The organism is Trinickia fusca (assembly GCF_003628145.1).
Taxonomy (GTDB): domain Bacteria; phylum Pseudomonadota; class Gammaproteobacteria; order Burkholderiales; family Burkholderiaceae; genus Trinickia; species Trinickia fusca.
This window is the reverse complement of record NZ_RBZV01000003.1, coordinates 338,202-566,959: the sequence shown is the minus strand read 5'-3', so window position 1 is coordinate 566,959 and position 228,758 is coordinate 338,202. Positions and strand designations below refer to the sequence as shown.

Sequence of the window (228,758 nt, the reverse complement as noted above, 5' to 3'; positions counted from 1 at the left end):
GCGGGCACGCCGCTGCTCGAGATCGTCACCGAGCCCGAGATGCGCAGCGCGGCCGAGGCCGTTGCCTATGCGAAGGCGCTGCATGCGCTCGTCGTGTGGCTCGGCATTTGCGACGGCAACATGCAGGAAGGCTCGTTCCGCTGCGACGCGAACGTGTCGGTGCGGCCGGTCGGGCAGAAGGAATTCGGCACGCGCGCCGAAATCAAGAACCTGAACTCGTTCCGTTTCCTCGAGGAAGCGATCCAGTACGAAGTGCGCCGCCAGATCGAACTGATCGAAGACGGTGGCACCGTCGTGCAGGAAACGCGCCTCTACGATCCCGACAAGCGTGAGACGCGCTCGATGCGCAGCAAGGAAGACGCGCACGACTACCGCTATTTCCCCGATCCCGACCTGATGCCGCTCGTGATCGATGCGGCGTGGGTCGAGCGCGTCCAGGGCGAGATGCCCGAGCTGCCGGCCGCGATGCAGCGGCGCTTCGCCGAGCAATACGGCGTGACGCCGTACGATGCGACGGTGCTGACCTCGAGCAAGGCGATGGCCGCGTACTTCGAGGCGGTGGTCGCCAAGGCCGGCGCGGCACAAGCCAAGGCTGCCGCGAACTGGCTGATGGGCGAGGTGTCGTCGCAGCTCAATCGCGACGCGCTCGAGATCGACGCCTGTCCGGTGTCGGCGGCGCAGCTGGCGCTCGTTTTGCAGCGCATCGCCGACGGCACGATTTCGAACAAGATCGCCAAGGAGATCTTCCTGGCGATCTGGGAAGAAAAGGCCACCGACGAAGGCGCCGCAGACCGCATCATCGAAGCGAAGGGCTTGAAGCAGATCTCCGATACGGGCGCGCTCGAGGCGATCATCGACGAGGTGCTCGCCGCGAACCAGAAATCGGTCGAAGAGTTCCGCGCCGGCAAGGAGAAGGCGTTCAACGCACTGATCGGCCAGGCGATGAAGGCGACCAAGGGCAAGGCCAATCCGCAGCAGGTCAACGAGCTGCTGAAGAAGAAGCTGTCGTGAACGAGCGGGCGCCGGCCTCGAACCGGCGCCCGGCCGCTTCCATCCGGTAGCCGGCCCGGCAAGCTGGCAGGTGGCCCGCGTGGTCTGCTGCTGCGTCCGGGCCTCCCGCGAACGAGCGTAGGACACCTGGGAATAGGGCATGGCGAAACAACCGCATCTGGACGATTTCCTGGTCCCGTTTTACGGCAACGGCAAAAAGTCGGAGACGTTCGCACTCACCGACTACGACACCGCGGCCAAGCCGTTTTCGACCGGGACGAAGCAGGCCGATCGCGAGCGGCTGGCCGAGTTTGCCGTGCGCCTCGACGAGATGCAGGAGCGCCTGCACGCGCAGCGGTGCGAGCGTGTGCTGCTCGTGCTGCAAGGCATGGATACGAGCGGCAAGGACGGCACGATCCGCGCCGTGTTTCACGAGGTCGATCCGCTGGGCCTGCGCATCGCCCCGTTCAAGGCGCCGACGCCTGATGAGGCCGCGCACGATTTCCTGTGGCGCGTGCACGCCCATGCGCCGGCTGCCGGCGAGCTGACGGTCTTCAACCGCAGCCACTACGAGGACGTGCTCGTGCCGCGCGTGCTCGGGCAGCTCAGCCACGGCGACCTCGTGCGCCGCTACCACCACATACGCCAATTCGAAGAACTGCTCGCCGATTCGGGAACGGCGATCCTCAAGTGTTTCCTGCACATCTCGAAGGACGAGCAGCGGCGCCGTCTGCAATCGCGCATCGACGATCCGACCAAGCACTGGAAGTTCGATGTCTCCGATCTCGAGGCCCGCAAACAGTGGGACGAGTACCAGGCCGCCTACCGTGACGCGCTGACGGCCACCTCGACCGAGCGGGCGCCGTGGTACGTCGTGCCGGCCGATTCGAAAACGCACCGTAACCTGATGGTCGCCGCGCTGCTGCTACGTGTGTTCGAGGGCTTGAACCTCGCGTACCCGCCAGCGAAGGAATCGCTGAAAGGCATTACCATCGCGTGACGGCGGGTAGGGGCGTCGTGTCGGCGAGCGGGCCGAAGAACGGCTGAAGAAGCGGCCGCGCACTCCACTCTATCGCTATCCCATTCATTGATTGCTAAAACGAAGGAACACCATGCTGCGTGTGATCACCGCGAACCTGAACGGCATTCGCTCGGCTGCCAAAAAAGGCTTCTTCGAGTGGTTCGGGCAACAGGAATCCGACATCGTCTGCGTGCAGGAAGTGAAGTGCTCGCAAGAGGACATGACGCCCGAATTCCTCGCGCCGCACGGCTTTACCGGCTACTTCCAGCACGCCGTCAAGAAGGGCTACAGCGGCGCCGGCCTCTATACGCGCCATGAACCCGACGACGTCATCATCGGCTTTGGCAGCGAAGAGTTCGACCCGGAAGGGCGTTATGTCGAAGCGCGCTTCGGCAAGCTGTCGGTGGTGTCGGTGTACGTGCCGTCGGGCTCGAGCGGCGAGGATCGCCAGCAGGCCAAATACCGCTTCATGGACGAGTTCATGCCGCATCTGACGGCGCTGCGCGCCGAACGCGAAGTGATCGTGTGCGGCGACGTCAACATCGTCCACAAGGAAATCGACATCAAGAACTGGAAGAGCAATCAGAAGAATTCCGGTTGCCTGCCCGAAGAGCGCGCCTGGCTGACCACGCTGTTCGACGAAGTCGGTTATGTCGACGTGTTCCGCACGCTCGATCAGCGGCCCGAGCAGTACACGTGGTGGAGCAATCGTGGCCAAGCTTACGCGAAGAACGTCGGGTGGCGTATCGATTATCAGATCGCCACGCCGGGCATTGCGGAGACGGCCAAATCTACGTCCGTCTTCCGCGACATCAAGTTCAGCGACCACGCGCCGCTCACCGTCGACTACGAGTACAGCGTTGCTTGACGGCTGCGCCGTGTGGCCCGCTTGCGGCTAAGACGCCGTGTCGCCTTTGCGCACGGGGGAATGCACTCTGAAAAACGACTCGAGGAACGCTTGGCGGGCAGCCGAGCGATCGACGGTCGTTTGGGTGCGTGTATCGATGACTTGACGCAGTAACCCGCCTTGGTCTTCGCGCACAGCCGGCCAGTTCGGCAGCGTGGGGCCGTTCGGGTTGCCGTGCTTGACGAATTGCAAGAAGTAACCCGAGAACAGGCGTGATACTTGGCGATCGTCGGCCGTCCAGGCATAGGAAGGCTCCCGGTCGAGATTGGCGAACACGTATTCGATCTCGCTGCTCTGCATGGCGCCGGCCGCCGGGTGCGTATCTGGCGACGTGTCTTGCCTGGGTGGTCGCGTGTGCGTGTATGAATAGAAGTACACGGGCGCGTGGCCGGTTTCGCGGTGAACGTTCATCCAGCGCCAGACGCCGTTATCGATCAATAGGTCGCCGGCGAGCGCACTGGACGCGTTCGCGATTTCGGTGGCGTTGTGGCCGGGGTAGTGGGTCAGTGCCTCGTCGGCGCGGTCGTCGAAGATGCTCGTCAACAAATCGCGCCACTTGGCGGGTGCCAAGTCGCGATTGTCTCGCAACCAGCTGACATCGGCTTCGTGCGAGTTGGTTCCCACGAGCAGTGGCACCTGTGCCTGCGCGCCTTTGCGAAACGTCGCTTCAGGAGGCTCGGTAAGAAAATAGCCGTCGACGTGCGGCCAGAAGAGCGCTGCCTCTGGGCTGCTGCTTTCGTGGTCGCGGCTGGCTGTCTGGACAGTGTCGGCGGGCAGGTTGCGCAGCGCGTCGAGCGACGGGGCGCTTAGCTGCCGCAAGAACGCTTGCCCCTTTTTTTCGGCGTCGCGGCGCTGTAACGGCACCCCCGAAGCAAACGCCGCGCCGCTTTCGCCGATCGCGTGCGCGAAGAGCCCGCTCGAGAGCGGCGAGGCCATATGGGCGCTGACCGAAGCCGAACCCGCTGATTCGCCGCCGATCGTGACGCGCTGCGGATCGCCGCCGAACCGCGCGATGTTATCTCGCACCCAACGCAGCGCCGCGACCTGGTCGAGCAAACCGTAATTGCCCGACGCGCCGTGCGGCGACCCCTGAGCGAGCTCTGGCAGCGCCAGAAAGCCGAAAACGCCGAGCCGGTAATTGACGGTGACGCTGACGATGCCGCGCGCGGCGAGGTTCGCGCCGTCGTAGCGCGGCTCGGAGCCATCGCCGGCCTGGAAGCCGCCGCCGTGGAAATAAACGAGGACGGGCAGTTTTTCATCGGTGCTGCGTGCGGGCGTCCAGACGTTGAGGTAAAGACAGTCTTCGCTCATCGAGGCCGAGCGAAATCGCATGTCGCCGAACGACTGAGGCTGCATGCAGCGCGGCGCGAACTGCTTGGCGTCGCGTATGCCGGCCCAGCGCTCGACCGGTTGCGGCTCGCGCCAGCGCGATGCGCCGACCGGGGCGGCCGCATAAGGCACGCCCTTGAAGATATGCAGCCGCGTGCCGTTGACCTGTGCGCGTGAGCCCTCGATCCTGCCGGCAGGTAGTTCGATTCGCGGTGCGGGGGCCGCTATCGAGATGGGCTCGCCGTGCGCGGTGCGCGGCAAGGCGGACGTGAGCGACGCGGCGGCGAGTGCGGGCAGGACGACCGCGGTGAGGCGAGCAAGCGGCGGCGGTTCGGCGTGTTCAAAGGCGGGCTGCCGACGCAAGAGGCGTCGATCGACGAGAGCCTTCAAGACAGATGGCGGATGGCGATTCGAAGCGATAGGCGAAACCGATGACGAAGCGGGTGATCGCATGAGAAACCTCTCATAGATGATGCGCTGCACGAAAAGGGTGACCTCACGTGTTGGACGTGTCGCGCGTGCGGCACCTCGGCTACGGTGCGGGGGGCTATGTAGCCGAGGCGCGTGTGGCCGGCCGTGGTTATTGCGCCGGATTGTTACCGCGCGAGGAAGGGCGCGAGTTGAAGTGCGACGTCAGGAAGGCATGGCGCGCGGCCGAGCGATCGATCTGCGTCTCGGTGCGCGTATCGATGATCTGCCGCAGCAAGCCGCCCTCGCTTTCACGTGTGGCTGGCCAGTTCGGCAGCGAGGGGCCGTTCGGGTTGCCGTGCTTGACGAACTGTGTGACGTAGCTCGAGAACAGACGCGACACCTCACGGTCGTCAGCGGTCCATGCATACGACGGCTCACGGTCGAGATTGGCGAACACGTATTCGATTTCACTCGCGTGCACGGCGCCGCGTTCAGCGAGCGCACCCGGCGACGCATCGCGTTTGAGCGGGCGTGCGTGCGTATACGAATAGAAGTACACGGGCGCATGACCTGTCGCGCGCTGCGCGTCCATCCAGCGCCACACGCCATGGCTCAGGACCATGTCGCCGGCAAGCGCCACGGACGAGCGCTCGATCTCCCGAGCATCGGCGCCGGGGTAGAGCGCCAGCGCCTCGTTGGCGCGTCGGTCGAACAACACCGTCAGCACGGTGCGCCAATTGGCCGGGGTCATTTCGCCGTCTTGTTGCATCCACATTCGATCGGCTTCGTGCGAGTTGGTCCCGATCAGCAGCGGCACCTGCGCTTGCGCGCCGTTGCGAAACGTCGTCGCCGGGGGTTCGGACAGGAAGTGGCCGTCGACGATGGGCCAGAAATCGAAGTCCCGATTCGTGTCGAGGCCGGCGTTCACCACTCTGTCTGCCGGCATGCTGCGCAGCGCGGCGAGTGTCGTGACACCCAGTTCGCGCATCAGCGTTCGCCCGGTCTTCTCCGCCTCCTTGCGCCGCCACGGTGCTGCCGATGAAAACGCGGAGCCGCTTTCGCCGATCGCGCGCGCGAAGAGCCCGCGCGAGAGCGGCGAGGCCATATGCGCATTGACCGCCGCCGCCCCAACCGATTCGCCACCGATCGTTACCTTCTGCGGATCGCCGCCGAAACGCGCGATGTTCTCGCGCACCCACCGCAGCGCCGCCACCTGATCGAGCAAGCCGTAATTGCCCGACGCACCGTGCGGCGACTCCTTCGCGAGCTGAGGCAGCGCCAGGAAGCCGAATGCGCCGAGCCGGTAATTGACGGTGACGGTGATGATGCCGCGTGCGGCGAGATTGGCGCCGTCGTAGCGTGGCTCGGAACCGTCGCCGGCCGCATACCTGCCGCCGTGGAAGTACACGAGCACGGGCAGTTTTTCGTCGGTGCTGCGCGCCGGTGTCCAAACGTTCAGGTAGAGGCAATCTTCGCTCATCGAATCGGAGCGAAACCGCATATCGTCAAACAGTTGCGGTTGGATGCAGCGCGCCCCGAAACGCGTGGCGTTACGCACGCCAGCCCAGCGCTCGGCCGGTTGCGGCTCGCGCCAGCGCAGCGCGCCGACGGGAGCCGCCGCATACGGCACCCCCTTGAACACTTGAAGCTGCGTGCCGCTGGCTTGTTCGCTCGAGCCTTCGATCGTGCCGGCCGGCAGTTCGACGCGCGGTGCCGATGGCGTCGGTGTCGGCGAAGCGTCCTGTGGCGAGGGCGCGCCATGCGCCATGCTCGGCCAGGCCGATGCAAGCGATACCGCCGCCAGTGCCGGCATGACGAACGTGGCGAGTCGCGCAAGCGGCCGCAAGGTGGGGGGGGAAGCGCTCTGCCGACGCAAGCGGCGTCGATGGACGAGCGCTGGGTCGACAGACAACGGACGGCGATTCGAAGCAACAAGCGAAACCGATGACGAAGCGGGTGATCGCATGAGAAACCCCTCGTGAAGGATCAGTTGCGTGGGAAGAACGACATCGCGGATCGGGCGTGCCCGCACACGCTGGCCTGGCGGTGCGGGAAGGCCCATGTGACCGGGGCGCCCGGGCAATCGAAGCTCAGGGACGCGACGAGCACGACGCCATCGTTTCGCCAATGGATTTTTTGATGGCGTCGCAAATTTCAAATAAGACCGCGTGAATCCAATCGATTCGATCGCGAGTGGGGCATGAGACTAACGCGCCGCTCCGGGCGTGAAGCGGCCTTTGGCAAACTCCGATTCGAGGAATGCATGGCGCGCGGCCGAGCGATCGATTTGGGTCTCGGTACGCGTATCGATGACCTGGCGCAGCAGGCCGCCTTGATCTTCACGCACGGCCGGCCAGTCCGGCAGCGTGGCGCCGTTCGGGTTGCCGTGCTTGACGAACTGTACGGCGTAGCCCGAGAACAGACGCGATACTTCGCGGTCATCGGCTGTCCACGCGTATGACGGTTCACGATCGAGATTGCCGAGCATGTATTCGATCTCGCTGGCATGCATGGCACCGGGCTCCGCAGGCGCCCCAGGTGGAGCGTTGCGCTTAGCCGGGCGCGCATGCGTGTACAGGTAGAAGTACACGGGAGCGTGGCTTGCCGTGCGGTGCGTGTCCATCCAGCGCCAGACGCCGTGGCTCAAGGCCATGTCGCCGGCGAGCGTCGTGGACGCGTGCGCGATTTCATTGGCATCGACGCCGGGATACAGGGCCAGCGCTTCGTCGGCGCGTTCGCGGAACAGGGCCGTCAGCGAGGCACGCCAGAGGGCGGGCGTCAGTTCGCGGTTTTGTTCGAGCCAAGCTTGATCGGCTTCGTGCGAGTTCGTCCCGACGAGCAGCGGCACCTGGGCCTGCGCGCCGTTGCGAAATGTGGTCGCGGGCTGCTCGGTGAGGAAGTAGCCGTCGACGACGGGCCAGAAGAACATCGGGAGCTTGTAGCCGCCTCTGCTGGCCCTCAGCAGGTCGAGGGCCGTTACGTTGCGAAGTGCCACGAGCGACGTGGCGCCTAGCCGCCGGACGAACGCTTGCCCGTTCTTCTCGGCTTTCTGCCGTGACCACAGCGTGCCGGACGCGAACGTGGAGCCACTTTCGCCGATGGCGCGCGCGAAGAGTCCGCGTGAGAGCGGTGAGGCCATATGCGTGTTGACCGACATTGCGCCGGACGATTCGCCGCCGATCGTGACCTTCTGCGGATCGCCGCCGAAACGCGCGATGTTCTCTCGAACCCATTGCAGCGCGGCGACCTGATCGAGCATGCCGTAATTGCCCGATGCACCGTGCGGCGATTCCTGCGCGAGCTGCGGCAGCGTTAAAAAGCCGAACACGCCGAGCCGATAGTTGACCGTGACGCTGACGATGCCGCGAGCGGCAAGGCTCGCGCCGTCGTAGCGCGGCTCGGAGCTGTCGCCGGCCGAGAAGCTGCCGCCGTGGAAGTACACGAGCACGGGCAGTTTCTCGTCCGGGCTGCGTGCCGGGGTCCAGACGTTGAGGTAGAGGCAGTCTTCGCTCATCGTGTCGGAGCGAAATTTCATGTCTCGGAACAGGGCAACCTGCATGCAGCGCGGTGCAAACCGTTTGGCGTCGCGTACGCCGGCCCAGCGCTCGACCGGTTGCGGCTCTCGCCAACGCAGCGCGCCGACCGGGGCCGCAGCATAAGGAATCCCCCTGAAAACGTCCAGTTGCGTGCTGTCGGCCTGCTCGCGCGAGCCTTCGATCCTGCCGGCAGGCAGTTCGACGCGCGGCTGCGGTCGCGCGATCGAAACAGTCTTGCTATGTGCGTCACGCGGAAAGACGGAGACCAGCGATGCGATTGCGACCGCAAGCGCGGGGATGGCGAACGTGACAAGGGGAGGGATCGATGTACGCCACGCGCGGATCGCCGCCGATCGGCTTTCCGAGGGAGTCATTGCCGCGCGCGCTCGCGCTGGACGGGCTCGCTCTGGCAACGGTGGCGTGGCGTTTTGAAGATCCGGCTGTCTACGCAAAGCGCGCCGATTGACGAGCGTCCGGATGATAGTGCGTGGAGGTCGATTCGGTGTGGCAGGCGAAACTGATGACGGAGCGGGTGATCGCATAAGAAACCCCTCGTAAAAGGATCAGTTGTTTGGGAAGCACGACACCGCGCGTCGGACTTCTTCTGCGCGCAGCGTCGTAGCAGGGCAGGAAGGCGCATGTGGCCGAGGAGTCCGGGCCCGGAGAGAGCCGGACGCGACGAGCACGATGCGATCGTTTCGCCGATCGATTTTTTGATGGCGTCGCAAATTTCAAATAAGACCGCGCGAATCCGATCGATGCGATTGCGAATGGTGGATGTGCTGCGCACCGCCCATGGGGTTGGCGGCTATCGCACGGGTGAGACGGGCGGGAGGCAGTGGGAGCGCGCGGCGCTCGCCGTCAGTTGTGATTGGTGCGGCGCGTAGGCACTTTGATGCCTGCGTAGGACGGCAGCTGTTCGACGGCCACGCCCTTGGCTTTCGCGAACAACGCCAGCATGTCGGGCAGGCGCTTGACGAGGTCGCGCCGTCGGGCGGCACTGTACGGATGCAGCGCGACGAACGATCCGGCCTTCTCGCCACGGGAGGCCGCGGCAAGCTTGTCCCACAGCGTCACGGCCGCACGCGGATCGAAACCGGCGCGCGCCGCGATGTCGCTGCCGATCACGTCGGCCTCGGTCTCGTCAGTCGCGTCGTATTGCACGTGCACGCCGAAAACGGACGTGTCGCCGCCGGCCGTTGCGGCTGTGCCGAGCTCACCCACGCCGAACAGTTGCGACATCGCCTGCCCGCCGAGCGGTGCGGACTGCTGCGCAACGAGCCGCTCGCGCGCTTGCTCGCGCAGCGCGTGGGCGATCTCATGGCCGAACAGCATGCCGAGCTCGTCGGGCTTGAGCCGCGCGCGATCGAGGAGCCCGCCGTAGACGACGACCTTGCCGCCCGGTAGAACGTACAGGCGAGTGTCGCGCGAGCGCACGACGTTGACTTCCCACTTCCACGTCTTGACGCGGTCGTTCCACTTGTCGGCGAACGGCGCGATGCGCGTGACGAGTTCGCGAATGCGCTGCACGCGCGGATCCGAGGGCGGCAGCAGCTGGCCGCTTTGCTGGGCATGCTCGAGCAGCTGGCCGTAATCGGCCAGCGAGCGCGCCTCGACGAGCGGCGAGGGCATGGAGTTGCGAAACCGGGTGCCGTTGCCGAAGCGAATCTGCTCGCTCGCCTCATACGGGGGCGCCGAGGCGGCAGCACCAGCGGCAACCGCCGATGCAGGCATTTCGCCCGCGCCGGCACGAGGTGGCGCGAGCGACACGGCGGATGCCGCGGCCAGCATGAAGGCAATCGCCCAATGCGAAGACCGGCGGTTCAAGGCGCAGGCTATTGCGCTCAAACCCGAGCCTTCCATGGGGCGATCTTCGGCAGCAGCAGCATGCCTGGCACCGCGAGCACGGCGCAGACGAGGAAGTAGTCGAACCAGCCGATGCGGGCGACGACGAAGCCGCTCGCGGCCGAGGCCAGCGTACGCGGCACCGATGCCAGACTCGTGAACAGCGCGAATTGCGTGGCCGTGTAGCGCGGATCGGTCGTGCTCGCGATATAGGCCGTGAACGCGGAGAGCGTGAGGCCCGTGGCGAACGTCTCGAAGCCGTAGATCAATGCGAGCGCGGCCGGCGACGGGCCGATCTTCGCGAGCCAGGCGAAGCCGAGCGTCGAGACGATCTGCAAGACGCCGAAGATCCACAGGCCACGCGCGATGCCGATTTTCACGAGCCAGGCACCGCCGACGATGCCGCCCGCGAGGCTCGCCCAGAACGCCGTCGTCTTCGCGATCACGCCGATGGTCGTCTTGTTGAAGCCGAGGTCGAGAAAGAACGACGTCGACAGCGTCGTCGCCATGACGTCGCCGAGCTTGTAGAGGAAGATGAACCCGAGCACCAACAGCGCGGCTTTGAGCCCGTCGCGCGCGACGAACTCCTTGAATGGCAGCACGATCGCCTCGCGCAGGTTCTTCGGCGGCGCGCCGTGCACTTGCGGTTCGCGCACCACGAGCGTGAGGATCATGCCCGGCAGCATGAAGGCAGCCGTTGCGACGAATACGGCGTGCCACGGCAGGTGATCGGACAGAATCAGCGACAGCGAGCCCGGTATCAGCGCCGCGATCTTGTACGCATTGACGTGCACGGCATTGCCGAGCCCCTGCTCGGTGTCGGCGAGCAACTCGCGCCGGTACGCATCGATGACGATGTCCTGGCTCGCGCCGAACAGCGCGACGAGCGCGGTCAGCGCGGCCACCGTCCAGATGGCGTCGCGCGGCGACACGAAGCCGAGCGACGCGATCGCCCCGGCCACGAGCAACTGTGTCGCGAGCATCCAGCCGCGCCGACGTCCGGGGCGCCAGAGCGGCAGGCGCGGCACGTAACGGTCCATCAGCGGCGCCCAGACGAACTTCCACGTATAGGGAAACTGGATCAGCGCAAACAGGCCGATCTCCTTGAGGTTGACCCCTTCGGAGCGCAACCAGGCCTGCACGAGGTAGACGAGCGTGAAGAGCGGCAATCCCGACGTGAAGCCGAGAAAGACGCAAATGAGCATGTGCCGGTTCAGGAACGCCCGCCAGCCAGGATGCTCTTCGTGCGCGCTCAATGCGGCAGGCTCGTGCGGCGGGGGGGACATGTCTCGTTTGATGATCGGCCTCTTTGAAACGACGGGACGGCGAACGGCTGGCGAGAAGCGCCTTAGCCGTTGCGCTTGGCGCCTTCAACCGCTGCGCTTGACCCGGTAGACCGCAAGACTACCACGCCAGTTCGCGCCCCAGCGCACCGCGCGCCCGCCATGCAGCACGACGCGGTCGAGGATTTCGATGCCGACCTCGGGCGCGAGCGCCTCGAAATCCCTGATCGTCAGCACACGCACGTTCGGCGTGTTGTGCCACTGGTACGGCAGCGATCGAGACACCGGCATGCGTCCGCGCAGTACCGCGAAGCGATGCGGCCAGTAGCCGAAGTTCGGGAACGACACGATGCACTCCTTGCCCACGCGCACCGTCTCTCGCAGGATCGCGGCCGTCTGATGGATCGTCTGCAGCGTTTGCGACAGGATCGCGAAATCGAAGCTGTCGTCCTCGAAGAGCCGCAGGCCGTCTTCGAGATTCTGCTGCATCACGTTCACGCCATGCTTGACGCATGCGAGCACGCCCGCGTCGTTGATCTCGATGCCGTAGCCCTTCACGTCCAGCTCTTTGGCGAGCAGCGCGAGCAGCACGCCATCGCCGCAGCCGAGGTCGAGCACGGTCGCGCGCGGTTCGACCCAGCGCGCGATCGCGCGAAAGTCGGGGCGGGTGTGGAGCGAGTCGATGACCACCGGGTTCATGCGCCAACCTCCTCGGCAATGCGTTCGTAATAGGCACGCACGACGTTGTGATAGCGCGCGTCGTCGAGCAGGAAGGCGTCGTGGCCGTGCGGCGCGTCGATTTCGGCGTAGGTCACGTCGCGCTTGTGTTCGAGCAGCGCCCTGACGAGTTCGCGCGAACGCGCCGGGGCGAAGCGCCAGTCGGTCGTGAAGCTCGCGATCAGGTACTTAGCGCGCGTATGCGCGAGCGCGGCCGTGAGGTCGCCGTCGAACGCCTTGGCGGGGTCAAAATAGTCGAGCGCGCGCGTGATCAACAGATAGGTGTTCGCATCGAAGTAATCGGCGAATTTGTCGCCTTGGTAGCGCAGATACGACTCGACTTCGAACTCGACGTCGAAGCTGAAGTTGTAGGCGTCGGCCGAACTGTTCGCCGAGCCGTTCTCGCGGCGCAGCGCGCGGCCGAACTTCGTGGCCATGTCGTCGTCGGACAGATACGTGATGTGGCCGATCATCCGCGCGACGCGCAGCCCGCGCTTGGGCTTGACGCCGTGTGCGTAGTAATCGCCGCCGTGAAAATCGGGATCGGACAGGATCGCCGAGCGCGCGACTTCGTTGAACGCGATGTTCTGCGCCGACAGCTTCGGCGTGGAGGCGACGACGATGCAGTGGCCGACGCGCTCGGGGTACATCAGGCTCCACGCGAGGGCCTGCATGCCGCCGAGGCTGCCGCCCATCACGGCCGCGAAACGCTCGATGCCGAACGCGTCGGCCACGCGTGCCTGCGCGTTGACCCAGTCCTCGACCGTGACGACCGGAAAGCTCGCGCCATACGGTTTGCCGGTGGCGGGGTCGGCGCTCATGGGCCCCGTCGAGCCGAAGCACGAGCCCAGGTTGTTCACGCCGATCACGAAGAAGCGGTTCGTGTCGAGCGGCTTGCCGGGCCCGACCATGTTGTCCCACCAGCCGACGTTCCTGGGCTCGTCGGCATAGACGCCGGCGACATGATGCGAAGCATTGAGCGCGTGGCATACGAGCACCGCATTCGAGCGTGCAGCGTTGAGCGTGCCGTACGTCTCGACCATGAGGTCGTAGCCGGCCAGCGAGCTGCCGTTTTGCATGGCAAGCGGCTCGCTGAAATGCATGCGTTGTGGAGCGACGATACCGATCGATTCCATTCATTCCGCCTTCTGACAGGGGCGGCTAAACGGTGTCGGCGGTGCGCGGAGGAAAGACTGGGCGCGGCTGACGACCTCTTTAGCCGCATTTATAGTGAACCGCGAAGGTTCGCGCGCCCGCAATCGAGTCGACAAATCGGCGCGCCGCTCAAGCGTCGTCAAAACGGACGCTTCAAGAGCTATAGCCGGCAAAGAATAGCGGAAAACCTGCGGACGCGCTATTGGAGAATCAGCCGCAATTGGGCGTCGGCGTCGTCGGCAGGGGCCCGCGCGAAGCCGCTTTTCGCGTAGCGGTGCCAGCGCCCCAGCACATAGCTCACGAGCAGGCTTGCGCGCACGGCCGGGTCGTAATCGCCGGGCAGCGGCGCAGGCGCGGAGCCGGCTTCGACGTCGGTTTTGGCTTCGGCTTCGCGCGCATGGGACAGCGCGAGCCGCAGGCACTGCTTGACCGAGATTTCGACGCGCTCGAGCATCTGCGCGACGCGCTCGGCCAGCCGCTCGTGTTCGCCGACGAGCGCCTCGCCCGTCAGCACGCGCGTCATGCCGGGGTTCCTGGCCGCGAAATTGAGCAGCATGAGGCCGATGGCGCGCGCCTGCAGCACGCCGTTCGGCTCTTTGGCCGTGATCTGGTTGATGAGGCCGAAAAACGTCTCTTCGATAAAGCTGATCAGCGCCTCGTACATCTGCGCCTTGCTCGCGAATTGGCGATACAGCGCGGCTTCGGAGACGCCCAGGCGCGCCGCGAGCGCCGCCGTCGTGATTTTTTCGCCTTTGGGCGCCTCGAGCATCGCGGCGAGCGTCTGCAGGATGTGCACGCGCCGCTCGCCGGGCTTCATGCGTGGAGGGCGCGCGCTGCGCGCCGACTGCTGCGTCTGCGTGTCGCGATCTACCGCTGCGTCCTGCTGTTCGATCCGCTGCATGTGCGCCCCGTCTGATGGTGACCCGGTCGGAGGGATTTTAGCGAACGAATGCGACGATCGACATAGTGTGGCCGCCCGGTGCCGGGCATGCGCGCGGGAGCGCCGCCCGCGCGCGGCGGCACGCTCAGGTGGCCCACGATCCACACGGTGCCGATGCCGAGGCGCTTGTAGCGTTTCAGGTGCGAGCGCGTGTCTTCGACGAGCACCGCATCGGCGAGCCGCACGTGCGCCCCGCGCAGCACGTGGCGCAGCATCGCCAGATCGGGTTTCGCGTGCCACTGGTGGCGCCGGCGCATGTGTTCGATCGCGATCACGCGCTCGAACAGGCGCTCGATGCCGAGTTCGGCCAGCACCGCGCGCGCATAGGCTTCGGGCGCGTTCGTGAGGATGATCTTGCGACCGGGCAGGGCGGCCACGAGCCGCGCGATGCCGCGTTCGGCCCGCACCATCGCGCGCAGATCGGCGAAGGTATGGACCGCCTCGAGGAAATCGTGCGGATCGATGGGATGGTGGCGCGTGAGGCCCAGCAGCGTCGCGCCGTAGCGCCGCAGGTAGCGCGTGCGCAGGCGGTTGGCCTCGGCACGCTCGACCTGGAGGGCGTCGACGATGTAGCGCGTCATCGCCTCGTTGATCGCAGGAAAGATCGCGTGCGACGCGTGGTGCAGCGTGTTGTCGAGGTCGAACAGCCAGACGGGGCCCGCTTTGGAGGGGCGCGGCCGGCGCCGGACGGGCGGCGAAGTACGCATGACGGCGGTTACGCTGCGTGGCGCGCGGGAAAGCGCGCCACATGTGGTGCTCAGTGCGAGCGGATCATCGTGCCGAACGGCTGCTCGGTCAGGATCTCGAGCAGCACCGAATGCTCGATGCGGCCGTCGATGATGTGAACCGAGCGCACGCCGCTCTTGGCCGCGTCGAGCGCCGAGGCGATCTTCGGCAGCATGCCGCCCGAGATCGTGCCGTCTTCGAACAGCGCGTCGATCTCGCGCGCCGAGAGGTCGGTCAGCAGGTTGCCCGATTTGTCCATCACGCCCGGGATGTTCGTCATCATGACGAGCTTTTCGGCGTTGAGCACGACGGCCAGCTTGCCGGCCACCAGATCAGCGTTGATGTTGTACGACAGGCCGTCTTCGCCGAAGCCGATCGGCGAGATGACCGGGATGAACGCGTCGTCCTGCAGGGCGCGCACGACGGCCGGGTTGATTGCCTCGACTTCGCCGACCTGGCCGATGTCGATGTACTGGCCCGGGTTGTCGCGGTCCGGCATCATCAGCTTGCGCGCGTGGATGAGGCCGCCGTCCTTGCCGGTGAGCCCGACCGCATGGCCGCCGAAGTGATTGATCAGCGTGACGATGTCCTGCTGCACCTCGCCGCCGAGCACCCACTCGACGACTTCCATTGTTTCCTCGTCGGTCACGCGCATGCCCTGGATGAAGGTGCCCTGCTTACCGATCTTCTTGAGTGCCTGATCGATTTGCGGGCCGCCGCCGTGCACGATGACCGGATTGATGCCCACGAGCTTGAGCAGAATCACGTCGCGCGCGAAGCCCTGCTTCAGGCGCTCTTCGGTCATCGCATTGCCGCCGTATTTGATGACGACGGTCTTGCCGTGATATTGGCGGATATAAGGCAATGCCTCGGCCAGAATTTCGGCTTTCAGGGTCGGTGCAATCTGGGAGAGGTCGATGGGCTCGGACATGGCGGCAAGCTCTGACAGGCAACGGTTCAACGGGCGAAAACAGGGCGAATTGTACAGGACTGGTACGCTCGGCCGTGGTTTTTGGTCGCACGCGACAGTGTGCCGCGGACCTTTGGCCCAAACGCGCATGCGGCGTGCCTCGATCGCTGGCATGATGCGCTCATCGTCTTATTTTTGGATGTTCCGATCACCGTCGTCGTCGCCATGATTGCTCCCACCAACCCGTCCGCGGCTGCCTGCACGCGCGCACGCTGTCCGCGTTGCTCGGTCGCGTTCGACTGCGAGTGCGGAGCCGCCCCGGGTCAGTGCTGGTGCGCATCGATGCCCGCGCTGCCAGCCGGGCGGCTCGCTCCCGGCATGCCCTGCCTGTGTCCAGGGTGCCTGGCGGCCGAGCTCGCGGCGGCCGACGTGAACCAGAGCGCGCTGTCAAACCACTCCGATGCACCGTAACAACAGTACCGGCCGCGTGAATCTCGGCCATCTCTTCTGGCTGCGCTGCCTTGCCATCATCGGCCAGCTCGTCACGATCGCGGTCGTGCAGCAGTTCATCGGCGTGCATCTGCCGCTGCCGGCGATGCTGCTCGTGATCGCGCTCGAGGTGATTTTCAACGCGCTCACATGGGTGCGTGTCGCCAGCGCGCAACCGGAGACCAATCTCGAACTGCTCGGCCAGCTGTGGGTCGATCTCGGTGCGTTGTCGGCGCTGCTGTTCCTGTCGGGGGGCACGACCAATCCGTTCGTCTCGCTCTATCTGCCTTCGCTCGCGATCGCGGCGGCCGTGCTGCCGTGGCGGCACATGATCTGGCTCGCGATTTTCGCGATGTGCTGCTACATCGCGCTCGGTTTCGATTCCGTGCCGCTGAACCTGGACAACCCCGCGAACCTGTTCGATTACTACCGCACGGGCATGTGGGTCAACTTCATGGTGAGCGTCGGACTCATCGCGTGGTTCGTCGCGCGCATGTCGAATGCCCTGCGCCAGCGCGATGCGGCGCTCGGGGAAGCGCAGCAGCGCCTGCTGCGCGACGAGCGTGCCGTTGCGCTCGGCGTGCAGGCGGCCACGGTCGCGCACGAGATCGGCACGCCGCTGTCGACGATCGCGATCCTGGCCGAGGAGCTGCGCGGCGCGGCGGCCAGCGACAAGAATCTCGCGCCGTACGCGGCCGACCTCGAGCTGCTCGAGCAGCAAATGACGCTGTGCACGTCGGCACTCGCGCGTCTGCGCAGCCGCGCGTCGCTGACCTCGAACCGCGAGCAGCTCAATGAATGGCTCGCGCGCTTTTGCGAGCAATGGCGACTGCGGCATCCGCACGTGACGTTCGAGCGGCGCGATGCGCAGTGCGAAGACGTGTGGCTCGAGGACACCTCGGCCGTCGGCCAGATTCTGACGATCCTGCTCGACAACGCCGCGCGCGCGAGCCGCGAACGCGTGACGCTGGTCGCCGGCGTCACCGACGGCCACATCGAATTCGAGGTACGCGATCACGGGCCCGGCATTCCGGCCGCGCTGCGCGCGAAGCTCGGCGCGGCACCCGTCGACAGCACGCAAGGCGGCCACGGCGTCGGGCTCTATCTGGCCTTCGCGGCGGCGACGCGCCTGCGCGGCTCGATCGAGCTGCTCGAGGCCGAACCGCGCGGCACACGGGCCGTGTTTAGCGTGCCCGTCGCCCCCTCTTCATCCGACTATAGGGAGAACGAACTATGAGCGAAACGAATTTTCTCGTCATCGACGACGACGAGGTGTTCTCCGGCATCCTCGCTAGAGGTCTGACGCGCCGCGGCTACACCGTGCATCAGGCGCACAACGCGCAGGACGCGATCACGCTCGCGAACCAGCACCGCTTCGGCTTCGTCACGATCGATCTGCATCTGGGCAGCGATTCGGGGCTGAGCCTCGTAGCGCCGCTGCGCGAGCTGCAGCCCGATGCGCGGATGCTCGTGCTGACCGGCTACGCGAGCATCGCGACGGCCGTGCAGGCGGTCAAGGACGGGGCCGATAACTACCTGGCCAAGCCGGCCAACGTCGAGACGATCCTGGCGGCGCTCGAGACGGAAGCGAGCGTCGAGCAGGCCGAGGCCGCGATCGAGAACCCGACGTTGCTGTCGGTGGCGCGGCTCGAGTGGGAGCACATTCAGCGTGCGCTGGCCGAGAACGGCGGCAACATTTCGGCGACCGCGCGGGCGTTGAACATGCATCGGCGCACGCTGCAAAGAAAGCTGGCGAAGCGGCCGGTCAAGCAGTAACGACCCGAGCCGTATAGAATAGAAGCGGTAGAGCCGTTGCCGTGGCGGCTCCAATGCGAGCGAAGCCTGATAGAAAGAAGGAAACGACAATGCATCTGTCCGCCGCGATTCCCGTTCTGCGCATCTTTTCGGTCGAGAAGGCGAAGGAGTTCTACCTCGACTTTCTCGGCTTCACCCTCGACTGGGAGCATCGATTCGGCAAGGACTTTCCGCTCTACATGCAGGTGCGCCGCTCCGGACTGACGCTGCATTTGAGTGAGCACCACGGCGATGCGACGCCGGGTTCGACGGTGTTCGTGCCCGTCGACGATATCGATGCGCTGTGCCGCGACCTGCAGTCGCGACCCTATACCTACGCGAAGCCCGCCGTGGAGGCCGTCGATTGGGGCAAGCAGATGCAGCTGACCGATCCATTCGCCAATCGCCTGCGGTTTTGCGAGCAGCGTAGCGGCGGCTAGGCCGGGCAGGCGGGCAGCTCATGGAGCCGCCCGCCTTGGCATCGGCATGGCTGCCGTGCCGTGGTGCGGTTACCCGATCACGCGAATCACAGCACGTAGCGCGACAGATCCTCGCTCTGCGCCACTTCGCCGAGCGCGCGATTCACATAGGCCGCATCGATCGCGACCTTCTGGCCCGTGTGATTGCCGGCCGCGAACGACACTTCCTCGAGCAGCTTTTCGATGACCGTATAGAGCCGGCGCGCGCCGATGTTCTCGGTGCGCTCGTTGACCTCGAACGCGATCTGGGCCATGCGGCGGATGCCGTCCTCGGCGAATTCGAGCTCGACGTCTTCGGTCGCGAGCAGCGCCTGATACTGCTTCACGAGGCTTGCATCGGTCGCCACGAGAATCGCTTCGAAGTCCTGAACAGACAGCGAATCGAGTTCGACGCGAATCGGGAAGCGCCCTTGCAGCTCGGGGATCAGGTCGCTCGGCTTCGACAGGTGGAACGCGCCGCTCGCGATGAACAGGATGTGATCGGTCTTCACCATCCCGTACTTCGTGTTGATCGTCGTGCCTTCGACGAGCGGCAGCAGGTCGCGCTGCACACCCGCGCGCGACACCTCGGCGCCGCCCGTTTCGCTGCGCGACGTGATCTTGTCGATCTCGTCGAGGAACACGATGCCGTTCTGCTCGACGTTCTGCACGGCCTTGGCCTTCACTTCCTCGTCGTTGAGCATCTTCCCGGCTTCTTCGTCGGTCAGGGCCTTCAGCGCTTCCTGGACCTTCATCTTGCGGCGCGTTTTCTTGCCGCCGCCGAGGTTCGCGAACATCGAACGGATCTGCTCGGTCATGTCCTCCATGCCGGGCGGGCCCATGATGTCCATGCCCAGCTGCGGCAGCTCGACGTCGAGCTCGATCTCCTTGTCGTCGAGCTGGCCTTCGCGCAGGCGCTTGCGAAACGTCTGACGCGTGGCGCTGTCTTCGCCATGCTCGCTCGACTGGGTGACGCCGAAGCCGACCGGGCGCGCGCTCGGCAGCAGGATGTCGAGGATGCGGTCCTCGGCCTGGTCCTGCGCCTTGGAGCGGACCTTGCGCATTTCGGTTTCGCGCGTCTGCTTGACCGAGATTTCGATGAGGTCGCGCACGATGCTGTCGACATCGCGGCCGACGTAGCCGACTTCCGTGAACTTGGTCGCTTCGATCTTGATGAACGGCGCGTCGGCGAGCTTGGCCAGACGCCGCGCGATCTCGGTCTTGCCGACGCCCGTCGGTCCGATCATCAGGATGTTCTTCGGCGTGATTTCCTGGCGCAGCGGGTCGGCCACCTGCTGGCGGCGCCAGCGGTTACGCAGCGCCACGGCGACGGCCTTCTTGGCCTTGCCCTGACCGATGATGTGCTTGTCGAGTTCCGAGACGATCTCGGCGGGGGTCATGGTGCTCATCGTGTCCTCACTCGATCGTCTCGATGACGCGGTTATGGTTCGTGTAGATGCACATGTCGCCGGCGATCGCGAGCGACTTTTCGACGATTTCGCGCGGCGTCAGATCCGTGTTGTCGACCAGCGCGCGGGCCGCGGCTTGCGCGTAAGCGCCGCCCGAACCGATCGCGCAGATGCCTCCTTCGGGGTCGAGCACGTCGCCGTTGCCGGTGATGACGAGCGTCGTCTGCTCGTCGGCCGTGATCAGCATCGCCTCGAGGCGCCGCAGCATGCGGTCGGTACGCCAATCCTTGGCGAGCTCGACGGCCGCGCGCGTGAGGTTGCCCTGGTGCTTTTCGAGCTTGGCTTCGAAGCGGTCGAGCAGCGAAAACGCGTCGGCCGTGCCGCCCGCGAAACCGACGAGCACCTTGTTGTTGTAGATGCGCCGGACTTTCCTCGCGCCGCCTTTCATGACGATGTTGCCGAGCGTGACCTGGCCATCGCCGCCGAGCGCGACCTGATTGCCGCGCCGCACGGAGACGATCGTCGTGCCGTGAAATTGCTCCATGGTGCGTTCCTTGAGAAAGCTAATGAGCTCGCGCGACGCTGGCGCCGCGCGAGCGAATCGGGTGGGCGGACGAGGCGCCGCGCCGCGATGGGCGCGCGCTCGATGCTACGCACGCCCAGTCCATTTTAGGGCGCACGCTCATTTATCAAGGGCAGGCGGGAACAGGCGAGCAGGAAAAAGGCGCCATCGATACGCTACGAGGCCCCGATCGGCAATGGTGCGCATCGGGCTCGGCCGCTATCGGTTGCCGCAGGCGGAAAAAGAAAAGGCGCGCGGTGAACCGCGCGCCTCTGTCGAAGAAGCGTGAAGGCGCGCGGCGGCCGTGGCCGCGCGAAAAGTGCCCGATCAGTCGCCGAACAGCTTCTGACGCAGTTCGCGGCGCTCCTGCGCTTCGAGCGACAGGGTCGCCGTGGGGCGCGCGAGCAGACGCGGAATGCCGATCGGCTCGCCCGTTTCTTCGCACCAGCCGTAGTCGCCCGAGTCGATGCGCGCCAGCGATTGCTGTACCTTCTTCAGCAGCTTGCGTTCGCGATCGCGCGTACGCAGCTCGAGGGCGTGCTCTTCCTCGATCGTCGCGCGGTCGGCGGGATCGGGAACGATCACCGTTTCGCGCAGGTTCTCGGTCGTCTGGCCGGCATTGCGGAGAATCTCCGCCTGCAGCTGTTCGAGCCGGTTCTTGAAGAAGGCGAGCTGATCTTCATTCATGTAATCCTTCTCGCTCATCTTCAGGATTTCGGCTTCGGTCAAGAGTCGTTTCGTCGTCATCTGCGTGCTTCTTCAATGTGGGGCAAAACCCATACATATTGCCCGCACTTTCGTGTTGCCCGCAAGCGGCGCTATATGACACGTCTGGCGCGTACGGCAATTGGCCGTCGCGTCGCCTCGCGCGCCGATGCGGGGCCGAACTCCTCTGGAAACCGAGTGTTGGATTGCTCCTTCCCGTTTCGCAGCGGCCTCTCGAAACCGGGCCGGCCGCTTGTCAATTCGACCGGAGTTCCAACGGATGTTTCGCCCTGGTCTTGCTTATTTTATCGGCGTATCCGGATAAGGTTTTCCGGCGCCGTGGCGTGCCTGTGCGCATCGTGGCGGGTGCCTGGCCGTGCGCCGACCGTTCGCCAGCGGGCACGTATTGTAACTGAATCGCCGTTTGGGACCGCAACAGGGACACATCCAGTCGAGGCCCGCCAATATCCTGAAAATATAGCTCGCGTCCCGCCAAAAAGCGAACGCCCGCCGCGTATCGGGCAGGGCGTTCGCTGCTACGGTCAAGCGAGGCAGGCGTCGAGTCCGTCCGTGATCAGATCCTGCGGCAGGTCGATGCCGATGAAGACCATCTTGCTCGTCTTTTTCTCGACCGGCAGCCACTTGGCGGCCAGGTCGCTGCCCATCATCTGGTGCACGCCCTGGAAGACCACCTTGCGGTCGACCCCCTTCATGTACAGCACGCCCTTGTAGCGCAGCAGGCGCTCGCCGTAGATCTGCAGCACGCCGCCGAGGAAATCCTCGAGCTTGTTCGCGTCAAACGGGCGATCGCTGCGATAGACGAACGACTTGATGCGATCGTCATGGTGCGCGTGGTGGCGGTGATGGTGCTCATGGCCTTCGTGGGCGCAGTGACCGTGATCGTGGTCGCAATGCTCATGGTCGTGGCCGTGCTCATGCTCGTGACCGTGGTCATGATCATGGTGCGCGTGGGCGTGATCGTCTTCGGCCAGGAAATCGGGATCGATCTCGAGCTTCGCGTTCAGGTTGAAGCCGCGCAGGTCGAAGATCTCCTTGATGTCGGCTTCGCCGAAGTTCACGACCTTGATGGCGGCCTTCGGGTTCATGTGCACGAGGCGATGGCGCAGGTCGTCCAGTTCGGCTTCGTCGACGAGATCCGATTTCGTCAGGAACAGCCGATCGGCGAAACCGACCTGGCGCTGTACGACTTCGTGCTCGTCGAGCTGCGCGTTGGCGTGCTTGGCATCGACGAGCGTGATGATCGCGTCGAGCAGGAACTCGTCGGCGATCTCGTTATCCATGAAGAACGTCTGCGCGACGGGGCCGGGATTGGCCAGACCCGTCGTCTCGATCACGACGCGATCGAACTTGATCTCGCCCGAGCGCTTGCGGGCCGCCAGATCGCCGAGCGCGCGCGCCAAGTCGCCGCGGATCGTGCAGCAGATGCAGCCGTTGCTCATCTGCACGATCTGTTCGTCCTCGTTCTGCACGAGGATCTCGTTGTCGATGTTTTCTTCGCCGAACTCGTTTTCGATCACGGCAATCTTCATGCCGTGCTTTTCGTTCAGGATGCGCTTGAGCAGCGTGGTTTTGCCGCTGCCGAGGAAGCCGGTCAGGATAGTGACTGGAATCATGAGGATCGCCTGTTTTCCGTGAAATTCGGGGTCGGAGCGGTGCGTGCCGCATTCGACGAATAGTGAAGCATACCTGTCAAGGGGCCGTCGCCGTGCGACCGCCCGCGTTCGCACGCCAAATGGGGGCGGCTTACACGATTTGCAACAGCAGCCCCTTCAGATACTCGCCTTCGGGGAACGCCGCCAGCAGCGGATGATCGAACCCGGCGCCGAGGCGCTTCAGGATGCGGGCATCGACGCGCGCATCGGCGGCCGCGCCCGCCACGATCTTCTGGAACAAATCGGCGTCGATCGCGCCCGAGCACGAGTAGGTGAACAGCAGGCCACCCGGACGCAGCAGCTTGAAGCCCGACAGGTTGATGTCCTTGTACGCGCGGGCCGCGCGATCGACGTGCTCGCGCGCCGGCGCGAACTTCGGCGGATCGAGCACGACCAGATCGAAGCGCTCGCCTTCGTCGACCAGACGGCGCAACGTGCGAAACGCATCGGCGTCGAGCCACTCGGCGCGTGCGGCATCGAATCCGTTCGCCTCGACATTCGCGCGCGCCAGTGCGAGCGCTTCGCCGGACGAGTCGATCGAGACCACGCGCCGGGCGCCGCCTTTCAATGCCGCGAGCGAGAAGCCGCCCGTGTAGCAGAAGCAGTTCAGCACGTCGCGGTCTTGCGCATAGGCCTGCACGAGCGCCCGGTTGTCGCGCTGATCGACGTAGAAGCCGGTCTTATGGCCGGTGCGCACGTCCACGTGGTAGCGGACCCCGTTTTCGTTCGCGATCAGCGTTTCAAGCGGCTCTTCGCCGGCCAGCACGCCCGTCGTCTGGGCCAGGCCCTCCTTCTCGCGGATCGTCACGTCGGAGCGCTCGTACACGTTCGGACAGCCCGTTGCGCCGACCAGCGCGGTCACGATCGCCTGCTTCCACGCTTCGACGCCGGCCGCCATGAACTGGCACACGAGTTGCCCGGGGGCGGCGCTGCCTGCGGGCGCGTCTTGGATGTAGTGATCGACGATGAGCCCCGGCAGGCCATCCGCTTCGCCAAAGATCAAGCGCACGGCGCCTGTGCCCTGCACGAACGTGCGGCGATGCGCGATCGCGCGCTGCACGCGGCGCTTGAAGAACGCGTGGTCGATTGGCTCGGCTTCGTCGAAGCTCCACACGCGCAGGCGGATTTGCGATTGCGGGCTGTACGCGGCGCGTGCGAGAAAGCGGCCGTCATGGGCGCGGACGACGACGGTCGCGCCGGAGGCCGGCTTGCCGTCGACATGCTCGATCGCGTTCGCGTACACCCACGGATGGCGGCGCAGCAGCGATTTTTCCTTCGACGGTTTGAGCGTAACGGTATTCATAAGCAGGTAAAAAACAAGGTTTCGCGCTGGAAAGCACGGGCGATGCGCGCGGATGCGCGTCAATCGCGCTTCTTTGCACGCGGGTGTGCAGTGTCGTAGACCTGCGCGAGATGCTGGAAGTCGAGCGACGTATAGATCTGCGTCGCCGACACGCTGGCGTGCCCAAGCAGCTCCTGTACGGCGCGTAGATCGCCGCTCGATTGCAGCAGATGCGTGGCGAACGAGTGGCGCAGCACGTGCGGATGCACGTTGGCCGGGATCCCGGCCACGAGCGCAGCGCGTTTGACGCGCTCGCGCACGACGTTCGGCGACAGGCGCGCGCCGCGCACCGACAGAAACAACGGATGGGCGTCGAGCTTCACGAACTCGCTGCGCACAGCGAGCCATGCTTGCAGGGCCTCGACGGCTTTGCGGCCGACCGGCACCGTGCGCGTGCGCTTGCCCTTGCCGAGCACGGTCACCTCCGCGCCAGCCAAGTCGAGCCAGCCCGCGGACCGATAGCCATCGGCCTCGGCAAATGCCACGTCGAGCCCGACCAGTTCGGACAGTCGCAGCCCCGACGAGTAGAACAGCTCGAGCATCGCGTGGTCGCGCACGCCCTCGGTGTTGCCGGCGACGGGGGCTTCCATGAGCGCGGTGGTGTCGTCGACCGACAGCGCCTTCGGCAGGCGTTTCGGCTGTTTGGGCGCGCGTACCGTGGCGACCGGGTTCGCGGCAAGTTCGACGCGCTCGGCCAGCCAGCGGTAGAACGCGCGCCAGACCGACAAACGGTGCGCGATCGAGCGCGCCGACAGGCCGCCTGCGTGCGCGCGTGCCACGGCGCCACGCATGTCATTGACGGTCAGGCTCGCGAGCGGCCGGCCGTTGGCGAGCTTGTGGAGCGCCTCGAGTTCGTGCGTGTAGCTGCGCAGCGTATGCGCCGACAGCCGGCGGCCGTGTTCGAGGCTCGCGAGATAGGAGGTGATCAGCTCGGAGTCGGCCGCAAGCACGAAGGGATCTCGATCGAAGGGACGATGGCGCGAGGCACGGCTCGTGACTTGCGCTCAGTGCGTGAGCAGTCGGCTCAGCGCCGCGCTGGCGAGCGTGCCGATCTGCGTCAGGAAATCGGTCGCCATGCCGTCGTGAAAGCGCCGCAGATCGGGCGAGCCCATCACGAGCAGGCCAAACGCGGGCGCGTCAGGGCCTGCCTGCGGGTCGCGCAGCGCCAGCAGCGCCACCGACTGAGGGGCCGAGTCGAGCGGCGCCACCTCGTTGCCGTCGGCCGTGGCGACCGCCACGGGGGCGTTCGTCGCGAGCCACTGCGCGGCTTCGAAGCCCGAATTCGCGCCGCAGTACGGCGCCGCGAGGCCATTCGTGAACAGGCGCACTTCTTCGCCGACATGGCGCGCGAAGTCGGCCTCACGGTACGGCTCCGCCACTTCCCACAGACGCAGCGCCGCTTGCGGCACGTCGAAGCTCTCGATCAGGCCTTGCGTGATCGTGCGCGGCAGCGCGTGGGCATCGCGTTCGGCGATCACGCGCGCGGTCCAGCGGTTGAACTTGGAGGCGATGCTGTCGTTCTCGTGGCCATAGCGCATGAGCTCGGCCAGGCGCCGCTCGAGCACCTTGTACTTATCGCGCAGGATGTCCATCTGCCGTTCTTGCAGCGAGACGGCCGCCTTGCCGTGCGGATTGGCGAGGCGGATCGTGGCGAGCAGCTCGGCATGCTGCGAGAAGAACTCGGGGTTGGCAAGCAGGTATTCGGCGACTTCGCGATCGTTCATGAGGGTGTCGGCTATAAGAATGCGGGGGCAGGCGGTGGGTGGCACTCGCTCGCGCGTCAGTCGGCGAGCTCGATCTCGCCTTCGAACACGGTGACGGCTGGGCCGGCCATCGTGAGCGCGGATGTTTCGTCGCGCGCGCCGTCCCAGGCGATCGTGAGTTTGCCGCCGTGCGTATGGACGGTCACGGGCGAATCGAGCAGGCCGCGCCGGATGCCGGCGGCGACTGCCGCGCATGCGCCCGTGCCGCACGCCAGCGTTTCGCCGGCGCCGCGCTCGAACACGCGCAGCTTGATTTCGTGGCGCGAGACGATCTGCATGAAGCCGGCGTTGACGCGCCGCGGGAACCGCGCATGGCGCTCGAGCACGGGGCCGACGTGCTCGACCGGGTATTGCTCGGCGTCGTCGACCACCTGGACAGCGTGGGGATTGCCCATCGACACGACCGACAGCCAGTGTGTCGCGCCGTCGATTTCGACCGGCCAAACTGTATCCGCGCCTTCCCGGCGGCCGGCGAGCCCGTTTGCGTCGAACGGCACGCGGGCCGGCTCGAATACGGGACATCCCATGTCGACGACGACCTCGCCGTTGTCCTGCATCGTCAGCGTGATCAGGCCGCTGTGCACTTGCACGCGCACGCTGCGCTTGTCGGTCAGACGCGTGTCACGCACGAATTTGACGAAGCAGCGCGCGCCGTTGCCGCAGTGCTCCACTTCGCCGCCGTCGCAGTTGAAGATGCGGTACTTGAAATCGGCACCTTCGACGCTCGGCCGTTCGACGAGCAGCAACTGATCGGCGCCGACGCCGAAATGCCGGTCTGCGAGCGCGCGTACCTGCTCGCTCGTCAGCGCAAGCGGGCGGCTGTAGCCGTCGAGCACGACGAAGTCGTTGCCCGCGCCGTGCATCTTGATGAACTTGAGTTTCATGATGGACGCTATTGTAAGTGACGCGCGGCGCATGTCGGCGCCGCCGTCCCCGCGCGCAAATCGATCAATAGACGCCGGGCTCGCCGGGCGGCCGCGTCTTGAAGCGCCGATGGACCCAGTAGTACTGCTCAGGGTAGTTCAGGATCTGCTCCTCGAGGAATGCATTCATGCGGCGCGCGTCGGCATTGTCGTCACCACTCGGATATTCGGCCCAAGGTTTGAAGACTTTTAGCCGATAACCCTTGTAATCGGGCAGCACCTCGCCGATGAAGGGCAGGATCTGGGCGCGGCCGACCGCGGCCAGCCGGCTCACTGCCGTCAGCGTGCAGGTCTGGACGCCGAAAAAGGGAACGAACGTGGAGTTGCGCTCGCCGTAGTCCATATCGGCGCCGAGCATCACGGGCTTGCGCTCGCGCAGCCAGCGCAGCACGATGCGGGCGCTGTCGGCACGGCTGGCCATATCGCACCCGAAGCGGCCGCGCGCGGCTTTCGCGACTTCCTCGAGCAGCGGATTGGACATCGGCTGATAGAGCGAGCCGCACTGCCGGTCGAGTGCGATGTTGATGAAGATCGAGCCGGCCTCGATGCCGACGAAGTGAAACCCGAGCAGCAGCGTGGGCGGCATGTCGGGATCACGCAGGTCGACCTCGCTATCGAGTTGCACGAGTTTTTCGAGCTTCTCGGCCGAGCCGAACCATTGGATGCTGCGTTCGAGATAGCCGCGGATGGCGTGCCGGAAGTGCTTCGACGCGATCTCTTCGCGCTTGGCTTCGCTCCACTCGGGGAAGCACAGCTTGAGATTTGTGTGCACGATGCGGCGGCGCCGGCTCGGAATCTGATAGAGCAGCCAGCCGAGCCCGTCGCCGAGACGCGCGACGAAGCCGTACGGCAGGAGCGCGAACAGCTTGAGCAGCCCGATGGCGCACCGCGTGCCGAGACGCGTCAGCATGCGGCCGCTCCGGCCGTGCGGTGGGCACTGGCATGTGTCGTATGCATTTGGACTAAAAATGGTAGGGGAACGAACACGACGAACTCTGTGACAATCTTGAGAAGCCGCTATAATACGGGCTTCGCCGAGTTAATAGACAACTTGCGGGGCGAAGCCGCCGAGCGCCAGTAGCGCTCACCGCGGTAATGAAATCCGCTAAAGCGTCGCCGCTTCAGACTCCACGAAGCTGGCTACGTGAAGCCAACAACCGTAACCATGGAGTCTGCAAACGTGGCAAACGACTATCTCTTTACGTCCGAATCTGTTTCCGAAGGCCATCCCGACAAGGTCGCCGACCAAATCTCGGACGCCATCCTCGACGCCATCCTTGCGCAGGACAAATACTCGCGTGTCGCCGCCGAAACGCTGTGCAACACGGGTCTCGTCGTGCTGGCCGGTGAAATCACCACGACGGCCAATGTCGACTACATCCAGATCGCGCGTGACACGATCAAGCGCATCGGCTACGACAACACCGACTACGGCATCGACTACCGCGGCTGCGCGGTGCTCGTCGCGTACGACAAGCAATCGCCCGATATCGCCCAGGGCGTCGATCGCGCGCACGACAACAACCTCGACCAAGGCGCCGGCGACCAAGGCCTGATGTTCGGCTACGCATGCGACGAAACGCCCGAGCTGATGCCGCTGCCGATCTATCTGTCGCACCGCCTCGTCGAGCGCCAGGCAAGCCTGCGCCGCGACGGCCGTCTGCCCTGGCTGCGCCCCGACGCGAAGTCGCAAGTGACCGTGCGCTACGTCGACGGCAAGCCGCACTCGATCGACACCGTCGTGCTGTCGACGCAGCACGCGCCGGATATCGAGCTGTCGGCGCTGCGCGAAGCCGTGATCGAAGAAGTGATCAAGCCGACGCTGCCGGCTGAACTGATCAAGGGCGACATCAAGTTCCTCGTGAACCCGACCGGTCGTTTCGTGATCGGTGGCCCGCAAGGCGATTGCGGTCTGACGGGCCGCAAGATCATCGTCGACACGTACGGCGGCGCAGCTCCGCACGGCGGCGGTGCGTTCTCGGGCAAGGATCCGTCGAAGGTCGACCGCTCGGCAGCTTACGCAGGCCGCTATGTGGCGAAGAACATCGTGGCCGCGGGCCTGGCCTCGCGCTGCCTGATCCAGGTGTCGTACGCGATCGGCGTGGCCCAGCCGACGTCGGTCATGGTCAACACGTTCGGCACGGGCCGCGTGTCCGATGCAATGATCACCGACCTCGTGCGCGAGCATTTCGACCTGCGTCCGAAGGGCATCGTCCAGATGCTCGACCTGCTGCGCCCGATCTACGAGAAGACGGCTGCCTATGGTCACTTCGGCCGCGAAGAGCCGGAATTCTCGTGGGAAGCGACCGACAAGGCGCTCGCGCTTGCCGAAGCGGCAGGCACCACGGCGATCGCGGAAGTCGCTTGATCGTTGGGCGCCGCTCAGCGAGCGCCATCGAGCTTCAAGTCAAACACCCCCGGCAGCAGCTTGCCGGGGGTTTTTTTGTGGCCGTCGATTGAGGTTTCGGCAAGCGAAGCCGCTGTGGCCGTTAGGACCGCTAGGACGCGAGCTTCGTGAAGTCCGGATCGGTGAAGAACTGGTTCAGCAGATCCTGGAAGATCGACCCGGCTCCGACGTAAGCGGCCGGAATCGCGATGCTGCCGACGAACGAGGAGCGCCAGCGCGATTTCGCATGCAGGACCTTGTCGTAGCGCACGTCGCTACCCTGCGTGACGACGAAGCGCGCCGCGAGATCGGCATGGCCGTCGGCCAGGTGCACGGCCAGCAGCGTTGCCTGAATCGACTCGGAGGCATTCGCATCGTAGTTGCCGGCCGTCGTCAGCTCGTTGCGGATGCCGTCGTCGAGATAGGCAGCCCACGTCTCGCCTTTGGGCGTCGTGAAGTAATAGGCGCGCACCTTGTTCTGGACGTCGGCATGATCGCTGCCCGGCGCGACGCGATAGTGCGCTGCATGCGGCAACTGTGCGAGCACCTCCTGGTTCGCGACGCTGACCTGATAGGGGTGCAGCTCCTGGGTCACACAGCCGGTGAGCCCCAATAGGCCTGCACCGGCCGCGAGCATGGCGAGTCCGCGCGCGGCGCGCGCAAGCATCGACGTGGGCCGCTTCATTTGGCGATGTCCGAAGCCTGATCGATTTCCTCGAGACCCTTGCCGACGACTTGACGGAACACCGTCTCGATGGCCTGCTGCGGCGGCAGCGGCGCGAGGCCGGTCGGGCTCTTCTCGTTGCCGATCGTCGCGTGGATCGCGTGGTGTACTTCCTTGGTGACGGTGTCGTGACCAGGCTCGAGATAGCTGAATTTGCAGACGTAGCCGTCTGTTACGGTCGTGCCGACGAGCCCGAACGTGAGGCCCGTCGTGAAGCCCTTCTGCGACGCGTCGGGCGTCAGCGGGACGTTGTCGATCGAGATCATCAGCTTGCGGCCCGAGGACACCGGCTCGTTCGACACTTTGCTGAACAGGCCCGATTGCTCGACCTGCTGCTGGATGTAGGGGCGCCATCTCTCGGTCACGGCCGCATTGGCGTTGCCCTTCGTGCGGAACTCGAACAGCATCTGGATCGGCTGCGGGTCTTGCGGTTTGACGAGGTCGGCGGCATGGGACTCGCCTAGTGCCGGGTCGACGTACAGCTTGGGGGCGATACAGCCGGTCAGCTGCAGCGTGCCGGCCGCGACGCAGGCAATGGCGATCAAGCGCTTGACGATATGCATGTGGTAAATCCGCTTCTCGTTTTGTTCGAGAGCGCCGACCATCGAACAAGGTGACGTCGGCGCCCGGCGGGACTGCCCATGCATTACGGCAAAGGTGGCACGAACTTGAACGGCGCAACCCGCCACTTGCTCGAGCCGCGGGTTGCGCCGACGCTAGGCGGCGTGGCGGCGATAAAGCGCCAGCGAGCCGGCCAGTGCGACGAGCATGCCGCCGCAGAGACGCTCGAGCCAGCGCGCGCCCGCTTGCTTGAGCAGGCGGATCGCTCGCGCGCCGAGCAGCGCGTAGCCGGACATGACGATGAGATCGACCAGCGCGAACGTCACGGCCAGGGTCGCGTATTGCGGTGCGAGCGGCTGCGACGGCGCGATGAATTGCGGCAGGAACGCGGAGAAGAACAGATAGCCCTTCGGGTTGGTGATGGCCGTCAGGAAGCTCTTGAGGAAGATCGTGCGGTTGGCGGCGCCCGCGCTTTCTGCCTGTTCGGTCGCGGCGTCGAATGAACCTTTCGACAGCAACAGGCGGATACCGACGTAGGCGAGGTACGCGGCGCCGACCCACTTGACGACGTTAAACCAGAACGCGGAGGCCGCCAGCAGTGCGCCGAGCCCCGCCGCCACCGCGAGAATCAGCACGAAATCGGAGGCGACGGCCCCTGCAAAACCGTAGGCCGCGCGGCGCACCCCATAGCGCGAACCGTTCGCGAGCGCGAGAAGGACAGTCGGGCCCGGCATCGCGGTACTGACAAGGGAGACGGCAGCGAACACGAGCAACGTGGTGTCTTGCATCGGGACCTCCTTTTTTTTGTTGAACTTGGTCGCGACGAGTATAGCGACGCGATTCGTTCAACGTATGCGGCGTGAGCAGGGCAGCGGCGCTCGGCGCGCCCCGGCCTACGAAGCTTCGGAGTTCAACGTAATGCGGTAGCGCAGCGCTTCGTGTCCGCTGTACGCGGGGTTCTTTCGAACGTGCTCGATCAGCACGCCATGGCGGCGTTCGATCGCTCTTTGCGAGGCGATGTTGTCGGCATGGGGTGGTCGGCTCGACGCAGTGTCAATCGCGTACTGCTCCGAACAACGGGGGCGAGTTGAGGAATGGCCCGGCTAATCCCAGCAGTTGCGAAACGCGACGGCCACGATGACGGGCATGCACAACACGAGCGGGATGGCGAAGTAAGGCACTTCGAGATCGGTGATCCAGCTGTAGACGAGCCAGCCGATGCCAAGCGCGAGCGTGGCGACCCCTACGAGTGCCGTCAGGATGTTCAGCGTGCGCTTCGAGGGGGACTTGCGCTTCGGTGAGCGCTCGTTTTGGGGGGGCGGATGCATCGTGGTTCCGTTATCGGCAGGCTTGTCCGCGCGATTTTACGTCGCGTCACCACCCCGCCCGCAGGCTTTTAGGGCCTGCTTGCTGTGTCAGCGTGTGCCGAAGGCGAACCAGCCCGTGCTCGTGGCGAGTCGACGCGGGCGCCGGTTCGACGCACGCTGCGGCGTAGCGCTGGATGCGAGCGTGGCGCGTCGATGCAAGCTGCTGCGCAACAGCGAGCGCAGCGAAAACCGTCGCGCGCCGTTTTTCATCCGCAGCGCGGAGATCAGCGTATCGAGCCACGCGCGCAGCAGGCCGTTTGGCGCTTGCGCGGGCGTGCGCGCCTCGGCCAGACGACGGGTACGGGCGACATGGTGACGCAGCGCGCGCACCGTGCGACGGCGAGCGGGCCGGGCCGCGATAAGGGCGATGTGCTTGAGGCGGGAAGCGAAACGTCTATGCATGGTAGAAAGGGAGCGAAGCGGTGTCGCAAGTCGTGCGGGGCGCAGCCAGCGGTGCAGCAAGCGTGCCATCGCGGCGCGAGCGCGGGCTTGGGAGCGAGAAATCGGATGAAGCGGCGACGGCGCGCGAGCGCGGCGCGCCATCGGCAGTGGCAGTCGACATGCATGGCAGCCTACACGCGATTCGTGACGCGCGTAAGTCGTGCGTGCCCCCAAACGGGGATGCCCTGGCGCGGTGCGCCGACGCATCGTTCGCGTGCGCTTTACAATGAGCCGTTTCGGCCAAACCTGCTTACCTGCTTCTCCGAACGGACCGTCTCATGTCAGAGCATTCGAAAAAAGAACAAGTGGAAATGCTGCGGGAACGCGGCTTCGTTGTAGTGCCGGGGCTCGTGTCGCCCGAACGCTGCGCGGCGATCAGAGCTGTCGCGCTGCAGCAATTGCAGGAGGCCGGGCAGCCGGTCGAATTCGAGGCCGACTTGCGCTATCCGGGGGCGCCGGAATCGAAGCATGCACCGGGCGGCCATACGGTGCGGCGTCTGCTCGATGCGTACACGCGCGATGCGCTGATGCGCGAATGGGCGACGGCGCCCGAGATCAAGGGCTGGATGGAGCTGTACTTCGGCGAGGCGCCGGTTCTTTCGCGCGCGCACCACAATTGCATGATGACGAAGCACCCGGCGTACGGCAGCCTGACGGGCTGGCACCGCGACGCCCGCTATTGGTCGTTCGAGCGCGACGATCTCGTCTCGACATGGCTCGCGCTCGGGCCCGAGTTCGTCAACAACGGCGGGCTATGGTTCGTGCCCGGCTCGCACACGATGACGTTCACGTCCGAGCGGTTCGACGAGTCCAAGTTCTTCCGCGCCGATCTGCCTGAGAACCAGGCGTTGATCCATACGGCCGTATCGCCGGAACTACAGCCGGGCGACGTCGTCTTCTTTCACTGCAATACGCTGCATTCGGCCGGCCAGAACCTGACCGACGACGTGAAGTTCTCGCTCGTGTTCACGTACCACGGGGCCAGCAATGTGCCGCTGCCTGGCACGCGTTCGGCGGCCAAGCCCGAGGTGCGGCTCATGTGATGCGCCGGCGTGCGCCAGAGCGGCGCACTTCTTCTCGCTTCTGATCGAGGATTCCTATGGCCTATGAAGCCGCTCAAAACCGCTATTCCGACATGCAGTACCGCACGTGCGGCCGATCGGGGCTGAAGCTGCCGGCGCTGTCGCTGGGCCTGTGGCACAACTTCGGCGACACGACGCCGCTTGCGACGCAACGTGAGATCCTGCGCACGGCTTTCGATCTCGGCATCACGCACTTCGACCTCGCGAACAACTACGGTCCGCCCTACGGCAGCGCCGAGACAAACTTCGGACGCCTGATCAAAGAGGACTTTCGCCCGTACCGCGACGAGCTGGTGATCTCGACGAAAGCGGGCTGGGACATGTGGCCCGGGCCGTACGGTCAAGGCGGCGGTTCGCGCAAGTACGTGCTCGCGAGCCTCGATCAGAGCTTGCAGCGCATGGGGCTCGATTACGTCGACATCTTCTATTCGCATCGTTTCGACGCCGAGACGCCGCTCGAAGAAACGGCCGCCGCGCTCGCGAGTGCGGTGCAGCAGGGCAAGGCGCTCTACGTGGGCATCTCGTCGTATTCGGCCGGCAAGACGCGCGACATGGCGCAGCTGCTGAACGACTACAAGGTGCCGTTGCTCATTCATCAGCCGGCTTACAACATGCTGAACCGATGGGTCGAGGGTGAACTGCTCGATACGCTCGGCGAGCTCGGCACGGGTTGCATTGCGTTCACGCCGTTGGCGCAGGGGCTATTGACGTCGAAGTACCTGCAAGGCGTGCCGTTCGACGCGCGCGTCAACAAACCGGGCGGTGACTCGCTTGCCCAAAGCCACCTTAGCGGCGAGAACCTCGAGCATGTCCGCAAGCTCGATGCGATTGCGCAGCGGCGCGGGCAGAGTCTCGCGCAGATGGCGCTGGCATGGGTGCTGCGCGATGCGCGTGTGACGTCGGCGCTGATCGGCGCAAGCCGGGCCGAGCAGGTGCGCGAGAACGTCGGCGCGCTCCAGCAACTCGCGTTTTCCGACGACGAGCTCGCCGAAATCGATCGCTATGCGACCGAAGGCGGAATCAATTTGTGGGAGAAGCCGTCGACCGATCAGCCGATCTGACGGGGAGTGGCTCTCGTGAATGGGGGGCGCCAGCGCTACATCAGTGTCGGCAATCCTTCGACGAGCACGACGGCGAAGGCCACGCCGAGCAGCGCGCCGAGCACGCGCAGGACGTTGTGCATCAACGTCGACGATGTCGGGAGCGCCCCTAAAAAGAGCGCACCGGCAAGGGCCATCGGAATGACCAGGATGAAATCACTGACGGTGAAGTACGTCGTCATACTCGTCTCCTCCTCCTTATCGGTCGCCGCGCGGCGCCATGCGCCGTGCGCACATGGGTCGAGTATAGGAGACGGTTGCGATATGCGCCTTGAGGGTCCCGGCATGCGCCTCGGTGTCAGCCGTGTGACTGCGCCGGGTTAGGGGTGGGCGTTGCGGGAGCTGGGGCCGGAGCGGTGTTCGGCGCACCCGGCTGAGCATCGTTTTCGGGCTCTGCCGTTTTCGGCGTGGAGGCCGTCGTCGCTGTCGGCTTCACATAGTCGGAGTCCGGCCCGGCCGCGCAGGCGCCGAGCATGCCGAGCGCGGCAAGCATCCCGGCTGCGCCGACCCATGCGGCAAGCGTATTGGCGCGTTGCAATAGACGGCTCATGGCTGGTTCTCCTATCCCACTGCGGTCGACGAGACGCATACGGGCCTGCACATAGTGCAATGCTACCGCGTGCGGTCGGTCTAGGTCTTACGACTAGCTCCTACAATTATTGGACAGACCTTCTCGGACAGTCAGGCTTTCGTAAGCATGATCGGATGAAATGGCGGCAGATCGGCCTCCTCTTTTCACTTTGCCGGACGGGCCAATCGGTGAACAATTGAGGTGTGCGGCGGTACTTCGAAAGAACGTGCCGTCTGCCGCTCCATCGGGCCATATGTGGTCTCATGGCGACTAACTCACCACCCACCATTCGAAACGGGGGAAACATCATGCAAGTCGGTTCGATCGTCAGGTCGGTGCACATCGCAGTGCCTGCGGGCGCGCGCGGAATCGTCATGCGCATTTTGGGCGACATGGCGATGGTCGCCTGGTACGCGGGCGAGCCCGGCGCATCACTGCAACTGAACACCGAACCCTTCTTCCTCGAAGACCTCATCGACACGGGCACGCTCGTGAGCCAGCCCGCGGGCGCATTGATGCACTAGGGCCGTCATTCGCACGAGCAGGCTCCAACGTATCGCACCCGCCCGCAAGCGGGGATGCCGGTCCGCGGCCATTGCGGCACAATGCGGGCATGCACGATCTACCCTTCGATTCCCCTGACGAGCGCGGCACGCCTGCCGCGCACCCTTTCACCCGACTCACGCCCGAATGCGTGCTCGATGCGCTCGACAGCGTGCTCGCCGTCACCGGTGTGCGCACCGACGGGCGTCTGCTGCCGCTCAACAGCTACGAAAACCGTGTTTATCAGGTCGGCGTCGAAGACGGCCCGCCCGTGATCGCGAAATTCTATCGGCCCGACCGCTGGTCCGATGAAGCGATTCTCGAAGAGCATGCGTTCGTTGCCGAGCTGGTCGCCCACGAGATCCCGGCCGTTCCCGCGCGCGAGATCGACGGCCGTACGCTGCATCCCTTCGACGGTTTCCGTTTCGCGGTGTTCGAGCGGCGCGGCGGCCGCGCGCCCGAGCTCGACCGGCGCGACACGCTCGAGTGGATGGGCCGCTTCATCGGCCGTATTCACGCGATCGGCCGGCGTACGCCGTACTGTGCGCGCCCCTCGCTCGACATCCAATTGTTCGGCCATGAGCCGCGCGAGTTTCTGCTCTCGCACGACTTCGTACCGGCCGATCTGCGTGCGGCTTACGAGGCCGCATCGGCGCTGGCACTCGAAGGCGTCGAGCGTGCGTTCGAAGCGGCCGGCGATGTGACGTCGTTGCGCCTGCACGGCGACTGCCATGCGAGCAACGTGCTGTGGACCGACGGCGGCCCGCACTTCGTCGACTTCGACGACAGCCGCATGGGGCCCGCCATCCAGGACTTGTGGCTGCTGTTGCCCGGCGATCGCGCCGGTGCTTCGCGCGCGCTGACCGACCTGCTCGCGGGCTACGAGGACTTCTGCGAATTCGAGCCGCGCGAACTGCATCTGATCGAGGCGCTGCGTACGCTGCGCCTCATCCATTACGCCGCGTGGCTGGCCCGGCGCTGGGACGACCCGGCATTCCCGGCTGCGTTCCCGTGGTTCAACACGCAGCGCTATTGGGAAGCGCGCGTGCTCGAGCTGCGCGAGCAGATCGGTGCGATGCAGGAAGGGCCGTTGTGGCCCGTTTGAGGCGAGGCGCGGAGCGGCCCGGCCCGGGATGGGCTTCGGGCGGACCGCAGCGCCCTATCACCACTTGAGCAATAGCTTCATCAACGCGTCGAAGCGCCGCCCGTAAGGCGGCAACAGCAGCGCGCGGGCATTGAAGCGCGCCTGCATCAGCACGGGTTTCATCTTCGAAAACGTCATGAAGCCCTCGTAGCCGTGGTAGGCGCCGATGCCGCTTGCGCCCACGCCGCCGAACGGCAGGCCCTCGCAGGCGATGTGCAGCAGCGTTTCGTTGACGGCGACGCCGCCCGAGATCGTCTCGTGCAGGACGCGCTCGATCGCGATGCGGTCGTCGTCGAACAGATACAGCGCCAGCGGGCGCTCGCGCGCGTTCACGTAGCGGATCGCATCGTCGAGCGTGTCGTAAGGCACGAGCGGCAGCAGCGGGCCAAAGATCTCTTCCTGCATCAGCGCGCACGAGTCGGGCGCTTGCGTGACGATGCTCGGTGGGAACAGCCGGCGTGTCGCGTCAGGTAGCGCGTCGGTCAGCGGATGCAAGTGCGCACCGGCTTGCGCAGCTTCGTCGGCGAGACGCTGCAAGCGTTCGAAGTGGCGCGCCGAGACGATCGTGGTGTAGTCGCGGTTCTGCGCAAAAGCGGGATACAGCCGCGCGACGCGCGCACGGGCTCGCGCGATGAACGCCGCTTCGCTGCCGCGCGGCACGAGCACGTAGTCGGGCGCGATGCAGGTCTGGCCCGCATTGAGCGTCTTGCCGGCGACGATGCTGTCGACGGCGGCATCGAGGCGCGCATGCGGCCCGACGATGACTGGCGATTTCCCGCCGAGTTCGAGCGTGACGGGCGTGAGGTTGTCGGCCGCGGCCTGCATCACACGACGGCCCACGGCGGTCGAGCCCGTGAACAGAAGATGATCGAACGGCAATGCGCTGAATGCGGCGCCGATCGCTGCATCGCCATTGACGACGGCTACGTGGTCGACCGCAAACGTCCGTGCGATCAACTGCTCGAACAGCGCCGATGTGCGCGGGGTGAGTTCGGACATCTTGATCATGGCGCGATTGCCTGCTGCGAGCGCACAGATCAGCGGACCCACCGCGAGGAGGATCGGATAGTTCCACGGCGCGATGATGCCGACGACGCCGAGCGGCTGTGGCACGAGCTTAGCACGTGCGGGGCGCAGCCAGATACCCGTGGCGCGCCGCTGCGGCTTCATCCAGCGTTTGCCGTGCTTGAGCGCGGCATCGATCTCGTTCTTCGCGAGCCATAGCTCCGAAAGCAGCAGCTCCGCTTTGGCGCGTTGGCCGAAATCGGCATCGAGCGCGTCGGCCAGCGCATCGCGATTGTCCAGCAGCATCGCACGCAGCGCCTTCAGATGGGCGGCACGCGTGTCCCACGACGGATACGGCGCGCGTAGATACGCTTGCCGCTGTGTGTGCAGCAGTTCTTCGAGTGTGGCGGCGCTGGGCAGATCGTTTTTCATGAGGAGTCGTCTCTTCTTGGCGGCGTCAAGATGCGAAGGCACGCGCGACGATCGCCGCGTGATCGAACGAGGTCGGCAGCGTACCGTAGACGCGTCCGCAGTGCTGTGCGCCGCTCATGCCCGGCGCGAGACGCGTAGCGATGAAGGCTTCGGCGTGCGCGTCCGGTGCGCCGCGCAGCATCAGTACCGCTTGCGCGCACAGCACGAGCTGCTGCGCGAGGCGGCGCGCATTGGCCTCACGGACCTCGGCGGGGGCGGTCAGCGTCGCCTCGAGGGCGTCGAGCGCCGCGCCCAGTGCTGCATGTGCGCGCGCCTCGCCGCGCCATTCGCGCAACAGCGCATGCGCGGCCTGCGGATCGCGCTCGATCCCGCGCAGCACATCGAGACACATCACGTTGCCAGAGCCCTCCCAGATCGAATTGACCGGTGCTTCGCGATAGAAGCGTGCCATCGGCCCTTCTTCGACGTAGCCGTTGCCGCCCCACACTTCCATCGCCTCGCCCGTGAATTCGAGCGTGCGCTTGCAGACCCAGAACTTCGCTGCCGGCGTGACGATACGTCGCCAGGCCCGCTCGAGATCGCTTTCGGCGGCGCCGTCGCCTTGTGCCGCCTGGGCGGCCAGATGCGCATCGAACGCGCGTGCGAGCCGCATGAAGAGCAGCGTGGCCGCTTCCGATTCGAGCGCGAGGTCGGCGAGCACGTTGCGCATGAGCGGCTGTTCGACGAGCAGCCGGCCGAACGCCGTGCGGTGGCGCGTATGGTGAATCGCTTGCACGAGCGCGGCGCGCATCAGCGCTGCGCTGCCGATGACGCAATCGAGCCGCGTGTAGTTGGCCATTTCGATGATGGTCGGTACGCCGCGTCCTTCCTCACCGATCATCACGCCGTACGCATCGGCGAATTCGACTTCGCTGCTCGCGTTCGAGCGATTGCCGAGCTTGTCCTTCAAGCGCTGCACGCGAACGGCGTTGCGTGTGCCGTCGGGCGCAAAGCGCGGCACGTAGAAGCACGAGATGCCCTCGGCGTCGTCCGTGCGGGCAAGGACGAGATGTGCGTCGCATTGCGGGGCCGAGAAAAACCACTTGTGACCGACGAGTCGATAGGCTGCCCCGCGTCCGCCGACATCGAGTGCGTAGGCGCGCGTCTGGTTCGTCCGTACATCGGAGCCGCCTTGCTTCTCGGTCATGCCCATGCCGATCATCATCGAGCGCTTTTGGGCGAGCGGCACGTCGCGCGAGTCGTGCTCGCGTGCATAGAGCTTGTCTTCGAGCGTGGCGAACAGCGCCAGCTCGCGGCGTAGCACGGGAATGCTGGCGAACGTCATCGTGAGCGGGCACAGCGAGCCGGATTCGAGCTGCGCATGCAGAAAGTAGCCGGCGCAGCGCGCCGCCATTGCGCCGGGTCTTGGCTGCTCGAACGGCAGCGCATGCAGGCCCTCGCGGCGCAGCAGCGTGAGCAGTTCGTGCCAGCTCGGATGAAATTCGAGCGCATCGATGCGTTCGCCGCGCGGGTTGTACGTCGACAGCTCGGGCTCGTGGCGATTGGCGAGCGCAGCGAGCGCCAGCACGTCGGGCGTGCCGAGCAGGGCGCCATCGCGCGAGAGCGCCTCGGCGTGCCAGGCGGCGCCTTCACGCTCGACGGCTGCCGTGAGTGCTGCATCGCTCGTGTAGAGGTTGTAGTGCTCGAGCGGGGGAACCTGATTCGTGACTTCATGCGTCGCGAACGGGGCCAACGGATTCATGGTGACTATCTCCTCTGATCCCATGCCGGACTAATCCCAGTTAGCGCTTCAGCGCTTACTGGGACTTGTTCGGCGGTCGACGAGAGTTGGCGCTTTAGCTGTCGGTAGGAGTTAGTGCTTTAGCACTTACTCCTACCCCATGCAGAGCACGTACTCTGGTCATCACGCTCATGCAGCATGGACCGGTTATTGTTTTGACCGCGCGCGGCGCCCGGCGTTTGACGGTCGGCGCCAAGGGCGTGCGCCGCCTGGCTGCCGGGGGCCGCCTGCTGTTCGGATGCAATGGCGGCATGCCGCGCGGGCGGTTGCAATGCCCTTGCATGATAGGTTCGGCCTGCCTCCTCCGTTTAGAGGAATCGCTCTCGTGATAGGGACGTGCGGGGCATCGAGCCCTCTCTACAATGCGCAAAAAATAGGCACTGAAAGCCGAGCGAGGAACCCGACGCGGGTTGCCGTCCGCGCGGACAAGGCGGGCCTGGAGGAGCGAATGGAATACGACTACGTCATCGTTGGCGCCGGCTCGGGCGGCGCGACGCTCGCCGCGCGGCTTGCGGAGCGTCTTCCCGAGGCGAGCATCGCGCTCGTCGAAGCGGGCCCGCACACGCGCACGAATTGGCTCGTCAATACGCCGCTCGGCCTCGCGGCGCTCGTGCCGTTCAAGTTCAAGACCAACTACGGCTACGAAACGGTGCCGCAGCGTGCGCTCGACGGACGACGCGGCTATCAGCCGCGCGGGCGCGGCATGGGTGGCTCGAGCGCGATCAATGCGATGGTCTATACGCGCGGGCATCCACTCGATTACGACGAATGGGCGGCGCTCGGCTGCACGGGCTGGGGATGGGCCGACGTGCTGCCGTACTTTCGCCGCGCCGAGGGCAATACGCGCGGCGAGGATGCCTGGCATGGCGCAAGCGGGCCGCTGTCAGTCTCCGATCTGCGCTTTCGCAATCCGTTTTCGACGCGTTTCGTCGCTGCCTCGATCGAGGCCGGCCATCGTGCGAACGAGGACTTCAACGGGCCGGACCAGGAAGGCGTCGGCTTCTACCAGGTCACGCAGCGCGACGGCCGCCGCTGCAGCGTGGCGCGCGCGTATCTCTACGAGACGGCATCCGGCGCGCACGACAACCTGCATCTGATTGCCGATGCGCATGCGCTGCAGGTGGTATTCGACGACTCGCGTCGCGCGCGTGGCGTGCAAATCGTGCGGGCGGGCCGCGTCGAGACGCTGCGCGTACGGGCTGAAGTGGTGCTGGCTGCGGGCGCGTTCGGTTCGCCGCAGCTCTTGATGTGTTCCGGCATCGGGCCGGCTCAGATGCTGCGCGCGTTCGGCATTCCCGTGCTGCGCGACGTCCGGGCCGTCGGCACGAATTTGATCGATCACGTCGACTTCACACTGAATGTGCGTGTGAAGTCGACGCAGCCCGTCGGCTATTCGTTGCGCGGCACGGCAAACATGCTTGCGCAATTGCCGGCGTTCCTCCGTCGCGGCGAAGGCATGTGGTCGAGCAACGTGGCGGAGGCGGGTGGTTTCATCAAGAGCGAGCCGTCGCAGGACCGGCCAGATCTGCAACTGCACTTTTGTGCCGCGCTCGTCGACGACCACAGCCGCAAGCTGCATTGGGGACACGGCTACTCGCTGCACGTGTGCGTGCTGCGGCCAATGAGCCGCGGCACCGTGACGCTGGCCGGGGCCGATGCGCGTATGCCGCCGCGCATCGATCCGCGTTTTCTGTCCGATGCGCGCGATGCCGATCTGCTGCTGCGCGGCGTGCGCATCGCGCAGCGGATCTTGGCGGCGCCTTCGCTGGCGTCGCAAGGCGGGCGCACGCTTTACGTGCCGCACGATGCCGACGACGCGACGCTGCGCAGGATCATTGCGCAGCGCGCCGATACGATTTATCACCCGGTCGGCACGTGCCGTATGGGCCACGATGCGACTGCCGTCGTCGATCCCGAACTGCGCGTGCGCGGCGTGCAGGGGCTGCGCATCGTCGATGCCTCGGTGATGCCGACGTTGATCGGCGGCAACACGAACGCCCCGACCGTCATGATCGGCGAACGCGCAGCCGATTTCATCGTGGCCGCGCGCCGTGCGGCTCAGCTGTCTCCTGGCGACTTGCCGACGCTGCCCGCGCGCGTGTAGACGAAGTCGTCGCCTGGCTGGCCCGGCAGCGTTTCGCGCGCGACCTCGAGCCACGCGCGCGCCGCATGCGACAGATAGGCGTTGCGCCGCCACGCGATCGCCATCTCCCAACGGATCTCGGGCTCGACGATGGGGCGGCACGTGAAATGCGCCGGGTCGAGCCGGCGGCAGTATGGCGCCGGCAGCAACGCGATGCCCACGCCCGCATGCACGAGCGCGGCCATGAAGTCCCAATGGCTGCTGCGCGCGACGATCGTCGGCGAGAAGCCTGAATCGCGACAGGCTCGCGTGACGACGTCGTTGAGCGCCAGGCTCTCGCCGTAGAAGACGAACGGCTCCATCGCCAGATCGTCGAGCCGCACCTGACGTTCGCCGTCCCAGCGCGAACCCTGGCGCGCGACGAGCCACAGCGGTTGCAGCGACATGGGCAGTACGTCGTACACCTGGGCGTCGACGGGCAGCAGGACCCCGCCGAGTTCCAGCTCGCCTGCCGCCAGCGCGGCCTCGATGCCGCGCGAGCCCTGTTCGAACAGCTTGAGCTCGATCTTCGGATAGCGGCGGCGAAACTCGGCGATCGCAGGCGTGAACAACGAGCCGCCCATCGGCGGAATGCCGATCGTGAGCGCGCCGCGGCCCAGCGTGCCGACGTCGTCGAGTTCGGCCTGCAACTGCGCGTAGACCGCCAAAACGTCCTGCCCACGCTGATAGACGATGCGGCCTTCGTCGGTCAGCTCCATCTGACGCCCGTCGCGCAGCAGCAGCGGCGCGCCGATTTCCTCCTCGAGCGCCTTGACCATCTTGCTGATGGTCGGCTGCGTCACGAACAGCCGCTCGGCTGCCTGCGTGAAGCTTTGCTGGCGCACGACTTCGACGAAGTAGCGCAACGCACGCAGTTCCATGATGTGCCCCTGTTAAATGTTCCAAATTGGAATGCTGGCGATGAGTTTAAGTCATTTTATTTATGGGTCATGTCTCATTACCATTTCGTCATGGAGTCAAGGGGGGGCATGACGATGAACCGCATGGGAGATCTTGCGCAGGTTGCTGCGCAAAGCGCGCTGCTGGGTGCGTTATGGTGGATGGCCGATTTCGCGGCACGGCACTTCGCGCTGCCGGTGCCGGGCAGCGTGCTCGGCCTCGCGGCACTGCTCGCGCTGCTGGTGACGGGGGGCGTTGCGCCGCGCTGGGTCAAGGCCGGCGCCGATTGGCTGCTGTCGAATATGTTGCTGTTCTTCATCCCGGCGGCCGTGGCCGTCGTGCAGTACGGCGGCCTTTTCAAGACCGATGGCTGGCGGCTGGCGCTCGTCGTCGTGACCGGCACGCTGACGGTGATGGTGGCGGTTGCCTTGACGGTCGATCAGGCCGTGCGGTTCGAGCGCCGGCTCGCGCTCAAGCGCGCACGCGTGACGCACCCGGTATCGGTCTGAGCGGCACAGGTCGTATTCGAAAAGGAGGGGATGTCGATGTTCGCGTCGTTTCCGGCGTCGGTCGGTAGTGCGAAGCCACAGGCCGTGGCGGCCGTCTGTTTCGTGTTGACGATCGTGCTGTACGCCGCGGGCAAGCGTCTCTATGCGCGCTTCAAGCGGCCTTGGCTGACGCCGCTCGTGGTCGTGCCGGCATTGCTGGCGGCGATCGTCGTGGCGGGCCACATTCCCTATGCCGTCTATTTCGCCGACACGCGCTGGCTCATGTGGCTGCTCGGCCCGGCCACGGTGGCTTTCGCGGTGCCGATCTACGAATACCGTGAGCTGATGAAGCGCCACTGGATCTCGCTTGCCACGGGTGTGGCGGTGGGGATCCTCGTTGCGGTCAGCGGCTCGTTCGGGCTCGCCAAGCTGCTGCATCTCTCGCCTGACGTCGCGCGCAGCCTCATGACGCGTTCGGTGTCGACGCCGTTTGCGCTCGCCGTCTCCGATGAGATTCATGCCCCCAAGCAATTGACTGCGCTGTTCGTGATCGCGACGGGCATCTGCGGCATGCTGCTCGGTGAACTCGTGCTGGCGTTCCTGCCGCTGCGCACGCGGCTCGCGCGTGGCGCGATGTTCGGCGCGGCCGCGCATGCGGTCGGCACGGCCAAGGCGCGTGAGCTCGGCAGCGAGGAAGGGGTGATCGCGAGCCTGACGATGATGATCGCGGGTGTCGTGATGGTGCTGCTGGCACCGTTGATTGGTGGGGTGCTGGGGTGAGCAGGCAACGCAGCGCAGCGCTCAGCAGCTCAAGCGTCGGCGGCGAGTGAAAGGTAGGTGACGTTGAGTGTCTTGATTTCGTCGTATCGCAATACGAATACATCGCCAGCGATCGGATAAAAGCGCGACGAGTCTTCGACGTATGTGCCGACGGCCCTGATGTAGCGACGATCTCGCTCGAGCTTGCGGCGCTGGGCTTCGCCGAGTAGCAAGCGGTCGAGTTTTCCGTTATCGCTAACTTCGTAATCGAGCAGCACGCCGGTGTAAAGGTATGCCCCCTCCTTGAATTCCACGATGGCAGCGACAATCGCGGCATCGATGCCCTGTGGGTTGCGATGATCCAATCCCGAGAACAGGTAGTACCAAGGTGCGTCTCCGCGTACCCAATGCCATAACGGGAAACTCCCTCTACGATCGAGCTCCTGCCATTCGATCAATCCACGCCACGCGAGTGCGGCAATGAATGCCGTGACATTGGTCAACGCGAAATATCCTGGGGCCGCGAGCGGATTGTCGTTGAGCCAGGCCAGGTGGTCGCTCAGCTCTGCGAGCGCCGTGGAGCCTCCTGCTAGCAATCGCACTATATCGCCTACCGCGATGCGATAGCCCGCTAAGCCAACGGCGGCTGTGACAGCAAAATTGATGACAGCTGCCCAATACAGGGCTTGAAGCGCTGCGGTGCTCAGTGGACGATGGTCGAACGTGCGGACGTCTCTGCGTTGGCAGAGCTGCCGAAAGAGGAAACCGGGAATGATGAGCAAAAAAACGAATGCAGCCGGGAAGGCGACATTCATTCGGCGGAACCGAAGACGCGAACAAGTTTAGGCACGTACCGCACCTGTTTGCCATTCGCATCGAGCGTATCGATAGCGGTGTTGGTGTTAGCCGATTGGTCCAGCGAAGCCGATGCGAGAAAGGCGCGAAGCTGCTCGGCGGCCTTAGGGTCTCTCAAGACGTTATCGAGACGTTTGCTGCGAACGACTTTCATGGCGCTCCCCGGTTGCAGGCTAGCCAGTCTAGGCGAGGCGACCGAGGGTACTCCGCTCACGCTCATCGAATCGGACGATTGCGCGGGTCCGCCTCTCATCCTCACAAAAAGTTTCCCTTCAATGCCAACCAACTCGTGCCGCAACTCGCAATTTTGCTACAATGCCTCCCGTTTCCGAGGAGCGTTGCGACGGATCATCCCGCCAGGCTCGGAAACTTCAATCGGACGGTTAGCCAGGTCGCGCATGTCGACCCAGCCAGCCGGCTCCATCGAACGGCGCTCACGTCTATTTTCTTTCCATTTAAGAAAGGAGGGCGTGATGAACGCCGCAGTTTTCGAATCGAATGCTTCCCAAGATTTCGTCGTTGCCGACCTGTCGCTCGCTGACTGGGGCCGCAAGGAACTGAACATCGCCGAGACCGAAATGCCCGGTCTCATGCAAACCCGCGAAGAATACAAGCAGGCGCAGCCGCTCAAGGGCGCACGCATCGCCGGCTCGCTGCACATGACGATCCAGACGGCCGTGCTGATCGAGACGCTGCAAGCGCTCGGCGCCGAAGTGCGCTGGGCGTCGTGCAACATCTTCTCGACGCAGGATCACGCCGCCGCCGCCATCGCGAAGAGCGGCACGCCCGTGTTCGCGTTCAAGGGCGAATCGCTCGACGAATACTGGGAGTTCTCGCACCGCATCTTCGAATGGCCGAACGGCGAGTTCGCCAACATGATCCTCGACGACGGCGGTGACGCCACGTTGCTGCTGATCCTCGGCTCGAAGGCGGAAAAGGACCGCGCGGTCATCGCCAAGCCGACCAACGAAGAGGAAGTCGCGCTCTACAAGTCGATCGAGCGTCACCTCGCCATCGACCCGACCTGGTACTCGAAGCGTCTCGCGCACATCCGCGGCGTGACCGAGGAAACGACGACGGGCGTGCATCGCCTCTATCAGATGGAGAAGGAAGGCCGTCTGCCGTTCCCCGCGATCAACGTCAACGATTCGGTCACGAAGTCGAAGTTCGACAACCTGTACGGCTGCCGCGAATCGCTCGTCGACGGCATCAAGCGCGCGACCGACGTGATGATCGCCGGCAAGATCGCCGTCGTGGCGGGCTACGGTGACGTGGGCAAGGGCTGCGCGCAATCGCTGCGCGGTCTCGGCGCGACCGTGTGGGTCACCGAAATCGACCCGATCTGCGCGCTGCAAGCCGCGATGGAAGGCTATCGCGTCGTGACGATGGAGTACGCGGCCGACAAGGCCGACATCTTCGTGACGGCCACCGGCAACTTCCACGTGATCAACCACGATCACATGAAGGCGATGCGCCACAACGCGATCGTCTGCAACATCGGCCACTTCGATTCGGAAATCGATGTCGCGTCGACGCGTCAGTACACGTGGGAAAACATCAAGCCGCAAGTCGATCACATCGTGTTCCCGGACGGCAAGCGCGTCATCCTGCTCGCCGAAGGCCGCCTCGTGAACCTCGGCTGCGCGACGGGTCACCCGTCGTTCGTGATGTCGAACTCGTTCACGAACCAGACGCTCGCGCAAGTCGAACTCTTCACGCGCGGCAACGACTATGAGAACAAGGTGTACGTGCTGCCCAAGCACCTCGACGAGAAGGTCGCGCGTCTGCACCTGGCGCGCATCGGTGCGCAGTTGAGCGTGCTCTCCGACGAGCAGGCCGGCTACATCGGCGTCGACAAGAACGGTCCGTTCAAGCCGAACCACTACCGTTACTAAGCCTCGCGTCGACGGCGCCGGGCCTCGCACGTTCGTCATCGAACGGCGGGCCCGGCGAGCGCACCTTTGCCGAGCCGTTCGTTCCGTACGATCGCTTTCTCGCGTACCATCGTCCGCCAACCGCGAACAACGTCAAAGGAGCCTGACATGACCGTGCTGCTGACCTGGGTGATCAATGCGCTCGCGTTGTTGATCATCACGTACCTCGTGCCGTCGATTCACATCCGCAGCTTCGGTACCGCGCTCGTCGTCGCGCTCGTGCTCGGGCTCATCAATGCGGTGATCCGGCCCGTGCTGATCGTGCTGACGCTGCCCGTGACGATCGTCACGCTCGGCATCTTCATCCTGGTCGTGAATGCACTGTGCTTCTGGATGGCTGCGGCGTTGCTCAAAGGCTTCGAAGTCTCGGGATTCTGGTCGGCGTTCTTCGGCTCGATCCTCTACAGCATCGTGTCGTGGCTGCTGTCGGCGCTGATCTTCGGCAATCGCAGCCTCGGCTAGGACCGGTTCTCAATCACCATGAACCCCATCGAAATCTCGTTTGAGTTCTTTCCGCCGAAAACGCCGGAAGGGGTCGAGAAGCTGCGCGTCACACGCGCGCAACTCGCGCAGCTCTTGCCGTCGTTCGTTTCCGTGACGTTCGGCGCGGGCGGCTCGACGCAGCAGGGCACACTCGATACCGTCCTCGACATGAGCAAGGACGGCCTCCAGGCGGCGCCTCACCTGTCATGCATCGGCTCGTCGAAGGAGAGCCTGCGCGCGATCCTCGCACGCTATCGCGAGCACGGCATTCGTCACATCGTCGCGTTGCGCGGCGATCTGCCCTCGGGCATGGGCGAGGTCGGCGAACTGCGTTACGCGTCGGAACTCGTCAGCTTCATTCGCGCCGAACACGGCGACTGGTTCTGGATCGAGGTCGCGGCTTATCCCGAGTACCATCCGCAAGCCCGCTCGCCGCGGCAGGACCTCGAGAACTTCGCGCGCAAGGTCAAGGCCGGCGCGAATTCGGCGATCACGCAGTACTTCTACAACGCCGACGCCTACTTCCGCTTCGTCGACGATGCGCGCAAGCTTGGCGTCGACGTGCCGATCGTGCCCGGCATCATGCCGATTACGAACTACTCGCAGCTCATGCGTTTCTCGGAGATGTGCGGTGCCGAAGTGCCACGCTGGATCGCGCGACGGCTCGAGAGCTTCGGCGACGATCGCGAAGCGATCCGTGCGTTCGGGCTCGACGTCGTCACGCAGCTTTGCCAGCGGCTCGTCAAGGAAGGCGTGCCGGGGTTGCATTTCTACACGCTGAACGCGGCGATGGCCACCAAAGCCATCTGCGAGCGCCTGGGCTACGGGCGCGGCAGCTGACGAAGCAGTAGACGTCGTAACGATCGCGGGCGTTCAGCCCGCGATCGCTTCACCCCGTCCGTTGCCTTCGCTCGATCAATAACCGAGCGCGTCGCCGGCCGGCCGGCGCTCGTCGTTCGCGCCGTAGAAATAGCCCACACGAACCTTGCCCGAGACGGACGAATCGTTTCCTGAGCTCGCCGAATCGGCGGCGGCAAGCCCCGGCAGGCCCACTTCGATGAGCTCGGCGGCTCCCCACGGCGTCTGCTGGACCAGCTTGTAGCCCATGCCCGTCAAGAGCTTCAGCGTATCGGCTGAGAGGCCATACGGCTCGTAGTACACCTCGTCGGGCAGCCACTGCTCGTGGATGCGCGCGGCATCGACGGCCTCTTGCGGCTCCATGCCGAAGTCGATGATGTTGAGCGCCGTCTCGAGCGTGGTCGTGATGATGCGCGAGCCGCCCGGCGAGCCGATCACCAGAAACACCTTGCCGTCCTTCGTGACGATGGTAGGCGCCATCGACGAGAGTGGCCGCTTGCCCGGCGCGATCGCGTTGTTCGGCCCTTGCACGAGCCCGAACAGGTTTTGCGCGCCGACCTTCACGGTGAAGTCGTCCATCTCGTCGTTGACGAAGAAGCCCGTGCCCGGCGCGATGACGACGGCGCCGAAGCGGCCGTTGACCGTGTAAGTCGTCGATACCGCATTGCCGTTCCTGTCGACGATCGAGTAATGGGTGGTTTCGGGCTTCTCGGGCAGCACGTTGGCCGACGCGAGCTGCATCGACGGCGTGGCCTTGTCAGGTTGGATCGACGCGCGGATGTCGGCCGCGTATTGCTTGCTCAGCAGCTTGCCGAGCGGATTGTCGACGAAGGCCGGATCGCCCAGCAGCGTGTTGCGGTCGACGTAGGCGTGGCGCATCGCCTCGGTCATGTAGTGCACGGTGGCGGCCGAGTGCCAGCCGAGACCCTTGAGGTCATAGCCTTCGAGCGTGTTCAGGATCTCGCACAGCGTCGTGCCGCCCGAGCTCGGCGGCGGGGCGGAGATGAACGTGTAGCCGCGATAGTCGCAGTTGAGCGGTGCCGTTTCGGTCGCGTGGTACGCGGCGAAGTCCGCGGCGGTCAGCAGGCCGCCGCCGGCCTTCGAGGCGGTCTCGACGGCGCGGGCAACCTTGCCCTTGTAGAACGCGTCGGGGCCGTTCTTCGCGATTGCCTCGAGCGTGTTCGCCAGATCCTTCTGCACGAGACGATCGCCCGGTTGCAACGGCGTGCCGTCCTTGCGCAGGAACAGGCGTGCGGCCTCGGGATCGTCCTTGAAGCGCTTGACGGTGGTATCGAGGATGTCGGTATCGGCGCGTGTGAGGACGAAGCCTTCGCGCGCGAGGCGGATCGCGGGCGCCATCACTTGCGCGCGCGTGAGGTGACCGTACTTGCGCTGCGCGAGGTCGAGCCCAGCAACCGTGCCCGGCACGCCCGCCGCAGCCCAGCCGTACAGGCTCGCGCCTTTCTTCACGTTGCCGTTCGCATCGAGATACATGTTCGCGGTGGCCGTGGCCGGCGCCGTCTCGCGGAAATTGACGAACGTATCGCGGCCGTCGGCGAGGTGGATCGTCATGAAGCCGCCGCCGCCGATATTGCCGCAGCACGGGTTCACGACTGCCTGCGCGTAGCCGACGGCGACCGCCGCATCGATGGCGTTGCCGCCCATCTTGAGGATGTCGACGCCCACTTGCGAGGCGAGATGCTGCGAGGTGACGACCATGCCGTTGCGTGCTTCGACAGCTGGACGGGAGGCGGCGAGCGCCGCGTCGGTGGCGCAGGTGCCGAGGGCGAGGGCGGCCGCCAGTGCGGTGAGGAGGGCGTTGGGTTTCATAGGCGCGTTCGGGGTCGTGTCGTGGGGCGGGTGAGTGGGGGAAACGTATGGCTCATGCTTTGGCGGGGAGGTCGACGTCGGCGCTTCTGAGCGCCTCGATTCTCTGAAGCCTCGCTTTGGCCTGATCGGGCAGGCGTTGCACGAGCGCGGCGATCAGCGATTCGCTTTGCGCAAGCGCGGGCACCTTCGTATCGAACGGTGAGGCTGTCTGTGCGAACGAGACCAGGACCGTTTCGGCAAAGGATGCGATCGGCGAGCGCCACTCGTCGGTGAACAGCAGGATCCGCGCGCCGCGCGCATGCGCGGCCTGCGCGAACTGCACGACGCTCTCCTGATAGCGGCGATAGTCGTAGACGACGAGCACGTCGCCCGCGTCGATATCGACGAGTACTTCGTGCGCACGCTCGAGCGATGGCTCGATGTGCCGGGCACGCGGGCGCAGATGACACAGAAGCGTCACGAGCCGCGATGCCAGAAAGCCGCTGGCACGTCCGCCGCAGCAGTAGACGGCATGGCCCATGTCGGCCAGCAGCGCGACGGCCTGCTCGAAGTCGTGACGCGTTGCATGTTCGGCCGTCTTGCCGACCGATACCGCGAGGCTGCCCAGCATGGCCTTGTCGAGGTCGACGGCGCTCTGTGCGTAGGCGGCGGTTTCGAGCATCGACAGCGGCGAGTTCATGCGCTCGTCGACCTCGGCGAGCAACGCCTTCTGGAATTCGGGGTAGCCCTCGAAGCCGAGCTTGACCACGAGCCGGTGCACGGTCGGGTCGCTGACGCCGGCCTGGCAGGCGAGATTCGAAATCGAAGTCAGGGCCGCGCTTGGGTAGTTGGCGAGTAAGACGCCGATGACCCGTTTCTCTGCTACGGTGAACGTGTCGTGCTTGTGCTGGAGTAGCACTCTCACGGATGAGCTCACCATGATGCCCTTTCGATTGGCGGACGTACCGTTGCGTATGCAACGACGAGTTGTAACGTCCGTTACGGTGTTAGGAATGCTAACAAACCAAAAAGGTCCGTCAATGGCGCTGGAGGCCCGTGTTTACCCGTGGAATTGGCAGATTGGGGTCCGATCGTAGAGTTCGCCCGTTACGGGCATTACATTTTTGTTTGGCCGGGCGTGGTGTAGGGCTGTGCTACCCTCGCCGCTCCCGGTCATCGTAGGAGCGATCATGTCGGCTTGCCGTCCGCTGTTTGCTGTTCGCTTGGCTTCGTTCATCGTAGCGGTGGCCGGTGTGGCCGCCGCGGGTTTCGGCGTAGCGGCCAGTGCCGCGCCGTTGCCTGCGAAGACGCTCGTCTTTTGCTCCGACGCGAGCCCCGCGGGATTCGATCCCGCGCAGTACACGACGAGCGTCGAGAATTCGGCTGCCGGCTACACGGTTTACAACCGGCTCGTCGAATTCGAGCAGGGCGGCACGAAAGTGGAGCCCGGGCTCGCGCAGTCCTGGGACGTATCGCCCGACGGCAAGACCTATACGTTCCATCTGCGGCACGGCGTGAAGTTCCAGACGACGGCATACTTCAAGCCGACGCGCGAACTGAACGCCGACGACGTCGTGCTCACGTTCGAGCGCATGCTCGATCCCGACAATGCGCTGCGCAAGCAATACCCGGTCTCGTTTCCGTATTTCGTCGATCTCGGGCTTCAGAAGAACATCGAGAAAATCGAGGCGCTCGATCCGTACACGGTGCGCTTTACGCTGCGCAACGTGAGTGCGCCGTTCCTGTCCGAGCTCGCGATGCCGTTCACGTCGATTTTGTCGGGCGAGTATGTCGACCAGTTGCTGCGCGCGGGCAAAGCTCAAGACCTCAATCAGTATCCGGTCGGCACCGGGCCGTTCATCTTCCGCAGCTATACGAAGGATGCGTCGATCCGTTTCGATGGGAATCCTGATTATTGGAAGCCCGGCGTCGTGCGCCTCTCCAAGCTCGTGTTCGAGATCACGCCGGACCCGGCCGTGCGCGAAGCGAAGCTCAAGAAAAACGAATGCCAGGTCATGGTCTACCCGCGCCCGACCGACATCACCGAGCTGCAAGCGGACCCCGACCTGCAGGTGCCGCAGCAGGTCGGCTTCAATGTCGGTTTCCTCGCCTACAACACGACGCACAAGCCGCTCGACAACGTCGACGTGCGACGCGCGCTCGACATGGCCATCGACAAGCTGACCATCGTGAAGCAGGTGTATCAAGGGGCGGGGCAAGTGGCGAGCAATCCGATGCCGCCGACGCAGTGGTCGTACGACAAGACGCTGACCGATGCGCCGTACGACACCGCGAAAGCGAAGGCGCTGCTGGCGAAGGCCGGCTATCCGGACGGCTTCGACATCACGCTGTGGGCCATGCCCGTGCAGCGTCCTTACAACCCCAATGCGCGCCTGATGGCCGAGCTGATTCAAGCGGACTGGGCGAAGATCGGCGTGCGCGCGAAGATCGTGACCTATGAGTGGGGCGAATACGTGAAGCGTGCGCATGCCGGCGAGCACGACACGATGTTGATCGGCTTCACGGGCGACAACGGCGATCCCGACAATTGGCTCGGCGTATTGCTGAGCTGTGCGGCCGTGAAGGGCAGCAATTTCGCGAAGTGGTGCTATCAGCCGTTCGACGACCTGATCGTGCAGGCGCGCGAAATGACCGACCAGGCGCAGCGCACGAAGCTCTACGTCCAGGCGCAGCAGATCTTCAAGGACCAGGTGCCGTTCACGCCGATCGCGCATTCGATCGTCTATCAACCGATGCGCAAGGACGTGATGGGATTCAAGATCGATCCGTTCGGGCCGACGCAGTTCTGGAACGTGGGGATGAAGTAGGCGGTACACGCGCCGTCTTCGCCGGAGCGAGCGCGATTCGTTTTCGCCTCGTATCCGGCTGCCCCCCTTCCCTGCTTTCCCGCTTTCCCCTCCGGTTGTTCCGATTCCATTGCGCTTCATTCTTTAGTCGAGCGATCTTCATTTCTGTCTGCTCGACTTATCTCAGCTCGATCTTCCTCGTCAAGTAATCTGTATTACATTCCGCTACAACTTTGGTGCATGCAATCGTATTTGGGAATTGATTCCCCAGTTTTTGGAAATTTCCGAGGCTCCATTTTGGGTGTTGGGTGATATCTTTGCATCATGTTTTCGGTTGTGTGGAGGAGATTGTGAGCGCATTTGCAGAATATGATGCCACTGCGGGATTTCCACTTCAGCACATAAGGGTGTTTCAGCAGGTTTGTCGGGAATTCAAAGTCGTAATCGCGTCTCGTGAATTGAACCCGTTGTGTACCGATCTCCTGTTGGAGGGGTATGCCGCAAAGGGTTTTCACATCAAAGCAAAAACGTGTGATGAGCGGTTTCCCCTGGCGGCCGGATTCGTTCCACTCGTGCCGCAGTTCACAAAGGCGCAGCAGAATATCGAAAAGCAGAAAAGTGCTTTGAGAGACGCTATAGAGAACCATGGGGCAAGGAAGGTGGCGCTGGTAATTTCAGATCAGCGTTTTGAAAAGCTGAAAGCGAAGGGATTGATCTCGGTTGGACAGGTTAAAGGTGGCGTTATCGAGATTGGTGCGAAATCGCGGTTGGGTGCCGAAGAATTCCAATTTTCCGTGACGCGGCACGCAAAGCCTGGTTACTGGGATGTCTGGTACAAATCCCGAGTCCCCGTTCCAAGCTTCGGGCATGACGCTGCCAGCGGCAGTGAGGCCGAGAAAGACGGGTGGAAGAGGCTGTACGTGATGGGCAACCCTGAAAAGACAGGTCGCTCAGATTATCTGGACGCCGTATGTGGCGACTACGATCTCTGGGGAATATTTCCTCATGAGTCCACGCCGGATCTTGGAATCAATAACAGGCCTGTGCCTACGCGAGCAGTGTTGAGGAAAGATTCAAAGCCACATCTCGTGCGACGCGCAACCGAGGGTCAGATTATCTATCGCGAGGATGATCTCGCTGATTTGGCAAAAAAACACGAGCATCCGAATCTCGGAAATATTTCGGTTGGAGTCAATAAGATTAGATTTAGTTTAAATCAGCTTTGTCGGCCAGGTGGCGGCCCTGTTGTGATGCATAGCGACTATTGTGGGAATCCATTCGGAGAAATTGACTTTCCTTTGATCTTCTTCATTCCCGCGCTGCCATCCGGATCGGATGTGATTATAACGGGCGATGAATATAGGGTTGCGAAGAATGTCGGCGATTTGAGGACGAGCTTGCGGGAGATCAAGTGCAAGGGATTTTTGGTCGAGAGCTATCTAAATAGGAAATGGTCCATTCCAAACTACGTTGCCGGTAACAATCGACTTTCCGTTGGTTGAATCGCACCTTCACCAGTCGCCGCATGAGCCGATTGCACCACCAACGAGAGCCATATACATCATGTCCGTGATCGACCTGGCAACGCTATTGCAAGACCTTTCCACAGATGCACCCTGCGGCCCGGATCTCGAATATTCGCCGGACTACATCGAGCTGTCCCGCTTGCTGCAAGGCACGCCCGATATCCAATACGGGAACATGCATCGCCCGGCCGAGGAGCCGGACTGGAAAGCGGTCAAGGCACTGGTGTTGGGCTTGCTCGCGCAAAGCCGCGATTTGCGTCTTGCCGTGCACGCGACACGCACTTTGCTGGCGCTCGATGGCCTTGCCGGGCTGGACGACGGCCTGGCATTGATCGAAGGCCTGCTGGAGCGCCACTGGGATCACGTTCACCCGCAATTGGACGCTGACGATGCCTACGATCCGATCGCTCGCATCAACACGCTCGTCGCGCTCGAGGATAAGGACGGGTTGGTTCGGCACGTCTCGCTCGCGCCCCTCGTCGAATTGCCGGCTCACGGTCGCTTCTGTCTGCGTGACATCGATAAGGCCGAGGGCGAATTGGTTCCACAGGCCGACGAAGCGGTTCAGGACATCGCGGTCATCGACGCGGCGTTCAAGGCCGTGGCATTCGACGCGCTCAAGGAAACGGCATCCGTGCTGACGCGTGCCTGCGGCCGAGTCGAACGGATCGAAGCGTTGCTGACCGAACGTGTCGGTCATTCGCGAGCCATTCGATTCGCGGCGTTGAGCCTGCTGCTGCGCCGTGCGGAGAGCGTGGTGACCGCGCGGCTTCGGCAGCACCCTCAGTGGTTCGTCGAAGCCGACGCACGACTCGACGTGCAAGGCGGCGACGCGGCGGACCCTGCATCGCGAGCCCTCGACGAGATCGCGCACCGCGACGATGTGGCGCGCCTGCTCGATCGGATCTGCGAGTACTACGCCCGCGAGGAGCCGGCCAGCCCGGTGCCGTTGCTGCTGCAACGCGCGAGGCGCCTCGTCAACATGGGCTTCATCGAAATCCTGAGCGACTTGTCGCCTCAGAGCCTCGGTGAAATCAATCACCTTGCGGGTATAGCGCCAAGCTGACCGGCGCCCCGCTGTCGCCGAAACGCGGTGGCCAACCGCAACCCACTCATCTTCCAAGGGAGATCGCCTAGATGGCTAAGGAAAGCAGTCAGAAATTCATCGGCCGCACACGGCCGCCACGTGTGCAAATCGAATATGACGTCGAAGTTTATGGCGCTCAGAAGAAGGTCAATCTGCCGTTCGTCATGGGCGTGATGGCCGACCTGTCCGGACAGTCGACCGAACCGTTGCCGCCCGTCGCAGAGCGTCGCTTTCTGGAAATCGACAGCGACAACTTCGACGACCGCTTGAAAGCCATGAAGCCGCGCGTGGCGGCGATGGTGCCGAACACGCTGACGGGCGATGGCAACCTCGGCGTGGACCTGACCTTCGAGTCGATGGACGATTTTTCACCGGCATCGATCGCTCGCAACATTGAACCGCTGCGGCAACTGCTCGAAGCACGCGGTCATCTGGCCAATTTGCTGACCTACATGGACGGCAAGAACGGTGCGGAGGATCTGATCGCGAAGCTGCTTGCCGATCCGACGCTGATGCAGAGCCTCTCCGCTGCACCCAAGGCCGAGCCGTCGCAAAGCGGCGACGCATCCGATGAGACCTGATACGAAAGGAAATCAGCTATGAGCGATGTCACCACCGCACAGGAACAAACCGCCGGCACAACCGAGTCATTCTCTGCCGACGATTTCGCCAGCTTGCTGCAGAAGGAATTCAAGCCCAAGACCGACAAGGCGCAAGAGGCCATCGAACATTCGGTTCGCACGCTGGCCGAGCAAGCGCTGGCCGACGCGACACTGATCTCGTCGGATGTGCTCGATACGGTCGAGGCGCTGATCGCCGAAATCGACCGCAAGCTCACCGAGCAGATCAACCAGATCCTGCATTGCGCGGAGTTTCAGAAAGTCGAGCAGGCGTGGCGTGGCCTGCATTACCTGGTCAGCAACACCGAGAGTGACGAGCAACTCAAGATCCGCGTCATGAACGTGCCGAAGGCGGATCTGCACAAGACGTTGAAGAAGTACAAGGGCTCGGCGTGGGACCAGAGCCCAATGTTCAAGAAGCTGTACGAAGAAGAGTATGGTCAGTTCGGCGGTCAGCCCTACGGCGCGCTCGTCGCCGACTACTACTTCGACAACAGCGGCCCCGATGTCGATCTGTTGACGCAAATCGCAAGGATCTGCGCGGCGGCGCATACGCCGTTCATCTCGGGTGCATCGCCTGCCGCACTGTTGATGGATTCGTGGCGAGAGCTGGCCAATCCGCGCGACATCACGAAGCTGTTCCAGACGCCCGAGCATGCGGCCTGGCGCTCGCTGCGTGAATCGGAGGACTCGCGGTATATCGGTCTGGCGCTGCCGCGCTTCCTTGCGCGCGCACCCTATGGAGCCAACAGTAACCCCGTCGACGAATTCGCTTTCGAGGAAGACGTTGCCGGTGGTGACGCGAATCGCTACGCGTGGGCGAACGCAGCCTATGCGATGGCCGTCAATATCAACCGCTCGTTCAAGGAATACGGCTGGTGCTCCCGCATTCGCGGTGTCGAATCTGGTGGTGCCGTGGAGGGGTTGCCGGTTCACGTGTTTCCGACCGATGACGGTGGCGTCGATACGCAATGCCCGACCGAGATCGCGATTAGCGATCGGCGCGAGGCGGAGTTGTCGAAGAACGGATTCCTGCCGCTCGTGCACATCAAAAATTCCGGCAAGGCAGCCTTCGTCGGCGCGCAGTCATTTCATAAGCCTGCCGAATTCGACGATCCCGAGGCAACCGCCAATGCTGCCCTAGCAGCACGATTGCCGTATCTGTTCGCTTGCAGCCGTTTCGCGCATTACCTGAAATGCATCGCACGCGACAAGATCGGCTCATTTAAGAACCGCGATGACATGCAGCGTTGGCTCCATAAATGGATCGTGAATTACGTCGACGGTATGCCTGAACACTCGTCGGAACAAGCCAAGGCAACCAAGCCGCTAGCCGACGCGTCGGTGACCGTCGAAGAGGTCGAGGGAAGACCAGGCCATTACACGTCACGGTTCTATCTGCGCCCTCATTACCAGCTCGAGGGCCTGACCGTATCGCTGCGCCTCGTTGGCAAGCTGCCGTCGGTATCGGCGACATAAGCGCGATTACGCGACGTTTTTTGCTGCGTACACGTCGCTAGCAGTAACGCACGCAGCAATACTTTCATTTAATTAGGAGTGCATAGTGTCTTACGAAATTACCAGGACGATGCAGGTCGATACCATCACTGGGGATTCCCAGCTGAAGAATGCGACCGGGCACATTGACGTGATGGCGTTTTCGTTTAGTGCCAGTAAGCCGACGGACCTGTACGGTCTCGGCCTGGCAGAAAGCGGCGCGCCGTGGCTGTCGCCCGTCAGCGTCCATTTCCGGGTCGACAGCGCCACGATCCAGCTGAAACTGAACCAGCTGAAGGGCACGACCTTCAAGACGGTCACGCTGATCCACTACAAGACTGATCAGAGTAACAACCCGGAGAAATTCCACGTCGTGACGCTGACGGACGCCCAAATGATCGACATCAGTGCGAATGAGGTAGATGGCTCCTTGACTTGGGCTTACAAGCAGCTCAAGGAGGAATACTTCAAGCAGGATACGGCAACCAATCAGCTCCAGTCCGCAGGCACGGTCACATTCGACATGCAGACGCGGGAAGTTTCCTGACGCTGACGCCGGAGTGTGTCATCCGATTCGCTCCGGCTCCCCCAGTTGATTCATCCCGGCATCGAGCACGCGATGCGCTGGCATCGCGTGCTCGTTCACCCTCAATCAGCAACTCAGCACGATTCGCCATGGCAGAGCTCATTAGCAAAGACCGTTTGCAACCCGCGCTGTTGGATCGCCTGACCGACCACGAGCCGGACCACCGCTCGGAACCGCGCGAGCGCCGTGTCGTATCGATGCGCCAATTGCGCGAAAGCGTGCTGCGCGATCTGGCGTCGCTGCTCAATGCGACGAGTCTGTCTTCGAACGACGATTTGGCGAGCTACCCGCTCGTCGAGCGCTCGGTGCTCAATTACGGACTGCCCACGTTGACCGGCAAGACGTTGTCGAGCCTGAATGCACTCGATATCGCAAACGCGATCTCGGAAACGATTCGCCGTTTCGAGCCGCGCATCGTCAGCTATAGCCTGCGCGTATCGCCGTTGCCGGCGCAGCCGGGGAGCCGGCACAACGCGATCGCTTTCCTGATCGAAGGAGATCTGTGGGCGCAGCCGTACCCGGAACGTCTGTACTTCAAGACCGAATTGGACCTGGAAGCCGGTGAGGTGTTCGTCAGCGCACAGGGCGAAGCGAGCCTGCAATGAACGCATCCCTGCTCAAGTACTACAACCAGGAACTGCAGTATCTGCGGGAGATGGGCGGCGAGTTCGCGGCGGCGTATCCGAAAGTGGCGGGCCGGCTCGGGCTCGAGAGTTTCGAATGCGCCGATCCGTACGTCGAGCGCTTGCTCGAGGGCTTCAGCTTTCTTGCCGCCCGCGTGCAAATGAAGCTCGACGCCGAGTTTCCGCGCTTCACCCAGCACCTGACCGAGATCGTCTATCCGCAATACCTCGCGCCGACGCCTTCGATGACGATCGTGCAATTCGAACCCGAATGGCGTCATCCCGCGCTGGCCGGAGGGGCCGTGGTGCCGCGCCATACCGCTTTGCATAGCCAACTCGACCGCTATGGCACGACACGCTGCGAATACCGCACGGCGCATGAGCTGACGCTCTGGCCGCTGCGTCTCGTCGAGGCGAACTATTTCGTCTATAGCGGGGCTGTCGGTGGCGTGAGCCTGCAAGTGCCGAGCAAGCCGCAGGCCGCCCTGCGCTTGCGCTTCGAAGCGAGTGGCGACGTGACGTTGCGCGCGCTCGATCTCGATCGGCTGCCGCTCTACCTGCGTGGCAGCGAGGGTTTCGCGGAACGCGTTTATGAACAGTTGATGGGCCACGTCGTGCAAGCGCTCGTGTTGTTCCCCGATCCAAGCGAAAGCGCGACGCCGGCGATGCAACACGCGATGCTGCCCGATGACTGCATCCTGCCGCTCGGCTTCGACGACGAGGACGCGCTGCTGCCGTTGTCGAGTCGAACGTTCTGCGGCTATCGCCTGTTGCACGAGTATTTCGCGTTCCCGCCGCGATACCTGTTTGCCGAAGTCACCAGCCTGCGCGACGCGCTGTGCCAGTGCGACGCGTCGGCATTCGAACTCGTCTTGCTGCTCGACGAGTATGACCCGGAGCTCGAACGAACCGTCGACGCTTCGCATTTCGCGCTCTATTGCACGCCGGCTATCAACCTGTTCCCGAGGCGAGCGGACCGCATCGCGTTGAACGACGAACAGTTCGAATATCACGTCGTCACCGATCGAACGCGGCCCATCGATTTCGAGGTCTATGCGATCGAATCGGTCGTCGGCTACGGCGACGGCAACCTCGAGCCGCAGCGTTTCGAGCCGTTCTATCGCGCACATGATTCGAATCCCGATGGCGGAACCGGCGGGGCCTATTTCCAGTTGCGGCGCGAAACGCGCATGCGTTCCGAACGCGAGCGGCAATACGGTGCGCGTTCGCGCTATTTGGGCAGCGAGGTGTCGATCGCATTGGTCGATGCCGCGCAAGCGCCGTTCAGCGGCAAGTTGCGTCAGCTGGGGCTGGACTTGCTCTGCACGAATCGGGACTTGCCGCTGTCGATGCCCGTAGGCGTCGGGCGCACCGATTTCACGTTCGGAGCAGAACTGCCGGCCAAATCCGTGCGCTGCCTGTCCGGACCCAGCGAGCCGCGCCCCGTTCTCGCCGAAGGCGCAGCGGCGTGGCGCTTCGTGAATCACTTGTCGCTCAACTATCTGTCGCTCGTCGACAGCGACCCGGCAAGCGCGGCGCACGCCCTGCGCGAGTTGCTTGAACTGTATTGCGCGAGTGGCAACGATACAGGGCGCCGTCAGATCGCGGCGCTCAGCAGCCTCGCTTCGCGCACGGTCACGCGACGCTTGCCGGGAGCCGGGCCGATCTGCTTCGGCCGCGGGCTCGAGTTGACGCTGACATTCGACGAAGCCGCGTTCGAAGGCGCCGGAGCGTTCCTGCTCGGAGCAGTCCTGCAAGCGTTCTTCGCATCGTATGTGTCGATCAATCACTTCACAGAGACCGTCGTGCGCAGTTCGACGCGCGGCGAGATCATGCGCTGGCCGGCGAAGGTGGGGCTATGCCCGATTTTGTAGCGCTGGAACGCCGCCTGACGCAAGCGGCCCACCGATTCGAGTTTTTCCAGGCAATGCGGCTCATCGAGTGCGCTCGTGGGGATCGGCCACGTATCGGGCAATCGCTGCGCCCCGCCGACGACGTGGTCCGCCTCGGTCAGGACCCGGACTTTCGTTTCGTGGCGACGGCCTTGGCGGGGTATCGCCAAGCGAGCGATCGACGTCCGGCCCGGCTCGCCGTCAACTTCCTGGGATTGCTCGGACCCAATGGCCCCATGCCGTTGTGGCTGACCGAATACGTGCACGATCGGGTGCAACACGGTGGAGACACGACGCTCGTCAGCTTTCTCGACATGTTCCAGCATCGGATGCTCGGCTTGTTCTATCGCGCATGGGCGGCAAGCCAGCCGGTGGTGAGCCTCGATCGGCCCGATGGCGAAGGCTTTTCCCGCTACCTCGGAAGCCTGTGCGGGCTCCGCGCGCCGTCGCGGCGCGAACGGGGACGCGAGAGGGACGGCGTGCCGGATAGCGCGAAGCTGCATTTCGCGGGCCTGCTGGCTGGCAGAACGCGCCATGCGAGCGGCCTGAGTTTGCTGTTGTCGCAGTACTTCGGGTTGCCCGTGGCGATCGAGCAGTTCGTCGGCCAATGGGTGCGCTTGCCCGAGGACGAGTGCACGCGCCTGCGCTCGCGCGGCGCGAAGCAACTGGGGCAGGGCGTGGCGCTCGGCACGAAGGTCTGGGACCGGCAGCACAAATTTCGCGTCGTGATCGGGCCGCTCGACGAAGCCGACTACCGACGTCTGCAACCGGGGGGCGGCAGCTTTCGACGCCTCGAGCATTGGGTGCGGCTCTACACGGGCGGCGTGCTCGATTGGGACGTTCAGCTGAATCTTGCTCCGGGTGCCGCGAAGGGCATGCGGCTCGACGCAAACGCGCGCCTCGCGCGCAGCACCTGGCTTGGCCGGCCCGACGCGGCCCAACGACAACCGACGTTGCGCTTCCATCCTGGCGGCAACGTTTGAGAGACCATCGACAAGGACACCGCTTCATGGCTGAAATCAGTCGCGCCACGCTGTTCGGCAAACTCAACGCACTCAGTTTTCGCTCCATCGAGAGCGGCACGGTATTTTGCAAGCTGCGCGGCAACCCGTGCGTCGAGCTCGAACACTGGCTTCATCAGATCCTGCAAGGGCAGGATTCGGATTTGCATCGCATCGTGCGCCACTTCGACGTCGATGCGGCGGCGCTAGCACGCGATCTGACGCTGGCGCTCGAACGCCTGCCGCGCAACGCCGCCGGCTCGATCGACCTGTCGAGCCAGGTCGAGGAAGCGGTCGAGCGTGGCTGGGTCTACGGCTCGCTGATGTTCGGCGCGACGCAGGTGCGCACGGGCCATTTGCTGATCGGCCTGCTGAAGACGCCGTCGCTGCGCCGCAGCTTGCTGGGCCTGTCGCGCCAGTTCGAGCGCGTCAAGCTCGACCGGCTCGTCGAAGCGTTCGATGCGCTGCTGACCGCTTCACCCGAAGCGAAGGACAGCGCGCAGCCCCTTGGCGGCGCCGTGCCCGGCGAGGCGAGCGGTGCCGTACCGCCGGCGCAGCTTGGACAGCAGGTGGCGTTGGCCCGTTACACCGTCGATCTCACCGCGCTGGCGCGCGAAGGCAAGCTCGATCCGATCGTGGGCCGCGACGATGAGATTCGTCAGGTATCCGAAATTTTGATGCGCCGACGGCAGAACAATCCGATCCTGACCGGCGAGGCTGGCGTCGGCAAGACGGCCGTGGTCGAGGGGTTAGCGCAGCGCATCGTCGCCGGCGACGTACCGCCCGGATTGCGTGACGTCGCGCTGCGCACGCTCGATGTCGGCTTGCTGCAAGCGGGCGCCAGCATGAAGGGCGAATTCGAGCAGCGCTTGCGACAGGTGATCGAAGAAGTGCAAGCGGCGCAACAGCCGGTCATTCTGTTCATCGACGAAGCTCACACGCTGGTCGGCGCAGGCGGCGCGGCAGGCACGGGCGACGCGGCCAATCTGCTCAAGCCCGCGCTCGCGCGCGGGACGTTGCGCACCATCGCCGCGACCACGTGGGCCGAGTACAAGAAGCACATCGAAAAAGATCCGGCGCTCACGCGACGCTTTCAACCGGTGGCGGTGGCCGAGCCCGACGAGGCGAAGGCGTTGCGCATGCTGCGCGGCCTCGTTCCCGCGATGGAATCGCATCATGGCGTCCAGGTGCTCGACGAGGCGCTGGAGGCGGCTGTCCGGCTCAGTCACCGCTATATCGCCGATCGGCAATTGCCCGACAAAGCCGTGAGTCTGCTCGATACGGTCTGTGCACGCGTCGCTGCCAGTCAGTATGCGACGCCGCCCGAGCTAGAGCGCGCACGCGCGGCGATCAACGCGCTGGAAGCGGAGCTGACATTGATCGAGCGCGAAGCCGTCGTGGGCATCGACAGGCAAGCGCGCGCCGCGCAAGTCAACGCGGATCTCGCTGCAGAGCGGACACGGCGCGAATCGCTCGAAGCGCGCTGGCAGAGCGCAAAGGAATTGGTGAGTGCGGGATTGGCTCACCGTGCCAAATTGCGCGAACTGAGCGAACAGGCGCCTGGAGACGAACGTACGGACGAGAGCGAGCGCGAGTCTCGGTTGTCGGAACTCGAGCGCTTGGAGCTCGAGCTGCACGAGTGCCAGGGCGAGGCCCCGCTCGTGCTCGCCAGTGTCGATCGACATGCCGTCACGGCCGTAGTGCAGGACTGGACCGGCATTCCGGTCGGGCGCATGGTCGGCAACGAAATCGACGGTCTGCTCCATCTGGCGGACAAGCTCGATGAACGCATCGTCGGGCAAGGCCATGCGACGCAGTCCATCGCGCGCCGCGTGCAGATCTCGCGGGCCGGGCTCGACCGGCCGGGGCGCCCGGTAGGCGTATTTCTTCTCGCCGGCCCGTCGGGCGTCGGCAAGACCGAGACGGCGCTGGCGCTGGCCGACACGCTCTATGGCGGCGAACAAAACCTCATCACGCTCAACATGAGCGAGTACCAAGAGCCGCACACGGTCTCGACGCTCAGAGGGGCGCCGCCGGGCTACGTCGGCTACGGCGAGGGCGGTGTGCTGACCGAAGCGGTGCGGCGCCGACCCTACAGCGTCGTGTTGTTCGACGAGGTGGAAAAGGCCCACGCCGATGTGCTCGAGGTCTTCTATCAGGTCTTCGACAAAGGCTGGATGGAGGACGGCGAAGGCCGCCTGATCGACTTCCGCAACACGCTGATCCTGCTGACGACGAATGCAGGCGCGGCGCTCACCGCTCGACTATGCGCCGATGAGAGCCAAGCTCCGGCGCCCGATGCGCTTGCAACCGCGCTGCGTGAACCCCTGCTGAGTGTTTTCCAGCCGGCGCTCATGGGGCGAATGACGGTGATTCCGTATTACCCGCTCGATGTCGACTCATTGACGACGATCGCCAAATCGCAACTCGAACGCTTGCGGCAGCGCATGCAGGACGAGCACGGCATCGCGCTCGGGTACGGCGATGACGTCGTGCAGGCGTTGATCGACCGGTGCGACGAGCCCGACAGCGGTGCACGGCACATCGATGCGGTGCTCACGCAGATGTTGTTGCCGCAAATCGGGCGGGTTCTTCTGCAGGCGCGCAAGACGGGGCAAGGAATCGAGCGATGCGACGTGGGTTTCGAGGCAGGCCGCTTTGTAGTGAGTTTGCCGCAGGAACGTGTTTAAGAGGCGCAGTTGCACGAGACGTGTGGCGCGACGTGCGATTGGTTCGTATTGGTGTGAGTTGAGTTAAGGAGAGAAAGGCTATGAACGAGAGAAAGGCTATGCCCGATTCGATCATGTCGCATCAGGAGTGGATCCGTGGAGTAGGTGGAGTCCATGCCGTCGAAAAGAACCAGCAACTGCTGGCGATCGACGAAGTTTTCTACGCGTACACGAGCAAGGTTGGTCTTCGGGACGGCAGGGGGCGGGCTCCGGTCGTCTACCGCTCCAATGCGATGCGCGACGACCGTAGCGAGAAGCAGTTGCTCGGGGCGCTTCATGATGCATTGGCCAAGTGGTATGCCTCCGCGCCGACCAAAGACGGCAAGACGTTGGAGTTGTACAAACAGACGTTGAAGGCGTACAACCCGAGCAATCCTGACTTGCCGCCTCTCAGCGCACTCGAAATGGAGCTTCAGCAGGCACGGCTGGGCGTTCTCTACTTGTTCTCCAATTTGAATGTGCGCGTTCTCTGCGCAGAGGAAGTCGCGGGCATCCTATTCAACTCAGTGAAATTGGCGCTGCTCGAGACGCACGACATCGAGGCGGTGGATGCGCCTTTTTTGCGCGCCGGTATGTCCTCAGCGGCAACCGAGTTCGTCAAGGATAAGATGAAAGAAGTGGCTACGACGGGGGGCGGCATCGCGGAGAAAGCGATTAGATCCAACGTGTTGTCTAAAGACGACGTTGAGTATTCTCGATTTGAAGCTGTGCTTCGTGCGGCAATTTATAAAATCTGGCGAACCGTGGTTAATTTCATGGAAGGGGCCAGGGATAAGTTCGTTAGCGTGATCGGTGGATATTGGGAGGATCCGAACGAGTTGATAGCTTTGGTGGTCGAAGTTTTAATGAACCAATACTTGCCAGCCATTATTCCGCTCTACGCGACGACCAAAGCGCTCATAAACGACATAGGCGGCTTGCTGCAGGATAGTGTCGATGCGCTCATTCAATACATCCAAAAGCGCTCGGTTGCGTTCTCGGAGTGGGGGGCATCCATTATCGATGGAGTCCATCGAGGGAATGCCTGGATGCTAGGAAATAAGATCGTCAAGACCATATCGGATTCCGTGTCGCTTGCGCTCATTGTTGCAGGTGGACCTGCGGGAAGCGCCGCGCGTAAGGTCAAGAATGTCGTCGTGGCCATGGCCATGGGTATCGCCAAGATCTGCTACCGAACATGGGAATGCCGCAGGCTGCAGGCATTTTGCAGGGAGGCGAAGCTGCGCTATACAAAGAGCGGACTTTCGTCGGGTCAGGTAAGCCAAGCCAATGCGGCGCTGTCGATAGATGTAAAGAGGTTCGACGAGTGGTTTTTTTCCTGTGCTCGATCGGTTCCGGCCATTGCCGCGCTGACGCTGTCGAGCCGCATCTGTGGCGGGAAATATGTCCAATTGCGGATGTCGGATGGCGGGCGAGATATCAGGGGGAGTGAATACGATAGAGGTTCAAGTTATATGAACTACTTGGCATCTATCGCTCAACGCTATATCAAACAAAGCGGCTTGAATCCGTCTTTCGGAAATGAGCAGCTTAACGCGATCATGAGTAGTTGGAATAGCGTCGTCGCGAAATTTAGCGTTCCGCCCGGCGGTTTTCAGATCAACCCGAAATTTGCCAAAACGGATGTCACCATCGGAACGCGGGAACTCGCGGGGTACCGCGCTCTGCGTTGACATTCGGCGTCGATATCCACGTTCGCTTTCAATCACCTTTTTGAGGAGAACCGACATGGCAGAACAAGTCGTGCTGGGCGCCGTTCTCTCGTGCACGTTCGGCGACGCACCAGCGACGCTGATCGTCGAGCCGGAAGCCCGGGTCATGGTGGAGGGCCGCCCGGCGGCGACCATGATGGACAGCAAGCCGCTCGTGAATATTCCGACCTTCGTCATGTGCAATTCGCTCGCCAATCCTGAGGTGGCGATAGCGACGGCGGCGGCGGCGGGCGTGCTGACGCCGATGCCCTGCGTCCCGTGCATCACTGATCCGTGGGTGCCCGCTGCGCCCACGGTGCTGATCGGCGGTCTCCCCGCACTCAACAACACGTCAATGTGCATCTGCGATTTCGGAGGCGAAATCTCGATCGATTTCGGCGGCGCCGTCCGAACGATGGTGCCGGAGTGACCGGCTATGCCGCGAACATCAATCACTTAAGCAACCAACTCGATTCCCATGCCAACGACAGCGACCCAAGACAATCGTGAAGCAGCCGTTACCAGCAAGCTTGGAAAGGACAAGCTGCTGTTTCGCGGCATGCGCGGCCGCGAGGAATTGGGTCGCCCGTTCGAATTCCAGCTGGAACTGCTGAGCGAGGATCCCAACATCGAGGCCAAGCAGCTGCTGGGCACGAGCATGTCGATCGAGTTGGCCGCGGCCAGCGGCAGCACCCGCGAGTTCAACGGCGTGGTCAGTCAGTTCAGCATCGTCGACTATCGGCCAGGTGACCGATTGACGTGCTACGAGGCGGTGGTTCGGCCGCGCCTCTGGTTGCTGACGCGCTCGTCGCACTGCCGCTTCTTCTACAACAAGACCGTACGCGACATCGTGAAGGCGCTGCTCGACGAGGGCAGTGTCGACTACGAGGACAAGTGCACGGCCACCTATCCGAAGCTCGATAACTGCGTGCAGTTTTGCGAAACCGACTTCGATTTCTTCAGCCGCTTGCTGGAGCGCGAGGGCATCTACTACTACTTCGTCCATCAAGGCGGCAAGGACATGCTCGTTCTCGCCGATTCCACCACCGCGTATGCGCCGATTCCCGAATATGGGTCGATATCGTTCAACCCGTTGCTGATGGGGCGCGCGCCGCTGACCGAGTGCGTTTACCGATGGAGATCGCATGCCGCAGTCGCAACGGCTACGAGTCAGTTGAATGCATTCGATTTCAGGAATGCCAAGAGCAGCGACGATCGGGGATTGATCGCGCGTGCAACCGTTCATGGCGGCAGTAGCGCTTACGCGACGGAAGACTATACGACCCGCTATACGACGGAAGAAGATGGCCGTCGTTATGCGCAGGCTCGCATCGACGCGCACCAGATGCAGGCTGCCTACGCCGAGGGCTGGTCGTCCGCTCGCGGCATTTGCCCGGGAGGGGTGTTCAAGCTGACGGGGCACCCGCGCAACGACCAGAACGGCGATTACCTCGTGATTGCAGCGACTTATGACGTGCAATCCGATTATTACCTGCCCGTCGAGAATGCGGGCAACCCGCCCCCCCCGGTGTTCGACTGTTCCTTTTCCGCGATTCCGAAAGCGAACACCTATCGCTCACGACCGCTGACGCCAAGGCCTCGGGCGGGACTGCAGACGGCGAGCGTGGTGGCGCCGGAAGGCGACGAGATCGAGACCGATCAATACGGCGAGATCAAGGTCCAGTTTCATTGGGAGCAGTTCAATCCGCCCGAGCAAAGCGAGCAGACGCAGCGATGCTGGGTGCGCGTGGGGCAGAACTGGGCCGGCAAGGGCTGGGGCACGATGTTCCTGCCGCGCGTCGGGCAAGAGGTCATCGTGGCGTTTCTCGACGATGACATCGACCATCCCATCGTCGTCGGCTGTGTCTACAACAGCACGAACGAGGCGCCCTACACGCTGCCTGCCAATGGCGCGGTGTCCACTATTCGCACGGCGTCGGTCGGCGAAGAGGAGAAGGATCGCAACGAGCTGCGCTTCAACGACAAGAACTTGCAGCTGCTCATGTACACCGGGGGCAGGTACGACAGCTACATCAAGAAGAACGGTTACACGTGGATCGGCGAGGACAAGCATCTGATCGTGCAGGGCAAGGAGCTCGTCAAAGTCGGCTCGCAGCATTTGACCGTGACTGAAAACCAGAACGTGAAGGTCGATGGCAGCGTTTCGCTCAAGGCCGGCATGAATATCTTGCATCAATCCCAAGCCGACTACGTCGTGAACAGCGAGGCAGTCCTGCATTTGAAAGCCGGTGCGGAAGCCGTCATCGAGGCCGGCGCGATGCTGACGTTGAAGTCGGGGGACAGCTTCATCACGCTCGATGCGGCCGGCGTGCAGATTTCGGGGCCGATCGTCGGCTTGAACAGCGGCGGCGCGGCCGGGTCGGCGCCGGGTGGCTCGCCCGAGGCGCCGAGCGAGCCTCAGAAAGCCGATGACGGATCGTCGGTGAAATGAAGCAAAGCACGGTGAATCGACTTCTCGACGCGGCGCTTGGCGGACGCGACGTGCTATCCGGCGCCCGCGTTCTGTCAGGCAATCCGGTGTTGAAGCGCAGCGAGCCAGTCCTGGCCGGCACCGATCCGCTCGATCTCGCGCTCGCTCGGCAACATCGGCCAGGCTCGACGCCGGCATCGCGCACGGCCTCGTCCGGCGATCATGGCGCGCCTGAGCGCGAGCGCTTTTGCTTGCCGACGCCGCCGACCGCGACGCAAGCGCCCGTTTCAAAGGAGGGCCGACTTGCCGAACGCTAGCTGCCGCATCGTCGTCGTGCTGCTGGCGCTCATCGCCCTCTCGTTGGCGAGCTGCGCCACCAGTCCGCCAAAGGCTCCACCGGCAACGCAGTTCACGTTGAATGCTTCGCCGAAGCTGAACCCGAACGTCGAGGGGCGTCCTTCGCCCGTCATCGTGCGCATCTATCAGCTTGCGGCACGCGACGACTTCGACCGGGCCGGCTTCTTCGACCTCTACGACCACGATAAGGACGTGCTCGGCGGCTCGGCATTGGCGCGCACCGACATTGCGATCCGTCCCGGCGAGCAGCTGCATTTCTCGCATCAGCTCGATCCGAAGACGCGCAATGTGGCTGTCATGGCCGCCTATCGAGACATCGAGGCGGCGCATTGGCGCGCGGTGGCCGACATCTCCGCGCCGGGCACACACGCGCTGTCCGTTGCGCTCGGCGCGTCGTCGGTCGCGATTTCGGATGACTACAAGGGTCCGCAGGCCGATTGGGGCGCGCTGAAGAAACTCGTGATGCCTGTGTGGCAGGCATTGGGCGGCGCGTCGGGCGTGCCGTCGACAGTGGCGATGCCGGAGATGCCGAAGGTGGAGATGCCGAAGGTGGAGATGCCGAAGGTGGAGATGCCGGAGGTGGAGATGCCGAAGGTGGAGATGCCGGAGGTGGAGATGCCAAAGGTGGAACTCCCAAAGGTGGAACTCCCAAAGGTGGAACTCCCGAAGGTGGAACTCCCAAAGGTGGATGCTCAATAGCAAAGACACGCAAGCAAAGAGGAAATATGCATTGGAACGATAAGGTGATCTGGTCGGAAGGCATGCTGCTGCAACAGCAGCATCTGCAGCAACACGACCGCTATTGGCACAACCTGCTCGAGGCGCGCTGCGGCACGCAGCTTCACTACGGGTGGGGCTTTTCGAAATTGACGCTCGACGAGCAACTGCTCGGGCTGGGCAAGGTCGCGCTGCTTGCCTGCGAAGGGGTGATGCCGGACGGCACGCCGTTCGCGATGCCGCTCGACTGCGATTTGCCGTTGCCGCTCGATATTCCCGAAGGCAAGCGCGACGCGCAGGTGGTGCTGGCCTTGCCGTTGCGGCGGCCCGGCATGCCTGAAGCGGCGGGCGACGAGGGCGAGAAGCGCGATGGCAGTCAGATCCGCTATCGCCGCACCGAGTGCGTCGTATTCGACAGCAACGCGTGGGGGAACGATAGCGTCGCGATGGAAGTGGCGCGCCTGAACTTCACCCTCGCGCTCGCCGAGGAGGTCAGCCAGGGCTACGCGACACTGGGCGTCGTGCGCGTCCTGGAACGCCGTGCCGACGATCGCGTCGTGCTGGACCCGACGTATTTGCCGCCATGCATCGATTATCGCGTCGCGCCGAGGCTGGCCGGCTTCGTCGAGGAGCTGGTCGGTCTGCTGCATCAGCGCGGCGAGGCATTGGCCACGCGGCTCGGACAACCGAATGCAAGCGGCGCGGCCGAGATTGCCGACTTTCTGCTGTTGCAACTGATCAATCGGGCCGACCCGCTGTTCGCGCATTTGGCGAAGGTGAGCGGCTTGCACCCCGAACGGTTGTACCGCGAACTGTTGCAATTGGCAGGCGAACTGGCGGGCTTCACGCGAAGCGGCAAGCGTTCGGTGCCGCCGCCGCTTTACCGTCACGACGCGTTGAAGGCGACGTTCCAGCCGCTCATCGACGATCTGCGCCATGCGCTCAGCATGGTCATGGACCCGCACGCGGTGGCCATTGGGCTAGAAGAGGGGCAATTCGGCTTGCGTGTCGGGCGCGTGCCCGACGCGAGCCTGTTCAAGGCGGCCGGATTCGTGCTCGCGGTCAAGGCCGACGTGCCGGCCGAGACGCTGTGGGCCAGCTTGCCGGCTCAGATCAAAATCGGTCCCGTCGAAAGGATTCACGATCTCGTGAACCTGCAATTGCCCGGCATCGGGTTGCGCGCGTTGCCGGTCGCGCCGCGGCAGCTGCCGTTTCATACCGGCTGCACCTATTTCGCGCTCGACGGCAGCGATGAGCTTTGGCCGCAACTGGCCGCGTCCGCGGGCATTGCGCTGCACGTCGCCGGCGACTTTCCCGGACTGGAGATGCAACTGTGGGCGATTCGCCAATGACCCAGACCGAGTCCGTCAATCCCGCGCGCGCGAGGCTCTTGGATGAACTGTCGGGCCGGCCGCTTCGCGCGCCTGCCACCGCGTTGCCGGACGGGGCGGCGCTCGCCGCATCGACGGAGCCGGCGCGGGAGCCGGTCATGCCGCCAGCCGAATCGGTCCCGCCGTCGCACGCCTCGCCGCTTGCTCGACACGACGATCTGACCAGCGATGCTTTCAACGAGCCGCTGTTTTCCATCGGCGCCAGCTTGGCGAATCCACTCGTCGGTGCCGCCCATCCGCTGCTCGAACTCGGGGCCGTGCTGCGGCAATCGCACACACCATTGCCGCTCGAAGAGTTGCGGGCGCGATTGGTCGCCATGGTCGACGCCTTCGTGGAGCGGTGCGTGCGCATCGACGTCGAGACGTTGGCGGCTGCTCGCTACGGTCTCTGCACGTTCCTCGACGAAGTCATCGCGGCGACGCCGTGGGGCGGTGGCGGGGCGTGGTCCAGCCGCAGCCTGCTGGTGACGTTTCACGGCGAGGCATCGGGGGGCGAGCGTTTTTTCACGATCCTGCATCGGTTGTCGCAGGATCCGACGGCCAACGTCGACGCGCTGGAGCTGTTCTATCTGATCCTCGCGCTCGGCATGGAAGGGCGCTATCGCCTCGTCGAAGGCGGCAGCGCCGAATTGGCGCGGTTGCGCGAGCGGTTGCGCCAGCTCATCCGGAGCACGCGCGGCGCGCACGAACGCGCGCTGTCGCCGCACTGGAAAGGCCGGATCGACCAGCGCCGTCCGCCCTGGCACGTGCGGCCGTTCTGGTGGGTACTGACGGGCTTGGTCGTGGCAACGCTCGTGCTCTTCGTGACACTCGACTACCGCTTGCGCGCGCAAGCGTCGCCGGTGATCGGCGCGTTGCAGCAGGTACGCCTCGCACAAGGGGCCGCTTCGCCCGAGCCTGCCTCTGCCGTCCCGTACGCACCGAAGCTCGTCGTCCTGCTTGCGCCGGAGATCGACCAGCAGTTGTTGCGCGTCGACGAAACGGCGGACCGTGCAGTCATCACCGTGAATAGCGACGGGCTGTTCGCATCGGGCAGCGCGCATGTCATACCTGCGCAGTTGCCGCTGATTCGCCGCATCGGCGACGTGTTGCGCGACGTGCCCGGGCGCGTGATCGTCGTCGGTCACACCGATAACCAACCGACGTCGCCGGGCAAGCCGTCCAACTGGCAGCTATCGCTGCAGCGAGCCGGGAGCGTCGTGGACCTGCTGCGCGACGAAGCGGGCGAGCCCGAACGATTTCTCGCGCAGGGACGCGGCGAGTCGGAGCCGGTGGCGCCCAACGACTCTGCGGCCGACCAGGCGCGCAATCGACGCGTCGTCATCACGGTACTCGCGCCGGGAGCTTCGATATGACGAAGGCGTTGGTTTTTCCCATTGCGTCGCGAAGGGGGCGACAGGCATGAGCAATCGCATGTTCAGGAGACCCACGTTCCGATCGTTCCTCATGGCGCTGGCTTTACTGCTTTGCGTGCCGTTCATCTGGTATCAGTCGCCGCGTCTTGCGATCGACGGCCGCTCGCCGTTCGCGACGCCGACCTCGCGCGCCTGGCTGATCGTCGTCGTGTTCGCGCTCTGGCTCGTGTATTGCGGCATTCGCTGGCTGGTGCGCAAGCTGTCGAAGATTCGGATTTCATGGCAACCGACCGAATCCGCATCGCAATCCGACGCGCTGGCTGATGAGGTGACCGCCCGGTCGCAGGAGGATCGGCGGCCGCCGGCAGTCGCTTCGCTCCACTTGCAGCACCGTTTTCAGACCGTGCTGCAAGTGCTGCGCAAGGGCGGGCCGTTTTGGCGGTTTGGCCGGCATAGTCTTTATCGATTGCCTTGGTATCTGCTGCTTGGTGATGAAGCGAGCGGCAAAACGGCGCTCATGCGTGAATCGGGCTTGAAGTTCTGGCATGGCGATGTGCTGCCGGCCGCGCGTGAAGCGGACGAGGCATGTCAATGGTGGCTCGCCAAGGAGGCGGTGCTGCTGGAGCCGAAAGGTGCAATCAGCCTGTCGCGCGAACGCGGCATGCCCTACCGCGCGGTTTGGGAGGATTTGTTGCGGCGCGTGAAGCGGGCGCGCCGCCGCTGCCCACTCAACGGCGTGATCGTCACCGTCGGCGCGAGGCTGTTGCTCGAGGGCGATGAAGCGGAACGCGCGGCATTCGCGCAAGCGCTGAGGGCGCGGATCAAGGACATGCATCTCGCGCTGGGCATCCGCATTCCGATCTACGTCGTCGTGACGCATTGCGACAGACTGGCCGGCTTTCGCGAGTTTTTCGACGATCTGGCCGGCGAGGAGCGGGCCCAGGTGTGGGGCATGACGTTCGATGACATCGACGCCGATCGAGTCGACGCTTGCCTGGCGACGTTCCCCGACGAATTCGACGCCCTCTCGCGCCAATTGCATGCACACGTCGTGGACCGGATTCAGCGCCACTTCGACGTGGAGGGGCGCGCGGCGATTTACGGCTTTTCCACACAATTCGATGCGCTGCGTGAACCGTTGACCCGGCTTCTCACGGAGGCCTGCGGCGCTTCGCCGTACGCGCGCAATGCGTTGATGCGCGGCGTGTACTTCACCAGCGCGGAGCAAGACGGCGTGACGCATGCGCGCAGTGCGAGCACCCTTGCCGCGTCGTTGCGTGCCTCGGCATCGTCTGGTCCGATGGCGGCAGGGAATGGGCGCGGCTATTTCATCACTCGCCTGTTGCGCGAAGTCGTGTTCCGGGAGTCGGGTTTGGCTCGCACGCGTTTCAGGTCGGAGGCGCGTCGCGTCACGTCGCACCGCGTTGCGGTGGCGGCGCTCGCGGGCCTGGCCGTTGCGCTATGCGCGGCCCTGGCGATCAGTTACGACCGCAATCAAAAACTCATCGCTCAAACGGAGCAAGCGAGCGAAGCGCTGGCAAAACTCGCACAGGACGGCATTGGCGTCGACGATCCTCAGTCGATGCTGGCCTTGCTCGATGCCGCGCGCGATCTGCCCGCGGGTTATGGCGCACGCGATGCACGCGTGCCGTGGCTCTCTCGTGTGGGGCTCTATCAGGGCGATCGCTTGGGAGCGGTCGCGCAAGCACAATATGGGGCGTTCCTTCACGACACGGTGCAGCGCTGGCTCGTCGAGCGCATGGAGCAGCGTTTGCGCGACGGCAATCTCGATTCCGCGGAGCGCTACGATTTGCTGCGTCTTTATTTGATGTTGGCCGACAAGTCGCATTACGACGCCAACGCCGTTCTAGGCTGGGCGCAGCGCGATATCGGCGGTCTCGGGCTGACCGCCGCGCAGCAAGCGGATCTCATGGCACACGTACGCGCCCTGCTCGATGCCTCGACGTTTCGCGCCGATGCATCGTTGGACCCGTCACTCGTTCAACAAACCCGTGCGGCGTTGATGAACGATGCAGCCGCCAAGCGCTTGTTCGAGTCGATTCGCCCGCAGCTGGAAAAAGCGATGCCCGATCCGCTTTCCGTCTCGCAGATGGCAGGCGTCGATGCCCCGCTGGCGTTGCGCCGCAAGAGCGGACAACCATTGAGCGGCGGTGTGGCGGGCGCGTATACGTTGGCGGGGTATCGGCACTACGTCGAACTGCGCGAGGCGGCGCTCGCCGGTTCGAACGACGACGGCTGGGTGCTAGGCAAGCCCGAGGGCACGCAGGACGCGGACGGGCTGTCGGCACTCAGGGCGGGGCTGGACGACGTTTACTTCGATCACTACATTGCCGCGTGGGACGCCGTGATCGACGATATCGAGGTGCTGCCTCTGCCGAGATCGGGCGATGGTGCGTCCGGGATCGTAAAACTGCTTGCCGGACACGATTCGCCGTTGCGCTTGTTCCTGCTCGCCGCCGCGAAGCAAACGACGCTCGAGGGTGCGAATGCCGAGTCGACGAAAGACGTTGCCGTGCCAGCGGGGCGACTCGACAAAATCGTCAGCAAGGCGCGTGGCATGTTTCATCATCCGGCAGAGCGAACCCGAGCCCAAGCACCTGTGCCTGACGCGGTCGGGCCAACACCTGTAGACCGCCATTTCGACGCGTTGCATCGCCTGATCTCAAGTGCAGGCGATGGCGCGGCGGCGCCATTCGATCAAGTTCAAGGCGGACTCAAGGAACTCGCGGTGTTTCTGGACGCAGTGAGCGCGGCGCGCGAAGGCGGATTGCCGCCGCCTCCAGGCGACGCGCTCGACAAGTTCAAGCAGCTGGCGCAAGGGCAGCCTGCGCCGCTGGGCGGCATGCTGGGGAGTCTGTCGACGAATGGTCAGTCGGTCGCGCTGCACAGCGAGCGTGGGCGGTTGACCGATCTTTGGCGTGCGAACGTCGTGCCGTTTTGGCACGCGGCGCTCGACGGCCGCTATCCGCTCGACGCGCAGTCGAAAGTTGACGTGACGCTGGACGACTTCACGCATGTGTTCGGTCCGGGTGGGCTCGTGGATACGTTCTTCAAAACGAACTTGCAACAGTACGTCGATACGACGACCGAACCGTGGCAATGGCGCAGCAACGCCAAGATGCTGCATATGTCGCCCGATACGCTGACCGAGTTTCAACGCGCAGCGGCCATTCGCGATGCGTTTTTCGCGGACGGCGGCAAGGCGCCGTCGGTTCGGTTTCAGCTTGTGCCGCGTGCGATGGATGCGGCGATCACACGCTTTACGCTCAAGTTGAATGATCAGACGCTTCAGTATGCGCACGACCCGCAGCGCGCGGTGTCGTTTCAATGGCCGCGAACCGATGGTGCGCAAATCGCGCGCGTCGAATACGAGCCGGGGAGCAGCGACGGCCGTGGCGGTTTCAGTACGAGTGGGCCTTGGGCGCTCTTTCATATGTTGGATAAAGGCAAGCTCGCCGCGATCCAATCGGATCGCTTTGATCTGACTTTTGAGCTGGACAGGAAAAAAGTCGTCCTCGAGTTGGATGCGAGCAGCGTGGTCAATCCGTTTGCGTTGTCGGCGCTGACGCAAATTTGCTGTCCGGATCAGTTATAGATTGGCTATCCCTATTGAGGCTCATAGTATGTTTTACTTGAACTATTCTCCAGTTAACTTCTTTCCTTATGAGTTCAGATTGCGTGTCGAGATAGAAGGGGGGAAGGATTTCCGATGGCTCACCAGTTCGATGAATGGAATTCATCAATTGATCAAGGATGGGGCTTCCGGTGAGACGGTTCGGCGGGCGCTGGGGAAGTTGCCGGCGGGCAAAGCGGTGAAGTACGAGAAATCGATCAAGTACTTGATTTTTAACTATCCGGGAGTGGTCGACTCTTACCATGCGACCGGCGCGATGATTGGTCGCCCTGTTTCGGGGCGTGGCTTTAAAGATGTTTTTAATGAAAATAGGCTGAGCCGGCAGGTGCCGGATGGTGTCGGTGACATGGTTTACGGCCTTGCGCCCGCACGCTCCCTCGATATCTACGCAGGCAAGAGAGAGGGGGGCTCTCCATATTTCTATTGCGATGATTTTAATGGTGCAATAGGGGTTGCGACGAGAGGCGTCTTCAATTTTAATAAGGAAAATGGATGGGATTTGTCTGTCAAGCCAGGGGATATTGTAGAAAATATAAATAGGGCGGCTCTGGATGCGAAAAATTTGAGCGAATGGGGAATTTCGAGGGAGGCAATGGGGGCTTATGCGGGTCAGTTGGCGGCGGGGCGCTACAGCCCCGCTCGAAGTTTGAGTGACAAGCCCAATAAGCTATCTAGAGAGTTGCCCGAGCCACTTCCACGTGGTGGCCTGAATGGGCAGGATCCAAATCTATTGATGCATGCCCGTTACTCAAAGGCGATACGACGGGCGTGTAAGCATGGGATTGCAATGGTTGCCAGGTCGGAGCTCTTTCGCAGCCACGGTTGTCGCGTACATTTTATTTTGGACATGCTGGGTGACCTCGGAAATATTCCCATGAAACTTGCTCCCGAGCGAACTGGCGGGAATTACGTCCCGATTACCTACTCGGAGCTAAGTTTCTGTTTCCGCTATTGGCGGGATGTGCGTGAGTGCGTGAGGTTCTTTGTCGCTGGACAGGAGGTCAACGCGCCCTGGGAGAGTAACTGGCGGTTGATCGACGCAACAGGAAAGCCTGTGTTTGCTAACCAGGAGGCTTGGCGGCGGTATGCCTTATACCGGGAGATCTGTCGGCGGGGAGACGTTTTTCCCTATTGAAGCTCGAAACAAGAGGCTCAGGGCGATGTGTTCGGAAATTACGTGAAGATGTGTGGATCACTCATATCAGGAGGATCCCCAATATTCAATGGTCACCTCGCAGTGGCGATTGCCGACGAATCGCGTGAAGTAGATTGAGCGAGGATATGGATATGCGATTTCAATTTGCGACGCGAGCGAAGGCGAACGGGGCGGTGACGGCTTCTAAGTGGAGTCAGGCCGATTGGCTATCCGAAAAGGCACGCCGCCGTGGATTGCGCGACCCGTTCGGTATGGACGAGCGCGCTTGCTTCCAATTTTCTGCTGAATGGTTAGTCATGGCCAAGAAAGGACTGACGGAGATTTTCGGCTGTCATATGAGCACTCTGCAGGTTCACGACACGATGCAGTTCTTCAAGATCGAGCAGAAGAGGTTGGGTTCCAGGCATTCTGAGCAGATAGCGGACTATCTGCTGATGAATGGACTCAGGCCAGTGGGAGCGAAGCGATACGGTCGGCCCACTGCCGCGGAGCTCGCGCAGGAGGTAACTACCTACAGTGGTTCTGGGCTTGTCGAACCTCCGGCCCGTCTTGCCGAAAACCGCTCCGCAATCTGGCCACGCAGTCGCCGTGCACATCGGCAGCTGGTCCCGCGTGTTCGATCCCAACTACGGCATAGCGGCCTTCTCGAACTCCGACGACCTCTGCAAGTTCCTGATCGAGCTACTGAGTAGTTACCGTGACCTCTCCAATGCTTCAGAAATCTGGAGGTATTCGTAAGCGGCTAGTGTCGCGCCCCAGAAATAACGTTGCATAGACGCTCGATCTTGGCGAGGATGGAATCGGCGGTGGCGGCCCACACGATCCCGGCGCTACCGCGTCTCGGTTGCGCGCCAGCTCCCGGGAAACCGTCGACACGCTGCGTCCGGACAATCGCGCAATCGCCCGCGTGCTGCTGTGCCCTTGCCATGTTCGATCAAAGGTCGTCGCCGAACACGGCAGCGCGTGTACAGCGACGACGTGAAAACCTGCACGTGTTCGCGCTGTTCCGCACAAGTCGTAAGTTAAGACGAATCACTGGCCGCAGCGCGACCACGCTGCCTAGGGACTAACACCGATTTTAGTCCCACAAAAATCCAATTCCCCGCGAAAGCGACACCCGTCGCCCAGACCTTTCCGTCGATGACTACATTACGCAGAGCCTTTTCCCGCGCCGTCTTGCGCGAAAAACCGAGTGGTGAGAAGGTGCTGAAAACCCGCCGCCGCGTGGCGGGCTTCCCTATCCCCGACCGCTTGTTCGGGTAATCAAAGGTCAGTAATATCCGGCTACACCGGCCCTGCCGGCCCAAGATCTGGAGGAAACATGAAGCAAAACAGACTGCTGCGCGCCGCTCGCATGACCGCATTCGCAGCCGCAGCCGTAACGGTGTCGCTGGGCGCCGCGACGATGTCGCACGCCGCCGATATCCCCAACAAGACCCTCGTCTACTGCTCAGAAGGCAGCCCGGCCGGCTTCGATCCGGCCCAATACACGACGGGTACCGACTTCACCGCGAATACGTTCACCGTCTACAACCGCCTCGTCGAATTCGAGCGCGGCAGCACGAAGGTCGAACCGGCGCTGGCTGAGTCGTGGGATGTTTCCCCCGACGGCAAGACCTATACGTTCCACCTGCGCCACGGCGTGAAATTCCAGACGACCTCGTTCTTCAAGCCGACGCGCGAATTCAACGCGGACGACGTCGTGTTCACGTTCGAGCGCATGCTCGACCCGAACCAGCCGTTCCGCAAGGCCTACCCGGTGCAGTTCCCGTACTTCACCGACATGGGCCTCGACAAGCTGATCACGAAGGTCGAAAAGGTCGATCCGTACACTGTTCGCTTCACGCTGAAGGAAGTAAACGCTCCGTTCATCCAGAACATGGCGATGGAGTACGCGTCGATCCTTTCCGGCGAGTATGCGGACCAGCTGCTCAAGGCGGGCAAGGCATCGGACATCAACCAGAAGCCGGTCGGCACGGGCCCGTTCATCCTGCGCAGCTATACGAAGGATGCGACGATCCGCTACGACGGCAACCCCGACTACTGGAAGCCGGGCGCCGTGAAGATCTCGAAGCTGATCTTCTCGATCACGCCTGACGCCGGCGTGCGCGTGCAGAAACTGAAGCGCGACGAATGCCAGGTGATGAGCTATCCGCGTCCCGCCGACATCGCAACGCTGAAGGCCGATCCGAACCTCCTCACGCCGTCGCAAGCGGGCTTCAACCTCGGCTACCTGTCGTATAACGTCGAGCACAAGCCGCTCGACAAGGTCGAAGTGCGCGAGGCGCTCGACATGGCCATCAACAAGAAGGCCATCGTCGAATCGGTGTACCAGGGCGCCGGTCAATCGGCGACCAATCCGATGCCGCCGACGCAATGGTCGTACGACAAGAGCCTGAAGTCCGCCGCCTACGATCCGGCCAAAGCCAAGGACCTGCTCGCGAAGGCCGGCTTCCCGAACGGCTTCGAGATCACGCTGTGGGCGATGCCCGTGCAGCGCCCGTACAACCCGAACGCGAAGCTGATGTCGGAGATGATCCAGGCCGACTGGTCCAAGATCGGCGTCAAGGCGAAGATCGTCACGTATGAGTGGGGCGAATACATCAAGCGCGCGCACGCCGGCGAAGACGACACCATGCTGATCGGCTGGAGCGGCGACAATGGCGACCCGGACAACTGGCTCGGCACGTTGCTCGGCTGCGAAGCCATCAACGGCAACAACTTCTCGAAGTGGTGCTACAAGCCGTTCGACGATCTGATCCAGAAGGGCCGTACGACGAACGGCCAGGAAGCGCGCTCGAAGATCTACACTGAAGCTCAGCAGGTCTTTGCACAGCAGCTGCCGTTCTCGCCGATCGCGCACTCGACGATCTATCAGCCGACCAGCAAGAAGGTCGTCGACATGCGTATCGAGCCGCTCGGCTATGCGCGTTTTGATGGCGTCAGCATGAAGTAACGATCAAGCGGTACGTTTTCGGCAGCACCGGAACACCGCAGCAAGTCATCCGGCGACAGGGGCCTTGAGCCCCTCGTCGCCGGTCGCATTTTTCTTCCTCGAAGATATAGGGACGAACCATGTTCCGATTCGCTTTACGCCGCATCGGGATGGTGATACCGACGTTCATCGGCATCACGATCCTCGCATTCGCGCTGATTCACCTGATTCCGGGCGACCCCATCGAAGTGATGATGGGCGAGCGCGGCGTCGATCCCGCGATGCACGCGGCGGCGCTGCACCGGCTGGGCCTCGACGAGCCGCTGCCGATGCAGTACGTCCATTACGTCGGACGCGCGCTGCACGGCGACCTCGGTATGTCGATGATCACCAACACGAGCGTGATGGGCGAATTCCTCGCGCGCTTTCCGGCGACCGTCGAGCTGTCGTTCTGCGCGATGCTGTTCGCACTCCTGATCGGCCTGCCCGCGGGCGTGTTCGCCGCGCTCAAGCGCGGCTCGCTCGTCGACCACGGCGTCATGGGCACCGCGCTCACCGGCTACTCGATGCCGATCTTCTGGTGGGGCTTGATCCTCATCATGTTCTTCTCGGTGTCGCTGGGCTGGACCCCTGTGTCGGGCCGCATCGCCGTCGAATACGACATCCCGCACGTGACCGGCTTCATGCTGATCGACGCGCTGCTCGCGCCCGACGAGGGCTCGTTCAAGTCGGCGGTCAGCCACCTGATTCTGCCGGCCATCGTGCTCGGCACGATTCCGCTTGCCGTCGTCGCGCGCATGACGCGTTCGTCGATGCTCGAGGTGCTGCGCGAGGACTACATCCGCACCGCGCGCGCGAAAGGGCTGTCGCCGGTTCGCGTGATCGTCGTGCATGCGCTGCGCAATGCGTTGATTCCCGTCGTGACCGTGATCGGCCTGCAAGTGGGCACGCTGCTCGCGGGCGCGGTGCTGACCGAGACGCTGTTCTCGTGGCCCGGCATCGGCAAGTGGCTCATCGATGCGATCAGCCGCCGCGACTATCCGGTGGTGCAAGGCGGCATCCTGATGATCGCCACGCTCGTGATCGTCGTGAACCTGTGCGTCGATCTGCTCTACGGCGTGTTGAATCCGCGCATTCGCCATACGCGCTAAAGAGAAAGAGGCAAGACATGGCAGATATTCAAAATACCGTCCCCCAGGCGGTGACTCCCCCGAGCGGCCGCGCGCTGGTCGCCCGCGAGTTCTGGGCGCAGTTCTCGCGCAACCGCGGCGCTGTCGTAGCAGGCGCCATCGTGCTCGTGCTGCTGCTGCTCGCCATCTTCGCGCCGCTGATCGCGCCGCACAGCCCGATCGAGCAGCACCGCGATTTCGTGAAGATTCCGCCCGCGTGGCTCGACGGCGGCAACTGGCACTTCCTGCTCGGCACCGACGAAGCCGGCCGTGACATCCTGTCGCGCCTCATGTTCGGCGCGCGCATGTCGTTCTGGATCGGCTGCGTGTCGGTCGTGCTCGCGCTGATTCCGGGCGTCGTGCTCGGTCTCGTCGCCGCGTTCTTCGAACGGCTCGATACGCCGATCATGCGTCTGATGGACGTGCTGCTCGCGCTGCCCTCGCTGCTGCTCGCGGTGGCCGTCGTCGCCATCATCGGCCCGGGCCTGTTCAACACGATGTTCGCGATCGCGATCGTCGCGCTGCCCGGCTATGTGCGTCTCACGCGCGCATCGGCGCAAGGCGAGCTGCACAAGGAGTACGTGACGGCTTCGCGCGTGGCGGGCGCCGGCACGCTGCGCCTCATGTTCTCGCAGGTGCTGCCCAACTGCACGGCACCGCTGATCGTCCAGGCGACGCTCGGCTTTTCCTCGGCGATCCTCGATGCCGCCGCACTGGGCTTCCTGGGCCTGGGCGTGCAGCCGCCGACGGCCGAGTGGGGCGCGATGCTGGCCTCGGCGCGTGATTACATCGACAATGCATGGTGGATCGTGACGATGCCTGGCGTGTCGATCCTGATCTCGGTGCTGTCGATCAATCTGCTCGGCGACGGGCTGCGCGATGCGCTCGATCCGAAACTGAAACGGATGGCATGACCATGACGAATCTTCTGACCATCCGCAATCTGGCGGTGAACTTCGGCGCCGCACCCGCCGTGGACGGCGTGAACCTGACCGTCGCACCGGGCGAGGTCGTCGGCGTCGTCGGCGAGTCGGGCTCGGGCAAGAGCGTCACGATGATGGCGCTGATGGGCCTCATCGACGCGCCCGGCATCGTGACCGCCGACGAGATCACGTTCGACGGCAAGGACTTGCTGCGTGCGTCGCCGAAGGCGCGGCGCAAAATCATCGGCAAGGACATCGCAATGGTGTTCCAGGACGCGTTGACGAGCCTGAACCCGAGCTACACCGTCGGCTATCAAATCAAGGAAGTGCTGAAGCTGCATGAAGGCCTGCGCGGCGCGGCGCTCGAAAAGCGCGCGCTCGAGCTGCTCGATCAGGTCGGCATCCCCGATGCGAAGAACCGCATCACGGCGTTCCCGCATCAGATGTCGGGCGGCATGAACCAGCGCGTGATGATCGCGATGGCCGTCGCCTGCAACCCGAAGCTTCTGATCGCCGACGAACCGACGACGGCGCTTGACGTGACGATCCAGGCACAGATCATGGATCTGCTCGTGAAGCTGCAGAAGGAGCGCGGCATGGCGCTCGTGCTGATCTCGCACGATCTGGCCGTCGTGTCGCAGGTGGCGCAGCGTGTGGCGGTGATGTACGCGGGCGAAGTCATCGAGACGAATCGCGTGCCCGACATCTTCGCGCATCCGCATCATCCGTATACCGAAGCATTGCTCGCGGCGATCCCCGAGCACAATCGCGACGCCAAGCGCCTCTCCGCGCTGCCGGGCATGGTCCCGGGACGCGATGACCGGCCCAAGGGGTGCTTGTTCGAGCCGCGCTGCAAGTATGCCGTCGACGACTGCAAGAAGGCCCGGCCTGCGCTCGCGCAACTCGATCCGGCTCATGAAAGCATGCGTGCGCGTTGCATCAAGCCGCTCAATCTCGATTCGACTCACTCGAGCACGACCCCGCACGGAGGCGCACGATGAATGCAGTACCCCAAGCGCCGCGCGCGCCGCAGCATGACGACGACGTGCTCGTTGCCGACGGCCTGACCAAGCACTACGACGTGCGGCGCGGCATGTTCGGCCGCGGCGTCGTGAAGGCGCTGAACGGCGTGTCGTTCTCGCTGACGCGTGGCAAGACGCTGGCGGTGGTCGGCGAGTCCGGTTGCGGCAAGTCGACGCTGGCCCGGCAACTGACGATGATCGAGCCGCCGACCTCCGGGCGGCTGCTGATCGAAGGCGAGGACGTAGCCGGCGCCAGTCACGAGCAGATTGCATCGCTGCGTCGGCGCGTGCAGATGGTGTTCCAGAATCCGTTCGCGTCGCTCAATCCGCGCAAGACCGTCGAGCAGACGCTGGCCGAGCCGCTCACCATCAACACGCCGATGAGCGCGACGGAACGCACCGAACGCATCGCGCACATGATGCGCACGGTCGGCCTGCGGCCCGAGCACGCGAAGCGCTATCCGCATATGTTCTCGGGCGGCCAGCGTCAGCGCGTGGCGATCGCGCGCGCGATGATTCTGGAGCCGCGCATCGTCGTGGCCGACGAGCCCGTCTCGGCGCTCGACGTGTCGATCCAGGCGCAGATCCTGAACCTCTTCATGGATCTGCAGGAGCAGTTCAAGACGAGCTACGTGTTCATTTCGCACAACCTCTCGGTCGTCGAGCACATCGCCGACGACGTCATGGTGATGTACTTCGGCGGCGTGGCCGAGCTCGGCGACAAGAAGACGATCTTCCAGCGGCCGCGCCATCCGTATACGCGCTCGCTGATGTCGGCGACGCCGGCCATCTTCGAGTCGGAGCGGCGCATCCAGATCAAGCTGCAAGGCGAATTGCCCTCGCCGCTCAATCCGCCGTCGGGCTGCACGTTCCATCAACGTTGCCCGTATGCGGTCGAGCGTTGCCGGGTCGAGGAGCCGAAGCTGCGTGAGGTCGATGGACGCCAGGTAGCGTGTCACCGCGCCGAGGGGGTGGGGGAAGCGGATGCCTGAAGCGCGGGCGGCGCGTGACGAAACGCGCCGCTCGTGCGAAGGTGGCTCTCTCGCCCCCTTCGCGCGGCGCGCGCGCGGATTCGCACGCGTGCTCGTGCTGTTCGTTGCCGCCACGCTGGGCTCGCCTGCGCATGGGCCGATCGTGGCTGCGCATGCGGCGGGCAGCCCGGGCGGCACGCCGCTGCCGCAAGCGCGCTTGCCGGCGCGTGCCAATCTTGCCGCGCAGGCCTCGCCTGCCACCCCCGCTCAACCTGTTGCGCCGACACCGCCGCGCGCGACGATTCCCGGTTTTCATAGCCCACCGCCGAACTCGGACACGAGCGTTAGCGGCGTCGTGCGCGCAGCGCCTGCGCACATGCCGTTCTACACGGCGACCAAGGGCACGACGACGATCTACGTGCTCGGCACGCTGCACATCGGCGACCCGTCCGACTATCCGCCCAACGCACCGTTTCGCCGGCCCATCCTCGCCGCGCTCGCGGCCTCGCCGACACTCGCGCTCGAGCTGTCGCCGGACGACCTCATCGAGTCGCAGGACGATGTGTCGAGGTACGGCGTGTGCTCGTACGCATGCTTGCCGCGATTGTTGCCCGACCCGCTGTGGCGCAAGCTCGCCGCACGTTTGCAGAACAACCCGGCTGCGCTCGAGGAAATCAAGAAGACGCGTCCGTGGCTCGCTGCGCTGCTCGTCGAAACCTACGACTCGCTGAACGCGGGACTGCAAACGGAGTACGGTACCGAGGCGCAGTTGCAGAACGTCTATTTCCGCACGCGCGGCAAGGTGGTCGGGCTCGAGACGCTGGCCGAGCAGATGCGTGCGTTCACGAACCTGACGTTGGCCGAGCAGCGCGAGATGCTGGCACAGGATCTGGAGCAGACGCCGGCGCAGAATGTGGCCGACGTGAAGGAGCTGCACCGGCTTTGGCGCGCGGGCGATGCCGATGCGATCGCGGCCTGGGCGACGGCGAAATCGGAGCGGCTCGCGCGCACCGAGTGGACGGCGCGCGCGCTCGATAACCGCATCGTCTACGACCGCAACCGGCGCTTCACGGCGCGCATGCTGCTGATTGCGGCGCCGAATCGGCCCGTGTTCGTCGCGATCGGCGCGCTGCATCTGGGCGGGCCGAAGGGGGTGCTGGCGTTGTTGCGCACGCACGGGTTCGTGGTCGAGGCCAATTGAGCGTTTGAACGGTTGAACGCGTGCGCGGCAGTTGCCGAGGCGGCTCAGTTCATCTGAACATCAGGAAGTTCAACAGCACGATGTTGACGATGAGCAGCAGCACGCCCGTCGGCGCCTGTGCCTTGATGACCGCGTTCCTGTCGGGCAGTTCGAGCAGGGCCGCCGGCACCATGTTGAAGTTCGCGGCCATCGGCGTCATCAAGGTGCCGCAGTAGCCCGAGAACATGCCGATTGCCACCATCACGGCCGGATTGCCGTGAAAGACGTTCACGAGAATCGGCACGCCGATGCCGCCCGTCATCACGGGGAACGCAGCAAAGCCGTTGCCCATCACCATCGTGAACAGCGCCATGCCGATGCAATAGACGGCCACCGCGACGAACCGATAGTCGAGGCTGATGTAGGCCGTCGTCACGTGCGCGACGGCCTTGCCGACACCCGCATCGGAGAAGACGAGTCCGAGCATGCCGAGCATTTGCGGCAGCACGGCCGCCCACGAGAGCGCATCGATGAGCCGCCGCGTTTCCTTCATCGACTGGCCGACGGAATCGCGCGTCACATAACACGCCGCCGCGAGCGCGACCACACAGCCGATGCCGAAGCCCACGAGCGTGACGTTCTTCGGATCGATGAGCGGCTTGCCGCCCGCACTCAAATGACTGGCTGCGAGCGTGACGACGACGGTTACGAATGGAATCGTGAGCGCCGGCACGAACAGCTTGTTGCCGATTCGCTTGGCGTTCGCGCGCCGCACTTCGTCCGACGGCATGTCGGACTTGCCGCCCGTCACGCCCCCGAAGCCTGCGATCAGCGCCATCACGATCACGAGCGCGCCGACGACTTGCACGGGCAGCCAGTCGCCGATCAGGAAGACCAGCGCATAGAGGATCCAGAAGCCGCCTGCGCTCAAGCGTCGCGGGTGCGACTTGTCGGTGAGGATCATGCCGCCGACGACCAGCAGGACCACGCCGACGAGCCAGAACAGATGGGTCAACAAAAGCGTCATGCTTGTTCTCCGGCAGCGTCGGGCGACGAGTGGGATGCTTGCGGTTCGGCCGCTTCGGCCCGAGGGCAATCGCGCAGCGTTTTCTCGAGTTGCCGATCGAGCAGGTGCAGGCGCGTGGCGTGAATCACGAACGCGCAGAGTGCCGTCGGCATGCCCCATACGGCCACGCGCATCGGCTCGACAGTGATACCGGCCTCCTTCAGGAACGTGACCATCAGCACGATCGCCCCAAAGGCGACGAAGATGTCTTCACCGAAGAAGAGCCCGACGTTGTCGGTGGCGGCCGCGAAGGCGCGCAGCCGATAGCGCACGGCATCGCTGATACGGCCGTAGCGCGCCTGAGTCGCACCTTCGGCCATCGGCGCCAGCAGCGGGCGCACCATTTGCGGATGACCGCCGAGCCCGGTGAGCCCCACTGCGGCCGTGAGCTCGCGCACGAGCAGATAGACGATCAGCAGGCGCCCCGCGGTGGCGGCCTTGATGTTCCCGATCCACATCTGGGCGCGCTCGCGCAGACCATGCCGCTCGGACAGGCCGATCACGGCGAGCGGCAGCAGGATGATGAGCGGAATGTTGCGCGTTTTCAGAAAGCCCGCACCGATCGCAGCGAGCATCTTTTCAGGCGGAAAGTGTGCGGCAATCGACGTGACGATCGCCGCGCTCGCGACGATCAGCATCGGATTGAAACGCAGCACGAAGCCGACGAGGATCACAGCCACTCCGACGAGGGGCCATAGGCTGGTTTGCATGGATGGTCTCCAAACACGGATGTCGAATGCACCGCGTACTGCGTCTTGCTGCGTGTTCGCGCGGTGTACTTCGGCGGTGCGGCAAATGTTGCCCGCACGGCCTGTACTGCCCGTATTGCTCGTGTTGCCTTTTCCTGCGTTCGCTGCCTGCGGCTCTTGGTCGATCCGGCCGCTCGTCTTGCTTCCGTCGATGCCCCGCGGCCCATGCGGGGCGCTACCGTACTTTTCTGTCGTCTATCGTCTGTCTTTTATCGCTAATCGTCGCGTGAGCTCGATCGGACACCTAAACGTCGTTCACGTGCGTAAGGTCGAGGCGGCATGTACGTCCACGCCTTGGGCCTCGAGCGCGCTGCGCAGCCGGCGCGCGAACGCCAGCGCATGGGGCCCGTCGCCGTGCAGGCATAGCGTGCGCACATTCAGCGGCACCCATTCGCCGGTCACGGCACGCACGCGCCGGTCGCGCACCATCGACAGCACGTGCGCCAGCATTTCGTCTTCGGAATGAATCAGCGCGCCCGGATCGCTGCGCGGCACGAGCGAGCCGTCGGCGCGATAGCCGCGATCGGCGAAGCCTTCTTCGATAGCCACGAGTCCGGCGTGGCGCGCCATGTCGATGAAACTGCTATTGGCAAGGCCGAACACGGCCAGCGACGGGTCGAAGTCGTGCACGGCCGAGACGACGGCCTCGGCGATGGCCGGGTCGCGCGCAGCCTGGTTGTACAGCGCGCCGTGCGGCTTCAGATGGGCGACGCGGCCGCCTTCGGCCTGCGCGATGGCGGACAGCGCGCCGAGCTGATAGAGAATGCCTGCGTAGATGTCGTCGGCCGGCAGGTCCATTTCCTTGCGGCCGAAGTTATCCGGGTCGTGAAAACTCGGATGCGCGCCGATCGCCACGCCCTTTTGCACGGCCATTCGCACGCAGTCGCGCATCGCGTTGGCGCCACCCGCATGCCAACCGCACGCGATATTCGCCGAGCTGACGAGGTCGAGCAGCGCCTCGTCGGAGTCGCCACCTTCGCCGAGATCGGCATTCAAATCGATATCCATGACTACCTCATATAAAACTGCTCAAGCGGCGCGCGCGGAGCGTTGCAGCCGCTCTTCATGCATGGCGATCGCGACGTCGATCTGTCGCAGATACGCCTGCTCCTCGCCGAGGGCGAAGAGCGCTTCTTCCCGTGTGGTCGGCACAAAGCGGATGTTGCCGTTCAATCTGACTTGCGCGAGCTTCCAGAGGTCCGCGCGAATGACGGCGCCGATGCGCGGATAGCCTCCGGTTGTCTGCGCATCGCTCATCAGCACGATCGGCTGCCCGTTCGGGGGAACCTGGATGGTACCGGGCAATACCGCGTGCGAGAGCAAATCGATTTGCTCGCTGCGCGCGAGCGCCGTTCCGGCTAGACGATAGCCCATCCGGTTGCTGTGCGTCGTCACTCGCCATTCATCCGACCAGAACGTTTCGCGCGCGGTATCCGTGAAGCTGTCGTATTCGGGGCCACGCAGCACGCGAATCGACATCGCGCGCTCACTGCCCGCCGCATGCTTGCCCCGGCGCACGGGCTCGTGCGCCACCGAGGCGAAGCGGCACCATTCCGGGGCCTTGACGCCGAACTTCGGCGCATCGAAGGGGATGCCCGCACCGAGCTTCGCGTTCGTGGTGCCGATGGCGAGCCGGTCGCCGTCGCGCAACATGCGGCCGGCGAGCCCGCCGAAGCGCGCGCCGAGATCGGTGCTGCGCGAGCCCAGCATCGGCAGCACGTCGATGCCGCCGCGTATGCACACATAGGCGCGCATGCCGCGCTTGGCCGTATGCAAGACCAGTTCCTGTCCTGCTGCGACGGGCAGGCTCCACCAGGCGGGCACGGGTTCGCCGTCGAGCGTCGCACCGTATTCCGCACCGGTGATCGCGACGCGCGTCGCGCGCGCAAAGCGCAGGACGACGGGCCCGAGCGTCACTTCGATCGCCGCAGCCTGCGCAGCATTGCCGACGAGCCGATTGCCGACCTCGAGCGCGATCGTGTCGAGCACGCCGCCCGTGGCGATGCCGAGGTGCCGGTAACCGGGCCGGCCGAGGTCCTGCACGGAAGTCAGCAGCCCTGCGCGAACAATCTCGATCATCGCTCGATCCCCTCGACGACAAAGCGCACCCGGTCGCCTGGTTGAAGCAAGGTGGGCGGTGTGCCGGCCGGGTCGAACAGCGAGAGCGCCGTGCGACCGATCAGCTGCCAGCCGCCTGGCGAGGCGGCCGGATAGATGCCCGTCTGAACGCCGCCGATACCGACCGTGCCGGCCGGCACCTCGAGACGAGGCACCGCGCGCCGCGGTGTGTGCAGCGACGCGTCGAGCCCGCCCAGATAGGCGAAGCCGGGCTGAAAGCCGAGAAAGAACACGATGTACTCGGCGCCTGCATGGCGCTTGACGACTTCGTCGATGGACAGCCCCGTATGTTCGGCGACGGCCCCGAGGTCCGGGCCGTACTCGCCGCCGTAGCGCACGGGAATCTCGACTTCGCGCGCGGCCATCTGCGCATCGGCGGCCCGCTCCCAGGCGAGCGCAAGCTCGGCTGCGAGCGCCTGGGCATCGGCCGCGAGCGGGTCGAAGACGATCGTCAGGTTGTTCATCCCGGGCACGACCTCGAGGACGTGCGGCCACTTGCGCGCCGCGTCGGTCACGGCCCATACGCGCTCCTGGCAGGCGAGGGTCGCCGGCGGCGGCGCTTCGCAGACCAATGCGGTATCGCCGAACGGATAGATTCGAGGCTGGCTCATCGGTTAAGTCCAGAGCGGCGTCCGCCGCGTCGGTGGCACGCAGCGCCGTGCAGCGGCCACCATGTCGGGAGGTTGCATTATCGATAAATTATCGACATTTTACCAATAAGCGTTTTTGCTAGGCTTACAATACCGTCTGGCCGGCATACACTGCCGGCACCGCTGATCACTGCCTGCTCAAACTGCCGTCATGTCGCGTCATCCGACCAAGATCGTGTCGTCTGAACATCTCGTCTCGGAAACGAGCGTGGAACTATCCGAGTTCGAGTACGGGCTCATCATGGCGAGCAATGCGTTCAATCGCTGGATGGTGCGCTGCATGTCCGCCGCCGGCGCGAAGGACATGACCGCCATCGAAGTCTCGCTGCTTCATCATGTGAGCCATCGTGAGCGCAAGAAGAAGCTTGCCGATATCTGTTTCGTGCTCAATATCGAAGACACGCACGTCGCGACCTACGCGCTGAAAAAGCTCGTGACTAGAGGGTATGTAAAAAGCGAAAAGACCGGCAAGGAAGTGTTCTTCTCGGCTACCCCGGCAGGCCGCGAGCTGTGCGCCAAGTATCGCGAGGTGCGTGAGAGCTGCCTGATCGCGGCCCTCAAGGAGAGCGGGCTCGCCAACGAGCAGATCGGCGAGGCCGCGCAGCTGATGCGCAACGCGTCCGGTCTTTACGATACGGCCGCGCGCGCAGCGGCGTCGCTTTGAGTCAGGACGACCCGTCCACACCCACGTGAAGGCCTGCTTCGGTGACGACCGCATCGAGCGGCATGTCGTGCAATTCGCGCGGCAGCGCGGCCACGCGGCACGCTTCGTATGCGATGCCGATCGTGACGGGCTTTGAGGCGCCGGGCCAGGCGGCGAGCGTGCGGTCGTAATAGCCGCCGCCGTAGCCGAGCCGGTATCCGTCACGGTCGAATCCCACGCAAGGCACGAGCAGCAGATCGGGCTCCACCGCGGGCGTGGTGTCCGGCTCGGGGATGCGATGGTGGCCGACGCGCATCGGCGTATCGGGTGTCCACGCGTGAAACGCGAGCGCGTAGCCCTTCATCGCGACGACGGGCAGCGCGGCCTGCCGCCGCGCATCGAGCGTAAGCCAGTGGGCGAGCGTTGCGCGCGCATCGAACTCGCCCGCGAGCGGCCAGTAGAAACCCACCGTATGCGGCGCATAGCGCGCCAGGACTTCGCTCAGGCGCTCGCCGAGCGCGGCTCCGGCCTCGCTTTGCGCGGCGGCAGCGCGCCGCGCCGCGAGCAGTGCTTTACGCAGCTCCGCTTTCGAATTTCCGAGGGGGTTGCGTGCTATGCTTTCGCTCAATTTTTGCTCCACGAACCACGATGTCGAAACGCCTCGTTCGAGTATATCGCGCGGTCGCCTGGGCGCTCGCCGCCGCCGCACTCGTATCGGGCGGCTCCGCCTGTGCCGGCCGCCGTCCAGCTTCTTCCGCGCCGCTTAGCGACGATCAGATCTTCGTGCAGTTGCGCGAAGCCGCGCGCAATAACGATGCCCCGCGTGCGGCCCAGCTCGCCGGCATGATCCCGGACTACCCGGCGCCTTCGTACCTCGAGTACTTCCAGTTGAAGCCGCAGCTGTTCGACGGCTCCGGCCATGCGCGTGTCGATGCGCCCGATTCGCCGGTGCTGTCGTTCCTGCAGCGCCATGACGGCGAGGCGCTCGGCGATCGCTTGCGCAACGACTACCTGCTCGTGCTCGGTGCTCGTCATGACTGGCGCAATTTCGAGGCGCAGAACGCGCGTTTCGTGCTCAACGACGATACGCAGGTCAAGTGCTATGCGCTCGAGGCGCGCGCCGCGCACGGCGAGAATGTCGCCGATGCCGCCCGCGCGCTGCTCGTCGAGCCGAAGTACTACGGCGACGGCTGCGTCGATCTGATCACGGCGCTGGCTACCAGTCAGCAGCTCTCTTCCGAAGACGTCTGGCAGCAGATCCGCCTCGCCTACGAGCAGGGCGCGACGACGACGGGCAGCAAGCTCGTCGATGCGCTCGGCGCCGCACGTCCCGATCCGCAGTTGTTCGAGCAGGCCACGAGTGCGCCGCCGCTGCTGCTGGCGCGCGGTGTGCAGACCGACCCGGCTTCGCATCAGCTGGCGCTGCTCGCGATCACGATGATGGCGCGTAACGACGCGGCGGGTGCTAGCGCGGCATTCGCTACGGTCGCGCCGTCGTTGACGCTGGCCGAGCGCGCGATCGGCTGGGGCACGGTCGGTTATCAGGCCGCCGCGCGGCAGGTGCCCGGCGCGGTAGGCTGGTTCCGTCTGTCGACCAACGCGCCGTTGTCCTATCCGGCTTATATGTGGCGCACGCGCACGGCGCTGCTGGCGGGCGACTGGACGATGGTGCGCTGGTCGATCGAGCAGATGCCCGCGGCGCTGCGCAATCAGCCGGCCTGGGTCTACTGGCACGCGCGCGCGCTCAAGCAGGGCGGCGACACGGCGCAGGCGAACCTGGAGTTCGAGCGCATCGCGTCGGGCTTCGATTTCTACGGTCAGCTCGCCACCGAAGAGCTGGGCCGCAAGATCGCGGTACCGCCCAAGACGAGCGTGACCGATGCCGAAGTCGAAGCCGCCGGCCATACGCCCGGCTTCGATCTCGCACGGCGCTTCTACGGGCTCAACCTGCGGCTCGAGGGCAACCGCGAATGGAACTGGCCGCTGCGCAACATGAGCGACCGCCAGCTGATCGCCGCAGCTGAGTACGCGCGCCGCATCCAGCTCTACGACCGCACGGTCAACACGGCCGACCGTACGCAGAACGAACATGATTTCTCGCTGCGTTACCTCGCGCCGTTCCGCGATGTGGTCGAGCATGACGCGCAATCGAGCGGGCTCGATGTCGAATGGGCATACGGGCTCATCCGCCAGGAGTCGCGCTTCATCATCGACGCCCATTCGGAGGTCGGCGCGGGCGGCCTCATGCAGCTGATGCCGGGCACCGCGCAGATGGTGGCAAAGAAGATCGGCCTTGGTCAGCTTTCGCGCCAGCAGATGAACGACATCAACACGAACATCCTGCTCGGCACTAGCTATCTGGCGATGATCTACAATCAGTTCGACGGTTCCGCCGTGCTCGCCACGGCCGGCTACAACGCCGGGCCGGGCCGTCCGCGTCAGTGGCAGGCGGCCTTGCCGCGCCCTGTCGAAGGCGCGATCTTCGCGGAGTCGATCCCGTTCAACGAGACTCGCGACTACGTCAAGAATGTGCTGGCCAATACGGTCTACTACGCGGCGCTGTTCGAAGGCCGTCCGCAATCGCTGAAGGCGCGGCTCGGCTACATCCTGCCCTGAGGCGGCCGCGCGCGCCGCTTCAAGGCGCGCGCGGCGCGTGGTGCACGCAGCCGTGGCGGCGGCCGCCCTCAGGGAGTCGAAGATGCGACATCAATCCATTGCGCTGATCGGCGGTTCGGGTTTCATCGGCAGTCATCTCGCGAATGCGCTGGTCGCAGCCGGCAAGACCGTGCGCGTCGCCACGCGCAGGCGCCAACATGCGAGCCATCTGACGCTGCTCCCGCTCGACGTGATCGAGCTCGACGTATTCGATCCGGTCGAGCTGGCGCGCTTCGTCGAAGGGGCCGATGCCGTCGTCAATCTCGTCGGCATTCTGCATAGCCGGCGCGGCGAGCCCTACGGTCCTGACTTCGCAAAGGTGCACGTCGAGTTGCCGGGCAGAATCGCGGCTGCATGCGAGGGCAAAGGCGTGCACCGGCTCATTCAGATGAGCGCGCTGGGCGCCAATCCGGCTGGCCCCAGCATGTATCTGCGCTCGAGGGCCGATGGCGAGAAAGCCGTGCGCGCAGCCACGCGGCTCGCGACGACGATCTTTCGTCCGTCCATCGTGTTCGGTCCCGAAGACCGCTTCCTCAACCTGTTCGCGCTGTTGCAGCGGCTCTTCCCCGTGGTCCCGCTTGCCAAGCCCGACTCGCGCTTTCAGCCGGTGTACGTCGGCGACGTCGCGAAGGCGATCGTCAATGCGCTCGATCTCGATGCCGCCCACGGGCGCCTCTACGAACTGGGCGGGCCGACCGTCTATACGCTCGAGGCGCTCGTGCGCTTTTGCGGCGAAGCGATCGGCAGTCGTGCGCGCATCGTCCGTTTGCCCGATGCGCTCGCGCACATGCAGGCGCTCGCGTTCGAGATGCTGCCGGGTGCCCCGCTGATTACGCGCGACAATCTGGCCTCGATGTCGGTCGATGCCGTGATGACCGAGCCGCTCGCACCCGAGCTCGATCTCGAGCCCGCGAGCGTCGAGGCGATCGCGCCCAGCTATCTGGGCAACGCATCGCTGGCCTCGCGCTTCAGCGGATTTCGCACGACAGCCGGGCGATGACGCCGGCGCATCGTGCGCGAGCGTTCCAGTTGTTCCCTTTGCCAACGTCGTTCCCTTTTTAGGTAGCACATGAAACTGATCATCGGTGACAAGAACTACTCTTCATGGTCGATGCGGCCCTGGGTGCTCATGAAGCACGCGGGCATCCCGTTCGAGGAGGTGCTGGTCGAACTGCAGCAACCCGACACGACTGAACGCATCCGCGCGCACTCGCAGTCCGGCAAAGTGCCGTGCCTCGTCACCGATGGCGGCGAAGCGATCTGGGAGTCGCTCGCGATCGCCGAAACGTTGGCCGAGCGTCATCCCGAGCTCGCGCTGTGGCCGCGCGATGCGGCAGCCCGCGCGCATGCACGCGCGATCTCCAGCGAGATGCATGGCGGGTTCGGCGAGTTGCGCACGTCGATGGCGATGAACGTTCGCGCGCACCGTCCGGGCGTGGGCGCGACGCCGGGCACGCTGGCCGACATCGCACGCATCGAGACGATCTGGCGCGACTGCCTCACGCGTTATGGCGGGCCGTTCCTGTTCGGTGCGTCGTTCGGCATTGCTGACGCGATGTATGCGCCTGTCGTGATGCGCTTTTTCACGTACGCGCCGCCGCTTGCCGATACGACGCGCGCCTACATGGAGCGCGTGGCGGCTGTGCCCGCCGTGCGCGAATGGGTCGAAGCCGCACACCGCGAGACGCATCGGATCGCTTACATCGACGACGCGGTATGAATGTTTATGCCGTAGGTGGTGCGATCCGCGACGAACTGCTCGGCGTGCCCGTGTCGGACCGCGACTACGTCGTGGTCGGCGCGACGCCCGAGCAGATGGTGGCCCAGGGGTTTCGTCCGGTCGGCAAGGATTTCCCCGTGTTCCTGCATCCGCAGACCCACGAGGAGTACGCGCTCGCGCGTACCGAGCGCAAGACGGCTGCGGGCTACCACGGCTTTCAGTTTTACTACGCCCCTGACGTGACGCTCAAGCAGGATCTCGCGCGCCGCGATCTGACGATCAATGCGATGGCGCGCGAGGTGCGGCCCGACGGTGCGTTGAGCGGCCCGGTCATCGATCCGTTCGGTGGGCAGGACGACTTGCGCTCGCGGCGTTTTCGCCATGTCGGCGAGGCGTTCGTCGAAGATCCGGTGCGCATTCTGCGCGTGGCGCGTTTCGCCGCGCGCTTTCACGAGTTCACCCTGGCTGACGAGACGCTGGCGTTGATGCAGTCGATGGTGGCCGCGGGCGAAGTCGATGCACTCGTGCCCGAGCGCGTGTGGCAGGAGATCTCGCGCGCTCTGATGGAGCGCAAGCCTTCACGCATGTTCGAGATGCTGCGCGTGTGTGGCGCGCTCGTGCGCGTGATGCCCGAGGTCGATGCGATGTTCGGCGTGCCGCAACGGGCCGACTACCATCCCGAGATCGACACGGGCGTGCATGTGATGATGGTGCTCGACTACGCGGCCGCGCGTCACTATGCGCTGGCCGTGCGCTTTGCCGCGCTTGCGCACGATCTGGGCAAGGCGACGACGCCCGCGGACGTGTTGCCGCGTCATATTGGCCACGAGATGCGCAGCGTCGATCTACTGAAGCCGTTGTGCGAGCGCTTGCGCGTGCCCAACGAATGCCGTGATCTGGCCGTGCTGGTCGCGCGCGAACACGGCAACATTCACCGCGTGATGGAGATGGGGGCGGCCGCGCTCGTGCGTCTGTTCGAGCGCAGCGATGCGCTGCGCAAGCCTGCCCGGTTCGCCGAAGCGTTGCAGGCCTGCGAGGCCGATGCGCGCGGGCGGCTCGGCTTCGAGACACAAGCGTATCCGCAAGCGGAGCGGCTGCGCGTGGCGCTCGCCGCGTGTCGTGCCGTCGATGCGGGCGCCGTGGCGAAGGCATTGACCGATACGCCCGAGCGCATCAAGGACGCCGTGCATCGCGCTCGCATCGCCGCAGTGGCCGTGGCGCTCGACGAAGGGAAAGACGAGGCGTGAACCGCCCTTAAGCCGCACACTGCGCGGCTTGCCTTCGTGTCGTCATAAGGTGTGCGAACGATCGCCGCGCACGAATACATCGAGCGTCTCGTCGATGCCGCGCGAGAACGCAACGACCTTGAACAGCTCGCCCATCTCGGCTTCGGACAGCAGCTTTTGCACGGCGCTCGCCGCCGGCAGAAAGCGTGCTGCGTCAAGCGGGTCGAGTTCGGCCAGGGCATCGGTGATGCCGGCGTTCATCAGAAAGCGCGCTTGCGTGGTGTAGCCGAGCAGGTCGGCGCCGGTCTCGACGCCCGCCTCGAAGATGCCCGTGAATTCGACGTGTGTCGTGATGTCCTGCAGGCCCGGGTAAAGGAACGGATCGTCGTGCGCGCGATGGCGGTAGTGGCACATCAACGTGCCTTGCGCGCGTTGCGGATGGTAGTACTCGTGGCGCGGAAAGCCGTAGTCGATGAAGAACGCCGCGCCGCGCGTGAGCATCGTGCAGACCGTGTGCGTGAACGCGCAAGCGGCCGCGTGCGTCTCCGTCACATAGTCGAAGCCTGGGCCCGCTTCTGCGTCGATCCGGGCCAGCAGCGCGGCTTGCTGCGCGGCGCCGGCCGACCCGTCCTCGGCGAACGGGCGGTCTTCGAAGGCGAGCGTGCCGTCCGGCCCGTGCGTCACGCCACGTTCGTGCCAGTGCCCGGCCCGACGCGCGAATAGCCGCACCGGCATGGCATCGAGCACTTCGTTGCCGAGCGCGACACCTTCGAACTGCCGGGGCAGCGCATCGAGCCACTCGACGCGCGCGGCGAGCGGGCCGGCCAGCGCCGCGATCGTCTCGCGCTGGCGCTCACGGAGCTCGCCGGAGAGTTCGACGATGAAATAGCGATCGAACGGCACACCCAGCGCGTCGAGGGCGTGGATGAGGCTAGAGGCGAGCTTGCCGGTGCCGGCGCCGAATTCGATCAGCGTGCGCGTGCCGCTCGCGGCCAGCGCCTGTGCGACCGGGCGGGCCAGCGTCGTGGCGAACAACGGTGAAAGCTCGGGCGCGGTGATGAAGTCGCTGCCGTCTTCGGCGCGACGGCCGAATTTACGGGCGCCGCCGCTGTAGTAGCCGAGGCCGGGCTCGTACAGCGCGCGCTCCATGTAGCGATCGAACGCGATCCAGCCGCCGGATGCCGCGATCTCGTCGCGAATGCGCGCGAGCAGGCCATCGGATTGCGCGAGCGCATCGGCGTCGGGAACAGGTAAACTAGCGGGTTCGTGAGCTTTCTGATTCATTCCGGCATTGTAAATGACGGCCAGCCCTGACCTACGCCCTCGCGCGACCACGCAAGCCGAGCCTGCCCGCATCGTCCTCGTGACGGACGGCACGCACGGGCTCGGCCGCGCGTTGGCGCTCGGATTTGCCGAACAGGGCTGGGATGTGGCGGTGCACCACGCCGGCGCGCCTGACGCCGCCGAGCCCCTGCTCGTGCAGATTCGCGCGCTGGGCCGCCGGGCGGTGGCCTTGCGAGCCGATCTCGGCATCGAGCGAGAGGCCGAGCAACTCGTGCCCGCTTGTACGGCGGCGCTTGGGCGGCCCGTGTGCGCGATCAATCACGCGTCGCTCACCGCCCAGGATTCGGTCCACAATGCCGGGTACGACACGCTGCTGAAGCTGACGGCCGTGAACGTGGCTGCACCGGTCGTGCTGGCGCGCGCGCTCTACGATGCGACGCCCGAGACGGCGCGCGAGCACGAGCGCGAGCGTGCGGTCGTCATCAACATGCTCGATCAGAAGCTCGACCATCCGAACCCGGATCGTCTTTCGTACTCGCTGTCGAAGGCCGCGTTGCAAACGGCGACGGTGGCGCTGGCGCGCTCGCTCGCGCCGAAAGTGCGCGTGGTCGGTCTCGTGCCCGGCGATGCGCCGCCCGAGGCCGGCTATGCTTCGTTTGCTGAAGATGTCGTCGCGGCGGCGCGCTATCTGGCCGGCGCCAACGGCGTCACTGGGGCCACGCTCGTGGTGGACGGCGGCCGGCATCTGCAGCCGCTTGCGCGCGATGCGACGGTGTCGGCTCGGTGACGAGGCGAATGCGTCAGCCGCGCGCGCAATGACGGGCGCGGCCGGCGCACCAAGCCGAGCCTGCTGCGCGCTTGCCGCGTATTTTTTGTTTTGACTGGAACGAACATGGTTGCCGCTCTCTTGCACCCCCGACTCGCCGATTGCCGCAGGCTGTTCCTGCGCAACTATGAGGTCTACGTCAACATCGGTGTGCACGACTATGAGAAGCGTGCCGAACAGCGCGTCATCATCAACGTCGAGCTGTTCATTCCGTTTGCCTGTTCGACGCCCTTGGAAGACAAGCTGCGCGAAGTGGTCGACTACGACATCATGCGCTCGACGGTCGCCAAGCGCGTCGCGCAAGGCCACATCCATCTGCAGGAGACGCTCTGCGATGACGTGGCCAACGCGATGCTCGAGCACCCGTTCGTGCGCGCCGTGTCCGTGTCGACCGAGAAGCCCGATGCTTACCCCGATTGCGACGCCGTGGGCGTCGAAGTCTTTCGCTTCAAAGAGGATTGAGAATGAACGCGCCCGAAACCCATGTGCTGCCCGGCGCGGCCGACGAGCCCGATCACGATGCGGCGCATGCCGACGCATCGCTGACCGAGGAGGCCCGCGAGCGGCGTGCGCTTACGCGCCGCGAGCAGAAGGACGCCTACGAGAACAACAAGCTGTTCAAGCGCTTGGCGCGGCAGGTCGGTCAGGCGATCGGCGACTACAACATGATCGAGCACGGCGACAAGGTCATGGTCTGCATGTCGGGGGGCAAGGACAGTTATGCGATGCTCGACGTCCTGCTGCGCCTGCGCGAGCGTGCGCCGATCGATTTCGAGATCGTTGCCGTCAATCTCGATCAGAAGCAGCCCGGTTTTCCCGAGCACGTGCTGCCCGAGTACCTGAGCAGCCTGAACATCCCGTTTCACATCGAAAATCAGGACACCTACAGCATCGTCAAGCGCCTCGTGCCAGAGGGCAAGACCACGTGCTCGCTGTGCTCGCGGCTGCGGCGCGGCATCCTGTATCGCGTCGCGGGCGAGCTCGGTGCGACGAAGATCGCGCTTGGCCACCATCGCGACGATATCCTGCAGACATTGCTGCTCAATCTGTTCTACGGCGGCAAGCTCAAGGGCATGCCGCCGAAATTGCAATCGGATGACGGCAAGAACATCGTGATTCGCCCGCTCGCCTACGTGAAGGAAGTGGATCTCGAGAAATACGCGCAATTGCGTGCGTTCCCGATCATTCCGTGCAATCTCTGCGGTAGCCAACCCAATCTGAAACGTGCGGAAATGAAGGCGCTGATCCGTGAATGGGAAAAGCGCTTTCCGGGGCGTGTCGACAACATGTTCACCGCGCTCACGAATGTCGTGCCGTCGCACTTGATGGATACGAAGCTGTTTCCGTTTGCGAATCTGCGGGCGACCGGCGAGGCCGATCCGCTTGGCGACATCGCGTTCGACGACGAACCGTGCGCTACGCCTTCGGCCAGCGACACGGGGGCCGCGCAGCCGATCTCGATCGTCCAGTTCGACGAGCTCTGAGCGCGCGCCGCGCTGCCCGCGGACAGCGGGAGACTTGAACGGAACGAAAGGCCGGCAGGGCTTGTCCGCCGGCCTTTGGGCCTTTGAGCGCGTGTTAAAATCGCGGACTTCAATTCAAACGTCGCCGATGCCATGAACATCGTCATTTTGGCCGCAGGCATGGGCAAGCGTATGCACTCCGCGTTGCCGAAGGTGCTCCATCCGCTTGCGGGCCGCCCCCTGCTTTCCCACGTCATCGACACCGCACGTGCGCTGCGGCCTGCGCGCATCGTCGTCGTGGTCGGGCACGGCGCTCAGGTCGTGCAGCAAGCCGTCAGCGCTCCCGATATCCAGTTTGCGGTGCAGGAGCAGCAGCTCGGCACCGGGCACGCTGTGCAGCAGGCGCTGCCGCTGCTCGATCCCGCGCAGCCGACGCTCGTGCTCTACGGCGACGTGCCGCTCACGAAGGCCTCGACGCTCAAGCGCCTTACCGATGCTGCTGCCGACGGCTGCTATGGCGTGCTGACGGTGACGCTCGACGATCCGCACGGCTACGGCCGCATCGTGCGCGATTCGGCCGGCTGCGTGGTGCGCATCGTCGAGCAGAAAGACGCGACGCCCGAGCAGCTGAAGATCGCCGAGATCAACACGGGCATCGTCGTCACGCCGACGGCACAGCTGGCGATGTGGCTCGGCTCGCTGAAGAACGACAACGCGCAGGGTGAGTTCTATCTGACCGACGTGGTCGAGCGCGCGATCGAGGCCGGCTTCGAGGTCGTGACGGCGCAGCCCGACGAAGAGTGGGAGACGCTCGGCGTGAACAGCAAGACGCAGCTGGCCGAGCTCGAGCGCATTCATCAGCGCAATGTGGCGACCTCGCTGCTCGAGGCCGGCGTGACGTTGCTCGACCCGGCGCGGCTCGACGTGCGCGGCAAGCTGTCGTGTGGCCGCGACGTGTCGATCGACGTGAATTGCGTGTTCGAGGGCAATGTGACGCTGGGCGACAACGTGACGATCGGCGCGCATTGCGTGCTGCGCGACGCGACGATCGGCCCGGGCACGCGCATCGAGCCGTTCACGCATGTCGAAAGCGCGACCGTCGGCGCGCAGGTCGTATTGGGGCCGTATGCCCGTCTGCGGCCCGGCACGACGCTGGCCGATGAAGCGCACGTGGGCAACTTCGTCGAAGTGAAGAACGCCGTGCTCGGTCGCGGTTCGAAGGCCAATCACCTCACCTACATCGGCGATGCCGACATCGGTGAGCGCGTGAACGTCGGCGCGGGCACGATCACCTGCAATTACGACGGCGCGAACAAGCATCGCACGGTGATCGAGGACGACGTGTTCGTCGGTTCCGACACGCAGCTCGTCGCGCCGGTGCGCGTGGGCCGCGGGGTCACGATCGCGGCGGGCACGACCGTCTGGAAGGACGTGCCGCAGGACATGCTCGTGCTCAACGACAAGACGCAAACGACCAAGAGCGGCTACGTCCGCCCGACCAAGAAGAAGAGCTGAGCTCCGGATGAACGCCAGAAGCGCGCGTCACGATCGCGCGCCAGGTGACTGTCAGAACGCATTATCAGCAAAGGATTTTCCATGTGCGGCATCGTCGGCGCAGTTGCGCAACGTAACATCGTTTCCATCCTCATCGAGGGATTGCGGCGCCTCGAGTACCGCGGCTACGACTCGTGCGGCGTCGCCGTGATCGCCGGCGGCGAGCCGCGCCGCGCGCGCAGCGTGGCCCGCGTGGCCGACCTCGACGCGCAAGTGCGCGACACGCATCTGGAAGGCATGACCGGCATCGCGCACACGCGCTGGGCCACGCACGGTGCGCCCGTCACCGACAATGCGCACCCGATCTTCTCGTGTGACACGGTGGCGCTCGTGCACAACGGCATCATCGAGAACTACGAGCAACTGCGCGAGATGCTGCGTGGCAAGGGCTACACGTTCGTTTCGCAGACCGATACCGAAGTCATCGCGCACCTGATCCACAGCCTGTATCAAGGCAACCTGTACGACACCGTGCGCGCGGCCGTCGGCCAACTGCACGGCGCCTATGCGATCGCAGTCGTCCACAAGGACGAGCCGCATACGGTCGTGGGGGCGCGTCAGGGTTCGCCGCTCGTCGTCGGGCTCGGCGAAGGTGAGAACTTCCTGGCTTCCGATGCGCTCGCGCTGGCCGGCAGCACCGACCGATTCATGTTCCTCGAGGAAGGCGACGTGTGCGAGCTCACGCGCGACGGCGTGCGCATCGCCGATCGCGAGGGCCGTATCGTCCAGCGCGACGTGCGCACGGTGCAGGCTTACGGCGGCGCCGTCGAGCTCGGGCCGTATCGCCACTTCATGCAGAAGGAAATCTTCGAGCAGCCGCGCGCGATCGGCGACACGCTCCCGCAGGGCGACACGTTCGAGGCGACGCTGTTCGGCGAAGCCGCACCGCAGGCCTTCCGCGAAATCGACAGCCTGCTGATCCTCGCGTGCGGCACGAGCTTCTATTCGGGCCTTACGGCCAAGTACTGGTTCGAGTCGATCGCGAAGATTCCGACGCAGGTCGAAATCGCCAGCGAGTATCGCTATCGCGAGTCGGTGCCGAATCCGAACGCGCTCGTCGTGGTCATTTCGCAATCGGGCGAGACGGCCGACACGCTCGCGGCGCTCAAGCATGCCCAAGATCTCGGCCATCGCCATACGCTGGCGATCTGCAACGTGGCCACGAGCGCGATGGTGCGTCAGACCGGCATGGCGTTCCTCACGCACGCGGGCCGGGAGATCGGCGTGGCGTCGACGAAGGCGTTCACGACACAGCTCGTCGCGCTGTTCGTGCTGGCGGCGACGCTGGGCAAGCTGCGCGGCCGTGTCGACGAGGCGGCCGAGGCCAACTACGTGAAGCAGCTGCGTCACCTGCCGGCGGCGCTCAACAGCGTGCTGGCGCTCGAGCCGCAGATCATCGCGTGGTCGGAAGAGTTCTCGCGCAAGGAGAATGCGCTGTTCCTGGGCCGCGGTCTGCATTATCCGATCGCAATGGAAGGGGCGCTCAAGCTCAAGGAAATCTCGTACATCCACGCCGAGGCGTATCCGGCCGGCGAACTCAAGCACGGGCCGCTCGCACTCGTGACCGAGGCAATGCCGGTGGTGACGGTCGCGCCGAACGACGCGCTGCTCGAGAAGCTCAAGTCGAATATTCAGGAAGTGCGTGCTCGCGGCGGTCAGCTCTATGTGTTCGCCGATGCCGATACGCGCATCGTGAACGACGAGGGGCTGCATGTGATTCGCATGCCTGAGCATTACGGCGTGCTCTCGCCGATCCTGCACGTCGTGCCGTTGCAGCTGCTGGCCTATCACACGGCCTGCGCGCGCGGCACCGATGTCGACAAGCCGCGTAATCTCGCCAAGTCCGTCACGGTCGAGTGACGTTCGGGCGGTGGCCGGTTACGTGCGACACGAACCGGCCGCCACGCCCGCTCCGATCGACAGCGCGCCCGGCATCGGCAGCGCGCGCTGTTTCCGATAGCTCATCCAGGCTTTATCTCTTCCGCCTTCGGCAGGCTCGATGTCGCCTGCGCTCGCGCGCGAATCATCCAGCACGCAGCCGTATAGCGGACTTCCGTTCCCTGCACATAGCGATCGAAGGCGGCACGGACCGTTTCGATGACTTGCGTGCGCGTGCGCTCGTCGACGTCTTGCAGCGCCGCGCCAACCGGGCCGAGCCGCGTGAAGTAGCCGACCAGCTCTTGCTCGGGCAGCGCGCATTCGACGTCGATCGGGTGGATGCCGGTTTCCGCCCAGCCGCTTCTCTCCAGGATCGACGAGATGCGCTGCCGATCGCCTAACGAGAACTGACCGGGTGTACCGGGCCGGCGTGCCGGCAGGTTCGGCAACAACGGCGCCGCGGCGTGCTCGGCCGTCGTCATGAACGGATTGTCTGCGGCGCTGCGCCAGACGAGAAAGCGCAGCTCGGCATCGTCTCGGGCTGCGCGGCGCAGGTTCGCGAAGGCCTCGACCGGCTCGTCGAAAAACATCACGCCGAAGCGCGAAATGAGCATGTCGAAGGCGGCCGGCGCGAACGCGTGCGTTTGCGCATCGGCATGAATGAACTTGGCGGACGCTTCTGGCTCATGAGCGGCACGCACCCGGGCAGCGGCGAGCATCGGATCCGATACGTCGATGCCCGTGCAGGTGCTGCCTGCACTCAACTGCCGCGCCACAGCGAGCGTCGTACTGCCCGTGCCGCACCCCACGTCGAGCACGTGGTGCGCGTCGATGGCACGCACTGCCGTGACGAGCAAGTCTTCGAACGGCTTGAACATGCGATCGAGCAACGCCTGAGCGTCGACCCAGGCGTGCCCGGAGCGGCCGTTCCAAAGCGCGGCCTGCTCACGATTGGTTGGCAATGTGGCATTCATCTCGTCTTCCTTTGCATGCGCTCGTGACGCGGAAGCTAAACTGTGCCGGTTCAAGTCGACTTGAGGTCAAGGGGGCAGCCGATGACACATCTGGACATTGCCGAGGTGGCGCAGCGATCGGGCGTGCCGGCCTCCACGCTGCGGTTCTACGAGGAAAAGGGGCTGATCGCTTCCAGTGGCAGGCGAGGGCTGCGCCGCCTGTTCGACGCCGGTGTGCTGGATCGGTTGGCGTTGATCGCGCTCGGGCGCACCGCTGGCTTCTCGCTCGACGAGATTGCGCTCGTGTTCGCGCCGGACGGCCAGCCGCACATCGACCGGCAGAGGCTCGCGGCCAAGGCGGACGAACTGGACAAGACGATCCGCGAGCTGAGCGCCGTTCGCGACGGCCTGCGACACGCCGCGGTCTGCTCCGCACCGAGCCACATGGAATGCCCCAAGTTTCGTCGAATCCTCCGTGCCGCGGCGTCCGGTGCGCTCGGCGCGCGCAGGAAGCGGGCGCCGCAGCGTTAGGGCAACCCGCGCGGCACACCGGATTCTCGGTGCTGCTGCGTCCGCGCGAACGCAGCAGCACGCGGCTCATGAGCTCATTGGCTCAGTAGTAATACTTCGTGGCGTGAGCCGCCGGCGTGAAGAAGTACCAGTGATGCAGCAGGCGGAACGCGGCACGAGAAATCTTCGTTTCATCGGCACCGCGCGAGTCTTCGACGAGGCTGGCCAGCAAGTGCGCGTTGCGCAGGCTGAACGGATGGTGCTTCACGTGTGCGACGAGCGCATTGCCGAAGTAAGCCACGCCGCCCGACATGCCAGACAGTTCGGCGAGTTCGCGCGCGGCTTGCTGCTCGTCGGCTTTGCTCTGAAACAGCACGGGAGCAGGCTGCTCGTGGTTGCTCGAGCCCAACTTGGTGTCGCCGGTGCTGGGTGCCAACTCGGACGATACCCAGCCGCTATCGGCCAGTAACGCCGACAGCGAGGGCTGTTCGAGCGCGATAGCCGTCAAGCGGAACAGTTGATCGTCGGGGCCGCTGGCCTTCACATAGGCATCGACATCGTCGGCGATCGCCGGATTGAACCGCTTGAAGTCGTCGGCGAGGAGCAGCGTCACGTCGTTGCGGTGCAAAAGCGCCGCGCGCATCCACAACATATTCGTCAGCGCCAGGTGCGACGGGTCGCTGCCACCCGCGCCGACACGCCACAACGCGACAAGCTTGTCGACCGGCATGCGCAGGTTCATTTGCTTGGCGAATTCGTCGGCGAAGCCCGCGGTGCGCGCCTGCTTGTCCGAGCCCGGCTTGAGCGGCGACTCCTCGGCTGCCTCCATCCATGCGTTCGCGACATACGTCTTGGGGTCGCGCGCATAGGTTGCGCGGATGCGATGGATCAGATTGAGGCTGCGTTCGGGAAAGTGGCGTGCTTCCTTGTCGAGCAGCTTTTGCGCGTCGGCGGCGATCGCGAGTTCGAGCGGGCGCGTGTCCTTGCCGGCTGCACGCGCAGCGCGAATGCCCACATCGCGCAGCCGCAGCAGCTGATATTGCAGCGTGGCGAAGGCCGGGTCGTTGTCGGGCACGGCCGCGGCGGCGGTCGCGACATCGGCCGGCAGCTCGAGCGGGCTCGAGGCGTTCATCAGCGTCGGCACGAGCCAGACGTTGCTTTGCGTCACGTGCCACTGATACAGCGAATCGGCGAATGCAGCGGAGGCCGTCTTGCTGTCCCATGCGCTCTGCACGGCCGTGATCCACGCGGTCATGCTGCTCTTGCCCGCGATCTGCACGAGGTGGCGCCGCCAGTCGACGCTCCCCTCGTCCTCGTGATTGGCCGCAAACAGGTAGTCCTTCAGGTCCTGCACGGTGTCGGGCGTCCAGGCTTCGGTCGCAATCGCGTTCTCGATGCGGCGCAGTTCGTCCTCGGGCTCCTGCTCGAACGCGATGTGGCGCGCGAGCGAATGCAGACGCGCCTTGTCGACGCCACTCGCGGCTGCCTCTTGCGCGCTGACGGTCTGAGCGAGCTGCGTGAGCGCATCGACGCGCTCGGCGCTCGTCTTGGCAAGGGCCTCGTCGAACGCGATGCGATCGACCGTGTAGGCGGCCATCGCATGCCACGGCGACTCGGGTTGGGCCGCGATCGCGGCAAACATCGCGCTGGCATCCTCGCGTTTGCCAGCGTAGTAGGTGGCGGCGGCGAGCTGGTACGTGCGCGCATCCTTGAGCCATTGCGGCGCTTCCGACGACAGCGCGACCGGCATGCTGCCCTTGCCCGCCTTCGTGCAGTTTGCAAACACGACCGTTTGCGCATGGGCCCAGTCGCGCACATCGTCGGTCACCCCGTACTGCTTCTTCAACGATTCGAGCTGGCTGGTTGCCGTGCGGAATGCATCGCCGTGGCAGGGATTGGCCGGATTGTTGTAGTCGTCGACGTCCCAGGGCTTCTGCTCGCCGAGCACGGCGTCGCGCGCTTTTTCCCAATGGTCGCGGTCGTCGTTGTCGTATTCCCAAGTATCGGGCGCGGCGACGAGGTAGCCGAGATCGCGGTCGGTCAGCGGCTTGCCGGTCAGCACGCGATAGGCGGTGATCAGGGTGAGCCGGCCGTAGTGCTCCGACAGCACGCCGAGATTGCCGTGCGCATAGGAGCGGTAGGTATTGGTCGGCGCCTCGTCCGGGTACGCCGTATGGACGAGCTGGGCACGTGCGGGCGCGGCGGCGACGCACGCTGCCAGGCAGGCGGCGGCGATGAGGTTTCTTGGCGGCATTGTTATTGGTTTGATTCGCAAAAGGAAACGTTGAGCGGACGGCAATTTTAGCCGTAGCGCTTATGGGCCGCAGATCTTTGTGTAGGTGGGGAGCTCTGCCATGCCGATGGTGCATGTCATGCACGTCGGAGGGCGGGGAAGGGCGCAGTCGGGTGCGATGAGCCGGAAGGGCGGGGGAAGGCAGGGAGAGGGTGTTCAGCGAAGCATCGTGACGGGCTTGCGTGTGAGCTGCCACAGGCGTGCGAGCATCGCGAACCGGCGCCAGAGGCCGACGTGGCTCGCGTCGATGACGACGATGTCCGATTGCATCTGTGAGGCGTAAGCCGCGATCGTCGGCGCGGGCTCGCCGAACACGCGTCGGCTCGTGCACGGTACGCCCGCGCGTTCGAGGATCGCGCGCGTCGCCAACAATCCACTCAACATCGAGCGTTTCTCGCGCCGCTGCAATTGACTGCGCGAGTGAAACGCCGACGCACGGCCGACATCGATCGGTTCGAGCACTTCGAGCAGCTCGACTTCACAGGCGCAGTGGCGCAGGAACATCGCAGCCGCGTACTGGGCGGCCAGCGCCGCGCCGTGCGGCTCGACGATCGGGATCAGCAGTTTGAGCATCGTGCGCGGCCATTCGGACAATGGCCCGTGTTTCGATACCTGCATTTGAGCAAAGCGGACGTCAACGTGCGGCAAAAGAACGGCGCGGCCTCGTAAACGTTGCGTTAACGCGTATGCGCGCTGCGTGGATGGACGATCCTTCTCATATTGGAAAAGATAAATTCTCCTCAAAGGTCTATTTCACCGATATCGGAAAACTTAGCATGGAGGCTCTTTCCACAGGCCACCGCACCGCTCACGCGATTCACGCAAACGGTGCCGCCTCGCTTCCACACGGAGAAAACATGTCGCTCGCTTTTGCCTCTCGCGCTCACCGGTGGAGCCGGCTCTTGCCCGCCATCCTTTCGGCCGCGCTGACGATGCCGGCGCTTGCGGCAACCGATGCTCCGCAGCTCGCCGAGCCGCACACGCTGCTCGTCGATGCGAGCCTGGCGCCCGCACAGGCGCAAGCGCAGATCCTCGCCGCGCGTCGCTATGCGACGTTCTGGACGACCGGCGATGCCGCGCTCGAGCAAGCCGCACTCGCACCCGACTTCGCCGACCGCACGCTGCCGCCTGGTCGTCCGCAGGGGCTCGCCGGCCCGCTCGCGGCGGCGAAGTTCGTGCATGCGGCCGTGCCCGACATCCATTGCGACGTCGAACAGATGATCGTGGCAGGCGATCGTGTCGTCGCGCATCTGCATTTCACCGGCCACTTCACGGGGCAGTTCAAGGGTGTGCAAGGCAAGGGGCAGCCGATCGACTTCATCGCCACCGACGTCTACCGCATCGCCGATGGTCGCATTGCCGAGAACTGGCACATCGAGGACAACCTGACGTTCCTGCAGCAACTCGGCGTCGTCGCCAAGTAACCCCGCTTACCGATAAAGGATCGAATCATGTCATCGCTCGCATCCCTCCCAGTGCTCGTCGTCGGCGGTAGCTCCGGCATCGGTGAAGCCACGGCCAAGGCTTTCGCGGCGCTCGGCGCCGACGTTACGATTGCCTCGCGCAACGAGGTCAAGCTGGCGGCGGCCGCCGTACGCATCGGCCTGCCCGTCCGCACGGCCGTGGTCGATACGTCCGATGAGGCCGACGTCGAACGGTTCTTCGCCGAGCGCGGGCCGTTCCGTCATGTCGTCGTCTCGGCCGCTCAAACGCCGACCGGACCTGTGCGGCAGCTTGCGCTGGCCGATGCCTATGCCGCGATGGACAGCAAGTTCTGGGGCGCCTATCGCGTCGCGCGTGCGGCGCGTATCGACGAGGGCGGCTCGCTGACGCTGATCTCGGGCTTCCTGAGCGTGCGCCCGAGCAAGACCTCGGTGCTGCAAGGCGCGATCAATGCCGCGCTCGAAGCGCTGGCGCGCGGGTTGGCGCTCGAGCTCTCGCCTGTCCGCGTCAATACCGTTTCGCCGGGCCTCATCGCTACGCCGCTATGGGACAAGCTGTCCGACGAGGCGCGGCAGGGCCTGTACGACGGCGCCGCTGCGCGGTTGCCTGCACGTCGCGTCGGACAGGCCGAAGATATCGCCAACGCCGTCGTGTATCTCGCGACGACGCCTTATGCCACGGGCTCGACGGTGCTGGTCGACGGCGGCGGCGCGATCGCCTGACTGCTATCCGCCGATGCCTTTGAGGCTCGTGTTTCTTTCATTCGGATTCAATGGAGGTATCCATGCATATCGATTTGACCGGCAAGACTGCGCTCGTTACCGCTTCGACGGCCGGCATTGGCTTTGCGATCGCGACAGGGCTGGCCCGGGCCGGCGCGCATACGGTGCTGAACGGTCGCAGCGAGGCTTCGGTCGAGCGCGCGGTCGCACAGTTGCGTGCTGAAGTGCCTGGCGCGAGCGTGGCGGGCGTGGCGGCCGATCTGGCCACGGCAGAGGGGGCTGCGCGCGTGCGCGGCGCGGTGCCGTCGGTCGACATTCTCGTCAACAACGCCGGCATCTACGCGATGCAGCCGTTCTTCGACATCGAGGATGCCGAATGGGAGCGCTTCTTCCAGACCAATGTGATGTCGGGGGTGCGCCTCGCGCGGCACTACATGTCGGGCATGCTCGAACGCGACTGGGGGCGCGTGGTGTTCATCTCGTCGGAGTCGGCGCTCAACATTCCGGCCGACATGATTCACTACGGCATGACGAAGACGGCGCAACTTGCTATCGCGCGTGGCCTGGCGAAGGTCGCAACCGGCACGCGTGTGACCGTCAACTCGGTACTGCCTGGGCCGACGTTGTCGGACGGCGTGCAGGCGCTGCTGAAGGACGATGCCGAGCGCTCGGGGAAAACCGTCGAAGAGGCCGCGGCTGAATTCGTGCGCGCGCATCGTTCGAGCTCGATCCTGCAACGCGCGGCTACGGTCGAGGAAGTGGCGAATCTCGTCGTCTATACGTGCTCGCCGCAGGCTTCGGCTACGACGGGGGCTGCATTGCGCGTCGATGGTGGGGTGGTCGACAGCATCGTCTGATTTGTCTGATGCGATGCGGCCTTCGATGCAATCTGTATCAACCTTGATTTGGAGCCCGTTTGTGAACGATCTATAATTGATCGTGGCTGATTTAATTATAGGTCGTGAAATGGAAATGCTAGACGTGTCGCAGGCGAGGGCTGCCGCTCATGCGGGTGGGGTGTTATCGGCCATCCTGCGTGCCGACCACGGCTCCTTTTACGTCGAGCTCGAGACTCGCGCGGCTGGCACCGCGATGCTCGTCACGTCGAACGACCGACGGCCGCGTGTGTTCCGCAATCCGGCTAAAGCACTCGAGGTAATCCTCGAGCTCGGTTTATACAACGGGCGGTTTTCGCTCGAGGCATGGCGGCCAGACGAGACCGAGTCCGAACGCAAGAGCCGGCCCGATCGTGCGCAAGCGATGCGGCAAACGCACGCTAGTGCGGCAGCCTACGAGAAGTGGGTGCGGGCGCAGGTGAAGGAAGCGATCGATGATCCGCGCCCGAGCATCGAGCATAGCGAGGTAATGAAGAAGGCACAGGCACGCATCGCGGCAATGGGAAAGGGCAAGCGTGCGAAGGCTTGAATGGCGACCGCTTGCCGAAGCAGACTTGTTCGAGATCGTCGAATATATCGGCGAAGATAACCCCGATGCCGCGCTCGAGCTCTTGCAGAAGATTCACTCGAAGGCGGAGGCGCTGCGCTCGCGACCCACGCTCTATCGCGTCGGCCGCGTTCGCGGCACGCGAGAAATGGTTGTTCACCGCAACTATGTCGTTTTCTATCGCGCGAACGACGAGGCGGTAACGATTCTCCGCGTGAAGCATGCGCGGCAGCAGTGGCCGTGACCGAGCTGAATGCGGAAATCACCGCTTCGCGGTTTGAGCGCTCGACTCTACGGCTTAACCTTTTAGTGCGTCTGCCACAGTGAACCGACAGAACGCACCAATCCCCCTCAAACCCGATCCCACCGCCACGCGTTCGTCAGTCGCTCTCGCAAGAAATCGACGAACACGCGCACGCGCGGCGCCAGGTGCTTGCTGTGCGCGTAGATCGCGTGCAGCGGCGCTGCCGACAGCGACAACTCCGGCAACACGCGGCGCAGCCGTCCTTCGAGCAGATCGTCGCCGACGTCCCAGATCGATTTGAACGCAATCCCCGCGCCTTCGAGCGCGAACTGATGCGCTGCCTCGCCGTCGTTCGTGATTGACGCCCCCGTCACGCGCACGCTGATCGCCTCATCGCCTTCGAATCGCCATTCGGCGCGAGGCTGATCCCCATTCAGGATGCAGCGGTGCGCAGCAAGGTCGGATGGTCCGCGCGGCACGCCGAACTCCGCGAGATAAGCGGGCGAGGCGCACAACACACGAAAGTTCGGCGCGAGCGGCGTCGCGATCAGCGACGAGTCATCCAGGCTGCCGAAGCGGATCGCCAGGTCATAGCCGCCGTCGATCAGATCGACGATGGAATCGGTCAGTTCGAGCTGCACGGCCAGCTTCGGATGCGCGCGTTGAAACTCGGCCACGAGCGGCGTGAGGCGACGACGACCGAACTGGCGCGGCGCCGTCATCTTGAGCAACCCGCTCACTTCCTGGCGCCTCGCCGTCACGAGCGCCTCGGCCTGCGTGACTTCGTCGAGGATGCGCACCACCTGCGCGTGAAACAGCTCGCCTTCCTCGGTGAGCGTCTGGCGGCGCGTCGTGCGCTGAATGAGCCGCACGCCGAGGTTCGTTTCGAGTTGAGCGAGCCGCTTGCTGACGACCGATAGCGGCAGATCGAGCTCGCGCGCCGCAGCCGACAGGCTGCCCGCCGCCACGACGTGTGCGAACGAGACAAGGGCGGGCAGGCTGTCGATCGTCGTCGGCTTCATTCTTCTCGATCCTGGAAAGGTGAGTGGATTCGGGTGCTGTATTCTCTCAAAAAAACGAAGAATTTGCGCGTCCGCGTGCAGCGCCTTATCTGGCGAGGCTTTCACGGCTGCGGAGCAATTTGCGCGAGGTGCGCCGGAACACCGTTAAGGTGAGATTTCGATTGTCGACCGGTGCGGCGGCGCGCGTTCGCGCCCGTTACGCCGCGTGAAGGACGCTGGACGTTCAGCGACTGAGCGCTGCCTGCGCGAGTGCGCCGAGCTTGCGAACACCCTCGTCGATCGACGTGTTCCAGACGTGTCCGGCGCTCAGGCGCAGGCAATGACGAAACCGCCGGCTGGCCGAGAACACGTCGCCAGGCGCGAAGCAGATACCGGCCTCGAGGGCATCGTCGAACAGCGCGCGTGTATCGAGGCGCTTGGGTAACTCGACCCACAGCACGAAACCGCCGTCAGGGCGGCTCACGCGCGTGCCGGCCGGAAAGCTGGCTTCGATCGCGCTCGTCATGCGCGCAAGGTTGTCCTGGAAGAGGCGACGGATGCGGCGCAGATGCTGGTCGTAGCCACCCGACGTCAGAAATTCAGCCAGCGCGACTTGCGGCAGCACTGCACTCGTCAAGCTGAAGCCGAACTTGCGTTCGACGATGCGCGGCATCAGCGCGCCGGTCATGACCCAGCCCACGCGATAACCCGGTGCGAGGCTCTTCGAGAACGAACTGCAATAGACAGTGTTTGCGCCGCCCTCGAGCGCGATGAACGGCTTCGGACGTTCGCGTCCAAAGTAGATGTCGCCGTAGATATCGTCCTCGATCAGCGGCACCGCGTGCGTCTCGAGCAGCCGCAGCAGCTGCCGCTTGCCGGCCTCGGGGATCGTCGAGCCGAGCGGGTTGTTGAAGCTCGACGACAGCACGCACGCGGCTACCGTTTCGGTCGCGAGCAGGCGTTCGAGCGCGGCCACATCGACGCCGCTAGTCGGATCGGTCGGCAGCTCGAAGGCCTTCAGGCCAAGCACCTCGAGCGTGTGCAGGAGCCCGAAGTAAGTGGGCGATTCGATCGCAACGGTGTCGCCATGTTCGGTCAGCGAGGCCAGCGCCAGTGCCAGCGCTTCGGTGCAGCCGCTCGTCACGACGATGTCCTCGGGCGACACGGCGTGCCCCCAGCGCATCGCGCGCTTGGCGATCTCCTGGCGCAGCCGCAGCTCGCCGCGTGGTGCCGAGTAGACGTTGTAGGCCGTGCCGTTGGTGCGCGCAGCGTGCGCGAGCGCGCGATCGAGCCGGTGCGCTTCGAGCAGCGCGCTATCGGGCACGGCGCAGCCGAGCGGCACGAGCGTCGTGTCGGCCGCATGTTCGAGCAGCGTCGCCACGACGCCGGCGATCGACACGTTCGCGGCCTTCGCGGGTGGCCGCGAGCGCGACGGCAGCGCGAGTGCGCCGGGACGTGCATGGCTGACATAGAAGCCTGATTGGGGCCGCGCGACGAGCACGCCGCGGTCTTCGAGCAGCCGATATGCCTGCAGCGCGGTCGACACGCTGATGTCGTGCTGCTCGCTGATGTTGCGCAGCGATGGCAGCCGCTCGCCTGGCGCGAGCGTGCCCACCTCGATCATGCCCGTGATCAGATCGGCGAGTCTTTCGTAGCGATGGGGAGCGCTTGCGTTCACGGCGGGCGGGGGCGGCGGAACAAACGCCGATTATCGGCGCTGGCGCGCGGGTCCGCCAAGCGAAATTGTTATGGTCCAAGTCGCCGGAAATTGTGACTGTTGTAGTTGCATGCAGGCCGCTACCATCGGTTTTCGCCGTCAACCAACAAAGGACTTGAGCGAATGCTGCCGAATCGAATGGAAGGCGCCCCGCAGGGCACAGGTTACGTCGTCAACCTCGACGAGAAGCTCGGACGCATCGACGAGCACTGGAAGCCGCGCGTCGTGGCCCAGATGAACGACTACCAGTTCAAACTCGTCAAGATTTGCGGCGACTTCGTGTGGCACTCGCACGCCGACACCGACGAGACGTTTTTCGTCATCGACGGCGAAGTCCGCATCGATCTGCGCGGCGGCCCGGTGGTCATCCGCGCGGGCGAATTGTTCGTCGTGCCGAAGGGCGTCGAGCACAAGCCCTACGCCGAGCATGAGGCGAGCATCATGCTGATCGAGCCATGTGGCGTGCTCAATACCGGCGACGCGCGCAACGAGCGTACCGCGCAAAACGACATGTGGCTGTGAGCGCTGCCTTCGGGTAGGCCGGCTAGGCGAGCTTGCGTACGCGCTCAGCCAGGGCGCTGCTGCCGTTCAGCGGCGCGAGACCTTCGCCGAACCGCGGCACGTCCTGACGCACCGTCGCCAGGTAGGCTGCCCACCCGCGCGGATTGCCGACGAACAGATGGTCGCGCACCGACGAAGCCAGCGCACCGTAGTCGAGCGAATCTTCGAGCAGCTGCTGCGGCCATAGGCAGAACGCATGCAGCAGACCAGCCGCGAAATCGCGCACGGTCATGCGCTCCATCACGTGCTCGATGAGCGGCACGTCCGACAGGAACGGTTGGGTCGCGACGAGCTCGCCAATCGTGTCGTCGTTGCCTTCGTGTTCGAGGATCCGGCTCAATGTCTGCAACGCGCTGCCCAGATGAAGCAGTAACGCGCGGCGCTCGTACGGGTCGTTCATGGAAACGCTCCTCTTTGCTGCGGCGCATCGAGATTTTCCGGCGATCGCCGCGTGGCTCGAGCTAGAAGATTATCGTAAGACAACGGCGGGCGCTTGGTGCGACTGGTTTGCCCGGGCACGCGGCTGTCGCTCGCTGGACACAAGTCTAAACGCTTGTCAGTCCTGATTGCCCTCCGTAAACTCGCGCGTGATTTCAACAACCAGGCGCCGCCACGCAGCGGTGTCCCCCACGCCGCCAAAGGAGCGCAACGACCATGGCCGATTCCTATTTCCCGCGCTGGCGCCTTGCGCCACGCGCCGTCGAGGGCCGCGTAGTCGGCCCTGACGAACGCCTGGCGTGGCCGCAGACGTTCGCGATGGGCGTCCAGCACGTCGTCGCGATGTTCGGCTCCACCGTACTTGCGCCACTGCTGATGGGCTTCGATCCGAACCTGTGCATCCTGATGTCGGGCATCGGCACGCTGATCTTCTTCCTGCTGGTAGGCGGGCGAGTGCCGAGCTACCTCGGTTCGAGCTTTTCGTTCATCGGCCTTGTCATCGCCGTGACGGCTTACACCGGCCACGGCGCCAATCCGAACATCCCGGTTGCGCTGGGCGGCATCATCGCGTGCGGCGTCGTCTATGCGGTGATCGGGCTCATCGTGGCGGCCGTCGGCACGAAATGGATCGAGACGCTGATGCCGCCCGTCGTGACGGGTTCGATCGTCGCGGTCATCGGCCTGAATCTCGCACCGATCGCGGTCAAGGGCGTGAGCGCGTCGACATTCGATTCGTGGATGGCGCTCGTGACGGTCCTGTGCGTCGGCGTCGTGGCCGTGTTCGCGCGCGGCATGGTGCAACGCCTGTTGATCCTCGTGGGCCTCGTGATCGCCTATGCGATCTATGCGGTCGTCACGAACGGTCTGGGCCTCGGCAAGCCGATTGACTTCTCGATCGTTGCGCAGGCTGCATGGTTCGGCATGCCGCATTTCACCTCGCCGGTGTTCGATGCGCACGCGATGACGCTGATCGCACCGGTCGCCGTGATCCTCGTGGCCGAGAACCTCGGGCACATCAAGGCCGTCAGCGCGATGACGGGGCAGAACCTGGACCGCTTCGTCGGCCGCGCGTTCGTCGGCGACGCACTTGCCACGATCGTCTCGGGCTTTTCGGGGGGCACCGGCGTGACGACCTATGCCGAGAACATCGGTGTGATGGCCGTCACGAAGATCTACTCGACGCTCGTGTTCGGCGTGGCTGCGCTGATCGCGCTCGTGCTGGGCTTTTCGCCGAAGTTCGGCGCCATCATCCAAACGATTCCGGGCCCGGTGCTCGGCGGCGTGTCGATCGTCGTGTTCGGCTTGATCGCCGTGACGGGTGCGCGGATCTGGGTCGTCAACAAGGTCGATTTCTCCGACAACCGCAACCTGATCGTGGCGGCGGTGACGCTCGTCGTCGGTGCGGGCGACTTCTCTCTGAAGCTCGGCGCATTCGCGCTAGGCGGCATCGGCACCGCTACATTCGGCGCGATCCTGCTCTATGCGCTGCTGCGCCGCGAAGCGGTGCGCGGTCCCGTCCTTTAAGCTCGCCTCGAGCCCGAGCCCGAGCCCGAGCCCGAGCCCGAGCTCCGCGCCTTTCCCCCGATCCGCTAGCGCTGCACCGTGACGGTGCAGCGCTTTCTTTGGGCAGCCCGCCTCGCACTCGGTCAACGCGCCGGCCTCACAGGGCGGACACGCACGCTGCACCGCAGCGCGCACGGACCTTGCTTTCACGGCGACTGAGACTAGAGTTCAGAACTCAGGAGCCGAGGATGAGACCCTGCGCTTTCCTTACCCGCTACGCATGCCTGCCGAGGTTGCCATGACGACTTCGCTGCAGGATACGAGTACGAGCAACGGCACGAGGCTGCCGCCGAGTTTCGAGTGCGACACGGCTTCGGGGTCGCCGCGCTGCTCCCTGCGCCATCACGATCTGACACTGACGAGCGTATTCCAGCCGATCTTCAGCCTCGCACACTTGCGCGCCGTGGGCTACGAAGGCCTGTTGCGCGCGCATGACGTGTTCGATTGTGCGGTGCCGCCGCTCGACGTGTTCGGTACGGCGGCGCGGCAAGGCGAGCTGCTTCACGTCGATCGCCTCGCGCTCGCGCTGCACCTCGAAAACTTCAAGATGCTCGGGGCCGAGCGTGAGTGGCTGTTCTTGAACGTGCATGCGGGCGCACTCAGCGATTCGTATCACGAGGCCACGTTCGCGGCGCATCTGGCGCGCCTCGAGTTGACGCCGCGGCGCATCGTGCTCGAGGTGCAGGAGGCGCACACGCAGGACCTCGACAGACTTGCCGAGGAAGTGCGCCGCTTTCGCGAGCAAGGTTTCCTGATTGCGCTCGACGATTTCGGCGCCGGCGATTCGAATCTCGAACGCATTTGGCAGATCGATCCCGACATCGTCAAGATCGATCGCATGATGCTGTCGCATGCGGCTCACCGCACTGAGGCGGCCGCGATCCTGCCCGGCTTCGTCACGCTGCTGCACGAGGCCGGCAAGCTCGTCTTGATCGAGGGCGTCGAAACCGATCAGGATGCGCAGCTGGCGTTTTCGTGCGATGCCGATTTCGTCCAGGGCTTCTTCTTCGGCCGGCCAGCGCCGGGGCTCGCCGACCGTGCCTATGCGGCCGCGCGCATTGCCGACCTTGCCGAGCGCCACCGCATGCAGACCGAGCGGCGCGAGCGGCGTCGGGCGAGCCGCCTGGCACCGTACGTGCGCGCGTTCACGCGTGCGGGCGAGCGGCTGTCAGCTGGCGAACCGCTCGAGGAAGTGTGCTGGAATTTTCTCGCGCTGGATCACGCGGTGCGGTGCTTTCTACTCGACGAGCAAGGGCGCCAGGCCGACCGCAACATCGTGCTGCGCTTCGACCGCGCCGGCAACGAGGCCCGCTTTCTCCCCGTGGCCGACGCGCAGGGCGCGAACTGGATGCGCCGGCCTTACTTTCGAGCGGCGATCGAGACACCCGAGCGCGTGCAGGCGACCAGGCCCTACCTGTCGATCAACGAAGCGCTGCCTTGCGTGACGCTGTCGATCGCGGTGCGCGTGGGCGAGCGTCTGTGCGTGCTGTGTGGCGACATCGACTGGCACGAGGACGACGAAGCGTCACGCTGAAGCGCGCTTGCACCGGCCCTCCCGGTTTCCCCGACCGTGTCCGTTCCTTGGCAAGCGTGAGCACGGCCGGGGTACGGCGTTTCCCCGGCGCTTCTTTGATTCGTGCGCCGCGACACCTATCATGAAGCGAGCGCTTTCGGGTCGGGTCCCAGGTCGGAGCGGCCGATCAGACGCATCCCGTTTCACGCCGCGAGCTTACGGTCGTCGTCGTTCGTTCGCCACGCTTTCCACAGCGATCATGCCCGGACGCGCCGGTCCCTTCCCAGAACCAGGAGTTACAAAATGATCGTTCGGAAAGTTGGAGCGCTTCGCGTGGACGGCATGTTACGGCTGGCGGCGGCTTGTTGCGTGTCGGCCGCGCTCGTGCCCGTAGCCGCGCACAGTGAGGAGACGATAAAGATCGGCGTGCCGGTGCCGCTGACGGGCAGCTACATGCATGCGGGTCAGGACATCCTGAACGGGGCGAAGCTGGCCGTCGACAGGATCAACAAGGCCGGCGGCGTACTCGGCAAGCAGCTCGAGATCGTGCCGGCCGATGACCAGTGCGATGCCAATATGGCCACACAGGCCGCGCAAAAGCTCGCCGATGCGGGCGTGGCGGCTGTCGTCGGCGGCTATTGCTCGAGTGCGGCGCTGCCCGAGCTCGCGGTATTTCATCGCGCGGGGCTGCCCTACGTGCTCGATGCGTCGACGAATCCGCAGCTGACCGACATGGGCTACAAGGAGGTGTTCAGGGTGATCGGTCGCGACGACGAGCAAGGGCCGTTCGTGGCCAACTTCGTCGCACACAAGCTGCATGCCAAACGCGCGGCCGTCATCGACGACGGCACCACTTACGCGACGGGCCTGGCCGAGACCACCGTCGCCGCGCTGAAGAAGGAGGGCGTCGACGTGGTCCACGCAGGCGCCATCTCGCCGGGGCAGCAGGATTACGGCGATACGCTCAAGCAGGTGGCCGAGCTCAAGCCCGATGTGCTGTTCTACACGGGCTACTACCCGGAAGCGGCGGTGCTCGTGAAGCAGGCGCGGCAGCTCGGCTACAAGTTCACGTTCATGGGGGGCGACGGCACGACCGATCCGACGCTGATGCAGACGGCCAGCGGGGCGGCCAACGGCATGTACGCGTCGACCTCGCCGCTGCCGCAGTTCCTGCCGAGCGCCCGCGGCTTCATCGACAACTACACGAAAGCGTACGGGCACGCACCCGGTCTCTATTCGGTCTACGAGTACGACGCGATCGGCGTGACGGCCAAGGCGATCGCAGATGGCAAGTCGACGCGTCCCGCGGACATCGCGCTAGCGCTGCACAAGGCGTCGGGCTACAACGGCGTGACCGGCGACATCACGTTCAACGACAAGGGCGACCGCGCCAAGGCCGTCTATATGACCGTGGTGGTGCGCAACGGGGCATTCTCGGCGGACAGCCGGCTCGATGCGAATGGGCATTGGGTGGCGGTGAAGTAGCCCCCATCCCCAAAAAAACGGGCGCGACGTCGTGTTCGTCGCGCCCGTTGCTCGTTGGCTTGCCGCCTCGTTTCGTTGACTACTGCTTACTTCGCGACGACGACGGGAATGCCGCGCAACGTGCCCACGCCTTTTGCCTCGTCGAGCGCCTGCTGTACGGCAGGGCTCGTCGCGGCCTCGAGTGACAGACGCGTCGCGAGCGCCCGCTCGCTATGTTTGACCCCGGCGAGGTTCGCGAGCTTCACGTGCCCGTAGCCGCGCACGCGCACATGCAGCTCGGCGAGCTTGGCGATGTCTTCGGCATTCGAGGTGTCGAGCGTCGCCAGCGCGCGCACCATCGTGGTTTCGTAATCGTCCGCCAGCGCGCGCTCCATGCGGCGTTCGACCGTGCGGCCGAACGGATCGAGCGCCGTACCGCGCAGGCCGCGCCATTTCGCGAGCATGCCGAGCACCGGCCACAGCCACTGCCCGAACGTCATCTTGCGCGGCACGCCGCCAGCCTTGGCCTTCGAGAGCGCGGGCGGGGCGAGGTTGAACTTCACCTGAAAGTCCGTGCCGGCCTTGCCTTCGAATTGCGCTTCGAGTGCCGTGCGGAATGCCGGATCGGTGTGCAGGCGCGCGACTTCGTATTCGTCCTTCACGGCCAACAGCCGGTAGAACGTCGTCGCTACTGCACGCGTAATGCTTTCGCCCTGCACGCGGTTTTGCGCCGCGCGTGCCTGCGCAACGAGTTGGCGGTAGCGCTCGACGTAGCGTGCGCCGCCGTAGGCCGCCAGGCGCGCTTCACGATCGGCGATCAGCGCGTCGAGCGTTTCGACCGGCGACCCTTCGGCCGCGGTGCGCGTTGCCCGCCGCGCGTTCCACAGCGCATCGAGCGCCGCGGCATCGCCGGCTGCGAGGCGGCCGACCGAGAACGCGAGCTTGTTCATCGGCACGGCCACGTTGTTGAGCTCGATCGCGCGCATCAAAGCGGCGTGCGACACGGGCACGAGGCCGAGCTGCCACGCGTAGCCGAGCATCAGGATGTTCGCGCCGATCGTATCGCCGAGGAACTTCGCAGCGAGCGCCTGGGCATCGCACGAAGACATGAACTCGTCGCCTGCCGCATGGCGCATCTTGTCGATCAGCGCATCGGCGTGCAGGTTCGCGTCCGGGTTCTGCACGAACGACGCGTTCGGAATCGCGTGCGTGTTGACGACGATGCGCGTGCGTCCGCGTCGCACCGTCTGCAGCGCATCGGCACTTGCGCCGACGACCATGTCGCAAGCGAGCAGCATGTCGGCCTGCTGCGTGTCGATGCGCACCTGGTTCAGCCATTGGTCATGGGAGGCGAAGCGCACGAACGAGAGCACCGAGCCGCCCTTTTGCGCGAAGCCCATGAAGTCGAGCACCGAGGCGCTCTTGCCTTCGAGGTGGGCGGCCATGCTGATCAACGCGCCGACCGTCACGACGCCCGTGCCGCCGACACCGGTCACCAGAATGTCGTACGGTGCGTCATCGAGCTTGCCCGCGGGCATCGGCAGCGCATCGACGCGCGCGGCCAGTGCCGCTTCGTCGAATGCTGCGCCAGCGGCTTTCTTGAGCTTGCCGCCTTCGATCGTCACGAAGCTCGGGCAGAAACCGTTCACGCACGAGAAGTCCTTGTTGCACGAAGACTGATCGATGCGGCGCTTGCGGCCGAGCGGCGTCTCGACGGGCTCGACCGACAGGCAGTTCGATTGCACGCCGCAATCGCCGCAGCCTTCGCAGACTTCCTCGTTGATGAACAGGCGCTTGTCGGGATCGGGGAACTCACCCTTCTTGCGGCGGCGACGCTTCTCGGCCGCGCAGGTCTGGTCGTAGATGAGCACCGTTACGCCGTCGATTTCACGCAGGTCGCGCTGCACGGCATCGAGCTCGCGACGATGGTGGAACGTCGTGCCCTTCGGGAACTGGTCGTGATGGCCGTCGTACTTCTCGGGTTCGTCGGAGACCACGACGAAGCGCGAGACGCCCTCGGCCTCGACCTGGCGCGCGATCTGCGGCACCGAGATGCTGCCGTCGACGGGCTGCCCGCCCGTCATCGCGACCGCATCGTTGTAGAGGATCTTGTACGTGATGTTCGTCTTGGCCGCGACGGCCTGACGAATCGCGAGAATGCCCGAGTGGAAGTAGGTGCCGTCGCCGAGGTTCTGGAACACGTGACGCGTCTTCGTGAACATCGAATGCGCGGCCCAGTCGACGCCTTCGCCGCCCATCTGAATCAGGCCGGTCGTCTCGCGGTCCATCCACGAGGCCATGAAGTGGCAGCCGATGCCCGCATGCGCGATCGAGCCGTCGGGCACCTTGGTGGACGTGTTGTGCGGGCAGCCTGAGCAGAAGTACGGCGTGCGGCGCACTGCGTCAGCCGCATTCGAGAGGATCTGCGGCGCGACGAGATCGACGACGCGCTCGCGGCGATCGAGCGCCGGCTTGTGGCGCGCGAGCCATTGCGCGAACACGGGCAGCACGCGCGACGGACGCAGCTCGCCGAGCGACGACAGCAGCAGCGCGCCGTTCGCGTCGTGCTTGCCGATCACGGCCGGGCGCGTGGCTGCGTCGCGGTTGTAGAGATAGTCCTTGATCTGCTGCTCGACGACGGGCCCTTTCTCCTCGATCACGAGCACTTCGCTCAAGCCTTCGACGAACGTGTCGAGGCGCGTCATTTCGAGCGGGAACGACAGGCCGACCTTGTAGATACGCACGCCGGCCGCGTCGAGATCGGCCACGCTCAGATCGAGCCGCCGCAGCGCTTCCATCAGGTCGAGGTGGGCCTTGCCGCAGGTGATGATGCCGACGTTCGCACGCGGGCTCGGCGCGATCCATTTGTCGATGCTGTTCGTGCGTGCGAAATGGCGCACGGCGTCGAGCTTGGCGGCGAGCCGCGCTTCGATCGTGAGGCTCGGCAGGTCGGGCCAGCGGTTGTGCAGGCCACCGGCCGGCGTGGCGTAGCCTTCGGGCGCGTCCCAGACGGTCGTCAGCGCATCGAGATCGACGGTCGAACCCGACTCGACGGTCTCCGAAATCGCCTTGAAGCCGACCCACGCGCCCGAAAAGCGCGACAGGGCGTAGCCGTAGGCGCCGAACTCGAGCATCTCGGCCACGTTCGACGGGTTCACGATCGGCATGTGCCACGCGATCATCGCGAAGTCGCTCTGGTGCGGCATCGACGACGACACGCAGCCGTGATCGTCGCCGGCCACGACGAGCACGCCGCCGTGCTGCGACGAGCCGTACGCGTTGCCGTGCTTGAGCGCATCGGCGGCGCGGTCGACGCCGGGGCCCTTGCCGTACCACATCGCGAACACGCCATCGACGGTGCGCTCGGGGTCGGCCTCGACACGCTGCGTGCCGAGCACGGCCGTACCGCCGAGCTCTTCGTTGATCGCGGGCAGAAAGCGGACGTCGGCCGCGTCGAGCAGCTTCCTCGCCTTCCACATCTGCTGGTCGACCATGCCGAGCGGCGAGCCGCGATAGCCGCTCACGAAGCCCGCCGTGTTCATGCCGCGCGCCGCATCGAGCTGGCGCTGCGTCAGCATGATGCGCACGAGCGCCTGCGTGCCCGTCAGGAAGATGCGGCCGCGGGTGGCGGTGAGATTATCGGTGAGCCGGTAATCGGATAGGGCAGGCGTGCCGTCGGTCGGCAGGCGGGCGGTCATGGGAAGTCTCCTGTTCTGTCTCGGCGGTCGAGGCCGCGCGTTTGTCCCCCGCGTCGCCCCCGGCAATGAAGGCTCTATTCTTTAGCCGCTATCCGGGAGGATTTTTGCTATATGGCTCTGAAGCGCATGATTGGCCGCCGATTTTTGCGCTAATTTGGCCATGTTCGAGTGAAATTTTTCCCAGTACACTCGTCGTTCTGGTTTTCCCTACCCAAAAATTGAGAGGACATGCGATGGAACGCCCAAGCTTCATTCGTCATTGGACCGAGCTGGAAAACGAAGACAACAGCCATTACCGCGGCGACACCGAGCTCATGGCCATCACGGCTCCGCTCGGGACCAAGCTGGGGCTCGCGCGCATCGCCGTGAACCATGTGCGGCTGCTGCCGGGGCGCCGCACGTCTTACCCGCACTGCGAAAGCCTCGAAGAAGAGTTCATCTTCGTGCTCGAGGGCACGCCCGACGTGTGGGTCGACGGCCATCTGCACCGGCTCTCGCCGGGCGAATCGGTCGCGTTCGTGCCCGGCACCGGTATTTGCCATACCTTCATCAACAACACGGACGATGAGGTGAAACTGCTCGTGATCGGCGATCGTCCGCTCGAAGCCAACCGCATCCGCTATCCGAGGAACGAGGCGTACGAGGCCACGCGCAAGGATCGCTGGGTCGACTGGCCCGCGCGCGAAATGGGGCCGCACGACGGCAAGCCCGATCGCCAGCGCTAGCCGTCACGCCAGCGCGGCGCGCCCGAGGCCTTGCCGACGGGCGGCGGCCGCGCCGTGTATGAGTAGCCGATCAGTAGCCGATCGTGACGGCGAGCGTCATCGTCAGCATCGACAGTACGAGCAGCACGAGGAACAGCGGCAGCACGAAGCGCAGCCACTCGCCATAGCCGACGCGTGCCGTCGCGAGATAGGCGAGCAGCAGGCCCGAGGTGGGCGTCACGAGATTGGTGAGCCCGCCGCCGAGGATCAGCGCGAGCACCGACGTCTGGCCGCTGACGCCCGTCAGCTGCGCGATCGGGCTGATGATCGGCATGCTGACGGCCGCTTTGCCCGACACGGAAGGAATGAACACGTCGAGCAGCATCTGCACGAACAGCAGGCCGTTGGCGACCCATACCGGCGATTGTCCGTTGGCGAGCTTCGTGAAGTAGTTGATCAGCGTGTCGAGCACGAGGCTGCCTTGCAGCACGGCTTCGACCGACGAAGCGAGGCCGATCAAGAGGCTCGCGAGCACCATGCCCTTCATGCCGTCGACGAACGCGTCGGCTGCGCTTTGCGTATCGAGCCGGCCGATCACGGCCGTCACCATGCTGACGAACGCATAGAATGCGGCCAGCTCGACGTTGCCCCACTTCCATTGACGTGTGCCGATCACGAGCATCGCGGCTGCCAGCGCGAGCACGACGAGCGTGGCCTGATGGCGTCGCGTGAGGCGCGCATGCGTGTGGGTCGCATCGGCGAGCGCCGCGCGTGCAGCCGCGACGCGATAGCCGCTGCGTTTCACGTCATAGAGCAGATAGGCGATGCCGAGCCCGAGGAACACGACGAATACGGCGACGCGCAGTCCGATGCCGCTAAACAGCGGCACGCCCGCGATCGGTTGCGCGATGGCGAGCGAGAGCGGGTTCGTGACCGACGCCAGGTACCCGATCTTCGCCGAGATCGCGACCAATCCGAGCGCGAACAGGTCCGAGAGGCCGAGCCGTCGCGCGAGCACGATCACGATGGGGATCAGGACCAGATACTCGGAGATGAAGCCGAGCAGCGTGCTGCCGAGCCCGAGCAGCACCATCAGGAGCGGGGCGAGCAGATAGACGTTGCCGCCCGTCACCTCGATGAGCCGGTCGATGCCGGCGTCGATGGCGCCGGTCTTGCGCATGACGCCGAACATGCCGCCGACGAACATCACCATGACGATCAACGGTGCGTGCTTCACGAGCCCGCTCGGCATCGCGTAGAACACCGACACGAGGCTGGCCGGCGCGGCATGCTCGCCCGTGCTTTGCGTGACCGATGGTGCGACGAGCGCGCTCAAGGTCGCCGTCTTCGGCACGACGTGATAGGTGCCCGGGACGACGAGCTTGTTCTGCCGGTCGAAGTGACCTGCGTCGATGAAGTACGTCATCGTGAGCGCGACGGCGAGTACCCACAGCATCACGACGACAGGGTGCAGCAGCCGGCCGCGCGGGTGGGCGACGGGCTCCTCGGAGGGGGCGGCGGTGGTGTCAAGGTTCATGTCGTCCTCTTAGCGGTCCTCATTATTCTGGTGGCGGGCTCGCACGTTGGGTCGTGCGCTCACGCGATGGCGCCCGCGGGCGCACTGTAACCGAGTTCGGCCGAAATCGTGCGGCTGCACGCAGTAAGCCGTTCGAGGTAGTCGGGAATCTCGATGCGGCTGATACGCATCTCGGGGCCCGAGATGCTCAGCGAAGCGATCACGTTACCCGTCATGTCGCGCACGGGCACGGCGATGGCGACGGCGCCGGCCGTCACTTCGCCGACGCTGACCGCATAGCCCTTGCGCGCGACCGCGTCGAGCTCTTCGGTCAGCTGAAGCACGATGGCCTCGCCGGCTTGGGGCAGCTTCTTCATGCGCGCGAGAAAGTCGGCCCGCACGGCGTCAGGGGCAAAAGCGAGCAGCACTTTGCCGGAGGCTCCCGTGTTGAGGGGCCGCCGGTTGCCGACGGCGCCCACGGCACGCACTTGATGGGTCGTTTCGCAGCGGGCGACACAGACGGATTCGAGCCCTTCGCGCACGCGCAGCACGACCGTTTCGTTGATGGCCTGATTGAGCGCGAGCATGTGGCGGTGCGCCGCGCGCACGAGCGCGTTCTGCTGCTGCGCGGCCACGCCGAGCACGAAAGCCTGCGGCCCCAGCGAATAAGTCGCGCTGCGCGCGTCGAGCACGACGAAGCGATGCAGCTCGAGCGTGCACAGCATGCGATAGGCACGCGACTTGTTGATGCCGATGCCGTTCGCGAGCTCGGTCACGCCGAGCCCCGGATGTTCGGCGACGTAGGACAGCAGTTTCAGCGCGCTGTCGACCGAATCGACGATGTAGTTCATCCCAGCTCCTGGCTCCTATTCCTATTGCGGCTGTCCGGCGGCCAACTGCTCGCGCACGTGTTCGGCGAGTCGCTGCGCGAACGCATCGAGCGTGCGTTTCAGATCGGCGAAGCCGGCATGCGGCACGAACGCCGTTTCGTCCATATAAAGCGCGCGATTCAATTCGATCTGGATACTGTGCCGCCTGCGCGCGGGATCGCCGAACGTGCGCACCAGATCACCGCCTTGATACGGATCGTTCACGCGCACCGTGAGGCCTGCTTCGCGAAGCTGCGCGGCCACCCACTCGGTGAACGCTGGCTCGGCGCTCGTGCCGAGCCGGTCGCTGACGACGACGTCGGGGCGTGCCTGTCCCGCATCGACGTTCATCGCATTGCCGCGCGATTTCATCGAATGGCAGTTCACGTGCCACACGGCGCCGTGTGCGCAGGCGGCCTCGTCGATCGCGCTGCCGAGCGCGGCGCGGTAGGGCCGGTAGTACGCGTCGATGCGATGCCGCACTTCGGCGAGGGTGAGCTTGCGCGCGTACAGCGGCACGCCCGGCAGCGCATAGCGGCGGATCAGCCCCATGCCGCGCTTCGTGTAGGGCTCCGGTGAGAGCGGCTCGGGCCACGGTTCGGCGAGCAGCTCCGCGTCGATGTCGGCGAGCGCGCGATTGGCGTCGATGTACGCGCGGGTGAAGCGGGCGCCGATCAGCACGCCGCCGTGTTCGGGCACGCCCGTCCACAGCTCGTCGACGAACGCATCCCATGACGAGAGGATCGCCTCGCGCGGCGCGTGGGTCCCGAAATCGGCCGGCATACCCGCGCTGCTATGCGGCGAATCGAACACGATCGGCAGCGCGTTGGTGCCGGGGGCGGGTTGCGTCACGAACAACGCGTCGGTGGAGAGCGGGCCAGGCATGTTGCGGTCAAGCGTCACGGCGAGGGTTCCAGTCGGTCTGAGGGCGTCGGAGGCGTCGATGAATCGAAATCGATATCACGCTCACGTTTCATTCATTAAAACAACGTATCAATATTTAACGATGGCCCTTATGCGCGGTCAAGTTTTTTGTCGAGTGGGCGAGTTTGATGATTAAGCGTGAAGAAGGGTGAAGTTGGCAGTGTTTTAGCTCGTAAAACCGTTTTAGCCGGGCAAGGAAGTCAACGAGGGCTAACCATGATGCCAGTTCGCTTGACGTGAAATTTCTGCTTTAGAAATAATTAATAACACAGTGTTTTATTGAATAAAACAAATAATCAGATTAATTGGTGTTTTTCAACGGCAGGGGGAGACCTCATATGAAGCAGCAGGGTTGGTGGATGGCCGCCGCGGGTGCGGGCCTTGGGATCGCGTTCGCAGGCAACGTGTGCGCGCAGTCGAGCGTGACGCTGTACGGGATCGTCGATTCCGGCATGACCTACACGAACAATCTGAACGGGCACGTCGCGTGGCAGGCCACGAGCGGCAACGAGCAGGGTGCGCGCTGGGGTTTGATCGGCAGCGAAGACCTCGGCGGCGGCACGCGCGCGCTGTTCAAGCTCGAGAACGGCTTCAACCTCGAGACCGGCGCGGCTGGACAAGGCAACCGCATGTTCGGGCGTCAGGCATGGGTCGGGATGTCGAACGACCGGTGGGGGAATGTGACGCTCGGCCGTCAGTACAACGCCGCACAGGATGTGCTGGCGCCCATGCAGATCGGGGCGAGCACGTCGCTGACGCAATACGCGCTGCATCCGTTCGACACCGACGACCTCAACAACACGTTCCGCACCGACAACTCGGTCAAGTACGCCACGCCGAGCCTGGCGGGCGTGCAGGCCAGCGCGATGTATGCGTTCTCGAATTCGTCGGCTTTCGCACGCAACCGCAGTTACTCGCTCGGTGTCAGCTACGCGCACGGGCCGGTGCACCTGGGCGCGGCCTATGTGCGGCTCGACGATCCGGCATTCGATACGGGCGGGGCGATTCCTTCGGACAACTACTTCTCATTTTTGAAGGGCATCGTGCGCCAGCAGATCTGGGGCGCAGGCGGCACGTACGAATATGGCGACGCCACGTTCGGGCTGCTCTACACGACGTCGCTGTTCTCGCTGCAGACGGGTGCGTCCGAGCGGTTCACGAACTACGAGGCGAACTTGCGCTATCGCTTCACGCCGGCGCTGTGGTTCGCCTTCGGCGAGACGTACACGCAAGTGCATGAAACGGGCAGCACGACGCCGAGCCTGCACTATCTGCAAACGAGCACGGGCTTGCAGTACTACTTGTCCAAGCGTACCGACGTCTATGTGAATGCGATCTACCAGCGCGCCTCGAGCAACACGGTGGCTGCCATCGAGGGCCTGAGCGGGCCGTCGAGCACGCGCACGCAGGTGACGGGCGTCGTGGGCATTCGTCACAAGTTCTGACGCCAGGGGAGGGGCGACGCGAGCGAGCGGCCGGGGCGATCAAGTCACGGGCGCTTCGCTCGCCTCGTCGAGCGGGACGACTTCATGGAACTTCGCATAGTCGACGTGCGTGACGCCGTTTTCGTCATCGGACAGCAGATCGACGAAACGGTGGCGCCAGCGGATCGCCTCGTGCGGCCAGGAATGACGAGCGCGCATCGTCTGCGTAGTGGCCTCGTCGGCGCCCTCGATGATGATCATCAGCGATGCCTCGCGCGCGGCCAGGCTTTCGGGCGTCTGACCGAACAGCGGGCTCGACTCGTCGATCACGTGCATCAGGTTCCAGCCGAGCATGAAGATCGGATGCTGGTCGCGCACGAGATCGAGGTCGAGGATGCGCCACAGCCAGTAACCTTCGGGCGTCGATTCATGGAACATGAAGCGCAGCTTCGCATTCGCTTCGACGATCACGTTCTGTCGGGCGTTGGCTGCGCGCACCATCAGCGTGGGCTGGCCGTTGATCTCGCGCACGACCGCGTGGTTCGAAAAGATGATGCGCGCGCGCGGATGCGAAAAGCGCACGAAGATGAGGCCGGTCGCCAACGCAACGCCCGACATGCCGACGAAGATCTCCAGCGTGGCGATCGCGTGTGCATAGACCGTCTGAGGATGCATGTCGCCGTAGCCGACGGTCGCGAGCGTTTCGACGCTGAAGAAGAACATGCCGAGAAAGCCGGCCGGCGACTGGTTCGCGATCGGTGCCGTGCCGCATGCGTAGAGCGCGGCGAAGACGGTATTGACCAGCAGGAAGAGCAGCGCCAGCGCACCGAAGAACACGGGCCAGCGCGACGTCACCGCGCGGTGATAGAGGTCGAGCCAGCCGTGCCCGGGCATACCGTGCGTGACGATCGATGTCACCGACCCATGGATGACGCGGCCGCGATCGCGCCAGACGCGCGCGCGAGCCCGCGCCCGGATACCGCCTTTCGCTTTCGGAATGTCAGTGTGCGTTTGCGTCTGTGATCGCGTCATCGCGCCGGCCCGAATTTGGAATCGGGCCAGAGCGTAGCATGCCGACGCGGAGCGCGGCAGGCATCAAGGGAATGCGCGAGGCTTCGGTACGCCGGCGCCGTGCTCGATGTCGTCGACGGCTTGCCGATGGGCGGCCTCGACCGCATCGTCTGCGTCGTTCAGGCCCAGGTCGCCACCGACCGTGGTCCACCGTTGCACGGCCTTGTTCCGGTGACGGATTTCGTACTCGGCATCCCACCGTCCGCCTTGCAGCGCGATCGGGTGCACGTGAATCGAGTACACGCCATAAAGGAACTGTTGGTCGTTCAAGTTCATCATCGTCTCCAATCGCCGGCGACCCGGCACGTTCAGGAGAGGGGCGAACAAAACATCGGACGGACGGGCGTGCGGCCCGTCACAGCTCGAGCTCGCCAAGGATTTGATGGGCCAGCGCCTTCGCTTCTTCGAGCGCTTCGTGCGCGCTCGGGCTGGTCGTCTTCGCCTCGTAGAGGCTCGTTTCCGCATCCGCTCCGTCGTCGCGGGCGAGCGATACCACGCCCTGGTACTGCCCGTTGTCCAGGTGGCGCACTTGCGGGGTGGCGGTGTAGATGCCCTTGGTGTAGGTCAGCTCGTCCATGATGCCGCTCCTTGCGAGACGGATGCTTTGCATCGTAGCACGCGCTTTGTGGACGCATCGTGACGCACCGCGCAGTTACCGCAGTCGAGCCATCATGCCTCCAGCAGCGAGACGACCTCGTCGAGCGTCGGGGAGTGGGCACCTGCATGCCGGCACGCCGCGGCGCCCGCGGCGAGCGCGAACGCCAGATGTTCGCGCCAGCCGCGTTGCGGCGTGCGAAGCAGGCTGAAGATCAGGCCGCCGATCGAAGCATCGCCCGCCCCGACCGTATCGACCACCTCGACGCGCGGCGGCAGCGCCTCGATCGTCTCGCCGGACAGCAGCAGCGTGGCGGTCTGCGCCCCGCGCGTCACGAGGATCGCGGCGTGCGGGTTCAGCGCGCGCAACTGCGCTATCGCTTGCGTCTCGTCGGTATGAAACAGGTGCCGCAAGTCTTCGTCGGATACTTTGATCAGATCGGCGAGCGCCGCCATCGTCTCGAGCATCGGGCGATAGCCGCGCTCCATCAGATTCCGGTAGTTGGGATCGAAGCTGATCTTCACGCCGCGCGCGCGCAGTTCGGCCGCCAGCGTCGCGAGCGTCGCGCCGAGCGGTTCGCGAGCCAGACTGATACCGCCGAAATGCACCCACTGCGCCTGCGCCATCCAGCCTTCGGGGAGCAGCTCGGGGTCGAACGCGAGGTCGGCGCTCGCCTCGCCGATGAAGAAGTAGGCGGGCGGATGCGTCTGGTGCACGATCGCCAGCAGCGGCGCGCGCTCGACGCGTTGCATGAAGCGCGTGTCGAGGCCCGCGGCGACGCTGGCCATCCACAACTCGTCGGAGAAGCAATCGGTGCCGAGCGCACCCGCGCAGGCGCTCGGCACGCCGAGCCGCGCGACTGCGCGCGCGACGTTCCAGCCGGCCCCGCCCGGATGCGAGACCCATTGCGTGCCGCTCGTGCGCACGAGATCGGTCAGGATATCGCCGGCGCTCACGAAGTGCGGATAGTCGTCGATTCGCGTCATGTCGGTCACCGTTCGTCCGCCGGCGGTTGCAACGGCTCGTCGGGGCCCGGCTGCGCGGTGCCCGGCCCGGGCAGCGCGTTCAACACTTCGTAGCACGCGCCCATCGTGTGATAGTCGGTCTTGCCGGCCGGACTCTTCTCGTCGCTGTACTTGCGGTTGTCGCACGTGAGGATGCGATACCACGCGCCATGGCGATGATCCACGAAATGGTTCCAGCTATAGCGCCAGATCTCGTCGTACCAATCCCAGAAGCGTTCGCTGCCCGTGCGTTCGGCAAGCAGCGCGGCGGCCGCGAGCGTCTCGGCCTGCACCCAGAAGTACTTGTCGTGGTCGCACACCGTGCCATCGGGGCCGAAGCCATAGCACAGCCCCCCGTGCTCGTCGTCCCACGCATGCGTGAGCGCCGCATCGAACAGCTCGACCGCGCGCGGCAGCAGCCACGGCTGCGGCCGATGGCGCTCGAGAATCAGCAGCAGCTTGGCCCACTCGGTCAGATGGCCCGGCTGGAAGCCCCACGGGCGGAAGATGTTCGAGCTGTCCTCTTCGTTGTAGTGCCAGTCCACCGACCAGTCGGCGTGGTAGTGCTCCCAGATGAGCCCGTGCGAGAGCTTGGCCTGCCGCTGCGTGATGTTCGTCGCGACGCGTTCGGCGCGATTCAGATAGACGAGGTGCCCCGTGGCCTCGTAGGCCGCGAGCAGCGCCTCGGTCGCATGCATGTTCGCGTTCTGGCCGCGATAGGTCGAGACGTGCCAGTCGGGCGTCGCATCGTCGGCATACAGGCCCGCGGCCGGATCCCAGAAGCGGCGCTCCATGAGATCGAACGTCTCGGCGATCTGCCGGCGTGCCTCGTCGATGCCGGCGAGTGCCGCCTGCGCCTGCGCAAGCATCACGAACGCGAGCCCGTAGCAGTGCCGGGTGCCGTCGAGCGTGCGCTTCTCGCCGTTGCGCCATTCGATTTCCCAGTCGTAGCCGTGGTGCCGCTCGTCCCAATGGGCGTCGCGCAAGAATGCCAGCGCGTGGCGCGCATAGGTCAGATGCTGCGGATCGCCGAAATGACGATAGGCCATCGCGTAGTTGAAGACGAAGCGGCAGCTGCTGACGAGATGGCGCGTCGTGCGGTCATAGACCGTGCCGTCGTCCTTGAAGAAGTGAAAAAAGCCGCCCGACGGATCGTGCGCATTCGGCGCGTAGAACATCAGCGTGTCGGCGACATGCTCGAGCAGAAACGTGCGGTCGCGGAAGTTCTCGACGGGAGGCACGGTCGTGTTCGTGTGAACGACGACCGGGGCTGGAGACGGCGATTTGTTGGTCTTCGAGGCGTTGGGTAGCTTCGTCATGTCGTGATTTCCGAGGGGACGTCGGGGCCGGACGCAGGGGCTGTGGGCGTCGCGCCGCCTGTGCTGGCGCGCACGACCAGCTGCACGGGCAGGCGCACTTCGAGCTCGGCGGGCGCATCGTCGAGCAACAGTTCGACGCCGCGCGCCCCGAGCGCTTCCTTGTCGGCGGCGAGCGTCGTGAGTGGCGGGGCGGAGTGAGCGCTAGCGGGGATGTCGTCGAAGCCGACGATCGCCACGTCCTGCGGCACGCGCAAGCCGCGCGCCAGACAGACACGCATCGCGGCGAGGGCTGCCATGTCGTTGTAGGCGAACACGGCATTCGGCACGTCGCGTGGGCCGCGTGCATCGAGTAGTCGTTGCATGGCCAGTGCCGCACCCGCATCGGGTGGCAGCGTCGGGTCGATCGTCGTCTCGAGGGACGGATCGAACAGCAGCCCTGCTTCGAAGAATGCCCTGCGGTAGCCGAGCGCGCGCTCGGCGATGCTCGAGTGCGCGAGCGGCCCGCCGATGAACGCGACGCGCGTGCGCCCGAGCGAGAACAGATGCCGCATCGCGAGCGTGGCGCCGGCTGCGTTGTCGAGATTGACCGAGCGCAGGTTCGGTGCCCACAGATCGATCAGCACGAGCGGGCGGCGCGTCGCTGCCAGGGCCGCCAGTGTCTCGGGTTCGACGAAGCCGGCGACCGCAATGGCGTCGGGCGCGTGCAGGCGCAGCTGCTCGGCGATGTCTTCGGTGGGGCCGGCCGTCAGCAGCGACGGCACGATGCCGCGTGCGCGGCAAGCGTCCTCGACGCCGTGCAGGACGTGCGAGAAGAACGGGCTCGCGGCGAAGTTGTTGTGCTGGCGGTGCAGCAGGAACGTCAGGCGGCGGATGCGCGGCCGCAACTGCGCCGCGTCGTAGCCGAGTTGGCGTGCCGTTTCGACGACGCGCACGCGCGTGGCCTCCGACAAGCCCGGCTGGTTTTTCAATGCCCGCGACACCGTGCCGATCGACACGTTCGCCGCGCGGGCGATGTCGCGAATGGTGGTGGCCATCGTCTTCGATCCTCTGCCCCGAATGCGGCCGATTGTATAGTAAAAATCTAGGGAAATCGCCGGATCAATGCGGGACTATTTACAATAAATACCCGTTTATAAAGGGTTTCTAGAACATTTTGAAGTTTAGTAAACCATGCTAAACGGGATCCGGTTCAGGCATGCGTGACCCGATGCGACCTGCTATGGGATGCGGCGGGCCCATCGGCAAGCAAAGTACGAAGTGGGAAGAGCGGGGATGGCGAGCGAGCGTCAGGCGAGCGCTCGATAGGGGCGGGACGGCGTGCGCGCGACGATCATCGACCGCCGCGCATGGCTGATGCTCGAAGTGAAGCTTGATTGGCCGCTTGCTTGGCCACCTGATTGGCCACCTGATTGGCCACCTAAGCCGCGACGCGGAAGATCGCCACCGCGTCGCGCAGCGCGGCCGCTTCGTCGGCGAGTTCGACCGCGGCCGCCGCGGCCTTTTGCACGAGCAGCGCGTTGTGCTGCGTGACTTCATCCATCTGCGAGACCGCGCGATTGATCTGCGCGATGCCCGAGCTTTGCTCGTCCGAGGCGTGCGAGATTTCGTCGATGAGCGCGGCAACGCGTTTGACCGAGCCCAGCATGTCGACGATCGTCGAGCCCGCGCGCTCGACCGTGGCCGAGCCACCGTCGACTTCGGACGTCACGTCGTTGATGAGGCCCGTGATCTCCTTGGCGGCCTCCGAGCTGCGATGCGCGAGCGCGCGCACCTCCTGCGCGACGACGGCAAAGCCGCGCCCCGATTGTCCCGCGCGTGCCGCCTCGACGGCTGCGTTCAACGCGAGCAGGTTGGTCTGGAACGCGATGCCTTCGATGACCGATGTGATGCTGCGGATCTTCTGTGAACGTTCGCTGAGCGAGTGCATGCGTGAGATCGCGTCGGTGGCGGCCTCGTTGCCGTGCTCGGCCTTCGACGAAGCCTGTCCGGCCAGCACGTTGGCCTCGCGCGCATGGTCGGCGTTCGCGCGGACGGTTGCCGCCAGCTGCTCCATGCTGTTCGCGGTTTGCTGGATGCCTGTCGCGTGCTTTTCCGTGCGTGCCGACAGATCGGCGTTGCCGCTCGCGATTTCGTTGGTCGCGTGCGAGATGCCTGCCGCGGCGCGCTGGATCGTGCCGATCATCACCGCGAGCCGCTCGCGCATCGACTGCATCGCGTGCAGCACGCTATGTGTGTCGCCAGGCTTCACCTGGACCTGAACCGACAGGTCGCCTTCGGCGATCGCGTTGGCGATGTCGGCGGCATAGGCCGGCTCGCCGCCGAGCTGGCGGAACAGTTCGCTCGCCATCGCCCAGCAGAGCGCGGCCACGATCGCGATGCCCACGACGATGCACACCGCTACGAGCACCTGCACGGTATGGGCAAGCGTTTGTGCACGATCGTATTCGCGCTGTGCCGATTCGAGCTGCAACGCACGCAGGCGCGCCGTTTCGGTCTTCACTTGCTTGGCGTTCGGCTCGAGCGCCTGGGTGACGACCCACTGCGCCTCGGACAGATTGTTGGCCTTCAGATAGCCGAGCGTCGGCGCGAAGCCCTTGTCGCGGAGCAGCGCCCAGTCGGCGGCAAAACGCTCGGCGAGCACGCGCTCGTCCGCTTCGAGCGGATAAGCGCGGTACTCGCGCAGCAGAGCGTCGATGGCCTGGAGGTTGCTCGCGCTAGCGGCCAGCACCGCCTCGGTTTTGCTGGCCGAGGGATCGAGCACGGCGTCGCTGACGGCAAAGTGCGTCTTCGCGACGAGTTCATCGATGCTCGAGATACGTTGCAGCGCCTTGGCGCGGCCTTCGAATACTTGGCGCAGCGCATCGTCGGTGCGTTCCACGCCGGTGAGACCAATGCCGCCCACGGCGACGAGGACGGAGACGACCACGGCAAAGAGCGCGTAAAGCCGGCCTTTGACGGTAAAGCGAGAAGGTTTCATGCGAAGGAAAACCGAAGAAGCGAGCGCGATGCCGCGCGGGTGAGCCGCCGCAGAGTGTGCTGGCGGTTCACGACAAATTCATGAAAGATTCACAAAAAGTTCTGATGAATAGGCGCGTGGCTCGTGTGAGCGCGCGCGTCGTGCGCGACGGTTCGTCGTGGCGTCGTTTGCTTCAGGCGAGCAGCGAGGCGCCGCGCGAGGTCATCGCCGCCCCTTCGTGCAGATGCAGTTGGGCTGCGCCTTCGTCGATGTCGATCAGGAAAAAACCGCTCGCTTCCTGCTTGGCGCGATGCTTGGCCAGTGCCGCGACCGACGCGATTTCCTCGCTGCCGTAGCGTCCCCCTGGCGTCGACGCGGGCTTCACGCATACGCACCCGATCGCCATCGTCACGAAGCCGAAGAAGGTCGGGTTGCCGCGCCGGTCTTCACCATGAATGCCGCCGGCTGCGACGTCCTCGTCGGCGTAAAAACGCAGGGCGCCCTCGTTGAACGCCGCCATTGCGCTGCGAGCGCGCTCGCGCCAGTTGTCGCTCTGAAAGAGGATCAGGAAGTCGTCGCCGCCGACGTGGCCCAGAAAATCGCGCGTCGGATCACAGGCCTTCGCGAGCACGGCCGCCCCGAACTTGAGCACCTCGTCGCCTTGCCAGTAGCCGTAACGATCGTTGAACGGCTTGAAGTGATTGAGGTCGACGTAGCACGCGTAGAACGCCGCCTGGCGCTCGACGAGCCGCGCGATGTGCGAGCTGATCGGGATGTTGCCGGGCAGGAACGTGAGCGGGTTCGCGTAGCGCGCGGCCTCGATGCGCACTTCGGTCACGGCCCGCACGAGGCTCTCGCCCGTGCCGAGGCCGAGGTACTTGCCTTGGTCGGTGATCACGAAGCCGTCCGCCAGATAGCGCTGATCGTCGCTCGCGAGCAGCTTGGCCATCTGCTCGACCGTCATCGACTTCTCGATGACGACCGGCGACGCGTTCGCGAACAGCAGGCACGGACGCTTGCCGAACAGTTCGCGGTGATAGGGCAGCGCATAGCGGTCCATGAAGCTGCGGCGATTGATCAGCGCGATGGGCTGGTCGTGCTCGACGACGGCCAGCGCATGCAACGTCGGCAAGCGGTTGAACAGCTCGAGCACATCGTTGTTGCTCGCGATCTTCGGCAGCGCGGGCGCGTTCACGAGCATCTTCGCAGCGGCCACGCCGCCCATTGGCGAGCCCGGCGTCTGGCTGCGCGTGGCGCCCGGGAACACGGCGATGTGTCCGGCGCTGAGCGCTTCCCTTGCGGCATCGGCCACCGAGCGCTGCGCGTTCGCATCCGGACGGCCGAAGAAATAGCCCTGACCGAAGGCGATGCCCATGTCGCGCACGACGATGAGGTCCGCTTCGTTCTCGATGCCTTCGGCCACGAGCCGCGCGCCGCTTGCGCCCGCGAAGTGCTGCATCGCGCGCACGGCTTCGAACTTGAGCGGATCGTTGGCGATGTCGTCGATGAAGAAGCGGTCGATCTTGACGACATCCGGTTGCAGGCGCACCCACAGGTTCATGCTCGCGTTGGCCGTGCCGTAGTCGTCGAGCGCGAATTGCGCGCCGGTGTCGCGCAACGCGGCGATGACGGACTCGAAGCCCGGCACGTCGTCGATCGGGCACTGCTCGGTGAGCTCGAGCACGATGCGAGCGATCGGCATGCCGATGCGGCGCAGCCACGCGACGGTCTCTTCGCGTGTGTGCACGAGCGCGGCGAGCGCGGCCGCGCTGAAGTTCAGGAACAGCTTGCCTTCGCAACCGAGTTTCGCGAATTGCGCGACGCACGTGCGCGCGGCCGCGTGTTCCAGCTCGACCGACAAGCCTTCGCGTATGGCCTGGTCGAACAGCGGCCCCGGTGCTTCGAGCGACGTACCCGCGGGTCCCCGAATCAGCCCTTCGTAGCCGACGATCGTGCCGCCGTCGAAATCGACGATCGGCTGGAAGACGGCGGACAATCCGCGCCGGGCGATGAGTTCGGCGACGGATGGCGCTAGGGACTGCAACGACGGGCTACGTGACATGGCGCTGGGTTAAGCGAAAAGAAAATAGGATGTTCGGCTTAACGACTGCAGTCCTTAAGAATTCAATGAACTTTTCGTGAAGCGTTGCACTGCGATGGTGCAATGCCAAGTGTGTGGTGCACGTGCTTCAATCGACGGCCCACTCGCGCGGCGCAACAGGGTTGTCGCCCTCGGGTTGTGCCTCGCTCGATGCGTCGGCATGCGGGGCGGCTGCATCGGCATGACGCGGCGCTTCCTTGGGCGCCGACGTACCCTGCTCGACAGGCCGCGGCGCGATGACGACACGGTTGCGTCCGCTGCCCTTGGCATCGAGCAGCGCCGCATCGGCACGCCGGATCACGCGGTCGATCTGCTCGCCGCGCATGTGCTGTGCGACGCCCACGCTGATCGTCAACGTGACTTCGAACTGCCGCATGTCTTCGATGCGCTTGCGCAGGCGCTCGGCGATACGCGCGGCATCGAGCTGATCGGCGCCGGGCAGCAACGCGACGAATTCCTCACCGCCGAAACGGCCGGAGACGTCGGTCGGCCGCATGCTGTCCTGGATCTCGCGCGCGATGAGCTTGAGCGCCCGGTCGCCGGCGTCGTGACCGAAGCGATCGTTGACGGACTTGAAGTGGTCGGCATCGATGTAGAGCACCGAAACCGACTGCCCAAGACGCTCGGCGCGCGACAGAATGCGGCGCCCGAGCTCGAACACGCGGCGCCGGCGCGGCAGTTGCGTGAGCTCGTCGATGTCGGCGAACGCGCGCAGCTGGCGCTCGAGCCGGAAGCCTTTCTTTTGCGAGCGCAGCGCGAACAAGTTCGTGACGAGGCTCGTCGAGATGGCGATGAACATCGACAGCACGAGGCCGAACTGTTCGACGGCCGGCGGCCGGCTCAGCAGGTTCAGCGCGAGCGGGCCCCCGATCGCGAGCACGGCCGCCGCGGGAAAATCCCAGCCGCGCAGCAGCACCGGGCTGAACGACAGCGGAATCAGCACGAAGGCCGGCAGCACGATCAGCAGGCCATCGCCCCATTGCAGCGCATGCAGGACGATGCCGGCCTCGAGCGAGGCGATAAAGGCAAGCGCGGCAAAGCTGGCGCGCCGCCCGCTGCCTCTGACCCATGCGATGACGAGTGCGGCGGTCATCGGCATGGCCGGTGTGGCGCTCGCGAATGCGGTGCCGGCGAAGCGCTGTTCGTCGAGCCACGCGCCGCCCGCGATCATCACGACATAGCCGACGAGCGCCGTGGCGAGTTGAGCGCAGAGGAACGACCACAGCCGATCGGCGGCGTAGTCTTCGAACGACTGATTGTCTTCCAGCGCCTCGACCGTCTTCGCGCGCCGCGCTCGCGCACGGCGTTTGCGACGATTCGACGCCACCCCGTCATGGCGATCCTCGTGAGATCGGTCCTCGCTGCTCATTTATTTTCTCTCTTAGACGTGCAACTTCGGCTTTCACCGGAAACAGGGCCGCTTTGTTCCGTTGCGCCATTCTAATAGTGCGAAATGATGCTCGCGACGATTTTAAAGGCATTTAATTATGGCTGATAGTCTCGTTCATAGGGCCAGAACGCTTTACTGGACGGCGTGGGGCAGAGCGCCGACATGCGTATATCGCCGCATGACGTAATTTGGATAATCAAGCGAATTGCAAACGTTTGCTTTCCGCTATTTCCAATTTCAATTGTCTGACGATTGTGAAAATCGATATTTGCACGGGCGACGCGGACGGCGTCGCCCGTGCAAATTCGTAGAGGGCTGTTTCAAACATCCGTGGTGCGCGCGCCCCAGCGTTGCGCGAGCACCGCACACACCATCAGCTGGATCTGATGGAACAGCATCAGTGGCAGCACGATCGCTCCGACAGCATGTGAGGCGAAGATGACTTTGGCCATCGGCACGCCCGAGGCGAGGCTCTTTTTGGACCCGCAGAAGACGATCGTGATACGGTCGGCGCGATTGAAGCCGAGCCTTTTACTTACCCATGCGGTGACGGCGAGCGCAGCAGCGAGCAGCACGCCGTTCACGACCAGGAGGCCCGCGAGCGCCGTGAGCGGCACATGGTGCCAGAGGCCCTCGTTGACCGCTTCGCTGAATGCCGTGTAGACGACGAGCAGGATCGAGCCTTGGTCGACGAAGCGAAGTACGCGGCGATTGCGATCGACCCATGGGCCGATGAACGGGCGCAGCACCTGGCCCGCGACGAACGGCACGAGCAATTGCACGACGATATCGCCGACGGTATGCCAGGCCGAGCGCGACGCGGCGGCCTGGTTCGTGACGATGAGCCCGACGAGCGCCGGCGTGACGAAGATGCCGATGAGGCTCGACGCCGATGCCGCGCAGACGGCGGCCGGCACGTTGCCCCTGGCGATCGACGTGAACGCGATCGACGATTGGACCGTCGAGGGCAGCGTGCACAGGAACAGGATGCCCATGTACAGCGCCGGCGTGACGAGCGGCGCGAGCACCGGCCTGGCGGCCAGGCCCAACAACGGAAACAGCACGAACGTGCTCGCGAGCACGAGCACATGCAGCCGCCAATGCGTTGCGCCGGCCACGACGGCCTCGCGCGACAGCTTGGCGCCGTGCAGGAAAAACAGCAGACCGACGGCGACATTGGTCAGCGCATTGACGGCGACGGCGGTCTCGCCGCGGCACGGCAGGACGCTGGCCAGCGCAACCGTAACGACGAGCGCCAGCGTGAAGTTGTCGGGGACGAACAGCGGACGGGACATGAGCGGAGATCTTTTTTCGAAAGGGAAAGCCAGTGCGTTGCGTGAAAGCGAGCCGATGAAACGGGCGGCGACAGACGGCGCCGACGCGCGCGCAGCGGGACTCGTGAGACGAAAGAACGTCACGGTAACACCAGGTTACAACGGCGTCGCTCGCCTAACACTTTTTGCCTCGACACGTTAACGGGCGACCCATAAATTACATCTCGACGACCTCCCGGTGCATCAATCTTCCGACGACCCCGCGGTAAAGATGGCGCCTGTCCACGATGCGCGCCGCGCCCGGGCGGGCCGGGGGGCGAGTGATCGATATGGTGGATTCAGGTTTCAAGACGGTCGGGCGTAGGATGGCAGCTGCATTGTGCGCAGCGATGCTGTCGCTTGCGCACGCGCAGCCTCTGCACAAAGGGCCTACAGACCCTCACGGCACAGGCGCGATGGTCGGCAGTGCCGGACCCGCAGGCGCTGCGCATAGTGGGACTGGTTCCATTACCTTGATCCGCACGAGCAGCGCGTTCGCGCAAGCGCCGCGGCAGGCTGTGCGCCGCCGCGCGGGCGGTCCCGCGCGAATGACGCAGCCGGCGCCGAGTGGCTGGCCACTGCGTGCGGTCAGCGACGACTCGCGCAACGTGCCGCGTCCCCCGGGCGCCGCGCCTGACTTGCGAGCCGGTTCGATCCGCGCAGCCGTCACGCGCTACAACGAAGAGCACGAGGCCAACCGCGTCGTGCCGCGCCCACCGGGCCCCAGCGGGCGGCTGCCCGATCCCTCCCTTTACCGCAACTGACCCTCTCGCACGGCGCGGCTGCCCCATGAAGAGGCAGGGCTCGCCGGGTGCATTCCACTCCCTGGTCGCTTTCACCGGAACGCTGGCAGATTGACGGCGCGTCCCGTGTGATGCAAACACGCCACACTTTTTCGTTCGAACGGCCGTTTGATTGCCTCCTGGTGGCGTCCTCCGACGAAATCATTTTGTCATGGCGTTGTGGTGCGTCACTATTCGGTCCTATCGTAGAAACGCCCGCGAAACCCCGTAGCCATTGCGCATTGGCACCGTTTCGAGATTCGCCATCGTGGTGCATGACGCCTCAAAGGCATGCGTGCGCGAAGAGAATTAATCGGATCGCTATACCGGCAATAAGCGAGTGCTTTTTTGACCGGAAAAATGGTCCGCAACGATGGTTCCGCCCCGCAGCACATCGCCCCATGTATCAGGTGAACACGGTTCGCGCGAAGCGTTTCGTCACGCTATTGCCTTTGCTAAAAACAGGAGATCTTATGAAAGCCACCGTCAGCCGCACGCTGAAAACGAGTTTCCGATGGGCGGCCACGGCCGCCTTCATTGCCACGGGCTCGGCCGCTCACGCGCAATCGAGCGTGCAGCTTTATGGTCAAGTCGACGAATGGGTCGGCATGCAGCAATTTCCGGGCGGTCAGCGTGCATGGACAGTCGGCGGCGGTGGCATGTCGACTTCGTACTGGGGCTTGAAGGGGGCCGAAGACCTCGGCGGCGGCTATAAGGCGATCTTCACCATCGAAGACTTCTTCCGGGCACAAAACGGCAACTACGGGCGCTTCGATGGCGATACGTTCTTCGCGCGCAACTCGTACGTCGGCATCGAGTCGCCGTACGGCACGGTGACGGCGGGCCGCCTGACGACGCATCTGTTCGTCTCGACCATCCTGTTCAATCCGTTCGGCGATTCATACACCTTCTCGCCGATGGTCTACCACGTATTCCTCGGCAACACGGCGATTCCGACGGGCGCGACTTACGCGACGGACATGGGCGTGGTCGGCGATTCTGGCTGGAACAACGCCGTGGGGTATTCGACGCCCTCGTACAACGGCCTGTCGGCTGGCGTGATGTACGGCCTCGGCAACCAGGCCGGCAGCAACGCCGCGAAGAAATGGAGCGCGCAGTTCCTGTACTTCCATGGTCCGTTCGCGGCGACCGGCGTGTTCCAGTACGTGAACTTCAACAATGCGCCGGGCGACCTCGTCAACCCGGTCGCGTTCGGCAGCCTCGTGCCGTTCAAGAGCCAGAGCGTCGGCCAGCTCGGCGCGTCGTACGACCTCAAGTTCGTCAAGTTCTACGGCCAGTACATGTACACGAAGAACGACCAGATCGGTGGCGGCAGCTGGCATGTCAACACGGAGCAAGGCGGTGTGACGGTGCCGGTCGGCCCCGGCACGGTGATGGCTTCGTTTGCGTACTCGCGCGACGGTGGCGGCCTCGATCAGACGCGCCGCACCTGGGCGCTCGGCTACGACTATCCGCTGTCCAAGCGCACCGACCTCTACGCGGCGTACATGAACGACCACCTGAGCAGCCTCTCGACGGGCCAGACGGTCGGCGCGGGCATTCGCGCGAAGTTCTGAGCTTTTCGTTTCTCGGGACGGCCGGGCGTCGTGTGCCCGGTTTCGTTTCATCATGCGGCGCTTGCTAGTTGCAGCGCCGTTTTTTTTGTCGAGCCGCTTCGCGCTATCTCAAGCCGTCTCGAGCAACTGCACGGCGTAGCGACGATAGAGCCACGCAGAACACGCCGCGTGGAGCGAGCAGGTGGCGTACATCCAGACGGCCGCGCCGAGGGCGATCAGCTGGGCTTGATAAGCCGCGCCGATCATGTCCCGCAAAGCCAGCTCGTAGCCGGCCACGAACACCAGCGCCACCGCGATCAGCGGCAGCATCGCGATGAGGTAGGTCAGCGTGATACTCCAGAAGTGACCGCGGGAATCCTGCCACGCCGCGCGCCACTGGATCGTGTTGCCGATCGCGATGTGGGTGAAGACGAGACTCGCGCGCACGCCGACCAGCCAGGCGACCAGCGCAATGAGGGCCATCGGCCACCACCACGTCGGACGTGAGCCGAGCGCGAACACCACAACAAGCGAGAGCACGACAACGGCAGCCAAGATGCCGAGGACGATCAGCAGCGACGCACCCACGTAGCGCCAGAATGCTTTGTCGACGAACGCGAACCCCTGCGTGGCCGTGGCGCCGAGCAGCGTGTGGCGGACGACGAACAGAAACACGTCGATGATCACACACGACTTGACGAGCGCCGCGAGCGCGCCGATCAGCGCGAGGCCCGTGTGCGCCGTCTGCGATGAGTCTTGCGCGAGGACGAGGTTGGTTTTCGCCTGCATATAGCTCGTGAGCAACAGCGCCACGAACAGAATCAACGCGACGACGGGTCTTTCGAAGGTCGTCGACCTTGCACTTTTCCAGGCGCCTCGGACGCACTGGCTGAATGTGACGGTTTCCATGTGTCATTCCTTGAATTATTGTGATTACATCTCGCGCGCGACGACACGACTGCTTTCGGGAATCTGAACCAGTTCGAGCAGCAGCCGCGCATAGCGCCGGTACAACCACGCACAGCTCGCCGCCGTCAGTGCCCAATTCAGGTAGTCGCAGGTCGCTCGCGCCACGGCGAGCACGATAGGTGAGACCGCGATCCCATGCAGGTGCACGTTCGGCCCTGCCGTGAACAGGATTCTTTCAAGCACGTCGAACGGACCCGAGGCGATCAAATAGAGCCGCGCAATGGTCCAAAAATGGCCCCGCGTGTCGCGCCACGACGCGAACCAGTCGGCGTCATGGCCGATCGCGATGTGCGTGAACGTCAGGCCGAGGCGTGTCGAGAAGAACAAGCCGACGCCGTAGACCGACGCTACGATCAGCCAGACGTTGGTGCTATCGGTCGCGACGACCTGGCCCACCAAGATCGACATAGCCAGCCCGAACACGCCCAAGTCGAGCAGCGTGACCGCGCCGACACATTTCCAATACGCGAGGTCGATCAGTCGGAAGCGTGCCTTGGCGCCGAGCATCGCATGGCGAATCACCAGCATGGCAACGGCGACCCCGATCAGCAATCTCGCGCCGCCTGCCAGCGCGCCCAAGAGCCAGTCCCCGAAATGGGCCAGGCTGCCTTTTTCCGAAGCCGCTTCGGCGAGGTTGGCGTTGATGCCGACATAATTGCCGAATGTCAGTGCGATCAACAAAATCGACGCCGTTATAGGTCTTTTCAGCGTGGCCGATTTCGCGTCTTTCCAGACGGCTGCCAAATACTGCCTTAACGCTACGGTTTCCACTGGGTCCATCCTTTGTTGTTCTTCAGGTCTCGAGGCAATTGCGCCGGTATTGTGCCACGCACGTTTCCGGCCTTCGCTGCCCGCCCACACCGTTGCCTATACTGCGAAAGACACCCGCGTAACGTTTCGCATGCGAACGGGGGGAGACATGACTGATCTTTCGGCGCCCCGGCGCGTCGGCCAGACTGGGCCGGCCGCCGGCGCGCGGCTGCGCTTCGTGACGGCGGCGGCGCTGTTCGACGGGCACGACGCAGCGATCAACATCGTGCGCCGTATCTTGCAGGCGAGCGGCGTCGAGGTCGTGCATCTGGGGCACAACCGCTCGGTCGCCGACGTGGCGAGCGCGGCGCTCGACGAAGATGCCGACGGCGTCGCCGTCTCGAGCTATCAGGGCGGTCACGTCGAATATTTCCGGTATCTCGTCGACTGGCTGCGCGAACACGGTGGCGATCGCATCAAGGTGTTCGGCGGCGGCGGCGGCGTGATCGTCGCCGACGAAATCGACGAGCTGCAACGCTACGGCGTCGAGCGGCTTTACTCGCCGCAGGACGGCCAGCGGCTCGGTCTGCAAGGCATGATCGACGACATGATCGCGCGCTGCGCCAAAGTCCGCGGCGGCCAGCCGGCGCCCGCAATGGGCGCGCTCGCGAGCCTGGCCCGCCGCGAACGCACAGGCTGGCGCGCGCTGGCGCAGTGGATCACGGCGCTCGAGAACGGGCGCGTCGACGCATCGGTGCGAGAAGCGCTGACCAAGCAGGCCTCGCACGTCGTCTCGGTGCCCGTGCTGGGCGTGACGGGCACGGGCGGCGCCGGCAAATCGTCGCTGACCGACGAGCTCGTGCGACGTTTCCGGCTCGATTACGGCGATACGCTCGACATTGCGGTGCTCGCCGTCGACCCATCGCGGCGCAAGTCGGGCGGCGCACTGCTCGGCGATCGCATCCGCATGAACGCGCTCGGCGATTGGGGCCACGGCCCGCGCGTGTTCATGCGCTCGTTGGCCACGCGCGAGGCGCAGGCCGAGTTGCCGGAAGTCCTGCCCGACGCGATCGCGGCATGCAAAGCGGCAGGCTTCTCGCTCGTGATCGTCGAGACGTCGGGCATCGGGCAGGGCGGCGCGGCGATCGTGCCGCATGCCGACCGGTCGCTGTACGTGATGACGCCTGAGTTCGGCGCGGCGAGTCAGCTCGAGAAGATCGACATGCTCGACTTCGCCGATTTCGTGGCGATCAACAAATTCGACCGCAGCGGCGCACCCGACGCATTGCGCGATGTCGCCAAGCAGGTGCAGCGCAATCGCGGCGCATGGTCTGTGTCGCCCGAGACGATGCCGGTCTTCGGCACGATCGCCGCGCACTTCAACGACGACGGCGTCACGGCGCTTTACCAGCGTATCGCTTCGTCATTGCGCGAGGCCGGGCTGCGCGAGCAGGACGGCGGCGGACGACTGCCGCGCATCGACGCGCGCCATTCGAGCGAACTGGGCGCGATCGTGCCGGCCACGCGCGTGCGCTATCTCTCGGACATCGCGGGGACGGTACGCGGCTATCGCGCGCGCGTTCAGACACAGGCTCAGATTGCGCGCGAGCGCTGGCAGCTCGGCGAGGCACGCCGCATGCTGACGGTATCCGCGGCTCAAACACAGGCGAACGACGCCAGCGGCAACACGCACGACGAAGCGCAGGCTGCGGCACTGGCTCGCCTCGACACGTTGATCGCGGAGCGCGAGGCGCTACTCGGCGTGCAAGAGAAAGCGCTGCTCGAAGCTTGGCCGCAGAGGGTCGCCGCTTACTCGGGCGATGCGCGTGTCGTGACGGTGCGCGGCCACGAGATCCGCACCGCGCTGACGGTCACGACGCTCTCGGGCACATCGATGCGCAAGGTGTCGCTGCCGAAGTTCGTCGACCCCGGCGAGACGCTGCGCTGGCTGGCGCTCGAGAATCTGCCCGGCTATTTCCCTTATACGGCCGGCGTGTTCGCGTTCAAGCGCGAGAACGAAGAGCCGACCCGCATGTTTGCCGGCGAAGGCGATCCGGCCCGCACGAACCGGCGTTTCAAGCTGCTCTCCGAGGGGATGCCGGCCAAGCGTCTGTCGACGGCCTTCGATTCGGTCACGCTCTATGGCGAGGACCCGGCCGAGCGGCCCGACATCTACGGCAAGATCGGCAATTCGGGGGTCTCGGTCGCCACGCTCGACGACATGAGGCTGCTCTACGACGGCTTCGATCTGTGCGAGCCGACGACATCGGTATCGATGACGATCAACGGGCCGGCCCCGACGATCCTCGCCATGTTCTTCAATGCGGCGATCGACCAGCAGCTCGCACGGCTCGCCGATGAATGCGCATCGCAGGGCCGCGAGCCGACGCTCGATGAAATCGCGACCACGCGCGCGGGGGCGCTGCAGAACGTGCGCGGCACGGTGCAGGCCGACATCCTCAAGGAGGACCAGGGGCAGAACACCTGCATCTTCTCGACCGAGTTCAGCCTCAAGATGATGGGCGACATCCAGGCGTATTTCATCGAGCACGGCGTGCGCAACTTCTATTCGGTGTCGATCTCGGGTTATCACATCGCCGAGGCGGGGGCGAATCCGATCACGCAGCTCGCCTATACGCTCGCGAACGGCTTCACGTACGTCGAGGCGTACCTCGCGCGCGGCATGTCGATCGACGACTTCGCGCCGAACCTGTCGTTCTTTTTCTCGAACGGCATGGAGCCCGAATACTCGGTGCTGGGCCGCGTCGCGCGGCGCATCTGGGCCATCGCGCTGCGCGAGCGCTATGGCGCCAACGAGCGCAGCCAGATGCTCAAGTATCACGTGCAGACCTCGGGCCGGAGCCTGCATGCGCAGGAGATCGACTTCAACGACATCCGTACGACGCTGCAGGCGTTGATCGCCGTCTACGACAACTGCAACTCGTTGCATACGAATGCGTTCGACGAAGCGGTCACGACGCCGACCGAGGAATCGGTGCGCCGCGCCATCGCGATCCAGCTCATCATCAATCGCGAATGGGGGCTCGCGAAGAGTCAGAACCCGAACCAGGGCAGTTTCGTCATCGAAGAGCTCACCGACCTCGTGGAAGCCGCCGTGCTCGACGAGTTCGATCGGCTGACGGCACGCGGCGGTGTGCTCGGGGCGATGGAAACCGGCTATCAGCGCGGGCGTATCCAGGACGAGTCGATGCTGTACGAGCATCGCAAGCACGATGGCTCCTATCCGATCGTCGGCGTGAACACGTTCGTGAGCGAGCATCGTGTCGATGCGCCGCCTCCCCTCGCGCTGGCGCGCTCGACGCGCGAAGAGAAGCGCGGCCAGCTCGCGCGGCTCGCCGCGTTTCACGAGCGCCATCGCGACGAGGCGGGCCCGATGCTGGCCCGCCTGCAACGAGCGGTACTCGACGACACCAATGTGTTCGCCGTGCTGATGGATGCGGTGCGGGTGTGCTCGCTCGGGAGCATCACGCACGCGCTGTTCGAAGTAGGGGGGCAGTACCGGCGCAACATGTGAGCGCCGGTCAGCGAGACATCACGCTTCCACGCGGGTCGACAACAGCGCGCTGAGTTCGTCGACGGCCGTGCGCTCGGCAAGCGCTTCCCCTGGGCGGTTACCGCCTGCGATGACGGCACCGTGGAACTGCATGGACATGTAATCGGCGGTGAGTCTCAGCGAGTCGATCAACGGAGCCGCGGCGCGTCGGTCGCCGTCGCTGACGGTCGTCACCACCGACATCGACTTGCCGGCCATGCGGCGCTTGAACTCGACACCGGGCACGCGCAGCCAGGCGCTCCAATAATCGAGGTAGCGCTTGGCGTCGGCGGGCAGGCTGTACCAGTAGAGCGGCATAGCGAAGACGAGATGCGAGGCGGCGAGCGTGCGTTCGAGGAGCCGCGCTTCGTGCCCGGTCGGCGCTTCATAGACGCTGCCGGGTTCATGCCGCTGATCGACGAACGGCGGCAGCGGATAGTCGTGAAGGTGGAGCCAGTCCTGCATGGCCGTCTCCGGCAGGGCAGCGGCGGCAATACGGGCCAATTGTTCCGTGTTGCCGTTGCGCCGGGCGCTGCCGAGCAGGAAAAGAAACGATTCGTTTTCCTTCATGTTCGTGTCCGCTGATGGATGAGAGATCACAGCATAAGAGGCGCTGCTGGCGCCCGGCAAACGAGAATTTCTCGATGTCGAGTTAGTTTCGCTAAACTGGCGCGATGCCAAGCGTGATCTCCACCAACAACATTCCGCTGAACGCGTTGCGCGCCTTTGAAGCGGCTGCCCGCTTGGGCAGTTTCAAGGCCGCCGCGGCCGAGCTGTTCGTCACGCCGGCGGCGGTCAGCCAGCAGGTGCAGGCGCTCGAGTCTTATCTCGGGACATCGCTGTTCGAGCGGCTCAATCGCGCCGTGCGGCTGACTGCGACAGGTGCTGCCTTGGCGAGCGAAGTGTCGGCTGCATTCGCGCGCCTCGAGACGGCGCTGATGGCGGCTGCCCCGGCCGAGACGCGAACCCGCAACACACTTGTCATCAGCGCCGTGCCTTCGTTTGCGTCGCGTTGGCTGGCGCCCAGGCTCGACCGCTTCCAGCAGCGCCATCCACAGATCGATTTGCAGCTAATGTCATCGGAAACGCTCGTCGATCTGGCCGCCGACGGGCACGTCGATATCGCGTTGCGTTATGGGCCCGGCCCGTATGGTGATCTGCACGCCGAACGGCTATGGTTCGACGACATCGTCATTCCCGTCTGCAGCCCTGAACTTCGCGCCAAGTTGCCGGCCGGTCAGGCTTGGCTCGACGAGTCGATGCCGGTCACGTTGCTGCGTGTGGCGCTGCCGTCATCGTCGCGTGCCGCCGCGGAGCGGCCCGGCAACGTCTGGACGGCCTGGTTGGCTGCAACCGGCCATGCCACGCCAGCGTGGCTGGCGGCGGCGGAGTCGGGGCCGCTTTACGGCGTGACGCATCTGGCCATCGAAGCGGCGATCGCCGGACGCGGCATCGCACTTGCGCCACGCGCGCTCGTGGCCGACGACCTGGCCGCGGGGCGACTCGAACGGGTCGGCACGGCGGCTGCGCCCGACGTCAATTCGTTCTGGCTGCTGTGCCGCAAAGAAAACGTCGACAGGCCCGGCATCCGGGCCTTTGCCGACTGGATACGAGGCGAGATCGCCGCCCCGTATCGCTGAGACCCACTACGTCGTCATTAGGCCGACAGCACGCGGGCACGCGCCTGCTCGTACTCTTCCTTGAGTCGCGCGACGAGCTCGGCGACGGTCGGGACGTCGTGCATCATGCCGACGCCCTGGCCGGCACCCCAGATGTCCTTCCATGCCTTGGCCTTGTCGCCGCCGAAGTTCATCTTCGACTTGTCCGACTCGGGCAGCGCATCGGGGTCGAGCCCGGCGTTGACGATGCTCTCGCGGATGTAGTTGCCGTGCACGCCCGTGAAGAGGTTCGTGTAGACGATGTCGGAGGCGTTCGCGTTGACGATCGCGTGCTTGTAGCTCTCGACCGCATGCGCTTCCTGCGTGGCGATGAAGCGCGTGCCCATGTACGCGAGGTCGGCGCCCATGGCCTGCGCGGCGAGGATCGAGCTGCCGTTGGCGATCGAGCCCGACAGGACGATCGGGCCATCGAAGATGCGCCGCACTTCGCCGACGAGCGCGAACGGCGAGGTCGTGCCTGCATGGCCGCCGGCGCCGGCCGCCACGAGGATGAGTCCGTCGACGCCGGCTTCCAGCGCCTTCTCGGCGTGACGCAGGCTGATGACGTCGTGCAGCACGATGCCGCCGTAGCTGTGCACGGCATCGATCATTTCCTTCACGGGCGCGCGCAGGCTCGTGATGTAGATCGGCACCTTGTGCTCGACGCACACGCGCACGTCCTGCTCGAGCCGCACATTGGACTGATGCACGATCTGATTGACCGCGATGGGCCCGATCACGGCATCGGGATTCGCGGCCTTGTGCGCGGCGAGCTCCTCTTGCATCTGCGTGAGCCATTCGTCGAGCAGCTCGACAGGGCGCGCGTTGAGCGCAGGGAATGATCCGACGATACCGGCCTTGCATTGGGCGAGCACGAGCTCGGGATAGCTGACGATGAACATCGGCGATGCGACGACTGGCAGGGCCAGGTTCTTGAGGACGGCGGGCAAGGCCATAACGCGTGTCTCCTAGGCAGTGCGCAAAGAATGAATGTGGCAGAACAAAAGAACGATCGTTCGATTATAGGCGAGTCAGTGTGGGTGCGCGCCACGCGTGGCGTTGGAGTGAGTGCTCTGGTTCTACGTTTTCGTGGCGCTGCGAACGAGCGCGTGTCATGTGCGCTCCTAGAATACGGAAAGCGCCAATCACTGCGCGAACAACGACAAGAGACAAGAGACAGGAGCGAGCGTTATGTCAGTGCCCGACTTTACTCCGTTCACGCTCACCCATGACGGTGTCGACATCTTTGGGCTCAAGGGCGGCGCGGGGGCGCCGCTATTGCTGTTGCATGGCCACCCGCAGACGCATCTGATCTGGCATCGATGTATGGAGCGGCTCGCGCAGCACTTCACCGTCGTCATGACGGACCTGCGCGGCTACGGCGCATCGGGCAAGCCGCCCAGCGATCACACGCACCTGCCGTACTCGAAGCGTGCCATGGCAGCCGATCAGGTGGCCGTCATGCGCCATCTCGGCTTCGAGCGCTTTCTCGTCTGCGGACATGACCGCGGCGGGCGTGTCGCGCATCGCATGGCGCTCGATCATCCCGATGCAGTCGAGCGGCTGATGCTGCTCGACATCGCGCCGACACTCGCGATGTACGAAGCGACCGATCGCGCTTTTGCGACCGCGTACTTTCACTGGTTCTTTCTGATTCAGCCCGAGCCGTTGCCCGAGACGCTGATCGGCGCCAATCCGCGGGCCTACATCGAGAGCGTGATGGGCTCGCGCCATGCGGGACTTGCACCGTTCGCGCCGCATGCGCTGCAGGCCTATTGCGAGGCGTTGAGCCAGCCCGGTGCCGTGCATGCGATGTGCGAGGACTACCGCGCCGCGGCGACGATCGATCTCGAACACGACCGCGCCGATGTCGAACGCGGCCGCAAGATCGGCTGTCCGCTGCGCGTGCTGTGGGGCGAGCACGGCGTCGTCGCGCGGTGTTTCGATCCTTTGAGGCTGTGGCGCGACGTCGCGCGGGACGTGAGCGGCCGTGCGCTCGCATGCGGCCATTACATCCCCGAAGAAGCGCCCGATGCGCTCGTCGACGAAATGCTCGACTTCTTCGAAGCGGCTGAGCCGACGGTGTCCGTCAAACGTCACGCACGTTAGCGTGTCCGACGGACGGTGCCGCGCGTGGCCTCGCTGTCGTGCGGCTCCGCTGACTGGAGCGGCGGCAGCCGGCGTGGCACCGGTGTCGATTTGACGATGGCCGTGCTGGTTTCCGCGCGTTCCGTCACCTTCGACAGGATCTCGTCGAGCTGTTCGATCGAGCGCAAGTAGAGGCGGCATACGAAGCAATCGTCGCCGGTCACCTTGTCGCATTCGACGAACTCGGGAATGCGGCGCAGCGCCTCTTCGACCAGGTGCAGCTGGCCCGGCAGCGGCTTGACGCGCACGATCGCCTGCAACGTGAAGCCGAGCGCGCGCGGATCGATCGCCACCGTGTAGCGTTCGATGACGCCGTTCGCTTCAAGGCGCCGCAGCCGCTCGGCCGTACTTGGCGCCGAGAGCCCCACCTGACGGGCCAGGTCGGCCACCGGTGCGCGGCCGTCCTCGGCCAGCGCGACGAGCAGTGCGCGATCGGTTTCGTCGAGCAGCGCGCCGTTTGCTGCATCGGAAAGGCGTTTCGCCATGTTCACCTTCGTTTCGAAGTCAAGTTGGCCGGTGTGGGCTTAGTTTAGCCATGTCTGCGACCAAGGGGAATCGCTACACTGATTTGCATCGAAACCGCTTCCCGTTGGAGTGATTCACATGGCTACCCAGGAAATCCGGCGCGGCGCCGCCGAAATGACCGCAGCAATGCTGATGTCGGGCACGATCGGCTGGCTCGTCGTGGCTTCCCAGCAGTCGCCATTGAACGTCGTGTTCTTTCGTTGCGTGTTCGGGGCGATTACGCTTGCGCTCGTCTGCGTCGCGCTGGGTCTCGTGCGGCGCGACGCGCTGTCGTGGCGTGTCGTCGGTCTTGCCAGCGCGGGCGGCGCCGCGATGGTCGCGAACTGGGTGCTGCTGTTCGCCGCCTATTCGCGCGCCTCGATTTCGATGGCGACGGCCGCCTACAACACGCAGCCGTTCATGCTCGTCGCACTCGGTGCACTGATATTCCGCGAACGCGTGACGGCGTCCACGGCGACATGGCTTGTCGTCGCGTTTGTCGGGCTCGCGTTCGTCGTCAAGGTCGAGCCCGCGGTGCTGGCCGTGCCGGGGCAGTATCTGGAAGGCATCGCGTTTTCGCTCGGTGCGGCATTCCTGTACGCGATTGCGTCGATCATCACGAAGCGCTTGAAGGGCACGGCGCCCCACTTGATCGCGTTGATCCAGGTGACGATCGGTGCGGTGATGCTCGCGCCGTTCGTCGACTTTCATGCGCTGCCCGCGACGCATGAGCATTGGGCACAGCTCGTCACGCTCGGCGTCGTCAATACCGGGGTGATGTACGTGCTGCTGTACGGGGCGATTCAGAAGCTGCCGACGGCGATGACGGGCGCGCTCTCGTTCATCTATCCGGTGGTCGCAATCATCGTCGACCGCTTCGCATTCGGCCAGACGCTCGCCGCCGTGCAATGGCTCGGTGCCGTGCTGATTCTGATGGCGGCGGCCGCAATCAACCTGGGCTGGCGGATCGTGCCGGCACGGCGCTCGTTGCCGCGGCCGCAAGTACAAGCTGCCGCCGCCAGCGTTTGTGAATGTGATTGAAAGGCGATGTCGCCTATTCGCAGGGAAATCACCGATGCGGCCTTGCCCACCGCCTCGGTATGATGTTTACGACGCTGATCACGTCGGAAATTGGCCGTTCGCCATAAGGTGGCGAACGGTTTTCTTTTTTTGGGGCCTTGCCCCTTCTGCTTTCTCTTCTCGCTAAGCCGAAGATCATCGGCGTCAGTCCCTCGCGAACGCATGTCGCAAGGCGGCTCCCGCTTCGTCGAACACGCGGTGAGCGGCCGGCGCAATGCCGTCCATATGCAACGCCGCGTGAATCATGCCTGGCAGCCGCACGAGCCGCGTCGTTACACCGGCTGCGGCCAGGCGCGCCGCAAACGTCTCGCCGTCGTCGCGCAGCGGATCGTATTCCGCTGTGATGACGGTTGTCTGCGGTAAGCGTGAAAGGTCGCGTGCGCGCAGCGGCGAGGCGTAGGGTTCGTCACCCGCTTGCGCATCGGGCAGATAGTAGTCCCAGCACATACGCATCGCGGCCGTCGACAGCATGTAGCCGGTGGCGAACTCGCGATACGACGCGGCCGAGCAGGCATGATCTAGCGGCGGCCAGAACAGCAGCAGGTGCGCCAGCCGCGGACCGCCGCGCTCGCGTGCCATGAGCGCGCCGGCCGCCGCGAGATTGCCGCCCGAGCTGTCGCCGCCGAGCGCGAGCCGTGCTGCGTCGCCGCCCAGCTCGCTTGCGTGTTCGCGCGCCCAAGCGAGCGCGGCGTAGACATCGTGAAGCGCGAGCGGATATTGGTGTTCCGGCGCGAGCCGGTAATCGACGGCGATCAAGAGGCAGCGGCCTGCGTTGGCGAGTGCGCGGCAAGGGCTGTCGTACTGATCGAGCGTGCCGCGAATCCAGCCGCCGCCGTGCGCATAGACGAGCATCGGCAGTGGTGCCGTCGTGTCGACATGGGGGCGATAGATGCGCAGCGGAATCGATGTGCCGTCGGCGGAGCGTATCTCGAACGCATCGACGCTTGCGACCGGCTCGGATGGCCGTTGCATGCGCGGCAGTCCCTGCGCCGCTGCGCGTGCTTGCTCGACGGTCATTTGTTCGAGTGCGGGCGCACCCGATTCTTTTGCGCGGGCAAGCAACGAAGCGATGTCGGGATCAAGCGGCATGGTGGGGGCTCCGAATAGCGTGGAGGCGCGCAAGGCGCCAAAGCATTAGTACGGTCGAACGGCGGCACGCGGCCAGGGCATGGTATGCTCGGGCACGTCACGCATTGCACTGTACAGTGCAATATAGGGCGCAACTATGCACGGATGAGTGCAGTGCTGTCAATGCACTGCATGGGCCGCTCCATCAGTCGCTCGACTGCCATTGCATTGCTGGAAACCGAATCGTCTATGTCGAATTCACCGACTTCCGCGCGCAGCGCCGCTCAAGCGACGCCGGACGCCCCGGCCTCGCTCAAGCGCGAGGCGATCGTCGACGCCGCCATGCGCGTCTTTCTCGCTTTGGGCTATGAAGGCGTGAGCATGGAGCTGGTCGCCAACGAAGCAGGCGCCGCGCGGCGCACCGTCTACAACCAGTTCGAGAGCAAGGAAGCGCTGTTCGAGGCGGCGGTCGAGCGAATCTGGCGTGACTTCCCGATCGTGCAGATCGCCGCCGACGCTGCCGCGCTCGACGATGCCGAGCAAGGATTGCTGCGGCTCGGGCATGCGGTGGCCGACTTCTGGATGCCGCCTTCGTCGATCGCGCTGATCAAGATGGTCGTCAGCGAGAGTGCGCGGTTTCCCGAGTTGCCGAAGCGCTTTTTCGAAGCGGGCAAGGCGCCCGCGATGAAGGTGCTGGTCGGCTATCTGCGCGAGCTCGACGAGCGCGGCGCGTTGCGCGTGCCGCATGCCGAACTTGCCGCGAAGCAGTTTCTCGGTCTCATCAACGAGTCGTTGCTGTGGCCACGCGTGCTGGGCCTCGCCGTGGCGCCCGGCAAAGCCGAGCGCACGCGCGTCGTGGAGCAGGCCGTGGCAATGTTTCTCGACCACTATCGGCCGTGAACGACGTGGGCCGCTGCCGCATCGCAGCGGCCCACGCCGGATCGCGCGTCACGCGCGCAGGGCGACGTCGGCCACCGGCGCGCCCGTCAGCGCGACGAGCTCCTGCGGCGACAGATTGAACACTGCGTGGGGATGACCTGCGGCGGCCCACAGGCTGTCGAGCGCCAGCAGGTCGGCGTCGATCAGCGTGACGGGGGCCGTCAGATGCCCGATCGGGCAGACGCCACCGATCGCATAGCCCGTTTTCTCGCGGACGAATTTCGCGTCGGCGCGCGCGATCGGGCCGACCTGCTGTGCGACCTTGTGCTCGTCGACGCGATTCGCGCCGCTGGCGACGACGAGGACAGGCCGGTCGTCTTCGCAACGGCGAAAGAGGATGGACTTGGCGATCTGCGCGACGGAGCAGCCGAGGCCGGCTGCGGCCTCGGCAGAAGTCTTGCCCGTCGCGGGTAGCATCACGACCGGTTTGCGATGCCCGCAATCGCGCAACAGCAGCGCGACGCGGCGAGCCGCATCGGGCAGTGCCGCGAGCGGGTCAGCCGCGTCGAACGCAGGGGCCGATGAGGAAACTTCGTTATCCATATCGAATCGTCTCGGGGTTCTGATCGGTTGGTGCGCGCTCAGCAGGCGCTTTCATCGCTCTTGGCCTTGGCCAGCAGTGCACGCCCCGCACGCGAGACGTTGGTGCGACCGATCGCGTTCGAGATGAAATCGCCGATCGCGACGACCTGATCGAGGTCCACGCCGGTTTCGACGCCCAGACCGTTCATTAGGTAAAGCACGTCTTCGGTCGCCACGTTGCCGGTTGCGCCCTTTGCATAAGGGCAGCCGCCGAGACCTGCCACGGACGCGTGGAAGATTTCGATGCCTTCGAGCAGCGCTGCGTAGATGTTCGCAAGCGCCTGGCCATACGTATCGTGGAAGTGGCCCGACAGCCGTTCGCGCGGGAACACCTTCGTGACGGACGCGAGCACCTCACGCGTGCGCTTGGGTGTGCCTACGCCGATCGTGTCGGCGATGTCGATCTCGTCACAACCGAGCGCGGCCATGCGTTGCACCACGTCGAGGACGGACGTCACCGGCACGTCGCCTTGATAAGGGCAGCCGAGCGAGCATGAGATGCTGCCGCGCACACGGATGCCGTTCTCTTTCGCGGCGCGTGCGACGGGCTCGAAGCGCGCGATGCTCTCGGCGATGCTGCAATTGATGTTCTTTTGCGAGAACGCTTCGCTGGCCGCACCGAAGATCACGATCTCATCGGCGCGCGCGGCGAGCGCCGCTTCGAAGCCCTTCATGTTGGGCGTCAGCACCGAGTAGATCGTGCCGGGCCGGCGCGCGATGCCAGCCATCACCTCGGCACCGTCGGCCATCTGCGGCACCCATTTCGGCGAGACGAACGACGCCGCTTCGACGTTCTGGAAGCCTGCGGCCGCGAGGCGGTCGACGAGCGCGATCTTCACGTCGGTCGAAACGAATTGCTTTTCGTTTTGCAGCCCGTCGCGCGGGCCGACTTCGACGATCTTCACTGCGCGTGGCAAGGACATTTTTTGTCTCCTGAATGAATGTTTGTTGAAATAAGCGCAGGGTGCATCGCGACGGCGCGGCTAATAACCGCGTGTGTAGTCAACGATGCCTTTGATGGGCGCGCCGCGTGAGAGCGCTTCGATCTTGGCGACGATTTGTGCGATCGAGGGTTCGCGCAGCGTCAGCGCTGAGATATGCGGTGTGATCGTCACACGCGGCGTGTGCCACAAGCGGTGCCCGGGCGATAGCGGCTCCTCGGCACAGACGTCGAGCGTGGCCGCGGCGAGCTGACCGTTCGCGAGCGCGTCGAACAAGTCGTCTTCGACCAGATGCGCGCCGCGCGCGACGTTCACCAGATAGGCACCGCGTGCGAGCTTCGCGAACGTGTGACGGTTCAGGATGCCGTCGGTGGACGGTGTGCTCGGCAGCAGGTTCACGAGCACCTTCAAGCCGTCGAGAAACGCATCGAGATGCGCCGGGCCCGCAAACGTGCGCACGCCGTCGAGCGCTTTCTCTCCGCGGCTATAGCCGCGCACGGGAAAACCGAACGCCGCGAGCGTCGTGGCGACGTGGGCGCCTAGCGTACCGAGGCCCAGCACGCCCACGGCAAACGTCTCGCGCGTGTGCGGCTCGAGCGGCTGCCAGCGCGGCGCGGCTTGCCGCTGCGCGAGCTCGTATTCGTCGAAGCGGCGCAGGTAACGCAGCACGGCATGCGTGACGTACTCGGCCATCTGCGTGGCCATGCCGGCATCTTCGAGTCGCACGAGCGGCACGCCGTGCGGCAACGTGCCCGGTTCGTGGCGCTCGAGCGCGAGCAGCGCGTCGACGCCGGCACTGAGTGTGAACACGGCCTTGAGCTGTGCGCGCGGCGTAAAAAACTCGCGCGGCGGCCGCCATGCGATGGCGTAGTCGGCGCTATCGGTATCGCCGGGTTGCCACAAACGGATGTCGGCGTGGGGCAGCGTCCGGGCCAGCGAGGGCAACCAGGCGGCGGCTTCGTCGGAAGACGGCAGGTACACGAGGATCTTCATGCGCGAGCGGCGTGCATTGCGGCGCGGCGCGCCGAACGTTGATCGATAGCCGCCATTCTACGTTTTCGGCCGCGCTCGCGTGAACCGGCCGGTCCGACCACCATAAGCAAAGCAGAAAAACTTGGTTCGCACGACCCACCGCCCGCCAGAGAATGGTCTGCGCTATTCCGACGCTCACGGGAGTCGACATGCTTGGATGCAGCAAATCGATGTGGCCGCCGCGCCTGGTGACCGTGCCAGGGTTGCACGGCAGCGAGGCCGGTCATTGGCAGACTTGGCTCGAGCGGCAGTTCGCACGCTCGGTCCGCGTGACGCAGGACGATTGGGATGCGCCGCATGTGGCCGGCTGGGCGCAGCGCGTGCGCGAGACGCTCGACGAGGCGCGCGGCCCGCTCGTGCTCGCTGCGCACAGCTTCGGATGTTTGGCGACGGCCCATGCGCTGGCCGGTGGCGCCTATGCAGGCCAGGTGGCCGGCGTGCTGTTCGTCGCCCCCGCGAGCCCTGAGAAGTTCGCGTACGCAGGTGCGTTCCAGGCCCGCAAGCTCGGCGTGCAGTCGATCGTGGTCGGCAGCGAAACCGATCCGTGGATGCCGCTAGCCGATGCGCGTTGGCTCGCGCAGCATTTGGGCAGCGCGTTCGTGAACCTTGGCGATGTCGGTCACATCAACGTCGCTTCGGGTTTCGGCCCGTGGCCGCGCGCGAAACACTTCGTCGACACACTGATCCGATGTGCGGCGCCGTTGCGCTTTTCCGAGGAGCCGCAGCAAGCGGGGCGGCACGCGGTTGCGTGAGCAGCTTGGTTGCGGCAGCGCCCATCGGTGAGCGCCCATCGGTGAGCGCTGCCGCATCGACGCGTTACGCGAGCGACGTAACGGGCGCCACCGCAGCCGGGTCCGTGAAGCTCGCGTGGCCCGTCTCGATGTGGCCTGCCAGGCGCCGTACGAACGTGCGCGTCTCGTGCTCGGAGACGGTCAGGTCGTACCAATGGTGGCTGCCGGCGAGCGGCCAGCGTTCGACGCGCTCGCTTTCGGGCGGCAGCTCGACATGGCGTGTACGTTCGCCATACGCGTTGTCGACGATCGCGAGCCGCACGGGCGCGTTGCCGCGATTGACGAGGGCGAGGCACAAGTGGCCGTCCATGACTTCATAAGCGGCCTTCACTTCGGGCCGCGCGGCGTGCTTGTGCTCGTGACCGCTCGCTGCCGCCACGTTGCCGGCGAATTCGCGCATGAACCCGTTCGGGCCGTATACGCGGAACGAATAGGCACCACCGGTCACACCCAGGTCGAACGTTTCGCGCAGCGACTTCTTCGCTTCGACCGTATAGCGCCACGGGCCGTCCGTACGATCGGTCGCGTAGACGTGGAAATGCGCCCCCTGTTCGCCGGTATTGACGAAGTCGACGATCAGACGCGCCGGCGCTGCGTCGACGTGCGCGTGCACATGAAGCTCGTAGGGCAGCGCACGTGAGCGGCGCACGCCGGGCTCCTGCGGATCGATCGCACTCGGCGCAGCGGGTACGCTCGGCGTGGGCAGCGTCGCGCATTGATTGTCGGCGATCGTCTTGTAGTTGCTGGTGTCGGGCAGCGCCGGCATCGACGCGTCCGGCGAGCGGAAGTCGAAGGCAGACGTCAGGTCGCCCGAGACCGCGCGGCGCCACGGCGTGATGTTCGGTTCGTGGATGCCGAAGCGCTTGCCGATGAAGCGGATCACCGAGGTGTGATCGAACACTTGCGAGCACACGAAGCCGCCCTTGGTCCATGGCGAGACGATCGTCATCGGCACGCGCGGCCCGAGGCCGTACGGCAGGTTGTCTGGCGTGTAATGGCCGCCGCGCCCCGGGTTCACGACGTCGTGGATTTCGCCGTCGGTCGTGACGGTCGAGAGGCCTTGCGCGCGCGAGGTGGGTGGCTGGGGCGGCACGATGTGATCGAAGTAGCCGTCGTTCTCGTCGTACATGATGAACAGCACCGTCTTGCTCCACACCTCGGGATTCGCGGTCAGCGCGTCGAGGATCTGCGACGTGTACTCCGCGCCATAAGCGGGCGTGTACTTCGGGTGCTCCGAATAAACGGCAGGCGGCAGCAGCCACGACACCTGCGGCAGATTGTCGGCCAGCACGTCGGCCTTCAACTGGTCGAGCGAGCGCACGGTGTTCGCGCGGCGTTGCAGCGACGAGCCTTGCGGCGCGTCGATGTACTGCGCGAAGTTCATGAGGATGTTCGTGCCGTAGTTGCCGTTCACGGGGTCCTGCCACGTGAGGCCCTGCTGATAGATCTGCCACGAGATGCCGGCTGCTTCGAGGCGCTCGGGAAACGTCGTCCACGAGAGCAGCTGATAGGCGGGCGGCACGTCGCCGTCGACGTAGTCGTTGTTGTCGAGCAGCGGGCCGCCCATCGTGCCGGTCGGATCGATCGTGCCCGTCATCAGATACGAGCGGTTCGGATGTGTGGGGCCGGGCAGCGAGCAGAAGTATTGGTCGCAGACGGTGAACGCATCGGCCAGCGCGTAGTGGAACGGAATGTCGGCGCGCAGGTAGTAGCCCATCGTCAGGTCCGACTTGTTGGCCGGCCACTGGTCGTAGCGGCCGCCGTCGATTGCGCCGTGCGTCTTGCCCCACGAGTGGTCGAGCGCGCCGACGCATTGGGCACTGGTCGTCTGCGTATTCAGATGAAACGGCGTGACGGGCTGCGCCGGATTGTTTTGCGACGGCTGATACCAGACGGGCTTGCCGTTCGGCAGCGGGATCGGAAAGCGATCGTTATAGCCGCGCACCCCCGACAGGTGTCCGAAGTAGTGATCGAACGAACGGTTTTCCTGCATGAAGACGACGATGTGCTCGACGTCGCGCAGCGTGCCGGTGCGCATGGCAGCGGGAATGGCGAGCGCGCGGCGGATCGATTCGGGAAACATCGTGAGCGCGGCGGCGGCGCCGGCCGAGTGGGCCATCGATTGAAGGAAACGGCGGCGGCTGTTGGAAGTCATCGGTTTCTCTTTTCGTTAACGTCTTTGTCGGGAGGAGGCCGGGCGCAATCGATGTCGATGGTTGGATCGACGTTGATCCATCTCGATTGCCATAGCGGCCCTTGGCTGTCGTCGGCTTGATGGCGCGCGAGACACGCACGGCGCGGGCACAGGCATGCCGATGACGGGCACACTAGTGTGACGAAACGATAAGAAAAATATGTGAAATGCGGAGGGGAGGGGATGGGCGGACGTGTAAATAGTCAGGCCGGTCTGCACAAAAACTTGGCGTACGCGCCGAAGGGGGACTTAGGGGGCGCGCGTGCCGCGCCCGGCGAGGCACCCGGGCGCGGTGAAGGATGGCGTCAGGTCGTGCGGCTGACGCCAGGAAGCAGGTGCCTCAGTTCGTCGCACACCCCGTGCCGCATTCACTCGCGGCAGGCGCCTGCTGCAAGCTGTCGGCACGCATGCCGAGCCGCGCGAGCAGCTTATTGTCGGCGTCGGTCTGCGGGTTGCCCGTCGTCAGCAGCACGTCGCCGTAGAAGATCGAATTGGCGCCGGCCAGGAAGCACAATGCCTGCAAGCCCTCGTCCATCTTCTGACGGCCCGCCGACAACCGCACCATCGCTCGCGGCATCGTGATGCGGGCCACGGCGATCGTACGCACGAACTCGAAGGGATCGATCGGCTCGGTGCCGGCGAGCGGCGTGCCTTCGATTTGCGTGAGGTTGTTGATCGGCACGGACTCCGGATACGGATTCATGTTCGCCAGCTGCGTGATCAGGCCCGCGCGTTCGCGCCGCGATTCGCCCATGCCGATGATGCCGCCGCAGCAGACGTTGATGCCAGCATTGCGCACGCGCTCGAGCGTTTCGAGCCGATCTTCGTACGTGCGCGTCGAGATGACCTGGCCGTAGAACTCGGGCGACGTGTCGAGGTTGTGGTTGTAGTAGTCGAGCCCGGCTTCACGCAGGGCATGGGCCTGATGCTCCTCGAGCATGCCGAGCGTCATGCAGGTCTCGAGGCCCATTTCCTTCACCCCGCGGATCATGTCCTTGATCGGCTCGAGGTGGCGGTCCTTCGGGCTGCGCCAGGCGGCGCCCATGCAAAAGCGGGTGGCGCCGCTGTCCTTCGCCGCGCGCGCCGCCTCAAGCACGTCTTGCACGTCCATCAGCTTCTCGGCCTTCAGGCCCGTGTCGTAATGCGACGATTGCGAGCAATACTTGCAATCTTCTTCACAGCCGCCGGTCTTGATCGACAGCAGCGTCGACAGTTGCACGGTGTTGGCGTCGAAGTGCTCGCGGTGCACCTGCTGCGCGCGAAACAGCAAGTCGTTGAAGGGCAGGTCGTAAAGCGCGACGACGTCGGCGACGCGCCAGCGCACGGGGCTCGGCGCATTGATGGAGGCGGTGGCCGGCGCGCTGGCGGGTTGAGCTTGAGTCATGTCGTCAATCCTCGTAGGAAGTGAGTTCGGGTGAGTCAGCGCCGCGTCGCGCGCAGCGTCTGCAATAGCAGGTCGATGTCGAGACGGCGCGCGGCATCAAGCGCCGAAGCGGGCGTCAGATGCGGCACCGTGCCGATGAGCGGCGCGTCGTGCTCGCGTGCGAGCCATCCGCGTACCGCTTCGATGTTTTCCTCGGTGTAGTGCATGGCCGGGTCGACGCAGTTCGCGACCCAGCCCGCCAGGCGCAGCCCGCGCGCAGCGATCGCTTCGGCGGTCAGCAACGCGTGGCTGATGCAGCCGAGGCGCATGCCGACCACGAGCACGACAGGCAGGCCGAGCGCGACTGCGAGATCGGCGGTGTCGAGCGAATCGGTCAGCGGCACGCGAAAGCCGCCGACGCCCTCGACCACCACGACATCGGCTTGTCGCATGGCTGCTGCGTGAGCCTCGACGATCGGCGCGATGTCGAGCGTGACGCCTTCGTGCGCGGCGACGATGTGGGGGGCGGCCGGCGCCTTGAGCAGGAACGGCGTTCGCAGCGCGGGCGGCAGCACGACGCTTGCGGCTGCATCGAGCGCGTCGGCGTCTTCGTTATGCCAGCCGTCGTCACGCTCAAAGGCACCCGCGGCGATCGGCTTCATCGCCGCCGCGCGCAGGCCGGCTTGTGTGAACCCGCGCAGCAGCGCGCACGAGACGAGCGTCTTGCCGATTTCGGTATCGGTGCCGGTGACGAATAGCGACAGGGCTGGGTTCATGCCGTCTCCCCCAAGCGATCGAATGCGGCTTCGAGCCGCGCGAGGTCGTCGAACGAGTGGCCGGCCGACAGCGAGATGCGCAGCCGCGACGTGCCGACCGGCACCGTCGGCGGACGGATCGCGGGCACCCACAGGCCAGCTGCATCGAGCTTCGCCGCCAGTGCCAGCGTCGCTTCGTTCTCACCGATGATGAGCGGCTGGACGGCCGTCATCGAATCGACGGGTTGCCAGGGAGTGCGCTCGAGGATGGCGCGCGTGCGCTCGATCAACGCAGCCAGGTGCGCACGCCGCGCATCGCCCTCGCTGCTGGCGATCAATGTCAGGCTCGCCGATACCGCGTGCGCGACGGCGGGCGCGGCGGCCGTCGTGAAGATGTAGGGGCGCGCACGCTGCACGAGCCATTCGATGACGGTCTCGTGCGCGATGACTGCCGCGCCGGCGACACCCGCTGCCTTGCCGAGCGTGCAGACGTAGACGAGATGCGGCGAGCGCAGTGCCGCATGCGCAAGTGCACCACGTCCTTGCGGGCCAAGGACGCCGAAACCATGCGCATCGTCGACGACGAGCCAGGCGCCATGCTGCTCAGCCAGCGCGAGCAGCGCGGCGAGCGGCGCGATATCGCCGTCCATGCTGAACACGCTGTCGGTCACGATCACTTTGACGGGTGAGTCGCAAGCATCGAGCATCGCCGCAAGTGCCTCGGCGTCGCCGTGCGGATAGATCTGGACATCGGCACGCGACAGGCGCGCGCCGTCGATCAGCGAAGCGTGGTTCAGCGCATCGGAGAACAGTGTCGCATCGCGACCGGCGAGTGCCGTCAGCGTCGCGAGATTGGCCATGTAGCCCGTGCAGAACGACAGCGCGCGTGGCGCGTCGACGAATCCACCTGCGAACGCGGCCAGGTCGTCTTCGAGCTTGGCGTGCGCACGCGAGTGTCCGCCGAGCAGATGCGAGCCGCCGCTGCCGGCGCCATAGCGCTGCGCCCCTTCAGCCTGTGCGGCAACCAGCGCAGGGTGCGCGGCAAGGCCCAGGTAATCGTTGCTCGCGAAGCCGACGATGTCGCGGCCATCGACGGTCATATGCGCGGCACAGGCTGTGTCCGCGATGCGGCGGCGCCGCGTGAGGCCACGCGCCTCGAGATCGACGAGTCCTTGGGTCAGGGTATCGAGCAGCAACATCAGCGAACCTTGGCGAGCGTCGCATCGAAGGTCTCGCGCGTGCGTGAGGCAAGCAGCGAGATTTCTTCGTCGTCGAGAATGTAGGGGGGCATCAAATAGACCGTCGTGCCGATCGGACGCAGCAGCAACTCGCGCGCGAGGGCCTGCTCGAAGAAGCTGCGCGAGAACGCGCGTGCGCTGTCGCTTTCGAGCGCGGCGTCGAACGCGACGATCGTGCCGCAGCGGCGCAGATGGCGTACCGAGTCGTGCCCGGCAAGCGGCGCGAGCGCCTCGAACAGCCTGTCCGACTTGCGCGCATTGGCGGCCAGCACGTCGTGCTGGTCGAACAGATCGAGCGTGGCGAGCGCCGCGCGGCACGCGAGCGGATTGCCCGTGTACGAATGCGAATGCAGGAAGCCGCGCGTCGTATCGTCGTCGTAGAACGCGGCGAAGATCGCGTCGCGCGTGAGCACGAGCGAGAGCGGCAGATAGCCGCCGCTGATGCCCTTGGACAAGCATACGAAGTCGGGCCAGACACCGGCTTGCTCGCAGGCGAAGAAGGTGCCCGTGCGGCCGCATCCGACAGCGATTTCGTCGGCGATCAGATGCACGCCGTAGGCGTCGCACAGGGCACGCAGCCCCGCGATGTACGACGCATCGTGCATCGCCATGCCGGTTGCGCACTGCACGAGCGGCTCGACGATCAGCGCGGCGATGTGCGATGCGCGCCGCTCGAACAGCGCTCGCACGTCGGCCAGCGCGCGCGCCGCGACATCGAAGGCGCTTTCACCGGCTTGCGCGCCGCGTGCGTCCGGCGAGCAAACGACGTGCGCGCAGCGGATCAACGGATCGTAGGCGTCCTTGAACAGGGCGACATCGGTCACGCCGAGCGCACCGATCGTTTCACCGTGATAACCGTTAGCAATGCAGACGAATTCGCGCTTCTCGTCATGACCTTGATTGCGCCAGAAGTGAAAGCTCATCTTCAGCGCGATTTCGACGGCCGACGCGCCGTCCGACGCGAAGAACGCGTGACCGAGCGTGCCGTGCGTGAGCTGCGAGAGCCGTTCGGCCAGTTCGATGGCGCCCTCGTGCGTGCAGCCGGCCAGCATCGCGTGCTCGAGCGTATCGAGCTGCGCCTTCAGCGCCTCGTTGATGTGAGGATTGGCATGACCGAACAGATTGACCCACCAGGAACTGATCGCGTCGAGATAGCGGTGTCCTGCGCGGTCGTACAGCCATGCGCCTTGGCCGCGCGCGACGGGAATCAGCGGCAGCCGCTCGTGATGCTTCATCTGCGTGCACGGATGCCAGACGGCCTTGAGGCTGCGCGCGACCCAATCGTCAGTTGCTTGTGCTCGTGTGTCCAATAGCCGCTCCGAAGGACGAGCGCGCAAATCGTGTGACGGGTGCGCACTCATGCAGAAAACGCGTGACAGGTCCCTACTTTCGCGCATCGACGTAGTGGCCGACGCGCTCAAAAACGGCGTGAGCGTACCGCGTTCCGGTTCGCATTGCACGCTTTTGCGCGTCGATTTCTAACCAGCAGTTAGCGTCATTTCCAGGCAACTTGCGACGGTTCATGGCAAATCGATTGAAATGTTCGGAGATAGCGACGGCAGAGTGAGCCTATCCGCCGAAAAAAATCGTGTTTGAGCGGCGCGGAACCGGTCCGCTCAAGCGGGAAAATCAGGCATGCGCGGGGGAGTCAGACGGAAAAAATGCGAGGGTGCGAGGCGTTTCGTTCGAGGGGACGTAATGCGCGTGACAAGGCGCACGCAAGAAGACGCGCGTGACGCGAGCGACAAAGGGCGCGCACCGATGGCGGTGCGCGCGTAGAACCCGCGTGGAGTTAGTTCCGGCTGGCGAGCGCGTCGACGCCCGTCACCGTCGTTTCGTCGTTCGAATCGGCCGTCTGCGTCGTGTCGCTCGAGCGCTCGTTCCAGACGACCGTATCGTCGACCGCATACAGGCGGCACGGCGAGCCGTGGTTTTCGCGCCGGCAACTGGCGAGTGCCATGGTGCGCGGATCGTCGCCGCCCTCGGCCCACGACCAGGCGCCCGAGGACGACAGCGCGAACGCGCGGCTCGGATATTGGCTCAGGAACTTGCGGTAGGCGGCGCGGCCGGCCGCATCGACATAGGGTACGGCGCTGACCGAATCGACCGTCGCGTAGCCCGAGGCATGCGGCGCGGCCTGTTCGGCCACGCGGTACGCGACGCGCGTCGGCATGCCGACACGGGCAAGGAACGCATCGACGACCGGCCACCACACTTGCACGCCGTCGCGATCGACGACGAGGCGATGCGCGTCGTTCTTGTACGAACCGTAGTCGATCATGTTCGCGTGCGCGCCGTGCTCGACGTAGGCCCCGTACATGCGCGCGGTGAGCTCGGAGGTCCACACGGAATCGTTGTCACCGTACAGCCACAGCGACGGCACGCGCGCGTGCTCGCCATAGTGCCCGAACGCCTGCGTGAGATTGTCTTGCCAGCCCGTGCAGGCGTCTTGCCGCAAGCCGCCCGAGAAGTTGATGAGCCCGCGCACGCCTTGCGCGGCGCTGGAGCCGTAGGCAATCGTCGTCAGGCCGCCGTGCGAAGTGCCGGCCACGACGATGTGCGACGCGTCGACGTACGATTGCTTCGACATATAGGCGATCGCTGCGGCCACGTCGCCGGCTTGTGCGACGCCGTTCTTCTCCACGTCGCAGCCTTCCTGGTGGTAGCTGCCGCCCGACTCGGCGAAGCCTTCGCGATTGGGCGCCACGACTACATACCCGCGCCGCACGAATTCGCGCGCGAACGCGATCGGCCGGCTGCGCGACTGGTTGTGCGGGTCGCCCTCGGTCTTGCCGTGGTTGAACACGATCATCGGGAACGGGCCAGGGCCGTCGGGCCGAAAGATCGTCGTCTCGAGCGTGACCGTACCCGCGGCATCGACAGGGATTCGTACGATCTGCTCGTTCAGGTTCGCCGGCAGTTCGGGCAGGTCCGTATCGACGAAACCGAGATGTTCGATCGGGGCCGAGGCCAGGCGGCCCGGGCTGTTCGACACGAGCTCGATGCCCGACGTCGCCTGCTTGCCGTATGAGGGACCGGCGTCACTGGAGGACGCGCTCGGGGCTGCATGAGCGCCTGCCCATGCACACACGCATATCGATCCGACGAAAACTTGTTTCCAACTCATGCGCGTGCCCGCTTTGATGTTCATGCGTGGATGCCGACATGGGTCAGTATCCACGCGCCCCGTTTTGATCCGTTGCTCGAAAAGAGACCGGCAATGGCCGCAGTTCACGCTATCGGCGGGTCGGCACGAGCCGACAGCCGGACGGCGTAAAGCCGCTGAAAACATGGCGGGTCGGTTGCGCCGCTAGGGGCGCGTTTGGGTGACCGGTAAGCGGTGCTGACGTCGACGCGATTAAACGTCTGATGATTCCCGCCACAAACGAGGTTTATCGTAGCCGGTTCGAAATTGCCTGCGCAATGCAGGAGAACCCGCAACGCATGCCGGCGCAACCGACCGTTCGCTACTGCACGGAGAGATGCAATTGTCGGGCCACCACGACCGCATCGGGCCAGTCGGGCCACTTCGGCGCACGGACGTAATAGAGCCACGGGCTGCCGTCGCTCGTCGTCGTATCTGCCGTGTCGCCGATCAGCGTGGTGTAGAGGAAGCTCATGCCGGGCGCGCTGATCGCGCCGCTCGCGAGGGGCGCCGACCAATCGAGCAGCGTATCGCCCGAGCGCATCACGATCGCGTTGTTGTTCACCGTGTAGGCGAGCACATAGAGGCCGACCGAAGTATCGTAGACGACGGTCGGATAGTTGCCCGCGTCAGCGACGACGGGCGTGTAGTGGCCGGCGGGCTGCGCGGCGTTGGCGTCGCCGCTCGTGGCCGGCTCGGTGAACGCGCCCAGATAGAACTTATGAAACAGCTGCGGAAACGCGGCCGTGTTGCGCGCGAGCGCCGCTTGCGCGACATCGGCGAGCCGCGCGCGGGCCACTGCCAGGCAGGCATTCGCAGCGCAGGGTGCCGTCGTGCTCGCCGCGGGATCCTTGTCGCTGTAGAAAATATAAAGATAGACGTCGGCGGGATCGGCGAGGGCCGGATTCGACAGGAACCGACCGTTGCCGTCGGCAATGACCATCGTGCCGCCGCCGACGTCGAGATTTCTGCCCGCATCGATCGAGGTCATGCGCGGGATCGTCGGCTGCACGATTTCGCCGAGCTTCGCGAAGGTCGCGCCGCCGTCGAACGAAACGGCCATGCCCAGCGACCCGTAGAAGCACTTGTTCGTCTTCGCGCAGGTGCCGCCTTGCCACTCGCCGTGATAGGCGAGCAGCAGTGCCGTTTGCCCTGCTCCGTTCGAAATCGGCAGGACGGGGCCACCGCCAGCGTAGTCGCGATCGAAGGTGTAGCCGTTCGGGTCGCCGCCCGCCGTCATCAGCGCACGACATGAGCCCGACGCGCCGATGGCGGTCAGGCTGCCGGCCAGGCGATAGGTGCCTTGCGTGAGAGGGCTGCCGCCGCAGGTCGAGTTGCTGCGTGCGGACACGAAGAACGTGTACGTGTTGTCGGCATTGCGCACGGCGCCGAGCGTGCCGTCGGGCGGGCCGAACTGGAAACCGAGGTTCGTGCGCGCTTGTGTGTCGAAGACGAGGTTTTCTGCGCCCAGTTGCACGGTTGCTACGGTTGGCGTCGGCGTGGCGCCGCTGCCGCTCCCGACGCCGATGCCGATGCCGATGCCGACTACGGTGCTCCCGCTGCAAGCGAGCAGCAGACCCGTGAGGGCGAGTACTGCGATTGTGAGTGCACGTTTCATGGTCGTGACTGCCGCGAGCGTCTTCCGGTTGGACACGTCGCGCGTCAGACCTGACTGACCGTTTCACCTTGCTGTCTGACGCAAGCGCTTGTTTGCTTTCGTCAGACTCGTGGGCAGGCACCTGAAAGTCAAGGAGCCTGTTTTCTATGTCAGCGCTCGCTTACGTCGCCGTCCACGTAGCGCCAGCGCCCGTCTTCGCCGCGTGTGAAACGACTCACCTCATGCAGCCGATGGCCGCGCGCGCCTTGTTTGTAGCGCGCGACGAATTCGACGATGGCGTGCGTCGTATCGAGCGCCTCGAAGCGCTTGACCTGCAAGCCGAGCCAACGCGGCGAGTCGGCGGCCTGCGGATCGACGTCGAGGTCGGCGGGACAGGTGGCCGGATCCCACGTCGCGCGCAGGTACGCCACGTCGCCGAGCACGTAGGCCGTATAGCGCGAGCGCATCAGTTCGAGCGCCGTGGGCGCTGCCAAGCCGCCGACGTCGAGGTAGCGGCCACAGCAATCGGCGAAGCGGGGCGCTTGGGCGGACGGCGAGCGCCCCGGTGCCGTGCCGCCGCACGGGCACTCGCGCGGTGCGTCGAACATTGAAATGCCCGCGCTCATGCCGCGTAGTCGGCGGTTGCGAGACCGCGCGCGATGAGGATCTTTTGGATGTCGCTCGTGCCTTCGTAAATCTGACACACGCGTACGTCCCGATAGATTCGCTCGACCGGGAAGTCGTTGACGTAGCCGTAGCCGCCGAACGCTTGCAGTGCCGCCGAGCAAATGCGCTCAGCCGCCTCGGAGGCAAACAGCTTGGCCATCGCTGCCTCGGTCAGACAGGGTCGTCCCGCATCCTTCAGCGCCGCCGCATGCCAGACGAGCTGGCGTGCCGCTTCGAGCTGGGTCGCCATCTCGGCAAAGCGAAACTGCACGGCCTGGTGCTGGTACAGCGTTTGCCCGAAGCTTTCGCGTTCCTTCGCATACGCGAGCGCGGCTTCGAATGCCGCGCGTGCCATGCCGACGCTTTGCGCCGCAATGCCGATGCGGCCGCCTTCGAGCCCCGACAGCGCGATCTTGTAGCCTTCGCCTTCGCCGCCGATACGGTTCGCGGCGGGGATGCGGCAGTTTTCGAAGACGATTTGCGCGGTGTCCGACGAATGTTGGCCGAGCTTCTCCTCGACGCGCGCCACCACGTAACCGGGTGTGTTGGTGGGCACGATGAATGCGCTGATGCCGCGCTTGCCGGCTGCCTTGTCGGTGACGGCCATCACGATCGCCACGTCGCCGTGCTTGCCGCTCGTGATGAATTGCTTGACGCCGTTCAGCACGTAGCCGTCGCCGTCGCGCACCGCAGTCGTACGCAGCGCCGAGGCATCCGAGCCGGCTTGCGGTTCGGTCAGGCAGAACGCGCCGAGCATCTCGCCGCGCGCGAGCGGCGTCAGCCAGTCGCGCTTTTGCTCATCGTTGCCATAGGCCAGCAGGATGCTGCACACGGGGCAGTTGTTGACGGAGATCGCCGTCGACGTGCCGCCGTCGCCCGCCGCGATCTCTTCGAGAATCAACGCGAGCGCGAGCGCGTCGAGTCCCGCGCCACCGTATTCCTGTGGCACGAGCACACCGTACGCGCCGAGCGCGGCCAGTTCGCGATGCACGTCCTTCGGGAAGATGCGCTCGCGATCCCAGCGCGCCGCGTGCGGTGCGATCGCCTCGCGCACGAACGTGCGCACCGCGTCGCGGATCATCGTGTGATCCTGATCGAGCACCATGCCGTGAGTCTCCTTAGTCCTTGATTTCGATTGCTTGGTTGTCCTACCAATCGATGGGCAGGCCGTCGAATTGCAGAAAGCGGCCGTTGAACGACGCGTGCGCGGCGCCGGCCTGCGCGATGAGCTGGCGCATGCCCGCAACGCTGCGATCGACGTCGACGGCCGCTTGTGGTCCGCCCATGTCGGTGCGCACCCAGCCCGGATGTAGCGCGACGCAGGTGGCATGCCGCGTTTGTAGCGACGCCATGCGCAACGCGTTGTTGAGTGCGGCCTTGCTTGCGCGATAGAGCCAGCCGGTCGTACCGGTCGCTTCGCTCGTGCTGCCCATGCGGCTCGAGAGCACGGCCAGCACGCCGTCCGCGGCTTCGACGAGCGGTAGCACGATCGGCATCAGCAACATCGGGCCGCGCACGTTCGTCATCATCACGTAGTCGAAGTCGTCGGCCGTGAACGGCTCGACGCCTTCCGTATGCGGGCCATACACGCCGGCCACGATCACGACGGCATCGAGCCGCGTCTGTCCAAGCTTACCTGCCAGTGCGGCGATCTCGTCAGGCTCGGTCACGTCGAGCGAAATCGGCTCGGCGCCCAGGCGCTCGAGTGCGTCGAGCGATTCGACGTCGCGCGCCGTGGCAATGACGCGCCAATTCGCGGCCCGATACTGGCGCACGAACTCGTGGCCGATGCCGCGCGAGGCGCCGACGATCAATGCGGTACTCATACTGTCCTCCCGCAAAAGGGGCGCGCAACGATCGGAGACCGTGCGCGCCACGTACTACACGTGCGTGCGCGGCATCAGGCGATTTCGATGCCCATCGCCGTCGCCTCGCCGCCGCCGATGCACAGGCTCGCGACGCCACGCTTGCCGCCGCGCTTGCGCAATGCGCCGATCAGCGTGACGAGAATGCGTGCGCCCGATGCGCCGATCGGATGGCCGAGCGCGCAGGCGCCGCCGTTCACGTTGACCTGCTCGTGCGCGATGGCGTGCTCCTTCATCGCTGCCATGGTGACGACGGCGAATGCTTCGTTGATCTCGTACAGATCGACGTCGCTGGCGCGCCAGCCGTTCTTGTCGAGCAGCTTGCCGATCGCGCCGACGGGCGCCGTCGTGAACTTGGACGGCTCTTGCGCGAACGTCGAATGGCCGACGACGCGTGCGAGCGGGACCAGGCCGAGCCGATCGGCGACCGACGCGCGCATCATCACGAGCGCGGCCGCGCCGTCGGAGATCGACGACGAGTTCGCGGCCGTGACGGTGCCGGTCTTGCTGAACGCGGGCTTGAGCGTCGGGATCTTCTCGAGGTTCGCCTTGAACGGCTGCTCGTCGCGCGAGATCGTGACTTCGTCGCCCTTGCGGCCGGCGACCTTCACCGGTGCGATTTCCCAGTCGAACGAACCGTCTTCGTTCGCGCGCTTGGCGCGTTGGAGCGATTCGATGGCAAACGCGTCCTGCGCTTCGCGTGTGAAGCCGAACGAGGCTGCGCACTCCTCGGCGAACGTGCCCATCAGACGGCCTTTCTCGTAGGCGTCCTCGAGGCCGTCATAGAACATGTGGTCGATGACCTGACCGTGGCCCATACGCATGCCGCCGCGCGCCTTGGGCAGCAGATACGGCGCGTTCGTCATGCTTTCCATGCCGCCCGCGATCATCACCTCGACGCTGCCGGCCGCGAGCATGTCGTGCGCGAACATCGCCGCACGCATGCCCGAGCCGCACATCTTGTTGACGGTCGTGCAGCCCGTCGCGAGCGGCAGCCCTGCGCCGAGCGCTGCCTGCCGCGCGGGTGCCTGGCCGAGCCCGGCGGGCAGCACGCAGCCCATCAGCACTTCCTCGATCTGTTCGGGTTTCAGGCCGGAGCGGGCCAGGGCGGCCTCGATCGCGACGGCGCCGAGCTGCGGTGCCGTCAGCGAAGCGAAGTCGCCTTGAAAGCCCGCCATCGGCGTGCGGGCCGCGCTGACGATGACGATCGGGTCCTGTGCGTTACGCGTTGCTTCAGTCATGTTTGAGCTCCTTGATCACGCCGTCGACGACCGTCGCGACGTCTTTGAGTTGTGCGGCATCGGCAGCTACGACATCGTTTTGCGCCGAGCTCGCACCGTGGGCGGAGACGGCGGCAACACAGCGTTGATACGTTTCTTCGAGCATCTCGGGGTTCGAGATCGTCATGCCGAGATTGCGCACGCGCCCATCGTGCACGCCGTAGGCCCAGCCGTGCACCGTCAGCGGTTGCGCGCGCGCCCAGGCGTCGTTGACGATGGTCGTGCGGCACACGTTGACGACCTGCTCGATCGTGTTGAGTTCGACGAGGCGGCGGTGGCGCGCGTCGCCGATCGGCCATTCCTCGAGCAGCGCGGCATGCTTGGTGCGCACGTCCTGGATGTGATGCAGCCAGTTGTCGGCCAGCCCGATCCGGCGATTGTTGAGTGCGGCGCCGACACCCGAGCAGCCGTAATGGCCCACCACCATGATGTGCTTGACCTTCAGCAGATCGACGGCGAACTGGATCACCGACAGGCAGTTCAAGTCGGTATGCACGACGACGTTCGCGATGTTGCGATGGACGAACACCTCGCCGGGCGGCAGGCCGATGATCTGGTTCGCGGGCACGCGCGAATCCGAGCAGCCGATCCACAGGTATTCGGGCGTTTGCTGATCGGCAAGGCGCGAGAAGTACTGCGGATCTTTCGCGAGCTTGCGCGTGACCCAGGCTTCGTTGTTGGCAAAGAGTTGGGCGAGCGGATGATTTTGTTCGTTCATGATGCGTCGTGTCGATTGAGCTGAATTAAGGCGTCAGGGCGGGTTCGCGCGCGTGGCGCGGTAAGCGATGCGTATTGCACGTTGGCGGCACGCACGCGGCTCACACTGCGTTCGCCCTGTGCGGTCGGCCGTCGGCTTCGCCGCTTGGGTGATCACGCTGGCCGAAGCGCTCGGGGTAGCGCTTGCAAAAGCGCACGCCCTGATCGTAGGGAAAGAAGTCGGGCAGCTCGCCCTTGAGCAGCAGCTCCTTGTGTTTTTGCCATAGCGCGGGATCGAAGAAGTCCGCGTGATGGCGCATGAAGTATTCGCGCACGGTCGGGTCGCCGAGCAGGAACGTGCCGTACGTTTCGGGAAAGATGTCGTGGGGACCGACCGCGTACCACGGCTCGGCCGACAGTTCATCTTCGTCATTGTGCGCCTGCGGCACGTGCCGCACGTTGCAGTCGGTCAGGTATTCGATCTCGTCGTAGTCGTAGAACACGACGCGGCCATGACGGGTGACGCCGAAGTTCTTGTAGAGCATGTCGCCGGGGAAGATGTTCGCCTGCATGAGCTCCTTGATCGCGTCGCCGTATTCCTTGATCGCGTGCTCGATGTCGGCCTCGGTGCCGTGTTGCAGGAACAGGTTCAGCGGCACCATGCGGCGCTCGATGTACAGATGCCGGATCACGAGGCAATCGCCTTCGTATTCGATCATCGACGGCACTTCCTTCTCGAGCTCGCGCACGAGTGAGTCGTCGAGCCGCGCGAGCGGCAGCGCGACGCTCGAATATTCGAGCGTATCGGCCATGCGCCCTAAGCGGTCGTGCCGTTTGACGAGCAGGTACTTCTCCTGGATCTTCTCGCGCGTCGTGTCCTTCGGCGGCGGGAACGTGTCCTTGATGACCTTGAAGACGTACGGGAACGAGGGCAGCGTGAACACCGTCATCACGAGCCCTTTGATGCCGGGCGCGATGATGAAGTGATCGCTCGAGTGCGACAGATGCTTGAGCAGATCGCGGTAGAACAGGTTCTTGCCTTGCTTTTGCAGGCCCACCGAGGTGTAGATCTCGGCCTTGGGCTTGCCCGGCATCAACGTGCCGAGAAAGTCGACGTAGGCCGACGGCACATCCATGTCGACGAGGAAGTACGAGTGCGAGAAGCTGAAGATGATCTGCAGCTGCTCGCGCTTGAGCAGCACCGTGTCGAGTGCCAGCAGGCCCTGCCTGGTATGACGGATCGGCACCGCGAACGGCAGCAGCAGCTCGCCGTTGATGATGCGGCCGATGATGTACGCAGCCTTGTTGCGGAAGAACAGCGAGGACAGCACGTGCACCTGGAAGTTGAACGCTTCGGAGAACGGGCCGTAGATCTCATGGATCGTGTCGATGACGCAGGCGACGTCTCGCTCGAGGTTCTCGAATGGCCGCTCGAGCTGGAAGTTCGTGACGATACGCTCGAGCGTGGCCGCGAGCCCGTCTTTACCCGGGTAGTAGGCGCGATAGGTGGGCTTGGCGGCCGGCTCGTCGTTCTCGAGGTATTCCGTCGAGATGACGGGCCGCACGAAGATGAAGTCGTTGTTGAAGTACGAGCGATGCAGGATCTTGCAGCAGACCGAGTTGAAGAATGTCTCCGCGCACTCGGGCTGAAGATGGTTCGTCAGCAGGCCGATGTAGTGCAGCTTGATCTGCTGCCAGATCTCGTCGTCGATGTTCTCGGCGTCGTATTCGTCCTCGAGCCGCTGGACGCATTCGTCGACGCGATCGTCGTACGACGCGATGCGGTCGCGCGCGAGCTTTTGCAGCGCATGCCAGTCGGACGCTTCGAAGAGCGTCTTGGCCCGCACCGCCGCTTCGCGAAACACGTGGTAGTGGCGGTTGAAGCCTTCGAGCATCGTCTGCGCGACATCGAAGCCGATCTGCGACGACAGCAGCTTGGGGAAGTGGTTCATGAACGCTCGGCTTGTGCTGCGCCGTTCACAGCCAGCATCGCGCGGCATTGGGTTTCGTATTGCGCCAGATCCTCGAGTGTCGCGTTGAGGTCTTCGAGCTGACGTTCGAGCACCTCACGATGCTCGGCGATCGTCGCGAGAAACGCATGCAATTGCGACACGGTGTCGGTCGGCGACTCGTACAGGTTCAGGAGCTCGCGGATCTCCGACAGCGTGAAGCCGAGCCGCTTGCCGCGCAGCGTCAGCTTCAGGCGCGTGCGGTCGCGGCCCGAGTAGACGCGCCGCAAGCCGCTCGCGCCCTCCCGGCTCGGCGAAAGCAGGCCTTGGTCTTCGTAGAAGCGGATCGCGCGGGGCGTCACGTCGAATTCGCGCGCGAGTTCAGTGATCGTGTAGTGCTGGGTCATGGTCTTCGCGTCGAGCTGCGGCCGCCGGTTCGGGGTTCGGCATACGGGCGGCCAAGGTCCGGGCGGATTGGGAAGCGCGGCCGACGTTTACGTTATCGTCAACTTGAGGAAAGTGCAACTGGCGGTTGCGAGCGTTGAACGCGCAAAGTGCCCAACGCGTCTAGGGGCCAACCTTGCCCCGCATCGCCGAGGCGTATCAATGCGGGCCGTTATTTGGTCTGATTCGGCATTTTATGGAATCGGTTCCAGTTCTTGAGCGCTACTGTGTGTGTGCGGCCTGACACAACGCAGGTCGTTTCCCGGTAAATCCCATCGGCTCATACAGAAGTGTCGGCGTTACCGCGGCGCGGCGTTGTTGCAACGCCGTGTCGATGTGCCGATAGACCGGGGCACGACGCGAAGGCCCACTCTACTCAGCGGGAGCGAAACTATGAGCGGCAGCAAGCAACGGAATGACTTTGTCGAGGATGGCGTTCGCGAAAAGACCGAAACGAAATCGGTTCAACTTGAAATCTACGATCCGACGTTGAGGGATGGGAGCCATGCAGTGAAGCACTGTCTCTCGTTGCGAGACATCGCGACCTACTGCGCGGCCATCGACAAGTGCGGCTTGAGCGCGGTGGAGGTCGGTCACGGAAATGGTCTGGGCGCGTCCTCGCTACAGCTCGGCTTCGCTGCTCATTCCGACGCGCAGATGTTGGAGTGCGCGCGCGAGAACCTCTCCATCACGAAGCTTGGCGTGCATGCAATCCCCGGTTTCGCCAAGATTGGTGATCTGAAGCTCGCCATCGATATCGGTGTCGACGTGGTCCGAGTTGCCTCCCACTGCACCGAGGCGGACACCACGGAGCGCTACATCGAATACGCGCGAAACCGCGGCGCTGTCGTTCACGGCGTCCTGATGATGTCCCACATGGCGTCGGCGCTAAAGCTCCTCGAGCAGGCGACACTGCAGCAGGAATATGGCGCCCACGCCATCGTGCTGATGGACTCGGCGGGCGCCTATGTCGAGGCGGATGTTCAAGAAAAGATCGGGCTCCTGGCGTCCGAGCTCAGCATTCCGGTCGGATTCCACGCGCACAACAACCTCGGCCTCGCGGTCGCCAACAGTCTCGCGGCGGTCCGCTGCGGCGCGAAGCTCATCGACGGAACCCTCAACGGCTTCGGCGCCGGCGCGGGCAACACTTCATTGCAGGTGCTGGTGGCGGCGCTGTCGCGCGTTGGCCATGAGACTGATGTCGACATGTTCGCCCTGCTGAAGGCGTCGGACAGGATCGTCCGAGACGTCGAGTTGTCCCCACCGGTGATCAAGCAGGCGAACATCCTGAGCGGCCTTTTCGGCGTCTTCTCCGGGTTCGAGAAGCCCGTCGCTCGCGCCTCCCTCCAATTCGGCGTGGACGAGGGTTCGATTTATCGCGAGCTCGAGCGGCGCAAGGTCGTCGCAGGCCAGGAAGATCTCATCGTCGAGGTGGCGCAGGAGCTGTCGAAGACCGAGCATAGGGCTGTGCGATTGCGCGCCACGGAGCCCGCGAAAGAGGCGACGTCGTGATTGCTCGGGAGAGACCAATGAACAACAGAGTCGCGATTATCGGCAGCGGCAACATCGGATGCGACCTCCTGACGAAAGTGAAGAGGTCACGGTTCCTGTCCTGTGCAATCGTCGCGGGGCAGCGGCCGCAGTCGCCGGGGATAGCTTACGCGAAGAGCCTGGGCGTACGGACTTCGGCGGACGGCGTATCGGCGCTGCTGAATGACCCCGACAGCTTCGACATGGTTTTCGATGCGACGTCCGCGCTCGCGCACATGCAGCATGCGCGGTTTTTCGAGGAGATGGGGAAGACCATCATCGACCTGACCCCCTCTGCGCGGGGGAAATGGTGTGTGCCGGTCATCAACGGTGGGCAGATGTCCCGCGGGATGAACATCAACATGGTCACCTGCGGAGGTCAGGCCGCCGCGCCGATCGCCCACGCGCTGGCAACCGCGTCGAACGGTGTCGAGTACGTGGAGGTCGTGTCGTCGATCTCCGCGACGAGCGCGGGCCCCGCTACCCGGCTGAACGTGAATGAATACCTGAGCGTGACGGAGGCGGCGATCAGGGGCTTCGCGAAGTGCGATCGCGCGAAGGCGATCTTGAACATCAACCCGGCCGTCCCCCCGGTGACGATGCAGACGACGGTGTTCGCGAAGTTGAGGAACGCCGACGAGGCGAAGGTATCCGAGGCGGTGCACGCGGTCGTCGAGAAAGTCACCAAATACGTCCCTGGATACGAACTCATCGTCGAGCCGAGGATCGACGGAGATCGGTGGATGACGATGGTTCGTGTCCAAGGGGCCGGGGCGTACCTGCCGAGCTATGCCGGGAACCTCGACATCATCACGTCGGCCGCCGTGCAGGTGGCCGAGACGATCTCGAATCAACAGTACACACGCGGGGAGAGCCATGTCGACCGTCTACGGTGAATACGGGCCGAGGCTGAAGCTGATCCCGCGGCTGGTGAAGGCGCTGGTCGACCAGGCGTACTCGCGGCTCGGTGCGCGGTCCCGCTTCTTCGGCGCGAAGAGCGCCTTTGCTTCGCAGAAGGGACGCGAACTCGCGGCGCGCCTCCAGGCCGGCGAGGCACTCTATTTGATGGGTATCGGTCCGTTCGGACACAACACCGGCATCGCGCTCGTCAAAGTCAGTGCACGCGACGGGATCGAGGTGATCGCAAACAACGAAGAGGAGCGCTTCAGCGGAGAGAAGCACACCAACAAGTTTCCGGAGCACAGCATCGAGGCCATCAAAGAGACGATGGCCCGGCGCGGCATCGCACCTCAGGACATTTTCGCCGTCCTGGCAAGCTGGGATTACATCGCCACCATGGGGTTCGATCTGCGTGTGATCTTCGAGCACGCACCGCGGAGCCTGGTGCTGATGAATCCCAAATACGACCCGACGTTCAACCTGGGTCACCTGATTCAAGCCCTGTCGGCTCCGCAGCGGCTCTCTCGTCAGCTCGGACTCGACGAGACCCTGCCGATCATCGGCATGCATCACCACAGCAATCACGCGTACCTGTCCTATGCGATGTCGCCGTTCGCGGGCAGTCGCGAGCCGGTGCTCGTCACCGTCCTGGACGGGACGGGCGATAACGGCGCCATATCGCTTTACGTGGTGCGCGACGGAGTCTGGGAGTGCCTGCGCGAGAACGAGAGCACCATCGACTCCCTCGGGCATCTGTACGGGTATCTGAGCTCGACCCAGGGGGGCTGGAGCTTTCTCAGCTCGGAGGGCCGCTACATGGGGGCGGCTGCGTGGGGCAACGGCGATCGCCTGACGAATCCCTATTATCGACGGCTGCGCCAGATCCTCTATTTGGCGCGCGATGGTCAGGTCTTCGTGAATCGGCGGATGATCAACTGGCACGTCAAGAGTCACATGGAGCCTTACGCCGAGGAGCTCGTCGACATTTTGGGCGCTCCGATCAAGCCGTCGGAAATGTGGAATCCGGACCGGGTCCTCGAGGTGGAGAACATCCAGCACTCGCCGATCACCCAGGATCGAGTGGACAAGGCGCAAGCGCTGCAGATGGTCTTCGAGGACGCGCTCACGCATATCGTCGAGCACCTGATTCGCAAGACGTCGGCGAGCAAGCTGGTGATGACTGGAGGGACCGCCCTCAACTGCATCGCCAACATGAATCTCCTGAAGAGCTTCAACCGCGAATATTTCAAGCGGTATCTGGGGCAGGACACGTTCCTCCGGATTTGGGTCCCGCCCATCCCGGGCGACGCCGGCGCGGCGCTCGGTGCGACCATCCAGTTCGCCGCCAAGAACGGCGCTCCGTGCCGCGTGAATCTGGAGTCGCCCTACCTCTGCGGAGTGGCCGCTTCCGGCGCCGCCATCGCGGCCGCGGTTCACGCGGACGGGCAAGCGTGCTCGATCGAGCTGGGCAACATCAACGATCCGAACGATCGAGACAGGATCGCGGAGCTCCTCGCGCACGCCGTCTCCAACGACGCAGTGGTGGGAGTTTTCCAAGGCCCCGCCGAGACCGGTCCAAGGGCGCTCGGTAATCGAAGCATCCTCGCCAATCCGTGCAACGTGCGGACGCTGGACTACCTGAACGCGAAGGTGAAGCGGCGCGAACGTGTGCGACCGCTGGCGCCGATGGTGACGCTGAAGGAAGCGAAGCGCTTGTTCGAGCTCGACGAGGGGGCCGAGGCGGCCGACTACACCGCCTACGACTACATGGTGCTGACGGTCCGCGCCACCGCGCTGGCCAAGCGCCTGGTGCCAGCCGTTGTGCACTTCGACGGGACGAGCCGAATCCAGATCGTTCGTGAGCGAACGAACCCGCTGATATACGCGTTCTTGAAGGCGATGGGCGTGCGCTGCGGCGTCGAGGCGTCGGTGAACACCTCGCTCAATGTCGGCAGCCCCATCGCGCAGACGCCGGCGCAGGCGCTTCAGGCGCTCTCGAGGGCGAAGGCCATGGACGGCCTGATCATGGTGGACCGGGATGGTCGAACCTACGCCGTGTGGCGAGACACCGAACAGTACCAGTCAAAGCTGCCGATTTTTGTCGACGACGTCATGAAAGAGAGGAGCTGAAGTGCGCATAGAAGCTAATGGTGTTCCGCGTTCAGAGCCGACGCGGAATCGATATCGCAACGGCAAGAAGATGATCGAGATCGGGAATGCCTTCTGGAACGAGACTGAACAAAACGGGCTCGCCGGAATCGTCGCCGACCTGCGCCCAGACGGCCGCCTCATCACGGCGAGCGGCCACGAGTTCGTGAACTTCAGCTGCTGCTCGTACCTCGATCTGGACTCGCATCCGAAGATCATCGACGGGGCGATCGAGGCGCTCAAGCGGTTCGGCGTGCTGGATCACTGCATCTCCCGGATCCGGCTTCAACTCCCCGCGCTGCTCGAGCTCGAGGCGTCGCTCTCGTCGCTCTTCCGAGCGAGGGTGATCAGTGCAATCTCGGCCAGCGCGGCCACCGCGGGGATTCTCCCCATCCTGGCGTCCGGCTATCTGACGGGCGGCGTACGGCCGACGATGGTGTTCGACAAGAACTGCCACTTTTCGATGAATCTCTACAAGCCGGTATGTGGAGACGAGAGCCTGGTGGTCACCTGTCCGAACAACGATGTGAATTTCATCGAGGACCTGTGCAAGTCCCACCAGCGGGTCGCCTACGTCACTGATGGCACGTACAGCATGGGGGGGCACGTCCCGATCAAGGACCTCCTCGCATTGCAGCAGCGATACGGTCTTTTCCTCTATCTGGACGATTCGCATTCGCTGTCCATCGTGGGCGAGCACGGCGAAGGCTATGTCCGATCGGAGATGGACGAGGTCGACCCGAACACCATCATTGTGGCGACTTTGAACAAGGCGTTCGGCACCAGCGGGGCCGCGATCATGTTCGGCCCCGATGGGCCGGAGGTCGGCAAGATCCTCGAGCGGTTCGGCGGCCCGTTGGCCTGGTCGCAGCCGATGAACACGGCGGCGATCGGGGCCTCACTGGCCTCTGCGCAGATCCACCGAACGCCCGAGCTTGCGCAGCGTCAGCGCCGACTGCAAGAGAACATCGAGCTCTTCGACCGCCTCGTCGTCACCGAACAGGCGGGGAACAAGTTCCCCATCAAGCTCGTCACGATCGACGACTCGAGGGTCGTTCAGTGCGGCAAGACCCTGTACGAGAACGGCTTCTATGTCTCGCCGGTGTTCTTTCCAATCGTCGCTCGCGATAGCGCAGGCCTGCGCGTCATGTTGCGCGCGGGGAACACGTCCGAAGAGATCAAGCGTCTGTGCGAGCTGATTCGCGAGTTCGTTAGTTGAGATGGAAGGTAGATAGCCGATGTCGACCAAGTTCTACGCCCGCAGCATTCTCTACACGCCCGCGCTGGATGTCCTTGTGCTGAAAAAGGCACAGAAGACGGCTGCTGATATTTGCCTGTTGGATATCGAGGATTCGGTACCGCCGGTGCGCAAGGAAGACGCGCGACGGCTGTGCATAGAAATTCTGCAGGCATGGCCGAAGACGCGGCCAACGGCCGTCCGGATCAACGAAATCCGCAGCCCAGAGTTTCTCCAGGACATCGCAGCGTTCGTGGCTGCGAAGGTCGTGCCCGACATCATCGTGATGACGATGGTGGACTCCGGCGTGGAAGTGGAGATTCTCCGAACGCTGCTCGGTCGACAGCACCTGTTCCCGGAGATTTACGTCACGATCGAGACGCCGGCGTCCATCAAGAACCTGGAAGACATTGCGCGAGAGAGTAACGGGCTCATTCTCGGATCGGCGGATCTGGCGGCGTCGCTGGGCGTCGATATCGATTGGGACAACATGCTCTATGCGCGCCAGCGGCTCGTCGTCGCGGCCGCTCGGTATGAGATCGCCGCCATCGATACGGCCTGCTTCAACTTCGAGGGCTCTGCGGCCGAGCTTCAGGAGGAGTCACGCCGCTGCGTCAGTTTGGGTTATCACGGCAAGGTCGCAGTGCACCCCGCGCAAGTACCGGTGATCAACGAGATCTTCGAGGTCAAAGACGAGGCGCTGGACTGGGCGCGTCGGGTGATCGAAACGTGGGAGAGAGCAGGCGGAGGCGTTGAGCGCCTCGGGGACCGGATGATCGGGCCTCCCTTCGTGAAGAAGGCTCAACAGCTCTTGCGGCGCGCCTCGGGGAGGCGCTGATGCAAGCGCTTGAGCAAATTGGGCCGCTCGAATACGTCGAGACGCTCGGGATGTATCTGGAGGAGTTCGTAAAGGGGGCGGTGATCCATCATCGGCCCGGCCGGACAGTCTCGGAGGTAGACAACACCTGGCTCACGCTTCTCAGCATGAACCAGCATCCGCTGCACTTCGACGCCGAATATGGTCGTGGCACGGAGTTCGGACGAGTCCTCGTCAACAGCGTGGTCACCTTCGCGATCATCAATGGAATGAGCGTCCGATCCATGAGCGCCAAAACGATAGCCAATCTGGGATGGGACAGCGTCCGTCTCACCCATCCGGTGTTCATCGGAGACACGCTGTACGCGAAAAGCAAAGTGTTGAATATCCGCGACTCCCAGTCCCGCCCCGGTCAGGGAATCGTCGTCATCGAGACGATCGGTCACAAGGGCGACGGCACGGTCGTGCTCACTTACCGCCGGAGCTTCCTGGTTCCGAAGCGCAATCAGGACAGGACATGACGACACGTATCCTCACTGCGAGCGACGTGCTCTCCGTCTTCTCGTACGAAGACGCCATCCGTGCACTGGCCGGCGCGTTTGCTTGCTTGCAGGAAGGCGCAGTCGTGATGCCGAGCCGAGGGATTGTTCGCATCGGAGAGACGCAGGTCTTGACGATGGCCGCTCATGTCGGACATGTGGCGCCCTTCGTCGTGAAACTCTCGTCGATCGCCCCCCGGAACAAGGCGAGAGCGCTTCCGCTGATCCACGCGGCGGTGGTGTTGCTCGATGGATCGACCGGTCGAATCCTCGCCTTCATGGAAGGGGCGTCGCTGACGGCGCTGCGCACGGGCGCCATGAGCGGCCTCGCGACCAAGCTCTTGGCGCGCGAGGATTCGACGTCGCTGGCCATCCTCGGCGCAGGGGAACAAGCCAGGACTCAGCTAGCGGCCGTGTGCGCCGTTCGGAAGATCGAGGAAGTGTTCGTTCATTCGAGGACGCCCAGTCGTGCGGACTGCTTTGCGCGGTGGGTGCAGAGCCAATCGTCGTCGCGGGTGACCGTGACGGCGACTGCCGAAGATGCCATTGCTCGTGCGGACATCGTCTGCTGCGCGACCTCGACCGCGTCGCCGATACCGCTGATGGGCGAGGAGCACATTCGCCCGGGTATGCATTTCAACGCCATCGGCGGCGTCGACGAAGTGGCTTGTGAGCTGCCGCCTGGCGCGCTCGGCCGCAGCTATACCGTGGTCGAGCAACGCGAGGCGGCGCTCACGGAGGCGGGAGAGGTCATCGAGGCCCTCCGCCTCGGCGTGACGACACCCGAGCAGCTCGTCGAGATTGGAGACATCGTGAGCGGCCGGGCTCGCGCGCGAAGCTGCGCCGAACAAATCACGATTTTTAAATCCGTGGGTGTCGCTATCCAAGACGCGGCAATAGCAGCCTTGGTCTACGCCAAGGCGCTCGACGCGGGCGTCGGAGTGGACGTGTCGCTCACCGCCTAACCAACCGAAGAACAGAGAGGCAATATGCGCTTGAAGGACAAGAACGCCATCATCACCGCTGCGAGCCACGGAATCGGTCGCGCCATCGCGTTAGCGTTCGCGAGCGAAGGGGCGAACCTCGTCGTCACGTTCAACTCTGACGAGGCGGCGGCGCGCGAGCTGGTGAATCAGCTCCAGGCCAAAGGAGCGCGCGCCCACGCGGAGCAGCTCGACGGTGCGAACGTGGCGTGCGCGGGCGCGCTGGTCGAGAGAGCCGAGCGCTTCCTCGGAAGCATCGACATCCTGGTCAACAACATCGGCGTGACGACGCGAACGCCGTTCATGGACGTCACCGCGGATGAATACACGTATGTGCTGGACGTCAATCTGAAGTTCCCGTTCTTCCTGTTGCAGCGGGTGGCGCGGCACATGGCCTCCCGCGAGATCCGAGGGAGCGTCATCAACGTCTCTTCGATCAGCGCTTACAAGGCCATCAGCAAGATGGCGCATTACCAGTGCTCGAAGGCCGGCTTGTCGATGCTGACCAAGAGCACTGCGTACGAACTCGCCCCGTTGGGCATTCGAGTCAACACGCTCTCGCCTGGTCTGACCGCGACCCAAGGCAATCGAAATCAGTGGGAGGACCATCCGGCGCTCTGGAAAGAGCGCGGAAAGGACATTCCGCTCGGTCGGACGGGGCTGCCGACCGATCACGCGAGCGCGGCAGTCTTCCTGGCTTCCGAAGAGGCGAGCTGGCTCACAGGCTGTGATCTGGTGATCGACGGCGGCGAATCGACGATTTGAGTGATGGCGATGATGAACTTCGTAACGATGACACAGCAGCTTCACGAATCGCTGCGCGCGGCCGTGGGTGATCGACTGACGAGCTGCGTTCCACTCAAGGAACTGATCCCGATACCGCTGGTGGTCTTTCCGGAAGAAGAATTCGCCAAGCTCGCAGGCGCTCTGCACCTTGTGCTGAGCGCTCAGCAGAAGATCCTGCGAGCTCTGCGCGCCACTTCTTCGCAAGAAGCGCTCCTGGAGCGATTCTGCGTTCCGCGTACGGTGTGGCGCTGGGTGGACTGGGACGTACTGGACGCCGGCGAGTACGTGATCGGCCGCGTGGACATCGTGCCGATGCCGTCGGGGGGATACAAGTTCTGCGAGCTCAATATCGGCCCGGCGATCGAGGGGCCGCAAATGCATGGCCACTGCGAATCGTTCCTTCGCACGCTCGGTCTTTCGACCCGCACGTTCAGCGGTGGTGGGTCACCGTACCTCGACCTCGGACGGATAGTTCGCGATCGCTGTCGTAGAGAGGAGCGCGACCGGGTCGTGATCCTCGATCTGGATTCGTACCATACCGATGGACCGCTCGTTTATGACGAGCTCAAACGGTATTTCGACGCTCAGTGCACCGAGTGTGAAGTGCACCTCATCAAGGTCAGCGAATACCGCGAAGAATGGCTGCGCAAAGACGAAGGCAAGAGGACACTCGTCTATCGCCTCTTTCTGGAAGACGAGATGCACGGGCAAGCCGAGTGGGACTTGCTCGGAAAGATCATCGACTCCGGGGCCGCGCTGCTGAACACATACGAGAACTACATTCTGAGCAGCAAGTCCTGGTTTCATCTCTTGCACGACGTCACTTACCGCCCCCTCTTGAGCAAAGAGGAAGTGCTCGCCATCGAGACGTTCGTGCCCGTGACGCACGAAATCAACGCCGGGAACATGGACGCGCTCCTCGTCGACAAGGATCGATTGGTCTTCAAGATGTCGAACTCGACGGAGGGCAAAGGGGTACTGATCGGGAGCGAGCACTCGGCGGCCACCCTGCAAAGCGCCCTGGAAGACCGGCTCCACGAGTGGACCGCCCAAGAGTTCGTGCAGGCGATCGCGCCCGAGTTCCCCCAGACGCATTGGTCGCGCGTGGTGGCGCAGAACGCGGTCCTTGGCCTTTATCACGTCGATGGACATTGCTCGGGCCTCCTCTATCGGTGCAACGCGAACAAACGAGTCGTCAATTTGGCGTCGGGTGGAAAGGTATCGTGGGCCCTGAGGGTCACTGACGAGGAGTACCGCGCGCTCCTCCGTCAGGTCGCGGCCCTCGCGCGGGCCGCATAGCTCACGGAGCCGCTCGTGCTTGCCGCGATCAAGAAAGAGTATCGGAGCCTCCCGGTGACCTACTGGACGTTGTGGCTCGGCACGCTGGTCAACAAGGCCGGCGGCTTCGTCATACCGTTCCTCGCGCTCTACATCACGGCGCAGGGCGGCAGCGAGGCGGACGCCGGGCTCGTGATGGCCCTTTATGGCGCAGGGGCGATCCTCGCCGGCGTGACCGGCGGAGTGCTCGCCGATCGGGTGGGGCGACGGGCGACGATCCTGTTCTCGGTCTTCGGCGGCGCCGTGTCCATGTTGGCCATTGGCTTCTCCCGCTCTCTGCCGGCCATCGGCGCCACGACCTTTCTCATGGGGTGGGCGGCGGAGATGTACCGTCCCGCGGTCTCCGCGGCCACCGCCGACCTCGTGCCGGCCGCGGATCGCACGCGCGCGTATGGCCATCTCTATTGGGCGAACAACCTCGGCTTCGCCATCGCGCCGACACTCGGCGGGATCCTCGCTTTGGCGAGCTATACGTCGCTCTTTATCGGCGACGCCGTGACGATGGTTGCCTTCGGAGCGCTCGTGCTCGCACGCGTACCTGAGACGCGCCCCGAAGCCGCGCCGCCCGAGGGAGAGGAGAAGCGGAACGAGGCCGCTGGTCGAGCGGGCGCGGGGCTCGGGGCGGCGCTCGCGGATTTGCCGTTCCTTGGCTTCGTTCTCCTCATGCTCGGCTTGATGCTGGTCATGTGGCAGGACCGAACGTCGCTCCCGCTCGACATGCGGCGGCACGGAATCGGCGAGGCGACGTACGGGTGGATCGTGTCCATCAACGGCGTCCTCGTCGTGTTGTTCCAGCCTCGCATCACGCGAGCGCTGTTGGCGTACCCGCGCGCCGGGGTGCTGGCTTGTGCGTCGTTCCTCTTCGGCCTCGGCTATGGCCTCTATGGCGTCGTGGGCAGTGTCCCCGGGTACGTCCTGGCGGTCGTCGTCACGACGGTCGGCGAGATGGCCGCGGTGCCCACAGCCTCGGCGGTGGTGGCGGACCTGGCACCGGCGGCTCAGCGCGGCCGGTACCAGGGCGTCTACTCCATGAGCTTCGGCGTGGCTTCATGCCTCGGCCCGCTCCTGGGCGTGGCCGTGCTGCACCACGCAGGCGGGCGGGCGCTGTGGCTCGGCTGCTTCGCGGTGATGCTGCTCGTTACCGTCGGGCAACTCGCGCTTGGGCCCGCGCTTACGGCCCGCGAGACGGCCGCTCGCGCCCCGGCCCGCGCATAACTTCTCATTGACACAACGAATCAATCATCACCATGAGGTAATCGAGAATGAAAGAACATCCCTTGACCGCATTGATCGCCGCCCACCTGCTCGGCGGAACCACGGGCCTTGATCTGTCCCACTCCATGACGGACCAGGAAATCGGCAGCAAGGTCAGCGTGGGGGTGCGAATCGCCAAAGAGATTCGGATCCAGGTGGCGGAACAGATTGCGGAGTCCGAGTGCCTGATCGTCGCGCACCTGCTCGGTGGCACCAACGGGCTCAATCTGTCGCCGACCATGACCGACCAGGAAATCGAGAGCATGGTCAGCGTGGCGGTACGAGTCCTCAAGGAGATGGATAAACAGGCCAAGCAGGCAGAGAGGATCGAGCCATGAAAGACTCGTTGATCATCTCGCATCTCGTGGGTGGAGCGAGCGGGCACAACCTGACCTTGAGCATGACGGATCAGGAGATCCAGGCCACGGTCGGCTCCGCCATGCGAATCACCCAGGAGATAAAGCGGCAGATACCGGACAACGCGGATCGCTTGATGGCCGCGCATCTCCTTGGTGGAACCAGCGGTGTCGATCTCTCGAACGTCATGACGGACCAGGAAGTCGAGAAGAGGGTCCACGTGATCGCACGAGCGCTCAAGGAGATGGAGAAGCAAGTCGTATGAGCATGAGCTCCAATCCCCTGCGCTTCGATATACAGCTCTTGCGTGGTCTGGCGATCTTGCTGGTTGTCGCGTACCACACCGGAATCGGCGTGGGGGCCGGTTACCTGGGCGTCGATATTTTCTTCGTTGTCTCGGGCTACCTCATCACGCGGATGGTCTCGCGGGAGTTGGACGCCGGCACGTTTCGCTTTCGTGACTTCTACACGCGCCGCGCCAAGCGTTTGCTGCCGGCCGCGTACGTCACATTGGCGCTTACGACGTTGGCGGCCATCTGGCTGCTGACGAGCCGGGAGTTCATCGACTTCGGCAAGACGCTCGAGGGCGCCGTGACCTTCACGGGCAACATCGCGTTGCTCGGGCAGACCGGCTACTTCGACGGCTCCCCGGAGACCAAGCCGCTCTTGCATACGTGGTCGCTGGCGATCGAGGAGCAGTATTACCTCGCCTTGCCGCTGCTCCTCTGGCTCTTGCCCAAACGCGCGCGCGTTCCAGGGATGGGCGTGCTCATGATCGCGAGCATCGGCCTTTGTTTCCTCTTGCGCGGCAGTCAGCCGAACGATGTCTTTTATCGCGTCGAGTTCCGCGCCTGGGAGCTCGGCATAGGCTCGCTTGCCGCGTTCGCTCCGGAGGGCGGCCGCGCCGTCCGCCGGCTGTTCTGGCCAGCGCTGGCCGTGGTCATCGTGCTGCCATGCCTGCCCATGTTTCGCCCGCATCCGGGCGCGCACGCGCTGGTCTTGGACCTGGCGACAGCCGTCGTTCTGGTGCGGAATCACTCTTGCTTCGCCACGCGCTCGAGCCAGCGCTGGCTGCGTCCCCTCGCCTGGTTAGGTGACGTTTCTTATTCTTGGTATCTATTGCATTGGCCGCCCATCGCGTTCCTCCATGCCGTGTACTTGGGTAACCCCCCCGGCTTGGTGAAGGTGGTCTCGGCGTTGGGCACGTTGCTCGCTGCGGCGCTCATGTACCGATTCGTCGAACAGCCGGCGCGGCACCACCCGTTCCGCTTCACGCTGCCGCGATTCGCGGCCGCCTTCGCGGTATCGGGGCTGTTGTTCGCGGCGCCGTACGCGTGGAGCACGTCGGCACACCTCGAACAGCGGGCGCTGGCGCGCGCTGACAACGTGGGATTCGACGAGCGGTGTGATTTCGACGGCATCTATAGTTCTTTGCCAGAGTGTGAGAACGCCAAGAATCCAAAGGTGCTCGTGTGGGGCGATTCGCTGGGGATGCACCTGGTGAGCGCGCTCGCCAAGGTCTCGCCGGACGGGATCCGCCAGGCCACGAAGACGAGCTGTGGGCCGCTCCTCGGTCGCGCGCCCGTCAACGACAAACGCTTGACCCAGGCTTGGGCTACCGATTGCCTACGGTTCAATCAGGATGTGCTCACCCAACTCGAGCAGAGTCCCAGTATCGGGACCGTGGTGCTCGCGAGTTCGTTCCAACGGTATGCCAATCCGAGCTTCGGCGAAGTGCTGATGACGACCGACCACGGCGATGTCGTGACCAAGCCCTCCGTCGAGCTTGCAGAGGACGGCCTCCGAAAGACGGTCACGGCCATTACCCGACTTGGCAAGCGGGTCGTCATCGTGGCGCCGCCGCCCTCCGCCACCTTCGACGTGGGAGCTTGTCTCGAACGACGCTTTTATGGGAAGCCCACCCTGGGACCACACGCGAGCTGTCAAATCGCCGACCTCGAGCGACTCGATGACCAACGCAACGTCCTGGCCTTGATGGCGGAGGTCGCACGCTGGCCCGGGGTGAAGCTTGTCGATCTCGCCGGTCCGCTCTGCGAGGCGGGGGTATGTCGAACCGTGCAAGGGGGCGTGCCTTTGTATATCGACGAGCAGCACCTCACAGTCGAAGGCAGCACGCTACTGGCCAACGCGCACGATTGGGGAGGTTGGACGCGCCGTGATGCGAGCCCCTCGGGAACTTCGCAACAAGAGGCGGGCCGTTGAGGATCGGCATCGCATGACGCGGGCTTACCGGGTTCAACGGCACTGCGAAGGACCTTTATGCCGTCATCGAAAGTAAACAGATCCTTCCGCACTCGACGCCTTCGGCGCGCGGATGTGTATAAGCGGATGCCCTATCGTCCCTGCTCCAGCTGCTGATAGCGCACCGTGCCCTGGCGTTCGAGCATCCAGCCCGGATATTCGGGCGGCAATGCGCTGGCGGCGTCGAGCTTGGCCAATTCGTCGCCGCCGAGGCGGATCGCCGTCGCGGCGAGATTGTCCTGCAACTGGTCCACGCGCTTGGCGCCGACGATCACGCTCGTGACGACTTCACGATGCAGCAGCCAGGCCAGCGCGATCTGCGCGACGGAGACGTTGTGCGCGTTAGCGATTTCGCGCATCGCATCGATGGCGTCGTAGGCGCGTTCGACGTTGACGGGCGGGAAGTCGAACGTGGTGCGGCGGCTGCCGGCTTCGCCTTGCTGGTCGCGGCCGTACTTGCCGCTCAAGAGTCCGCCCGCAAGCGGGCTCCACACCATGAGGCCGACGCCTTCACTGCGCAGCAGCGGCGCGATTTCGCGTTCGAGGTCGCGGCCCGCGATCGTGTAGTACGCCTGCAGCGACTCGAAGCGTGCGAGGCCGAGCCGCTCGGAGATGCCGAGCGCTTTCATGATCTGCCAGGCCGCCCAGTTCGAGACGCCGATATAGCGCACGAGCCCTTGCTGCACGAGCGAGTCGAGTGCGCGTAGCGTCTCCTCGATAGGCGTGGCGGGATCGAAGCCGTGTACCTGATACAGATCGATGTGATCGAGTTGCAGGCGATTGAGGCTCGCCTTGACGCCTTCAAGAATGTGAAAGCGCGACAGGCCACGTGAGTTCACGTGCTTCGTGCCGGTTTCGCCGAACACTTTGGTGGCGACGACGACATTCTCGCGCGGCACCTTGAGGTTCTTCAGGGCCTGGCCCGTAATGATTTCCGAGCGGCCTTCGGAGTAGACATCGGCTGTGTCGATGAAATTGACGCCGGCGTCGAGCGCCGTGCCGACGAGCCGTTCGGCGTCGGCCTGCTGGACCTTGCCGATCTGGCTCCACATGTCGCCTTCGCCGCCGAAGGTCATCGTGCCGAGGCACAGTTCGGAAACGAAGAGGCCGGTACCGCCGAATTTCCTGTAACGCATGTCGTTTGCTCCGTGGCAGAGAGAGTCGCAATCGATCGCACGTGGTGTTGGGCGGCGCTCAAGCTCGCCATGCAATCGAACGCAGCGGAAATTATCGATGGGCGATCGGGGCGGCGGATGCTCGATTCTCTTGGAGTCGTGCCTATTTCTCTGTCGATAGGGGCGGAACGACCACCGTGAGGGCCGGCGTCGGTCATACGCGTCATGCAATAGAATGAGCCGTGTTGCATAAACCTCTCCAGAACCGACGCCCGCGATGAACGCCCTGGAACACCAACTCGAGTACCCGTTCGGCGATACGCTCGTCGAGCCCGGCCGCACGCGCGAAGTTGCGCCAGGCGTTTTCTGGCTGCGCATGCCGCTGCCGTTCGCACTCGATCACATCAATCTGTGGCTGCTACGCGATCGCATCGATGGGGTAGAGGGGTGGACCGTCGTCGATTGCGGCATCGCCGACGACACGATCAAGGCCCATTGGGAGCAGATCTTCGACACGCAGCTTGACGGCTTGCCGGTGTTGCGCACGATCGTCACGCATTGCCACCCCGATCACCTCGGCCTCGCCGACTGGATCTGCAAGGGCGGCGAGCATTCGCGCTGGAACGTACGACTGTGGATGACGCTTGGCGAGTATATGCTGGGCCGCGTGATGGCGGCCGGCGATGGCTCGAACGCGGGCGGCGAGGGCGCCGCGCGTCACTTCGCGCGACACGGCCTCACCGACCCCGATGCGCTGGAGACGCTGCGCAACCGCCGCGGCTATTACCCGAAGCTCGTGCCCTCGATGCCTGGGCAGTACCGCCGCCTGCGTGAAGGTGACACGCTGACGATCGGCGACGACACGTGGCGCATCGTGACTGGCTTTGGTCATTCGCCCGAGCACTGCGCGCTATTCAGCGAGCGCGCAGGCGTATTGATTTCGGGCGACATGGTGCTGCCGCGCATCTCGACGAACGTCTCCGTCTTCGACATCGAGCCCGAGAGCAATCCGCTTGCGCTGTATCTCGAGTCGCTCGCACGCTACGAGCCGATGCCGGCCGACACGCTCGTGCTGCCCTCGCACGGCAAGCCGTTTCGCGGCCTGCACACGCGCATCGCGCAGCTGCGCACGCATCACGACGCGCGGCTCGCGGAAGTGCGCGAGGCTTGCGCTCAACAGCCGATGAGTGCGGCCGACATCGTGCCATTGATGTTCAAGCGCGCACTCGACATTCACCAGATGACGTTCGCGATGGGCGAAGCGCTCGCGCACTTGCATCTGCTATGGCTCGCGGGCGAACTCGAGCGTAGCGAGGACCCGCACGGCGTCATGCGCTTCACCCTTGTGAGCGGCAGCGGCTCGGCCGTCTGACGAGGCGATATCGTCTGCAGTACGGACTAACTCGCTCCCGCGCCACGCTTGTTCGCGGCATCCGCCCGAACGGCTTCGAGTGCACGTTCCGCGTCGAGCGTGCCCGCGCCGCACACTGTCCCGTCGGCGTTCGGTGCGCACGTCGAACCTTCGGCATATGGGCGCGTCGAGGCGAGCAGCGTGGTACGCAGCTGCTCGGGCGTCAGCGTTGGATCGACCGCCAGCATCAGGCTCGCGACGCCGGCCACGTGCGGCGCCGCCATGCTCGTGCCGTTGTACCTCTCATAGCCGTCTCGCGTGGGCACGGTCGCGCCTTCGTCGACCGTCGACAGAATGTCGACGCCGGGTGCGCCGATGTCGGCACGCGCACCGTAGTTGCTGAACCAGGCCCTGTTGCCGTTCATATCGACGGCCGAGACCGCAATGACGCCGGCACAATTGGCCGGCTGACCGACCTCGCGGTTGCTGTTGCCCGCCGAGGCAACGACGATGGCGCCCCGCGCAATCGCATCGTCGATAGCGGATTGCTTGGTTCGGTCGCATGAGCCCTGTGATCCGAGGCTCATGTTGATGACGCGGGCCGGGTGCTGATTGACCGGCGCGCCGGGAACGGCGAGCCCCGCCGCCCAGCGGATGGCGTCGGCGATGTCGCTGGATTGTCCGCCGCATTTGCCGAGTACGCGAACCGGCAACAACTTCCCGTGCCAGTTGACGCCCGCTCCGCCGCGGCCGTTGCTGGCCAGCGCGCCGATCGTGCCCATCACATGCGTGCCGTGCCACGAGCTGGCGCGGAACTGAGAAGACCCATAGCAGGCTAGCGTCTCGGCCTCGGTTGTCCAATCTCCGGGATCGGCGGCGTCGGCATCGCGCCCATCGCCGTCGTTCGCTCGCTCGCGATCGGATATGAAGTCGTAGCCGGGCAGCACATTGGCGGCCAGATCGACATGGGGGCGATAGCCGGTGTCGATGACCGCCGTCACGATGTTCGTCGAGCCTGTCGTGATATCCCATGCGGCGGGGAGCCGCGCGCCTCCGGGCGGCCAATTACCACGCGGCCCCCCACCTTGTAGACCCCATTGCACCCCGTAGCGCGGATCGGTGGGCTCGATCTGCCGCTCGACGCGATAGTCCGGTTCCGCGTATTCGACCTCGGGCTGCGCTTGAATGCGCCCGGCCAGCGCCCGTGCCTCGTCGGCCGTCAGCGGCTTGGCGAGCCCGACCACGTGCGCATCGCCCGACATCGCGCGCGTAAAGCGCGTGACCTGGGCAGCGCGCCGCACGCGCGGCCGCGCATCGGCTTCGACCCGTGACGAGGGTTGCCAAGCCTGCGCGACGATGTGTTCGAGCAGGGCTTCGGCGGTTTGCCCGGCCAAGCGATCCGGCGCCGACGCCGACGCCGATGCTGTTGCTGTTGCTGTTGCTACGCGGGTCATGTGAGGCTCGCGCAGCTTGACGATGAGTTGCTCGACCTTCTCATCCTGCTCCTCGGCTTCGATGGCGCGAGCCGTTTCAGCGGCAGGCAGCAACGACATGAGAACGGCAGCGAAACGAGCCACGGTGGCAACGCGTCCGACATCTTTCATGAGTTCTCCTATGTGCTTGTTTGAAAGCTCTTGGAAAGCTTCGGCACCCTATCTCATAAATAACGATCACCCAACTAGCAATAGTGTTTGCTGGTTTTTCCCTATCTCGTTTATGCCGACTCAATTCGCATCGCGCGCGGCCGTAAAACAGTGGCAGGGAGGCCGGCCGTGACGGCCCGTTTGCACCTTCATTCATCAGAGGAAAATCATGAATATCCGGCGCAAGCTGCAACTGTTCTCGTTGATCACGGTCGTGTCGATGACGGCCGGGCTGCTCGTCAGCGTCATCGGCTTGAACGGTGCGATGAAGGCCGAGGACGTGTCGCATCGCAGAGAGACAGAGCTGCAAGGCATCACCGAGATCAAGGCGAGCGCGCTGTCGACGATCCAGCTCGATCCGACCTCCGACGACACCAAGAAAATCTTTGCCGACGCCGAGCACAACATCGATAAGTGGTCGTCGACGATCGGGCCGATGTTCGAGTCGCAGCAGCACTCCGAGGGCTTTCACGCGTTGATCGCAAAGTGGGCCGAATACGATCGCAAGTCGCATCAGCTGTTCGATCTCGCGACGCACGACGCCAAGGCCGCGAATGACCAGACGACCGCGCTCTATCATTCCGACTTCCAGCCGTTTCAGGCCGACCTCGAGAGAATGGCCGGCGAGCTCAACACGCTTGCGACCGAGCAGAGCGATCACGCTCACCACGTCGTCGATACGCTGTTCGTGACCGAGTTGTCGGTGATGATGGCGGGCATGGCGATCGTGTGCGCGATGATCTTCCTGCTCGCGCGCTCGCTGAACGCCGGCATCGCGTCGCTGCAGGCAGCCATCGGTCGCATCAGCGAATCGCGTGACTTCACGCTGCGCGCGCCGGTGCGGCAGGACGACGAGATCGGGCAGACCGCGACGGCGTTCAACAGCCTCATCGAACGGGTGGCTGGCGCGCTGCGCGAGGTATGGACCGCATCCGAGTCCGCCAGCTCGGCCACGCGCGAGATCGCGATGGGCAACGCTGATCTGTCGGCCCGCACCGAAGCGCAGGCGGCCTCGCTCGAAGAAAGCGCCGCGAGCATGGAAGAGCTGACGGCCACGGTTGCGCAGAATGCCGAGAACGCCAGTGCGGCCAGTGCGCTCGCGGGCAATGCGTCGACCGTCGCGCAAACGGCGCATGGCGTCGTCGAGTCGATGGTCGCGACGATGAACGAGATCAGCCGCCACTCGGCGCGCATCGGCGAGATCACGGCGCTCATCGAAGGCATCGCGTTCCAGACCAACATCCTTGCGCTCAACGCGGCGGTCGAAGCGGCGCGTGCTGGCGATCAAGGACGCGGCTTCGCCGTCGTCGCAGGCGAGGTGCGCAGCCTCGCGCAGCGCGCTTCGAGCGCTGCCAAGGAGATCAAGGAGCTCATCGAGGCGTCGGGCGCGACCGTCTCGATCGGCGAGGCGCAGGCCGAGCAGGTGCGCAGCACGATGGCGCAGCTTCAGGATGGCGCCGGCAAGGTCGCCGACGTCATCGACGAAATCTCGGCCGCTTCCGGTGAGCAAAGCCGCGGCATCACGCAGGTGAATCAGGCCGTCAGTCACATGGACGAAGTCACGCAGCAGAACGCAGCGCTCGTCGAGCAGCTGTCGGCGGCTTCCCAGTCGATGGCTTCGCAGATGCAGACGCTGCGCGATGCCGTGGCCTCGTTCAAGGTCGACGAGGGCGGCCGCGGCGCGTCGTCGGCTGGGCGCGAGCCCTCTTTGGCACGTGGCTACGCGGGTGGCGCAGCGAGGCACGCAAGCGAGGAAGGGCAATGGGTTGCGGCATGAGTGCGGCGCGCGTGGCGTGCGCGAAGTGATACCCGACGCGCGACACTATCCGATGAACGAGACGCCGATCGCTTTGGCCACGAGCATCGAGCGGTTCCTGGCGAACGTGTCGGACGACTAGCCGTCCGACATGCCTGCGTCCCGCATTTGCTGCGCACGCGCGAGCAGCAGCTCGCGTTCGCGCACGTTTTGCGTCATCGTCGCCGCGCGCTCGAATTCGACGCGCGCTTCGTCGCATCGCCCGAGCTTGGCGAGCAGATCGGCGCGCACGCTGGGCAGCCAGTGATAGCGTGCCAGCGCGGGATCGGCCGTCAACGCCTCGACGATCGCAAAGCCCGCTTCGGGACCGAATGCCATGCCGACGGCTACGGCGCGGTTCAGTTCGACGACCGGCGAGGGGCTGACCTGCGCAAGTGCGTCGTATAGCGCGACGATGTGTGTCCAGTCGGTGTCCTCTGCCGTGCGGGCGCGCGCATGACAAGCCGCGAGCGCCGCCTGCAAGGCATACGGGCCCAGCGTGCCGCCGAGCGCCTCGGCACGCGCGAGCGCAGCCAGGCCCCGCCGGATCAGCAGCTGATCCCAGCGCGAGCGGTCCTGATCGGCGAGCAGCACGGGGCGTCCCTTCGCATCGGTGCGCGCATGCAGACGCGACGCCTGCAGCTCCATCAACGCCACGAGGCCGTGCACTTCGCTGTCTTCGCGCGCCAGCTCGGCCAGGATACGGCCCACGCGCAGCGCTTCGTCGCACAGCTGAGGGCGCATCCAGTCGTCGCCCGCCGTTGCCGCGTAGCCTTCGTTGAAGATCAGGTAGATGACTTCGAGCACCGATGCCATGCGGGTCGCACGAGCCTGAGGCGGCGGCACCTCGAACGGCACATTGGCCGCGCTCAGCGTGCGTTTGGCGCGCACGATCCGTTGTGCGATCGTCGTCTCCGAGACGAGGAACGCGCGCGCGATCTCGTGCGTCGTGAGCCCGCCGATCAGGCGCAGCGTCAGTGTCACGCGCGCGTCCGTCGACAGTACCGGGTGGCAGGCGGTGAACACGAGGCGCAGCAGATCGTCGCCGATGTCGTCAGCGCGTGCCGCATCGAGCGTATCGACGAAGTCGGGCACCACGTGCGATTCGAGCGCATCGAGATCGTGGCCGAGCGCTTCATGCTTGCGCGCGTGCAAGGCATCCTGGCGCAGCTTGTCGAGCGCGCGGTGTTTGGCCGTGGTCATGAGCCAGGCGCCCGGGTTGTCGGGCACACCCGTTTCGGGCCAGCGTTCGAGCGCCGTGACGAAGGCATCCTGGGCGAGCTCTTCGGCGAGCCCGACGTCGCGCACGAGACGCGCGACATGGGCGATCACCTTCGCCGATTCGATGCGCCATACCGCTTCGATGGCTCGATGTGTCGCAGCGGCTGCGGCCTGGTTCGTCACGATGCCCTCGCGCTTACGACGCGTTCGGCGCGCTGGTCTGTCCCGCTGCGCCCGGATGCGAAGCGCCGCCTTCGGCAAGCGCCTTCAGGTTGGCGAGCCCTGCCGCGAAATCGTTGCCGACCATGCTGTCCATGCTGATGAACACCTGCATCACTTTCGAGAAATACGGCGTCGGCCCATGCATGGCCCACGTCACGTCGGTGCCGCCCGCGTTTGGCGTCAGCGTGAAGTCGGCCATGTTGTGCGCTTCGAACGGCTTGATGAAGTCGAGCTTCAGCGTCACGTTCGAGGACGGCGTCACGGAGACGATTTCCATCCGTCCGGAGCCGACCTTCGCGCTTTCCCAGGCATAGCTCGCGCCTGCGCCGCTATCGTGGGCGCTGTAATGGCCTTGGATCGCCGGGTCTTTCTTCTCGAACGGGTTCCACGTGTTGAAGTTGCGCAGATTCGAGATCAAGGCGAAGACGCGTTCGGGGGGCGCCTGAATGTGCACGGTACGTTGAACGCGGAAGGTGTCGGGCTTCGTGGCAGCGTAGATCAGCACGAAGCCGACGACGACGATGAGGGCGATGATTAGCGTCTTGAACATGACGGCCTCTCTAGAGGGTGGGGTGTTTGCCGCCGGACCGGTGCCCGATGAGCGCAGTCAATCGCGCTCGATCGGGACGGGCTCGGACGGCACAGGCGGTTGGGGCGTGTGCCAGCCGTGCTGGTGACTCAGCGCGGGTTGAGCCGCGACGTGTCGAGCTCGCGGATGCGATCGACGGCTTCGCTCGGCGTGAAATCGTCGAACTCATAGAGCTGGCGCACTTCGATTTCGCAGTCGGCCGTTTCGCCGAACGGTGCCGGAAAGCGCCGCGTCCACTCGAGCGCTTCCTCGCGCGAGCGCACCTGAATCAGCGTATAGCCCGCGATGAGCTCCTTGGTCTCGGCGAACGGTCCGTCGATCACGGTACGCTGGCCGTTCGCGTAGTGGATGCGCCAGCCCTTGGCGCTCGGATGCAAGCCGTTCGCGTCGAGCAGCACACCCGCTTTCGCGAGCTCCTCGTGGAAGGTCGCCATGGCGGCGACCAGTTCGTCTTCGGGCGGTGCGCCCGATTCGCTCATCGCCGTCGCCTTCACCATGATCATGAATCGCATTGCTTCGCTCCTTGGATAGTTGAGGAGGCCACCGATCGGCCTCTTGCTGATACGACGAACGAAGCGTCCCGCACTCGACATCGTCGTGCGGGGCGTTTTAACTGGGGAAAACCCTTATTCGAAGCAGGGCGCGAGCCGTCGCACTTCGACCGTGCACCACTGCGCGGCCGGGCATTCGGCGGCGATCGCGATGGCGTCCTCTTCCCTGTCGCAGTTGAGCAGGAAGAAGCCGCCGACCATTTCCTTGGCCTCGGCGAACGGGCCGTCGATGAGACGGCGTTCGCTGTTGCGTACCTCGACGCGCACGGCTTCGTCGGTCGAGGCCAGCGACTGCGCCGAGACGAGCAGGCCGCGCTGGGTCAGATCTTCAGCAAAACGAACCATCGAATCGTAGGCTTCGCGTCCCGCTTCCGGCGAGCGCTGGCTGCGTTGATCGGTGGGCTCGACGATGAGCAGCAAGTAGGACATGACGGGGCTCCGATGAGCGGCAGCGCACTTTTTCGAGACGTGCGTTGCACAATCGTCTAAGGATAGCAGGTGCCGTATGCGTGCCAGCACGAGTGCTACAGCGCCCGGCCCTCCATGCCGCCGTTTAGTCTGGTCGTGAGCGCTTCCCAAGTGGCTATTTTGCCGCCGACGCGATCGAATGCCGGCGCCTGTGCGACTTGCATCAACGCGGCGGCGTTTGCGCGTCGGCCTGTCGCAGTGCCGCCAGGTTACCGACGAACTGATTGACGATGTCTTGCGCCAGCGTGTCGACAGCCGCGTTCGCCTCGGTTCGCTTGAAGACGAACTTGGCCGCGACGATGTAGGGGTTCCAACTCGCCACGGTGCCTTGTCCATGTATCGCGTCCTCGGCGCCGAGCGCCGCGAACGGCGTGTCGGGCCGACGTGCGAGATCCGTGACGGTGACCGTGACTTCGGTATTGGCTGCTGCGCCGGCGCTCGAGGCGTCGTCGGCTGTCAGGCGCGACAGCAACCCGCCTTGCAGGTCGCGCGAATAGAAGACGCCATCGATGAGCCAGCCTTGTGGCGGCAGCGGCTCGCCCGGTGCAAGGTAACGGGCGGCTACGCCCGTGCTGCCCAGCCTGTGCACGATGGCCTGCGCGAGCATCGCGGCATTGCGGTCGGCCGAGCGCGCATGCGTGGCTTCGCGCAGGCGCGCGAGCGGGCCCCTTCTGTGGGCACCGGCCTGAACGGCCTCGAAGTCCGTCACGTAGACGGCTTGCGGCATCGCGACGGTGGCCGCGGCCGTCGGCTGGTTCGGCGTTTGCGCATGCGCTGCGCCGGCGACCCATGCCGATGCGCACACCATCGCTGCGCCCCACATCCGCGCGGCGAGCGCGCGCCATCCATATCCGTTCTTTCGCATGACAGGCCTGCTCCACAAGAAATGGGGAGCCCAGCTTACGGCGCCGGGGCGATGGACGTCAACGCGCCGGGCGAACCAGTCAGTCAAATCGCTACTGCACCGACACTGTCGCGAAGTTCAGTCGTCCGAACGGACTCACGCGATAGCCGCTCACGTTTGCGCGCGTGATGCTGGCCGCCGTCGGGTAGCCGAGCGGAATCCACAGCGCCTCGTCGTGGATGATCTTCTGCGCGGCCTCGTAAGCTTTCGCGCGCACCGCCTGATCGGCGCTCGCGCGTCCTTGCGCGATCAGCTTGTCGAGCTGCGCGTCGCAGTAGCGCGCGAAGTTGATGCCCGACTTCACGGCATTGCAGGTGAAGAGCGGCGAGAGATAGTTGTCGGGATCGCCGTTGTCGCCGGCCCAGCCCATGAACAGCAGATCATGCTGGCCAAGCTTGGCCTCCTTGATCAGCTCGCCCCACTCGATCACCTTGACCTCGGCCTTCACGCCGATCTTCGCGAGATCCGCTTGCAGCAGCTCGGCGCCGGCCTTCGGGTTCGGATTGAGCACGCTGCCGTTCGGGCGAACCCAGATCGTCGTCGCGAACCCGTTGGGCAAGCCGGCGTCGGCGAGCAGTTGCTTGGCCTTGGCCGGATCGTACGGATAGGCCGCGATCGACTTGTCGTAGCTCCACGTGTTGGGCGGATACGGATTCGCGGCCGGCGTGGCCGTGTTTTCGAACACGGTCTTCAGATACGTCGTGCGGTCGAATGCGAGATTGAGCGCCTGACGTACCTTGTCGTTATCGAGCGGCTTCTTCTGCGTGTTCAATGCGACGAACGCGGTCATGAACGCAGGCGTCTCGACCACCTTCAGTGATTTGTCGTTCTTGGCCTCGGCCACGTCGTGCGGCTTCGGCGATAGGGCGATGTCGCACTCTCCGGCCTTGACCTTTTGCGCGCGCACCGAGGCGTCTGGCGTAATCGCGTAGATGAGCCGGTCCACCTTCGGCTTCGGCCCCCAGTAGCCGGGGTTCACGTCGTAGCGGATGATCGCGTCCTTCGTGTAGCTGCGCAGCACGAACGGCCCGGTGCCGATCGGCTTCGCATTGAGGTCGGTTTGCTTGCCGGCCTTGATCAGTGCATCGGCGTATTCGGCCGAGTAGATCGACGCGAAGCCCATCGTGAGGATCGACGCGAACGTCGCATTCGGCTCGTTGAGCTCGAACTTGACGGTGTCGTCGTCGACTTTCGACACGCTCTTGACGAGCTTCACGAGCCCCATCGATTGCGCGTGCGGAAAACCGTTCGGCCCCGCGACCTTGTGCCAGGGGTTGCTGTCGTCGAGCATGCGGCTGAACGTGAAGACGACATCGTCGGCCGTGAGCGGACGCGTGGGCTTGAAGTAGTCCGTGCGCTGGAACTGCACGTTCGGCCGCAGATGGAAGGTATAGGTGAGCCCGTCGGCGCTGACGTCCCAGCGCTCGGCGAGTGCCGGCACGACCTTCCTGGCGGCCTCGTCGTAGGCGACGAGCGTGTTGAAGATGACGTCGGCCGACGCGTTCGTCGTGACCAGCGAGTTGTACTGCACGACATCGAAGCCGTCGGGGCTCGATTCGGTGCAGACCGTGAGCGGCTTGGCGAGCGAGAGCGCCGGCAGGAGGGCGAGCAGGACGGCGAGCGGTTGGACGCGCATAGGTTCTCCGAAAACGTGACGGTGACGCGAATGAGCCGGTTCGATCGCAGGTTGCCGGCTTCTCGTGCGGCGTGTGTGCCGCCTGGGCGTCGGGGCAGCTTATCGGAAGCGCGCGGCACCGACAACGATCCGTCCCGCATATTCATATGCCAGGAAACAGCGGTCGTGCGTCATGGCCCCGCAGCTGTGCAGGCGGAAACGCAAAAGCCTGTCCGGCCGACGATGTGCCGCTCGAGACCGAGCGCGAACAGCCGTTCGGTGATGCTCGGAACCAGCGAGACGATGCGCGCCCCAGGACCCGCGACCGCCTGTTCGACACCGGCGGCATCGACGCGGCGCGCGCCTATCAGGGGGCTCCGATCAGACTGTGGCGCGCGGCTTGCGCGGCGCCTTTTCGAACAGCATGTCGTAGAGCCAGCGCGGCAGCACATGCAGCAGCATGGCGACGATGCGCATCTGCCACGGGAAGACGGCAAAGCGCGTGCCGCGCGCGATCGCGTTGGCCGCCTTGGCGGCGAAGCGATCGGCGTCCATCAGGAACGGCATCGGGTAGGGATTGTGCGCCGTCATCGGCGTGCGGATGTAGCCGGGCGCGATCGTGACGACGGGTACGCCGTGCGGGCGCATCTCGACGCGCAGCGATTCGAGGTACGCGAAGGCCGCCGCTTTCGACGCGCTGTATGCCGCCGAGCCAGGCAGGCCGCGCACGCCCGCGACACTGGCGATGCCGACCAACGTGCCGCGTCGCGCGCTCGCCATGCGCGCCGCGAATGGCTCGAACGTGGCCGCCATCCCGAAGCAGTTGATGTCCATGACCTCGCGGAACACCTCGAGGTCGCCTTGGCCCGTGGCGACGCCCTTGCTGACGCCGGCATTGGCGATCACGACATCGGGCAGACCATGCGCGGCGATGAACTGCTCAGCCGCGTCGGCGAGTGCGCCGGCGTCGCGGACGTCGGCGGGATAGAGCGAGATCGTGGCGCCGGGAAGGCGCTGCGCGAATTCTGCGAGGCCCTCGGCGCGGCGGGCGACGAGGCCGAGAATGGCGCCGCGCTGCGCATATTCGGCAGCGAGCGCGAGACCGATGCCGCTCGAGGCGCCGGTGATGAAGACCTTCAGTGGCTGGCTCATACCGGCACCCCTGGGCTTACATCTTCTTGGCGCGCACTTGGGCGACGAGGTAGTCGAGCACCTGCAGCGTGCCCGGCAGGCTGTTCGTCGCGGCGGGGCCCGTTTCGTACTTGCCTTGCACGGCGAGCGTCGGCACGCCTTCGATCTGGTAGTCCTTCACCATCTGGTCGTCGCGCTTGATGGCGCTTTGCGTCGAGAACGAGTTGTACGCGTCGAGAAACTTCTTCTTGTCGACACCTTGCTTAGCGAGGAAATCGGCCTGCGCTTCGGGCGTGAGCAGATAGTCCTTATTGACGTGAATTTCGTTGAAGACGACCGGCGTCAGGTCGCCGGCGCGGCCCAGCGCGTCGAGCGCATGATAGAGCTTCGAATGCGGCACGAAGTCGTCACGGAACGCGACGGGCACGCGCTTGAACACGACGTCCGGCGCTTGCTTCTTGATCCACGCTTCGAGGAACGGGTCCAGCTCGTTGCAGTGCGGGCAGCCGTACCAGAAGAATTCGGTGACTTCGATCTTGCCTGCCGGCACGCTGATCGGCTGCGGGGTCTTCAGGACCGTGAAGTCCTTGCCGGACACCGGAGCGGCCGGCGAGGCGTGGACGACGCTCGCACACGCGAGGCTGAGGGAGAGCAGAAACGTACGGATCAGTTTGTTCATCATGTGGGTTCGTGCATACGTTGATCGGGTTGAACGCTGCGCACCGTGCGCGGGGCCGCTGTCTGAGACAGGCGCCGCACGCCAAGGTTTCGGCGCGCGGCGGGTGGCAGGCAGCGCGCCGGGTACGGCTCGGTTACTGCTTGGCGAAACGGATCACGGCCGTGTCGATGCCGGCATCCGAGAGACGCTGACGCGTCGTGTTCATATCCTCGAATTTCGAGAACGGCCCGATGCGCACGCGGAAGTACGTCACGCCGCCTGCGTCGCGCTGCGACACTTTGGACTCGAAACCCTGAAACGCGAGGCGTGCGCGCTGCTGCTCGGCGTCGGCCGCGGTCTTGTACGCGCCGACTTGCAAGAAGTAGCCCGTGTTCGCGTCGTTGGCCGGTGCTGCGGCCGAGGCCGCGTTGTTCGGATGCGCGGTGGCGTTGCCGGGTGCGGCCGGCGTGCCGCCGACCTGCGCATTGGCGGCCGGGGCCGGTTTCTTCTGCGGCGCCGGGGCCGGGTTGTTGTTGGCCTGCACTTGCGGTGCGGGCTGCGTTTGTGTTTGCGGCGCGGGGGCGACGCCGTTCGTGGCTGCGCCGTTGTTCGCCGACGGCACCTCGACGATCTGCGGCTCTTGCAGCATGCCCGGCGTCTGAGCCTGGCCGGTCGATTGACCGGGCGCGGTGTTGGGCGGCGTCTGCGCGGTTTGCGGCACGGGTTGGCCAGGCGTCTTGCCTTGCAGCGCGCGGTTCGGGTCGTATTGCTGCTGGATGGTGCCCGCGTCGGAGGCGGCCGGCGGCGCGACCTTGGCGACGAACGGCGTGGGCGCGCGTGTGATGTACAGCGCGACTACGACGGCGATCGCGAGGCCGACGATCAGCCCCAGCACGATGCCTAGGAAGGTCCCGCCGGTTTGCTTCGACTGCTTTGGCGTGTTGCGTGGCGAAGTGCGGCTCGGTTTTGCCATTGTCTGAATCACCTGCGAAAAGAACTCGGAAGAGCTTGAAAGCGCGTGGACGCGGGGCAGAGCGAAGGCCGCCCGAAGGCGGCACAGCGATTATAGCGACGGCTTGTTGCCCCGCGCGGCGAGCCGTTACATCTTGGCCGGGGCCGAAACGCCGACGATCGCCAGACCGTTGGCCAGCACTTGGCGCGTGGCGGCCAGCAAGGCGATGCGCGCTTCGCGCTCGGCGCGCTCATCGACGAGCACGCGTTCGGCATTGTAGAACGAGTGAAATTCACCGGCGAGGTCGCGCAGGTAGAACGCGACCGCATGCGGCGCGAGCTCGGCGGCCGCGTGCGTGAGCACGTCGGCGTACTCGGCCAGCTTGTGCATGAGCGCCATCGCGCGCACGCTCTGAAGCGGCGTCACGTCGGTTTGCGTGAGCGTGGCCTCGTCGCCGCCGAAGCGCGACTTCCATTCGCCGAGCACCGAGCAGATCCGCGCATGCGCGTACTGCACGTAGTACACCGGGTTCTCGTCGTTCTGCTTCAGCGCGAGGTCGATGTCGAACACGAATTCGGTGTCGGCCTTGCGCGAGATCAGGAAGAAGCGCACGGCGTCGCGGCCGCGCGTGATGGTGGCTTCGTCGAGCAGATCGGGCGCGGTTTCCGAGCCCGGCGTCGCGCCGCCCGACCATTCGATGAGGTCGCGCACCGTCACGTAGCTGCCGGCGCGCTTGGAGATCTTGACCTCCTGGCCGTCGCGCATGACGGTGACCATCTTGTGCAGCACATAGTCGGGATAGCCCGTGGGGATGCCGACGCCGAGCGCCTGGAGCCCCGCGCGCACGCGCGCGATCGTGCCGTGGTGATCGGTGCCCTGCACGTTGATGACCTTCGTGAAGCCGCGCTCCCACTTCGCCACGTGGTAGGCGACGTCGGGCACGAAGTACGTGTAGGTGCCGTCGGACTTGCGCATCACGCGGTCCTTGTCGTCACCGTATTCGGTCGTGCGCAGCCACAGCGCGTCGTCTTCCTCGAACGTCTTGCCCGACGCGATCAACGCCTGCACCGCCTTGTCGACGCGGCCTTCCGTGTACAGCGACGATTCGAGGTAGTACTGGTCGAACTTCACGCCGAACGCCTGCAAGTCCATGTCCTGTTCGTGACGCAGATAGGCGACGGCGAACTTGCGGATCGCCTCGAGATCCTCGACCTCGCCGGCACCCTTGACGGGCTCGCCGTCCTTGGCTGTCACGGTTTCGCCGTTCATGTAGTCCCGAGCGATGTCGCCGATGTATTCGCCGTTGTAGGCCGACTCGGGCCAGCCGGCGTCGCCGGGCTGCAGGCCGCGCGCGCGCGCCTGCGTCGACAGGGCCAGGTTGCGGATCTGCACGCCCGCGTCGTTGTAGTAGAACTCGCGGTGCACATCGCAGCCCTGCGAGGCCAGCACGTTCGCGAGCGCATCGCCGAGCGCGGCCTGACGGGCATGACCCAGGTGCAGCGGGCCAGTCGGGTTGGCCGAGACGAATTCGATCATCGCGTGCTTGCCCGCGGCTTGCGTCGAGCGCCCGAACGCAGGGCCTTCGTTGAGCACGCTGGCGACGACGGCCTGCTTGGCGTTCGACGTGAGACGCAGGTTGATGAAGCCGGGGCCGGCGATCTCGGCGGCTTCGACGAGCCCTTGTGCGGCGCTTTGCGCGTTCAGCGCGTCGACGATACGCTGGGCGAGCGCGCGCGGGTTCTTTTGCAGCGGCTTGGCGAGCTGCATCGCGACGTTGCAGGCGACGTCGCCGTGGGCAGCGACCTTCGGGCGCTCGAGTGCGATGGCGGGGACGAGGGTCGCATCGCCCTGAAGGTCGGCGACGACTTGTTTCACGCTCGCGGTGAGCAGATTTTCGAGAGTCTGTTTTTGTGCGGGCAGCATGCTGGTTCAGTGCAGTCGAATGAGGCGGTCCGCTTGAGCGGACCGGAATGTGGCGAGCGCCGGGCGCGACGAGCGGCGGCGGCTGGCCTGAAAGCTGCGTGTGCTGGTGCGCGGGGCAACGGCGCGCGCTTTCGGTCTGAGACGAATTTTAGCAGGTGCTAATATGTTCAATCAGATGCCCGGACAAGGGCCGCGCCACGCCGGCGCACGGGGCGCTGGCGGCCCAAGGTGCGCGCCTGCCGCGCTGTCTCAACAGAATAAGGGAGTGGGTCATGTTGATTACTTTCAAATGCCGTGCAGCGCCCGACGTCGTCATGCTCGAGAATTTGGCTCAGTATCTGGTTGCCATCGTCGGCAAGCAACTGGGCCAGCGCGGCGTCATCGCGCACGACGAACTCGATAAGGCGATCGCCAAGCTCGAGGAAGCGATCGTCGTCGACAAGAAAGAGACGGCCGAACACGAGGGGCATTTCCACGAGGGCGAGGAAGGTCATGAGCTGCATGAGCTGCCGATCGGCCTCGCGCAGCGCGCCTTTCCGTTCCTCGACATGTTGCGCGCGGCGAAGAAGGAAAACGTCGACGTGCTCTGGGGAGTATGAGGCGCCTCGACGCCTGAGCGGGCAGCCGGTGCACCCGGCCGCCGCACGCTGGTGGTCAAGCGCGTGGCACGCCCGGTGCGGGTTTGCGCTTGACGTTCCACGAATGACGAGAGCCCGCATCGTGCCTGTCGGTCGAAGCGGGCTCTTCGCGTTTACCGGCCCGTGAGCCTCGGGCCGCTTATCGTTCCATCACAACAGCGGCGCCAACGCACGCTGCGCATCGGCCGCTGACAGCCCCATGCGGCGCGCGTAATCGTCGAGCTGATCGCGGTCGATCTTGCCGACCGAAAAGTAGCGGCTCTCCGGGTGCGCGATGTAGAACCCCGACACGCTGGCAGCCGGCAGCATCGCCAGCGATTCGGTCACGCTCATGCCGACTTCTTCCGCTTTTAGCGCCGCGAACATGTCGCGTTTGACGAGGTGGTCAGGGCACGCCGGATACCCGGGCGCCGGGCGAATCCCGGCGTAGCGTTCGGCGATCAGCGCATCGTTGTCGAGCGTTTCGTCGGCCGCATAGCCCCAGAATTCGCGTCGCACGCGTGCATGCATCGCTTCGGCGAACGCTTCGGCGAAGCGGTCGGCCAGCGCCTTGAGCATGATGGCGCTGTAATCGTCGTGATCCGCCAGGAATTGCTGTTCCTTCGCATCGACCCCGAGCCCGGCCGTCACGGCGAACATCCCGATGTAGTCGGCCACGCCGGACTCCTTCGGCGCGATGAAGTCGGCCAGCGAACGGTTCGGGCGCATCACGCCGTCCACGACGGGCCGCACGCTCTGCTGCCGCAGGTTGCGCCAGGTCAGCGCCACTTCGCTGCGCGACTCGTCGGTGTAGATCTCGATGTCGTCGTCGCCGACGGTATTGGCCGGCAGCAGCGCAATGATGCCGTTCGCCGTGAGCCAGCGCCCTTGAATCAGCCGCGAGAGCATCGTCTTGGCGTCGGAGAACACGCGCCGCGCCGATTCGCCGACGATCTCGTCGTTGAGGATCGCGGGGTAGGGGCCGGCGAGGTCCCAGGTCTGGAAGAACGGGCCCCAGTCGATGAAGTTCGCGAGCTCGGCGAGGTCATAGTTCTTGAACACGCGCCGGCCGATGAACTTCGGCTTGACGGGCCGATAGGCCGCCCAATCGAATTTCGTCTTGTTCGCCCGCGCAGCATCGAGCGTGACCATCGGCTGCGCCTTGCGGTTCGCATGCTGCAGGCGGATGCGCTCGTACTCGACTTTCAGTTCGTCGACATAGCGGGCCGCGCCCTCGTCGGAAAGCAGGCTCGATGCGACCGACACCGAACGCGACGCATCGGGCACGTAGACGACGGGCCCTTCGTAGTGCGGTGCGATCTTGACGGCCGTATGCACGCGCGAGGTGGTCGCACCGCCGATCAGAAGCGGGATCTTCTTGATGCGGAAGTATTCGTCACGCTGCATCTCGGAGGCGACGTAGGCCATCTCCTCGAGGCTCGGCGTGATGAGCCCGGACAGGCCCACGATATCGGCGCCTTCGACCTTCGCTTTGGCGAGGATCTCGTTGCACGGCACCATCACGCCCATGTTGACGACTTCGAAGTTGTTGCACTGGAGCACGACCGACACGATGTTCTTGCCGATGTCGTGCACGTCGCCCTTGACGGTCGCGATGACGATCTTGCCCTTGGCGCGCACGTCGCCGCCCGCCTCGGCGAGCCGCCTCTTTTCTTCCTCGATGAACGGAATCAGGTGTGCGACGGCCTGCTTCATCACACGCGCCGACTTGACGACCTGCGGCAGGAACATCTTGCCCTGGCCGAACAGGTCGCCGACGATGTTCATGCCGTCCATCAGCGGACCTTCGATCACGTTGATCGGGCGTCCGCCGGCCGCGGCGATGTTCGCGCGCGCCTCTTCGGTGTCCTCGACGATGAACGTCGTGATGCCGTGCACGAGCGCATGCGCGAGACGGGCTTCGACGCCCTGATTGCGCCACTCGAGGTTCTCCTCCTTCTTCGCGGCGCCGGTCTTGAACTTGTCGGCGATCTCGAGCAGGCGGTCGGTGGCGTCGATGCGGCGATTGAGGATCACGTCTTCGACGCGCTCGCGCAGCTCGGCATCGAGGTCGGCATAGACGCCCAGCTGGCCCGCGTTGACGATGCCCATGTCCATGCCCGCCTGGATCGCGTGATACAGGAACACGGTGTGGATCGCTTCGCGCACGGGATCGTTGCCGCGGAACGAGAACGACACGTTCGAGACGCCGCCGCTCACCTTCGCATAGGGCAGGTTCTGCTTGATCCAGCGCGTCCCTTCGATGAAGTCGACGGCGTAGTTGTTGTGCTCTTCGATGCCCGTCGCGACGGCGAAGATGTTCGGGTCGAAGATGATGTCTTCGGGCGGGAAGCCGACTTCGTCGACGAGGATGCGATACGAGCGCTGGCAGATCTCGGTCTTGCGCGCGCGCGTATCGGCCTGGCCCGTTTCGTCGAACGCCATCACGACGGCTGCCGCGCCATAGCGGCGAATGAGGTTGGCGTGATGCTTGAACGCTTCCTCGCCTTCCTTCAGCGAGATGGAGTTGACGATTGCCTTGCCCTGCACGCACTTGAGGCCCGCCTCGATGACTTCCCACTTCGAGGAGTCGATCATGATCGGCACGCGCGCGATGTCGGGCTCGGAGGCGATCAGATTCAGAAAGCGCACCATCGCGGCTTTCGAATCGAGCATGGCCTCGTCCATGTTGATGTCGATGACTTGCGCGCCGTTTTCGACTTGCTGGCGGGCGACGGCCAGCGCGTCGTCGAACTGGCCGTTCAGGATCATGCGTGCAAACGCCTTCGAACCGGTGACGTTCGTGCGTTCGCCAACGTTGATGAAGAGTGTGCCCGGCGTGACGTTGAACGGCTCGAGGCCGGCAAGGCGCATCGTGTGATCGGTCATGGCGAATGCGGTTTCAAGGTCGTTGGGTAGACCGGCGTAGCCGGCCCGTTTGGAGCGGGAGGTAGCCTGGTGTTATGCAGCGTCGCGATACTGGCCCGGCCAGCGACGCGGCTTGACTTCGGCGAGCGCGCGGGCTATTGCCGCAATATGCTCCGGCGTCGTGCCGCAGCATCCACCGGCGAGATTGACGAGCCCGGCCTGCGCGAATTCCTTCAGGAGCCCTGACGTATCTTCGGGCGTCTCGTCGAAACCCGTCTCGCTCATCGGGTTCGGCAGCCCCGCGTTCGGATAGCACGACACATAGGTATCGCACAGCTTAGCGAGCTCGGCGATGTAAGGACGCATCAGCGCGGCGCCGAGCGCGCAGTTCAGGCCGAATGTGAGCGGCTTCGCGTGGCGCAGCGAGTTCCAGAATGCTTCGACGGTCTGTCCGGACAGGATTCGGCCCGAGGCGTCGGTGACGGTGCCCGAGATCATGACCGGAAGACGCTCGCCCGTATCCTCGAATAGTTCGTCGAGCGCGAACAGCGCGGCCTTCGCGTTCAGCGTGTCGAAGATCGTCTCGACGAGGAACAGATCGGCGCCGCCTTCGAGCAGCGCCTGCGCTTGTTCGTAGTACGCCTGGCGCAGTTCGTCGAACGTGACGTTGCGCGCGCCCGGATCGTTGACGTCGGGCGAGATGCTGGCTGTCTTCGGCGTCGGCCCGATCGCGCCCGCGACGAAGCGCGGCTTATCGGGCGTCGAGTACTTGTCGCATGCAGCGCGCGCAAGCTGCGCCGAGGCCACATTCATCTCACGCACGAGTTCCTGCATGTCATAGTCGGCTTGCGCGGTGACTGTGGCGCCGAACGTATTCGTTTCGATGATGTCGGCGCCGGCCGCGAGATACTGCTCGTGAATCTCACCGATGATTTGCGGCTGCGTGAGCGAGAGCAGTTCATTGTTGCCCTTGATGTCTCTCGCGAAATCCTTGAAACGCTCGCCGCGATAGCCGGCTTCATCGAGCTTGTAGCGCTGGATCATGGTGCCCATCGCGCCGTCGAGAATCAGGATGCGCGAAGCAAGCAATGCGGGCAGTGCCGCGCCACGGGTGTAGTCGGTACGCAAGGCAGGCGAAGCGGTAGAGGCGGACGAGGTCATGGCAAACGAGGCATGGCGCCTGAGCATGGTCGGAATCCGCCATTGTAGCGGCAGCTGTCAGACCTCGCCGGACGCGTCGCCGCGTACCCGCCGTCCAAAAGAAAACCCCGCCCGGCGAGCCGGGCGGGGTCGTATGGTGCCGTCGTGCGGGGTGGTCAGTGCAGCACGACGGGCTGGGTCATGAGGCTGTCGAATTGGCCGAGAAACTCGTCGACTTCGTCGAGTGTCGGCTCTTCCTCGATCAGTTTGCGGACATGTTCGCGAAAGCGTGCCGCCATCGCGCCATCGATGAAGATTTCGCGCTGCGTGTTCTTGTCTACGATTTCGTAGCCACCCGCGTTCATCGCAAGATGGCCGGCTTGCGGCGCAAACTCGACGACACAATAGTTGGGGCTGTTGTAGATCATTTGCATGGCGACACTCCTTATTCCGATGGGCTCCTGGCCGTCTTCCGCCTTATACGTGGAGCGTGTTGTATGGAATTTCAAGGGGTGGGTCTTAAACGACGCTTAAAACCACCGTACACGGACAAACAAACGTACACGTACAAACACAAACATAAAGCATCGTAGACCTGAAGTTTAGACCCCGGCCATACAAAACGTTCGAGCAGCGAGGGAAAACGTGAAGATCGTCCCTACGCTGCCCATGCCGGCCGTTCAGGGTTTTTCGTATACCGACGAGGGCGTCGTGTCGGACGAATCATCCGCTGTCGGTTCAGATCCAGAGGGTGCATTTTCCGCGCCTGGTGGCAGCAGCTTGCCGCGCCAGAGCAGTTCGAACTGTGCGCCGTTCGGTTCCGTCTGGACGATACGCGCCGGCAGCCAGCCCAGCGATTGGGCCAGCCAGATATCGATGCGTCGGCGATCGCCATCGTGGCGTGGCAGACGCATGAAGTGACGTGCCTGGACAAACCCGTCTGCCGTGTGCACCGTTTCGTCGCCGATCGTCTCGATCGGCCAGGTTTCACCGCTGTCGTCGTCGGCCACGTAAAACGCGCGTGTGACACCGGGCGTGTAGGCGTTCGGGTCGCCGCGCACGAGGCTCGCCAATTGCATCACCATGCTGAAGCGGTCCTGCGCACCATCAGGCAGGGCGAGCGTGGCCGCCGTGCGCGTAAAGGCAATCCGCTTTGCGTCGCGATCGAACGTCGTCACGTCTTCGGGACGGCGGCCACGCTGCTCCACATAGCGTACCGGTGCGAGGCCGAATGCATCGATGCGGCCGCGGCTCGCGTACGAAAACGTGCCGACGAACGGCAGCGGGACCGACACGATCATCTCGTAGCCGTTGTCGTCGCTGTGCCAGCGGATCGTGCCGGGCTGGTTCTGCACACCGTTGTAAAACGTCTCGTAGTGCAGATTGCCCGAGGGCGGGACGGAGAATTTGACGCCCGAACTGACGCTCGTGCTGTTGGCGGCGGCTGCCACCGTGACGCTGGCGGCCGGCGCCTTGACCGCACTCGCTGCTGCCGCTGTGCTCACCGCCGCACTCGCGGCAGCGGGCGCCGCGGCCTGCGCATCGAGCGCCTGCAAGACCGGTTCGGCCTGTTGCATATGCCGCTGCACGTGCGTCACGCGAGCCCTGCCCGGACTGTGTGCTGGGGCGGGCGTGTTTGCTTGCGCGATCCGCTCGGGTTGGAGCAGCGTCACCTGGACAGGCGGAGCGGTCCTCGTCGGCGCGAACGTGTCGCGATGACGCTCGATCCAGGTTCCGGCCACGGTGTGCAGCACGAGTGTTGCCGACAACGCGACACCCCAACGCCACGCGCGCGCGGCGCCTACCCGACAGGCGGGCACGGCGCAGGCAACGGTGGCGGCGATGGGAGAGGGCATGGTCGGTTCAACGTCGAGGTATCGATCGGACGTTCCAATCGTTCGAACAACGAAATTTTCCGTATGGACTACGGATGAAAGATACAGCAGAACGCCGCATTTACGGGGGCGCTTAAAGCAAAACACGGGGTTGGACCGTGCACGATGCGGCGATGTTCCTGCCGCGTCGGACCGTTCGGCTCAGCGCGGCTCAGGGCTGTAGCCGAGCTCGTAAGAGAGCTTGTGTGCGCATGCACGCAGCGCGGAAGCGATCTCGCCATCCCACGCGATGTCGAACACGCCCTCATGGCCGAGCGCGATGAGTCCCAGCGCCAGCTGGCCCACGGCGTCGAATACGGGCATGCAAAACGCGTGAATGGTCGGCAGCAACATGCCTTCGACACGCGCGGCGCCGTGCTCGCGCACCTGCTCGAGCGCGCGTTCGACTTCGTCCTGCGTGCGCGGTGCATTGCCGTAGGCGAAACGCTGTGCGTCGGCAAGCTCGCGCTCGATCAGCGGTTGCGTCTTGCTGCGCGGCAGGTAGGCGGCAAACAGCAGTCCCGTGGCGGAACTGAGCAGCGGCATCACATCGCCGAGCTTCAGCGAGGCCTTGGCCGGGTGGCTCGATTCCATCCAATGCACGACCGTCGGCCCCTGATTGCCCCAGACGGCGATGCCGACCGTCGTGTCGAGCCGGTCGCGCAACGCCGTCAGCGCGATGCGCGCGAGCTTCACGCCGTCCACACGCGCCAACCTCGCCAGCCCCATTTGCAGTGCAAAGCCGCCGAGCTCGTAACGGCCGGAGACCGGGTCCTGGGAGACCACGCCAAGGCGTTGGAAGCTGACCAGATAGCGGTGCGCCTTGGCCGGGCTCATCCCTGCGCGCGCCGCGAGGTCGCGCAGCATCATGGCGCGCGGCTCGTGCGTGAGCACGTCGAGCAGGCGAAAGCCGACTTCGATCGACTGAATGCCTGAACGCGCTTTTTCCTCGCCATCGCTGGCGTCATCGGCAGCATCGGCGAGCGGCTCGAGCGCGGCATCGAGCGGGTCGGAATCGGAGCGGACGGAGAGGGGGGCAGGCATCGAAAAGACGTGGCGCGGAAAAATTACACGGCGAAATTACACGGTGAAGCCGACGGCTACGTCGATGCGGCCCTCACCCCGGCGGGGCAGGCTTTGGCACGACGACGCCCAGGCAGTGAATTCACCATCGTAAAATAGATTCCCTCTATCGTCACTACATGCTCCGACCCCTATGAAACTTGCCACGCTGAAGGACGGCTCGCGCGACGGGCAACTGATCGTCGTGTCCCGTGATCTGCGCACGGCGGCCATCGCCGACGCCATCGCGCCGACGCTGCAGCGCGCCCTCGACGACTGGCCGTTTTACGCGCCGCAACTGGCCGAGCTCTATGACGCGCTGAATCATGGCCGCGCGCGCAACACGTTCGCCTTCGACGCGAAAGACTGCATGGCGCCGCTGCCGCGCGCCTACCAATGGGCCGACGGCTCGGCCTACGTCAATCACGTCGAGCTCGTGCGGCGCGCACGCGGTGCCGAGATGCCGCCCGAGTTTTGGACCGACCCGCTGATGTATCAGGGTGGCAGCGACGACTTCCTGGGCCCGCGCGAGGACATCGTCTGTCCTTCGGAGGCATTCGGCATCGACTTCGAGGCCGAAGTGGCGGTCATCACGAGCGACGTGCCGATGGGCGCCACGCCCGATGCGGCGCTCAGAGGTGTGCGGCTCTTGATGCTCGTGAACGACGTGTCGCTGCGCAATCTGATTCCGGCCGAACTCGCCAAAGGCTTCGGCTTCTTCCAAAGCAAGCCGGCTACGGCGTTCTCGCCGGTCGCGGTGACGCTCGACGAGCTCGGCGATCATTGGCGCGAGGGGCGCGTGCACCGGCCGATGATCGTGCATTGGAACGGCAAGAAGGTCGGCCAGCCCGATGCCGGCACCGACATGGTGTTCCACTTCGGCCAACTGATCGCGCATATCGCGAAGACGCGCAACGTGCGCGCGGGTTCGATCGTCGGCTCGGGTACGGTCTCGAACAAGGACGCGAAGCTCGGCTATTGCTGTATCGCCGAGAAGCGCTGCCTCGAGACGATCGCCAACGGCACGCCGCAAACGGAATTCATGAAGTACGGCGACACCGTCAAGATCGAGATGTTCGACGAAGCGGGCAAGTCGATCTTCGGTGCGATCGAGCAAGCGGTGGCGCCGCTCGATCAGACGAGCTAAAGTCCGCACGGCCAGCACGAGTCGCCGGGTTTCGCCCGATGCCGCACGAACGGCCCGGCGGCCTACACTGGGCGGGCAGACCGGCGGCGCCTGACGGTGTGGCAAGCAGCAGCGGCCATTCATGAATCTCATTCGACAGGAGCCACGACGCATGACCGACACGACGAGCCCCGAGCCTCACATGAGCGACCTTGCCTGCTACGCCCACTATCGATCGCTGCGTCTGCAGCGTCATCCGCACGGCGTGCTGGAAGTCGTGATGAGCGGCGAGGGCATGAACCGCAGCAACCTCGCAGCGGCCGACGCGGACATGCACCGCGAGCTCGCCGATATCTGGCGCGACATCGATCGCGACCCGGCCACGCGCGTGGCGATCATCCGCGGGGAAGGCAAAGGCTTTTCGGCCGGTGGCGACCTCGGGCTCGTCGAGCAGATGGCCGAACATTTCGAGGTGCGCGCACGCGTGTGGCGCGAGGCGCGCGACCTCGTCTACAACGTCATCAACTGCAGCAAGCCGATCGTTTCGGCGATGCACGGGCCGGCCGTCGGCGCAGGGCTCGTCGCGGGTTTGCTCGCCGATGTGTCGATCGCCGCGAACGACGCGCGCATCATCGACGGGCACACACGCCTCGGCGTCGCCGCTGGCGATCACGCGGCCATCGTCTGGCCGTTGCTGTGCGGCATGGCCAAGGCCAAGTACTACTTGCTGCTGTGCGAGGCCGTGAGCGGCGTCGAGGCGGAGCGCATCGGCCTCGTCTCGCTGGCCGTCGACGAGCAGGCGTTGTTGCCCAAGGCATTCGAAGTGGCGACGCGGCTCGCGCAAGGCTCGCAAACGGCCATCCGCTGGACCAAGTACGCCTTGAACAACTGGCTGCGCATGGCAGGACCGACGTTCGATGCGTCGCTCGCGCTCGAATTCATGGGCTTTTCGGGGCCGGACGTGCACGAGGGCATTCGTTCGCTGCGCGAGCGGCGCGCGCCCGAGTTTCCGGACAACGGCGACGCGTTCTGAGCGCCGTCACGTGGCGAAGCGCATGCGATCACGCTGAAGCGCTCGCGCCCATTTTCTTTCCGTTCGATTCGCTCGCAAGGGAGGACAGACGCAAATGACCGAAACCGCTGGCGAGAAGCCTTTTCCTGGCTTCCCGGGTTTTCCACCCGCTGAAATGCTCGACAAGATGTGGGACATGATGCGGCTCACGCCGTTCGGCGCGGCGTTTCCGGGCATGAACCCGGGCACTGCGCAGGGGATGGGCTCGCCGCTCGCGGCGATGTCGGACCTGATGACGCCGCTCATGAACGTCGAAGAGCTCGACAAGCGCATCACCGACATGCGGGCCGTCGAGCAATGGCTCAAGCTGAACCTGAACATGCTGCAATCGGCGATTCAGGCGCTCGAGGTGCAACGCGCGACGCTCTCGACGCTGCGTGCGTTCGGTGCGTTCGCGCAGGCGTCGATGTCGCAGCCGGCATCGTCTTCGACAGAGTCGGCTTCGCCGTCGCCGTGGTCGTCAGGGGCCGCCAGCGCGACCGGCTCAGCGGCTGCCGATGCCGACCAGGCACAGACGGGCGGCGCGGCAGAGGCCGGCGCGGCTGCACAAGCCGCGCAGTTCGATCCGTCGGCCTGGTGGAACCTGTTGCAATCGCAATTCAATCAGCTCGCCTCGTTCGCGATGACACAGCCCGGCACGGCCGAGGCGGCGAGCGCGGCCGGCAAGCCGGGCGCGCGCAACGCGGGTTCACGGGAGCGCAGCGCGACCGGGGCGGGGGAGACCGCGGGGGCGGCAGGTCCCAAAGGCGCCGCGGCCAAGCCCGCCGCGAAACGCGCCGCGCCGCGCAAGTCGGCCGGCAAGCCGCGTGGCCCGGCCGCTTCGTCGTCGCAGTCGAAGTGAGTAGGGTCGCTTTGATCAGGGCGCGCACCCGCGGCGCTTCGCCATCACCGAGTCCTGACGCTCCGTGCGGCTCGCGCTCGTCCTGATGGGGGGCGGCGCGCGTGCCGCCTACCAGGTCGGCGCGCTGAAGGCGCTCGTCGAGATCGCCCACGACGTCGACCCCGAACGGCGCTCTTCGCCGTTCACCGTCATCTGCGGCACGTCGGCGGGCGCGATCAACGCGGCCTCGATCGCGAGTCATGCCGACGACTTCGCGCATGGCGTCGATCGGCTCATCGATTTCTGGTCGCACATCCGCCCGGGCCAGGTCTACCGGACGGACTGGCCCGGCGTCGCGGCGGCCGGGGCGCGCTGGCTCGCCGCAATGAGTTTCGGCTGGGCGGTGCGGCGCACCCCGCGCGCGTTGTTCGACAACGGCCCGCTAGTGCACTTGCTGCGCGATGCCCTGAGCTTTCATCGCATCCAGGAGGTGCTCGATGCACGGGCGCTGCATGCATTGTCGATTACGGCACTCAGTTATTCGAGTGGACGCCATCTGACGTTCTACCAGGCCGCCGAGCCGATCCAGGCGTGGCGCCGTGCCCAGCGCGGGGCGCGCATGGTGGCGCTTACGCCCGAGCATTTGCTGGCGTCGGCGGCCATTCCGCTCATCTTTCCCGCCGTGCCGCTCGAACTCGACGGCCGTGTCGAGTATTTCGGCGACGGCTCGATCCGCCAGATCGCGCCGCTGAGCCCGGCCATCCATTTCGGTGCGCAACGCATCGTCGTGCTCGGCGCGGCTGCCCCGCGTCCCGAGGTGCCGGTGGCCGTGCCCGACGAACGCGGCTATCCGTCGCTCGCGCAGATCGGCCAGCAGGTGATGGCAAGCGTCTTCCTCGATTCGATCGGCGCAGATATCGAGCGTATCGAACACATCAACAACGTGATCGATCATTTGCCGCAGCAGGTGGAGCCGGAAAGCGGCTGGCGGCACATCGACGTGTTGCCGATCGCGCCGAGCGAGCGCATCGAGGTGCTGGCCGTGCAGCATCTGAAGCGGCTGCCGCTGACGGTGCGCGGACTGCTCGGCGCGGTCGGCGGCAACCGTGCGGCGGGGGCCTCGTTCGCGAGCTACCTGCTGTTCGAGGCCGAGTTCGCGCGCGAGCTGATCGAGCTCGGCTACCGCGACGCGCTCGCGCGTCGCGAGCAATTGGCTGCGTGGATCGCCACGGCCAATCACGGCACGCATGCGAACGCGCAAGGCCGGTCCGGCGCGAACGGCAACGGCAATGGCGATGGTAACGGTGGCAATCACCCTAGTGCCGAGCCGAAGATCGGCGTCGATGCGCAAGGCAGTCGCACGGGGCGTTGAAGCGAAGCGAGGTACGACGTGGGCATGAACGGTCCTGAAAGGTCCACGTGCTATCATTCGAAAGCTTTCGATCCGTGGGCGCACCCAACGAAAACCATGATCGCGGCAGTTTCGTCTCGCCGCCGCCCGCGCGAGCAAAGACCTGAAGGCTCGGCGCCACGGGGCGAGCCTTGCGTTCCCGCAACGGGCCGTCCGATTCCCGGCGATGATGAACGTGCGCTCCGCAGGCGGACAACTGTCGCGGGAATGGGCTTTGAGCTTCGTCAATTGGCGGAGACAATTACCGCGTAAAATCACAAACTTTGCTGCGCTTGCGCGCCTATCGGCTTGCTCGCAGCAATAGTTGAAACGTTGAAATCAGGCGAGTCGCAAAGGCAGAACAGGGGTGGGACTATGAACACCATGCTTTATCCGGAACTTTACAAATCGCTCGAATCGGTCCGATGGGACATGGAGAAGGACATCCCCTGGGACAAGTTCGATGCGTCCCTGCTCACTGACGAGCAGGCGACGACGATCAAGATGAACGCGATCACCGAGTGGTCGGCGCTGCCCGCCACGGAGATGTTCCTGCGCGATAATCGCGACGACAGCGACTTCTCCGCGTTCATGAGCGTGTGGTTCTTCGAAGAGCAAAAGCACTCGCTGGTCCTGATGGAGTATCTGCGCCGCTTCAAGCCCGAGCTCATGCCGACCGAAGAAGAACTGCATGCCGTGCGCTTCGCGTTCGATCCGGCGCCGCCGCTCGAGACGCTGATGCTGCACTTCTGCGGTGAAATCCGTCTGAACCACTGGTATCGCCGTGCCGCCGAGTGGCATACCGAGCCGGTCATCAAGCACATCTACGAAACAATCTCGCGCGACGAGGCCCGTCACGGCGGCGCGTATCTGCGCTACATGAAGAAGGCGCTCGTCAACTGCGGCGACGTGGCGCGCGCGGCGTTCTCGAAGATCGGCGTGCTGATGGCGTCGGCGCGTCGCACCGAAAAGCCGCTGCACCCGACGAACCTGCATGTGAACCGCGATCTGTTCCCGCGCGATACCGTGCAGTCGCGTCTGCCCGACCCCGAGTGGCTCGAGCGCTGGCTCGACGAGCAGATCCGCTTCGACGACGGCTGGGAGAAGAAGGTCGTCGAACGCATTCTGCATAACCTGTCGATCCTGTTCGAGCGCACGTTCACGACGGCGCAGGAACTGAACCGCTACCGCAAGGAAGTGACGGCACGTCTGCAATCGCAGCAGGGCCCGGCCGAGCATCAGCCCGCCTGACGCTGTCGTCATGTCCGAATTCTTCGAACGCAAGATCCTCACGCGCGAGGCACTCGTTGCACGGCGTGCCTCGATGTCCGCGCCTGTCGTTTTCACGAACGGCGTGTTCGACATCCTGCATCGCGGGCACGTGACCTATCTCGCGCGGGCCAAGGCGCTCGGTGCGTGCCTGATCGTCGGTGTGAACAGCGACGCGTCGGTGCGCATGCTCGGCAAGGGCGATGACCGCCCGATCAACCGCGAGGACGACCGCATGGCACTCCTCGCGGCGCTCGAGAGCGTCGACTGGGTCGTGCGCTTCGAGGAGCAGACGCCGGTCGACCTGATCGCGGCCGTGCGGCCCGACATCCTCGTCAAGGGTGGCGATTACGACATGGATGCGTTGCCCGAATCCGCGCTCGTGCGCGGCTGGGGCGGGCGGGCACTCGCCATTGCGTTCGAGCATGAGCGCTCGACGACAGCGCTGCTGAAGAAGGTCCGCGCGCACGGCGCGTGACGCATGCCGGCCTGTCGGCCGGGGCAAGCTGCTTCTCTGGTCTACCTCATTTCCCTATTCGCTCAGCCGCTCAGCCGCTCAGCGCCGAAGCCGCGATGGCCGGCGCCGGTGCCGGCTGGCCGACGACGGCCTGATCGCCGGCTTCGGCCGCCGACAGCGGTCGCGTCTTCAGCCATTCCGGATGGACCTGATGGTTCAGGTGGTCGGGCTCGCGCGCGCCCGAGGCGGGCAGCGCGCCCAGCATGCCGCTCGCCAGCGCGAATGCAACCAGGTTGGCGAGCAGCAGGATGACGATCAGCCAACGCAACATCGTGAATCTCTCCGTAAAAAGGATCAGACGGCATCGGGCGGCCTAAGTTGCCGCGGCTTGTCTTGCGATCAGCGCGAGTCCGGCCAGCACGAGGCCGTCGTGCCGCGTGTACGGCACCAATAGCGCATGCGTCACTTCGGGCGCCGCCCCGCCGCCGATCACGAGCCGCACCGGGGCATCCCAGGCGCGGCATAGCTCGTGCCACGCGCGTTCGATGAGGCCCGTCTGGGCGAGCAGCGCGCCCGACGAAATCGCGGCGCGCGTGTCGGTTGCGAACCAGCGGTGGGCACGCGCATCGCCGACCAGTTCGCGTGCCGAATCGGCCGCCAGCGTTGGCAACTGTGCCGTGTGATCGCCGAGGGAGCGCATCATCAACGCCCATCCGGGAGCGATCAAGCCACCCGTGAACGTGCCGTCGGCGCGCAGCGCCTCGAGCGTCGTGGCGGTGCCCAACGTGGCGATCAGCAGATGCTCGCCCGCAAATGCCGCGTGCGCGCCGATCATACCGGCCCAGCGGTCGCTGCCGAGCTGCTGCGGCTGCTCATAGCCGTTCGTCACGCCGCATTGGTGTGCGCATGCGCGAATCGTCGTGCGGGGCAGGGCGGGCCAGTGTGCGTCGAGGAGCGCCGCGAGCCGGGCGGCCACGGCGTCGCCGGCCACGTTCGAAATCCATGCGCTGCCCGGCGCCGGCAGCGACTGCCACGCCGGTTCGTCGACCGGGCGGGTATCCGGCTTCGCATCCGCATCGGCATGGTCGAACGCGCCTTGTTCGACGGTGATCCCTTGCGCATCGACGAGCGCCCATTTGATGCGGCTGTTGCCGGCGTCGACGAGCAGAAACGGGGCGCGTGGCTTCATGGCGTCGAGGGCGCGAGGCGCAGCGAGACGTCGCCCGTGGCCACCGCTTGTACACCGTCGGCTGTGGCGACGAGCAATTGGCCGATTTCGTCGACGCCGAGCGCGCGGCCACGCAGCACTTCTTTGCCGTGCTCGAGCAGCACGACGTCACGGTCCGCATACGCGTGGCAAGCATGCCAGTCTCCGCGAAACGGCGCGAAGCCCGTCTCGCCGAAGCGCGCGAGCATGGCGGCGAGCGCCTCGAGCACGGCACCGAGCGTATCGGTCAGGTTCGCGTCGGGCAGCGCCTGCGAGAGGGCGGCGGGCGGAGTCGCGCGCGCTTGCGCCGGCACATTGGCGGCGCTGGCAGCCAAGTGTGCCAGCAGTGCTTCGTCGTGCCGCACATTGATGCCGGCGCCGATCACGACCGCGCATGCCGCAGGCGTGCTCCACGCCGTTTCGATGAGGATGCCGGCGAGCTTGCCGCCGTCGAGCAGCACGTCGTTCGGCCATTTGAGCGCGATGCGCGAGCGGTCGTCGAGCGGCAGCGTGCGCAGCCCTTCGACGAGTGCCGCACCTACGGCCAGGCTCAAGCCGGCCAGGCCGCTCAGTGTGCGCGGCAGCACGCAGGCGAGCGAGAACATCAGCGTGTGCCCCGGTGCCGCATGCCACACGCGGCCTTGACGACCTCGCCCGGCCGTCTGCAGATAGGCGACACGCACGGCCTGGATGCCGGGCGGCACGCTTTCGCGCGGCATCGCCTTCACGCGCGCCATCAGATCGGAATTCGTGGAGGCCGTTTGCTCGACGATCTCGAGGGTGCAAGCCGTGACGGCATGCGGCGCGCGGGCCAGCACGCGCGCGCGGTCGATGCCCCAGTCGGGCGCTGACGGTATTGCCGGCTGCGAAGAGGAAGTGAGGTCGGTCATGATGCGTATTGTAGTAGTAGGGCCGCACCATAGCCTCGCTTCAGCGCTCAATGTGGCACGTCGAGGCAGTCGCCGAGCGTCCCCGGAGCGGCGGGATATCGAGTCGCTGCGGGCAACGCACCGCCTTGGCTACAATGACCCCAGTTCATCGCTGCGCTCTTCATCCACGTGGACTTCGATACGCCTCCTGGTCTGCAAGTCGACGCCGGCAGCCCCGGCCCGCTCGTGCGCCTGTCCGGCCAATGGACGGCGCTGGCGCTCGCGCGCGATCGCGCACGCAGCGGCGCGTCGACGCGTCTTGCCGCGCTCGCGCACGCCACGGCGGCGCGCTGGGATCTGGCGAACATCGAGCGCATGGATCACGTCGGCGGTCAGGCCCTGTGGCGGGTCTGGGGGCGCAAGTTGCCCGAGCACGTCGCGCTGACCGAGACGCAGCGCGACATCTTCGCCCGTATCGCGCTGCTCGAGACGCAACGCGAGGAGCCTGAGCCCGTCGAGCGCATCGACCTGATCACGGCGCTCGGCTTGGCCATCTTCCGGTTCGCCGATCACGTGACGGGCGGCATCACGATGTTCGGACGCGTCGTGCTCGATGCGCTGAGGGTGTTGCGCCGCCCGGCCAGCGCGCCGTGGACGGAAATCTCGGCCAACGTCTACCAGTCGGGCACGAGGGCGCTGCCGATCACGGCGCTCGTCGCGTTCCTCATCGGCATCGTGCTGAGCTACCTGTCCGCGCAGCAGCTGCGTCTGTTCGGGGCGAACCAGTACATCGTCAACATTCTCGGCCTCTCTGTGATCCGCGAACTCGGTCCCGTGCTGGCGGCGATTCTCGTCGCGGGCCGCTCGGGTTCGGCGATCACGGCGCAGATCGGCGTCATGCGCGTGACCGAAGAGCTCGACGCGATGCGCGTGATGGGCATTTCGCACGGTCTGCGGCTCATCTTGCCGCGTGTCGTGGCGCTTGCGATCGCGATGCCGCTGCTCGTCATGTGGACCAACGTCATCGCGCTGATCGGCGGCGCGATTGCCGCACGGCTCGTGCTCGGCATCGATTTCGTCTTTTTCGTGCGCGCGCTGCCCAGCGTCGTGCCGATCGAGAATCTGTGGATCGGCTTGGGCAAAGGTGTCGCGTTCGGCATGCTGATCGCGATCGTCGGTTGCCACTTCGGCTTTCGCATCAAGCCGAACTCGCAAAGTCTCGGGGCTGGCACGACGTCGTCGGTGGTCACGGCGATCACGGTCGTGATCCTGGCCGATGCGATCTTCGCGATCGTGTTTCAGAATGTGGGGCTGCGATGATTGCGCCGCTATCCGCTGCCGTACGCGATCGGCCGCCGCCGACCATTGCCGAGCACGTGATCGAGGTGGTCGGCTTGACCAAACGTTACGGCCGCACCGTCATTCACGAGCATTTGGACTTCGATGTGCGGCGCGGCGAGATCGTGGCGGTCGTCGGCGGCTCGGGCTCCGGCAAGACGACGCTCGTGCGCCAGATTCTAGGGCTCGAGCGGCAGACATCGGGCACGATCCGCGTGTTCGGCCAGGATACGGCGAGCATCGACGCACACACGGCGCGGCTCATGCGCAGCCGCATGGGCATGCTGTTTCAGCAAGGCGCGCTGTTCTCGTCGCTGTCGGTGTTCGACAACATCGCGCAGCCGCTGCGCGAACTCGGACGCGTGCCGCGGGCGCTGTTGCGCGACATCGTGATGCTCAAGCTCGAGATGGTGGGGCTGCCGTGCAAGCACGCGTCGAAGATGCCGGCCGCGTTGTCGGGCGGCATGGTCAAGCGCGTGGGCATCGCCCGTGCGCTCGCGCTCGAGCCCGAGCTGCTGTTTCTCGACGAGCCCACCGCCGGGCTCGATCCGCAGTCGTCGGAGGAGTTCGTCGAGCTCATCGCGACGCTGCATCGTGCGCTCGGCTTGACAGTCGTGATGGTCACGCACGATCTCGACACGATGACGTCGCTGTCGACGCGCGTGGCGGTGATCGCCGACCGCAAGGTGCTCGTCGCGGCGAGCGTCGAGGAGGCCGCGGGCGTCGATCATCCGTTCATCCGCGAGTTTTTTCTCGGGCGGCGCGGCCGGCGCGCGTTGCAGGCCTTGCCGCCCGAGCGCCGCGCGAAATTGCCGCCGGCCGCGCTCGCCTCGGCATCGTCGGAGGTATCGCTATGACGCGCGTGCGGCGACACGAACCGGGCACGCGGCGGGCAGCCTAACGGGGAACGAGGACAGTTGCGCATGGAAAACAAGTCACATGCATTCATGGCGGGGCTCTTCGCGATCGGCTTGACGGTCGCGATCGGCGTTGCCGCGTTCTGGTTCAACTTCGATCACGTGGTGCGCGTGCCGTACGACCTCATCTCGCGCACGAACGTGACGGGCCTGTCGACCGATGCCGATGTGCGCTATCGCGGGCTCGAGGTCGGCAAGGTGGAGTCGATTCGCTTCGATCGCGAGCATCCGGGGCAGATCGTGATCCGCATCCTCGTCGACAAGGCGGCGCCGATCACGCGCTCGACGTACGGCAGCCTCGGCCTGCAGGGGGTGACCGGCATCGCGTTCGTGCAGCTCGACGACACCGGAAGCGATTTGACACCCGTGCCGTCGTCGGTGAAGCACGTCGCGCAGTTGCCGATGCGGCCTGGCCTGCTCGATCAGCTGCAAGAGCGCGGCGACGTACTGTTGCGCGAGCTGCAGAGCGTGGCGGGGCACGTCGACGAGATGCTCTCGGCCGACACGCGCAAGCAGCTGATCGCGACGGCCGCCAGCCTGCAGCACGCGGCCGACGCGGTGACCGTGCTGGCGCAGCAGGCGGGCCCGGCCGCTCAGCAGATGCCGGCAACATTGAGCGCACTGCAACGCACGCTCGCGTCGACGAACACGCTGGTGACGAATCTGAATGCGCCGGGCGGCCCGCTCGTGTCGAACCTCGACAAGATCGGTGCCGCGGCCGATCGGGCGGGCGCGGCTGTCGGGCAGATGGATTCGGCGTTGCAGGGCATGTCGGCACGTCTCGACTACGAAACGCTGCCGCGCATGAGCGCGCTCGCAGCCGACGTGGGCGGTGCGGCGCGCTCGGTCGATCGCGCGGCCGACGTGTTCAGCACGAGCCCGAAGAGCGTGCTGTTCGGGGTGGCTGGTGCGGCGCCGGGGCCGGGCGAGCCCGGCTTCAAGTGGCCGGGTGCCGACCATCCGGCGCGCTGAATGGGATCGCAAAGGAATGACGACTATGCAAGCTCGAGCTCGACTCGATCGTTTCGCGGGGCGGTTCATGCGCGTCGCGCTGGCCTGCACGCTCGGCGCCTGCGCCTTGCTCGCCGCGTGTTCGTTCGGCACGCCGGCGGCTGTCTCGAACGTTCGCTTCGATCTGGGGCCGGCCGCGGCCGTGCCTCCTTCCGCGGACAAGCTGCCGGTGACGATGCGCGTGTTCGAGGTACGCGCATCGCATGCGCTCGACAGCGATGCGATCCTCTATCGTCTCAGCTATGCGGACCCGCGGCGCACGGCGGCCTACGCGAACAGCCATTGGACGATGACACCCGCGCTGCTCCTCACGCAGCGCGTGCGCGCGGCACTGGCCGCGCAAGGGGCGGTGCTCGCAGGCGGGGAGGCTGTCGATGCGCCGCTGCTGACGGTCGATCTCGAACAGTTCGAACAGGTGTTCGACAGTGAAGGGCAGAGCATTGGCGCGCTCACCGCGCGTGTCACGCTTTCGCGCGCGGGAAAAGTGCTGGCGCAGCGCACGTTCGTCGCGCGTGCGCCGGCCGACCTCCCGAACGCGGCCGGCGGGGTGCATGCGCTGGCTGTGGCAAGCGATGAATTCGTCGCGCAGCTCGTCGCGTGGCTCGGCATGCAGACGTTCGCCAGCACGCCGTGACGGACGCATGCGTGGTATTGGAGTGATCGGTCTGTTCGATTCATCGAGCGTGCCGGTCTGTGCATCAGCGAACGTGTGCGGCGGTCGCTATAATCAGCCCGATCTTTTCTGCATACCGGCGGGCTCACCGCGCGACGACGCGACACATTGCACCGCGCCTCGCCCGCACCCTCCACATCCCGACATTCCGCGAGAACATGGATTCCTTCTACAAGTACCACGTCTTTTTCTGCACCAATCAGCGCGAGCCCGGCGCCGAACGCCCGAGCTGCGCCAACTGCAACGCGCAGACGATGCAGGAACACGCCAAGAAGCGCGTGAAGCAACTGGACCTGTCGGGCCCCGGCAAGGTGCGCATCAACAAGGCCGGGTGCCTCGATCGCTGCGAGCAAGGACCGACCGTCGTCGTGTATCCGGAAGGGACTTGGTACACGTACGTCGACGAGACCGACATCGACGAGATCGTCGATTCCCATTTGGCGAACGGTAAGGTCGTCGAGCGATTGCTGATCGATCGTTGAACGAACGGCGGTATCGCGATGAATGCTCAGACGAAGAAGTTCCTGATCGACGGTCCGGTCGGGAGGATCGAGGTCGCGCTCGACGTGCCCGATAGCGTGCGCGACGAGACGGCCCCGGCGCGCGGTCTCGCGCTCGTGGCCCATCCGCACCCGCTGTTCGGCGGCTCGATGGACAACAAAGTTGCGCAGACGCTCGCGCGCACGCTCGTGCAGCTCGGTTACACGACGTACCGCTCGAATTTTCGTGGCGTGGGCGGGACCGAGGGGGAGCACGACAACGGCATCGGCGAGCGCGACGATCTGCTCGCCGTGATCGCTCACATGCGTGCACAGCCGGGGCAACGTGAGCTGCCGCTCGTGCTCGCGGGCTTTTCGTTCGGCACCTATGTGCTGTCGCACGTGGCCGCCACGCTGCGCGAGGCGGGCGAATCCATCGAGCGCCTGGTGTTCGTCGGCACGGCTGCGAGCCGTTGGGAAGTGGCGCCCGTGCCCGAGAACACGCTCGTCATTCACGGCGAAATCGACGATACGGTGCCGCTGACGTCCGTGCTCGACTGGGCTCGGCCGCAGGAACTGCCGGTCATCGTGATTCCGGGTGCGGAACATTTCCTGCACCGAAAGTTGCACGTGCTCAAGCGCATCGTCGTCGACGCATGGCGTTGAGCGCTCACGACCGGCGCGCGTTGCATTCACGCATACAGGTCCGTCTAAAATGAAAATTCGCGGCGACGCGCCGCGTATAATGGGCGCAATTTTTTTGCGCGCCGCCACGCGTCGACGCGACTTTCCGCCTGCCCTGTCCGCCGGGGCGGATGTCGAGCGGGAGTCGATCGCCGTTACGGTGTTCGCGTGAACCGAAACGCGTCGCCGCCAGTCCAACGGGCGCCGCACCGACCGCATCGATTGCTGTTTCGCGGTGCTGACGGCGCGTCGCCTGTCCCTCGCTGGCGCTCCCCTGTCGCGCGCATCGCGCGCAATGCTCTATCTGCACGAATCGATCTATGCGTTCTACCTTCCCCGGCATCCCGTCGTTTGCCTCGTCCCTTATTTCCGAACCAATCGGCCGCACCGTACCGGTCGGCCTGCTAGCCGCGGCAGCGGTCGCGGCCGCCGTCGCCTACGCGCCGGCTGCTTCGGCGCAGGTGCCGCCGCCGGCCGTCAACGCGCACTCGTGGGTGCTCGTCGATGCCACGGCCAATCAGGTGCTCGCATCGGGTAACGCCGACGAGCGCGTCGAACCGGCCTCGCTGACCAAGCTGATGACGGCGTACCTCGTCTTCGAAGCGCTGCAGACGAAAAAGATCTCGATGGACCAGATGGTCACGCCGAGCCTGGCCGTGCGCCGTGTTCGCAACGACGAATCGCGCATGTTCATCGAAGCCGAGAAGCCCGTCACGGTGCACGACCTCGTGTACGGCATGATCATCCAATCGGGCAACGATGCCGCGATCGCGCTGGCCGAACTCGTCGGCGGCAGCGAGGCGCACTTCGTCGACATGATGAACACCGAGGCGCAGCGTCTCGGCATGAAGGGTACGCATTATGCCGACGTGAACGGCATGCCCGATCCGCAGCACTACACGACGGCGGGCGATCTCGCGACGCTGTCGGCGCACTTGATCCGCGACTTCCCCGAGTACTACAACATCTTTTCGGTCAAGGAATTCACGTACAACAAGATCAAGCAGCCGAACCGCAACCGTCTGCTGTGGCTCGATTCGTCCGTCGACGGCCTGAAGACGGGCCACACGCAAGCGGCCGGCTACTGCCTGATCGCGTCGGCCAAGCGCTCGGTGCCGGGCACGGCCGATGCGTCGCGTCGTCTGGTCAGCGTGATGATGGGCGAGCAGAAAGAGCACGATCGCGTCGAGGACAGCATGAAGATGCTGAACTACGGCTATAGCGCCTACGACACGGTGCGCCTGTTCAAGGCCAATCAGCCCGTGCAGGCGTCGCGCGTGTACAAGGGCAAGGCCGATACGGTGTCCGTCGGCGTCAAGACCGATCAATACGTGACGGTGCCGCGCGGCATGGGCGACAAGGTCAAGCCGCAAATCACCTTGAACGCGCCGCTGATCGCGCCGATCGCGAACGGCCAGCCGGTGGGTACGGTGCAGATCGTGGCTGACGGCAAGGCGCTTGCGCAATTCCCGATCGTCGCGCTTCAAGAGGTGCCGCAGGCCGGCATCGGCGGCCGCGTCTGGGATTCGCTGATGCTGATGTTCGGCAAGAAGAAGTGACTGCTATGACGGAGAAGGCTATGGGCCCATCGGACGAATCGTTGATCGAGTTTCCGTGCGACTTTCCGATCAAGGTCATGGGCAAGTCGCACCCTGACTTTACCGACACGATCGTCGCGGTCGTGCGTCAGTTCGACCCCACTTTCGACGCCGAGCGCGTCGAGGTACGGGCCTCGAGCGGCGGCAACTATGTCGGGGTGACCGTGACGGTGCACGCGGTGAACCGTGCCCAACTCGACGACATCTATCGCGCGCTGACCGGCCATCCGATGGTGTCGGTCGTTCTCTAAGGACGACCAAGCATCGCGGCAGCGGGCGTTTCGTCCGCTGCCGTCCGCTTGCGCGGGAGAGCGCGCTC

General features: G+C 64.8%; 207 protein-coding genes, 1 pseudogene and 1 riboswitch (1 of these 209 only partly in view). Of the genes and pseudogenes, 103 read left to right on the top strand and 105 right to left on the bottom strand.

The genetic code is table 11. The annotated features are described in order from the left end of the window. The 3 genes from gatB to D7S89_RS11850 all read left to right on the top strand — a co-directional run. A protein-coding gene (gene gatB, locus D7S89_RS11860) for an Asp-tRNA(Asn)/Glu-tRNA(Gln) amidotransferase subunit GatB (RefSeq protein WP_183085163.1) crosses the window boundary here: on the top strand, positions 1-1,011 show its 3' portion. 459 nt of this gene lie to the left of the window's left edge; 1,011 of the gene's 1,470 nt are visible here — the last part of the coding sequence; its start codon lies beyond the left edge, outside the window; its stop codon occupies positions 1,009-1,011. Between the two features lie 139 nt (positions 1,012-1,150). Further along, positions 1,151-1,990, top strand: a complete 840-nt coding sequence (locus D7S89_RS11855; protein WP_121277840.1) for a PPK2 family polyphosphate kinase — start codon at positions 1,151-1,153, stop codon at positions 1,988-1,990. 112 nt (positions 1,991-2,102) lie between these two features. Then, positions 2,103-2,879 carry an exodeoxyribonuclease III gene (locus D7S89_RS11850; RefSeq protein WP_121277839.1) on the top strand — a complete coding sequence of 259 codons (777 nt, stop codon included), beginning with the start codon at positions 2,103-2,105 and terminating at the stop codon, positions 2,877-2,879. A gap of 27 nt (positions 2,880-2,906) precedes the next feature. Here the strand turns inward: D7S89_RS11850 and D7S89_RS11845 are convergent, their stop codons facing one another. The 10 genes from D7S89_RS11845 to argB form a co-directional block, all read right to left on the bottom strand. Next, the gene (locus D7S89_RS11845) at positions 2,907-4,610 is read right to left on the bottom strand and encodes a carboxylesterase/lipase family protein (RefSeq protein WP_220702140.1); all 1,704 of its coding nucleotides are present in this window, start codon (positions 4,608-4,610) and stop codon (positions 2,907-2,909) included. A gap of 217 nt (positions 4,611-4,827) precedes the next feature. Next, positions 4,828-6,570 (bottom strand): carboxylesterase/lipase family protein, encoded by a 1,743-nt coding sequence (locus D7S89_RS11840; protein WP_183085162.1) that lies wholly within the window; start codon positions 6,568-6,570, stop codon positions 4,828-4,830. 294 nt (positions 6,571-6,864) lie between these two features. Further along, positions 6,865-8,568: a carboxylesterase/lipase family protein gene (locus D7S89_RS11835; RefSeq protein WP_121277836.1), complete on the bottom strand. Its 1,704-nt coding sequence runs from the start codon at positions 8,566-8,568 to the stop codon at positions 6,865-6,867. 487 nt (positions 8,569-9,055) lie between these two features. Then, a complete protein-coding gene (locus D7S89_RS11830; protein ID WP_220702139.1) occupies positions 9,056-9,985 on the bottom strand; it encodes a M48 family metallopeptidase in 930 nt (309 codons plus the stop codon). A 53-nt stretch (positions 9,986-10,038) separates the two neighbouring features. After that, complete coding sequence (locus tag D7S89_RS11825) at positions 10,039-11,325, bottom strand: AmpG family muropeptide MFS transporter (RefSeq protein WP_121277834.1); 1,287 nt, start codon at positions 11,323-11,325, stop codon at positions 10,039-10,041. A gap of 84 nt (positions 11,326-11,409) precedes the next feature. Beyond that, the gene (gene metW / locus D7S89_RS11820; RefSeq protein WP_121277833.1) at positions 11,410-12,021 is read right to left on the bottom strand and encodes a methionine biosynthesis protein MetW; all 612 of its coding nucleotides are present in this window, start codon (positions 12,019-12,021) and stop codon (positions 11,410-11,412) included. Beyond that, positions 12,018-13,175: a homoserine O-succinyltransferase MetX gene (gene metX, locus D7S89_RS11815; RefSeq protein ID WP_121277832.1), complete on the bottom strand. Its 1,158-nt coding sequence runs from the start codon at positions 13,173-13,175 to the stop codon at positions 12,018-12,020. Before metX ends, metW begins: the two co-directional genes overlap by 4 nt. Positions 13,176-13,393: 218 nt before the next feature. Then, entirely contained in the window at positions 13,394-14,095 is a 702-nt protein-coding gene (slmA, locus tag D7S89_RS11810) for a nucleoid occlusion factor SlmA (protein WP_121277831.1), read from the bottom strand. Continuing rightward, positions 14,062-14,841: a pyrimidine 5'-nucleotidase gene (locus tag D7S89_RS11805; protein ID WP_121277830.1), complete on the bottom strand. Its 780-nt coding sequence runs from the start codon at positions 14,839-14,841 to the stop codon at positions 14,062-14,064. Before D7S89_RS11805 ends, slmA begins: the two co-directional genes overlap by 34 nt. A 50-nt stretch (positions 14,842-14,891) precedes the next feature. Then, positions 14,892-15,791 (bottom strand): acetylglutamate kinase, encoded by a 900-nt coding sequence (gene argB / locus D7S89_RS11800; protein ID WP_121277829.1) that lies wholly within the window; start codon positions 15,789-15,791, stop codon positions 14,892-14,894. A 439-nt stretch (positions 15,792-16,230) separates the two neighbouring features. Between argB and D7S89_RS11790 the strand changes: the two genes are divergently transcribed. The 3 genes from D7S89_RS11790 to D7S89_RS11780 all read left to right on the top strand — a co-directional run bounded on the left by D7S89_RS11790 (position 16,231) and on the right by D7S89_RS11780 (position 18,493). Beyond that, positions 16,231-17,496, top strand: coding sequence for an ATP-binding protein (locus D7S89_RS11790; protein ID WP_121277828.1), 1,266 nt, complete (start codon positions 16,231-16,233; stop codon positions 17,494-17,496). Next, complete coding sequence (locus tag D7S89_RS11785) at positions 17,493-18,035, top strand: response regulator transcription factor (RefSeq protein ID WP_121277827.1); 543 nt, start codon at positions 17,493-17,495, stop codon at positions 18,033-18,035. Before D7S89_RS11790 ends, D7S89_RS11785 begins: the two co-directional genes overlap by 4 nt. Before the next feature lie 89 nt (positions 18,036-18,124). Further along, positions 18,125-18,493 carry a glyoxalase superfamily protein gene (locus D7S89_RS11780; protein ID WP_121277826.1) on the top strand — a complete coding sequence of 123 codons (369 nt, stop codon included), beginning with the start codon at positions 18,125-18,127 and terminating at the stop codon, positions 18,491-18,493. Positions 18,494-18,579: 86 nt separating this feature from the next. Here the strand turns inward: D7S89_RS11780 and hslU are convergent, their stop codons facing one another. The 9 genes from hslU to D7S89_RS11735 form a co-directional block, all read right to left on the bottom strand. Beyond that, a complete protein-coding gene (gene hslU, locus D7S89_RS11775) occupies positions 18,580-19,920 on the bottom strand; it encodes an ATP-dependent protease ATPase subunit HslU (RefSeq protein ID WP_121277825.1) in 1,341 nt (446 codons plus the stop codon). Positions 19,921-19,927: 7 nt separating this feature from the next. Continuing rightward, on the bottom strand, positions 19,928-20,464 hold the full coding sequence (hslV, locus tag D7S89_RS11770; RefSeq protein ID WP_121277824.1) for an ATP-dependent protease subunit HslV: 537 nt from the start codon (positions 20,462-20,464) through the stop codon (positions 19,928-19,930). A 345-nt stretch (positions 20,465-20,809) separates the two neighbouring features. Continuing rightward, a complete protein-coding gene (dksA, locus tag D7S89_RS11765) occupies positions 20,810-21,229 on the bottom strand; it encodes an RNA polymerase-binding protein DksA (protein WP_121277823.1) in 420 nt (139 codons plus the stop codon). Between the two features lie 500 nt (positions 21,230-21,729). Next, positions 21,730-22,821 (bottom strand): CobW family GTP-binding protein, encoded by a 1,092-nt coding sequence (locus D7S89_RS11760; RefSeq protein ID WP_121277822.1) that lies wholly within the window; start codon positions 22,819-22,821, stop codon positions 21,730-21,732. A 130-nt stretch (positions 22,822-22,951) separates the two neighbouring features. Beyond that, positions 22,952-24,163 carry a class I SAM-dependent rRNA methyltransferase gene (locus D7S89_RS11755; RefSeq protein WP_121277821.1) on the bottom strand — a complete coding sequence of 404 codons (1,212 nt, stop codon included), beginning with the start codon at positions 24,161-24,163 and terminating at the stop codon, positions 22,952-22,954. A gap of 59 nt (positions 24,164-24,222) precedes the next feature. Next, positions 24,223-25,152 (bottom strand): tyrosine recombinase XerC, encoded by a 930-nt coding sequence (xerC, locus tag D7S89_RS11750; RefSeq protein ID WP_121277820.1) that lies wholly within the window; start codon positions 25,150-25,152, stop codon positions 24,223-24,225. A gap of 54 nt (positions 25,153-25,206) precedes the next feature. Further along, positions 25,207-25,926 (bottom strand): DUF484 family protein, encoded by a 720-nt coding sequence (locus D7S89_RS11745; RefSeq protein WP_121277819.1) that lies wholly within the window; start codon positions 25,924-25,926, stop codon positions 25,207-25,209. Positions 25,927-25,982: 56 nt separating this feature from the next. Beyond that, entirely contained in the window at positions 25,983-26,849 is an 867-nt protein-coding gene (gene dapF, locus D7S89_RS11740) for a diaminopimelate epimerase (protein ID WP_121277818.1), read from the bottom strand. A 64-nt stretch (positions 26,850-26,913) separates the two neighbouring features. Beyond that, positions 26,914-27,798: a lipid A biosynthesis lauroyl acyltransferase gene (locus D7S89_RS11735; RefSeq protein WP_121277817.1), complete on the bottom strand. Its 885-nt coding sequence runs from the start codon at positions 27,796-27,798 to the stop codon at positions 26,914-26,916. A gap of 270 nt (positions 27,799-28,068) precedes the next feature. On the opposite strand from D7S89_RS11735, the gene metK reads away from it, so the two are divergent. Then, the gene (gene metK, locus D7S89_RS11730) at positions 28,069-29,256 is read left to right on the top strand and encodes a methionine adenosyltransferase (protein ID WP_121277942.1); all 1,188 of its coding nucleotides are present in this window, start codon (positions 28,069-28,071) and stop codon (positions 29,254-29,256) included. Between the two features lie 130 nt (positions 29,257-29,386). Here metK and D7S89_RS11725 read toward each other — a convergent pair whose 3' ends face one another. The 5 genes from D7S89_RS11725 to D7S89_RS11705 all read right to left on the bottom strand — a co-directional run bounded on the left by D7S89_RS11725 (position 29,387) and on the right by D7S89_RS11705 (position 32,328). Then, complete coding sequence (locus D7S89_RS11725) at positions 29,387-29,959, bottom strand: hypothetical protein (RefSeq protein WP_121277816.1); 573 nt, start codon at positions 29,957-29,959, stop codon at positions 29,387-29,389. Further along, positions 29,956-30,561 (bottom strand): hypothetical protein, encoded by a 606-nt coding sequence (locus D7S89_RS11720; RefSeq protein WP_147426636.1) that lies wholly within the window; start codon positions 30,559-30,561, stop codon positions 29,956-29,958. Before D7S89_RS11720 ends, D7S89_RS11725 begins: the two co-directional genes overlap by 4 nt. A gap of 153 nt (positions 30,562-30,714) precedes the next feature. Further along, complete coding sequence (locus D7S89_RS11715; protein ID WP_121277814.1) at positions 30,715-31,347, bottom strand: LysE family translocator; 633 nt, start codon at positions 31,345-31,347, stop codon at positions 30,715-30,717. 315 nt (positions 31,348-31,662) lie between these two features. Further along, positions 31,663-31,887, bottom strand: a complete 225-nt coding sequence (locus D7S89_RS11710) for a hypothetical protein (RefSeq protein ID WP_121277813.1) — start codon at positions 31,885-31,887, stop codon at positions 31,663-31,665. Positions 31,888-31,974: 87 nt separating this feature from the next. Further along, the gene (locus D7S89_RS11705; protein WP_121277812.1) at positions 31,975-32,328 is read right to left on the bottom strand and encodes a hypothetical protein; all 354 of its coding nucleotides are present in this window, start codon (positions 32,326-32,328) and stop codon (positions 31,975-31,977) included. Positions 32,329-32,645: 317 nt separating this feature from the next. Here D7S89_RS11705 and D7S89_RS11700 point away from each other — a divergent pair, with 317 nt between their 5' ends. Further along, the gene (locus D7S89_RS11700; RefSeq protein ID WP_121277811.1) at positions 32,646-33,410 is read left to right on the top strand and encodes a phytanoyl-CoA dioxygenase family protein; all 765 of its coding nucleotides are present in this window, start codon (positions 32,646-32,648) and stop codon (positions 33,408-33,410) included. A 56-nt stretch (positions 33,411-33,466) separates the two neighbouring features. After that, positions 33,467-34,510 (top strand): L-glyceraldehyde 3-phosphate reductase, encoded by a 1,044-nt coding sequence (gene mgrA, locus D7S89_RS11695; RefSeq protein ID WP_121277810.1) that lies wholly within the window; start codon positions 33,467-33,469, stop codon positions 34,508-34,510. A 35-nt stretch (positions 34,511-34,545) separates the two neighbouring features. On the opposite strand, the gene D7S89_RS11690 is transcribed toward mgrA, so the two are convergent. Beyond that, a complete protein-coding gene (locus tag D7S89_RS11690; RefSeq protein WP_121277809.1) occupies positions 34,546-34,731 on the bottom strand; it encodes a hypothetical protein in 186 nt (61 codons plus the stop codon). Positions 34,732-34,847: 116 nt separating this feature from the next. Further along, positions 34,848-35,099, bottom strand: coding sequence for a hypothetical protein (locus tag D7S89_RS27165; protein WP_147426635.1), 252 nt, complete (start codon positions 35,097-35,099; stop codon positions 34,848-34,850). A 329-nt stretch (positions 35,100-35,428) separates the two neighbouring features. On the opposite strand from D7S89_RS27165, the gene D7S89_RS11685 reads away from it, so the two are divergent. Continuing rightward, positions 35,429-35,644, top strand: a complete 216-nt coding sequence (locus tag D7S89_RS11685; protein WP_121277808.1) for a hypothetical protein — start codon at positions 35,429-35,431, stop codon at positions 35,642-35,644. An 89-nt stretch (positions 35,645-35,733) separates the two neighbouring features. Continuing rightward, positions 35,734-36,768 carry a serine/threonine protein kinase gene (locus tag D7S89_RS11680; protein ID WP_121277807.1) on the top strand — a complete coding sequence of 345 codons (1,035 nt, stop codon included), beginning with the start codon at positions 35,734-35,736 and terminating at the stop codon, positions 36,766-36,768. A gap of 57 nt (positions 36,769-36,825) precedes the next feature. Here D7S89_RS11680 and D7S89_RS11675 read toward each other — a convergent pair whose 3' ends face one another. Both D7S89_RS11675 and D7S89_RS11670 read right to left on the bottom strand, forming a co-directional pair. Further along, a complete protein-coding gene (locus D7S89_RS11675) occupies positions 36,826-38,244 on the bottom strand; it encodes a coniferyl aldehyde dehydrogenase (RefSeq protein WP_121277806.1) in 1,419 nt (472 codons plus the stop codon). 25 nt (positions 38,245-38,269) lie between these two features. Then, entirely contained in the window at positions 38,270-39,985 is a 1,716-nt protein-coding gene (locus D7S89_RS11670) for an isovaleryl-CoA dehydrogenase (RefSeq protein WP_121277805.1), read from the bottom strand. A gap of 487 nt (positions 39,986-40,472) precedes the next feature. Between D7S89_RS11670 and D7S89_RS11665 the strand changes: the two genes are divergently transcribed. Further along, positions 40,473-42,128 (top strand): GMC family oxidoreductase, encoded by a 1,656-nt coding sequence (locus tag D7S89_RS11665; protein ID WP_121277804.1) that lies wholly within the window; start codon positions 40,473-40,475, stop codon positions 42,126-42,128. Here D7S89_RS11665 and D7S89_RS11660 read toward each other — a convergent pair. Continuing rightward, the gene (locus D7S89_RS11660) at positions 42,083-43,027 is read right to left on the bottom strand and encodes a LysR family transcriptional regulator (protein WP_121277803.1); all 945 of its coding nucleotides are present in this window, start codon (positions 43,025-43,027) and stop codon (positions 42,083-42,085) included. The genes D7S89_RS11665 and D7S89_RS11660 overlap by 46 nt on opposite strands. Positions 43,028-43,135: 108 nt before the next feature. Between D7S89_RS11660 and D7S89_RS11655 the strand changes: the two genes are divergently transcribed. Further along, positions 43,136-43,555: a CidA/LrgA family protein gene (locus D7S89_RS11655; protein ID WP_245982810.1), complete on the top strand. Its 420-nt coding sequence runs from the start codon at positions 43,136-43,138 to the stop codon at positions 43,553-43,555. A 36-nt stretch (positions 43,556-43,591) separates the two neighbouring features. Then, the gene (locus D7S89_RS11650) at positions 43,592-44,314 is read left to right on the top strand and encodes an LrgB family protein (RefSeq protein ID WP_121277941.1); all 723 of its coding nucleotides are present in this window, start codon (positions 43,592-43,594) and stop codon (positions 44,312-44,314) included. Positions 44,315-44,343: 29 nt separating this feature from the next. Here the strand turns inward: D7S89_RS11650 and D7S89_RS11645 are convergent, their stop codons facing one another. Together D7S89_RS11645 and D7S89_RS27160 are read right to left on the bottom strand one after the other, a co-directional pair. After that, the gene (locus tag D7S89_RS11645) at positions 44,344-45,108 is read right to left on the bottom strand and encodes a hypothetical protein (protein ID WP_121277801.1); all 765 of its coding nucleotides are present in this window, start codon (positions 45,106-45,108) and stop codon (positions 44,344-44,346) included. Continuing rightward, entirely contained in the window at positions 45,105-45,302 is a 198-nt protein-coding gene (locus D7S89_RS27160) for a hypothetical protein (protein ID WP_147426634.1), read from the bottom strand. The genes D7S89_RS11645 and D7S89_RS27160 overlap by 4 nt, the downstream gene beginning before the upstream one ends. A gap of 170 nt (positions 45,303-45,472) precedes the next feature. Further along, positions 45,473-45,591: riboswitch (S-adenosyl-L-homocysteine riboswitch) on the top strand. A 30-nt stretch (positions 45,592-45,621) separates the two neighbouring features. Here D7S89_RS27160 and ahcY point away from each other — a divergent pair. The 3 genes from ahcY (at position 45,622) to metF (ending at position 48,405) form a co-directional block, all read left to right on the top strand. Then, a complete protein-coding gene (gene ahcY / locus D7S89_RS11635) occupies positions 45,622-47,043 on the top strand; it encodes an adenosylhomocysteinase (protein ID WP_121277799.1) in 1,422 nt (473 codons plus the stop codon). Between the two features lie 147 nt (positions 47,044-47,190). Further along, positions 47,191-47,544: a phage holin family protein gene (locus tag D7S89_RS11630; protein ID WP_121277798.1), complete on the top strand. Its 354-nt coding sequence runs from the start codon at positions 47,191-47,193 to the stop codon at positions 47,542-47,544. An 18-nt stretch (positions 47,545-47,562) separates the two neighbouring features. Further along, on the top strand, positions 47,563-48,405 hold the full coding sequence (metF, locus tag D7S89_RS11625; protein WP_121277797.1) for a methylenetetrahydrofolate reductase [NAD(P)H]: 843 nt from the start codon (positions 47,563-47,565) through the stop codon (positions 48,403-48,405). A gap of 75 nt (positions 48,406-48,480) precedes the next feature. Here metF and ggt read toward each other — a convergent pair whose 3' ends face one another. Together ggt and D7S89_RS11615 are read right to left on the bottom strand one after the other, a co-directional pair. Next, positions 48,481-50,253, bottom strand: a complete 1,773-nt coding sequence (gene ggt, locus D7S89_RS11620) for a gamma-glutamyltransferase (RefSeq protein ID WP_121277796.1) — start codon at positions 50,251-50,253, stop codon at positions 48,481-48,483. A 52-nt stretch (positions 50,254-50,305) separates the two neighbouring features. Then, positions 50,306-51,157: a MurR/RpiR family transcriptional regulator gene (locus D7S89_RS11615; RefSeq protein ID WP_183085160.1), complete on the bottom strand. Its 852-nt coding sequence runs from the start codon at positions 51,155-51,157 to the stop codon at positions 50,306-50,308. A gap of 265 nt (positions 51,158-51,422) precedes the next feature. Between D7S89_RS11615 and D7S89_RS11610 the strand changes: the two genes are divergently transcribed. From D7S89_RS11610 to D7S89_RS28280, 20 genes are all read left to right on the top strand, one after another. Further along, positions 51,423-53,060, top strand: coding sequence for an ABC transporter substrate-binding protein (locus tag D7S89_RS11610; RefSeq protein WP_121277794.1), 1,638 nt, complete (start codon positions 51,423-51,425; stop codon positions 53,058-53,060). A gap of 329 nt (positions 53,061-53,389) precedes the next feature. Then, positions 53,390-54,541, top strand: a complete 1,152-nt coding sequence (locus D7S89_RS11605; RefSeq protein WP_183085159.1) for an anthrax toxin-like adenylyl cyclase domain-containing protein — start codon at positions 53,390-53,392, stop codon at positions 54,539-54,541. 61 nt (positions 54,542-54,602) lie between these two features. Continuing rightward, on the top strand, positions 54,603-55,631 hold the full coding sequence (gene tssA / locus D7S89_RS11600) for a type VI secretion system protein TssA (protein ID WP_121277792.1): 1,029 nt from the start codon (positions 54,603-54,605) through the stop codon (positions 55,629-55,631). Between the two features lie 71 nt (positions 55,632-55,702). Further along, entirely contained in the window at positions 55,703-56,233 is a 531-nt protein-coding gene (gene tssB, locus D7S89_RS11595) for a type VI secretion system contractile sheath small subunit (RefSeq protein ID WP_121277791.1), read from the top strand. Positions 56,234-56,251: 18 nt separating this feature from the next. Next, on the top strand, positions 56,252-57,751 hold the full coding sequence (gene tssC, locus D7S89_RS11590; RefSeq protein ID WP_121277790.1) for a type VI secretion system contractile sheath large subunit: 1,500 nt from the start codon (positions 56,252-56,254) through the stop codon (positions 57,749-57,751). Between the two features lie 85 nt (positions 57,752-57,836). Beyond that, positions 57,837-58,316 (top strand): type VI secretion system tube protein Hcp, encoded by a 480-nt coding sequence (locus tag D7S89_RS11585; RefSeq protein ID WP_245982808.1) that lies wholly within the window; start codon positions 57,837-57,839, stop codon positions 58,314-58,316. Between the two features lie 128 nt (positions 58,317-58,444). After that, positions 58,445-58,960 (top strand): type VI secretion system baseplate subunit TssE, encoded by a 516-nt coding sequence (gene tssE / locus D7S89_RS11580; protein WP_121277788.1) that lies wholly within the window; start codon positions 58,445-58,447, stop codon positions 58,958-58,960. Continuing rightward, complete coding sequence (gene tssF / locus D7S89_RS11575) at positions 58,957-60,852, top strand: type VI secretion system baseplate subunit TssF (protein WP_121277787.1); 1,896 nt, start codon at positions 58,957-58,959, stop codon at positions 60,850-60,852. The genes tssE and tssF overlap by 4 nt, the downstream gene beginning before the upstream one ends. Then, positions 60,837-61,853 carry a type VI secretion system baseplate subunit TssG gene (gene tssG, locus D7S89_RS11570; protein ID WP_121277786.1) on the top strand — a complete coding sequence of 339 codons (1,017 nt, stop codon included), beginning with the start codon at positions 60,837-60,839 and terminating at the stop codon, positions 61,851-61,853. The genes tssF and tssG overlap by 16 nt, the downstream gene beginning before the upstream one ends. Before the next feature lie 26 nt (positions 61,854-61,879). Beyond that, positions 61,880-64,561, top strand: a complete 2,682-nt coding sequence (tssH, locus tag D7S89_RS11565; RefSeq protein ID WP_121277785.1) for a type VI secretion system ATPase TssH — start codon at positions 61,880-61,882, stop codon at positions 64,559-64,561. Positions 64,562-64,641: 80 nt separating this feature from the next. Continuing rightward, positions 64,642-66,273: a hypothetical protein gene (locus tag D7S89_RS11560; protein WP_121277784.1), complete on the top strand. Its 1,632-nt coding sequence runs from the start codon at positions 64,642-64,644 to the stop codon at positions 66,271-66,273. 55 nt (positions 66,274-66,328) lie between these two features. Further along, positions 66,329-66,721 carry a DUF4280 domain-containing protein gene (locus D7S89_RS11555; RefSeq protein WP_121277783.1) on the top strand — a complete coding sequence of 131 codons (393 nt, stop codon included), beginning with the start codon at positions 66,329-66,331 and terminating at the stop codon, positions 66,719-66,721. 48 nt (positions 66,722-66,769) lie between these two features. Further along, entirely contained in the window at positions 66,770-68,743 is a 1,974-nt protein-coding gene (locus D7S89_RS11550; RefSeq protein WP_121277782.1) for a type VI secretion system Vgr family protein, read from the top strand. A gap of 11 nt (positions 68,744-68,754) precedes the next feature. Further along, on the top strand, positions 68,755-69,039 hold the full coding sequence (locus D7S89_RS27410; protein ID WP_220702138.1) for a hypothetical protein: 285 nt from the start codon (positions 68,755-68,757) through the stop codon (positions 69,037-69,039). Between the two features lie 16 nt (positions 69,040-69,055). Beyond that, complete coding sequence (gene tssJ, locus D7S89_RS11545) at positions 69,056-69,778, top strand: type VI secretion system lipoprotein TssJ (RefSeq protein ID WP_245982806.1); 723 nt, start codon at positions 69,056-69,058, stop codon at positions 69,776-69,778. Positions 69,779-69,804: 26 nt separating this feature from the next. Then, on the top strand, positions 69,805-71,148 hold the full coding sequence (tssK, locus tag D7S89_RS11540) for a type VI secretion system baseplate subunit TssK (RefSeq protein ID WP_121277780.1): 1,344 nt from the start codon (positions 69,805-69,807) through the stop codon (positions 71,146-71,148). Continuing rightward, positions 71,145-72,542, top strand: coding sequence for a type IVB secretion system protein IcmH/DotU (gene icmH / locus D7S89_RS11535; protein WP_121277779.1), 1,398 nt, complete (start codon positions 71,145-71,147; stop codon positions 72,540-72,542). The genes tssK and icmH overlap by 4 nt, the downstream gene beginning before the upstream one ends. A gap of 58 nt (positions 72,543-72,600) precedes the next feature. Beyond that, positions 72,601-76,158, top strand: coding sequence for a type VI secretion system membrane subunit TssM (gene tssM / locus D7S89_RS11530; protein ID WP_183085157.1), 3,558 nt, complete (start codon positions 72,601-72,603; stop codon positions 76,156-76,158). Positions 76,159-76,186: 28 nt separating this feature from the next. Then, positions 76,187-77,332 (top strand): hypothetical protein, encoded by a 1,146-nt coding sequence (locus tag D7S89_RS11525; RefSeq protein WP_147426633.1) that lies wholly within the window; start codon positions 76,187-76,189, stop codon positions 77,330-77,332. 537 nt (positions 77,333-77,869) lie between these two features. Then, the gene (locus D7S89_RS28280) at positions 77,870-78,091 is read left to right on the top strand and encodes a YopT-type cysteine protease domain-containing protein (RefSeq protein WP_121277776.1); all 222 of its coding nucleotides are present in this window, start codon (positions 77,870-77,872) and stop codon (positions 78,089-78,091) included. Here the strand turns inward: D7S89_RS28280 and D7S89_RS28275 are convergent. After that, entirely contained in the window at positions 78,068-78,367 is a 300-nt protein-coding gene (locus tag D7S89_RS28275; protein WP_121277775.1) for a helix-turn-helix domain-containing protein, read from the bottom strand. The genes D7S89_RS28280 and D7S89_RS28275 overlap by 24 nt on opposite strands. A 307-nt stretch (positions 78,368-78,674) precedes the next feature. Here D7S89_RS28275 and D7S89_RS11510 point away from each other — a divergent pair, with 307 nt between their 5' ends. The 6 genes from D7S89_RS11510 (at position 78,675) to D7S89_RS11485 (ending at position 85,574) form a co-directional block, all read left to right on the top strand. Further along, positions 78,675-80,309, top strand: a complete 1,635-nt coding sequence (locus tag D7S89_RS11510; protein WP_121277774.1) for an ABC transporter substrate-binding protein — start codon at positions 78,675-78,677, stop codon at positions 80,307-80,309. 119 nt (positions 80,310-80,428) lie between these two features. Next, a complete protein-coding gene (locus D7S89_RS11505; RefSeq protein WP_121277773.1) occupies positions 80,429-81,439 on the top strand; it encodes an ABC transporter permease subunit in 1,011 nt (336 codons plus the stop codon). Between the two features lie 17 nt (positions 81,440-81,456). Then, positions 81,457-82,371 (top strand): ABC transporter permease subunit, encoded by a 915-nt coding sequence (locus D7S89_RS11500; RefSeq protein ID WP_121277772.1) that lies wholly within the window; start codon positions 81,457-81,459, stop codon positions 82,369-82,371. Positions 82,372-82,373: 2 nt separating this feature from the next. Then, positions 82,374-83,381, top strand: a complete 1,008-nt coding sequence (locus tag D7S89_RS11495) for an ABC transporter ATP-binding protein (RefSeq protein ID WP_121277771.1) — start codon at positions 82,374-82,376, stop codon at positions 83,379-83,381. Continuing rightward, the gene (locus D7S89_RS11490; RefSeq protein WP_121277770.1) at positions 83,378-84,394 is read left to right on the top strand and encodes a peptide ABC transporter ATP-binding protein; all 1,017 of its coding nucleotides are present in this window, start codon (positions 83,378-83,380) and stop codon (positions 84,392-84,394) included. Before D7S89_RS11495 ends, D7S89_RS11490 begins: the two co-directional genes overlap by 4 nt. Next, the gene (locus D7S89_RS11485) at positions 84,387-85,574 is read left to right on the top strand and encodes a TraB/GumN family protein (protein ID WP_121277769.1); all 1,188 of its coding nucleotides are present in this window, start codon (positions 84,387-84,389) and stop codon (positions 85,572-85,574) included. Before D7S89_RS11490 ends, D7S89_RS11485 begins: the two co-directional genes overlap by 8 nt. A gap of 49 nt (positions 85,575-85,623) precedes the next feature. Here D7S89_RS11485 and D7S89_RS11480 read toward each other — a convergent pair whose 3' ends face one another. The 5 genes from D7S89_RS11480 to pxpB form a co-directional block, all read right to left on the bottom strand. Beyond that, the gene (locus D7S89_RS11480) at positions 85,624-86,580 is read right to left on the bottom strand and encodes a DUF979 domain-containing protein (protein WP_121277768.1); all 957 of its coding nucleotides are present in this window, start codon (positions 86,578-86,580) and stop codon (positions 85,624-85,626) included. Continuing rightward, positions 86,577-87,329, bottom strand: a complete 753-nt coding sequence (locus D7S89_RS11475) for a DUF969 domain-containing protein (protein WP_121277767.1) — start codon at positions 87,327-87,329, stop codon at positions 86,577-86,579. Before D7S89_RS11475 ends, D7S89_RS11480 begins: the two co-directional genes overlap by 4 nt. 294 nt (positions 87,330-87,623) lie before the next feature. Next, positions 87,624-88,376, bottom strand: a complete 753-nt coding sequence (gene pxpA, locus D7S89_RS11470) for a 5-oxoprolinase subunit PxpA (protein WP_121277766.1) — start codon at positions 88,374-88,376, stop codon at positions 87,624-87,626. 21 nt (positions 88,377-88,397) lie between these two features. Continuing rightward, positions 88,398-89,447 (bottom strand): 5-oxoprolinase subunit C family protein, encoded by a 1,050-nt coding sequence (locus D7S89_RS11465; RefSeq protein ID WP_121277765.1) that lies wholly within the window; start codon positions 89,445-89,447, stop codon positions 88,398-88,400. Continuing rightward, on the bottom strand, positions 89,444-90,097 hold the full coding sequence (pxpB, locus tag D7S89_RS11460; protein WP_121277764.1) for a 5-oxoprolinase subunit PxpB: 654 nt from the start codon (positions 90,095-90,097) through the stop codon (positions 89,444-89,446). Before pxpB ends, D7S89_RS11465 begins: the two co-directional genes overlap by 4 nt. 190 nt (positions 90,098-90,287) lie before the next feature. Here pxpB and D7S89_RS11455 point away from each other — a divergent pair, with 190 nt between their 5' ends. Then, positions 90,288-90,800, top strand: coding sequence for a winged helix DNA-binding protein (locus tag D7S89_RS11455; protein ID WP_121277763.1), 513 nt, complete (start codon positions 90,288-90,290; stop codon positions 90,798-90,800). Position 90,801: 1 nt separating this feature from the next. Here D7S89_RS11455 and D7S89_RS11450 read toward each other — a convergent pair whose 3' ends face one another. Continuing rightward, positions 90,802-91,407 (bottom strand): 5-formyltetrahydrofolate cyclo-ligase, encoded by a 606-nt coding sequence (locus D7S89_RS11450; RefSeq protein WP_121277940.1) that lies wholly within the window; start codon positions 91,405-91,407, stop codon positions 90,802-90,804. 20 nt (positions 91,408-91,427) lie between these two features. Here D7S89_RS11450 and D7S89_RS11445 point away from each other — a divergent pair, with 20 nt between their 5' ends. The 4 genes from D7S89_RS11445 to D7S89_RS11430 all read left to right on the top strand — a co-directional run bounded on the left by D7S89_RS11445 (position 91,428) and on the right by D7S89_RS11430 (position 96,401). Continuing rightward, positions 91,428-93,395, top strand: coding sequence for a lytic transglycosylase domain-containing protein (locus D7S89_RS11445; protein ID WP_121277762.1), 1,968 nt, complete (start codon positions 91,428-91,430; stop codon positions 93,393-93,395). Between the two features lie 82 nt (positions 93,396-93,477). Next, positions 93,478-94,434: a complex I NDUFA9 subunit family protein gene (locus D7S89_RS11440; protein ID WP_121277939.1), complete on the top strand. Its 957-nt coding sequence runs from the start codon at positions 93,478-93,480 to the stop codon at positions 94,432-94,434. 69 nt (positions 94,435-94,503) lie between these two features. Then, positions 94,504-95,154, top strand: coding sequence for a glutathione S-transferase family protein (locus D7S89_RS11435; RefSeq protein WP_121277761.1), 651 nt, complete (start codon positions 94,504-94,506; stop codon positions 95,152-95,154). After that, complete coding sequence (locus tag D7S89_RS11430; RefSeq protein ID WP_121277760.1) at positions 95,151-96,401, top strand: multifunctional CCA addition/repair protein; 1,251 nt, start codon at positions 95,151-95,153, stop codon at positions 96,399-96,401. Before D7S89_RS11435 ends, D7S89_RS11430 begins: the two co-directional genes overlap by 4 nt. A gap of 42 nt (positions 96,402-96,443) precedes the next feature. Here D7S89_RS11430 and D7S89_RS11425 read toward each other — a convergent pair whose 3' ends face one another. Then, complete coding sequence (locus D7S89_RS11425) at positions 96,444-97,664, bottom strand: class I SAM-dependent methyltransferase (RefSeq protein WP_121277759.1); 1,221 nt, start codon at positions 97,662-97,664, stop codon at positions 96,444-96,446. 13 nt (positions 97,665-97,677) lie between these two features. On the opposite strand from D7S89_RS11425, the gene D7S89_RS11420 reads away from it, so the two are divergent. The 5 genes from D7S89_RS11420 to glmS all read left to right on the top strand — a co-directional run bounded on the left by D7S89_RS11420 (position 97,678) and on the right by glmS (position 103,367). Further along, positions 97,678-98,451, top strand: coding sequence for an SDR family NAD(P)-dependent oxidoreductase (locus D7S89_RS11420; protein ID WP_121277758.1), 774 nt, complete (start codon positions 97,678-97,680; stop codon positions 98,449-98,451). 105 nt (positions 98,452-98,556) lie between these two features. Further along, a complete protein-coding gene (locus tag D7S89_RS11415) occupies positions 98,557-98,952 on the top strand; it encodes a dihydroneopterin aldolase (protein ID WP_121277757.1) in 396 nt (131 codons plus the stop codon). A gap of 2 nt (positions 98,953-98,954) precedes the next feature. Further along, on the top strand, positions 98,955-99,974 hold the full coding sequence (ttcA, locus tag D7S89_RS11410; protein WP_121277756.1) for a tRNA 2-thiocytidine(32) synthetase TtcA: 1,020 nt from the start codon (positions 98,955-98,957) through the stop codon (positions 99,972-99,974). Positions 99,975-100,106: 132 nt separating this feature from the next. Next, entirely contained in the window at positions 100,107-101,468 is a 1,362-nt protein-coding gene (gene glmU, locus D7S89_RS11405) for a bifunctional UDP-N-acetylglucosamine diphosphorylase/glucosamine-1-phosphate N-acetyltransferase GlmU (RefSeq protein WP_121277755.1), read from the top strand. Between the two features lie 81 nt (positions 101,469-101,549). Further along, complete coding sequence (gene glmS / locus D7S89_RS11400) at positions 101,550-103,367, top strand: glutamine--fructose-6-phosphate transaminase (isomerizing) (protein WP_121277754.1); 1,818 nt, start codon at positions 101,550-101,552, stop codon at positions 103,365-103,367. 101 nt (positions 103,368-103,468) lie between these two features. Here the strand turns inward: glmS and D7S89_RS11395 are convergent, their stop codons facing one another. Beyond that, complete coding sequence (locus D7S89_RS11395) at positions 103,469-104,359, bottom strand: class I SAM-dependent methyltransferase (protein WP_121277753.1); 891 nt, start codon at positions 104,357-104,359, stop codon at positions 103,469-103,471. An 81-nt stretch (positions 104,360-104,440) separates the two neighbouring features. On the opposite strand from D7S89_RS11395, the gene D7S89_RS11390 reads away from it, so the two are divergent. Beyond that, a complete protein-coding gene (locus D7S89_RS11390) occupies positions 104,441-104,869 on the top strand; it encodes a helix-turn-helix domain-containing protein (protein ID WP_121277752.1) in 429 nt (142 codons plus the stop codon). Between the two features lie 82 nt (positions 104,870-104,951). On the opposite strand, the gene D7S89_RS11385 is transcribed toward D7S89_RS11390, so the two are convergent. Together D7S89_RS11385 and D7S89_RS11380 are read right to left on the bottom strand one after the other, a co-directional pair. After that, the gene (locus D7S89_RS11385) at positions 104,952-107,102 is read right to left on the bottom strand and encodes a hypothetical protein (protein WP_121277751.1); all 2,151 of its coding nucleotides are present in this window, start codon (positions 107,100-107,102) and stop codon (positions 104,952-104,954) included. A gap of 195 nt (positions 107,103-107,297) precedes the next feature. Beyond that, positions 107,298-107,735 (bottom strand): universal stress protein, encoded by a 438-nt coding sequence (locus D7S89_RS11380; RefSeq protein ID WP_342766893.1) that lies wholly within the window; start codon positions 107,733-107,735, stop codon positions 107,298-107,300. A 263-nt stretch (positions 107,736-107,998) separates the two neighbouring features. On the opposite strand from D7S89_RS11380, the gene D7S89_RS11375 reads away from it, so the two are divergent. The 5 genes from D7S89_RS11375 (at position 107,999) to D7S89_RS11355 (ending at position 110,993) form a co-directional block, all read left to right on the top strand. Then, a complete protein-coding gene (locus tag D7S89_RS11375; RefSeq protein ID WP_121277750.1) occupies positions 107,999-108,565 on the top strand; it encodes an ester cyclase in 567 nt (188 codons plus the stop codon). Between the two features lie 27 nt (positions 108,566-108,592). Then, positions 108,593-109,306, top strand: a complete 714-nt coding sequence (locus D7S89_RS11370; RefSeq protein ID WP_121277749.1) for an SDR family oxidoreductase — start codon at positions 108,593-108,595, stop codon at positions 109,304-109,306. 62 nt (positions 109,307-109,368) lie between these two features. Continuing rightward, positions 109,369-110,163 carry an SDR family NAD(P)-dependent oxidoreductase gene (locus tag D7S89_RS11365; RefSeq protein WP_121277937.1) on the top strand — a complete coding sequence of 265 codons (795 nt, stop codon included), beginning with the start codon at positions 109,369-109,371 and terminating at the stop codon, positions 110,161-110,163. Between the two features lie 109 nt (positions 110,164-110,272). After that, the gene (locus D7S89_RS11360) at positions 110,273-110,731 is read left to right on the top strand and encodes an antitoxin PaaA2 family protein (protein ID WP_121277748.1); all 459 of its coding nucleotides are present in this window, start codon (positions 110,273-110,275) and stop codon (positions 110,729-110,731) included. Next, positions 110,718-110,993, top strand: a complete 276-nt coding sequence (locus D7S89_RS11355) for a type II toxin-antitoxin system RelE/ParE family toxin (RefSeq protein ID WP_121277747.1) — start codon at positions 110,718-110,720, stop codon at positions 110,991-110,993. The genes D7S89_RS11360 and D7S89_RS11355 overlap by 14 nt, the downstream gene beginning before the upstream one ends. 107 nt (positions 110,994-111,100) lie before the next feature. Here D7S89_RS11355 and D7S89_RS11350 read toward each other — a convergent pair whose 3' ends face one another. Next, positions 111,101-112,015 (bottom strand): LysR family transcriptional regulator, encoded by a 915-nt coding sequence (locus tag D7S89_RS11350; protein WP_121277746.1) that lies wholly within the window; start codon positions 112,013-112,015, stop codon positions 111,101-111,103. A gap of 223 nt (positions 112,016-112,238) precedes the next feature. Further along, complete coding sequence (locus D7S89_RS11345) at positions 112,239-113,672, bottom strand: aminotransferase-like domain-containing protein (RefSeq protein WP_121277745.1); 1,434 nt, start codon at positions 113,670-113,672, stop codon at positions 112,239-112,241. 162 nt (positions 113,673-113,834) lie between these two features. Between D7S89_RS11345 and D7S89_RS11340 the strand changes: the two genes are divergently transcribed. After that, entirely contained in the window at positions 113,835-114,233 is a 399-nt protein-coding gene (locus D7S89_RS11340; protein WP_245982804.1) for a cupin domain-containing protein, read from the top strand. A 22-nt stretch (positions 114,234-114,255) separates the two neighbouring features. Here the strand turns inward: D7S89_RS11340 and D7S89_RS11335 are convergent, their stop codons facing one another. Further along, positions 114,256-114,672, bottom strand: a complete 417-nt coding sequence (locus D7S89_RS11335; RefSeq protein WP_121277743.1) for a hypothetical protein — start codon at positions 114,670-114,672, stop codon at positions 114,256-114,258. A 254-nt stretch (positions 114,673-114,926) separates the two neighbouring features. On the opposite strand from D7S89_RS11335, the gene D7S89_RS11330 reads away from it, so the two are divergent. The 3 genes from D7S89_RS11330 to D7S89_RS11320 all read left to right on the top strand — a co-directional run bounded on the left by D7S89_RS11330 (position 114,927) and on the right by D7S89_RS11320 (position 119,271). Further along, on the top strand, positions 114,927-116,234 hold the full coding sequence (locus D7S89_RS11330) for a solute carrier family 23 protein (RefSeq protein ID WP_121277742.1): 1,308 nt from the start codon (positions 114,927-114,929) through the stop codon (positions 116,232-116,234). Between the two features lie 277 nt (positions 116,235-116,511). After that, positions 116,512-117,807, top strand: a complete 1,296-nt coding sequence (locus tag D7S89_RS11325; RefSeq protein WP_121277936.1) for an EAL domain-containing protein — start codon at positions 116,512-116,514, stop codon at positions 117,805-117,807. A gap of 321 nt (positions 117,808-118,128) precedes the next feature. Next, positions 118,129-119,271 (top strand): branched-chain amino acid ABC transporter substrate-binding protein, encoded by a 1,143-nt coding sequence (locus tag D7S89_RS11320; protein ID WP_245982831.1) that lies wholly within the window; start codon positions 118,129-118,131, stop codon positions 119,269-119,271. Between the two features lie 86 nt (positions 119,272-119,357). Here D7S89_RS11320 and D7S89_RS11315 read toward each other — a convergent pair whose 3' ends face one another. Then, the gene (locus D7S89_RS11315) at positions 119,358-122,948 is read right to left on the bottom strand and encodes an indolepyruvate ferredoxin oxidoreductase family protein (protein WP_121277740.1); all 3,591 of its coding nucleotides are present in this window, start codon (positions 122,946-122,948) and stop codon (positions 119,358-119,360) included. 233 nt (positions 122,949-123,181) lie between these two features. Between D7S89_RS11315 and D7S89_RS11310 the strand changes: the two genes are divergently transcribed. Then, entirely contained in the window at positions 123,182-123,673 is a 492-nt protein-coding gene (locus D7S89_RS11310) for a cupin domain-containing protein (RefSeq protein ID WP_121277739.1), read from the top strand. A gap of 70 nt (positions 123,674-123,743) precedes the next feature. On the opposite strand, the gene D7S89_RS11305 is transcribed toward D7S89_RS11310, so the two are convergent. The 3 genes from D7S89_RS11305 to D7S89_RS11295 are packed head-to-tail and all read right to left on the bottom strand — an operon-like array spanning position 123,744 to position 126,922. Continuing rightward, positions 123,744-125,189 (bottom strand): SLC13 family permease, encoded by a 1,446-nt coding sequence (locus tag D7S89_RS11305; RefSeq protein ID WP_121277738.1) that lies wholly within the window; start codon positions 125,187-125,189, stop codon positions 123,744-123,746. Positions 125,190-125,248: 59 nt separating this feature from the next. Then, positions 125,249-126,019 carry an IclR family transcriptional regulator gene (locus D7S89_RS11300; protein ID WP_121277737.1) on the bottom strand — a complete coding sequence of 257 codons (771 nt, stop codon included), beginning with the start codon at positions 126,017-126,019 and terminating at the stop codon, positions 125,249-125,251. A gap of 21 nt (positions 126,020-126,040) precedes the next feature. Continuing rightward, entirely contained in the window at positions 126,041-126,922 is an 882-nt protein-coding gene (locus D7S89_RS11295; RefSeq protein ID WP_121277935.1) for an N-formylglutamate amidohydrolase, read from the bottom strand. A 377-nt stretch (positions 126,923-127,299) separates the two neighbouring features. Between D7S89_RS11295 and D7S89_RS11290 the strand changes: the two genes are divergently transcribed. Continuing rightward, positions 127,300-128,406: a porin gene (locus D7S89_RS11290; protein WP_121277736.1), complete on the top strand. Its 1,107-nt coding sequence runs from the start codon at positions 127,300-127,302 to the stop codon at positions 128,404-128,406. Between the two features lie 39 nt (positions 128,407-128,445). Here D7S89_RS11290 and D7S89_RS11285 read toward each other — a convergent pair whose 3' ends face one another. The 10 genes from D7S89_RS11285 to D7S89_RS11240 form a co-directional block, all read right to left on the bottom strand. Further along, a complete protein-coding gene (locus D7S89_RS11285) occupies positions 128,446-129,279 on the bottom strand; it encodes an ion channel (protein ID WP_245982829.1) in 834 nt (277 codons plus the stop codon). A gap of 201 nt (positions 129,280-129,480) precedes the next feature. Then, the gene (locus D7S89_RS11280) at positions 129,481-129,732 is read right to left on the bottom strand and encodes a hypothetical protein (protein ID WP_425470777.1); all 252 of its coding nucleotides are present in this window, start codon (positions 129,730-129,732) and stop codon (positions 129,481-129,483) included. A gap of 79 nt (positions 129,733-129,811) precedes the next feature. Continuing rightward, positions 129,812-130,033: a hypothetical protein gene (locus D7S89_RS11275; RefSeq protein WP_121277734.1), complete on the bottom strand. Its 222-nt coding sequence runs from the start codon at positions 130,031-130,033 to the stop codon at positions 129,812-129,814. A gap of 92 nt (positions 130,034-130,125) precedes the next feature. After that, positions 130,126-131,037, bottom strand: a complete 912-nt coding sequence (locus tag D7S89_RS11270; RefSeq protein ID WP_121277933.1) for a carbohydrate kinase family protein — start codon at positions 131,035-131,037, stop codon at positions 130,126-130,128. Positions 131,038-131,042: 5 nt separating this feature from the next. After that, positions 131,043-132,374, bottom strand: coding sequence for an AGE family epimerase/isomerase (locus tag D7S89_RS11265; RefSeq protein WP_121277733.1), 1,332 nt, complete (start codon positions 132,372-132,374; stop codon positions 131,043-131,045). Beyond that, positions 132,371-133,408, bottom strand: coding sequence for a LacI family DNA-binding transcriptional regulator (locus D7S89_RS11260; protein WP_121277732.1), 1,038 nt, complete (start codon positions 133,406-133,408; stop codon positions 132,371-132,373). Before D7S89_RS11260 ends, D7S89_RS11265 begins: the two co-directional genes overlap by 4 nt. Positions 133,409-133,791: 383 nt before the next feature. Next, entirely contained in the window at positions 133,792-135,351 is a 1,560-nt protein-coding gene (locus D7S89_RS11255) for a methyl-accepting chemotaxis protein (RefSeq protein WP_121277731.1), read from the bottom strand. A gap of 172 nt (positions 135,352-135,523) precedes the next feature. Continuing rightward, entirely contained in the window at positions 135,524-137,392 is a 1,869-nt protein-coding gene (locus D7S89_RS11250; protein ID WP_121277730.1) for an EAL domain-containing protein, read from the bottom strand. Positions 137,393-137,519: 127 nt separating this feature from the next. Then, complete coding sequence (locus tag D7S89_RS11245) at positions 137,520-138,800, bottom strand: GGDEF domain-containing protein (RefSeq protein WP_121277729.1); 1,281 nt, start codon at positions 138,798-138,800, stop codon at positions 137,520-137,522. Between the two features lie 341 nt (positions 138,801-139,141). Further along, positions 139,142-140,116 (bottom strand): bile acid:sodium symporter family protein, encoded by a 975-nt coding sequence (locus D7S89_RS11240; protein ID WP_121277728.1) that lies wholly within the window; start codon positions 140,114-140,116, stop codon positions 139,142-139,144. A gap of 344 nt (positions 140,117-140,460) precedes the next feature. Between D7S89_RS11240 and D7S89_RS11235 the strand changes: the two genes are divergently transcribed. Beyond that, on the top strand, positions 140,461-140,898 hold the full coding sequence (locus D7S89_RS11235; RefSeq protein WP_147426632.1) for a hypothetical protein: 438 nt from the start codon (positions 140,461-140,463) through the stop codon (positions 140,896-140,898). A 491-nt stretch (positions 140,899-141,389) separates the two neighbouring features. Beyond that, on the top strand, positions 141,390-142,493 hold the full coding sequence (locus D7S89_RS11230) for a porin (protein WP_121277726.1): 1,104 nt from the start codon (positions 141,390-141,392) through the stop codon (positions 142,491-142,493). 108 nt (positions 142,494-142,601) lie between these two features. Here the strand turns inward: D7S89_RS11230 and D7S89_RS11225 are convergent, their stop codons facing one another. After that, positions 142,602-143,381 (bottom strand): hypothetical protein, encoded by a 780-nt coding sequence (locus D7S89_RS11225; RefSeq protein WP_121277725.1) that lies wholly within the window; start codon positions 143,379-143,381, stop codon positions 142,602-142,604. Between the two features lie 24 nt (positions 143,382-143,405). Then, positions 143,406-144,119 (bottom strand): hypothetical protein, encoded by a 714-nt coding sequence (locus D7S89_RS11220; protein WP_147426631.1) that lies wholly within the window; start codon positions 144,117-144,119, stop codon positions 143,406-143,408. 241 nt (positions 144,120-144,360) lie between these two features. Between D7S89_RS11220 and icmF the strand changes: the two genes are divergently transcribed. Further along, entirely contained in the window at positions 144,361-147,726 is a 3,366-nt protein-coding gene (gene icmF, locus D7S89_RS11215) for a fused isobutyryl-CoA mutase/GTPase IcmF (RefSeq protein WP_121277723.1), read from the top strand. 18 nt (positions 147,727-147,744) lie between these two features. Here the strand turns inward: icmF and D7S89_RS11210 are convergent, their stop codons facing one another. Continuing rightward, positions 147,745-148,314, bottom strand: a complete 570-nt coding sequence (locus D7S89_RS11210) for a flavodoxin family protein (RefSeq protein WP_121277722.1) — start codon at positions 148,312-148,314, stop codon at positions 147,745-147,747. Positions 148,315-148,427: 113 nt separating this feature from the next. Between D7S89_RS11210 and D7S89_RS11205 the strand changes: the two genes are divergently transcribed. Next, positions 148,428-149,384, top strand: coding sequence for a LysR substrate-binding domain-containing protein (locus D7S89_RS11205; RefSeq protein WP_183085154.1), 957 nt, complete (start codon positions 148,428-148,430; stop codon positions 149,382-149,384). 17 nt (positions 149,385-149,401) lie between these two features. Here the strand turns inward: D7S89_RS11205 and D7S89_RS11200 are convergent, their stop codons facing one another. Beyond that, positions 149,402-150,358 carry an NAD(P)H-dependent flavin oxidoreductase gene (locus D7S89_RS11200; RefSeq protein WP_121277720.1) on the bottom strand — a complete coding sequence of 319 codons (957 nt, stop codon included), beginning with the start codon at positions 150,356-150,358 and terminating at the stop codon, positions 149,402-149,404. Positions 150,359-150,593: 235 nt separating this feature from the next. On the opposite strand from D7S89_RS11200, the gene D7S89_RS11195 reads away from it, so the two are divergent. Next, positions 150,594-151,511 (top strand): alpha/beta fold hydrolase, encoded by a 918-nt coding sequence (locus D7S89_RS11195; protein WP_121277719.1) that lies wholly within the window; start codon positions 150,594-150,596, stop codon positions 151,509-151,511. Here the strand turns inward: D7S89_RS11195 and D7S89_RS11190 are convergent. Further along, on the bottom strand, positions 151,508-152,035 hold the full coding sequence (locus tag D7S89_RS11190; protein WP_121277718.1) for an Lrp/AsnC family transcriptional regulator: 528 nt from the start codon (positions 152,033-152,035) through the stop codon (positions 151,508-151,510). The two genes, D7S89_RS11195 and D7S89_RS11190, sit on opposite strands and share 4 nt — an antisense overlap. Positions 152,036-152,153: 118 nt before the next feature. Here D7S89_RS11190 and D7S89_RS11185 point away from each other — a divergent pair, with 118 nt between their 5' ends. Continuing rightward, a complete protein-coding gene (locus tag D7S89_RS11185; RefSeq protein WP_121277717.1) occupies positions 152,154-153,095 on the top strand; it encodes a DMT family transporter in 942 nt (313 codons plus the stop codon). Between the two features lie 183 nt (positions 153,096-153,278). Here D7S89_RS11185 and D7S89_RS11180 read toward each other — a convergent pair whose 3' ends face one another. After that, positions 153,279-154,223, bottom strand: coding sequence for an alpha/beta hydrolase (locus D7S89_RS11180; RefSeq protein WP_121277716.1), 945 nt, complete (start codon positions 154,221-154,223; stop codon positions 153,279-153,281). A 228-nt stretch (positions 154,224-154,451) separates the two neighbouring features. Between D7S89_RS11180 and D7S89_RS11175 the strand changes: the two genes are divergently transcribed. Next, positions 154,452-155,102 (top strand): TetR/AcrR family transcriptional regulator, encoded by a 651-nt coding sequence (locus tag D7S89_RS11175; RefSeq protein ID WP_121277715.1) that lies wholly within the window; start codon positions 154,452-154,454, stop codon positions 155,100-155,102. Between the two features lie 48 nt (positions 155,103-155,150). Here D7S89_RS11175 and D7S89_RS11170 read toward each other — a convergent pair whose 3' ends face one another. From D7S89_RS11170 to D7S89_RS11160, 3 genes are read right to left on the bottom strand one after another with little or no spacing between them, the layout of a single operon-like run. After that, entirely contained in the window at positions 155,151-155,684 is a 534-nt protein-coding gene (locus D7S89_RS11170) for a YbaK/EbsC family protein (protein WP_121277714.1), read from the bottom strand. 38 nt (positions 155,685-155,722) lie between these two features. Further along, positions 155,723-156,646, bottom strand: a complete 924-nt coding sequence (locus tag D7S89_RS11165) for a hydroxymethylglutaryl-CoA lyase (RefSeq protein WP_121277713.1) — start codon at positions 156,644-156,646, stop codon at positions 155,723-155,725. 60 nt (positions 156,647-156,706) lie between these two features. Continuing rightward, on the bottom strand, positions 156,707-157,657 hold the full coding sequence (locus D7S89_RS11160) for a 2-hydroxyacid dehydrogenase (RefSeq protein WP_121277712.1): 951 nt from the start codon (positions 157,655-157,657) through the stop codon (positions 156,707-156,709). Positions 157,658-157,845: 188 nt separating this feature from the next. On the opposite strand from D7S89_RS11160, the gene D7S89_RS11155 reads away from it, so the two are divergent. Next, on the top strand, positions 157,846-158,448 hold the full coding sequence (locus D7S89_RS11155) for an RBBP9/YdeN family alpha/beta hydrolase (RefSeq protein ID WP_121277932.1): 603 nt from the start codon (positions 157,846-157,848) through the stop codon (positions 158,446-158,448). Positions 158,449-158,512: 64 nt separating this feature from the next. Here D7S89_RS11155 and D7S89_RS11150 read toward each other — a convergent pair whose 3' ends face one another. The 14 genes from D7S89_RS11150 to D7S89_RS11085 form a co-directional block, all read right to left on the bottom strand. Then, positions 158,513-160,642 carry a phosphocholine-specific phospholipase C gene (locus tag D7S89_RS11150; protein ID WP_121277711.1) on the bottom strand — a complete coding sequence of 710 codons (2,130 nt, stop codon included), beginning with the start codon at positions 160,640-160,642 and terminating at the stop codon, positions 158,513-158,515. 379 nt (positions 160,643-161,021) lie between these two features. Continuing rightward, a complete protein-coding gene (gene bioB, locus D7S89_RS11145; RefSeq protein WP_121277710.1) occupies positions 161,022-162,065 on the bottom strand; it encodes a biotin synthase BioB in 1,044 nt (347 codons plus the stop codon). Positions 162,066-162,100: 35 nt separating this feature from the next. Continuing rightward, positions 162,101-162,820: a dethiobiotin synthase gene (bioD, locus tag D7S89_RS11140; RefSeq protein ID WP_121277709.1), complete on the bottom strand. Its 720-nt coding sequence runs from the start codon at positions 162,818-162,820 to the stop codon at positions 162,101-162,103. Beyond that, entirely contained in the window at positions 162,817-163,998 is a 1,182-nt protein-coding gene (gene bioF, locus D7S89_RS11135; RefSeq protein ID WP_121277708.1) for an 8-amino-7-oxononanoate synthase, read from the bottom strand. Before bioF ends, bioD begins: the two co-directional genes overlap by 4 nt. Then, positions 163,998-165,347, bottom strand: coding sequence for an adenosylmethionine--8-amino-7-oxononanoate transaminase (bioA, locus tag D7S89_RS11130; RefSeq protein WP_245982802.1), 1,350 nt, complete (start codon positions 165,345-165,347; stop codon positions 163,998-164,000). Before bioA ends, bioF begins: the two co-directional genes overlap by 1 nt. Positions 165,348-165,829: 482 nt before the next feature. Then, complete coding sequence (locus D7S89_RS11125) at positions 165,830-167,164, bottom strand: dienelactone hydrolase family protein (RefSeq protein ID WP_121277931.1); 1,335 nt, start codon at positions 167,162-167,164, stop codon at positions 165,830-165,832. A 340-nt stretch (positions 167,165-167,504) separates the two neighbouring features. Further along, positions 167,505-168,800, bottom strand: coding sequence for a hypothetical protein (locus D7S89_RS11120; RefSeq protein WP_147426630.1), 1,296 nt, complete (start codon positions 168,798-168,800; stop codon positions 167,505-167,507). 149 nt (positions 168,801-168,949) lie between these two features. Further along, positions 168,950-169,387 carry a YchJ family protein gene (locus D7S89_RS11115; protein WP_425470776.1) on the bottom strand — a complete coding sequence of 146 codons (438 nt, stop codon included), beginning with the start codon at positions 169,385-169,387 and terminating at the stop codon, positions 168,950-168,952. A gap of 14 nt (positions 169,388-169,401) precedes the next feature. Next, the gene (locus tag D7S89_RS11110) at positions 169,402-170,550 is read right to left on the bottom strand and encodes an acyl-CoA dehydrogenase family protein (RefSeq protein WP_121277704.1); all 1,149 of its coding nucleotides are present in this window, start codon (positions 170,548-170,550) and stop codon (positions 169,402-169,404) included. Positions 170,551-170,593: 43 nt separating this feature from the next. Next, complete coding sequence (locus D7S89_RS11105; RefSeq protein WP_121277703.1) at positions 170,594-171,271, bottom strand: SDR family oxidoreductase; 678 nt, start codon at positions 171,269-171,271, stop codon at positions 170,594-170,596. A gap of 74 nt (positions 171,272-171,345) precedes the next feature. Next, positions 171,346-172,551, bottom strand: coding sequence for an acetyl-CoA C-acetyltransferase (locus tag D7S89_RS11100; RefSeq protein WP_121277702.1), 1,206 nt, complete (start codon positions 172,549-172,551; stop codon positions 171,346-171,348). After that, positions 172,544-173,308, bottom strand: coding sequence for a carbonate dehydratase (gene can, locus D7S89_RS11095; protein ID WP_121277701.1), 765 nt, complete (start codon positions 173,306-173,308; stop codon positions 172,544-172,546). The genes D7S89_RS11100 and can overlap by 8 nt, the downstream gene beginning before the upstream one ends. Positions 173,309-173,408: 100 nt before the next feature. Further along, the gene (gene aceK / locus D7S89_RS11090; protein WP_121277700.1) at positions 173,409-175,238 is read right to left on the bottom strand and encodes a bifunctional isocitrate dehydrogenase kinase/phosphatase; all 1,830 of its coding nucleotides are present in this window, start codon (positions 175,236-175,238) and stop codon (positions 173,409-173,411) included. Beyond that, positions 175,235-175,642, bottom strand: a complete 408-nt coding sequence (locus D7S89_RS11085; protein ID WP_121277699.1) for a MerR family transcriptional regulator — start codon at positions 175,640-175,642, stop codon at positions 175,235-175,237. Before D7S89_RS11085 ends, aceK begins: the two co-directional genes overlap by 4 nt. A 430-nt stretch (positions 175,643-176,072) precedes the next feature. On the opposite strand from D7S89_RS11085, the gene dmpG reads away from it, so the two are divergent. The 13 genes from dmpG to D7S89_RS11020 are packed head-to-tail and all read left to right on the top strand — an operon-like array spanning position 176,073 to position 189,791. Next, complete coding sequence (gene dmpG, locus D7S89_RS11080; protein ID WP_121277698.1) at positions 176,073-177,191, top strand: 4-hydroxy-2-oxovalerate aldolase; 1,119 nt, start codon at positions 176,073-176,075, stop codon at positions 177,189-177,191. Beyond that, positions 177,188-178,105, top strand: a complete 918-nt coding sequence (locus D7S89_RS11075) for an acetaldehyde dehydrogenase (acetylating) (protein ID WP_425470774.1) — start codon at positions 177,188-177,190, stop codon at positions 178,103-178,105. Before dmpG ends, D7S89_RS11075 begins: the two co-directional genes overlap by 4 nt. After that, complete coding sequence (locus tag D7S89_RS11070; protein ID WP_183085153.1) at positions 178,086-180,239, top strand: carbamoyltransferase C-terminal domain-containing protein; 2,154 nt, start codon at positions 178,086-178,088, stop codon at positions 180,237-180,239. Before D7S89_RS11075 ends, D7S89_RS11070 begins: the two co-directional genes overlap by 20 nt. A gap of 1 nt (position 180,240) precedes the next feature. Further along, complete coding sequence (locus D7S89_RS11065) at positions 180,241-181,476, top strand: 8-amino-7-oxononanoate synthase family protein (RefSeq protein ID WP_281273100.1); 1,236 nt, start codon at positions 180,241-180,243, stop codon at positions 181,474-181,476. A 19-nt stretch (positions 181,477-181,495) separates the two neighbouring features. Continuing rightward, positions 181,496-182,332 (top strand): HpcH/HpaI aldolase/citrate lyase family protein, encoded by an 837-nt coding sequence (locus D7S89_RS11060; protein WP_121277694.1) that lies wholly within the window; start codon positions 181,496-181,498, stop codon positions 182,330-182,332. Further along, positions 182,332-182,832: a MaoC family dehydratase gene (locus tag D7S89_RS11055; RefSeq protein WP_121277693.1), complete on the top strand. Its 501-nt coding sequence runs from the start codon at positions 182,332-182,334 to the stop codon at positions 182,830-182,832. The genes D7S89_RS11060 and D7S89_RS11055 overlap by 1 nt, the downstream gene beginning before the upstream one ends. After that, on the top strand, positions 182,829-183,815 hold the full coding sequence (locus tag D7S89_RS11050; RefSeq protein WP_121277692.1) for an ornithine cyclodeaminase family protein: 987 nt from the start codon (positions 182,829-182,831) through the stop codon (positions 183,813-183,815). The genes D7S89_RS11055 and D7S89_RS11050 overlap by 4 nt, the downstream gene beginning before the upstream one ends. Positions 183,816-183,839: 24 nt before the next feature. Continuing rightward, positions 183,840-184,598: an SDR family NAD(P)-dependent oxidoreductase gene (locus tag D7S89_RS11045; RefSeq protein WP_121277691.1), complete on the top strand. Its 759-nt coding sequence runs from the start codon at positions 183,840-183,842 to the stop codon at positions 184,596-184,598. Positions 184,599-184,601: 3 nt separating this feature from the next. After that, on the top strand, positions 184,602-185,918 hold the full coding sequence (locus D7S89_RS11040) for a hypothetical protein (RefSeq protein WP_121277690.1): 1,317 nt from the start codon (positions 184,602-184,604) through the stop codon (positions 185,916-185,918). A gap of 15 nt (positions 185,919-185,933) precedes the next feature. Next, positions 185,934-187,172 (top strand): MDR family MFS transporter, encoded by a 1,239-nt coding sequence (locus D7S89_RS11035; protein WP_121277689.1) that lies wholly within the window; start codon positions 185,934-185,936, stop codon positions 187,170-187,172. 47 nt (positions 187,173-187,219) lie between these two features. After that, positions 187,220-187,549: a hypothetical protein gene (locus tag D7S89_RS11030; RefSeq protein ID WP_121277688.1), complete on the top strand. Its 330-nt coding sequence runs from the start codon at positions 187,220-187,222 to the stop codon at positions 187,547-187,549. Then, positions 187,546-187,833 (top strand): hypothetical protein, encoded by a 288-nt coding sequence (locus tag D7S89_RS11025; protein ID WP_121277687.1) that lies wholly within the window; start codon positions 187,546-187,548, stop codon positions 187,831-187,833. The genes D7S89_RS11030 and D7S89_RS11025 overlap by 4 nt, the downstream gene beginning before the upstream one ends. A 38-nt stretch (positions 187,834-187,871) precedes the next feature. Beyond that, positions 187,872-189,791, top strand: coding sequence for an acyltransferase family protein (locus D7S89_RS11020; protein WP_220702137.1), 1,920 nt, complete (start codon positions 187,872-187,874; stop codon positions 189,789-189,791). A gap of 131 nt (positions 189,792-189,922) precedes the next feature. Here D7S89_RS11020 and D7S89_RS11015 read toward each other — a convergent pair whose 3' ends face one another. Next, entirely contained in the window at positions 189,923-190,966 is a 1,044-nt protein-coding gene (locus D7S89_RS11015) for an aldo/keto reductase (protein ID WP_121277685.1), read from the bottom strand. A gap of 256 nt (positions 190,967-191,222) precedes the next feature. On the opposite strand from D7S89_RS11015, the gene D7S89_RS11010 reads away from it, so the two are divergent. Beyond that, entirely contained in the window at positions 191,223-192,317 is a 1,095-nt protein-coding gene (locus D7S89_RS11010; RefSeq protein ID WP_121277684.1) for an MBL fold metallo-hydrolase, read from the top strand. Positions 192,318-192,343: 26 nt separating this feature from the next. Here the strand turns inward: D7S89_RS11010 and D7S89_RS11005 are convergent, their stop codons facing one another. After that, positions 192,344-193,900, bottom strand: a complete 1,557-nt coding sequence (locus tag D7S89_RS11005) for a S8 family peptidase (protein WP_121277683.1) — start codon at positions 193,898-193,900, stop codon at positions 192,344-192,346. A 208-nt stretch (positions 193,901-194,108) separates the two neighbouring features. Between D7S89_RS11005 and D7S89_RS11000 the strand changes: the two genes are divergently transcribed. Continuing rightward, positions 194,109-195,716, top strand: coding sequence for a methyl-accepting chemotaxis protein (locus D7S89_RS11000; RefSeq protein ID WP_121277682.1), 1,608 nt, complete (start codon positions 194,109-194,111; stop codon positions 195,714-195,716). Between the two features lie 117 nt (positions 195,717-195,833). On the opposite strand, the gene D7S89_RS10990 is transcribed toward D7S89_RS11000, so the two are convergent. The 11 genes and pseudogenes from D7S89_RS10990 to argS all read right to left on the bottom strand — a co-directional run bounded on the left by D7S89_RS10990 (position 195,834) and on the right by argS (position 205,968). Next, entirely contained in the window at positions 195,834-197,138 is a 1,305-nt protein-coding gene (locus tag D7S89_RS10990; protein WP_121277930.1) for an RNA polymerase sigma factor, read from the bottom strand. A gap of 13 nt (positions 197,139-197,151) precedes the next feature. Next, entirely contained in the window at positions 197,152-197,727 is a 576-nt protein-coding gene (locus tag D7S89_RS10985; RefSeq protein WP_121277681.1) for an SRPBCC family protein, read from the bottom strand. 128 nt (positions 197,728-197,855) lie between these two features. After that, positions 197,856-198,278 carry a YciI family protein gene (locus D7S89_RS10980; RefSeq protein WP_121277680.1) on the bottom strand — a complete coding sequence of 141 codons (423 nt, stop codon included), beginning with the start codon at positions 198,276-198,278 and terminating at the stop codon, positions 197,856-197,858. A 114-nt stretch (positions 198,279-198,392) separates the two neighbouring features. Then, the gene (locus tag D7S89_RS10975) at positions 198,393-198,746 is read right to left on the bottom strand and encodes a YciI family protein (protein WP_121277679.1); all 354 of its coding nucleotides are present in this window, start codon (positions 198,744-198,746) and stop codon (positions 198,393-198,395) included. A 202-nt stretch (positions 198,747-198,948) separates the two neighbouring features. Continuing rightward, on the bottom strand, positions 198,949-199,650 hold the full coding sequence (locus tag D7S89_RS10970; RefSeq protein ID WP_121277678.1) for a DUF4410 domain-containing protein: 702 nt from the start codon (positions 199,648-199,650) through the stop codon (positions 198,949-198,951). 91 nt (positions 199,651-199,741) lie between these two features. Then, a complete protein-coding gene (locus D7S89_RS10965; RefSeq protein WP_121277677.1) occupies positions 199,742-201,325 on the bottom strand; it encodes an ABC transporter substrate-binding protein in 1,584 nt (527 codons plus the stop codon). Positions 201,326-201,522: 197 nt separating this feature from the next. After that, positions 201,523-201,672, bottom strand: a pseudogene (locus tag D7S89_RS27760) (cobalamin-binding protein); the annotation flags it as partial. 13 nt (positions 201,673-201,685) lie between these two features. Then, complete coding sequence (locus D7S89_RS10955) at positions 201,686-202,456, bottom strand: SDR family oxidoreductase (protein WP_121277676.1); 771 nt, start codon at positions 202,454-202,456, stop codon at positions 201,686-201,688. A gap of 16 nt (positions 202,457-202,472) precedes the next feature. Continuing rightward, positions 202,473-203,114: a thiol:disulfide interchange protein DsbA/DsbL gene (locus D7S89_RS10950; RefSeq protein ID WP_121277929.1), complete on the bottom strand. Its 642-nt coding sequence runs from the start codon at positions 203,112-203,114 to the stop codon at positions 202,473-202,475. Positions 203,115-203,247: 133 nt separating this feature from the next. Further along, the gene (locus tag D7S89_RS10945) at positions 203,248-204,066 is read right to left on the bottom strand and encodes an SPOR domain-containing protein (protein ID WP_121277675.1); all 819 of its coding nucleotides are present in this window, start codon (positions 204,064-204,066) and stop codon (positions 203,248-203,250) included. 126 nt (positions 204,067-204,192) lie between these two features. Continuing rightward, positions 204,193-205,968, bottom strand: coding sequence for an arginine--tRNA ligase (gene argS, locus D7S89_RS10940; RefSeq protein ID WP_121277674.1), 1,776 nt, complete (start codon positions 205,966-205,968; stop codon positions 204,193-204,195). 272 nt (positions 205,969-206,240) lie between these two features. Between argS and D7S89_RS10935 the strand changes: the two genes are divergently transcribed. Next, positions 206,241-206,567, top strand: a complete 327-nt coding sequence (locus D7S89_RS10935; RefSeq protein WP_121277673.1) for a DUF1840 domain-containing protein — start codon at positions 206,241-206,243, stop codon at positions 206,565-206,567. A 189-nt stretch (positions 206,568-206,756) separates the two neighbouring features. On the opposite strand, the gene metH is transcribed toward D7S89_RS10935, so the two are convergent. From metH to D7S89_RS10910, 5 genes are all read right to left on the bottom strand, one after another. Continuing rightward, positions 206,757-209,474: a methionine synthase gene (gene metH / locus D7S89_RS10930; protein WP_183085152.1), complete on the bottom strand. Its 2,718-nt coding sequence runs from the start codon at positions 209,472-209,474 to the stop codon at positions 206,757-206,759. Between the two features lie 72 nt (positions 209,475-209,546). Continuing rightward, positions 209,547-210,614, bottom strand: a complete 1,068-nt coding sequence (locus D7S89_RS10925; protein WP_121277672.1) for a homocysteine S-methyltransferase family protein — start codon at positions 210,612-210,614, stop codon at positions 209,547-209,549. Between the two features lie 155 nt (positions 210,615-210,769). After that, a complete protein-coding gene (locus tag D7S89_RS10920; RefSeq protein WP_121277671.1) occupies positions 210,770-211,027 on the bottom strand; it encodes a BTH_I0359 family protein in 258 nt (85 codons plus the stop codon). Positions 211,028-211,273: 246 nt separating this feature from the next. Continuing rightward, positions 211,274-212,449, bottom strand: coding sequence for a DUF3108 domain-containing protein (locus D7S89_RS10915; protein ID WP_121277670.1), 1,176 nt, complete (start codon positions 212,447-212,449; stop codon positions 211,274-211,276). 180 nt (positions 212,450-212,629) lie between these two features. Beyond that, positions 212,630-213,511, bottom strand: coding sequence for an IclR family transcriptional regulator (locus tag D7S89_RS10910; RefSeq protein ID WP_121277669.1), 882 nt, complete (start codon positions 213,509-213,511; stop codon positions 212,630-212,632). A gap of 172 nt (positions 213,512-213,683) precedes the next feature. On the opposite strand from D7S89_RS10910, the gene D7S89_RS10905 reads away from it, so the two are divergent. From D7S89_RS10905 to rfaE2, 6 genes are all read left to right on the top strand, one after another. Continuing rightward, positions 213,684-214,676 (top strand): fumarylacetoacetate hydrolase family protein, encoded by a 993-nt coding sequence (locus D7S89_RS10905; protein ID WP_121277668.1) that lies wholly within the window; start codon positions 213,684-213,686, stop codon positions 214,674-214,676. A gap of 181 nt (positions 214,677-214,857) precedes the next feature. Next, entirely contained in the window at positions 214,858-215,688 is an 831-nt protein-coding gene (locus D7S89_RS10900) for an enoyl-CoA hydratase/isomerase family protein (protein WP_121277927.1), read from the top strand. Between the two features lie 94 nt (positions 215,689-215,782). After that, the gene (locus D7S89_RS10890; protein WP_183085151.1) at positions 215,783-216,568 is read left to right on the top strand and encodes a PhaM family polyhydroxyalkanoate granule multifunctional regulatory protein; all 786 of its coding nucleotides are present in this window, start codon (positions 215,783-215,785) and stop codon (positions 216,566-216,568) included. Between the two features lie 64 nt (positions 216,569-216,632). After that, positions 216,633-217,919, top strand: a complete 1,287-nt coding sequence (locus D7S89_RS10885; RefSeq protein ID WP_121277665.1) for a patatin-like phospholipase family protein — start codon at positions 216,633-216,635, stop codon at positions 217,917-217,919. Positions 217,920-218,321: 402 nt separating this feature from the next. Further along, entirely contained in the window at positions 218,322-219,188 is an 867-nt protein-coding gene (locus tag D7S89_RS10880) for a ferritin family protein (protein WP_183085165.1), read from the top strand. A 10-nt stretch (positions 219,189-219,198) separates the two neighbouring features. Next, the gene (gene rfaE2 / locus D7S89_RS10875) at positions 219,199-219,684 is read left to right on the top strand and encodes a D-glycero-beta-D-manno-heptose 1-phosphate adenylyltransferase (protein WP_121277663.1); all 486 of its coding nucleotides are present in this window, start codon (positions 219,199-219,201) and stop codon (positions 219,682-219,684) included. A gap of 70 nt (positions 219,685-219,754) precedes the next feature. Here rfaE2 and D7S89_RS10870 read toward each other — a convergent pair whose 3' ends face one another. Genes D7S89_RS10870 through D7S89_RS10860 form a run of 3 tightly spaced genes read right to left on the bottom strand, consistent with a single transcriptional unit; the run spans position 219,755 to position 221,760 of the window. After that, positions 219,755-219,994, bottom strand: a complete 240-nt coding sequence (locus D7S89_RS10870) for a hypothetical protein (RefSeq protein ID WP_121277662.1) — start codon at positions 219,992-219,994, stop codon at positions 219,755-219,757. 42 nt (positions 219,995-220,036) lie between these two features. Further along, positions 220,037-220,852, bottom strand: coding sequence for a type III pantothenate kinase (locus tag D7S89_RS10865; protein WP_121277661.1), 816 nt, complete (start codon positions 220,850-220,852; stop codon positions 220,037-220,039). Next, positions 220,849-221,760, bottom strand: coding sequence for a biotin--[acetyl-CoA-carboxylase] ligase (locus D7S89_RS10860; RefSeq protein WP_121277660.1), 912 nt, complete (start codon positions 221,758-221,760; stop codon positions 220,849-220,851). The genes D7S89_RS10865 and D7S89_RS10860 overlap by 4 nt, the downstream gene beginning before the upstream one ends. 168 nt (positions 221,761-221,928) lie before the next feature. Between D7S89_RS10860 and D7S89_RS10855 the strand changes: the two genes are divergently transcribed. The 8 genes from D7S89_RS10855 (at position 221,929) to D7S89_RS10820 (ending at position 228,690) form a co-directional block, all read left to right on the top strand. Then, positions 221,929-223,059, top strand: coding sequence for an MlaE family ABC transporter permease (locus tag D7S89_RS10855; protein WP_121277659.1), 1,131 nt, complete (start codon positions 221,929-221,931; stop codon positions 223,057-223,059). Continuing rightward, positions 223,056-223,934 (top strand): ABC transporter ATP-binding protein, encoded by an 879-nt coding sequence (locus tag D7S89_RS10850; protein ID WP_121277658.1) that lies wholly within the window; start codon positions 223,056-223,058, stop codon positions 223,932-223,934. The genes D7S89_RS10855 and D7S89_RS10850 overlap by 4 nt, the downstream gene beginning before the upstream one ends. A gap of 66 nt (positions 223,935-224,000) precedes the next feature. Then, positions 224,001-224,966, top strand: coding sequence for an MlaD family protein (locus D7S89_RS10845; RefSeq protein ID WP_121277657.1), 966 nt, complete (start codon positions 224,001-224,003; stop codon positions 224,964-224,966). A 25-nt stretch (positions 224,967-224,991) separates the two neighbouring features. Further along, positions 224,992-225,639, top strand: a complete 648-nt coding sequence (locus tag D7S89_RS10840) for an ABC-type transport auxiliary lipoprotein family protein (RefSeq protein WP_245982800.1) — start codon at positions 224,992-224,994, stop codon at positions 225,637-225,639. A 197-nt stretch (positions 225,640-225,836) separates the two neighbouring features. Next, the gene (locus D7S89_RS10835; RefSeq protein WP_121277655.1) at positions 225,837-226,160 is read left to right on the top strand and encodes a (2Fe-2S) ferredoxin domain-containing protein; all 324 of its coding nucleotides are present in this window, start codon (positions 225,837-225,839) and stop codon (positions 226,158-226,160) included. 18 nt (positions 226,161-226,178) lie between these two features. Further along, complete coding sequence (locus D7S89_RS10830; protein WP_121277654.1) at positions 226,179-226,823, top strand: alpha/beta hydrolase; 645 nt, start codon at positions 226,179-226,181, stop codon at positions 226,821-226,823. A 338-nt stretch (positions 226,824-227,161) separates the two neighbouring features. After that, positions 227,162-228,400 (top strand): D-alanyl-D-alanine carboxypeptidase family protein, encoded by a 1,239-nt coding sequence (locus tag D7S89_RS10825; RefSeq protein ID WP_121277653.1) that lies wholly within the window; start codon positions 227,162-227,164, stop codon positions 228,398-228,400. Between the two features lie 5 nt (positions 228,401-228,405). Then, positions 228,406-228,690 carry a DUF493 family protein gene (locus tag D7S89_RS10820; protein ID WP_121277652.1) on the top strand — a complete coding sequence of 95 codons (285 nt, stop codon included), beginning with the start codon at positions 228,406-228,408 and terminating at the stop codon, positions 228,688-228,690. The last annotated feature ends 68 nt before the right edge of the window (positions 228,691-228,758 follow it).

What these genes read in the sequence shown, in the direction of transcription:
- D7S89_RS11855 (WP_121277840.1), top strand. Translation starts at nt 1,151, where the DNA reads ATGGCGAAACAACCGCATCTGGACGATTTCCTGGTCCCGTTTTACGGC.
- D7S89_RS11850 (WP_121277839.1), top strand. Translation starts at nt 2,103, where the DNA reads ATGCTGCGTGTGATCACCGCGAACCTGAACGGCATTCGCTCGGCTGCC.
- D7S89_RS11835 (WP_121277836.1), bottom strand. Translation starts at nt 8,568, where the DNA reads ATGACTCCCTCGGAAAGCCGATCGGCGGCGATCCGCGCGTGGCGTACA.
- D7S89_RS11830 (WP_220702139.1), bottom strand. Translation starts at nt 9,985, where the DNA reads ATGCTGGCCGCGGCATCCGCCGTGTCGCTCGCGCCACCTCGTGCCGGC.
- D7S89_RS11825 (WP_121277834.1), bottom strand. Translation starts at nt 11,325, where the DNA reads ATGTCCCCCCCGCCGCACGAGCCTGCCGCATTGAGCGCGCACGAAGAG.
- metW (WP_121277833.1), bottom strand. Translation starts at nt 12,021, where the DNA reads ATGAACCCGGTGGTCATCGACTCGCTCCACACCCGCCCCGACTTTCGC.
- metX (WP_121277832.1), bottom strand. Translation starts at nt 13,175, where the DNA reads ATGGAATCGATCGGTATCGTCGCTCCACAACGCATGCATTTCAGCGAG.
- slmA (WP_121277831.1), bottom strand. Translation starts at nt 14,095, where the DNA reads ATGCAGCGGATCGAACAGCAGGACGCAGCGGTAGATCGCGACACGCAG.
- D7S89_RS11805 (WP_121277830.1), bottom strand. Translation starts at nt 14,841, where the DNA reads ATGCGTACTTCGCCGCCCGTCCGGCGCCGGCCGCGCCCCTCCAAAGCG.
- argB (WP_121277829.1), bottom strand. Translation starts at nt 15,791, where the DNA reads ATGTCCGAGCCCATCGACCTCTCCCAGATTGCACCGACCCTGAAAGCC.
- D7S89_RS11790 (WP_121277828.1), top strand. Translation starts at nt 16,231, where the DNA reads ATGCACCGTAACAACAGTACCGGCCGCGTGAATCTCGGCCATCTCTTC.
- D7S89_RS11785 (WP_121277827.1), top strand. Translation starts at nt 17,493, where the DNA reads ATGAGCGAAACGAATTTTCTCGTCATCGACGACGACGAGGTGTTCTCC.
- D7S89_RS11780 (WP_121277826.1), top strand. Translation starts at nt 18,125, where the DNA reads ATGCATCTGTCCGCCGCGATTCCCGTTCTGCGCATCTTTTCGGTCGAG.
- hslU (WP_121277825.1), bottom strand. Translation starts at nt 19,920, where the DNA reads ATGAGCACCATGACCCCCGCCGAGATCGTCTCGGAACTCGACAAGCAC.
- hslV (WP_121277824.1), bottom strand. Translation starts at nt 20,464, where the DNA reads ATGGAGCAATTTCACGGCACGACGATCGTCTCCGTGCGGCGCGGCAAT.
- dksA (WP_121277823.1), bottom strand. Translation starts at nt 21,229, where the DNA reads ATGACGACGAAACGACTCTTGACCGAAGCCGAAATCCTGAAGATGAGC.
- D7S89_RS11760 (WP_121277822.1), bottom strand. Translation starts at nt 22,821, where the DNA reads ATGATTCCAGTCACTATCCTGACCGGCTTCCTCGGCAGCGGCAAAACC.
- D7S89_RS11755 (WP_121277821.1), bottom strand. Translation starts at nt 24,163, where the DNA reads ATGAATACCGTTACGCTCAAACCGTCGAAGGAAAAATCGCTGCTGCGC.
- D7S89_RS11745 (WP_121277819.1), bottom strand. Translation starts at nt 25,926, where the DNA reads ATGAACGATCGCGAAGTCGCCGAATACCTGCTTGCCAACCCCGAGTTC.
- dapF (WP_121277818.1), bottom strand. Translation starts at nt 26,849, where the DNA reads ATGAAACTCAAGTTCATCAAGATGCACGGCGCGGGCAACGACTTCGTC.
- D7S89_RS11735 (WP_121277817.1), bottom strand. Translation starts at nt 27,798, where the DNA reads ATGCTGACGCGTCTCGGCACGCGGTGCGCCATCGGGCTGCTCAAGCTG.
- D7S89_RS11725 (WP_121277816.1), bottom strand. Translation starts at nt 29,959, where the DNA reads ATGAAGCGGCCCACGTCGATGCTTGCGCGCGCCGCGCGCGGACTCGCC.
- D7S89_RS11720 (WP_147426636.1), bottom strand. Translation starts at nt 30,561, where the DNA reads ATGCATATCGTCAAGCGCTTGATCGCCATTGCCTGCGTCGCGGCCGGC.
- D7S89_RS11715 (WP_121277814.1), bottom strand. Translation starts at nt 31,347, where the DNA reads ATGCAAGACACCACGTTGCTCGTGTTCGCTGCCGTCTCCCTTGTCAGT.
- D7S89_RS11710 (WP_121277813.1), bottom strand. Translation starts at nt 31,887, where the DNA reads ATGCATCCGCCCCCCCAAAACGAGCGCTCACCGAAGCGCAAGTCCCCC.
- D7S89_RS11705 (WP_121277812.1), bottom strand. Translation starts at nt 32,328, where the DNA reads ATGCATAGACGTTTCGCTTCCCGCCTCAAGCACATCGCCCTTATCGCG.
- D7S89_RS11700 (WP_121277811.1), top strand. Translation starts at nt 32,646, where the DNA reads ATGTCAGAGCATTCGAAAAAAGAACAAGTGGAAATGCTGCGGGAACGC.
- mgrA (WP_121277810.1), top strand. Translation starts at nt 33,467, where the DNA reads ATGGCCTATGAAGCCGCTCAAAACCGCTATTCCGACATGCAGTACCGC.
- D7S89_RS11690 (WP_121277809.1), bottom strand. Translation starts at nt 34,731, where the DNA reads ATGACGACGTACTTCACCGTCAGTGATTTCATCCTGGTCATTCCGATG.
- D7S89_RS27165 (WP_147426635.1), bottom strand. Translation starts at nt 35,099, where the DNA reads ATGAGCCGTCTATTGCAACGCGCCAATACGCTTGCCGCATGGGTCGGC.
- D7S89_RS11685 (WP_121277808.1), top strand. Translation starts at nt 35,429, where the DNA reads ATGCAAGTCGGTTCGATCGTCAGGTCGGTGCACATCGCAGTGCCTGCG.
- D7S89_RS11680 (WP_121277807.1), top strand. Translation starts at nt 35,734, where the DNA reads ATGCACGATCTACCCTTCGATTCCCCTGACGAGCGCGGCACGCCTGCC.
- D7S89_RS11675 (WP_121277806.1), bottom strand. Translation starts at nt 38,244, where the DNA reads ATGAAAAACGATCTGCCCAGCGCCGCCACACTCGAAGAACTGCTGCAC.
- D7S89_RS11670 (WP_121277805.1), bottom strand. Translation starts at nt 39,985, where the DNA reads ATGAATCCGTTGGCCCCGTTCGCGACGCATGAAGTCACGAATCAGGTT.
- D7S89_RS11665 (WP_121277804.1), top strand. Translation starts at nt 40,473, where the DNA reads ATGGAATACGACTACGTCATCGTTGGCGCCGGCTCGGGCGGCGCGACG.
- D7S89_RS11660 (WP_121277803.1), bottom strand. Translation starts at nt 43,027, where the DNA reads ATGGAACTGCGTGCGTTGCGCTACTTCGTCGAAGTCGTGCGCCAGCAA.
- D7S89_RS11655 (WP_245982810.1), top strand. Translation starts at nt 43,136, where the DNA reads ATGACGATGAACCGCATGGGAGATCTTGCGCAGGTTGCTGCGCAAAGC.
- D7S89_RS11650 (WP_121277941.1), top strand. Translation starts at nt 43,592, where the DNA reads ATGTTCGCGTCGTTTCCGGCGTCGGTCGGTAGTGCGAAGCCACAGGCC.
- D7S89_RS11645 (WP_121277801.1), bottom strand. Translation starts at nt 45,108, where the DNA reads ATGAATGTCGCCTTCCCGGCTGCATTCGTTTTTTTGCTCATCATTCCC.
- D7S89_RS27160 (WP_147426634.1), bottom strand. Translation starts at nt 45,302, where the DNA reads ATGAAAGTCGTTCGCAGCAAACGTCTCGATAACGTCTTGAGAGACCCT.
- ahcY (WP_121277799.1), top strand. Translation starts at nt 45,622, where the DNA reads ATGAACGCCGCAGTTTTCGAATCGAATGCTTCCCAAGATTTCGTCGTT.
- D7S89_RS11630 (WP_121277798.1), top strand. Translation starts at nt 47,191, where the DNA reads ATGACCGTGCTGCTGACCTGGGTGATCAATGCGCTCGCGTTGTTGATC.
- metF (WP_121277797.1), top strand. Translation starts at nt 47,563, where the DNA reads ATGAACCCCATCGAAATCTCGTTTGAGTTCTTTCCGCCGAAAACGCCG.
- ggt (WP_121277796.1), bottom strand. Translation starts at nt 50,253, where the DNA reads ATGAAACCCAACGCCCTCCTCACCGCACTGGCGGCCGCCCTCGCCCTC.
- D7S89_RS11610 (WP_121277794.1), top strand. Translation starts at nt 51,423, where the DNA reads ATGTCGGCTTGCCGTCCGCTGTTTGCTGTTCGCTTGGCTTCGTTCATC.
- tssA (WP_121277792.1), top strand. Translation starts at nt 54,603, where the DNA reads ATGTCCGTGATCGACCTGGCAACGCTATTGCAAGACCTTTCCACAGAT.
- tssB (WP_121277791.1), top strand. Translation starts at nt 55,703, where the DNA reads ATGGCTAAGGAAAGCAGTCAGAAATTCATCGGCCGCACACGGCCGCCA.
- tssC (WP_121277790.1), top strand. Translation starts at nt 56,252, where the DNA reads ATGAGCGATGTCACCACCGCACAGGAACAAACCGCCGGCACAACCGAG.
- tssE (WP_121277788.1), top strand. Translation starts at nt 58,445, where the DNA reads ATGGCAGAGCTCATTAGCAAAGACCGTTTGCAACCCGCGCTGTTGGAT.
- tssF (WP_121277787.1), top strand. Translation starts at nt 58,957, where the DNA reads ATGAACGCATCCCTGCTCAAGTACTACAACCAGGAACTGCAGTATCTG.
- tssG (WP_121277786.1), top strand. Translation starts at nt 60,837, where the DNA reads ATGCCCGATTTTGTAGCGCTGGAACGCCGCCTGACGCAAGCGGCCCAC.
- tssH (WP_121277785.1), top strand. Translation starts at nt 61,880, where the DNA reads ATGGCTGAAATCAGTCGCGCCACGCTGTTCGGCAAACTCAACGCACTC.
- D7S89_RS11560 (WP_121277784.1), top strand. Translation starts at nt 64,642, where the DNA reads ATGAACGAGAGAAAGGCTATGCCCGATTCGATCATGTCGCATCAGGAG.
- D7S89_RS11555 (WP_121277783.1), top strand. Translation starts at nt 66,329, where the DNA reads ATGGCAGAACAAGTCGTGCTGGGCGCCGTTCTCTCGTGCACGTTCGGC.
- D7S89_RS11550 (WP_121277782.1), top strand. Translation starts at nt 66,770, where the DNA reads ATGCCAACGACAGCGACCCAAGACAATCGTGAAGCAGCCGTTACCAGC.
- tssK (WP_121277780.1), top strand. Translation starts at nt 69,805, where the DNA reads ATGCATTGGAACGATAAGGTGATCTGGTCGGAAGGCATGCTGCTGCAA.
- icmH (WP_121277779.1), top strand. Translation starts at nt 71,145, where the DNA reads ATGACCCAGACCGAGTCCGTCAATCCCGCGCGCGCGAGGCTCTTGGAT.
- tssM (WP_183085157.1), top strand. Translation starts at nt 72,601, where the DNA reads ATGTTCAGGAGACCCACGTTCCGATCGTTCCTCATGGCGCTGGCTTTA.
- D7S89_RS11525 (WP_147426633.1), top strand. Translation starts at nt 76,187, where the DNA reads ATGTTTTACTTGAACTATTCTCCAGTTAACTTCTTTCCTTATGAGTTC.
- D7S89_RS11510 (WP_121277774.1), top strand. Translation starts at nt 78,675, where the DNA reads ATGAAGCAAAACAGACTGCTGCGCGCCGCTCGCATGACCGCATTCGCA.
- D7S89_RS11505 (WP_121277773.1), top strand. Translation starts at nt 80,429, where the DNA reads ATGTTCCGATTCGCTTTACGCCGCATCGGGATGGTGATACCGACGTTC.
- D7S89_RS11500 (WP_121277772.1), top strand. Translation starts at nt 81,457, where the DNA reads ATGGCAGATATTCAAAATACCGTCCCCCAGGCGGTGACTCCCCCGAGC.
- D7S89_RS11495 (WP_121277771.1), top strand. Translation starts at nt 82,374, where the DNA reads ATGACGAATCTTCTGACCATCCGCAATCTGGCGGTGAACTTCGGCGCC.
- D7S89_RS11490 (WP_121277770.1), top strand. Translation starts at nt 83,378, where the DNA reads ATGAATGCAGTACCCCAAGCGCCGCGCGCGCCGCAGCATGACGACGAC.
- D7S89_RS11485 (WP_121277769.1), top strand. Translation starts at nt 84,387, where the DNA reads ATGCCTGAAGCGCGGGCGGCGCGTGACGAAACGCGCCGCTCGTGCGAA.
- D7S89_RS11480 (WP_121277768.1), bottom strand. Translation starts at nt 86,580, where the DNA reads ATGACGCTTTTGTTGACCCATCTGTTCTGGCTCGTCGGCGTGGTCCTG.
- D7S89_RS11475 (WP_121277767.1), bottom strand. Translation starts at nt 87,329, where the DNA reads ATGCAAACCAGCCTATGGCCCCTCGTCGGAGTGGCTGTGATCCTCGTC.
- pxpA (WP_121277766.1), bottom strand. Translation starts at nt 88,376, where the DNA reads ATGGATATCGATTTGAATGCCGATCTCGGCGAAGGTGGCGACTCCGAC.
- D7S89_RS11465 (WP_121277765.1), bottom strand. Translation starts at nt 89,447, where the DNA reads ATGATCGAGATTGTTCGCGCAGGGCTGCTGACTTCCGTGCAGGACCTC.
- pxpB (WP_121277764.1), bottom strand. Translation starts at nt 90,097, where the DNA reads ATGAGCCAGCCTCGAATCTATCCGTTCGGCGATACCGCATTGGTCTGC.
- D7S89_RS11455 (WP_121277763.1), top strand. Translation starts at nt 90,288, where the DNA reads ATGTCGCGTCATCCGACCAAGATCGTGTCGTCTGAACATCTCGTCTCG.
- D7S89_RS11445 (WP_121277762.1), top strand. Translation starts at nt 91,428, where the DNA reads ATGTCGAAACGCCTCGTTCGAGTATATCGCGCGGTCGCCTGGGCGCTC.
- D7S89_RS11440 (WP_121277939.1), top strand. Translation starts at nt 93,478, where the DNA reads ATGCGACATCAATCCATTGCGCTGATCGGCGGTTCGGGTTTCATCGGC.
- D7S89_RS11435 (WP_121277761.1), top strand. Translation starts at nt 94,504, where the DNA reads ATGAAACTGATCATCGGTGACAAGAACTACTCTTCATGGTCGATGCGG.
- D7S89_RS11430 (WP_121277760.1), top strand. Translation starts at nt 95,151, where the DNA reads ATGAATGTTTATGCCGTAGGTGGTGCGATCCGCGACGAACTGCTCGGC.
- D7S89_RS11425 (WP_121277759.1), bottom strand. Translation starts at nt 97,664, where the DNA reads ATGAATCAGAAAGCTCACGAACCCGCTAGTTTACCTGTTCCCGACGCC.
- D7S89_RS11420 (WP_121277758.1), top strand. Translation starts at nt 97,678, where the DNA reads ATGACGGCCAGCCCTGACCTACGCCCTCGCGCGACCACGCAAGCCGAG.
- D7S89_RS11415 (WP_121277757.1), top strand. Translation starts at nt 98,557, where the DNA reads ATGGTTGCCGCTCTCTTGCACCCCCGACTCGCCGATTGCCGCAGGCTG.
- ttcA (WP_121277756.1), top strand. Translation starts at nt 98,955, where the DNA reads ATGAACGCGCCCGAAACCCATGTGCTGCCCGGCGCGGCCGACGAGCCC.
- glmU (WP_121277755.1), top strand. Translation starts at nt 100,107, where the DNA reads ATGAACATCGTCATTTTGGCCGCAGGCATGGGCAAGCGTATGCACTCC.
- glmS (WP_121277754.1), top strand. Translation starts at nt 101,550, where the DNA reads ATGTGCGGCATCGTCGGCGCAGTTGCGCAACGTAACATCGTTTCCATC.
- D7S89_RS11395 (WP_121277753.1), bottom strand. Translation starts at nt 104,359, where the DNA reads ATGAATGCCACATTGCCAACCAATCGTGAGCAGGCCGCGCTTTGGAAC.
- D7S89_RS11390 (WP_121277752.1), top strand. Translation starts at nt 104,441, where the DNA reads ATGACACATCTGGACATTGCCGAGGTGGCGCAGCGATCGGGCGTGCCG.
- D7S89_RS11385 (WP_121277751.1), bottom strand. Translation starts at nt 107,102, where the DNA reads ATGCCGCCAAGAAACCTCATCGCCGCCGCCTGCCTGGCAGCGTGCGTC.
- D7S89_RS11375 (WP_121277750.1), top strand. Translation starts at nt 107,999, where the DNA reads ATGTCGCTCGCTTTTGCCTCTCGCGCTCACCGGTGGAGCCGGCTCTTG.
- D7S89_RS11370 (WP_121277749.1), top strand. Translation starts at nt 108,593, where the DNA reads ATGTCATCGCTCGCATCCCTCCCAGTGCTCGTCGTCGGCGGTAGCTCC.
- D7S89_RS11365 (WP_121277937.1), top strand. Translation starts at nt 109,369, where the DNA reads ATGCATATCGATTTGACCGGCAAGACTGCGCTCGTTACCGCTTCGACG.
- D7S89_RS11360 (WP_121277748.1), top strand. Translation starts at nt 110,273, where the DNA reads ATGGAAATGCTAGACGTGTCGCAGGCGAGGGCTGCCGCTCATGCGGGT.
- D7S89_RS11350 (WP_121277746.1), bottom strand. Translation starts at nt 112,015, where the DNA reads ATGAAGCCGACGACGATCGACAGCCTGCCCGCCCTTGTCTCGTTCGCA.
- D7S89_RS11340 (WP_245982804.1), top strand. Translation starts at nt 113,835, where the DNA reads ATGCTGCCGAATCGAATGGAAGGCGCCCCGCAGGGCACAGGTTACGTC.
- D7S89_RS11335 (WP_121277743.1), bottom strand. Translation starts at nt 114,672, where the DNA reads ATGAACGACCCGTACGAGCGCCGCGCGTTACTGCTTCATCTGGGCAGC.
- D7S89_RS11330 (WP_121277742.1), top strand. Translation starts at nt 114,927, where the DNA reads ATGGCCGATTCCTATTTCCCGCGCTGGCGCCTTGCGCCACGCGCCGTC.
- D7S89_RS11325 (WP_121277936.1), top strand. Translation starts at nt 116,512, where the DNA reads ATGACGACTTCGCTGCAGGATACGAGTACGAGCAACGGCACGAGGCTG.
- D7S89_RS11320 (WP_245982831.1), top strand. Translation starts at nt 118,129, where the DNA reads ATGTTACGGCTGGCGGCGGCTTGTTGCGTGTCGGCCGCGCTCGTGCCC.
- D7S89_RS11315 (WP_121277740.1), bottom strand. Translation starts at nt 122,948, where the DNA reads ATGACCGCCCGCCTGCCGACCGACGGCACGCCTGCCCTATCCGATTAC.
- D7S89_RS11310 (WP_121277739.1), top strand. Translation starts at nt 123,182, where the DNA reads ATGGAACGCCCAAGCTTCATTCGTCATTGGACCGAGCTGGAAAACGAA.
- D7S89_RS11305 (WP_121277738.1), bottom strand. Translation starts at nt 125,189, where the DNA reads ATGAACCTTGACACCACCGCCGCCCCCTCCGAGGAGCCCGTCGCCCAC.
- D7S89_RS11300 (WP_121277737.1), bottom strand. Translation starts at nt 126,019, where the DNA reads ATGAACTACATCGTCGATTCGGTCGACAGCGCGCTGAAACTGCTGTCC.
- D7S89_RS11295 (WP_121277935.1), bottom strand. Translation starts at nt 126,922, where the DNA reads ATGCCTGGCCCGCTCTCCACCGACGCGTTGTTCGTGACGCAACCCGCC.
- D7S89_RS11290 (WP_121277736.1), top strand. Translation starts at nt 127,300, where the DNA reads ATGAAGCAGCAGGGTTGGTGGATGGCCGCCGCGGGTGCGGGCCTTGGG.
- D7S89_RS11285 (WP_245982829.1), bottom strand. Translation starts at nt 129,279, where the DNA reads ATGCCCGGGCACGGCTGGCTCGACCTCTATCACCGCGCGGTGACGTCG.
- D7S89_RS11280 (WP_425470777.1), bottom strand. Translation starts at nt 129,732, where the DNA reads ATGAACTTGAACGACCAACAGTTCCTTTATGGCGTGTACTCGATTCAC.
- D7S89_RS11275 (WP_121277734.1), bottom strand. Translation starts at nt 130,033, where the DNA reads ATGGACGAGCTGACCTACACCAAGGGCATCTACACCGCCACCCCGCAA.
- D7S89_RS11270 (WP_121277933.1), bottom strand. Translation starts at nt 131,037, where the DNA reads ATGACGCGAATCGACGACTATCCGCACTTCGTGAGCGCCGGCGATATC.
- D7S89_RS11265 (WP_121277733.1), bottom strand. Translation starts at nt 132,374, where the DNA reads ATGACGAAGCTACCCAACGCCTCGAAGACCAACAAATCGCCGTCTCCA.
- D7S89_RS11260 (WP_121277732.1), bottom strand. Translation starts at nt 133,408, where the DNA reads ATGGCCACCACCATTCGCGACATCGCCCGCGCGGCGAACGTGTCGATC.
- D7S89_RS11255 (WP_121277731.1), bottom strand. Translation starts at nt 135,351, where the DNA reads ATGAAACCTTCTCGCTTTACCGTCAAAGGCCGGCTTTACGCGCTCTTT.
- D7S89_RS11250 (WP_121277730.1), bottom strand. Translation starts at nt 137,392, where the DNA reads ATGTCACGTAGCCCGTCGTTGCAGTCCCTAGCGCCATCCGTCGCCGAA.
- D7S89_RS11245 (WP_121277729.1), bottom strand. Translation starts at nt 138,800, where the DNA reads ATGAGCAGCGAGGACCGATCTCACGAGGATCGCCATGACGGGGTGGCG.
- D7S89_RS11240 (WP_121277728.1), bottom strand. Translation starts at nt 140,116, where the DNA reads ATGTCCCGTCCGCTGTTCGTCCCCGACAACTTCACGCTGGCGCTCGTC.
- D7S89_RS11235 (WP_147426632.1), top strand. Translation starts at nt 140,461, where the DNA reads ATGGCAGCTGCATTGTGCGCAGCGATGCTGTCGCTTGCGCACGCGCAG.
- D7S89_RS11230 (WP_121277726.1), top strand. Translation starts at nt 141,390, where the DNA reads ATGAAAGCCACCGTCAGCCGCACGCTGAAAACGAGTTTCCGATGGGCG.
- D7S89_RS11225 (WP_121277725.1), bottom strand. Translation starts at nt 143,381, where the DNA reads ATGGAAACCGTCACATTCAGCCAGTGCGTCCGAGGCGCCTGGAAAAGT.
- icmF (WP_121277723.1), top strand. Translation starts at nt 144,361, where the DNA reads ATGACTGATCTTTCGGCGCCCCGGCGCGTCGGCCAGACTGGGCCGGCC.
- D7S89_RS11210 (WP_121277722.1), bottom strand. Translation starts at nt 148,314, where the DNA reads ATGAAGGAAAACGAATCGTTTCTTTTCCTGCTCGGCAGCGCCCGGCGC.
- D7S89_RS11200 (WP_121277720.1), bottom strand. Translation starts at nt 150,358, where the DNA reads ATGGCCTTGCCCGCCGTCCTCAAGAACCTGGCCCTGCCAGTCGTCGCA.
- D7S89_RS11195 (WP_121277719.1), top strand. Translation starts at nt 150,594, where the DNA reads ATGTCAGTGCCCGACTTTACTCCGTTCACGCTCACCCATGACGGTGTC.
- D7S89_RS11190 (WP_121277718.1), bottom strand. Translation starts at nt 152,035, where the DNA reads ATGGCGAAACGCCTTTCCGATGCAGCAAACGGCGCGCTGCTCGACGAA.
- D7S89_RS11185 (WP_121277717.1), top strand. Translation starts at nt 152,154, where the DNA reads ATGGCTACCCAGGAAATCCGGCGCGGCGCCGCCGAAATGACCGCAGCA.
- D7S89_RS11180 (WP_121277716.1), bottom strand. Translation starts at nt 154,223, where the DNA reads ATGCCGCTTGATCCCGACATCGCTTCGTTGCTTGCCCGCGCAAAAGAA.
- D7S89_RS11175 (WP_121277715.1), top strand. Translation starts at nt 154,452, where the DNA reads ATGTCGAATTCACCGACTTCCGCGCGCAGCGCCGCTCAAGCGACGCCG.
- D7S89_RS11170 (WP_121277714.1), bottom strand. Translation starts at nt 155,684, where the DNA reads ATGGATAACGAAGTTTCCTCATCGGCCCCTGCGTTCGACGCGGCTGAC.
- D7S89_RS11165 (WP_121277713.1), bottom strand. Translation starts at nt 156,646, where the DNA reads ATGTCCTTGCCACGCGCAGTGAAGATCGTCGAAGTCGGCCCGCGCGAC.
- D7S89_RS11160 (WP_121277712.1), bottom strand. Translation starts at nt 157,657, where the DNA reads ATGAAGATCCTCGTGTACCTGCCGTCTTCCGACGAAGCCGCCGCCTGG.
- D7S89_RS11155 (WP_121277932.1), top strand. Translation starts at nt 157,846, where the DNA reads ATGCTTGGATGCAGCAAATCGATGTGGCCGCCGCGCCTGGTGACCGTG.
- D7S89_RS11150 (WP_121277711.1), bottom strand. Translation starts at nt 160,642, where the DNA reads ATGACTTCCAACAGCCGCCGCCGTTTCCTTCAATCGATGGCCCACTCG.
- bioB (WP_121277710.1), bottom strand. Translation starts at nt 162,065, where the DNA reads ATGACTCAAGCTCAACCCGCCAGCGCGCCGGCCACCGCCTCCATCAAT.
- bioD (WP_121277709.1), bottom strand. Translation starts at nt 162,820, where the DNA reads ATGAACCCAGCCCTGTCGCTATTCGTCACCGGCACCGATACCGAAATC.
- bioF (WP_121277708.1), bottom strand. Translation starts at nt 163,998, where the DNA reads ATGTTGCTGCTCGATACCCTGACCCAAGGACTCGTCGATCTCGAGGCG.
- D7S89_RS11125 (WP_121277931.1), bottom strand. Translation starts at nt 167,164, where the DNA reads ATGAGTTGGAAACAAGTTTTCGTCGGATCGATATGCGTGTGTGCATGG.
- D7S89_RS11120 (WP_147426630.1), bottom strand. Translation starts at nt 168,800, where the DNA reads ATGAAACGTGCACTCACAATCGCAGTACTCGCCCTCACGGGTCTGCTG.
- D7S89_RS11115 (WP_425470776.1), bottom strand. Translation starts at nt 169,387, where the DNA reads ATGTTCGACGCACCGCGCGAGTGCCCGTGCGGCGGCACGGCACCGGGG.
- D7S89_RS11110 (WP_121277704.1), bottom strand. Translation starts at nt 170,550, where the DNA reads ATGGTGCTCGATCAGGATCACACGATGATCCGCGACGCGGTGCGCACG.
- D7S89_RS11105 (WP_121277703.1), bottom strand. Translation starts at nt 171,271, where the DNA reads ATGAGTACCGCATTGATCGTCGGCGCCTCGCGCGGCATCGGCCACGAG.
- D7S89_RS11100 (WP_121277702.1), bottom strand. Translation starts at nt 172,551, where the DNA reads ATGACTGAAGCAACGCGTAACGCACAGGACCCGATCGTCATCGTCAGC.
- can (WP_121277701.1), bottom strand. Translation starts at nt 173,308, where the DNA reads ATGAACGAACAAAATCATCCGCTCGCCCAACTCTTTGCCAACAACGAA.
- aceK (WP_121277700.1), bottom strand. Translation starts at nt 175,238, where the DNA reads ATGAACCACTTCCCCAAGCTGCTGTCGTCGCAGATCGGCTTCGATGTC.
- D7S89_RS11085 (WP_121277699.1), bottom strand. Translation starts at nt 175,642, where the DNA reads ATGACCCAGCACTACACGATCACTGAACTCGCGCGCGAATTCGACGTG.
- dmpG (WP_121277698.1), top strand. Translation starts at nt 176,073, where the DNA reads ATGAGCGGCAGCAAGCAACGGAATGACTTTGTCGAGGATGGCGTTCGC.
- D7S89_RS11070 (WP_183085153.1), top strand. Translation starts at nt 178,086, where the DNA reads ATGTCGACCGTCTACGGTGAATACGGGCCGAGGCTGAAGCTGATCCCG.
- D7S89_RS11060 (WP_121277694.1), top strand. Translation starts at nt 181,496, where the DNA reads ATGTCGACCAAGTTCTACGCCCGCAGCATTCTCTACACGCCCGCGCTG.
- D7S89_RS11055 (WP_121277693.1), top strand. Translation starts at nt 182,332, where the DNA reads ATGCAAGCGCTTGAGCAAATTGGGCCGCTCGAATACGTCGAGACGCTC.
- D7S89_RS11050 (WP_121277692.1), top strand. Translation starts at nt 182,829, where the DNA reads ATGACGACACGTATCCTCACTGCGAGCGACGTGCTCTCCGTCTTCTCG.
- D7S89_RS11045 (WP_121277691.1), top strand. Translation starts at nt 183,840, where the DNA reads ATGCGCTTGAAGGACAAGAACGCCATCATCACCGCTGCGAGCCACGGA.
- D7S89_RS11040 (WP_121277690.1), top strand. Translation starts at nt 184,602, where the DNA reads ATGGCGATGATGAACTTCGTAACGATGACACAGCAGCTTCACGAATCG.
- D7S89_RS11030 (WP_121277688.1), top strand. Translation starts at nt 187,220, where the DNA reads ATGAAAGAACATCCCTTGACCGCATTGATCGCCGCCCACCTGCTCGGC.
- D7S89_RS11025 (WP_121277687.1), top strand. Translation starts at nt 187,546, where the DNA reads ATGAAAGACTCGTTGATCATCTCGCATCTCGTGGGTGGAGCGAGCGGG.
- D7S89_RS11015 (WP_121277685.1), bottom strand. Translation starts at nt 190,966, where the DNA reads ATGCGTTACAGGAAATTCGGCGGTACCGGCCTCTTCGTTTCCGAACTG.
- D7S89_RS11010 (WP_121277684.1), top strand. Translation starts at nt 191,223, where the DNA reads ATGAACGCCCTGGAACACCAACTCGAGTACCCGTTCGGCGATACGCTC.
- D7S89_RS11005 (WP_121277683.1), bottom strand. Translation starts at nt 193,900, where the DNA reads ATGAAAGATGTCGGACGCGTTGCCACCGTGGCTCGTTTCGCTGCCGTT.
- D7S89_RS11000 (WP_121277682.1), top strand. Translation starts at nt 194,109, where the DNA reads ATGAATATCCGGCGCAAGCTGCAACTGTTCTCGTTGATCACGGTCGTG.
- D7S89_RS10985 (WP_121277681.1), bottom strand. Translation starts at nt 197,727, where the DNA reads ATGTTCAAGACGCTAATCATCGCCCTCATCGTCGTCGTCGGCTTCGTG.
- D7S89_RS10980 (WP_121277680.1), bottom strand. Translation starts at nt 198,278, where the DNA reads ATGCGATTCATGATCATGGTGAAGGCGACGGCGATGAGCGAATCGGGC.
- D7S89_RS10975 (WP_121277679.1), bottom strand. Translation starts at nt 198,746, where the DNA reads ATGTCCTACTTGCTGCTCATCGTCGAGCCCACCGATCAACGCAGCCAG.
- D7S89_RS10970 (WP_121277678.1), bottom strand. Translation starts at nt 199,650, where the DNA reads ATGCGAAAGAACGGATATGGATGGCGCGCGCTCGCCGCGCGGATGTGG.
- D7S89_RS10965 (WP_121277677.1), bottom strand. Translation starts at nt 201,325, where the DNA reads ATGCGCGTCCAACCGCTCGCCGTCCTGCTCGCCCTCCTGCCGGCGCTC.
- D7S89_RS10955 (WP_121277676.1), bottom strand. Translation starts at nt 202,456, where the DNA reads ATGAGCCAGCCACTGAAGGTCTTCATCACCGGCGCCTCGAGCGGCATC.
- D7S89_RS10950 (WP_121277929.1), bottom strand. Translation starts at nt 203,114, where the DNA reads ATGAACAAACTGATCCGTACGTTTCTGCTCTCCCTCAGCCTCGCGTGT.
- D7S89_RS10945 (WP_121277675.1), bottom strand. Translation starts at nt 204,066, where the DNA reads ATGGCAAAACCGAGCCGCACTTCGCCACGCAACACGCCAAAGCAGTCG.
- argS (WP_121277674.1), bottom strand. Translation starts at nt 205,968, where the DNA reads ATGCTGCCCGCACAAAAACAGACTCTCGAAAATCTGCTCACCGCGAGC.
- D7S89_RS10935 (WP_121277673.1), top strand. Translation starts at nt 206,241, where the DNA reads ATGTTGATTACTTTCAAATGCCGTGCAGCGCCCGACGTCGTCATGCTC.
- metH (WP_183085152.1), bottom strand. Translation starts at nt 209,474, where the DNA reads ATGACCGATCACACGATGCGCCTTGCCGGCCTCGAGCCGTTCAACGTC.
- D7S89_RS10925 (WP_121277672.1), bottom strand. Translation starts at nt 210,614, where the DNA reads ATGACCTCGTCCGCCTCTACCGCTTCGCCTGCCTTGCGTACCGACTAC.
- D7S89_RS10920 (WP_121277671.1), bottom strand. Translation starts at nt 211,027, where the DNA reads ATGCAAATGATCTACAACAGCCCCAACTATTGTGTCGTCGAGTTTGCG.
- D7S89_RS10915 (WP_121277670.1), bottom strand. Translation starts at nt 212,449, where the DNA reads ATGCCCTCTCCCATCGCCGCCACCGTTGCCTGCGCCGTGCCCGCCTGT.
- D7S89_RS10910 (WP_121277669.1), bottom strand. Translation starts at nt 213,511, where the DNA reads ATGCCTGCCCCCCTCTCCGTCCGCTCCGATTCCGACCCGCTCGATGCC.
- D7S89_RS10905 (WP_121277668.1), top strand. Translation starts at nt 213,684, where the DNA reads ATGAAACTTGCCACGCTGAAGGACGGCTCGCGCGACGGGCAACTGATC.
- D7S89_RS10900 (WP_121277927.1), top strand. Translation starts at nt 214,858, where the DNA reads ATGAGCGACCTTGCCTGCTACGCCCACTATCGATCGCTGCGTCTGCAG.
- D7S89_RS10890 (WP_183085151.1), top strand. Translation starts at nt 215,783, where the DNA reads ATGACCGAAACCGCTGGCGAGAAGCCTTTTCCTGGCTTCCCGGGTTTT.
- D7S89_RS10880 (WP_183085165.1), top strand. Translation starts at nt 218,322, where the DNA reads ATGCTTTATCCGGAACTTTACAAATCGCTCGAATCGGTCCGATGGGAC.
- rfaE2 (WP_121277663.1), top strand. Translation starts at nt 219,199, where the DNA reads ATGTCCGAATTCTTCGAACGCAAGATCCTCACGCGCGAGGCACTCGTT.
- D7S89_RS10870 (WP_121277662.1), bottom strand. Translation starts at nt 219,994, where the DNA reads ATGTTGCGTTGGCTGATCGTCATCCTGCTGCTCGCCAACCTGGTTGCA.
- D7S89_RS10865 (WP_121277661.1), bottom strand. Translation starts at nt 220,852, where the DNA reads ATGAAGCCACGCGCCCCGTTTCTGCTCGTCGACGCCGGCAACAGCCGC.
- D7S89_RS10860 (WP_121277660.1), bottom strand. Translation starts at nt 221,760, where the DNA reads ATGACCGACCTCACTTCCTCTTCGCAGCCGGCAATACCGTCAGCGCCC.
- D7S89_RS10850 (WP_121277658.1), top strand. Translation starts at nt 223,056, where the DNA reads ATGATTGCGCCGCTATCCGCTGCCGTACGCGATCGGCCGCCGCCGACC.
- D7S89_RS10845 (WP_121277657.1), top strand. Translation starts at nt 224,001, where the DNA reads ATGGAAAACAAGTCACATGCATTCATGGCGGGGCTCTTCGCGATCGGC.
- D7S89_RS10840 (WP_245982800.1), top strand. Translation starts at nt 224,992, where the DNA reads ATGCAAGCTCGAGCTCGACTCGATCGTTTCGCGGGGCGGTTCATGCGC.
- D7S89_RS10835 (WP_121277655.1), top strand. Translation starts at nt 225,837, where the DNA reads ATGGATTCCTTCTACAAGTACCACGTCTTTTTCTGCACCAATCAGCGC.
- D7S89_RS10830 (WP_121277654.1), top strand. Translation starts at nt 226,179, where the DNA reads ATGAATGCTCAGACGAAGAAGTTCCTGATCGACGGTCCGGTCGGGAGG.
- D7S89_RS10825 (WP_121277653.1), top strand. Translation starts at nt 227,162, where the DNA reads ATGCGTTCTACCTTCCCCGGCATCCCGTCGTTTGCCTCGTCCCTTATT.
- D7S89_RS10820 (WP_121277652.1), top strand. Translation starts at nt 228,406, where the DNA reads ATGACGGAGAAGGCTATGGGCCCATCGGACGAATCGTTGATCGAGTTT.